The 223,813-nt window shown below is 73.3% G+C and carries 222 protein-coding genes, 1 tRNA gene, 1 pseudogene and 1 riboswitch; of the genes and pseudogenes, 132 read left to right on the plus strand and 92 right to left on the minus strand.

All coding sequences use genetic code 11. The features are described 5' to 3' along the window. Window positions 1-60 precede the first annotated feature (60 nt). From sufD to AB0N29_RS06190, 9 genes are read left to right on the plus strand one after another with little or no spacing between them, the layout of a single operon-like run. Window positions 61-1,257: a Fe-S cluster assembly protein SufD gene (gene sufD, locus AB0N29_RS06150; RefSeq protein WP_302271258.1), complete on the plus strand. Its 1,197-nt coding sequence runs from the start codon at window positions 61-63 to the stop codon at window positions 1,255-1,257. After that, the gene (locus AB0N29_RS06155; protein WP_364864969.1) at window positions 1,254-1,589 is read left to right on the plus strand and encodes a non-heme iron oxygenase ferredoxin subunit; all 336 of its coding nucleotides are present in this window, start codon (window positions 1,254-1,256) and stop codon (window positions 1,587-1,589) included. The genes sufD and AB0N29_RS06155 overlap by 4 nt, the downstream gene beginning before the upstream one ends. Further along, window positions 1,586-2,347, plus strand: a complete 762-nt coding sequence (sufC, locus tag AB0N29_RS06160) for a Fe-S cluster assembly ATPase SufC (RefSeq protein WP_300953876.1) — start codon at window positions 1,586-1,588, stop codon at window positions 2,345-2,347. Before AB0N29_RS06155 ends, sufC begins: the two co-directional genes overlap by 4 nt. 5 nt (window positions 2,348-2,352) lie before the next feature. Next, a complete protein-coding gene (locus tag AB0N29_RS06165; protein WP_364865447.1) occupies window positions 2,353-3,609 on the plus strand; it encodes a cysteine desulfurase in 1,257 nt (418 codons plus the stop codon). Between the two features lie 2 nt (window positions 3,610-3,611). Beyond that, window positions 3,612-4,061 carry a Fe-S cluster assembly sulfur transfer protein SufU gene (sufU, locus tag AB0N29_RS06170; protein WP_302271265.1) on the plus strand — a complete coding sequence of 150 codons (450 nt, stop codon included), beginning with the start codon at window positions 3,612-3,614 and terminating at the stop codon, window positions 4,059-4,061. Next, a complete protein-coding gene (locus AB0N29_RS06175) occupies window positions 4,058-4,444 on the plus strand; it encodes a metal-sulfur cluster assembly factor (protein ID WP_302271267.1) in 387 nt (128 codons plus the stop codon). Before sufU ends, AB0N29_RS06175 begins: the two co-directional genes overlap by 4 nt. Window positions 4,445-4,451: 7 nt before the next feature. Continuing rightward, entirely contained in the window at window positions 4,452-4,967 is a 516-nt protein-coding gene (locus AB0N29_RS06180; RefSeq protein WP_364864974.1) for an ASCH domain-containing protein, read from the plus strand. Further along, window positions 4,964-5,593, plus strand: a complete 630-nt coding sequence (locus tag AB0N29_RS06185; protein ID WP_302271271.1) for an acVLRF1 family peptidyl-tRNA hydrolase — start codon at window positions 4,964-4,966, stop codon at window positions 5,591-5,593. Before AB0N29_RS06180 ends, AB0N29_RS06185 begins: the two co-directional genes overlap by 4 nt. A gap of 32 nt (window positions 5,594-5,625) precedes the next feature. Beyond that, window positions 5,626-6,531, plus strand: a complete 906-nt coding sequence (locus AB0N29_RS06190) for a phosphotransferase (RefSeq protein ID WP_364864978.1) — start codon at window positions 5,626-5,628, stop codon at window positions 6,529-6,531. Between the two features lie 18 nt (window positions 6,532-6,549). Here the strand turns inward: AB0N29_RS06190 and AB0N29_RS06195 are convergent, their stop codons facing one another. Beyond that, window positions 6,550-7,512, minus strand: a complete 963-nt coding sequence (locus tag AB0N29_RS06195; protein ID WP_302271276.1) for a neutral zinc metallopeptidase — start codon at window positions 7,510-7,512, stop codon at window positions 6,550-6,552. Window positions 7,513-7,579: 67 nt separating this feature from the next. Here AB0N29_RS06195 and AB0N29_RS06200 point away from each other — a divergent pair, with 67 nt between their 5' ends. Genes AB0N29_RS06200 through AB0N29_RS06215 form a run of 4 tightly spaced genes read left to right on the plus strand, consistent with a single transcriptional unit; the run spans window position 7,580 to window position 12,686 of the window. Continuing rightward, a complete protein-coding gene (locus AB0N29_RS06200; protein ID WP_302271279.1) occupies window positions 7,580-9,178 on the plus strand; it encodes an ABC-F family ATP-binding cassette domain-containing protein in 1,599 nt (532 codons plus the stop codon). Window positions 9,179-9,238: 60 nt separating this feature from the next. Further along, window positions 9,239-10,042, plus strand: a complete 804-nt coding sequence (locus AB0N29_RS06205) for an enoyl-CoA hydratase/isomerase family protein (RefSeq protein WP_302271281.1) — start codon at window positions 9,239-9,241, stop codon at window positions 10,040-10,042. An 11-nt stretch (window positions 10,043-10,053) separates the two neighbouring features. Next, on the plus strand, window positions 10,054-11,928 hold the full coding sequence (locus AB0N29_RS06210) for an ABC transporter ATP-binding protein (RefSeq protein WP_364865449.1): 1,875 nt from the start codon (window positions 10,054-10,056) through the stop codon (window positions 11,926-11,928). Then, window positions 11,928-12,686, plus strand: a complete 759-nt coding sequence (locus tag AB0N29_RS06215; protein ID WP_364864982.1) for an SDR family oxidoreductase — start codon at window positions 11,928-11,930, stop codon at window positions 12,684-12,686. Before AB0N29_RS06210 ends, AB0N29_RS06215 begins: the two co-directional genes overlap by 1 nt. Here the strand turns inward: AB0N29_RS06215 and AB0N29_RS06220 are convergent. Further along, window positions 12,572-13,528 (minus strand): SURF1 family protein, encoded by a 957-nt coding sequence (locus AB0N29_RS06220; RefSeq protein WP_364864984.1) that lies wholly within the window; start codon window positions 13,526-13,528, stop codon window positions 12,572-12,574. The two genes, AB0N29_RS06215 and AB0N29_RS06220, sit on opposite strands and share 115 nt — an antisense overlap. An 87-nt stretch (window positions 13,529-13,615) precedes the next feature. On the opposite strand from AB0N29_RS06220, the gene moaA reads away from it, so the two are divergent. Continuing rightward, the gene (gene moaA, locus AB0N29_RS06225; protein WP_364864986.1) at window positions 13,616-14,614 is read left to right on the plus strand and encodes a GTP 3',8-cyclase MoaA; all 999 of its coding nucleotides are present in this window, start codon (window positions 13,616-13,618) and stop codon (window positions 14,612-14,614) included. Here the strand turns inward: moaA and AB0N29_RS06230 are convergent, their stop codons facing one another. Both AB0N29_RS06230 and AB0N29_RS06235 read right to left on the minus strand, forming a co-directional pair. Continuing rightward, window positions 14,615-14,839 (minus strand): acetone carboxylase, encoded by a 225-nt coding sequence (locus tag AB0N29_RS06230; protein WP_364865451.1) that lies wholly within the window; start codon window positions 14,837-14,839, stop codon window positions 14,615-14,617. Between the two features lie 10 nt (window positions 14,840-14,849). After that, window positions 14,850-15,194: a DUF3099 domain-containing protein gene (locus tag AB0N29_RS06235; protein WP_364864988.1), complete on the minus strand. Its 345-nt coding sequence runs from the start codon at window positions 15,192-15,194 to the stop codon at window positions 14,850-14,852. Between the two features lie 57 nt (window positions 15,195-15,251). On the opposite strand from AB0N29_RS06235, the gene AB0N29_RS06240 reads away from it, so the two are divergent. From AB0N29_RS06240 to AB0N29_RS06260, 5 genes are all read left to right on the plus strand, one after another. Then, window positions 15,252-15,464, plus strand: coding sequence for a dodecin (locus AB0N29_RS06240; protein ID WP_154611692.1), 213 nt, complete (start codon window positions 15,252-15,254; stop codon window positions 15,462-15,464). A 75-nt stretch (window positions 15,465-15,539) separates the two neighbouring features. Next, complete coding sequence (locus tag AB0N29_RS06245) at window positions 15,540-16,277, plus strand: beta-ketoacyl-ACP reductase (RefSeq protein ID WP_302271294.1); 738 nt, start codon at window positions 15,540-15,542, stop codon at window positions 16,275-16,277. 1 nt (window position 16,278) lies between these two features. Next, window positions 16,279-17,052, plus strand: coding sequence for an enoyl-ACP reductase FabI (fabI, locus tag AB0N29_RS06250; protein ID WP_302271297.1), 774 nt, complete (start codon window positions 16,279-16,281; stop codon window positions 17,050-17,052). An 18-nt stretch (window positions 17,053-17,070) separates the two neighbouring features. Then, the gene (locus AB0N29_RS06255) at window positions 17,071-17,592 is read left to right on the plus strand and encodes a histidine phosphatase family protein (RefSeq protein WP_302271298.1); all 522 of its coding nucleotides are present in this window, start codon (window positions 17,071-17,073) and stop codon (window positions 17,590-17,592) included. 169 nt (window positions 17,593-17,761) lie between these two features. After that, window positions 17,762-18,721, plus strand: a complete 960-nt coding sequence (locus AB0N29_RS06260) for a hypothetical protein (RefSeq protein ID WP_364864992.1) — start codon at window positions 17,762-17,764, stop codon at window positions 18,719-18,721. A gap of 98 nt (window positions 18,722-18,819) precedes the next feature. On the opposite strand, the gene serB is transcribed toward AB0N29_RS06260, so the two are convergent. After that, complete coding sequence (gene serB, locus AB0N29_RS06265; protein WP_302271300.1) at window positions 18,820-20,031, minus strand: phosphoserine phosphatase SerB; 1,212 nt, start codon at window positions 20,029-20,031, stop codon at window positions 18,820-18,822. Window positions 20,032-20,089: 58 nt separating this feature from the next. Between serB and AB0N29_RS06270 the strand changes: the two genes are divergently transcribed. Further along, a complete protein-coding gene (locus tag AB0N29_RS06270; RefSeq protein ID WP_364864995.1) occupies window positions 20,090-20,791 on the plus strand; it encodes a VOC family protein in 702 nt (233 codons plus the stop codon). Between the two features lie 4 nt (window positions 20,792-20,795). On the opposite strand, the gene AB0N29_RS06275 is transcribed toward AB0N29_RS06270, so the two are convergent. Further along, entirely contained in the window at window positions 20,796-21,536 is a 741-nt protein-coding gene (locus AB0N29_RS06275) for a hypothetical protein (protein WP_364864997.1), read from the minus strand. A gap of 61 nt (window positions 21,537-21,597) precedes the next feature. Between AB0N29_RS06275 and AB0N29_RS06280 the strand changes: the two genes are divergently transcribed. The 4 genes from AB0N29_RS06280 to AB0N29_RS06295 all read left to right on the plus strand — a co-directional run bounded on the left by AB0N29_RS06280 (window position 21,598) and on the right by AB0N29_RS06295 (window position 24,881). Continuing rightward, window positions 21,598-22,392, plus strand: a complete 795-nt coding sequence (locus AB0N29_RS06280; RefSeq protein ID WP_364864999.1) for an ABC transporter ATP-binding protein — start codon at window positions 21,598-21,600, stop codon at window positions 22,390-22,392. A gap of 66 nt (window positions 22,393-22,458) precedes the next feature. Further along, on the plus strand, window positions 22,459-22,920 hold the full coding sequence (locus AB0N29_RS06285) for an NfeD family protein (protein WP_302271305.1): 462 nt from the start codon (window positions 22,459-22,461) through the stop codon (window positions 22,918-22,920). Window positions 22,921-22,928: 8 nt separating this feature from the next. Continuing rightward, a complete protein-coding gene (locus tag AB0N29_RS06290; protein ID WP_364865002.1) occupies window positions 22,929-24,119 on the plus strand; it encodes an SPFH domain-containing protein in 1,191 nt (396 codons plus the stop codon). Next, the gene (locus tag AB0N29_RS06295; protein ID WP_302271307.1) at window positions 24,120-24,881 is read left to right on the plus strand and encodes a sulfite exporter TauE/SafE family protein; all 762 of its coding nucleotides are present in this window, start codon (window positions 24,120-24,122) and stop codon (window positions 24,879-24,881) included. A gap of 93 nt (window positions 24,882-24,974) precedes the next feature. On the opposite strand, the gene AB0N29_RS06300 is transcribed toward AB0N29_RS06295, so the two are convergent. After that, window positions 24,975-25,346: a hypothetical protein gene (locus AB0N29_RS06300; RefSeq protein WP_364865004.1), complete on the minus strand. Its 372-nt coding sequence runs from the start codon at window positions 25,344-25,346 to the stop codon at window positions 24,975-24,977. Between the two features lie 90 nt (window positions 25,347-25,436). Further along, window positions 25,437-26,219, minus strand: coding sequence for a glycerophosphodiester phosphodiesterase (locus tag AB0N29_RS06305; protein WP_364865007.1), 783 nt, complete (start codon window positions 26,217-26,219; stop codon window positions 25,437-25,439). 49 nt (window positions 26,220-26,268) lie between these two features. Between AB0N29_RS06305 and AB0N29_RS06310 the strand changes: the two genes are divergently transcribed. After that, a complete protein-coding gene (locus AB0N29_RS06310) occupies window positions 26,269-26,928 on the plus strand; it encodes a nitroreductase family protein (RefSeq protein WP_364865009.1) in 660 nt (219 codons plus the stop codon). A gap of 30 nt (window positions 26,929-26,958) precedes the next feature. Here AB0N29_RS06310 and AB0N29_RS06315 read toward each other — a convergent pair whose 3' ends face one another. The 8 genes from AB0N29_RS06315 to AB0N29_RS06350 form a co-directional block, all read right to left on the minus strand. Beyond that, window positions 26,959-27,447, minus strand: a complete 489-nt coding sequence (locus AB0N29_RS06315; RefSeq protein ID WP_364865011.1) for a GNAT family N-acetyltransferase — start codon at window positions 27,445-27,447, stop codon at window positions 26,959-26,961. Next, entirely contained in the window at window positions 27,444-28,169 is a 726-nt protein-coding gene (locus AB0N29_RS06320; RefSeq protein ID WP_364865013.1) for a gamma-glutamyl-gamma-aminobutyrate hydrolase family protein, read from the minus strand. The genes AB0N29_RS06315 and AB0N29_RS06320 overlap by 4 nt, the downstream gene beginning before the upstream one ends. Continuing rightward, window positions 28,166-28,945: a 3-oxoacyl-ACP reductase gene (locus AB0N29_RS06325; protein WP_302271317.1), complete on the minus strand. Its 780-nt coding sequence runs from the start codon at window positions 28,943-28,945 to the stop codon at window positions 28,166-28,168. The genes AB0N29_RS06320 and AB0N29_RS06325 overlap by 4 nt, the downstream gene beginning before the upstream one ends. 124 nt (window positions 28,946-29,069) lie before the next feature. Beyond that, window positions 29,070-30,428 (minus strand): aldehyde dehydrogenase family protein, encoded by a 1,359-nt coding sequence (locus tag AB0N29_RS06330; RefSeq protein WP_364865016.1) that lies wholly within the window; start codon window positions 30,426-30,428, stop codon window positions 29,070-29,072. Further along, window positions 30,429-31,823, minus strand: coding sequence for a glutamine synthetase family protein (locus AB0N29_RS06335; RefSeq protein ID WP_364865018.1), 1,395 nt, complete (start codon window positions 31,821-31,823; stop codon window positions 30,429-30,431). It lies immediately after the preceding gene. An 8-nt stretch (window positions 31,824-31,831) separates the two neighbouring features. Next, window positions 31,832-32,593 (minus strand): FCD domain-containing protein, encoded by a 762-nt coding sequence (locus AB0N29_RS06340; RefSeq protein ID WP_302271323.1) that lies wholly within the window; start codon window positions 32,591-32,593, stop codon window positions 31,832-31,834. Then, a complete protein-coding gene (locus AB0N29_RS06345; RefSeq protein WP_364865021.1) occupies window positions 32,590-34,134 on the minus strand; it encodes an amino acid permease in 1,545 nt (514 codons plus the stop codon). The genes AB0N29_RS06340 and AB0N29_RS06345 overlap by 4 nt, the downstream gene beginning before the upstream one ends. 127 nt (window positions 34,135-34,261) lie before the next feature. Further along, on the minus strand, window positions 34,262-34,759 hold the full coding sequence (locus AB0N29_RS06350; protein ID WP_364865023.1) for a thioesterase family protein: 498 nt from the start codon (window positions 34,757-34,759) through the stop codon (window positions 34,262-34,264). Between the two features lie 74 nt (window positions 34,760-34,833). Here AB0N29_RS06350 and AB0N29_RS06355 point away from each other — a divergent pair, with 74 nt between their 5' ends. Genes AB0N29_RS06355 through AB0N29_RS06370 form a run of 4 tightly spaced genes read left to right on the plus strand, consistent with a single transcriptional unit; the run spans window position 34,834 to window position 40,111 of the window. After that, a complete protein-coding gene (locus AB0N29_RS06355; protein ID WP_364865025.1) occupies window positions 34,834-35,916 on the plus strand; it encodes a PP2C family protein-serine/threonine phosphatase in 1,083 nt (360 codons plus the stop codon). A gap of 52 nt (window positions 35,917-35,968) precedes the next feature. Continuing rightward, window positions 35,969-38,650: a hypothetical protein gene (locus AB0N29_RS06360; RefSeq protein WP_364865027.1), complete on the plus strand. Its 2,682-nt coding sequence runs from the start codon at window positions 35,969-35,971 to the stop codon at window positions 38,648-38,650. After that, window positions 38,637-39,476, plus strand: a complete 840-nt coding sequence (locus tag AB0N29_RS06365; protein WP_364865030.1) for an ATP-binding cassette domain-containing protein — start codon at window positions 38,637-38,639, stop codon at window positions 39,474-39,476. The genes AB0N29_RS06360 and AB0N29_RS06365 overlap by 14 nt, the downstream gene beginning before the upstream one ends. Next, window positions 39,473-40,111, plus strand: a complete 639-nt coding sequence (locus tag AB0N29_RS06370) for an ATP-binding cassette domain-containing protein (RefSeq protein WP_364865032.1) — start codon at window positions 39,473-39,475, stop codon at window positions 40,109-40,111. The genes AB0N29_RS06365 and AB0N29_RS06370 overlap by 4 nt, the downstream gene beginning before the upstream one ends. Window positions 40,112-40,127: 16 nt before the next feature. Here AB0N29_RS06370 and AB0N29_RS06375 read toward each other — a convergent pair whose 3' ends face one another. Beyond that, entirely contained in the window at window positions 40,128-40,700 is a 573-nt protein-coding gene (locus AB0N29_RS06375) for a hypothetical protein (RefSeq protein ID WP_364865035.1), read from the minus strand. Between the two features lie 113 nt (window positions 40,701-40,813). Between AB0N29_RS06375 and AB0N29_RS06380 the strand changes: the two genes are divergently transcribed. Genes AB0N29_RS06380 through AB0N29_RS06390 form a run of 3 tightly spaced genes read left to right on the plus strand, consistent with a single transcriptional unit; the run spans window position 40,814 to window position 42,989 of the window. Then, on the plus strand, window positions 40,814-41,977 hold the full coding sequence (locus AB0N29_RS06380; protein WP_364865037.1) for an LLM class flavin-dependent oxidoreductase: 1,164 nt from the start codon (window positions 40,814-40,816) through the stop codon (window positions 41,975-41,977). Further along, window positions 41,974-42,339 (plus strand): NAD(P)H-dependent oxidoreductase, encoded by a 366-nt coding sequence (locus AB0N29_RS06385; protein WP_364865040.1) that lies wholly within the window; start codon window positions 41,974-41,976, stop codon window positions 42,337-42,339. Before AB0N29_RS06380 ends, AB0N29_RS06385 begins: the two co-directional genes overlap by 4 nt. Then, window positions 42,336-42,989 (plus strand): CE1759 family FMN reductase, encoded by a 654-nt coding sequence (locus AB0N29_RS06390; protein ID WP_364865042.1) that lies wholly within the window; start codon window positions 42,336-42,338, stop codon window positions 42,987-42,989. Before AB0N29_RS06385 ends, AB0N29_RS06390 begins: the two co-directional genes overlap by 4 nt. Before the next feature lie 60 nt (window positions 42,990-43,049). Here the strand turns inward: AB0N29_RS06390 and AB0N29_RS06395 are convergent, their stop codons facing one another. After that, window positions 43,050-44,084 (minus strand): TIR domain-containing protein, encoded by a 1,035-nt coding sequence (locus AB0N29_RS06395; protein ID WP_364865044.1) that lies wholly within the window; start codon window positions 44,082-44,084, stop codon window positions 43,050-43,052. 312 nt (window positions 44,085-44,396) lie between these two features. Here AB0N29_RS06395 and AB0N29_RS06400 point away from each other — a divergent pair, with 312 nt between their 5' ends. After that, window positions 44,397-44,753: an NAD(P)H-dependent oxidoreductase gene (locus AB0N29_RS06400; RefSeq protein WP_364865047.1), complete on the plus strand. Its 357-nt coding sequence runs from the start codon at window positions 44,397-44,399 to the stop codon at window positions 44,751-44,753. A 359-nt stretch (window positions 44,754-45,112) separates the two neighbouring features. On the opposite strand, the gene AB0N29_RS06405 is transcribed toward AB0N29_RS06400, so the two are convergent. Next, the gene (locus AB0N29_RS06405) at window positions 45,113-45,640 is read right to left on the minus strand and encodes a YbhB/YbcL family Raf kinase inhibitor-like protein (protein ID WP_302271340.1); all 528 of its coding nucleotides are present in this window, start codon (window positions 45,638-45,640) and stop codon (window positions 45,113-45,115) included. 94 nt (window positions 45,641-45,734) lie between these two features. Between AB0N29_RS06405 and cobA the strand changes: the two genes are divergently transcribed. The 9 genes from cobA (at window position 45,735) to AB0N29_RS06450 (ending at window position 54,779) form a co-directional block, all read left to right on the plus strand. Beyond that, window positions 45,735-46,976 (plus strand): uroporphyrinogen-III C-methyltransferase, encoded by a 1,242-nt coding sequence (gene cobA / locus AB0N29_RS06410; protein ID WP_364865050.1) that lies wholly within the window; start codon window positions 45,735-45,737, stop codon window positions 46,974-46,976. Beyond that, window positions 46,976-47,779 (plus strand): RNA methyltransferase, encoded by an 804-nt coding sequence (locus AB0N29_RS06415; protein ID WP_302271342.1) that lies wholly within the window; start codon window positions 46,976-46,978, stop codon window positions 47,777-47,779. Before cobA ends, AB0N29_RS06415 begins: the two co-directional genes overlap by 1 nt. Before the next feature lie 222 nt (window positions 47,780-48,001). Then, a complete protein-coding gene (locus AB0N29_RS06420; RefSeq protein ID WP_364865053.1) occupies window positions 48,002-48,805 on the plus strand; it encodes a transglycosylase family protein in 804 nt (267 codons plus the stop codon). A gap of 144 nt (window positions 48,806-48,949) precedes the next feature. After that, window positions 48,950-50,008: an NAD-dependent epimerase/dehydratase family protein gene (locus tag AB0N29_RS06425; RefSeq protein ID WP_302271346.1), complete on the plus strand. Its 1,059-nt coding sequence runs from the start codon at window positions 48,950-48,952 to the stop codon at window positions 50,006-50,008. Continuing rightward, a complete protein-coding gene (locus AB0N29_RS06430; protein ID WP_364865056.1) occupies window positions 50,005-50,859 on the plus strand; it encodes a UbiA family prenyltransferase in 855 nt (284 codons plus the stop codon). Before AB0N29_RS06425 ends, AB0N29_RS06430 begins: the two co-directional genes overlap by 4 nt. Further along, window positions 50,856-52,076, plus strand: coding sequence for a geranylgeranyl reductase family protein (locus AB0N29_RS06435; protein ID WP_364865058.1), 1,221 nt, complete (start codon window positions 50,856-50,858; stop codon window positions 52,074-52,076). Before AB0N29_RS06430 ends, AB0N29_RS06435 begins: the two co-directional genes overlap by 4 nt. Beyond that, on the plus strand, window positions 52,073-53,197 hold the full coding sequence (locus tag AB0N29_RS06440) for a 3-oxoacyl-[acyl-carrier-protein] synthase III C-terminal domain-containing protein (protein WP_364865060.1): 1,125 nt from the start codon (window positions 52,073-52,075) through the stop codon (window positions 53,195-53,197). The genes AB0N29_RS06435 and AB0N29_RS06440 overlap by 4 nt, the downstream gene beginning before the upstream one ends. Then, window positions 53,194-53,727 carry an isoprenylcysteine carboxylmethyltransferase family protein gene (locus AB0N29_RS06445; protein WP_364865063.1) on the plus strand — a complete coding sequence of 178 codons (534 nt, stop codon included), beginning with the start codon at window positions 53,194-53,196 and terminating at the stop codon, window positions 53,725-53,727. Before AB0N29_RS06440 ends, AB0N29_RS06445 begins: the two co-directional genes overlap by 4 nt. Further along, entirely contained in the window at window positions 53,724-54,779 is a 1,056-nt protein-coding gene (locus tag AB0N29_RS06450; protein WP_364865065.1) for an NAD(P)/FAD-dependent oxidoreductase, read from the plus strand. Before AB0N29_RS06445 ends, AB0N29_RS06450 begins: the two co-directional genes overlap by 4 nt. Here AB0N29_RS06450 and def read toward each other — a convergent pair. Continuing rightward, window positions 54,746-55,348, minus strand: a complete 603-nt coding sequence (gene def, locus AB0N29_RS06455) for a peptide deformylase (RefSeq protein WP_364865067.1) — start codon at window positions 55,346-55,348, stop codon at window positions 54,746-54,748. The two genes, AB0N29_RS06450 and def, sit on opposite strands and share 34 nt — an antisense overlap. 100 nt (window positions 55,349-55,448) lie before the next feature. Between def and AB0N29_RS06460 the strand changes: the two genes are divergently transcribed. Both AB0N29_RS06460 and AB0N29_RS06465 read left to right on the plus strand, forming a co-directional pair. Continuing rightward, the gene (locus AB0N29_RS06460) at window positions 55,449-56,822 is read left to right on the plus strand and encodes an acyl-CoA dehydrogenase family protein (protein ID WP_364865069.1); all 1,374 of its coding nucleotides are present in this window, start codon (window positions 55,449-55,451) and stop codon (window positions 56,820-56,822) included. After that, on the plus strand, window positions 56,822-58,045 hold the full coding sequence (locus AB0N29_RS06465; protein ID WP_364865070.1) for an acyl-CoA dehydrogenase family protein: 1,224 nt from the start codon (window positions 56,822-56,824) through the stop codon (window positions 58,043-58,045). Before AB0N29_RS06460 ends, AB0N29_RS06465 begins: the two co-directional genes overlap by 1 nt. A gap of 153 nt (window positions 58,046-58,198) precedes the next feature. Here AB0N29_RS06465 and AB0N29_RS06470 read toward each other — a convergent pair whose 3' ends face one another. After that, a complete protein-coding gene (locus AB0N29_RS06470) occupies window positions 58,199-59,263 on the minus strand; it encodes a hypothetical protein (RefSeq protein WP_364865072.1) in 1,065 nt (354 codons plus the stop codon). A 130-nt stretch (window positions 59,264-59,393) separates the two neighbouring features. Next, entirely contained in the window at window positions 59,394-59,681 is a 288-nt protein-coding gene (locus tag AB0N29_RS06475; protein WP_302271359.1) for a YiaA/YiaB family inner membrane protein, read from the minus strand. A 95-nt stretch (window positions 59,682-59,776) separates the two neighbouring features. On the opposite strand from AB0N29_RS06475, the gene AB0N29_RS06480 reads away from it, so the two are divergent. Together AB0N29_RS06480 and AB0N29_RS06485 are read left to right on the plus strand one after the other, a co-directional pair. Next, complete coding sequence (locus tag AB0N29_RS06480) at window positions 59,777-60,391, plus strand: hypothetical protein (protein WP_302271361.1); 615 nt, start codon at window positions 59,777-59,779, stop codon at window positions 60,389-60,391. A gap of 5 nt (window positions 60,392-60,396) precedes the next feature. Then, window positions 60,397-61,794 (plus strand): DUF2252 domain-containing protein, encoded by a 1,398-nt coding sequence (locus AB0N29_RS06485; RefSeq protein ID WP_364865075.1) that lies wholly within the window; start codon window positions 60,397-60,399, stop codon window positions 61,792-61,794. A gap of 27 nt (window positions 61,795-61,821) precedes the next feature. On the opposite strand, the gene galK is transcribed toward AB0N29_RS06485, so the two are convergent. Then, a complete protein-coding gene (galK, locus tag AB0N29_RS06490; RefSeq protein ID WP_364865077.1) occupies window positions 61,822-62,988 on the minus strand; it encodes a galactokinase in 1,167 nt (388 codons plus the stop codon). 42 nt (window positions 62,989-63,030) lie between these two features. Between galK and AB0N29_RS06495 the strand changes: the two genes are divergently transcribed. Next, window positions 63,031-64,467 (plus strand): GuaB1 family IMP dehydrogenase-related protein, encoded by a 1,437-nt coding sequence (locus AB0N29_RS06495; protein WP_364865079.1) that lies wholly within the window; start codon window positions 63,031-63,033, stop codon window positions 64,465-64,467. A gap of 7 nt (window positions 64,468-64,474) precedes the next feature. Here the strand turns inward: AB0N29_RS06495 and AB0N29_RS06500 are convergent, their stop codons facing one another. The 3 genes from AB0N29_RS06500 to AB0N29_RS06510 all read right to left on the minus strand — a co-directional run bounded on the left by AB0N29_RS06500 (window position 64,475) and on the right by AB0N29_RS06510 (window position 67,509). Beyond that, window positions 64,475-66,238, minus strand: a complete 1,764-nt coding sequence (locus tag AB0N29_RS06500; protein WP_364865081.1) for a BCCT family transporter — start codon at window positions 66,236-66,238, stop codon at window positions 64,475-64,477. 69 nt (window positions 66,239-66,307) lie between these two features. Beyond that, window positions 66,308-66,895, minus strand: a complete 588-nt coding sequence (locus tag AB0N29_RS06505) for a LysR substrate-binding domain-containing protein (protein WP_364865084.1) — start codon at window positions 66,893-66,895, stop codon at window positions 66,308-66,310. Window positions 66,896-66,957: 62 nt separating this feature from the next. Then, a complete protein-coding gene (locus tag AB0N29_RS06510; protein WP_302271368.1) occupies window positions 66,958-67,509 on the minus strand; it encodes a type 1 glutamine amidotransferase domain-containing protein in 552 nt (183 codons plus the stop codon). 199 nt (window positions 67,510-67,708) lie between these two features. Here AB0N29_RS06510 and AB0N29_RS06515 point away from each other — a divergent pair, with 199 nt between their 5' ends. From AB0N29_RS06515 to AB0N29_RS06530, 4 genes are all read left to right on the plus strand, one after another. After that, window positions 67,709-68,116: an ATP-binding protein gene (locus AB0N29_RS06515; RefSeq protein WP_364865087.1), complete on the plus strand. Its 408-nt coding sequence runs from the start codon at window positions 67,709-67,711 to the stop codon at window positions 68,114-68,116. 247 nt (window positions 68,117-68,363) lie between these two features. Continuing rightward, window positions 68,364-69,242, plus strand: coding sequence for a pyruvate, water dikinase regulatory protein (locus AB0N29_RS06520; RefSeq protein ID WP_302271370.1), 879 nt, complete (start codon window positions 68,364-68,366; stop codon window positions 69,240-69,242). Next, on the plus strand, window positions 69,239-71,659 hold the full coding sequence (gene ppsA, locus AB0N29_RS06525) for a phosphoenolpyruvate synthase (protein ID WP_364865089.1): 2,421 nt from the start codon (window positions 69,239-69,241) through the stop codon (window positions 71,657-71,659). The genes AB0N29_RS06520 and ppsA overlap by 4 nt, the downstream gene beginning before the upstream one ends. Window positions 71,660-71,699: 40 nt before the next feature. Beyond that, window positions 71,700-72,608 (plus strand): hypothetical protein, encoded by a 909-nt coding sequence (locus AB0N29_RS06530; RefSeq protein ID WP_364865091.1) that lies wholly within the window; start codon window positions 71,700-71,702, stop codon window positions 72,606-72,608. Here the strand turns inward: AB0N29_RS06530 and AB0N29_RS06535 are convergent, their stop codons facing one another. Both AB0N29_RS06535 and AB0N29_RS06540 read right to left on the minus strand, forming a co-directional pair. Continuing rightward, on the minus strand, window positions 72,609-72,800 hold the full coding sequence (locus AB0N29_RS06535; protein ID WP_302271375.1) for a hypothetical protein: 192 nt from the start codon (window positions 72,798-72,800) through the stop codon (window positions 72,609-72,611). Window positions 72,801-72,965: 165 nt separating this feature from the next. After that, window positions 72,966-73,051 (minus strand) — tRNA-Leu (locus AB0N29_RS06540). A gap of 78 nt (window positions 73,052-73,129) precedes the next feature. Between AB0N29_RS06540 and AB0N29_RS06545 the strand changes: the two genes are divergently transcribed. Continuing rightward, on the plus strand, window positions 73,130-74,470 hold the full coding sequence (locus AB0N29_RS06545) for a M20/M25/M40 family metallo-hydrolase (protein ID WP_364865094.1): 1,341 nt from the start codon (window positions 73,130-73,132) through the stop codon (window positions 74,468-74,470). A gap of 6 nt (window positions 74,471-74,476) precedes the next feature. Here AB0N29_RS06545 and AB0N29_RS06550 read toward each other — a convergent pair whose 3' ends face one another. After that, the gene (locus AB0N29_RS06550; RefSeq protein WP_302271379.1) at window positions 74,477-74,695 is read right to left on the minus strand and encodes a DUF5703 family protein; all 219 of its coding nucleotides are present in this window, start codon (window positions 74,693-74,695) and stop codon (window positions 74,477-74,479) included. A gap of 4 nt (window positions 74,696-74,699) precedes the next feature. Then, window positions 74,700-75,647: an aldo/keto reductase gene (locus AB0N29_RS06555; protein WP_302271381.1), complete on the minus strand. Its 948-nt coding sequence runs from the start codon at window positions 75,645-75,647 to the stop codon at window positions 74,700-74,702. A 74-nt stretch (window positions 75,648-75,721) separates the two neighbouring features. On the opposite strand from AB0N29_RS06555, the gene AB0N29_RS06560 reads away from it, so the two are divergent. Beyond that, on the plus strand, window positions 75,722-76,546 hold the full coding sequence (locus tag AB0N29_RS06560) for an undecaprenyl-diphosphate phosphatase (protein WP_302271382.1): 825 nt from the start codon (window positions 75,722-75,724) through the stop codon (window positions 76,544-76,546). A gap of 177 nt (window positions 76,547-76,723) precedes the next feature. Here the strand turns inward: AB0N29_RS06560 and AB0N29_RS06565 are convergent, their stop codons facing one another. Together AB0N29_RS06565 and corA are read right to left on the minus strand one after the other, a co-directional pair. Next, a complete protein-coding gene (locus AB0N29_RS06565; RefSeq protein ID WP_364865098.1) occupies window positions 76,724-77,071 on the minus strand; it encodes a hypothetical protein in 348 nt (115 codons plus the stop codon). A gap of 61 nt (window positions 77,072-77,132) precedes the next feature. Beyond that, complete coding sequence (corA, locus tag AB0N29_RS06570) at window positions 77,133-78,113, minus strand: magnesium/cobalt transporter CorA (protein ID WP_302271387.1); 981 nt, start codon at window positions 78,111-78,113, stop codon at window positions 77,133-77,135. 64 nt (window positions 78,114-78,177) lie between these two features. Between corA and AB0N29_RS06575 the strand changes: the two genes are divergently transcribed. The 5 genes and pseudogenes from AB0N29_RS06575 to AB0N29_RS06595 all read left to right on the plus strand — a co-directional run bounded on the left by AB0N29_RS06575 (window position 78,178) and on the right by AB0N29_RS06595 (window position 82,688). Further along, window positions 78,178-78,921 carry a histidine phosphatase family protein gene (locus AB0N29_RS06575; RefSeq protein WP_302271389.1) on the plus strand — a complete coding sequence of 248 codons (744 nt, stop codon included), beginning with the start codon at window positions 78,178-78,180 and terminating at the stop codon, window positions 78,919-78,921. Between the two features lie 10 nt (window positions 78,922-78,931). After that, complete coding sequence (locus tag AB0N29_RS06580; RefSeq protein WP_364865101.1) at window positions 78,932-79,510, plus strand: DUF3090 domain-containing protein; 579 nt, start codon at window positions 78,932-78,934, stop codon at window positions 79,508-79,510. Then, window positions 79,507-80,286, plus strand: a complete 780-nt coding sequence (locus AB0N29_RS06585; protein WP_302271394.1) for an SCO1664 family protein — start codon at window positions 79,507-79,509, stop codon at window positions 80,284-80,286. The genes AB0N29_RS06580 and AB0N29_RS06585 overlap by 4 nt, the downstream gene beginning before the upstream one ends. A gap of 24 nt (window positions 80,287-80,310) precedes the next feature. Continuing rightward, entirely contained in the window at window positions 80,311-81,549 is a 1,239-nt protein-coding gene (mshC, locus tag AB0N29_RS06590; RefSeq protein ID WP_364865104.1) for a cysteine--1-D-myo-inosityl 2-amino-2-deoxy-alpha-D-glucopyranoside ligase, read from the plus strand. 141 nt (window positions 81,550-81,690) lie between these two features. Then, window positions 81,691-82,688 (plus strand): annotated as a pseudogene (locus tag AB0N29_RS06595) (IS481 family transposase). On the opposite strand, the gene AB0N29_RS06600 reads toward AB0N29_RS06595, so the two are convergent. Then, window positions 82,685-83,548, minus strand: coding sequence for a PAC2 family protein (locus AB0N29_RS06600; RefSeq protein WP_302271399.1), 864 nt, complete (start codon window positions 83,546-83,548; stop codon window positions 82,685-82,687). The pseudogene AB0N29_RS06595 and the gene AB0N29_RS06600 overlap by 4 nt on opposite strands. 124 nt (window positions 83,549-83,672) lie before the next feature. Between AB0N29_RS06600 and metH the strand changes: the two genes are divergently transcribed. From metH to AB0N29_RS06625, 5 genes are all read left to right on the plus strand, one after another. Further along, a complete protein-coding gene (metH, locus tag AB0N29_RS06605) occupies window positions 83,673-87,410 on the plus strand; it encodes a methionine synthase (RefSeq protein WP_364865106.1) in 3,738 nt (1,245 codons plus the stop codon). Continuing rightward, window positions 87,410-88,114, plus strand: coding sequence for an HAD family phosphatase (locus AB0N29_RS06610; RefSeq protein WP_364865108.1), 705 nt, complete (start codon window positions 87,410-87,412; stop codon window positions 88,112-88,114). The genes metH and AB0N29_RS06610 overlap by 1 nt, the downstream gene beginning before the upstream one ends. A gap of 94 nt (window positions 88,115-88,208) precedes the next feature. Further along, a complete protein-coding gene (locus tag AB0N29_RS06615; RefSeq protein WP_364865110.1) occupies window positions 88,209-88,652 on the plus strand; it encodes a hypothetical protein in 444 nt (147 codons plus the stop codon). Between the two features lie 64 nt (window positions 88,653-88,716). After that, on the plus strand, window positions 88,717-90,030 hold the full coding sequence (locus AB0N29_RS06620; protein ID WP_364865112.1) for a sensor histidine kinase: 1,314 nt from the start codon (window positions 88,717-88,719) through the stop codon (window positions 90,028-90,030). Further along, window positions 90,027-90,653, plus strand: a complete 627-nt coding sequence (locus tag AB0N29_RS06625) for a response regulator transcription factor (protein WP_302271409.1) — start codon at window positions 90,027-90,029, stop codon at window positions 90,651-90,653. The genes AB0N29_RS06620 and AB0N29_RS06625 overlap by 4 nt, the downstream gene beginning before the upstream one ends. A 3-nt stretch (window positions 90,654-90,656) precedes the next feature. Here the strand turns inward: AB0N29_RS06625 and AB0N29_RS06630 are convergent, their stop codons facing one another. Further along, window positions 90,657-91,541, minus strand: coding sequence for a PD-(D/E)XK nuclease family protein (locus AB0N29_RS06630; RefSeq protein WP_364865116.1), 885 nt, complete (start codon window positions 91,539-91,541; stop codon window positions 90,657-90,659). Between the two features lie 72 nt (window positions 91,542-91,613). Here AB0N29_RS06630 and AB0N29_RS06635 point away from each other — a divergent pair, with 72 nt between their 5' ends. The 4 genes from AB0N29_RS06635 to AB0N29_RS06650 all read left to right on the plus strand — a co-directional run bounded on the left by AB0N29_RS06635 (window position 91,614) and on the right by AB0N29_RS06650 (window position 95,794). Continuing rightward, window positions 91,614-92,783 (plus strand): site-2 protease family protein, encoded by a 1,170-nt coding sequence (locus AB0N29_RS06635; RefSeq protein ID WP_364865119.1) that lies wholly within the window; start codon window positions 91,614-91,616, stop codon window positions 92,781-92,783. 10 nt (window positions 92,784-92,793) lie between these two features. Beyond that, window positions 92,794-93,759 (plus strand): tRNA (adenine-N1)-methyltransferase, encoded by a 966-nt coding sequence (locus AB0N29_RS06640; protein ID WP_302271417.1) that lies wholly within the window; start codon window positions 92,794-92,796, stop codon window positions 93,757-93,759. A 97-nt stretch (window positions 93,760-93,856) separates the two neighbouring features. Beyond that, window positions 93,857-95,635, plus strand: a complete 1,779-nt coding sequence (gene arc / locus AB0N29_RS06645; RefSeq protein WP_364865121.1) for a proteasome ATPase — start codon at window positions 93,857-93,859, stop codon at window positions 95,633-95,635. 18 nt (window positions 95,636-95,653) lie between these two features. Next, window positions 95,654-95,794 (plus strand): hypothetical protein, encoded by a 141-nt coding sequence (locus AB0N29_RS06650; protein ID WP_302271421.1) that lies wholly within the window; start codon window positions 95,654-95,656, stop codon window positions 95,792-95,794. Here the strand turns inward: AB0N29_RS06650 and AB0N29_RS06655 are convergent. Both AB0N29_RS06655 and AB0N29_RS06660 read right to left on the minus strand, forming a co-directional pair. Continuing rightward, window positions 95,791-96,285, minus strand: a complete 495-nt coding sequence (locus tag AB0N29_RS06655; protein ID WP_364865123.1) for a YbaK/EbsC family protein — start codon at window positions 96,283-96,285, stop codon at window positions 95,791-95,793. The genes AB0N29_RS06650 and AB0N29_RS06655 overlap by 4 nt on opposite strands. Continuing rightward, window positions 96,282-96,905: a class I SAM-dependent methyltransferase gene (locus tag AB0N29_RS06660; RefSeq protein ID WP_364865125.1), complete on the minus strand. Its 624-nt coding sequence runs from the start codon at window positions 96,903-96,905 to the stop codon at window positions 96,282-96,284. Before AB0N29_RS06660 ends, AB0N29_RS06655 begins: the two co-directional genes overlap by 4 nt. 39 nt (window positions 96,906-96,944) lie before the next feature. On the opposite strand from AB0N29_RS06660, the gene dop reads away from it, so the two are divergent. The 14 genes from dop (at window position 96,945) to AB0N29_RS06730 (ending at window position 111,526) form a co-directional block, all read left to right on the plus strand. Further along, window positions 96,945-98,453, plus strand: coding sequence for a depupylase/deamidase Dop (gene dop, locus AB0N29_RS06665; protein WP_302271428.1), 1,509 nt, complete (start codon window positions 96,945-96,947; stop codon window positions 98,451-98,453). Between the two features lie 17 nt (window positions 98,454-98,470). Further along, entirely contained in the window at window positions 98,471-98,668 is a 198-nt protein-coding gene (locus tag AB0N29_RS06670) for a ubiquitin-like protein Pup (protein ID WP_302271430.1), read from the plus strand. Further along, complete coding sequence (prcB, locus tag AB0N29_RS06675; RefSeq protein WP_302271433.1) at window positions 98,665-99,534, plus strand: proteasome subunit beta; 870 nt, start codon at window positions 98,665-98,667, stop codon at window positions 99,532-99,534. Before AB0N29_RS06670 ends, prcB begins: the two co-directional genes overlap by 4 nt. After that, the gene (gene prcA, locus AB0N29_RS06680) at window positions 99,531-100,289 is read left to right on the plus strand and encodes a proteasome subunit alpha (protein WP_364865129.1); all 759 of its coding nucleotides are present in this window, start codon (window positions 99,531-99,533) and stop codon (window positions 100,287-100,289) included. Before prcB ends, prcA begins: the two co-directional genes overlap by 4 nt. Window positions 100,290-100,737: 448 nt before the next feature. Further along, entirely contained in the window at window positions 100,738-102,099 is a 1,362-nt protein-coding gene (pafA, locus tag AB0N29_RS06685; RefSeq protein WP_302271439.1) for a Pup--protein ligase, read from the plus strand. Between the two features lie 105 nt (window positions 102,100-102,204). Next, window positions 102,205-103,146, plus strand: coding sequence for an FKBP-type peptidyl-prolyl cis-trans isomerase (locus tag AB0N29_RS06690; protein WP_364865132.1), 942 nt, complete (start codon window positions 102,205-102,207; stop codon window positions 103,144-103,146). Window positions 103,147-103,206: 60 nt separating this feature from the next. Beyond that, complete coding sequence (locus tag AB0N29_RS06695) at window positions 103,207-104,208, plus strand: WYL domain-containing protein (RefSeq protein ID WP_302271443.1); 1,002 nt, start codon at window positions 103,207-103,209, stop codon at window positions 104,206-104,208. Then, entirely contained in the window at window positions 104,205-105,266 is a 1,062-nt protein-coding gene (locus tag AB0N29_RS06700) for a WYL domain-containing protein (RefSeq protein ID WP_364865135.1), read from the plus strand. Before AB0N29_RS06695 ends, AB0N29_RS06700 begins: the two co-directional genes overlap by 4 nt. A gap of 8 nt (window positions 105,267-105,274) precedes the next feature. Continuing rightward, complete coding sequence (gene tatA, locus AB0N29_RS06705; RefSeq protein ID WP_302271446.1) at window positions 105,275-105,541, plus strand: Sec-independent protein translocase subunit TatA; 267 nt, start codon at window positions 105,275-105,277, stop codon at window positions 105,539-105,541. 79 nt (window positions 105,542-105,620) lie between these two features. After that, on the plus strand, window positions 105,621-106,394 hold the full coding sequence (gene tatC / locus AB0N29_RS06710; protein WP_364865138.1) for a twin-arginine translocase subunit TatC: 774 nt from the start codon (window positions 105,621-105,623) through the stop codon (window positions 106,392-106,394). Next, on the plus strand, window positions 106,391-106,798 hold the full coding sequence (locus AB0N29_RS06715) for a hypothetical protein (RefSeq protein ID WP_364865140.1): 408 nt from the start codon (window positions 106,391-106,393) through the stop codon (window positions 106,796-106,798). The genes tatC and AB0N29_RS06715 overlap by 4 nt, the downstream gene beginning before the upstream one ends. A 48-nt stretch (window positions 106,799-106,846) precedes the next feature. After that, window positions 106,847-107,806, plus strand: coding sequence for a DUF389 domain-containing protein (locus AB0N29_RS06720; RefSeq protein ID WP_364865142.1), 960 nt, complete (start codon window positions 106,847-106,849; stop codon window positions 107,804-107,806). 49 nt (window positions 107,807-107,855) lie between these two features. Beyond that, a complete protein-coding gene (locus tag AB0N29_RS06725) occupies window positions 107,856-108,737 on the plus strand; it encodes a diacylglycerol kinase (RefSeq protein ID WP_302271452.1) in 882 nt (293 codons plus the stop codon). Next, window positions 108,734-111,526 (plus strand): DEAD/DEAH box helicase, encoded by a 2,793-nt coding sequence (locus AB0N29_RS06730; protein WP_364865146.1) that lies wholly within the window; start codon window positions 108,734-108,736, stop codon window positions 111,524-111,526. Before AB0N29_RS06725 ends, AB0N29_RS06730 begins: the two co-directional genes overlap by 4 nt. Before the next feature lie 143 nt (window positions 111,527-111,669). Here the strand turns inward: AB0N29_RS06730 and AB0N29_RS06735 are convergent, their stop codons facing one another. Together AB0N29_RS06735 and AB0N29_RS06740 are read right to left on the minus strand one after the other, a co-directional pair. After that, window positions 111,670-112,326 (minus strand): SDR family oxidoreductase, encoded by a 657-nt coding sequence (locus tag AB0N29_RS06735; protein ID WP_364865149.1) that lies wholly within the window; start codon window positions 112,324-112,326, stop codon window positions 111,670-111,672. A gap of 37 nt (window positions 112,327-112,363) precedes the next feature. After that, on the minus strand, window positions 112,364-113,266 hold the full coding sequence (locus AB0N29_RS06740; RefSeq protein ID WP_364865453.1) for a 5'-3' exonuclease: 903 nt from the start codon (window positions 113,264-113,266) through the stop codon (window positions 112,364-112,366). Window positions 113,267-113,382: 116 nt separating this feature from the next. Here AB0N29_RS06740 and AB0N29_RS06745 point away from each other — a divergent pair, with 116 nt between their 5' ends. Beyond that, entirely contained in the window at window positions 113,383-113,862 is a 480-nt protein-coding gene (locus tag AB0N29_RS06745) for an Lrp/AsnC family transcriptional regulator (protein WP_302271458.1), read from the plus strand. 345 nt (window positions 113,863-114,207) lie between these two features. Here the strand turns inward: AB0N29_RS06745 and AB0N29_RS06750 are convergent, their stop codons facing one another. The 5 genes from AB0N29_RS06750 to AB0N29_RS06770 are packed head-to-tail and all read right to left on the minus strand — an operon-like array spanning window position 114,208 to window position 120,102. Next, window positions 114,208-115,614, minus strand: a complete 1,407-nt coding sequence (locus tag AB0N29_RS06750) for a lysine 2,3-aminomutase (protein ID WP_364865152.1) — start codon at window positions 115,612-115,614, stop codon at window positions 114,208-114,210. A gap of 58 nt (window positions 115,615-115,672) precedes the next feature. Further along, window positions 115,673-116,269 carry a GNAT family N-acetyltransferase gene (locus AB0N29_RS06755; protein WP_364865154.1) on the minus strand — a complete coding sequence of 199 codons (597 nt, stop codon included), beginning with the start codon at window positions 116,267-116,269 and terminating at the stop codon, window positions 115,673-115,675. Further along, window positions 116,266-117,897 carry an amidohydrolase gene (locus AB0N29_RS06760; protein WP_364865156.1) on the minus strand — a complete coding sequence of 544 codons (1,632 nt, stop codon included), beginning with the start codon at window positions 117,895-117,897 and terminating at the stop codon, window positions 116,266-116,268. The genes AB0N29_RS06755 and AB0N29_RS06760 overlap by 4 nt, the downstream gene beginning before the upstream one ends. Further along, window positions 117,894-119,363 (minus strand): AMP-binding protein, encoded by a 1,470-nt coding sequence (locus tag AB0N29_RS06765; protein ID WP_302271463.1) that lies wholly within the window; start codon window positions 119,361-119,363, stop codon window positions 117,894-117,896. Before AB0N29_RS06765 ends, AB0N29_RS06760 begins: the two co-directional genes overlap by 4 nt. Next, window positions 119,356-120,102 carry an enoyl-CoA hydratase/isomerase family protein gene (locus tag AB0N29_RS06770; RefSeq protein WP_302271465.1) on the minus strand — a complete coding sequence of 249 codons (747 nt, stop codon included), beginning with the start codon at window positions 120,100-120,102 and terminating at the stop codon, window positions 119,356-119,358. Before AB0N29_RS06770 ends, AB0N29_RS06765 begins: the two co-directional genes overlap by 8 nt. Window positions 120,103-120,203: 101 nt before the next feature. Between AB0N29_RS06770 and AB0N29_RS06775 the strand changes: the two genes are divergently transcribed. From AB0N29_RS06775 to AB0N29_RS06795, 5 genes are all read left to right on the plus strand, one after another. Further along, a complete protein-coding gene (locus AB0N29_RS06775; protein ID WP_302271468.1) occupies window positions 120,204-120,776 on the plus strand; it encodes a TetR/AcrR family transcriptional regulator in 573 nt (190 codons plus the stop codon). Window positions 120,777-120,913: 137 nt separating this feature from the next. Continuing rightward, complete coding sequence (locus AB0N29_RS06780; protein WP_302271470.1) at window positions 120,914-122,596, plus strand: long-chain-fatty-acid--CoA ligase; 1,683 nt, start codon at window positions 120,914-120,916, stop codon at window positions 122,594-122,596. Between the two features lie 421 nt (window positions 122,597-123,017). Then, entirely contained in the window at window positions 123,018-124,595 is a 1,578-nt protein-coding gene (gene lnt, locus AB0N29_RS06785) for an apolipoprotein N-acyltransferase (RefSeq protein ID WP_364865160.1), read from the plus strand. After that, complete coding sequence (locus tag AB0N29_RS06790) at window positions 124,592-125,347, plus strand: polyprenol monophosphomannose synthase (protein WP_302271475.1); 756 nt, start codon at window positions 124,592-124,594, stop codon at window positions 125,345-125,347. The genes lnt and AB0N29_RS06790 overlap by 4 nt, the downstream gene beginning before the upstream one ends. Beyond that, window positions 125,347-125,874: an FxsA family protein gene (locus tag AB0N29_RS06795; RefSeq protein WP_364865163.1), complete on the plus strand. Its 528-nt coding sequence runs from the start codon at window positions 125,347-125,349 to the stop codon at window positions 125,872-125,874. Before AB0N29_RS06790 ends, AB0N29_RS06795 begins: the two co-directional genes overlap by 1 nt. Window positions 125,875-125,902: 28 nt before the next feature. Here AB0N29_RS06795 and AB0N29_RS06800 read toward each other — a convergent pair whose 3' ends face one another. The 4 genes from AB0N29_RS06800 to AB0N29_RS06815 all read right to left on the minus strand — a co-directional run bounded on the left by AB0N29_RS06800 (window position 125,903) and on the right by AB0N29_RS06815 (window position 130,268). Beyond that, window positions 125,903-126,289: an RNA polymerase-binding protein RbpA gene (locus AB0N29_RS06800; RefSeq protein WP_154614289.1), complete on the minus strand. Its 387-nt coding sequence runs from the start codon at window positions 126,287-126,289 to the stop codon at window positions 125,903-125,905. 232 nt (window positions 126,290-126,521) lie between these two features. Further along, on the minus strand, window positions 126,522-127,871 hold the full coding sequence (locus tag AB0N29_RS06805; protein WP_364865165.1) for an MFS transporter: 1,350 nt from the start codon (window positions 127,869-127,871) through the stop codon (window positions 126,522-126,524). Continuing rightward, the gene (locus tag AB0N29_RS06810; RefSeq protein ID WP_364865167.1) at window positions 127,868-128,680 is read right to left on the minus strand and encodes a glycerophosphodiester phosphodiesterase; all 813 of its coding nucleotides are present in this window, start codon (window positions 128,678-128,680) and stop codon (window positions 127,868-127,870) included. Before AB0N29_RS06810 ends, AB0N29_RS06805 begins: the two co-directional genes overlap by 4 nt. Window positions 128,681-128,735: 55 nt before the next feature. Further along, window positions 128,736-130,268: a UDP-N-acetylglucosamine 1-carboxyvinyltransferase gene (locus AB0N29_RS06815; protein WP_302271484.1), complete on the minus strand. Its 1,533-nt coding sequence runs from the start codon at window positions 130,266-130,268 to the stop codon at window positions 128,736-128,738. A gap of 100 nt (window positions 130,269-130,368) precedes the next feature. On the opposite strand from AB0N29_RS06815, the gene AB0N29_RS06820 reads away from it, so the two are divergent. Together AB0N29_RS06820 and AB0N29_RS06825 are read left to right on the plus strand one after the other, a co-directional pair. Further along, on the plus strand, window positions 130,369-131,397 hold the full coding sequence (locus AB0N29_RS06820; protein WP_364865170.1) for a zinc-dependent alcohol dehydrogenase family protein: 1,029 nt from the start codon (window positions 130,369-130,371) through the stop codon (window positions 131,395-131,397). Then, the gene (locus AB0N29_RS06825; protein WP_364865173.1) at window positions 131,394-133,073 is read left to right on the plus strand and encodes an alkaline phosphatase D family protein; all 1,680 of its coding nucleotides are present in this window, start codon (window positions 131,394-131,396) and stop codon (window positions 133,071-133,073) included. Before AB0N29_RS06820 ends, AB0N29_RS06825 begins: the two co-directional genes overlap by 4 nt. A 114-nt stretch (window positions 133,074-133,187) precedes the next feature. On the opposite strand, the gene AB0N29_RS06830 is transcribed toward AB0N29_RS06825, so the two are convergent. Beyond that, window positions 133,188-133,328 carry a hypothetical protein gene (locus AB0N29_RS06830; RefSeq protein WP_302271490.1) on the minus strand — a complete coding sequence of 47 codons (141 nt, stop codon included), beginning with the start codon at window positions 133,326-133,328 and terminating at the stop codon, window positions 133,188-133,190. A 140-nt stretch (window positions 133,329-133,468) separates the two neighbouring features. Between AB0N29_RS06830 and AB0N29_RS06835 the strand changes: the two genes are divergently transcribed. The 5 genes from AB0N29_RS06835 to AB0N29_RS06855 all read left to right on the plus strand — a co-directional run bounded on the left by AB0N29_RS06835 (window position 133,469) and on the right by AB0N29_RS06855 (window position 137,155). After that, window positions 133,469-134,278 (plus strand): alpha/beta fold hydrolase, encoded by an 810-nt coding sequence (locus AB0N29_RS06835; RefSeq protein ID WP_364865178.1) that lies wholly within the window; start codon window positions 133,469-133,471, stop codon window positions 134,276-134,278. Window positions 134,279-134,334: 56 nt separating this feature from the next. Continuing rightward, complete coding sequence (locus AB0N29_RS06840; protein WP_302271494.1) at window positions 134,335-134,730, plus strand: PPOX class F420-dependent oxidoreductase; 396 nt, start codon at window positions 134,335-134,337, stop codon at window positions 134,728-134,730. A gap of 109 nt (window positions 134,731-134,839) precedes the next feature. Next, on the plus strand, window positions 134,840-135,715 hold the full coding sequence (locus AB0N29_RS06845) for a hypothetical protein (RefSeq protein WP_364865181.1): 876 nt from the start codon (window positions 134,840-134,842) through the stop codon (window positions 135,713-135,715). A gap of 85 nt (window positions 135,716-135,800) precedes the next feature. Beyond that, window positions 135,801-136,697, plus strand: a complete 897-nt coding sequence (locus AB0N29_RS06850; RefSeq protein ID WP_364865183.1) for an LLM class F420-dependent oxidoreductase — start codon at window positions 135,801-135,803, stop codon at window positions 136,695-136,697. Continuing rightward, window positions 136,694-137,155, plus strand: a complete 462-nt coding sequence (locus tag AB0N29_RS06855; protein ID WP_364865185.1) for a nuclear transport factor 2 family protein — start codon at window positions 136,694-136,696, stop codon at window positions 137,153-137,155. The genes AB0N29_RS06850 and AB0N29_RS06855 overlap by 4 nt, the downstream gene beginning before the upstream one ends. Window positions 137,156-137,162: 7 nt before the next feature. On the opposite strand, the gene AB0N29_RS06860 is transcribed toward AB0N29_RS06855, so the two are convergent. After that, window positions 137,163-137,978 (minus strand): SDR family NAD(P)-dependent oxidoreductase, encoded by an 816-nt coding sequence (locus AB0N29_RS06860; protein WP_364865188.1) that lies wholly within the window; start codon window positions 137,976-137,978, stop codon window positions 137,163-137,165. Between the two features lie 78 nt (window positions 137,979-138,056). Then, window positions 138,057-138,389: a hypothetical protein gene (locus AB0N29_RS06865; RefSeq protein WP_364865191.1), complete on the minus strand. Its 333-nt coding sequence runs from the start codon at window positions 138,387-138,389 to the stop codon at window positions 138,057-138,059. 137 nt (window positions 138,390-138,526) lie between these two features. On the opposite strand from AB0N29_RS06865, the gene AB0N29_RS06870 reads away from it, so the two are divergent. The 5 genes from AB0N29_RS06870 (at window position 138,527) to AB0N29_RS06890 (ending at window position 144,909) form a co-directional block, all read left to right on the plus strand. Further along, complete coding sequence (locus AB0N29_RS06870) at window positions 138,527-139,138, plus strand: sulfite oxidase-like oxidoreductase (protein ID WP_364865194.1); 612 nt, start codon at window positions 138,527-138,529, stop codon at window positions 139,136-139,138. Further along, a complete protein-coding gene (locus AB0N29_RS06875; RefSeq protein ID WP_302271505.1) occupies window positions 139,135-139,848 on the plus strand; it encodes an FAD-binding oxidoreductase in 714 nt (237 codons plus the stop codon). Before AB0N29_RS06870 ends, AB0N29_RS06875 begins: the two co-directional genes overlap by 4 nt. A gap of 43 nt (window positions 139,849-139,891) precedes the next feature. After that, window positions 139,892-140,875: a glycosyl hydrolase gene (locus tag AB0N29_RS06880; protein ID WP_364865197.1), complete on the plus strand. Its 984-nt coding sequence runs from the start codon at window positions 139,892-139,894 to the stop codon at window positions 140,873-140,875. A gap of 125 nt (window positions 140,876-141,000) precedes the next feature. Further along, window positions 141,001-143,259: a catalase gene (locus tag AB0N29_RS06885; RefSeq protein ID WP_364865199.1), complete on the plus strand. Its 2,259-nt coding sequence runs from the start codon at window positions 141,001-141,003 to the stop codon at window positions 143,257-143,259. A 207-nt stretch (window positions 143,260-143,466) separates the two neighbouring features. Next, complete coding sequence (locus AB0N29_RS06890; protein WP_364865201.1) at window positions 143,467-144,909, plus strand: MFS transporter; 1,443 nt, start codon at window positions 143,467-143,469, stop codon at window positions 144,907-144,909. A gap of 97 nt (window positions 144,910-145,006) precedes the next feature. Here the strand turns inward: AB0N29_RS06890 and AB0N29_RS06895 are convergent, their stop codons facing one another. Beyond that, window positions 145,007-145,756, minus strand: coding sequence for a sortase (locus AB0N29_RS06895; RefSeq protein ID WP_364865203.1), 750 nt, complete (start codon window positions 145,754-145,756; stop codon window positions 145,007-145,009). After that, window positions 145,746-146,609 carry an LLM class F420-dependent oxidoreductase gene (locus AB0N29_RS06900; RefSeq protein ID WP_302271515.1) on the minus strand — a complete coding sequence of 288 codons (864 nt, stop codon included), beginning with the start codon at window positions 146,607-146,609 and terminating at the stop codon, window positions 145,746-145,748. Before AB0N29_RS06900 ends, AB0N29_RS06895 begins: the two co-directional genes overlap by 11 nt. A 30-nt stretch (window positions 146,610-146,639) precedes the next feature. Between AB0N29_RS06900 and AB0N29_RS06905 the strand changes: the two genes are divergently transcribed. The 5 genes from AB0N29_RS06905 to AB0N29_RS06925 are packed head-to-tail and all read left to right on the plus strand — an operon-like array spanning window position 146,640 to window position 149,899. After that, on the plus strand, window positions 146,640-146,861 hold the full coding sequence (locus AB0N29_RS06905) for a hypothetical protein (protein ID WP_302271516.1): 222 nt from the start codon (window positions 146,640-146,642) through the stop codon (window positions 146,859-146,861). Then, window positions 146,858-147,307: a hypothetical protein gene (locus tag AB0N29_RS06910; protein WP_302271518.1), complete on the plus strand. Its 450-nt coding sequence runs from the start codon at window positions 146,858-146,860 to the stop codon at window positions 147,305-147,307. Before AB0N29_RS06905 ends, AB0N29_RS06910 begins: the two co-directional genes overlap by 4 nt. Window positions 147,308-147,312: 5 nt before the next feature. After that, on the plus strand, window positions 147,313-148,149 hold the full coding sequence (locus AB0N29_RS06915) for an aldo/keto reductase (RefSeq protein WP_364865207.1): 837 nt from the start codon (window positions 147,313-147,315) through the stop codon (window positions 148,147-148,149). After that, a complete protein-coding gene (locus tag AB0N29_RS06920; RefSeq protein ID WP_364865209.1) occupies window positions 148,149-149,204 on the plus strand; it encodes an alanine racemase in 1,056 nt (351 codons plus the stop codon). The genes AB0N29_RS06915 and AB0N29_RS06920 overlap by 1 nt, the downstream gene beginning before the upstream one ends. Window positions 149,205-149,227: 23 nt before the next feature. Continuing rightward, entirely contained in the window at window positions 149,228-149,899 is a 672-nt protein-coding gene (locus AB0N29_RS06925; RefSeq protein WP_364865211.1) for a peptidylprolyl isomerase, read from the plus strand. A 26-nt stretch (window positions 149,900-149,925) separates the two neighbouring features. Here the strand turns inward: AB0N29_RS06925 and AB0N29_RS06930 are convergent, their stop codons facing one another. Continuing rightward, a complete protein-coding gene (locus tag AB0N29_RS06930) occupies window positions 149,926-150,579 on the minus strand; it encodes a TetR family transcriptional regulator (protein WP_364865213.1) in 654 nt (217 codons plus the stop codon). A gap of 88 nt (window positions 150,580-150,667) precedes the next feature. Here AB0N29_RS06930 and AB0N29_RS06935 point away from each other — a divergent pair, with 88 nt between their 5' ends. Beyond that, complete coding sequence (locus AB0N29_RS06935) at window positions 150,668-151,405, plus strand: DUF981 family protein (RefSeq protein ID WP_364865216.1); 738 nt, start codon at window positions 150,668-150,670, stop codon at window positions 151,403-151,405. A 74-nt stretch (window positions 151,406-151,479) separates the two neighbouring features. On the opposite strand, the gene AB0N29_RS06940 is transcribed toward AB0N29_RS06935, so the two are convergent. Then, window positions 151,480-152,412 carry an oxidoreductase gene (locus tag AB0N29_RS06940; protein WP_364865218.1) on the minus strand — a complete coding sequence of 311 codons (933 nt, stop codon included), beginning with the start codon at window positions 152,410-152,412 and terminating at the stop codon, window positions 151,480-151,482. Between the two features lie 106 nt (window positions 152,413-152,518). Here AB0N29_RS06940 and AB0N29_RS06945 point away from each other — a divergent pair, with 106 nt between their 5' ends. After that, a complete protein-coding gene (locus AB0N29_RS06945; RefSeq protein WP_302271532.1) occupies window positions 152,519-152,803 on the plus strand; it encodes a Fe-S cluster assembly protein HesB in 285 nt (94 codons plus the stop codon). Between the two features lie 88 nt (window positions 152,804-152,891). After that, entirely contained in the window at window positions 152,892-153,890 is a 999-nt protein-coding gene (locus AB0N29_RS06950) for an NADP-dependent oxidoreductase (RefSeq protein ID WP_364865221.1), read from the plus strand. 46 nt (window positions 153,891-153,936) lie between these two features. Here the strand turns inward: AB0N29_RS06950 and AB0N29_RS06955 are convergent, their stop codons facing one another. Genes AB0N29_RS06955 through AB0N29_RS06970 form a run of 4 tightly spaced genes read right to left on the minus strand, consistent with a single transcriptional unit; the run spans window position 153,937 to window position 156,369 of the window. Beyond that, a complete protein-coding gene (locus AB0N29_RS06955; RefSeq protein ID WP_364865223.1) occupies window positions 153,937-154,311 on the minus strand; it encodes a PaaI family thioesterase in 375 nt (124 codons plus the stop codon). A gap of 49 nt (window positions 154,312-154,360) precedes the next feature. After that, window positions 154,361-154,975 carry a maleylpyruvate isomerase N-terminal domain-containing protein gene (locus AB0N29_RS06960; protein ID WP_364865225.1) on the minus strand — a complete coding sequence of 205 codons (615 nt, stop codon included), beginning with the start codon at window positions 154,973-154,975 and terminating at the stop codon, window positions 154,361-154,363. Window positions 154,976-154,985: 10 nt separating this feature from the next. Then, on the minus strand, window positions 154,986-155,612 hold the full coding sequence (locus tag AB0N29_RS06965; protein ID WP_302271537.1) for a GNAT family N-acetyltransferase: 627 nt from the start codon (window positions 155,610-155,612) through the stop codon (window positions 154,986-154,988). 22 nt (window positions 155,613-155,634) lie between these two features. Further along, complete coding sequence (locus AB0N29_RS06970; RefSeq protein ID WP_302271539.1) at window positions 155,635-156,369, minus strand: BTAD domain-containing putative transcriptional regulator; 735 nt, start codon at window positions 156,367-156,369, stop codon at window positions 155,635-155,637. 301 nt (window positions 156,370-156,670) lie between these two features. Here AB0N29_RS06970 and AB0N29_RS06975 point away from each other — a divergent pair, with 301 nt between their 5' ends. Continuing rightward, entirely contained in the window at window positions 156,671-157,591 is a 921-nt protein-coding gene (locus AB0N29_RS06975; protein ID WP_302271541.1) for a manganese catalase family protein, read from the plus strand. Between the two features lie 36 nt (window positions 157,592-157,627). Further along, window positions 157,628-158,749 (plus strand): putative manganese transporter, encoded by a 1,122-nt coding sequence (locus tag AB0N29_RS06980; RefSeq protein ID WP_302271542.1) that lies wholly within the window; start codon window positions 157,628-157,630, stop codon window positions 158,747-158,749. 171 nt (window positions 158,750-158,920) lie between these two features. Here the strand turns inward: AB0N29_RS06980 and AB0N29_RS06985 are convergent, their stop codons facing one another. Continuing rightward, window positions 158,921-159,646 (minus strand): hemerythrin domain-containing protein, encoded by a 726-nt coding sequence (locus tag AB0N29_RS06985; protein ID WP_364865231.1) that lies wholly within the window; start codon window positions 159,644-159,646, stop codon window positions 158,921-158,923. 163 nt (window positions 159,647-159,809) lie between these two features. After that, entirely contained in the window at window positions 159,810-161,528 is a 1,719-nt protein-coding gene (locus AB0N29_RS06990; protein ID WP_364865233.1) for a hypothetical protein, read from the minus strand. A gap of 152 nt (window positions 161,529-161,680) precedes the next feature. Between AB0N29_RS06990 and pepN the strand changes: the two genes are divergently transcribed. From pepN to AB0N29_RS07020, 6 genes are all read left to right on the plus strand, one after another. Further along, complete coding sequence (gene pepN / locus AB0N29_RS06995; protein ID WP_364865236.1) at window positions 161,681-164,137, plus strand: aminopeptidase N; 2,457 nt, start codon at window positions 161,681-161,683, stop codon at window positions 164,135-164,137. A gap of 10 nt (window positions 164,138-164,147) precedes the next feature. Then, window positions 164,148-164,984, plus strand: coding sequence for a formate dehydrogenase accessory sulfurtransferase FdhD (locus AB0N29_RS07000; protein WP_364865238.1), 837 nt, complete (start codon window positions 164,148-164,150; stop codon window positions 164,982-164,984). Window positions 164,985-165,039: 55 nt separating this feature from the next. Next, window positions 165,040-166,227 (plus strand): exonuclease SbcCD subunit D, encoded by a 1,188-nt coding sequence (locus AB0N29_RS07005; protein ID WP_364865240.1) that lies wholly within the window; start codon window positions 165,040-165,042, stop codon window positions 166,225-166,227. Continuing rightward, complete coding sequence (locus AB0N29_RS07010) at window positions 166,224-169,106, plus strand: SMC family ATPase (protein ID WP_364865242.1); 2,883 nt, start codon at window positions 166,224-166,226, stop codon at window positions 169,104-169,106. The genes AB0N29_RS07005 and AB0N29_RS07010 overlap by 4 nt, the downstream gene beginning before the upstream one ends. A 144-nt stretch (window positions 169,107-169,250) precedes the next feature. Further along, window positions 169,251-170,987 carry an MFS transporter gene (locus AB0N29_RS07015; protein ID WP_364865244.1) on the plus strand — a complete coding sequence of 579 codons (1,737 nt, stop codon included), beginning with the start codon at window positions 169,251-169,253 and terminating at the stop codon, window positions 170,985-170,987. Beyond that, entirely contained in the window at window positions 170,980-171,723 is a 744-nt protein-coding gene (locus tag AB0N29_RS07020) for a DUF2652 domain-containing protein (protein ID WP_364865246.1), read from the plus strand. The genes AB0N29_RS07015 and AB0N29_RS07020 overlap by 8 nt, the downstream gene beginning before the upstream one ends. A 201-nt stretch (window positions 171,724-171,924) precedes the next feature. On the opposite strand, the gene AB0N29_RS07025 is transcribed toward AB0N29_RS07020, so the two are convergent. The 7 genes from AB0N29_RS07025 to AB0N29_RS07055 form a co-directional block, all read right to left on the minus strand. Beyond that, entirely contained in the window at window positions 171,925-172,494 is a 570-nt protein-coding gene (locus AB0N29_RS07025; protein ID WP_364865248.1) for a hypothetical protein, read from the minus strand. 17 nt (window positions 172,495-172,511) lie between these two features. Then, window positions 172,512-173,660, minus strand: coding sequence for a zinc-dependent alcohol dehydrogenase (locus AB0N29_RS07030; protein WP_302266580.1), 1,149 nt, complete (start codon window positions 173,658-173,660; stop codon window positions 172,512-172,514). Between the two features lie 92 nt (window positions 173,661-173,752). Next, on the minus strand, window positions 173,753-174,343 hold the full coding sequence (locus AB0N29_RS07035) for a DUF1345 domain-containing protein (protein ID WP_364865251.1): 591 nt from the start codon (window positions 174,341-174,343) through the stop codon (window positions 173,753-173,755). A gap of 92 nt (window positions 174,344-174,435) precedes the next feature. After that, window positions 174,436-175,611 carry a zinc-dependent alcohol dehydrogenase gene (locus tag AB0N29_RS07040; RefSeq protein WP_302266582.1) on the minus strand — a complete coding sequence of 392 codons (1,176 nt, stop codon included), beginning with the start codon at window positions 175,609-175,611 and terminating at the stop codon, window positions 174,436-174,438. Continuing rightward, window positions 175,608-176,096, minus strand: a complete 489-nt coding sequence (locus AB0N29_RS07045) for a hypothetical protein (protein WP_302266583.1) — start codon at window positions 176,094-176,096, stop codon at window positions 175,608-175,610. The genes AB0N29_RS07040 and AB0N29_RS07045 overlap by 4 nt, the downstream gene beginning before the upstream one ends. Further along, window positions 176,093-176,668: a type 1 glutamine amidotransferase domain-containing protein gene (locus tag AB0N29_RS07050; protein WP_302266584.1), complete on the minus strand. Its 576-nt coding sequence runs from the start codon at window positions 176,666-176,668 to the stop codon at window positions 176,093-176,095. Before AB0N29_RS07050 ends, AB0N29_RS07045 begins: the two co-directional genes overlap by 4 nt. A gap of 1 nt (window position 176,669) precedes the next feature. Further along, window positions 176,670-177,830 carry a glutathione-independent formaldehyde dehydrogenase gene (locus AB0N29_RS07055; protein ID WP_302266585.1) on the minus strand — a complete coding sequence of 387 codons (1,161 nt, stop codon included), beginning with the start codon at window positions 177,828-177,830 and terminating at the stop codon, window positions 176,670-176,672. A gap of 219 nt (window positions 177,831-178,049) precedes the next feature. On the opposite strand from AB0N29_RS07055, the gene AB0N29_RS07060 reads away from it, so the two are divergent. Further along, window positions 178,050-179,075: a LuxR C-terminal-related transcriptional regulator gene (locus tag AB0N29_RS07060; RefSeq protein WP_364865255.1), complete on the plus strand. Its 1,026-nt coding sequence runs from the start codon at window positions 178,050-178,052 to the stop codon at window positions 179,073-179,075. Window positions 179,076-179,348: 273 nt separating this feature from the next. Here AB0N29_RS07060 and AB0N29_RS07065 read toward each other — a convergent pair whose 3' ends face one another. From AB0N29_RS07065 to AB0N29_RS07075, 3 genes are read right to left on the minus strand one after another with little or no spacing between them, the layout of a single operon-like run. Next, on the minus strand, window positions 179,349-180,956 hold the full coding sequence (locus tag AB0N29_RS07065; protein WP_364865257.1) for a trypsin-like serine protease: 1,608 nt from the start codon (window positions 180,954-180,956) through the stop codon (window positions 179,349-179,351). Between the two features lie 53 nt (window positions 180,957-181,009). Then, the gene (locus AB0N29_RS07070; protein WP_364865259.1) at window positions 181,010-182,125 is read right to left on the minus strand and encodes a HAMP domain-containing sensor histidine kinase; all 1,116 of its coding nucleotides are present in this window, start codon (window positions 182,123-182,125) and stop codon (window positions 181,010-181,012) included. After that, window positions 182,118-182,780, minus strand: a complete 663-nt coding sequence (locus AB0N29_RS07075) for a response regulator transcription factor (protein ID WP_364865261.1) — start codon at window positions 182,778-182,780, stop codon at window positions 182,118-182,120. Before AB0N29_RS07075 ends, AB0N29_RS07070 begins: the two co-directional genes overlap by 8 nt. 86 nt (window positions 182,781-182,866) lie before the next feature. Between AB0N29_RS07075 and AB0N29_RS07080 the strand changes: the two genes are divergently transcribed. The 5 genes from AB0N29_RS07080 to AB0N29_RS07100 all read left to right on the plus strand — a co-directional run bounded on the left by AB0N29_RS07080 (window position 182,867) and on the right by AB0N29_RS07100 (window position 187,922). Beyond that, window positions 182,867-183,463, plus strand: a complete 597-nt coding sequence (locus AB0N29_RS07080; protein WP_364865263.1) for a M15 family metallopeptidase — start codon at window positions 182,867-182,869, stop codon at window positions 183,461-183,463. Between the two features lie 687 nt (window positions 183,464-184,150). Beyond that, window positions 184,151-185,656 carry an MFS transporter gene (locus tag AB0N29_RS07085; protein ID WP_364865265.1) on the plus strand — a complete coding sequence of 502 codons (1,506 nt, stop codon included), beginning with the start codon at window positions 184,151-184,153 and terminating at the stop codon, window positions 185,654-185,656. 95 nt (window positions 185,657-185,751) lie between these two features. Next, window positions 185,752-186,948, plus strand: coding sequence for an FAD-dependent monooxygenase (locus AB0N29_RS07090; RefSeq protein ID WP_364865267.1), 1,197 nt, complete (start codon window positions 185,752-185,754; stop codon window positions 186,946-186,948). Between the two features lie 123 nt (window positions 186,949-187,071). Further along, window positions 187,072-187,305 carry a hypothetical protein gene (locus tag AB0N29_RS07095; protein WP_364865269.1) on the plus strand — a complete coding sequence of 78 codons (234 nt, stop codon included), beginning with the start codon at window positions 187,072-187,074 and terminating at the stop codon, window positions 187,303-187,305. A gap of 179 nt (window positions 187,306-187,484) precedes the next feature. Continuing rightward, on the plus strand, window positions 187,485-187,922 hold the full coding sequence (locus AB0N29_RS07100; RefSeq protein WP_364865271.1) for a hypothetical protein: 438 nt from the start codon (window positions 187,485-187,487) through the stop codon (window positions 187,920-187,922). A 385-nt stretch (window positions 187,923-188,307) separates the two neighbouring features. Here the strand turns inward: AB0N29_RS07100 and AB0N29_RS07105 are convergent, their stop codons facing one another. Then, window positions 188,308-188,868: a hypothetical protein gene (locus tag AB0N29_RS07105; protein ID WP_364865273.1), complete on the minus strand. Its 561-nt coding sequence runs from the start codon at window positions 188,866-188,868 to the stop codon at window positions 188,308-188,310. A 737-nt stretch (window positions 188,869-189,605) separates the two neighbouring features. Between AB0N29_RS07105 and AB0N29_RS07110 the strand changes: the two genes are divergently transcribed. Further along, the gene (locus AB0N29_RS07110; protein WP_364865275.1) at window positions 189,606-190,430 is read left to right on the plus strand and encodes a M48 family metallopeptidase; all 825 of its coding nucleotides are present in this window, start codon (window positions 189,606-189,608) and stop codon (window positions 190,428-190,430) included. A gap of 117 nt (window positions 190,431-190,547) precedes the next feature. Beyond that, the gene (locus tag AB0N29_RS07115) at window positions 190,548-191,228 is read left to right on the plus strand and encodes an aspartate/glutamate racemase family protein (RefSeq protein WP_364865277.1); all 681 of its coding nucleotides are present in this window, start codon (window positions 190,548-190,550) and stop codon (window positions 191,226-191,228) included. Window positions 191,229-191,384: 156 nt separating this feature from the next. Here the strand turns inward: AB0N29_RS07115 and AB0N29_RS07120 are convergent, their stop codons facing one another. From AB0N29_RS07120 to AB0N29_RS07135, 4 genes are all read right to left on the minus strand, one after another. Continuing rightward, window positions 191,385-192,851, minus strand: a complete 1,467-nt coding sequence (locus tag AB0N29_RS07120) for a HAMP domain-containing sensor histidine kinase (protein ID WP_364865279.1) — start codon at window positions 192,849-192,851, stop codon at window positions 191,385-191,387. Between the two features lie 381 nt (window positions 192,852-193,232). Continuing rightward, window positions 193,233-194,171, minus strand: coding sequence for a homocysteine S-methyltransferase family protein (locus tag AB0N29_RS07125; RefSeq protein WP_364865281.1), 939 nt, complete (start codon window positions 194,169-194,171; stop codon window positions 193,233-193,235). Between the two features lie 328 nt (window positions 194,172-194,499). Next, window positions 194,500-195,849 (minus strand): MFS transporter, encoded by a 1,350-nt coding sequence (locus AB0N29_RS07130; protein WP_364865283.1) that lies wholly within the window; start codon window positions 195,847-195,849, stop codon window positions 194,500-194,502. Window positions 195,850-195,921: 72 nt separating this feature from the next. Next, window positions 195,922-196,458 carry a VanZ family protein gene (locus AB0N29_RS07135; protein WP_364865285.1) on the minus strand — a complete coding sequence of 179 codons (537 nt, stop codon included), beginning with the start codon at window positions 196,456-196,458 and terminating at the stop codon, window positions 195,922-195,924. A 176-nt stretch (window positions 196,459-196,634) separates the two neighbouring features. Here AB0N29_RS07135 and AB0N29_RS07140 point away from each other — a divergent pair, with 176 nt between their 5' ends. Together AB0N29_RS07140 and AB0N29_RS07145 are read left to right on the plus strand one after the other, a co-directional pair. Then, the gene (locus AB0N29_RS07140) at window positions 196,635-196,985 is read left to right on the plus strand and encodes a hypothetical protein (protein WP_364865287.1); all 351 of its coding nucleotides are present in this window, start codon (window positions 196,635-196,637) and stop codon (window positions 196,983-196,985) included. Window positions 196,986-197,092: 107 nt separating this feature from the next. Then, window positions 197,093-197,647: a GNAT family N-acetyltransferase gene (locus AB0N29_RS07145; protein ID WP_364865289.1), complete on the plus strand. Its 555-nt coding sequence runs from the start codon at window positions 197,093-197,095 to the stop codon at window positions 197,645-197,647. A gap of 111 nt (window positions 197,648-197,758) precedes the next feature. Here AB0N29_RS07145 and AB0N29_RS07150 read toward each other — a convergent pair whose 3' ends face one another. Continuing rightward, window positions 197,759-198,499, minus strand: coding sequence for a hypothetical protein (locus AB0N29_RS07150; protein ID WP_364865291.1), 741 nt, complete (start codon window positions 198,497-198,499; stop codon window positions 197,759-197,761). Between the two features lie 249 nt (window positions 198,500-198,748). Further along, window positions 198,749-199,438 carry a sulfotransferase gene (locus AB0N29_RS07155; RefSeq protein WP_302266605.1) on the minus strand — a complete coding sequence of 230 codons (690 nt, stop codon included), beginning with the start codon at window positions 199,436-199,438 and terminating at the stop codon, window positions 198,749-198,751. 69 nt (window positions 199,439-199,507) lie between these two features. On the opposite strand from AB0N29_RS07155, the gene AB0N29_RS07160 reads away from it, so the two are divergent. Continuing rightward, window positions 199,508-201,043 (plus strand): TldD/PmbA family protein, encoded by a 1,536-nt coding sequence (locus AB0N29_RS07160; protein WP_364865294.1) that lies wholly within the window; start codon window positions 199,508-199,510, stop codon window positions 201,041-201,043. Continuing rightward, window positions 201,043-202,449: a metallopeptidase TldD-related protein gene (locus AB0N29_RS07165; RefSeq protein WP_364865296.1), complete on the plus strand. Its 1,407-nt coding sequence runs from the start codon at window positions 201,043-201,045 to the stop codon at window positions 202,447-202,449. Before AB0N29_RS07160 ends, AB0N29_RS07165 begins: the two co-directional genes overlap by 1 nt. Window positions 202,450-202,505: 56 nt before the next feature. On the opposite strand, the gene AB0N29_RS07170 is transcribed toward AB0N29_RS07165, so the two are convergent. Further along, window positions 202,506-203,891 (minus strand): CYTH and CHAD domain-containing protein, encoded by a 1,386-nt coding sequence (locus tag AB0N29_RS07170; protein ID WP_364865298.1) that lies wholly within the window; start codon window positions 203,889-203,891, stop codon window positions 202,506-202,508. Window positions 203,892-204,014: 123 nt separating this feature from the next. Here AB0N29_RS07170 and AB0N29_RS07175 point away from each other — a divergent pair, with 123 nt between their 5' ends. After that, the gene (locus AB0N29_RS07175; protein WP_364865300.1) at window positions 204,015-204,548 is read left to right on the plus strand and encodes a hypothetical protein; all 534 of its coding nucleotides are present in this window, start codon (window positions 204,015-204,017) and stop codon (window positions 204,546-204,548) included. Window positions 204,549-204,579: 31 nt separating this feature from the next. Here the strand turns inward: AB0N29_RS07175 and AB0N29_RS07180 are convergent, their stop codons facing one another. The 13 genes from AB0N29_RS07180 to AB0N29_RS07240 all read right to left on the minus strand — a co-directional run bounded on the left by AB0N29_RS07180 (window position 204,580) and on the right by AB0N29_RS07240 (window position 217,529). Next, complete coding sequence (locus AB0N29_RS07180; protein ID WP_364865302.1) at window positions 204,580-205,926, minus strand: serine hydrolase domain-containing protein; 1,347 nt, start codon at window positions 205,924-205,926, stop codon at window positions 204,580-204,582. Between the two features lie 7 nt (window positions 205,927-205,933). Further along, window positions 205,934-208,804: an aminomethyl-transferring glycine dehydrogenase gene (gcvP, locus tag AB0N29_RS07185; RefSeq protein ID WP_364865304.1), complete on the minus strand. Its 2,871-nt coding sequence runs from the start codon at window positions 208,802-208,804 to the stop codon at window positions 205,934-205,936. 72 nt (window positions 208,805-208,876) lie between these two features. Further along, a riboswitch (glycine riboswitch) is annotated at window positions 208,877-208,986 on the minus strand. Between the two features lie 124 nt (window positions 208,987-209,110). After that, on the minus strand, window positions 209,111-209,704 hold the full coding sequence (locus tag AB0N29_RS07190; protein ID WP_364865306.1) for a MerR family transcriptional regulator: 594 nt from the start codon (window positions 209,702-209,704) through the stop codon (window positions 209,111-209,113). Between the two features lie 182 nt (window positions 209,705-209,886). Beyond that, entirely contained in the window at window positions 209,887-210,354 is a 468-nt protein-coding gene (locus tag AB0N29_RS07195; protein WP_302266612.1) for a bifunctional nuclease family protein, read from the minus strand. A gap of 118 nt (window positions 210,355-210,472) precedes the next feature. Next, the gene (locus AB0N29_RS07200) at window positions 210,473-211,225 is read right to left on the minus strand and encodes a MerR family transcriptional regulator (protein ID WP_302266613.1); all 753 of its coding nucleotides are present in this window, start codon (window positions 211,223-211,225) and stop codon (window positions 210,473-210,475) included. 11 nt (window positions 211,226-211,236) lie between these two features. Further along, window positions 211,237-211,782 (minus strand): FHA domain-containing protein, encoded by a 546-nt coding sequence (locus AB0N29_RS07205; protein WP_302266614.1) that lies wholly within the window; start codon window positions 211,780-211,782, stop codon window positions 211,237-211,239. A gap of 149 nt (window positions 211,783-211,931) precedes the next feature. Continuing rightward, window positions 211,932-212,318, minus strand: coding sequence for a glycine cleavage system protein GcvH (gcvH, locus tag AB0N29_RS07210; protein ID WP_302271662.1), 387 nt, complete (start codon window positions 212,316-212,318; stop codon window positions 211,932-211,934). A gap of 42 nt (window positions 212,319-212,360) precedes the next feature. After that, window positions 212,361-213,161 carry a DUF881 domain-containing protein gene (locus AB0N29_RS07215; protein WP_302266615.1) on the minus strand — a complete coding sequence of 267 codons (801 nt, stop codon included), beginning with the start codon at window positions 213,159-213,161 and terminating at the stop codon, window positions 212,361-212,363. Further along, window positions 213,154-213,486, minus strand: a complete 333-nt coding sequence (locus tag AB0N29_RS07220) for a DUF1290 domain-containing protein (RefSeq protein WP_302266616.1) — start codon at window positions 213,484-213,486, stop codon at window positions 213,154-213,156. Before AB0N29_RS07220 ends, AB0N29_RS07215 begins: the two co-directional genes overlap by 8 nt. After that, on the minus strand, window positions 213,483-214,391 hold the full coding sequence (locus tag AB0N29_RS07225) for a DUF881 domain-containing protein (RefSeq protein ID WP_364865311.1): 909 nt from the start codon (window positions 214,389-214,391) through the stop codon (window positions 213,483-213,485). The genes AB0N29_RS07220 and AB0N29_RS07225 overlap by 4 nt, the downstream gene beginning before the upstream one ends. After that, window positions 214,384-214,998, minus strand: a complete 615-nt coding sequence (locus AB0N29_RS07230; RefSeq protein WP_364865313.1) for a CDP-alcohol phosphatidyltransferase family protein — start codon at window positions 214,996-214,998, stop codon at window positions 214,384-214,386. Before AB0N29_RS07230 ends, AB0N29_RS07225 begins: the two co-directional genes overlap by 8 nt. 54 nt (window positions 214,999-215,052) lie before the next feature. Further along, a complete protein-coding gene (locus tag AB0N29_RS07235) occupies window positions 215,053-216,123 on the minus strand; it encodes a hemolysin family protein (RefSeq protein ID WP_364865315.1) in 1,071 nt (356 codons plus the stop codon). After that, the gene (locus tag AB0N29_RS07240) at window positions 216,120-217,529 is read right to left on the minus strand and encodes a hemolysin family protein (RefSeq protein WP_302266620.1); all 1,410 of its coding nucleotides are present in this window, start codon (window positions 217,527-217,529) and stop codon (window positions 216,120-216,122) included. Before AB0N29_RS07240 ends, AB0N29_RS07235 begins: the two co-directional genes overlap by 4 nt. A gap of 305 nt (window positions 217,530-217,834) precedes the next feature. On the opposite strand from AB0N29_RS07240, the gene AB0N29_RS07245 reads away from it, so the two are divergent. The 4 genes from AB0N29_RS07245 to AB0N29_RS07260 all read left to right on the plus strand — a co-directional run bounded on the left by AB0N29_RS07245 (window position 217,835) and on the right by AB0N29_RS07260 (window position 222,629). Further along, on the plus strand, window positions 217,835-219,352 hold the full coding sequence (locus tag AB0N29_RS07245; RefSeq protein ID WP_364865320.1) for a DUF1800 domain-containing protein: 1,518 nt from the start codon (window positions 217,835-217,837) through the stop codon (window positions 219,350-219,352). Between the two features lie 5 nt (window positions 219,353-219,357). Then, window positions 219,358-220,620, plus strand: coding sequence for a DUF1501 domain-containing protein (locus AB0N29_RS07250; RefSeq protein ID WP_302266622.1), 1,263 nt, complete (start codon window positions 219,358-219,360; stop codon window positions 220,618-220,620). A 46-nt stretch (window positions 220,621-220,666) separates the two neighbouring features. Then, the gene (locus AB0N29_RS07255; protein WP_364865322.1) at window positions 220,667-221,716 is read left to right on the plus strand and encodes a hypothetical protein; all 1,050 of its coding nucleotides are present in this window, start codon (window positions 220,667-220,669) and stop codon (window positions 221,714-221,716) included. A 70-nt stretch (window positions 221,717-221,786) separates the two neighbouring features. Continuing rightward, window positions 221,787-222,629, plus strand: coding sequence for an alpha/beta hydrolase-fold protein (locus tag AB0N29_RS07260; RefSeq protein ID WP_364865324.1), 843 nt, complete (start codon window positions 221,787-221,789; stop codon window positions 222,627-222,629). Here the strand turns inward: AB0N29_RS07260 and AB0N29_RS07265 are convergent. Next, on the minus strand, window positions 222,626-223,813 hold the full coding sequence (locus AB0N29_RS07265) for a mechanosensitive ion channel domain-containing protein (RefSeq protein ID WP_364865326.1): 1,188 nt from the start codon (window positions 223,811-223,813) through the stop codon (window positions 222,626-222,628). The two genes, AB0N29_RS07260 and AB0N29_RS07265, sit on opposite strands and share 4 nt — an antisense overlap.

Here is a 223,813-nt window from a genome sequence, read left to right on the forward strand (position 1 = left end):
AGGGCGCGGTCGGCTGACGCCGGCCACCGTCCCTCCCGCCGACCCAGAAAGACAGACGTAGTGACCGTGACTGACACCGCCCGCGACAGCGTCGCGAGCGCCCTGGAGCAGGACCGGGTGGAGTCCCACCTGAACCCGCCGCCGTCGTACGACCTCGCCGACCACCCGGTCCCGACCGGGCGCGAGGAGGTCTGGCGGTTCACCCCGCTCAAGCGGCTGCGGGGGATCCTCGACGGCGAGGCGTCCGACGCGCGCCTGCGCCGCGAGGTCTCCCTGCCCGAGGGCGTGACCCTCACCGAGATCACCGCCGAGCAGGCGCGTGAGCTCGGTGAGCTCGCGCCCAACGACCGGCCCTCTGCACTGGCCGTCGCCAACGCGGGCGGTGCGCTGCTGCTCGACGTGCCGGCCGAGCTGGAGGCGACCGAGCCGGTCGTCGTCACGCTGACCGGCGAGGGCGCCGAGGACCTCGTGTGGGGCCACGTCGTGGTCCGCCTGGGCCGGTTCTCCAAGGCGACGATCGTCCTGCGGCACACCGGCTCGGCCCGGTACGCCGCGACCACGACCGTCGTCGTCGGCGACGGCGCCGAGCTCAACATGGTCTCGCTGCAGGACTGGGACGACGACGCGGTCCACCTCGGCCGCGACGCCATCCGGGTCGGCCGCGACGCCAGCGTCAAGCACACCTCGGTGAGCTTCGGCGGCGACGTCGTCCGGATGCACGCCAACGTCGAGTACGACGGTCCGGGCGGCGAGGCCGAGCTGCTCGGCCTGTACTTCGCCGACGCCGGGCAGCACCTCGAGCACCGGCTCTTCGCCGACCACAACCAGCCGCGGACCAAGTCCAACGTCGTCTACAAGGGCGCGCTGCAGGGCCAGGGCGCGCGCACGGTCTGGATCGGCAACGTGCTGATCCGCAAGGTCGCCGAGGGGATCGAGACCTACGAGGAGAACCGCAACCTCGTGCTCACCGACGGCTGCCAGGCCGACTCGGTGCCTAACCTCGAGATCGAGACCGGCGAGATCGAGGGCGCGGGCCACGCGTCGGCGACCGCCCGGTTCGACGACGAGCAGCTGTTCTACCTGCGCTCGCGCGGCGTCTCCGACGCCGAGGCGCGCCGCCTGGTGCTGCACGGCTTCTTCAACGACCTGATCCGCAAGGTCGGCATCCCCTCGCTCGAGGAGCAGCTGGCCGCCACGGTCGAGGCCGAGCTGGCCAAGAACGTCCTCGACGGCCTGCCGCCGGTGGGGGCCTCGTGACCTTCGAGCGGGCCTGCGCGCTGAGCGACGTACCCACCGACGAGGCGCTCGCCGTCACCGTCGGCGCCCACGACGTGGCCGTCGCCCGCGACGGCGACGAGGTCTACGCGCTGCAGGACCTCTGCTCGCACGCCTCGGTCTCGCTCAGCGAGGGCGAGGTCGCGGACTGCACCGTCGAGTGCTGGCTGCACGGCTCCCGCTTCGACCTGCGGACCGGCAAGCCCACCGGCCTCCCGGCCACCGAACCCGTCGCGACCTTCCCCGTGGAGGTCCGCGGGGGAGACGTCTACGTCGACACCACCACCACCCTGAACGGAGTCACCCCCTCATGAGCGAGCTCGTCATCAAGGACCTGCAGGTGTCCGTGGACACCGAGGACGGTCCCAAGGAGATCCTCAAGGGCGTCACGCTGACCATCGCGTCGGGCGAGACCCACGCGATCATGGGCCCCAACGGGTCGGGCAAGTCGACCCTGGCCTACTCGATCGCCGGCCACCCGAAGTACACGATCACCGGCGGCACCGTCACCCTCGACGGCGAGGACGTGCTGGCCATGTCGGTCGACGAGCGCGCCCGCGCCGGCCTCTTCCTGGCCATGCAGTACCCCGTCGAGGTCCCCGGCGTGTCGGTCTCGAACTTCCTGCGCACCGCGAAGACCGCGATCGACGGCGAGGCCCCGAAGCTGCGCACCTGGGTCAAGGACGTCAACGGCGCCCTCGAGCGCCTCAACCTCGACCCGACCTTCGGCACCCGCTCGGTCAACGAGGGCTTCTCCGGCGGCGAGAAGAAGCGCCACGAGATCGCCCAGCTCGAGCTGCTCGACCCGAAGGTCGCGATCCTCGACGAGACCGACTCCGGCCTCGACATCGACGCACTGAAGGTCGTCTCCGCGGGCGTCAACCGCTTCCGCGAGCAGGAGGGCAAGGGCGTCCTGCTGATCACGCACTACACGCGCATCCTGCGCTACATCAAGCCCGACTTCGTCCACGTCTTCGTCGCCGGCAAGGTCGCCGCCTCGGGCGGCTCCGAGCTCGCCGACGAGCTCGAGGCCGAGGGCTACGACAAGTACCTCAAGGCTGCGGCGGTCTGATCGTGCTGCCTGGACTCCTCCCCGAGCTGGAGGTCATCCGCAAGGACTTCCCGATCCTCGAGCGCACGCTCGCGGGCGGGATGCCGCTGGTGTACCTCGACAGCGCGAACACCTCGCAGAAGCCGCAGTGCGTGATCGACGCGATGGTCGACCACCTCGAGCGGCACAACGCGAACGTCGCCCGCGCCATGCACCAGCTCGGGGCGGAGTCCTCCGAGGCGTTCGAGAGCGCGCGCGACGTCGTCGCGCGCTTCATCGGCGCCCCGAGCCGCGACGAGGTGATCTTCACCAAGAACGCCTCCGAGGCGCTCAACCTGGTCGCGAACACGCTGGCCTGGGCGACCGGCGACCTGGCGGTCGGTGCGGGCGACGAGGTCGTCATCACCGAGATGGAGCACCACTCCAACATCGTCCCCTGGCAGCTGCTCACCGAGCGCAAGGGCGCCACGCTGCGCTGGTTCGGCCTGACCGAGTCCGGCGAGCTGGACCTCTCCGACATCGACTCCCTGATCACCGAGCGGACCAAGGTCGTCTCGCTGACCTGGGTCTCGAACATGCTCGGCACGATCAACCCGGTGGCCGAGATCGCGCGTCGCGCCCACGAGGTCGGCGCGATCGTCGTGGTCGACGCCTCGCAGGCCGCGCCGCAGCTGCCCGTCGACGTGACGGCGGTCGACGCCGACGTCCTGGTCTTCACCGGCCACAAGGTCGTCGGACCGACCGGCATCGGCGTGCTCTGGGGCAAGCGGTCACTGCTCGAGCAGCTCCCGCCGTTCCTCGGTGGCGGCGAGATGATCGAGACGGTCCGCATGGAGCGGTCGACGTACGCAGGCATCCCGCACAAGTTCGAGGCCGGGACCCCGCCGATCGTCGAGGCCGTCGGCCTCGGCGCCGCGCTGGAGTACCTCTCGGCGGTCGGCATGGAGAACATCCACCGCCACGAGCAGGCGATCACCGCCTACGCGCTCGACGGCCTGGCGACCATCCCCGGCCTGCGGGTGCTAGGTCCCACCGACGCCACCCGGCGCGGCGGAGCGGTCGCCTTCGAGATGGACGGCGTGCACCCCCACGACATCGCCCAGGTGCTCGACTCGCGCGGCGTCGCCGTCCGGGCCGGCCACCACTGCGCGAAGCCGGCGCACGCGCGGTTCGGGGTGCAGAGCTCGACCCGCATGTCGTCGTACCTCTACACGACCCCCGCGGAGATCGACGCCCTCGTCGAGGGCCTCGAGCACACCCGCGCGTACTTCAAGGTGGGCTGAACGTGAACGCCGAGCTCGACTCGCTCTACCAGGAGATCATCCTGGACCACTACAAGAACCCGCACCACGCGGGCCTGCGCGACCCCTACGAGGCCGAGGTCCACCACGTGAACCCGACCTGCGGCGACGAGGTGACCCTGCGCGTCCACCTCGCGGAGGGCAAGGTCGCCGACGTGTCGTACGACGCCGTCGGCTGCTCGATCTCCCAGGCGTCCGCGTCGGTGTTGACCGACCTCGTCATCGGCAAGCCGGTGGAGGAGGCCATGTCGGTCCACGAGGAGTTCCTGACCCTGATGCAGGGCAAGGGCACCGTGGAGCCCGACGAGGACGTGCTGGAGGACGGCATCGCCTTCGCCGGTGTCGCGAAGTTCCCCGCGCGCGTCAAGTGCGCACTGCTGTCGTGGATGGCCTGGAAGGACGCCACGGCCCGTTCCCTGGAGGAGACCCGATGACCGAGCTCGACCACTCCGACCTGCCGGAGGTCCCCGAGGCCACCGGTGCCGCCCCCACCGGGTCGGCGTCGTCCACAGTCTCCGTGGACGACGTGACCGAGGCGATGAAGGACGTCGTCGACCCCGAGCTGGGGATCAACGTCGTCGACCTCGGCCTGGTCTACGACGTCCACGTCGACGAGGGCTCCAACGTCGTCCTCGACATGACGCTGACCTCGGCGGCCTGCCCGCTGACCGACGTCATCCAGGACCAGACCAACGCCGCGCTCGAGGGCCTGGTCAACGACGTCGCGATCAACTGGGTCTGGATGCCGCCGTGGGGTCCCGACAAGATCACCGAGGACGGCCGCGAGCAGCTGCGTGCCCTCGGGTTCAACGTCTGAGCGACCGGTGAGCCAGCCCGCGAGCTCGCCCGAGGTCGAGAACTTCTGGGTGCTCGCCCGCCGCCAGGCCAGGCTGGAGCGGCTGCCGGCGTACTTCGGGCCCTCGGGCCTGGTGTCCCTCCCGCCGCCTGCGTGGTCCTTCGGGGCCACGCAGGAGCAGGCGGACGAGCTCGCCGGGCTCGTCGTCGACGGCGTGAAGACCGCGACCGCCAGCGCCGCGGAGGACTACGCGGCCGAGGGCGTGCCGCTCCCCGAGCCGGGCACGCTCGGCATCGTGCTCGACGGCGCCGGCCACCCGCGCGCGCTCGTCGCCACCACCGAGGTGGCCGTGGTCGCCTTCGACCGCGTGGACGCCGAGCACGCCCACGCCGAGGGCGAGGGGGACCGCACGCTCGCGACCTGGCGGCACCGGCACGAGACCTTCTTCCGCGAGGTCGACCCGCACGGCCGGGGCTTCCGCCCGGACATGCCCGTCGTGCTAGAGCGGTTCCGCGTGCTGCACCCCAAGCCGCCGAAGCGGTGAGCGGCACCGCCCGGGCGGTCCTGGTCCCGGCGGAGCGCTGGGTCCGGTGGGCGACGAACTTTGAGGAGCGCCACGGCCCGACCGCGCTGAGCGCCGACGGTGGAGCCCTCGCCGGCACCGCCGAGGACGGCTCGACCTTCGCTGCCCGGCTGCCGTTCGACGAGGCGTACGCCGGCCAGGCGGAGGCGAGCGCCTTCGTGGAGGCCGTCACGGCGCCCGCCGACTGGGGGCTGCTGCTCGTCCGCAAGGGCGGCTTCGCCGTCGCCCGGCTCTCCCGCACGGCGATCGGCGACTCCAAGGTGGGGCAGCGGCACGTGCAGGGCCGCACCAAGGCGGGCGGGCAGAGCCAGCAGCGGTTCGCCCGGCGCCGGGACAACCAGGCCCGCGCGGCGTACGAGGCCGCGGCCGGGCACGCGGCGCGCGTGCTCGCCGGTCTGCGGGGTCCGCTCGTGACCGGTGGGGACCGGTCCGCGGTCGAGGAGGTCCTGGCGGGCCCGCCGCTCGACGGGCTCCACGTGGTCGGCCCCTGGCTCGCCGTGCCCGACCCGCGTCGCGCCGTGCTCGAGCAGGCGGTGCGCGACGCCTGCTCGGTGCAGGTCGAGGTGGTCAACAGCGCGCCTGCGTGACGCACGCCGCACCGCTGGCTAGCGTCGACGGCATGTGGCAGCCCGAGCCGGGGTGGCTGGCGATGCCCGGCGGCACCGGTACGTCGACCGTCGGCGTGTGGCGGACGGTCCTCGGCGACCAGCCGGTGGTCGTGAAGCGGCTCGCCCGGCCCACCGGCGGGGACCCGCGCGAGCTCTCCGACCCCCACCACCCGGCGTACTGGCGCCGGGCGGCGGACGTGCTGGCCGGCGGCCTCGTCGTCGACACGCCTGGGCTGCGGTCCGACCCGCAGGCCGCGCTCGAGGAGGACGCCGACGGGATCACCCTGACCCAGGCGTGGGTCGAGGACGCGGCCAACAGCGGCCTCTTCGTGGCGCGCTGCCTGGGCGGCTTCGCCGGTGCCCGCCTGTCCGGGCCCGCGCTCGCCACCGACCAGCTGCGCCACCGGATGGCCCGGGTCGAGCGCGGCGGAGGCTGGCGGACGCTCGCCCGCACCACCGTCGCCGACGTCGCCGAGCACCTGTGGGGGCGCCGGTCGGTGCTGCTCGCCGAGCTCGACGCCCTGCCGCAGGTCGCCCAGCACGGCGACCCGACGCCCGCGAACCTCCCGGGACGCGCCGGCGACGACGTGGTGGCGGTGGACTGGGGGACCCTGGGCCACGGCCCCGTCGGCTCCGACCTGGGCTTCTACGCCCTCCAGGCCCGCGAGGAGCTCGACCCGCTCGTCGAGGCCTACCTCCTCGGGCTCCCGCCCGGGCTCGCGACCGCCGAGCAGGTGCGCCGCGGAGCGCGCGTGACGGCGGTGCTCACCGCGCTCAACCGCGCGGAGTGGGCGTTGGCGCGGGTCGCCGGCGGCGAGGGTGCCCTGGCCGGCAAGTTCCGCCACCCCGCCGTCGCCCCGCACCTGCGGGCGCTCCAGCGCCAGGCCACCCACATCGAGGCGCTGCTCGCCGGCTGAGCGGCGCGCCCGGTGGCGTCACAGCCGCTGCGCGGCGAAAGTGTCGCAGGACTCGAGCGAGCCGGAGTCGAAGCCGGTCCGGAACCACCGCACGCGCATCGCCGCCGAGCCGTGGGTCCACGACTCCTCGGTGACCTGGCCCTGGGTCTTCTCCTGGATCCGGTCGTCGCCGACGGCCTCGGCCGCCGCGACGGCCTCCTCCACGTCCTGCTGCGTGAGGTCGCTGATCAGCACCTGCCCGTCCGCGTCCTCGGTCGTCATCGCCGCGCGAGCCCACATGCCGGCGTAGCAGTCGGCCTGGAGCTCCAGCCGCACGGCGTCGCTGGTGGGTCCCTGCTGGGTCCGGACCTTGCCCATGGCCCCGAGCAGGTTCTGGATGTGGTGGCCGTACTCGTGGGCCAGCACGTACGGCTCGACGAACCCGCCCTCGGGGCCCCCGAGCTGCCGCTCGAGCACGGTGTCGAAGAACGTCGTGTCGAGGTAGATCGAGGAGTCCGCCGGGCAGTAGAAGGGCCCCACCTCGGACGTCGCGCCGCCGCAGCCGGTCTGCGTGGAGCCCGAGAAGGTCGCCAGCTCGGCGACCGGCTCGAACCGCGCGCCGAGCTCGTCGGACCAGAAGTCGTCGAGCGAGTTCTCGACCGCCACGCGGGCGCAGTCGACGTCGTTGTTGGCGTCCTCGCCGGTCTCGCAGTTCTCGTACCGGTCGCTGTCGGCGAACCGGCTGGTGTCGTACGCCGAGGAGGACCCTCCGCCGAGGCCGGGCACCCCGCCGCCGACGCACTGGGTCAGCACGAGGAAGAGCACGACGACGATGACGCCGCCGATGCCGCCGCCGGCGCGCATCCCGCCCGGGATGGGCATCCGGGCGCCGCCCATCGACCCGCCGCCCATGCCGCCGCCGCGGCCGAAGCCGCCGCCACCGCCTCGACCGCGGTCGCGGACGCGACCGGTGTCCAGGCGTGCCTTGGGGTTGAAGCGCATGGTGACTCCTCACACGTGCGAACCAGTTCGTGGCTGGTCCGTACCCACATCTACAGTGGGTGTCCTCATGATCACCGCCACCCAGCTGGAAGTCCGAGCGGGCGCGCGACTGCTCATGGAGAACGTCAGCTTCCGGGTCGCGCCCGGCGACAAGATCGGTCTGGTCGGGCGCAACGGTGCCGGCAAGACGACGCTGACCAAGATCCTGGCCGGCGAGGGCCAGCCCGCGAGCGGGACGGTGACGACCAGCAGCGAGGTCGGTTACCTGCCGCAGGACCCCCGCACGGGCGACCCCGAGGTGCTGGCGCGCGACCGGATCCTGTCCGCGCGCGGGCTCGACGACGTCGTCCGCCGGCTGCGCGAGGCCGAGGCCGGCATGGGCAGCGACGACCCGGCGGTCCGTGACAAGGCGATGCGCCGCTACGAGCGCGCCGACGCCGAGCTGCACGCCGGTGGTGGGTACGCCGCGGAGTCCGAGGCCGCCGTCATCGCGCACAGCCTGGGCATCGAGGACCGGATCCTGGCCCAGCCGCTCAAGACCCTCTCCGGTGGCCAGCGCCGGCGCGTCGAGCTCGCGCGGATCCTCTTCTCCGGCGCTGAGATCCTCATCCTCGACGAGCCGACCAACCACCTCGACGCCGACTCGATCATCTGGCTGCGCGACTTCCTCAAGGCCCACCGCGGCGGGTTCATCGTGATCAGCCACGACAACGGGCTGCTCGAGGAGACCGTCAACAAGGTCCTGCACCTCGACGCCAACCGCGGCGTCATCGACGTCTACAACATGGGCTGGAAGGACTACCTCAGCCAGCGCGAGACCGACGAGCGCCGCCGCAAGCGCGAGCGCGCCAACGCCGAGTCCAAGGCCAAGACGCTGACCGACCAGGCCAACAGGATGCGGGCCAAGGCCAGCAAGGCCTCGGCCGCCCAGTCGATGCTCAAGCGCGCCGAGAAGCTCGTGTCGGGGCTGGAGGGCGAGCGGCAGGCCGAGAAGGTCGCCCGGATCGCCTTCCCCAAGCCCGCCGCCTGCGGCAAGACGCCGCTCACCGCGGAGGGGCTGTCGAAGTCCTACGGCTCGCTCGAGGTCTTCACCGACGTCGACCTCGCGATCGACAAGGGCTCGCGGGTGGTCATCCTGGGCCTCAACGGCGCGGGCAAGACCACGATGCTGCGCATCCTCGCCGGCGTGGACCGGGCCGACACCGGCGACGTCGTGCCCGGCCACGGGCTCAAGGTCGGCTACTACGCCCAGGAGCACGAGACGCTCGACACCGACCGGACGGTGCTGGAGAACATGCAGTCCGCGGCGCCCCAGCTGACCGACACCGAGGCCCGCTCGGTGCTCGGGTCGTTCCTCTTCTCCGGCGAGGACGCCCACAAGCCGGCCAAGGTGCTCTCCGGTGGCGAGAAGACCCGCCTCGCGCTCGCCTCGCTGGTCGTCTCCAGCGCGAACGTGCTGCTGCTCGACGAGCCCACCAACAACCTCGACCCCGCCTCCCGCGAGGAGGTGCTGGCCGCGATCCGCTCCTACGAGGGCGCGATCGTGCTGGTCACCCACGACGAGGGCGCCGTGCGGGCCCTCGAGCCGGACCGGGTGCTGCTGCTGCCCGACGGCGACGAGGACCTGTGGAACGAGGGGTACGCCGACCTGGTCTCGCTGGCCTGACGTCGGCGGCCGCCCCGGCCGGGCACGGGTACGTCGGCGGGCCGCCCTAGGCTCGCCGCCATGACGACGCCCTCCCCGGAGACCCTCGCCGCGGCCGGTCTCCAGCTGGACCTGACCGGGCCGGTCGCGACGATCACCCTCGACCGGCCCGACGTGCGCAACGCCCAGACGCCGGCGATGTGGCGCGCGCTGGCCGACCTCGGGGCCGGGCTGCCCGGCGACGTACGCGTCGTGGTCGTGCGGGGCAACGGTCCCGCCTTCTCGGCCGGTCTCGACCGGCGGTTGCTCGACCCGTCGTCCGTCGGGGGCGAGGAGGAGTCGGTCGCCGGCCTGGTGGCGCTGTCCGACGGGGACCTGGCCGCGACCATCGACGAGTACCAGCGCGGCTTCACCTTCCTGCGCGACCCGCGCTTCGTCTCCGTCGCAGCCGTCCACGGCTACGCGATCGGCGCCGGCTTCCAGCTGGCGCTCGCGTGCGACCTCCGGGTGGTCTCGACCGACGCCCAGCTGTCGATGAAGGAGGCCGCGCTCGGGCTCGTCCCGGACCTGACGGGAACAAAGCCGCTGGTCGACAGCGTTGGCTACGCGAGGGCCCTGGAGATCTGCGCGACCGCGCGGATGGTCGGCGCCGACGAGGCCGTGCGGATCGGTCTGGCGCTCGCCGCCGTGCCGTCCGAGCAGCTGGACTCGACGGTGGCGGACCTGGTCCAGGCCCTCGTGACCCACCTCCCGGGTGCGGTCACCGAGATCAAGTCGCTCCTCCAGGGAGCGGACCAGCGGGACCTCGAGACGCAGCGGCGGCTCGAGCGGGAGGCGCAGGTGCGCCGGTTCCGTGAGATGGCCTCCCTGGCGGGAGGCCGGTGAAGGAGCAGTCGATGTCGGGGATGTACGGCGCAGGCGCCGCGTGGCGCAACCTCAGGGCCGACCGCAGCGTGGTCGACAACCGGATCAGCCGGGAGACGATGCGGCGCGTGCTGGGCTTCGCCCGCCCCCACCGCCGGACCATCACCGTCTTCCTCCTGCTGACCGTGGTCGACGCCGCCATGGTCGTCGTCACGCCGCTGCTGGTGCAGCGCGTGGTCGACGACGGCATCCTCGCGGGCGACGGCGGGCTGGTCACGCTGATCGCTCTGGCGATGGCCGGCGTCGCCGTCGTCAACGCCGTGCTGGCGGTCATCGGCGGGTGGCTCTCCTCGCGGATCGGCGAGGGGCTGATCTACGACCTCCGCACCCAGGTCTTCGGCCACGTCCAGCGCCAGTCGCTGGCCTTCTTCACCCGCACCCAGACCGGCGCACTGGTCTCCAGGCTCAACAACGACGTCATCGGTGCCCAGCGCGCCTTCACCTCCACGCTCTCCAGCACGGTGTCGAACACCATCGCGGTGCTGGTCGTCGGCATCGCGATGTTCGCGCTGAGCTGGCAGGTGACCCTGCTGTGCCTGGCGATGTTCCCCGTCCTCTTCGGGATCTCCCGCTTCGTCAGCTCCAAGCTCGCCGGCCTCACCCGCCGCCAGATGGACGGCAACGCCGACCTCGGCAACGTCATGACCGAGCGCTTCAACGTCGGCGGCGCGATGCTGCTCAAGCTGTTCGGCCGCCGCGGCGAGGAGGACGCGCTGTTCGCGACCAAGGCCGCGAACGTCCGCGACCTCGGCGTCCGGATCTCGCTGATCACCCGGATCTTCGGCGCCTCGATGATGCTCGTCCCGGCCCTCGCCACGGCCCTGGTGTACGGCGTCGGCGGGCACCTCGCGATCGACGGCACGCTGACCGTGGGCACCCTGCTCGCGCTGGCGACCCTGCTGCTGCGGCTGCTCGGTCCGCTGCAGGGCCTCTCCAACGTCCGGATCGACGTGATGACCGCCCTGGTCAGCTTCGAGCGGGTCTTCGAGGTGCTCGACCTGCCCTCGCTGGTCCGGGAGAAGCACGGCGCGGTGGCGCTGCCGCCGACCGCCTCGCGGCTCGAGTTCGACCACGTGTCCTTCACCTACCCGCGGGCCGACGACGTCTCCCTCGCCTCGCTCGAGACCGTCGCCCGGACCGAGTCCCGCGAGCACACCGAGGTGCTGCACGACATCTCCTTCGTCGCCGACGCCGGCCAGATGATCGCCCTGGTCGGGCCGTCGGGCGCCGGCAAGACCACGGTCACCCACCTGGTGGCCCGCCTCTACGACGTCGACGAGGGCGCGGTCCGCGTCGGCGGCCACGACGTCCGCGACGTCACGCTGCAGTCCCTCGAGGACGTGGTCGGGTACGTCACCCAGGACGCCCACATGTTCCACGACACGATCCGCGCCAACCTCGTCTACGCCCGCCCCGGCGCGACCGAGGAGCAGATGTGGCAGGCGCTCGAGGCCGCGCAGGTCGCCGGCCTGGTGCGGGCGCTGCCCGACGGGCTCGACACCGTCGTGGGGGACCGCGGCTACCGCCTCTCCGGCGGGGAGCGCCAGCGCCTGGCCATCGCGCGGCTCCTGCTCAAGGCGCCCTCGATCGTGGTGCTCGACGAGGCCACGGCCCACCTCGACTCCGGCTCGGAGGCCGCCGTGCAGCGCGCCCTCGACGCCGCGCTGGCCGGCCGCACCTCCCTGGTGATCGCGCACCGGCTCTCGACCGTCCGTGACGCCGACCTGATCCTGGTGCTCGAGGACGGGCGGATCGCCCAGTCCGGCACGCACGCCCAGCTGCTCGCCCAGGGCGGGCTCTACGCCGAGCTGCACCGCACCCAGTTCTTCGAGGACGTGCCGGCCTGATGGACCTCTCGCTCGACGGACGCGTCTACGTGGTGACCGGCGGCGCCCGCGGCCTCGGGCGGGCCACCGCGGACGTCCTCGTGGCCGAGGGCGCCCGCGTGGTGCTCTCGGGCCGCTCGGAGGACTCGCTGGCCGCAGCCCGGGCCGAGCTGGGAGCCGACCGCGTCACGACGGTCGCCGCCGACAACGCCGACCCCACCACGCCCGGCCGGCTCCTGGCGGCCGCGCAGGAGACGTTCGGCCGCCTCGACGGCGCGCTGGTCAGCGTCGGCGGCCCGCCGAAGGGACCGGTGCTGACGGTGACCGACGAGCAGTGGTCAGCTGCCTTCGAGTCGGTCTTCCTCGGGGCGGTCCGGATCTCGCGCACGGTCGCCGCGGCGCTGCCCGACGGCGGTTCCCTCGCGCTGGTGCTCTCCTCGAGCGTGCGGTCGCCGCTGCCCGACATGGCCATCTCCAACGGCCTGCGGCCCGGGCTGGCGATGGTCGCCAAGACCCTGGCCGACGAGGTCGGGCCACGCGGCGTACGCGTCAACGCGCTGCTGCCCGGACGGGTGGCGACCGACCGGGTGGCCGAGCTCGACGCGCTGTCGGGCGACCCGGCCGCCGTACGAGCGCAGGCCGAGGAGTCGATCCCGCTGCGCCGCTACGGACGCCCGGAGGAGTTCGGCCGGGCCGCGGCGTTCCTGCTGTCCCCGGCGGCCTCGTTCGTGTCCGGCGTGGTGCTGCCGGTCGACGGCGGGGCACTGCGCGCGCTCTGAGCGCCGGCACGGCTCGTGGCGCCGGGCCGCGGCGGGCGAGGCGGCCGCTTGCCGGTGCGCGGATCGGCCTTCGGCCGCGGCGGCCGGGGCTCGCGCCGACCGCTGCGCTCGCCGTGCGGCCCGCGCTTGAGCTCGTCGTAGGCGAGGTAGAGGAAGCCGAAGATGGCCAGCACCCCGAAGAACCACCACTGCAGGCCGTAGAAGAAGTGCGGCCCGTTGTCCTGCTCGGGGAGGTCGCGGGGCGTCAGGGCCTCGGCCGGCGCCGGGTCCTCGGAGCGGAGGTCGACGAACCCGCCGTACGTCGGGCGGCCGATCGCCTCGCCGACCTCCTCGCTGGAGACGGCGCGGGTGCTGTTGTCGACGACCCGGGTGCTGTCGCCGGTGCCGTCGGCGCGGACGTAGCCGGTGATGGTCACCTCGCCGGACGGCGGCTCGGGGACGTCGGTGGCGTCGCCCCCGCGGTTGTCGGAGGGCATCCAGCCCCGGTCGACGACGACGGCAGTGCCGTCGGCGGTGACCAGCGGGACGACCACCTCGATGCCGGACTGGCCGTCGCGGGTGCGGTACCGGACGATGACGGTGTCCTCGACGGCGTACTCACCGGTGGCGGTGACCACCCGCCACTCCTCGCCGTCTTCGACGTCGCCGCCGGGGGAGAGGACCTCGGCGACCGGAGCCGGCTCGAGGTTCTCGTTGCGCTCGACGACGCGGTTGGTCTCCTTGCGCTGGTCGAGGCGGTCGAACTGCCAGTTGCCCAGCCACCAGGTGGCCCAGGCGACCACGACGATCGCCACGGCGAAGAGGGCCCACCGACGACTCAGCAGGACCCGGAACCGACGCACGCCTCGAGGTTATCCGGGCGAGGGTCCCCGCCCACGCCCGGGCGCCGTGATCCTCGACTCCCAGGGTGCGGCGCCTAGACTGCGGGGGTGACGACGAGACCCCTCGAGGACCGGTACGGCCGCGTGGCCACGGACCTGCGCGTCTCGCTCACCGACCGGTGCAACCTGCGGTGCAACTACTGCATGCCGGCCGAGGGGCTGGACTGGCTGCCCGACGACTCGGTCCTCTCCGACGACGAGGTCGTCCGGCTCATCGGCATCGGCGTGCACCACCTCGGCATCCGCGAGGTCCGGTTCACCGGCGGCGAGCCGCTGGTGCGGCGGGGGCTGGTCGGCATCGTCGAGCGGACCCGCGCCCTCGGCCCCGACCTCGAGCTGTCGATCACGACGAACGCGCTCGGCCTGGCTCGGACCGCGGACAAGCTGGCCGCGGCCGGCCTCGACCGGGTCAACGTCAGCCTCGACACGGTGCGGGCCGAGACCTTCCACTCGATCACGCGCCGCGACCGGCTGCACGACGTGGTCGCCGGCCTCGAGGCCGCCCAGGCGGCGGGGCTCGGGCCGGTCAAGGTCAACGCCGTCCTGCTGCGCGGCACCAACGACGACCAGGCCGGCGAGCTGCTGGCCTGGTGCCTGGAGCGCGGCTACGAGCTGCGCTTCATCGAGCAGATGCCGCTCGACGCCCAGCACGGCTGGTCGCGGACCGGGATGGTGACCGCCGAGGAGATCTTCGAGCGGCTCGCGCGTGACTTCGTGCTCACCCCGGCGGTCGAGCCTCGGGGGAGCGCGCCCGCGGAGCTGTTCCGCGTCGACGGCGGTCCCGGCACCGTGGGCGTGATCGCCTCGGTCACGCGGCCCTTCTGCGGCGACTGCGACCGGGTGCGGCTCACCGCCGACGGCCAGGTCCGCAACTGCCTGTTCGCCCGCGAGGAGTCCGACCTGCGCGCGGCACTGCGGGCCGGTGTCCCCGACGAGGACATCGCCGAGCGCTGGGTGGTCGCGATGCGCGGCAAGCGCGCCGGCCACGGCATCGACGACCCGGCGTTCCTCCAGCCCGACCGGCCGATGTCGGCCATCGGCGGCTGATCAGCCGGGTTTCTCCCCGTCCGGTCGCTCCTCGGCCGGGTCGTGCGGCACGACGTCCTTGAGGAACCCCCGGGCGGCCAGGAAGTCCGAGAGCGAGCCCCGGTGCTCCTCGCAGGCCAGCCACACCTTGCGGCGTTCCGGCGTGTGCAGCTTGGGGTTGTTCCACTGCAGCTGCCACGTCGCGGGGGCCTGGCAGCCCTTGGCCGAGCACGTGTCGGGGTCCATCACGCCCCGATCATCGCGTGGCGGTGCCGACCTCCGGCTCGCGGGGGCCGCCCGCGCCGAGCTGCGGCGCGCCGTACGCCGCGTCCTGGAGACCGAACCCCTCCTTGCGCGTCGCCTGGACGTTGGCGAGGACCACCGCGACGTAGGGCAGGATGATCGCCCCGGCGATCAGGAACGGCCAGACCCACTGCCAGCCGGCCAGCGCGGTGACGACTGCGCCGACGAAGCAGATCGACCGGATGCTCATGGAGAGCAGGTAGCGCTTCTGCCGAGCGGCGATGTCGGCGTTCCGGCTGGAGGCCGCCGTGGTGATGCGGACCGCGTCGTCGCGGTCCCTGCGCTGGTCGCGGGCCATGGTCACCAGCGTACGTCGCTACAGTTCGCATCCCACGCGTCGACCGGAAGGCCCCCCATGACGAACCGCACGTACCGCGTCACCGAGATCGTCGGCACCTCGCCCGACGGCATCGACGAGGCCATCCGCAACGGGGTGGAGCGGGCGGCCCGCACGCTGCGCCACCTCGACTGGTTCGAGGTCACCCAGGTCCGCGGCCAGGTCAAGGACGGGACGGTCGAGCACTTCCAGGTGGGCATCAAGGTCGGCTTCCGCCTCGAGGACGACTGAGCCACGGCTCGTCCGCGAGCTGCCGGCAGGGACCCTTTTAGGCGTACCCCGGGGTAATCACTAGCGTCCTTCGACGTGAGTGAGACAGACCCCGCCAGCGGGTCCCCGACCGGCCGCTCCGTGCTCGTCACCGGCGGCAACCGCGGCATCGGCCGCGCGATCGCCGAGGCGTTCCTGGCCCAGGGCGACCGCGTCGCGGTGACCACGCGCAGCGGCGGCGCACCCGAGGGCGCGCTCGACGTCCGCTGCGACGTCACGGACCCGGCCGCCGTAGACGCGGCGTTCGCCGAGGTCGAGGCGGCCCACGGCCCGGTCGAGGTGCTCGTCGCCAACGCCGGCATCACGCAGGACACCCTGCTGCTGCGGATGAGCGAGGACGACTGGTCCACGGTCATCGACACGAACCTCACCGGGTCCTACCGGCTCGCGAAGCGGGCGGCCAAGGGCATGCTGCGGCTGCGGCGCGGTCGGATCATCCTGATCTCCTCGGTGGTCGGCATGCTCGGCTCCGCCGGCCAGGTCAACTACGCCGCCTCCAAGGCCGGCCTGGTCGGCATGGCGCGGTCCCTGGCCCGCGAGCTGGGCTCGCGCTCGATCACCACCAACGTCGTCGCACCCGGCTTCGTCGAGACCGACATGACCGGGGTGCTCACCGACGAGCAGCGCGACACGATCAAGGCGCAGGTGCCGCTCGGGCGCTACGCCGTGCCGGCCGAGGTCGCCTCCGCGGTGACCTGGCTGGCCTCCGACGATGCGGGGTACGTCACCGGGGCCGTGATCCCCGTCGACGGCGGCCTCGGGATGGGGCACTGACATGGCAGGGATCCTCGAGGGCAAGCGCATCCTCGTCGCGGGCGTGACGATGGACAGCTCGATCGGCTTCGCGACCGCCAAGGTCGCCCAGGAGCAGGGCGCGACCGTGCTCATCTCCAACTTCGGCCGGGCGCTCGGCATCACCCGGCGGATCGCCAAGCGGCTCCCCGTGGAGCCGCCGGTGCTCGAGCTGGACGTGACCGACGCCGAGCACCTCGAGCGGCTGCCCGACCTGGTCCGCGAACACGTCGACGGCCTCGACGGGGTCGTCCACTCCATCGCGTACGGCAACCCCGAGACGCTGCTGGGCGGCCGGTTCCTCGACGGCCCGTGGGAGGACGTCGCGCAGGCCGTCCAGGTGTCGGCGTACTCCCTGAAGTCGCTGGCGCTGGCCTGCCGGCCGCTGATGGGTGCCGGGGGATCGGTGGTCGGGCTGACCTTCGACGCGACCGTCGCGTGGCCGGCGTACGACTGGATGGGCGTGGCCAAGGCCGGCCTGGAGTCGACCTCGCGCTACCTCGCCCGCGACCTCGGCCCCGAGGGCATCCGCTGCAACCTGGTTTCCGCCGGGCCACTGCGCACGCTCGCGGCGAAGGCGATCCCCGGCTTCTCCGACCTCGAGGACATGTGGGGCACCCGCGCGCCGCTCGGCTGGGACAACACCGACCAGGAGCCCACCGCCCGCGCGGTGTGCGCGCTGCTCTCTGACTTCTTCCCCGCGACGACGGGTGAGATCGTCCACGTCGACGGGGGCTTCCACGCGATGGGCGCCTGAGCCTGGGAGACTGACCCGGTGAGCGAGGACGAGGACAACCGGACCCTGGTGGTCGTGCGGCACGCGAAGGCGGAGGCCGACGGCCCGACGGACTTCGAGCGGCGTCTCGCCGAGAGCGGGCACGCCGACGCCGCCGTCGTCGGCGCCTGGCTCGCCGAGCGCGGCATCGTGCCGGACCACGCGCTGGTCTCGGCCGCCGTCCGCACCATCCAGACCTGGGACGACATCGCCGACGCTGCCGGCTGGGACCTCGAGCCGGACCTAGACGAGAGCCTGTACGCCGCCGGCCCCGAGAGCGCCCTGGACCTGGTCCGCTCGGTGCCCGACGACGTCCGCACGCTGGTCGTGATCGGCCACAACCCCACGATCGCCTCGCTCGCGCAGCTGCTCGACGACGGTGAGGGCGACGTCGACGCCGGCAACCAGCTCGCCCTGGGCTACCCCACCGCCGCCACCACGGTCCTGTCCTACGACGGCGACTGGGAGGACCTCGCCGACGCCTCCGCCTCGGTCGTCGCGTTCTTCGTCGGGCGGGCGTAGCGGGAAGGTTGGCAGGGGAGCGTCAACATCCCAAGTGAACTTGGGATGTTGACGCCTCCCTGCCGTTGCAAACGCCGCGAAGCGTCAACATGCGCCGCGTGGTGAACGTTGCTCCACAGGTCGCGCTGTCCGTTGCGGGCGCTCGGTACGCAGCGGGCAGGTCTGCCCCATGCAAGGACCCCCCTCACTCCGTGCTCCGGGAGACCCGCGCAACGGACCGGTCATCCTGCGGCGACAGCTCCTGGCCGACGGCTTCAACGACCAGGCGATCGGTCGCCTGGTGCGCTCCGGCGCACTCGTCCGGATCCGGGACGGCGCGTTCGTGACACCCGCGGTCTGGCACCGCCTCGACGAGGTCGGACGCCACGGGCTGCGCTGTCGTGCGGTGCTGGGCCAAGCGAAGGCGCCGGTCGCGCTGTCACACGTGTCGGGGTTGCCGGAGTGGGACGCGCCGACGTGGGGCTTCTCGCTCGACGACGTCCACGTGACGCGGACCGACGGCATCCGCGGGCGCCGCGCGCCTGGGGTGCAGCAGCACGTCGGCCGCGTCGACCCTGGCGACCTGACCGTCGTCAACGGCGTCCCCGTCATGACACCGGCTCGGCTGGCGCTCGAGACGGTTGCACTCGGGCACTCCGAGGCCAGCCTCGTGGTCATGAACGACCTCGTGCACCGGGGGCTGGTGACCGTCGCCGAGCTGCGGGATCAGTACGTCGCCGTGCAGACCTGGCCGGGGATGAGTGCCGCGGAGATCCTCCTCCGTCTCGTCGACCCGCGCATCGAGTCGGTGGGGGAGACGCGGACGTTCTGGGCCATCTACCAGCAACGGTTGCCCCGGCCGGTGTCCCAGTACGAGGTCAAGGACTCGAACGGTCGAGTGATCGCCCGCCTGGACTTCGCGTGGCCGGAGCTCAGGGTGTGGCTGGAGTTCGACGGCCGGGCCAAGTACGAGGAGCACCTGCGACCGGGCGAGCGTGCGAGCGACGCGGTCGTGCGCGAGAAGCAGCGAGAGGACGACGTACGGCGGATCACCGGTTGGCGGTGCATCCGGATCACCTGGGCCGACTTGCGGGACCCCGTCCGGCTGGCCGCGAAGATCCACCGCGCGCTCTACCCGGCTGCCGCCTGAGACCGCCGTACCTCGCGGCCGATCCTCACGCTCCGCGGCTGTTGCAAAGGCAGGGGAGCATCAACATCCCAAGTAAACCTGGGATGTTGCACCACCCCCTACACCGGCGGCGCAGGCGTGACGATGCCGGCAGCGGCATCGGCGTCCTCGATCTCCTCGCGGGAGATGCCGAGGAGGTAGAGGATCGCGTCGAGGTAGGGCACGTTGACGGCGGTGTCGGCGGCGTCGCGGACGAGCGGCTTGGCGTTGTAGGCGATGCCGAGGCCGGCGGCGTTGAGCATGTCGAGGTCGTTGGCGCCGTCGCCGATGGCGATGACGGCGTCGAGGGGCACGCCGATGTCGGCGGCGAACTCGCGGAGCGCCCGGGCCTTGCCGGCCCGGTCCACCACCTCGCCGACGACGCGGCCGGTGAGGTGGCCGTCGACGACCTCGAGCTCGTTGGCGCGGGCGTAGTGGATGCCGAGGTCGGCGGCGAGCCGGTCGGTGACCTGGGAGAACCCGCCCGAGACGATCGCGAAGCGGTAGCCGAGCCGCTTGAGGGTGCGGACCATCGTGCGGGCGCCGGGGGCGAGCTGGAGGTTCTCGTAGACCGAGTCCAGCGCGGTGGCGGGCACGCCCTCGAGCAGCGCGACGCGGGCACGCAGCGACTCCTCGAAGTCGACCTCCCCGCGCATCGCCCGCTCGGTGACCGCGGCGACCTCGGCCTCGCAGCCGGCGTGGGCGGCGAGCATCTCGATGACCTCGCCCTGGACGAGGGTGGAGTCGACGTCCATGACGATCAGGCGCATGCCGCGGCGCAGGAGGTTGGCGGGCTGGACGGCGATGTCGATGCCGCGCTCGGAGGCCTCGGTGGCGAGCACGGTGCGCAGCGCCTCCGGCGAGGCGCCCGAGACGTGCAGCTCGATTGCGGTGACCGGGTAGCGGGCCATCCGCTCGATGCGGTCGATGTTCGCGCCGCTGTCGGCGATCCGGCCGGCGACCACCGCCATGTCGGTGGCGCGCAGGGGGGTGCCGAGGACGGTGACGTGCGCCCGCCCGCCGGCACGGGCGCGGTTGTCGCCGGTGCCGCGCTCGACCTCGACGCTCATCCCGAGCTCCTCGGCGGTCGCGGTCACCGCGTCGCGCAACCGCTCCCAGCTGCGGGGCACGGTGACGAGCACGCCGAGGATCAGCCGGCGGCGGAGCACGATCTGCTCGACGTCGACGACCTCCACCCCGGTGCGGGCCAGGGTCGAGAAGATCGCTGAGGTCACGCCCGGCCGGTCCTTGCCGGTCAGCGTGATGAGCAAGGTCTCCGGGGTGCTGTCCATCGCGGGTGAGGCTATCGCTGCCGATAGCACTGTCGGCGCCCGCGTCCATGGTGGGCCCATGGACGCCGTGACCACGATGACCCGCTACTCCGACGCCGTCGCCGCCCGCGACTGGGCCGGCCTCACCGACCTGCTGTCCCCGGGGCTGGTGGCTCGGCTGCTCCACACCGGAGAGGTCCTCAACCGGGAGGGCTACGTCGCGTTCAACCGCGACTACCCCGGCCCGTGGACCTTCCAGCGCGAGCAGGTGGTCGGCGCCGGCCCGGCCGCCGCGCTCCGGGCGCGGGTGGACGACGGGACCGCGACGTACCACGTGGCGTCGTTCGGCACCGTCGACCCCGCCGGCCGGCTCACCGAGCTCGTGGAGGTGTGGACCGACGGTGTGGCGGCCGGGGGCGGTCCGCCGCACCCGCACCACGGGATCGACTACGTCGAGGTGGCCGTGGACGACCTGGCGGTGGCGGAGCGGTTCTACGCCGACGCGTTCGGCTGGCGGTTCCAGCGGTACGGGCCGTCGTACGTCGGCATCCTGGCGCCCTCCGGCCGTGGCGAGGTCGGCGGGCTCGACGCGACCGGCAGCGGCTCGCGCGAGGGGCGCCCCCTGGTGCTCCTCCACTCGCGGGACCTGGACGCGACGGTCGCCGCCGTGCAGGCGGCGGGAGGGACCGTCACGGTGCCGCCGTACGCCTTCCCCGGGGGCCGCCGCTTCCACTTCACCGACCCCGGCGGCACCGAGCTCGGCGTCTGGTCGGGGTCGTGAGCGTTCAGGCGGGCGGCCACACCTCGGGGGAGCACGCGGCGACGAGCGCCCGCCGGCCGGCGCGGTCCAGCGGGACCAGCGCCTCCCGGCGCGCGGTCATCTCGTACGCCGTGACCGCGCCGCCGTCGACCTCGAGCGCGACCTCGGTGATCGCGAGCGCCTGCAGGGCCCGCGCCGCGAGGTCGATGCACCGGGGCGGCACGCCGTCCGGAGCGGTCAGCGCCGGTCGGTGGCGCAGGTTCATCAGCCGGTCGGCCACCTCGGGGTTCCACCGTGCGACGTCGAGGTCGGCCAGCAGGGTCGCGGACTCGACCAGCGCCGAGCGCAGCGCCCGGTCGGCCTCCCCGACGTCGGGCAGCTGGCGGCGGGCGGCCGGGTGCAGCACCCACGCCACGGCCGCGCCGGTCCGCTGCGGGACCAGCCCGAGGTCGGCGCCGGCCACGACCACCGCCGACCCCTCCTCGAGCGCGGCGGCGTTGAACGTCGCCGGGCCGCCGAGCCCCACCGGGTCGCCCTCGGCCGGGAACGCCGCGCCGAAGGACGTCGCGCCCTCGGCGCGCAGCCGGGCCAGCCCGCCGACCAGGGTGTCGGTGCCCTGGAAGGGGTCGGCCACCGTGTGCGTCGCGTCGGCGCCGATGACCGCGTCCACGAGCAGGTCGGTGACCACCTGGCCGCGCAGCCAGGCGGTGCCCCACCAGGCGAGCCGGGCGGCGGCCGGGAGCGTCTCGGAGGTGTCGTCGTGCACGGCCCGAGACTGTACGACGGCGGCCCCCGCGCCGGACGGGCCACTCGCTAGGGTGGCCGCCATGGCCGCAGTCCTCGAGTTCGCCGACGTGACGGTCCGACGCGGCGAGGCGACCCTGCTCGACAGCGTCTCCTGGACGGTCGAGGAGGACGAGCGCTGGGTGGTCCTCGGCCCGAACGGCGCGGGCAAGACCACCCTGCTGCAGGTCGCCGCCGCCCTGCTGCACCCGACCTCCGGGGTCGCCGGCATCCTCGAGGAGGTGCTCGGGACCGTCGACGTGTTCGAGCTCCGTCCGCGGATCGGCCTGACCAGCGCCGCCCTCGCCGAGCGGGTCCCGCGCGGCGAGAAGGTGCACGACGTCGTCGTGTCCGCGTCGTACGGCGTGGTCGGGCGCTGGCGCGAGGACTACGACGAGCTCGACCACGAGCGCGCCCGCGAGCTGCTCGCCGAGGTGCGGGCGGACCACCTCGCCGACCGCACGTTCGGGACCCTCAGCGAGGGCGAGCGCAAGCGGGTGCAGATCGCGCGCGCCCTGATGACCGATCCCGAGCTGCTGCTGCTCGACGAGCCGGCGGCCGGCCTCGACCTCGGCGGCCGCGAGGACCTCGTCTCGACCCTCAGCGTGCTGGCGATGGACCCCGACTCCCCGGCCACCGTCCTGGTCTCCCACCACGTCGAGGAGATCCCGCCCGGCTTCGGGCACGCCCTGCTGCTGCGGGAGGGCGCCGTGGTCGCGGCCGGGCTCATCGACCAGGTGCTGACCGAGGAGAACCTCGCCGCGACCTTCGGGATGCCGCTGGTCCTCACCCGGGAGGACGACCGCTGGGCCGCCCGGCGTCGTACCCACGCGCACTGAGCGGCTCCGCGTCGACGGCAAAGACCTACCGCCCGACGGCAAAGGCCTACCGCTAGGGTCGGTGCCATGGACTGGCTGGGAGACAACGCCTGGGCCGTGTGGCTCGGCCTCGGCTTCACGCTGGGTGTCGCCGAGCTGTTCAGCCTCGACCTCATCCTGCTCATGCTGGCCGTCGGCGCGATCGCCGGCATGGTGGCCGGCCTGCTCGCCGCCCCGGTCGTCGTCCAGATCCTCGTCGCCGCGGCGACGTCGGTCGCGATGCTCGCGCTGGTGCGCCCCTCGATCGTCAAGCGACTCCACAGCGGACCGGAGCTCAGGCTCGGCCACAGCCGCCTGGTCGGCCAGCAGGGCGTCGTCCTGCAGGAGATCAGCGGGCTGGCCGCCGGCCGGGTCCGCGTCGCCGAGGAGGACTGGTCCGCGCTGCCGTACGACGACACGCTGACCATCGCCGCCGGCGAGGCGGTCGAGGTGCTCGAGATCCGCGGCGCGACCGCGTACGTCCACCCCGTCCACCGTCTCGAGAGCTGAGGAGCTCCATGCCAGTCATCCTGATCCTCCTGGCGCTGCTGCTGGTCTTCGTGATCACGCTGCTGGCCAAGACCGTGCGGATCGTGCCGCAGGCCCGCGCCGGGATCGTCGAGCGGTTCGGCAAGTACAAGCAGACGCTGCCCGCCGGCCTCAACATCGTCGTCCCGTTCATCGACAAGGTGCGCTACCTGATCGACCTGCGCGAGCAGGTCGTGAGCTTCCCGCCCTCGTCGGTCATCACCGAGGACAACCTGACCGTCGAGATCGACACGGTCATCTACTTCCAGGTCATCGACCCGGTGGCGGCGACCTACGAGATCGCCAACTACATCCAGGCCGTCGAGCAGATCACGATGACGACGCTGCGCAACATCGTCGGTGGCATGGACCTCGAGCAGACGCTCACCAGCCGCGAGACGATCAACTCCGGGCTGCGGGGCGTGCTCGACGAGGCCACCGGCAAGTGGGGCATCCGCGTCGGCCGGGTGGAGATCAAGAGCATCGACCCGCCGCCCTCCATCAAGGACACGATGGAGAAGCAGATGCGCGCCGACCGTGACAAGCGCGCGGCGATCCTCACCGCCGAGGGGCAGCGCCAGTCCGCGATCCTCACCGCGGAGGGCCAGAAGCAGTCCGCGATCCTCCAGGCCGAGGGACAGCGCGAGTCGCAGATCCTGCGCGCCCAGGCCGACCGGGAGGCCGCGATCCTGCGGGCCCAGGGTGAGGGCCAGGCCATCCAGACGGTCTTCCAGGCGATCCACGACGGCCGCCCGGACCAGTCGCTGCTGGCCTACCAGTACCTCCAGATGATGCCGAAGATCGCCGAGGGCGACGCCAACAAGGTCTGGATCGTCCCGAGCGAGTTCAACGAGGCGCTCAAGGGGCTCGGCTCCACGATGAGCCAGCTCCAGGGGATCCCGCAGGAGGTCGAGGGGCCGCGCACCCGCGTCGACATGGGTCCGGCCGAGCCGCAGCTGCCCAAGGGCGCGAACCGTGGCGACGACGAGCTGAGCGAGGCCAACGAGGCGGTCCAGGCCGCGATCCGCGAGGCCGCGTCCGCCGCGGAGCCGCGGTCCCGCGCCACGTCGAGCGACCCCTCGATCGACCCCGTCGACGTACCTCCGGCCACGCCCACCGACCCGCAGCCCGAGACGCAGCCCGAGCCCCCGGCGCCCCCGACGGCGCCGCCGGTCTCCTAGGTGCTGCTGGAGTCGACGGCGATCCTGCTGGCCGGGGTCGCTGCTGGCGCCATCAACACCGTCGTCGGGTCGGGGACGCTGATCACGTTCCCGACCCTGCTCGCGTTCGGCGTCCCGCCGGTCACCGCGAACGTCTCCAACAACATCGGGCTGGTGCCGGGCTCGGTCTCCGGGGCGATCGGCTACCGCCGCGAGCTCGCCGGTCAGCGGGCCCGCGTCCTGCGGCTGGCCTCCGCCTCGGTGCTCGGCGGGCTGGTCGGCGCCGTGCTGCTGCTCGTCCTGCCCGAAGGGGCGTTCGAGACGATCGTCCCGGTGCTGATCGGGCTCGGCGTCGTGCTCGTGGCCGTCCAGCCGCGGATCTCGAGGGCCGTCGCACGGCGGCGGGAGGCACGACCGGTCGCGGGCACCCGTCCCGACCCCTGGTGGACCTGGCCGGGGACCGCGCTCGCCGGCGTGTACGGCGGGTACTTCGGCGCCGCCCAGGGCGTGATCCTCATGGGGATGCTCGGCATCGGTATCGAGGAGTCCCTGCAGCGCATCAACGCGGTGAAGAACATCCTCGCCGCCTCGGTGAACGGCGTGGCCGGGCTGCTGTTCATCATCGTCGCCGACGTCGACTGGCGGATCGTGGCGCTGATCGGTGTCGGGTCGGTCATCGGCGGCCAGATCGGCGCGACCGTCGGCCGGCGGCTGCCCCCGCTCGTGCTGCGCACCCTGATCATCGTCGTGGGCGTCGTCGCGCTGGTCTCGTTCGCGGTCTGAGCGGACTGACCGGACGTCGACCGGACGCGGACGACCCCGGCCGCTCGGGCCGGGGTCGTCGCAGGGTCGGCGCGGTCGGCGGGGAGCGGTGCCTCAGACGGCAGCGGGCTTCCGGGTCCGCAGGCCGAGGAGACCGGCGACGACGGCGCCCGAGGCGACCGCCGTCATGGCCTGGCCGGCCTTGACCGGGGTCGAGCCGTCCTTGGTCGCGAGGTAGCCGGTCGCCGCGTCGGCGGCGTCGACGAGCACCCCGAGCAGCACCAGGTTGCGCCGGGCGGGACCGCTGGCCAGCAGGGTGGCCACCCCGATCGCGATCTCACGGGTGCCGAACAGGCGGGTCAGGTACGGCACCTGCGGGTTGGTCGCCGGGTCCAGCATCAGCTGCTTGGCGGCCATGGTCGGGTCGTAGAGGGAGGCGGCGCCGATGGCGATGCGGCCCAGGGAGAGTCCGGTCACGGGGTTCATGTCGCCGGACCCTAGCGGAGCAGCGGCCCGTCGGACGGCCGGTCCAGCGCCGAGCCCGACCCACCCGGGCCCAGTTCCTGGGCGCGGGTCCTAGACCCCGCGCGCAGGCCGCCGACGGGACCCGACGCGCTCGCGGACCCCGAGCGCCTCCTCCGGGCGGTTGGTGGTCACGAGCCACGCGCGGCCCGGGCGCAGCCAGTGCTCCAGGGACCGCGGGGTGTCGATGGTCCACACCAGCAGCGGCATGCCCCGACGGCGGGCGAACCCGGCCAGGCCGGCGCGGGCGAGCCAGTGGTGGGCGACGACGACGTTCGCTCGCGACTGGCGGTAGCGCAGGTGCGGCCAGACCTCGGACGCCCGGACGCGGAGCTGGCGCCAGACCGGGAAGCCGGTCACCTTGCGTCCCAGGGACAGTCCGACCAGCAGGTCGATGCCCTGGGCCTCGGCCCAGTCGCGGACCTCGCGGACGGCGTCGTCGTCGAGCGTGGTGACGACGAGGTTCTCGGCGCCCAGGCGGTCCACGGCGCGGGCGGTGGCCTCGGCACAGCTGCCGACGAACTTGAGGTCGAGGTGGGCACGCCGGTTGCCCGCGAGCGCGTCGAGGACCTCGTCGTACAGCAGGAGGTCCGGCACGACCGAGCGGAGCTCCGCGACCGTCATCGAGGCCAGCTCGACCTCCTCGCCGTCGACCTCGACGACGGAGTCGTGGAAGACCACGAGCGTCCCGTCCCCGCAGCGCTCGACGTCGAACTCCACGAAGTCGACGTCGAGGGCCAGCGCGCGCTCGACCGCCGCGCGGGTGAGGCAGCGGTGGGCGCTGAGCTGGACCTGCTGGAGCGGGCCGGGCCGCACGGGCCACACGGGTCGCGTCACGGGCACCATCATCGGGTGCCCCCTTCGCCGTCCGTGCAACGGTAGCCCCGTGGATCTCTACGACGTGATGCGGACGACGGCGGCGGTCCGGGAGTTCACCGACGACCCGCTGCCCGACGAGGTGCTGCACCGGATCCTGGACGCGGCGCGCTTCGCGCCCAGCGGCGGCAACCGCCAGGGCACGCGCGTCGTCGTCGTCCGGGACCGGGCGACGCGTGAGCGGCTCGCCGAGCTCAACGAGCCGGCCGTGCGCCGGTACGTCGCGCAGCAGAAGGCGGGGGAGAGCCCGTGGAACCCCGTGCACCCGCCCGGTCCCTCCGCCGAGGAGATCGCGGGGACCCGGGTGCCCGGGGCGTTCACCGAGCCGGTGCTGCGGGCCCCGGTCGTGCTGGTCGTCCTCGTCGACCTCGCGGTCGTCGCCGCGATGGACCAGGACCTCGACCGCGTCGGCATCGTCGGCGGGGCCTCGGTCTACCCGCTGGTGTGGAACGTGCTGCTCGCCGCCCGCGCCGAGGGGTACGGCGGCACCATCACCACCATGGCGACGGCCGAGGAGCCGGCGGTCAAGGAGCTGCTCGGCGTCCCGGAGACGTACGCACTGGCCGCCGTGGTGCCGCTGGGGCGTCCCGTCAAGCAGCTGACCCGGCTCAGGCGGGTGCCGGTCGAGGAGCTCGCCGTGCGCGAGCGCTTCGACGGGGAGCCGTTCTGAGCCGGCGCCCGCGCGTGCGGTCCCACCTCGTCATCCGTCGTCGACGGCCCGGGTCATGAAGACGCTCCACGGGTCGAGCACGTAGTCGCCGAAGGGACCGCACTCGACGAAGCCGCGGGAGAGGTAGAGGCTCCGGGCGGGCAGGAAGAACGGCTGCGTCCCGGTCTCGAGGCTGACCCGACGGTGGCCCGCGGCCGCCGCGTGGGCCAGGACGTGGTCGAGCAGGCCGGAGCCGACGCCACGACCGCGCGCCGCCGCGGCGGTCCGCATCGACTTCAGCTCCGCGTGGCCGGGCGACAAGCCCTTGAGCGCGGCGCAGCCGAGCAGCGTGCCGTCACCGGTCCGGGCGGTCCAGAAGGCCGTGCCGGGTACGTCGAGCGCCGCCGGGTCGAGCGCGTGGACGCTCTCGGGCGGGGACTCGGCGCGCATGTCCTGCAGGTGCTCCTCGAGCAGCGCGACGACGTCGGGCCGCAGGGGCGAGTCCCGGTCCACCGCCCAGGCGGACAGCAGGTCGCTCATGCGTCCGCCCGCCCCGCGGCGTACGACGCGGCCGCGCGCACGAGCCCGGCGAGCAGGCCGACGTCGGCGGCCGTCTCGGGGTGCCACTGGACCGCCACGCAGAACCGGTCGCCGGGGACCTCCATGGCCTCCAGCGTGCCGTCCTCGGCGCGGGCCGCGGCGACCCAGCCCGGGTGGGTCGCCACCGACTGGTGGTGGTGGCAGGAGACGTCGAGCCGTTCGCCGACCAGCCCGGCGACCAGGGTCCCCGGCACGGTGCGGACCGACGTGCGGCCGAACGCGTCGGCGCCGGGGGAGTGCTCCTCGTGGCCGACGAGGTCGGGGGTGTGCTGGTCCAGCGAGCCACCGGCGTGGGCCGCCATCAGCTGCATGCCGCGGCAGACCCCGAGCACCGGGAGCCCGGCGGCCGCCGCGGCGTCGAGGAGCGCGAGCTCCCACGCGTCGCGGTCGGTGCGCCAACCGGCCGTGCGCGGGTGCGGCTCCGCGCCGTACCGCGACGGGTCGACGTCGGCCCCGCCGCTGACGACCAGCCCGTCGAGGCGGCCGACGACCACGTCGGCGGCGCCGACCTGGCCGACCGGCGGCAGCAGGACCGGCACACCCCCGGTCGCCTCGACGGCCTCGGCGTACTGCGTGGGCAGCACGTCGGCCCGCTGGTCCCACACGCCCCAGGCGGCCTGCTCACGGTAGGTCGTGAGCCCGATCAGCGGCGCGGTCGTCACAGCGGAGTGACGTAGGCGCCGGAGATGCCGCCGTCGACCAGGAAGGTGTTGGCGGTCATGAACGAGGAGTCGTCGGAGGCCAGGAAGAGGACCGCCGCGGCCATCTCCTCCGGCTCGCCGAAGCGCCCCATCGGCACGTGGACCAGCCGCCGGGCGGCCCGCTCGGGGTCGCTGGCGAAGAGGTCCTGCAGCAGCGGGGTGTTGACCGGTCCCGGGCACAGCGCGTTGACCCGCACCCCGCGCCGGGCGAACTGCACCCCGAGCTCGCGCGTCATCGACAGCACGCCGCCCTTGGAGGCGGAGTAGGAGATCTGCGAGGTGGCGGCGCCCATCACCGCGACGAACGACGCGGTGTTGATGATCGACCCCCGGCCCTGCTCGAGCATGTAGGGCAGCGCCGCCTTGCAGCACAGGTAGACGCTGGTGAGGTTGACCTCCTGCACCCGGCGCCAGGCCTCGAGGTCGGTGTCGAGGATCGAGTCGTCCTCCGGCGGGCTGATGCCGGCGTTGTTGAACGCGATGTCGACCGACCCGTAGGTCTCCTTGGCCGTCCGGAACAGCGCGTCGACCTGCTCCTTGTCGGTCACGTCGACGTGGACGTACGTCGCGTGGTCGGTGCCGCCGAGCTGGCCGACGACCGTGTGCCCGCGCTCGTCGTCGATGTCGCCGATGACGACCTTGGCGCCCTCCTCGACGAACCGCTGCACGGTCGCCAGGCCGATGCCCGAGCAGCCGCCGGTGACGACCGCGACCCGGTCCTGGATGCGTCCTGCCACTTCGATGCCTTTCTGATGGTGCTTCTCGTGGAAAACCGGCACTTCTCAGGGGTTGCGTCCCCTGAGGAGTGCCGGATTCCCCGGGGGGCCGGGGAATCCTGCAGCCCGTCCTGCAGCGCGGGGATCAGTGGGCGATGAAGACGTTCTTCTCCTCGGTGAACGCCATGGGGGCGTCCGGGCCGAGCTCGCGGCCGAGGCCGGACTGCTTGTAGCCGCCGAACGGGGTCCAGTAGCGGACCGAGGCGTGGGAGTTGACGCTGAGGTTGCCGGCCTCGACCGCCCGTGCGACGCGCAGGCCCCGGCCGAGGTCCCGGGTGTAGATCGAGCCGGAGAGCCCGTAGTCGGTGTCGTTGGCCAGCGCGACCGCGTCGGCCTCGTCGTCGAACGGCATCACCGCCACGACCGGCCCGAAGACCTCCTCGCGCCAGATCCGCTGCCCCGGGTCGTCGACCGCGACCACCGACGGCGCGACCCAGAACCCGTCGCCACCGGGCACGGACCCGGCGATGGTGACGTCGACCTCGGCCAGGTAGCCCGTGACGGTGTCGCGCTGCCGGGCGGAGATCAGCGGGCCCATCTCCGAGGCCTCGTCGGAGGGGTCGAGCACCCGCAGCGCGGTGACCGCGGGCTCGAGCAGCGAGAGGAACTCGTCGTAGGCCGAGCGCTCGACGAGGATCCGCGAGCGGGCGCAGCAGTCCTGGCCGGCGTTGTCGAAGACGGCGTACGGCGCCGCCGCGGCCGCCGCGGCCAGGTCGGCGTCGGCGAAGACGACGTTGCTGCTCTTCCCGCCGAGCTCGAGGGTGACCCGCTTGACCTGCTCGGCGCAGCCCGCCATCACCCGCTTGCCGACCGCGGTCGACCCGGTGAAGCACACCTTGCGCACCAGCGGGTGGGTCACGAACCGCTCGCCCACCACGTCGCCGCGGCCGGGCAGCACCGTCAGGACGCCCTCGGGGATGCCGGCCTCGAGCGCCAGCTCCGCCAGCCGCAGTGCCGTCAGCGGGGTGAGCTCGGCCGGCTTGAGCACCACCGTGTTGCCCGCGGCGAGCGCGGGCGCCATGCCCCACGCCGCGATCGGCATGGGGAAGTTCCAGGGGACGATGATCCCGACCACGCCCAGCGGCTCGTGGAAGGTGACGTCGGTGCCGCCGGCCACCGGGATCTGGCGGCCGAAGAGCCGCTCGGGCGCGCCGGCGTAGTAGTTGAGGCAGTCGCGGACGTTGCCGGCCTCCCAGCGGGCGTTGCCCCAGGTGTGGCCGGCGTTGCGGACCTCGATCTCCGCGAGCTCCTCGACGTGGGCGTCCACCACGGCGGCGTACCGACGCAGCAGCGCGGCGCGCTCGCCGGGCGCCACGGTGCGCCAGGTCGCGAAGGCCTCGTGGGCCCGCGCGATGGCGGCGTCGGCCTCCTCGACGGAGGCGAGCGGCACCTCCGCGATCGGCCGGGCGGTGGCGGGGTTGACGACGGTGAAGGTGTCGGACACTCAGAGCCTCTCGAATCCGCGGACGAGCTCCCAGTCGGTGACGGCCGCGCGGTAGGCGGCCAGCTCGACGTCGGCCATGTTGACGTAGTGGTCCACGACCTCGTCGCCCAGGGCGGCCCGGGCGACCGCCGAGGTGGCGAAGGCCTCGCGTGCCTCGGCCAGCGTGCCCGGCACCTTGGGCTTGTCCGAGGTGTAGGCGTTGCCGACCGTCTCCTCCTCCAGCGGGAGCTCCTGCTCGATGCCGTGCAGCCCGCCGGCGATCATCGCGGCCAGCGCCAGGTAGGGGTTGACGTCGGCGCCCGGGAGGCGGTTCTCCATCCGGGCACCGGCCCCGCGGCCGACCAGGCGGACCGCGCAGGTGCGGTTGTCGGAGCCCCAGGCGATCGTCGTGGGGGCGAACGAGCCGTCCGCGAAGCGCTTGTAGGAGTTGATGTTCGGGGCGTAGAGCAGCGTCAGCTCGGCCGCCGTGGCCAGCACACCGGCGACGAAGCGGTCGTAGAGCGGGGTCCGCGACCCGGTCTCCTCGTCCCAGAACACCAGCGACCCGTCGGTGCCCCGCAGCGAGAGGTGGATGTGGCAGGAGCTGCCCTCGCGGGCGTCGTACTTGGCCATGAAGGTGAGCGACCTGCCCTGCTGGGCCGCGATCTCCTTCGCGACGGTCTTGTAGACCGCGTGGTTGTCCGCCGTCGTCAGCGCGTCGGCGTAGAGGAACCCGATCTCGTGCTGCCCGAGGTTGCACTCGCCCTTGGCGCCCTCCACGTCGAGCCCCGCGTCGTACATCGTGTTGCGGATGCTGCGCAGCAGCGGCTCGACCCGGGTGGTGCCGAGGACCGAGTAGTCGACGTTGTACTGGTTGACCGGCACCAGGTCCCGGTAGCCCGAGCGGTGCGCCTCCTCGTAGGTGGTCTCGAAGGCGATGAACTCCAGCTCGGTCCCCGACATCGCCTCCCAGCCCCGCTCGGCGCACCGGTCGAGCTGGCGGCGCAGCACGGCGCGCGGGTCCTGCACGACAGGGGCGTGCCCGCCGTCCTCACCGGCGGGCCAGACCAGGTCGCACTGGACCATCGCGGTCGCGGGGAGGTGGCTCAGCCGGCGGATGGTCCGCTCGTCGAGGACCATCTCCATGTCGCCGTACCCGCGCTCCCAGGAGGAGATGGCGTAGCCCTCGACGGTGTTCATCTCCACGTCGACGGCCAGCAGGTAGTTGCAGCCCTCGGCGCCGTGGTCGAGCACGTGGTCGACGAAGTAGCGGCCGTGGAGCCGCTTGCCCTGCAGCCGGCCCTGCATGTCGGTGAAGGCGATCACGACCGTGTCGATCGTGCCGGCCTCGATCTCGACGACCAGCTCCTCGCGGCTCAGGTGCCGGTCGTTCCGCTTCGGCGTCCCTCGGGTCATCGGCGTCCCTATCCCACGAGCCCGCGCAGCAGCGCGGCCGTGTCGTCGCAGTGCTCCTCCATCGCCCGGCGGGCGTGGTCGGCCTTGCCGGCCAGGATCGCGCGCACGACGGCCGCGTGCTGGCGGTCGGAGTGCGCGATGTTCGTGGGCAGCACCGGGATCGCCAGCAGCATCTCGTGCAGCGTCGCCTGCACCGAGGTCACCGCCTCGACCATCCGCGGGGACCGGGTCAGCGCCGCCACCGTCAGGTGGAAGCGGGAGTCGGCCTGCCGGTGCTCGGCCGGCCGGGTCGCCGACCGCACCGCGTCGTGGGCCTCCTCCAGCTGGGTCCGCGCCGCGTCGTCGAGGCGTACGTCGGCGGCGAGCGCGGCCGCGCCGGGCTCGACGACCCGCCGGAACTCCAGCGCGTCGAGCCGGTCGCGCCGGGTGACCTCGTCGGTCCGCGCGGCCCGTCGCGCCGACGGCGTCCGGGGCTCGAGCGTGACGACCGTGCCGCCGCCGCGGCCGCGGGTGGTCGTGACCAGCCCGGCCTCGCGCAGGGCCGCCATCGCCTCCCGGAGCGTCGCGCGCGACACCTGCAGCCGCGCCGCGAGGTCCCGCTCCGGCGGGAGCGCCGACCCGCGCGGGTAGACCCCGAGCCTGATCGCGGTGGCCAGCTGCTCCACGCACGCCTCGAAGGCGTGGTGGCCCCGCACCGGCCGCAGGACGGCGTCGGGCAGCCCCGCCGGGTCCGGGTCGCCCTGGGGGAGCGCTGCGCGGGCAGCGCTCACACGACCTCGTCCAGCGGCTTGGTGGTGTGCTCGTCCTTCATCCCGTGCATGAAGTGGGTCCGCCCGCCGGCGAACCACATCACCGTGGCGAGGACGAGGACCGCGAGCACCGCGACCGGGGCGTAGTTGAAGGTGTCGACCGTGATCGGGCTGGCCGGCGGCAGGACGAAGAGGATGCAGATCAGGACGACCCAGACGACCGCGACCCAGCCGATGAGCGGGCTCCAGCGGCCGAGGTTCCAGGGTCCCGGGGTGAAGTCGGAGCTGAGGCGGCGCAGCAGCACCGGCACGACGTAGGCGATGTAGAGGCCGATGACCGCGATCGAGGTCACCGCGAAGTAGGCCGTGGTGTTGAACAGCGCGGGGCTCGCCAGCAGGATCGAGAGCACGACGCAGAACCAGATCGAGTTGGTCGGCGTGCCGGTGCGCTTGTTGACCCGGGCCCAGATCTTGGAGCCCGGCAGCGCGTTGTCGCGGGAGAACGCGAAGGACATCCGGGAGTTGGCCGTCACCGAGGCCATGCCGCAGAAGAACTGCGCGACGCAGACGATGAAGAGCAGCAGCTTGGCCGTGAACGGGCTGTCCAGCGCGTCGAGGAAGACCTGCGCCGGCGGGAGGCCGGTCTCGGAGGCGGCCAGGGCGGTCAACCCGCTCTCGGAGCCGTCCGGGATGGCCGCGGTGATCGAGTAGAGCAGGAGGAAGCCGCCGACCACCGACACCACGACGCTCAGCACGATGCCGCGCGGCGCCGCGATCTGGGCCTGCTTGGTCTCCTCGGCCACGTGCGCGGACGCGTCGTACCCGGTGTAGGTGTACTGCGCCATCAGCAGGCCCATGAGCAGGACGTACGGCGCGAACGTCCAGCCGGTCTCGTTGTGGTACTCGGTCAGCGTCCAGGACACCGACTGGTGGGAGTCGGGGAGGATCCACAGCGCGCCGACGATGATCAGGGTGCCGAACACGTGCCACCAGGCGGAGACGCTGGAGAGCAGGCTGACCAGGCTCACGCCGAAGGTGTTGAGCAGGGCGTGGACGACGATGATCGCGACGAACAGCAGGAAGACCCGCTCGGGGGTCACCTCGACGTCCCACACCAGGTTGGCGAACGCCATCCAGGTCGTGGCGCAGCCGAAGTCGATGGCCGCGGTGACCGCGATCTCGCCGAGGAAGTTGAACCACCCGACGTACCAGGCCCAGACCCGGCGGTTGCGCTTGGCGAGCTTGGCGGCCCAGAAGTAGAGGCCACCGGCGGTCGGGTAGCGCGAGCAGACCTCCGCCATCGCCAGGGCCACGCACGTGACGAAGAGGCCGACGACGACCCAGCCGACGGTGAGCGCGGCCGGGCCGCCGCTGCGCAGGGCGATGGCGTAGCTGGTGATGCACCCGGCGAGGATCGAGATGATGGAGAAGGACACCGCGAAGTTGGAGAACGCGGACATCCCGCGCGTCAGCTCCTGGGTGTAGCCCATCTCCGCGAGGACGCGAGCGTCCTCGTCCATGACCTCGTCGAGCGACTTCTCGGGCGCGGCGTCCTGGCTCATGGCGTCCTTTCCTGACCGGGACGCGCGCCCGGCCGGCGGTTGCCGCAGTGTGGCGCAGGCCGCGCGCGGCGGTCAATGGTCTGGACTCAGACCTTTGGACCGCTCCGCGGAGGAGGCGGCGCCGGGCTCAGCGCAGGCCCAGGCACCCGGAGACGTCGGGCACCCAGGGCAGCTCGGCGTGCTCGGCGACGCGGCGGTCCAGGGCGGACGCGACGTCCTCGGGCCAGGGCGCGGTACGGCGCGTCGCCATGTCGATGTGGAGGAAGACCTCCTCCATCACGTAGCTGAGCCGCTCGTGGGTCTCGTCGACGAGGTGCACGAGCGCGTGGGCCGCGCGCTCGGAGCGGCCGAGCACCCGGACGCGTGCCGACATGACGTCGCCGGTGCGCAGCTCGGCCAGGTAGGTCAGGTGGTGCTCGGCGGAGAAGCACGCGTGCCCGCGGGCCGGCCAGCTCTGCGGGATGCCGAGCTCCACCAGCGACTCGTCGAGCCCCTCGCTCGCGATGCCGGTGTAGTGCCGGACGTTGAGGTGGCCGTTGACGTCCTCGAAGGCGACAGGGACCGGCTGGCGGGCGTAGGCCGGCAGCGCGGCCAGCTGGTCGAAGCTGGGGTGTGGGGTGCTCACGCGTGGCGACGATAGCGGCCCCCACCTGTGGAGATGACCGGCGCTCACCCGCCGACGCCACTAGTGTTCGCGGCGTGAACCGGGCCGGGAGCTTCGTGAGCGACTGGCGCTCCGGTTCCTGGGACAGCCAGGTGCGCGTGCTCGCGCTGCTGTGCGCGGGGGTCCTGCTCGCGGGCGTCGTCTCGTGGCACCGGTACGACGCGCTCCCGGCCACGGCGTACTTCGTCTGGCTGCTGGTCGGCATGCTGACCCTGCGCTTCCAGCCGCTCGTCGTGCTGACCGCGCTCGCGCTCGTCGTCGCGCTGACGGTGATGGTGCACGACGGCGAGGTCACCGGCGCCCGGGTGTCGGTCACGGCGTCGCTGCTCCTCTCCGCGGCGCTGATCCTCTTCCAGTCCAGCCGGCAGCGCAGCGGCCTGCCCGGTCCGCTCAGCGAGGCGCTGCTGGCCGAGCTGAAGGGCCGGCTGCAGGCCCAGGGGAAGGTGCCGCCGCTGCCGGCGGGCTGGACGGCGCAGAGCGCGATGCTGGCCTCCCACGGCGCCGGCTACGCCGGTGACTTCCTCGTCGCCGACGTGAGCGAGGACGGCCGGCGCCTGGAGATGGTGCTGGTCGACGTCTGCGGCAAGGGCGTGGCGGTCGGGCCGCAGGCGCTGCAGTTCGCCGGCGCACTGGGCGGGCTGATCGGCGCGCTGCCGCCGCAGGACCTGCTCCGGGCGGCCAACGCGTTCCTCCTGCGCCAGCAGTCCGAGGAGTCCTTCGCGACCGCGGTGCACGTGCTGGTCGACCTGCGCACCGGGTGCTGGACGGTGACCAGCGCGGGGCACCCGCCGGCGCTGCGGTACGACGCTCCCTCCGGTGCCCGGGACGGGTCCTGGCTGGTCGACGGGGCCCGCGGGACCGCGCTCGGCGTCGTGCCCGACCCCGAGCTGCACGGCTCGACCGGCACGCTGGAGCCCGGCGACGCGCTGATGTTCTACACCGACGGCGTCGTCGAGTCCCGCGACGCCGACCTCGACGACGGCATCGCCTGGCTCCGGCGGACCGCCACCGAGGCCGTGTCGCGTGGCTTCGACGGTGCTGCGCGGCGCATCGTCGACCAGGTGGCGCGCGGGGACGACGACCGGGCCGTGCTCGTCCTGCACCGCGTCGCGGGCTGACGTGGTGGGGCCGGCGCGGAGGGGGCGGCACCCGCTGTGGACAGCTGCGCCCGTGCGCCTGCTCCACTCGCCCGGGTGGCTGGGCCTGGTGCTCCTCGCCGCCGCGCTGCTGGTCGGGTCCGTCGTGGCGCCTGCGCTGTTCCACGCCAGCGCGCGCGGCGCCGCGCTCGAGGCGGGTGTCGAGGCGGCGGCCGCGGAGCCCGCGCCGGGCGCGTCCGCCGACCTGCGCGCGTCGTGGGCCGGGGTGCTCCGCCCCCGGGGTGCGGCCCTGGTCCGTGAGCGCCTGCTCGACCTGCCCGGCTACGGCGCACCCACGACCGGCGCGGCCGGCACCGCGCAGGACCGCCGGCTGCGCGCCGTGGTGCGCGCGGGAGGGGAGTCCCTGCCGGGTGCCCTGTTCTTCCACGACGGCGTCCTCGAGGCGCTCGGCGCCGACGCCGACGCACCCGGGGCGTGGCTCCCGACGGACCTCGCCGAGGGGCTGGGACTGGCCGTCGGCGACCGGTTCCGGGTGGGCCTCCAGAGCGTCTCCGAGGGGTCCTCCTCCACCCGCTTCGCCACCACCACGCTGTCGGGCACCTACGCCACCGCGCCCCGGTCGGTCCTGCCGGCGGCGGTCGCCGCGGCGCCGGGCAGCGCGGACTGGGTCCTCCCGATCGACCCCGGACGGCCGGGGGAGGTCAGCCAGCTCGTGGTCACGAGCCCGGCGACGTTCGGCGAGCTGGTCCGTGCCATCGACGAGGAGCCGTTGTACGCCGCGGACCTCCGCGTCGACGCCGCCCTCGACGCCGACACCGCCGAGGACGCCGTGGCGGGCATCCAGCGGCTGGCGATCGAGGCCTTCGACAGCACGACCGACCTGGCGCAGGTCACCGACCAGGCGCGGCCGCTGCCGACCCGTCTTGAGCTGGCGTCCGGGCTCCCGGACATCCTGGTTGAGGCCCAGGAGGCGGCCGTCGACGCCCGCGACCAGGTGGGGCCGTACGCCGCCGCGGGGCAGGTGCTCGCCGCCGCGCTGCTGGCCGCGGCCTGGGTGCTGGTCGGGCGCAGCCGTCGACGCGAGGAGTCGCTGGCCGCCGGCCTCGGCGTGCACCCGCTCGCCGTCACCGGGCTCACGGTGCTCGAGCTGCTGCCGCTGGCGGTCCTCGCGCTGCCGTTCGGGACGGCGCTGGCGCTGCTGGCCGTCGACGCCGCCGGACCGCCTTACGACCTCGGCCCGGGGGACCTCACCCGCGCCGACCTGCTCCGCGCCGGGGTCGGCGCCGCCGTCGCCCTGGCGCTGCCGGCGGCGGTCGCCCTCGCCGCGGCGCTGCGGGCCGACCTGGGTGGCCGTGGTCGGCTCGGCGCGCGTGTGCGCTCGGTCCCGTGGGAGGCGCTGGTGCTGGTCGCCACCGCGGTCGTCCTGGTCGGCGTCCTCTCCCAGGAGCCGGCCCGGCGCGCCGGCTCCCCGCTGACCACTGCGCTGCCCCTGCTGGTCGCGGCGTCGGCCGCCGCGGTCGTCGTGCGTCTCGCCGCGCTCGTCCGGCTCTCCGGCGCGAGGCCCGGCGGGGCACGTTGGCTGGCGTCCCGCCGCGCGGGGAGCGCCGGTCCCCGCGACCAGGCGCTGACCGCGGTGCTGGCCGTGACCCTGGGTCTCTTCGCCTACACGCTGGCGGTGCACCGCGGGCTGGTCGAGGGCGCGGACGACAAGGCCGCTGCGCTGGTGGGTGCGCCGACGGCCGCCTCGGTCGACGACGCCCTCCGCGGCACCGGCGTGCGGGCCCTGCGGCCGCCGGTCGAGGACTCGACGCTCGTGTGGCGCCAGCGGGTCACGCTGCCCCCCACGTTCGGCGCCCAGCAGCTCCTCGCCGTCGACGCGGAGACCTTCGCCGCGGTCGCGGACTGGGGTGCCACCGGGACCCTGGGGGGCGGGCGCGACCTCCTGGACCGGCTCGACGACCCCACCGCCGAGCTCGTCCCGGTGCTGCTGGCCGGGGACACCGACCTCGCGGTGGGCGACCGCGGCACGCTGGAGATCAACGAGGAGGTGGGCCTGGGGTACGTCGTCGCCGGCGTGCTGCCCGCGTTCCCCGGCTCCGAGGCGGGCACGGGCGACGCGGCCGTCGTGGTGAGCGCCCGCCAGGTGTTCCCCCTGCTCCCGCCGCCCCTGGACCCGCGCGACCCGCTGTCCGCCCGCAGCGCGGCCGGCGCCTTCGGGGCCGAGGTCTGGTCCCGGGCCGACGCCGACCGGCTCGACGCCCAGCTCGAGGCGGTCGGGCTCTCCCCGGTCGCGGTGTCGACGACCCGGGCCGCCGAGGTCGGCGAGGGGCTGCTCGCCGCGTCGTGGGCGGCGCGGTACGTCGTCGTGCTCGGCCTGGTGGTCCTGCTGCTGGCGCTCGCCACGGTGCTGGCCCTGGGCCTGCGGCTCGCCGACCGCGACGCGGTCGCCGACGTGCTGCTCGCGCAGATGGGCTACCGCCCCCGCGAGCTCGCGGCCGCGCGGACCTGGGAGGTGGCGCGCGCCGTGCTGACCGCGGCCGTGGCGACCGTGGTGTCGACGGCCGCCCTCGTCCTGGGACCCAGCCTCGTCGACCAGGTGCCGCAGGTGCTGCCCACCAGCCGCCCGCGCCTGGGCGCGACGGAGGTCGGGGCGGTCGTCGGGCTGGCGCTGGCCATGGTCGCGGCCGCCTCGGCCGTGGGGCTGGCCCGCGCGCGCCGCCGCTCGGGCCCGGAGGTGCTGCGTGGCAACGGCTGAACCGACCCCCGCGCAGGTCGTCGAGGCGAGCGACCTGACCCGGGTCTACCGGTCCGCGACGGGGGAGACCTACGCGCTCCGCGGCGTCGACCTGCTCGTCTCCGCCGGCTCGCTCACGGTGGTCGCCGGCCCCTCGGGCAGTGGCAAGAGCAGCCTGCTGACGCTGCTCTCGGCGCGGGAGCGGCCGAGCGCGGGCGAGCTGCGGGTGCTGGGCAGCGATGTGGCCGGCGCGTCGGCGAGCGCCCTGCGCCGCCTGCGCCACCGGCGCATCGGCTACGTCCCCCAGCGTGCCTCCACCGGGCTCTTCCCCCACCTGACCGCGGCCGGGCACGTCCGCCAGGTCGCCACCTGGCGCGGCTCCGGGCACGACGACGTCGAGCAGGTGCTCGCCTCGGTCGGCCTGGCGGCACGCGCGGACCACCGGCCGGCGACGATGTCGGGCGGCGAGCAGCAGCGGCTCGCGGTCGCGATGGCCCTGGTGGGGAGCCCGGCCCTGGTGGTCGCGGACGAGCCCACCGCCGAGCTCGACCACGGCAACGCCGACCTGGTCCTCGACGCCCTCGCCGGTCTCGCCGAGGCCGGGAGCGCCGTCGTCGTCAGCAGTCACGACGCCCGGGTGACCGACCGGGCCGGCCGGTTGCTCCGGCTCCGCGACGGCGTGCTGTCCAGCGAGACCGCACGGGCTCGGGAGACGGTCGCGGTCATCGACTCCGCCGGGCGCCTGCAGCTCCCGCCCGCCCTGCTCGCGCGCTTCCCCTCCCGCCGCGTCGTCGTCGAGGCGGACGGCGACGTGGTCCGCCTCCGAGGACCGGGGGAGCCGACGTGAGCGGGTTGGTCGTCCGGGGGGTCGGCCACGGTTACGGGACCGGGAGCGGTCGGGTCGAGGTGCTGCACGACGTCACCCTCGACGTGTCGCCCGGCGAGGTGGTCGCGCTGCTGGGGCCCTCCGGCTCCGGCAAGACCACGGTGTGCCACCTGGCCGCCGGCTTCGAGGAGCCGCAGCGCGGCACGGTCCAGGTCGACGGCCGCCCGCCGTACGGTGCCGCCGACTGGTCGCTGGTGGCGGTCGTGCCCCAGCAGCACGGTCTGGTCGACGGTCTCGGCGTCGAGGACAACGTGCTGCTGCCGACGTACCGCTCGGAGCGCGCGCCGGTGTCGTTCGCCGACCTCGCGGCGGCGCTCGACCTCGGCCCGTTCGCGCACCGACGGGTCGGCGAGACGTCGCTGGGGGAGCAGCAGCGGGTCGCGGTGGCCCGCGGGCTCGTGCTCGCCCCACGGGTGCTCGTCCTCGACGAGCCGACCGGTCACCAGGACGACGACCGCGCGGAGCTGGTGACCGCCGCGCTGGTGGCGGCCGCCCGAGCCGGTACGGCGGTGCTGGTGGCCAGCCACGACCCGCGGGTCCAGCGCGTCGCCGACCGGGTGCTCCGGCTCGACGAGGGCCGGCTCGCCGACGGCTGAGGCGGCCGGGCAGCGGTCAGGGCCGCGCGTGCACCCGCGCGACCAGCAGGCCGGCCACCAGCGCCCCGAGCGTGCCGAGCGACTCGTCGCCGAGGGTGTCCTCGTAGGCGGTGCCGGCCTCCGTGCCGTGGCGGATGAAGGTGTACCACTCGCCGAGCTCCCAGCCGATCGCGAGCACGGCGCCCAGCCCGGTCACCAGCACGACGACCGCCCAGGCCGGCCGGACCGACCCGCACAGCAGGAGGCCGAGCCCGGCGCAGAGCAGCAGCCAGTTCGCGAAGTGGTTGAGGTCGTCCCACCAGACCACGGCGTCGTACAGGTCCAGGCTGTTGCCGGTCACGTCGACGAGGAAGGGCAGCATGACCAGCGTGAACGCGCCGTGCGGCGGCCGCTCGACGCGGCCGCGACGGCGCGCGACCAGCCACCACACCGCCGGCGCCAGCAGCATCAGCAGGGGATAGGCGACCAGCCGCGCCCCGAACGCCTTGCCCTCGAACCTCTCGATGCCGGGCACCCACTGCGCGACGGCGAGCTGGCCGACCGTCGCGAGGATGATCAGAGCGGGGACCCACCACGGCACACGGCGCACCGGGCCACTGTGGCGGAATAGCCTGGGAGGATCCTCGGTTGACACGGATAGTTCGGCTTTCAACCACACTTCGCCCCCGTCCCACGGGGGCACCACGAGGATCGAGGACGGCCATGCAGATCGGCATCTTCAGCGTCGGCGACGTGACGATGGACCCCACGACGGGTCGCACGCCGACCGAGCACGAGCGGATCAAGGCCACGGTGGCGATCGCCAAGAAGGCCGAAGAGGTCGGTCTCGACGTGTTCGCGACCGGCGAGCACCACAACCCGCCGTTCATCTCCTCCAACCCCACCGCGACGCTCGCCTACATCGGCGCGCAGACCGAGCGGATCGTGCTGTCGACCGCGACCACGCTGATCACCACCACCGACCCGGTGCTGATCGCGGAGGACTACGCCAAGATCCAGCACCTCACCGACGGCCGGGTGGACCTGATGATGGGGCGCGGCAACACCGGCCCGGTCTACCCCTGGTTCGGCAAGGACATCCGCCAGGGCGTCAACCTCGCGATCGAGAACTACGCGCTGCTGCACCGGCTCTGGCGCGAGGACGTCGTCGACTGGTCCGGTCGGTTCCGCACCCCGCTCCAGGGCTACACCTCCACGCCGCGCCCGCTCGACGGCGTCCCGCCGTTCGTGTGGCACGGCTCGATCCGCAGCCCCGAGATCGCCGAGCAGGCGGCCTACTACGGCGACGGCTTCTTCCACAACCACATCTTCTGGCCGGCCTCGCACACCCAGCAGATGGTCGACCTCTACCGACGCCGCTTCGAGCACTACGGCCACGGCCCGGCGGACACCGCGATCGTCGGCCTCGGCGGGCAGTTCTTCATGCGGCGCGACAGCCAGGAGGCCGTGCGCGAGTTCCGCCCGTACTTCGACAACGCCCCGGTCTACGGCCACGGGCCCTCGCTGGAGGACTTCACCGAGGCCACGCCGCTGACAGTGGGCTCGCCCCAGCAGGTGCTGGAGCGGACCCTGTCGTTCCGCGACTACGTCGGCCACTACCAGCGCCAGCTGTTCCTCGTCGACCACGCCGGCCTGCCGCTGAAGACGGTGCTCGAGCAGCTCGACCTGCTCGGCGAGATCCTGCCGGAGATGCGCAAGGGCTTCGCCGAGGGTCGCCCGGCGCACGTGCCGGACGCGCCCACCCACGGCTCGCTGGTCGCCGCCGCGGGCGGTGCCCACGACTCCACGGTGTACGCCGCGGCGGACTCCGCCACGGGCCACCGGGCCGAGGACGCGCTCGAGGCCGCCGAGGAGGTGTCGGCATGACCTCCGTGGTCGTCGTCTCCGCCGGTCTCTCCAACCCCTCGTCGACGCGGCTGCTGGCCGACCGGCTGGCCGCCGCGACGACGCAGGCGCTCGAGGAGGTCGACGTGACGACCGTCGAGCTGCGCGACCTCGCCCACGAGCTGACCGACCACCTGCTGACCGGCTTCCCCGGTCCGCACCTGGCGGCGGCGATCGACGCGGTCCGCCGCGCCGACGGGCTGGTCGTCGTGACGCCGGTGTTCTCCGCGTCGTACTCCGGGCTGTTCATGACGTCACGCGGTGGGACGTTGAAGATACCGCGTCGGAAGCGCTCGCTCGTAACGCACTCGAGTCCGATCCAAGAAGAGGCAATCGCAGCATGAAGCGTGTAGTTGTTGTCAGCGCAGGCCTGAGCGTTCCTTCGTCCACGCGGCTACTTGCCGACCGGCTCGCCGCGGCCACCGTCGCTGCCTCTGACGAGCCGATTGAGTTGCAGACCATCGAGTTGAGGACCTTGGCTCACGGGTTGGCGGACCATCTGGTCACAGGGTTCCCGACCGGCGAAGTCGCCGAGGCCATCTCGGCAGTGGGCCGGGCAGACGCGCTGATCGTTGTGACTCCGGTGTTCACCGCCAGCTACTCAGGTCTATTCAAGACGTTCGTTGATGTGATGCCGCGGGAGTACTTCGTCGGTAAGCCTGTCCTTGTCGCAGCTACGGCGGGGTCCGCCCGTCACTCGCTGATGCTCGACCACGCCATGCGACCGCTCTTCAGTTACCTCAAGGCTGCTCTCGTGCCTACCGGCGTGTTTGCCGCGACAGATGACTTCGGCGCAAGTTCCGACGGCGAGGACCCGCTTCGGGCACGGATCGACCGAGCTGCTGCTGAGCTGGCTTCGATGCTCGGTCCGCGTGCGATCGCTAGCGCAGGCTCCGCCGGTCGGAACCTTCACGTAGTTTCGGGGCAGAGTGACTTGGAGGACGTAGCGCCCTTCGAAGAACTTCTGCGAAGGGCGTCCGAGTCCGGGGGCTGATGCGAAGCGTGACCCGTCTCCATCTTCGGATTGAGACGAGTCACGTCGCTTCGTGCTGACTCAACCCTTCGCTCGGACCTCCAGGATGTCCAGTCCCACGAGCTCAGCAAACAAGGCCCCGATCTCAGCGACAAGTTGGTCCTTTTCGAATGAGATGTAGCCCAGATCGCTGAAGTCACTGGGAAACGAGACGCTCTTCTCTTTGAAGATGACAATCCGGTTCTCATACAGGATCGACGCTGCGCCGAGCTCATACACCACGTTCTCGCTGGGTCGCCACACCTCGATCTGCTCGCCAGCTTCGTTCTCCCGGAGGAAGCGCTCGTCGGCTGTGAAGATGAAGATGCCTGACGAGCACTCGTTCTCCATCAGCTCCGCGACCTTCTTGCTGATCGGTCGTCCTCGGTTGGGCTCGTCGACAGCAACCGCGTACTTAACCTTGAACTGGTCAAGGGCCTTCTTCAACTGGTCGAGCGGCGTCCGGTTCTTGCCGTGCGCGATGAAGACCTTCTTCGGGCCGGCGCTCGCGACAGCATCCGCTCGTCGACCACGGGGCGTAGGTGGCACGGCCTCCCCACCGCTTCGGTCGTCCGACGTACCGAGCGGGGCGGGTTCGTCCTCTTGTTCGTCGTCAGGGGTTTCGAGGTCAACCGTGTCGTCGGGCGCGACAGGGGCAGTTGGCACTCCTTCAAGGTCTACCCACTCGCCGCCCTTCATCGTGCGCACGAGACCTGCCACTCGCGCGTCTTCGAGGATGTGCTCAATGCACTCCTCGACCCTGGACTCGTCCACCTCTGCTTCCTTCATCAGAAAGTCGCGAAGGGGTCCCGGGTTTGGCACCTTTTTTCCGTTGAAGGCACGGAAGAATGTGCCGTAGGGCGCAACGCTGAGCACAGCCTCCTTGCAGGCGGCCAACTGGTCGACCTCATCGCCGCCAGTAGCTCGGTCACCGAGCTCCGTGAGCCCGAACTCGTCTGCGTTGATACCGCCGGTCGTGAGCCCATACATCCTGGAGCTGGCGACCAGTTCGCGGAAGACCCTCGAGGTCGGAGTGGAGTTCAGGAGTTCAGCCAGTGTCAGTTTCGAGGTGTTCATGCCCGACGCCTCGTCCTGGATAGCGCGCGCTACGCGCAAGGACTGTGTCAGCGACAGCTGCGGGTAGTTCCGATTCTTCGTTCCGGGTGCGCGACCTCGCGGCATACATCTTCCATCCCTCGGGGGCCAGTTTGCGCGCATAATCGCACGCACCAACGGCGCTCCGAGGCTTTTCGGCAACTCAGCAGAGCGCGCAAGCGATGCCGTGCCATCGCCCCGCTTGCGCACGAAAGCACTCCACTGGGGTTGGACGTTCTACAACGGCGTCGTTTTCGCAGGTCAGCGGCTTCCTCAGGACGTCGCGATCGCGTCATGTTCAAGACGTTCTTCGACGTCCTCGAGCCCGGGACCCTCGACGGCACCCCGGTGCTCGTCGCCGCGACGGCGGGCACGGCACGCCACTCCCTGGTGCTCGAGCACGCGCTGCGGCCGCTGTTCGCCTACCTGCGGGCCGTGGTCGTCCCCACCGGCGTCTTCGCCGCGACCGAGGACTTCGCGAGCACCGAGCTCGAGCAGCGGATCACCCGGGCCGCCGGCGAGCTGGCCGCGCTGGTCGGCAAGGTCAGCCCCGCCGACGCGTCGGGCGGGTCCAGCCGGCGCACGGTCGACGACCAGCTCGCCGAGCCCACGCCGTTCGAGGAGCTGCTCCGCCGAGCCTCGGAGGGCTGAGGAAGCCCCTCCGCTGGTCGAGCAGCGAGCGCCGGCGAGCGCCAGCGACACCCGGCGAACGGCTGCTGGTCGAGCAGCGAGCGCCGGCGAGCGTCGTCGAGACCCGGCGAACGGCTGCTGGTCGAGCAGCGAGCGCCAGCGACACCCGGCGAACGGCTGCTGGTCGAGCAGCGAGCGCCGGCGAGCGTCGTCGAGACCCGGCGACCAGGGCTACGGCCCTGCGCCCGTCACCGGGTCTCGACACGCCGGTCGCGACCTCGTTCCTCGGTCGCGCGGCTCGCTCGACCACCACCAGCGAGTCCGCTGGGGCGCGTCCTCGCTCGACCACCACTAGCGAGTCCGCTGGGGCGCTTCCTTGCTCAGTGCTGGTGGGTCCCGTGGATGATCGCCCGGCCGGCGGTCTTGAATGCCAGGTTGAACGACACCACGGCCGGCGAGGCGTCGGAGTCGACACCGAGCGACTCCTCCGTCACCGCGTGGACGACGAAGTAGTACCGGTGCACCTGGTCGCCCTGCGGCGGGGCGGCGCCGGTGAAGGCCTTCGAGCCGCCGTCGTTGCGGCACATGAACGCGTTCCCCGGGAGGTCCGAGCCCTCCGCGCCGATGCCGGCGGGGAGCGAGGTCACGTCCGCCGGCACGTCGACGAGCACCCAGTGCCAGAAGCCGCTGGGCGTCGGGGCGTCGGGGTCGAAGCAGGTGACCGTGTAGCTCTTCGTGCCCTCGGGCGCGCCCGACCACGACAGCTGCGGCGAGGTGTCCCCGCCGTCGGCGACCTGCTCGGACCGCAGCGGCGCGCCGTCGGTGACGTCCTCGCTGGTGACGGTGAACGACGGCACCGGGGGCAGCAGGTCGTAGGGGTTCGGGCTCACCGGTCGGTCGAGGGTCATGGGTCTCCTATCGCAGACGGGGGATCGGTCCGAACCTAGTCCGGACATCGAACCCGTACCACCGCGCCGCCGACCGCACACGGATGATGTGCGGGTGGACGACTTCCCGACGTACCCCTCCGGGCTGCGCCTCGCCGACCGCCGCGTCGTCGTGGTCGGCGGCGGTCACGTCGCGCAGCGGCGGGTGCCCCAGCTGATCGCGGCCGGCGCGCGCGTGCACGTCGTCGCGCCGGCGGTGACGCCCGCCATCGAGGGGCTGGTCGGGTCCGGGGAGGTGGTCTGGCACGAGCGCGGCTTCGAGGAGTCCGACCTCGACGACACCTGGTACTGCATCGCCGCGACCGACCTCCCGACCGTCAACGAGCGGGTCAGCCGCGCGGCCGAGGAGCGCCGGGTCTTCTGCGTGCGCGCCGACGACGCCACCCGGGCCACCGCCTGGACCCCCGCCACCGGCCGCCACGACGGGGTCACCGTCGCGGTCCTGAGCGGCCGGGAGCCGCAGCGATCGGCCGGCATCCGCGACGAGGTCGTCGAGCAGCTGCGCGAGGGCACGCTGGGCGCCCGGAGGCAGCGCAGCCGTGCGGCGGGGGTGGTGCTCGTCGGCGGGGGACCGGGGGACCCCGAGCTGATCACCGTTGCCGGTCGCAAGGCGCTGATGGACGCCGACGTGGTCGTGGCCGACCGGCTCGCGCCGCGGGAGCTGCTGGGCGACCTGCCCTCCGACGTCGAGCTGGTCGACGTCGCCAAGCTGCCGCGGGGTCGCAGCGCCCAGCAGGAGGAGATCAACCGCGTCATCGTGGACCGCGCGCTGGCCGGCAAGCGGGTGGTGCGGTTCAAGGGCGGCGACAACTTCGTCTACGGCCGCGGCTACGAGGAGGTCATCGCCTGCCGGGCGGCCGGCGTGCCGGTCACGGTGATCCCCGGCCTCACCAGCCCGGTCGCGGTGCCCGCGGTCGCCGGCATCCCGGTCACCCACCGGGGTGTCGCGCACGAGTTCACCGTCATCTCCGGGCACCTGCCCCCGGGCCACCCCGAGTCGCTGACGGAGTGGTCCGCGGTGGCCGGTCTACGCGGCACCCTGGTGCTGATGATGGCGGTGCAGAACGCTCCCGCCATCGCCGAGGCGCTGCTCGCCGGCGGCCGGGACGCCTCGACGCCGGTCGGGGTGGTCTGCGACGGCACGATGCCGGGCGAGCGCACGGTCCTCTCCACCCTCGGCTCGCTGGCGGCCGACCTGGCGGACCAGCACGTGAAGCCCCCGGCGATCATCGTCGTCGGCCACGTGGTCGCCGTGGCGCACCCCGACCACTACGGGGCCCGGGAGGAGCTGGCCTGATGGCCCGCATCATCGAGGTCGAGGACCCCGCGGACCCGCGGCTGGCCGACTACCGCGACCTGCGCGACGTGGAGCTGCGCAAGAACATGGAGGCCGAGCACGGCCTGTTCCTCGCCGAGGGCGAGAAGGTCGTCCGGCGGGCGGTCGAGGGCGGGTTCACCCCACGGTCCTTCCTCATGGCGCCGCGCTGGCTCGACGGCCTCGCCGATGTCCTGGGCCGTTCCGATGCGCCCTGCTACGTGCTCTCCGAGGCGCTCGCCGAGGAGGTGACCGGCTTCCACGTCCACCGGGGCGCGCTCGCCTCGCTGCAGCGCCGCCCGCTGCCGAGCCTCGAGGAGGTCCTCGACGGGGCCCGGTCGGTGCTCGTCCTCGAGGACGTCGTCGACCACACGAACGTCGGCGCCATCTTCCGCTCCGGCGCAGCACTCGGCTTCGACGCCGTCCTCCTCGCCCCGCGCTGCGCGGACCCGCTCTACCGCCGCTCGATCAAGGTCGCGATGGGCACGGTGTTCAACGTCCCGTGGACCCGGCTGCCGGACTGGTACGACGCGCTGCCGGCGCTCTCCGCGCGCGGCTTCACCACCGTGGCGCTGACGCTGGCCGCGGACTCGTCGCCGATCGAGGACGCCGTCGCGGGTCTGGACAAGGTCGCGCTGGTGCTCGGTTCCGAGGGCCACGGGCTCTCCGCGCGGTGGGAGCAGACCGCCGACAGGCGGGCGATCATCCCGATGGCCGAGGGCGTCGACTCGCTCAACGTCGCGGCCGCGACCGCCGTCGCCTGCTACGTGACCGCTCGCCGCTGATTCGACGGAGCGCGAGAGGCTCGCGTACCGTCGACGGCCGTCCCGCCGGGCGGCCCACGACGCCGTTCCGGACGGGCTCCTCGCGGCCGCACGCCGGCCGTGTCACGACCAGGAGACCCTCGCAGCACGGCGAGGGCGTCGAATCCCGTTTGGACCTCCCCCTTCATGCCTCTTCACCCAGTCCTGCCTTCCGTCCTGCCCTCCGGCCGCCGGCCGCGGTCCGTGGCCACCTCGACCGCCGCCGCGGCGGTCGTCCTCGCGTTGCTGCCCGGCGCCGCCGCCGCCGACGGCGAGGTCGCCCCCAGCGGCACCGAGCCGGCCACCACCGCCGCTGCCGCCCCGGCGGGCACCACGTCCGTCGGCCTCCGCGTCGGCCGCGACAGCACCCGGTCGGTGCGCACCTCCGCCTCCTGGCCGGCCGGCGTCCTCCGCGAGCACGGCGTGACGGTCTCCCGGCGCGACCAGGTCCGCGTCCTGCGCGCGGACCGCCGCGTCTCCGGCGAGCAGCGCCGCCTCCGCCGCGGCGACACCGTCAAGGTCGTCCGCGTCGACCGCACGGTGGACACCCGCCGCGTCAAGGTGCGCGCCGGCGTCGAGGAGCGGCGTACGACGTCGCTGCGGCCCGGCCAGCGCCGCGTGGTCAGCGACGGCCGGCCCGGGGTCCGCAAGGTGCGCACCATCCGGGTGACGCACAACGCCCGCGTCGTCGACCGCGCCGTCCGCAAGCACCTGGTCCGCGACCCGCGACCGCGCCGGGTGCTCGTCGGCGCCCCGCGCCGGTCGGTCCCCGGCGCCGACCGGCTGAACTGGCGCGGCCTCGCCCGGTGCGAGTCGGGCGGCAACCCCCGCGCCGTCAACGCGGCCGGGTACTACGGGCTCTACCAGTTCGACACCGGCACCTGGCGCAGCGTCGGTGGCCGGGGCATGCCGCACCGCGCCTCCGCGGGTGAGCAGACCTACCGGGCGAAGCTGCTCTACCAGCAGCGCGGCCGGTCGCCGTGGCCGCACTGCGGTCGCTACCTCTGAGCCGGCCCACCACCGGCTGAAGACCGGTGAGGACCGGCTGAGGCCCCTCGGCCCCGCCCTCCCCGCCACCGCGACGTCCCGGGCGCCCCAACCGGGGCCCCGGGACGCCGTGTGAGCCCCCCACGCGCGGGGCACCGAGCGAGCATGCGCATCGCGATCACCGGCGCGACCGGCAACATCGGCTCGGCCCTCGTGCGACGCCTGCGCGCAGACGGCAACCACGACCTCGTCGGGCTGGCCCGGCGCCTGCCGGACCAGGCAGACGGCATCACCTGGCACTCCGTCGACCTCAGCACCGACGCCTGCCACGAGACGCTCGCCGAGGCCTTCCGCGACGCGGACGCCGTCGTCCACCTCGCGTGGGGCTTCCAGCCCTCCCACGACCTGACGTACCTCGCCGAGACAGGCATCGGCGGCACGCGGCGGGTGCTCCGCGCGGTCACCGAGGCCGACGTGCCGCACGTGGTGCACATGTCGTCGGTCGGCGCCTACTCCCCGAAGCAGGACGACCGGCCCGTCGACGAGACCTGGCCGACCGAGGGCGTGCCGACCTCGCGCTACAGCCGGCACAAGTCCGCTGCCGAGCGGCTGCTCGACCAGCACGAGACCGCCCACCCCGACCGGGTCGTCACCCGGCTGCGGCCAGGGATCGTCGGCCAGCGCGCAGCAGGCTCGGCGCTCCTGCGGTACGGCATCCCGGCGTTCGTCCCGTCCCGCGCGCTCGGACTGCTCCCCGTGCTCCCGATGGACCGCGGGCTCGTGATCCCGATGGTCCACACCGACGACGTGGCCGAGGCGATCGCCACCGTCCTCCGGCAGCGCGCCGCGGGCCCGTTCAACCTCGCGGCCGACCCGCCGGTGACCGCGGCGATCATCGCCAACGCGCTCGGGGCCCGGCTCGTGCACGTGCCCTCGTCGGTGGTGCGGGCCGTCATGTCGGCCACCTGGCACGCCCGGCTCCAGCAGGTCGACACCGGCTGGCTCGACATGGGCTTCGCGCTGCCGACCATGGACACCACGCGTGCCCGCGTCGAGCTGGGCTGGGCGCCCACGACCGACGGGCCGTCGGTCTTCGGCGAGGTCGTCGCCGGCATGAAGGACGCCGCGTCGGGCCGCACGCCCGCCCTGCGGCCCCGCACCGTCCTGGGAGCGGTCGGTGACGCCGTGCGCCGCGGGCCGGTCGCAGTGCGGCGCCGGCCGTGACCACGAGCGCGGTCCCCGCACCTCCCGGCCGCCGGGCCCGGACGCAGCCGGGCCGCGCGGGCGCGCTCCTCGCCGCCGCCCACGGCGGACCGGCCCTGGCGGTCACCACGATCGCCGCGCTCCTGGCGGTGCGCAGCGACCTCGACGCGACCGACGCGGTGCTCGTCACCGGCGCGGTGCTCACCGGCCAGCTGACGATCGGCTGGGGCAACGACCTGCGCGACCTGCCGCGCGACCGTGCGGTCGGCCGCACTGACAAGCCGCTGGTGACCGGCGCGCTCCCGGTGCGATGGGTGGTGAGCGCGCTCGGCGTCGCCGCCGCCGCGTGCGTCGCGCTCTCGGCCGCGGTGGGCTGGCGCAGCGCGCTGGTCAACATCGTGCTCGGTGCGGGAGCCGGCCACGCCTACAACCTGGGCCTCAAGGCGACCTGGTGGTCCTGGGCGCCGTACGCCTGTGCCTTCGGCACCCTGCCCTCGGTCGTCACGCTGGCCGGGCCGGACCCCTCGTGGGCGCCGGCCTGGGCGACCGGGGCGGGCGCGCTGCTGGGTGTCGGTGCCCACCTGCTCAACACCCTGCCCGACCTCGCCGACGACGCCCGGACCGGCGTCCGCGGGCTGCCGCACCGCCTGGGGGCGACGGCCTCCCGTGCCGGCGCCGCCGCGCTCCTCGCCGGCGCCTCGGTCCTGGCCGTGCTGGGCCCGGCCGGCGACCCGCCCTGGTGGGCCTGGGCGGCGCTCGGGGTGGCGCTGCTGCTGGCCCTCGTCACCCTCGTGACCCGCGGGCGCACCCCGTTCCGCGCCGCGGTCGCCGTCGCCCTGCTCGACGTCGCCCTCCTGGTGGCCGCGGGATGACCGGCTGGGACCTCGCGGTCGTCGGCGCCGGCCCCGCGGGTGCCGCGACGGCACTGGGGGCGCTGGCCGCCGACCCGGGCCTGCGGGTGCTGCTGCTGGACCGCGCCGACTTCCCCCGTGACAAGGCGTGCGGCGACGGCGTCGCCCCCCACGTGCTCGACCTGCTCGCCGAGGTGGGCGTGACCGGCCTGCTGGACGACCGCACCCCGGTGGCCCGCCTGCGGCTCAGCCGCGTGCCGCTCGCCGCCGAGCGGACCATGGCGCGGGCGGCGTACGTCGTGCCGCGCGCGGTCCTGGACGCGCGCCTGGTCGAGGCGGCCGTGGCGGCCGGCGCCGAGCTGCGCCGCCACCGGGTCCGAGCCCTGCACGAGGAGCCGGACCGCGTCGTCCTCGACGAGGGGACCCGCGCCGCGGTCGTCGTGGGGGCGGACGGGGCGCACTCGGTCGTCCGCCGGTCGCTCGAGCGGCCCCGAGGGCCCGTCGCGCTGGCCATCCGCGGCTACGCCCCCGTCGCGCCGGGCCGGGCCGGGGCCCAGGTCATCGAGTTCGGTACCGAGCACCAGCCGTCGTACGCCTGGTCCTTCGACTGCGGCGACGGCACCGCCAACGTCGGGTACGGCGAGGTGCTGCACGCCGACCGGCCCGCACCCACCCGCGCGGAGCTCTTCGAGCGGCTCGAGCACCTGCTGCCCGGCGCGACCGCCGGCGGGTCCCGCTGGCAGGGCCACCACCTCCCGCTCTCCACCGCCCGCTGGCGTCCGCCGACCGGCCGGGTGCTGCTCGTCGGCGACGCCGCCGGACTGGTCAACCCGCTGACCGGTGAGGGGATCTTCTACGCCGTGGCGACCGGGCTGGCCGCCGGTCGGGCCGCCGCCGAGGCGCTCCGGGTCGGCCGTCCGGAACGGGCCGGGCACCTCCACCGTCGGGCGACCCGGCGGATCCTGCTGCCGCACCTGCGTCACACCGCGCTCGCCGCGCGCCTGACCCGCAGCCCGCGGGTGCTCGAGGCCGGCCTGCGTGCCTCCGCCCGTGACCAGCGGGTCTTCGACGGGCTGGTCGAGCTCGGCCTGGCCCGCGGCCGGCTCACCCCCTCGCTCGCGCTCGGCCTCGGCCGGTCCCTCCTCGCACCCCCGCCGCTCATCCGTGTCGAGGCCGCCGCCACCGACGCCACCGACGCCACCGACGCCACCGACGCCACCGTCAAGGAGCCCGCATGACCGCCACCACCGCCCCGGGCGGACCGCACTTCCGGCCGAGCCGCATCGTCAGCGTGCGGGGCGCCCTGCCGGAGCACTGCTACCGCCAGGAGGACATCACCGAGTCCTTCGCGACCACGATGGTCGAGGGCTCGGTCAACCGGGCCGTCGTCGAGCGCTTCCACCGCAACGCCTGCGTGGACACCCGCCACACGGCGCTCCCGCTGGAGGAGTACTCCCGGCTCGAGGACTTCGGCCAGTCCAACGACGTCTTCATCAGCGCCGGGGTCGAGCTCGGCTCCCGCGCGGTGGTCGACGCGCTGAAGGCGGTCGGCCTCACGCCGGCCGACGTCGACGTGGTCGTCTCGTGCACGGTGACCGGCCTCGCCGTGCCGTCGCTGGAGGCGCGGGTGGCCCAGGAGATCGGCCTGCGCCCGGACGTCGTGCGGCTGCCGCTCGTCGGCCTCGGCTGCGTGGCCGGCGCCGCCGGCGTGGCCCGGCTCCACGACCTGCTGCGCGGCCGCCCGGACGGCGTGGCGGTGCTCATGTCGGTCGAGCTCTGCTCGCTCACGCTGCAGCGCGACGACGTGTCGGTCGCGAACCTGGTCGCCAGCGGGCTCTTCGGCGACGGCGCCGCCGCGGTGGTCGCGGTCGGCCCCGACCACCCGCTCGCCCAGGTCGCCGACCCCACCCACCCCGAGGTCCTGGCCTCGCGCAGCCGGATGTACCCGGACTCCGAGCGCACGATGGGGTGGGACGTCGGTGCCGGCGGCCTGAAGATCGTCCTGGACTCCTCCGTGCCCGAGGTGGTGCGCCAGTACATCGGCGACGACGTCGAGCACTTCCTCGCCGACCACGGCCTGGGCGCCGACGACCTCGAGTGGTACGTCGCCCACCCGGGCGGCCCGAAGGTCCTCGAGGCGCTGCAGGACGCCCTCGGCGTCGACCGGCACGCCCTGGAGATGACCTGGGACTCGCTGCGCCGGATCGGGAACCTCTCCTCCTCCTCGGTGCTGCACGTCATGGCCGACACGCTCGCCGACCGGCCGCCACGGCCGGGCTCCTACGGGTTGATGCTCGCGATGGGACCGGGCTTCTGCTCCGAGCTCGTGCTGCTGCGCGCGCCGGAGGCGGCCGCGTGAGCCTCGAGGTCGCCTTCACCCTGCTCGTCGCCGCGGTCGCCGTCGAGCGCGTCGCCGAGCTGGTCGTCTCCAACCGCAACGCCGAGTGGAGCCTCTCCCAGGGCGGCGTGGAGTCCGGTCGCGGGCACTACCCGTTCATGGTGGTGCTGCACACCGGACTGCTCCTCGGGGCGCTCGTCGAGGTCTGGGTGCGCCGACCGGAGCCGCCCGCGGCGCTCTCCTGGACCATGCTCGCGCTGGTGGTGGCCTCCCAGGGCCTGCGCTGGTGGTGCATCCGCACGCTGGGGCGGCAGTGGAACACCCGGGTCATCGTCGTCCCGGGCGCACCGCGGGTGGTCGGCGGGCCGTACCGGTGGATCCCGCACCCCAACTACGTCGCGGTGGTCGTCGAGGGCTTCGCGCTGCCGCTCGTCGGCGGTGCCTGGATCACCGCCCTGGTCTTCACCGTGCTCAACGCGGGCCTGCTCGCCACCCGGATCCGGGCCGAGGACGCCGCGCTGGCCCGGCTCACCCAGGGCGTCCACGCGTGAAGGACCTTCTCGTCGTCGGAGGGGGACCGGCCGGCCTGGCCACCGCCCTGCACGCCGTGCGCGCCGGGCTTGACGTCACCGTCCTCGAGCAGCGTGCCGGCACCGTCGACAAGGCGTGCGGCGAGGGCCTGATGCCCGGCGCCGTGGCGGCGCTCGCCGACCTCGGCGTGGACCCCAAGGGACAGGACCTCCGCGGGATCAGGTACGTCGCGGGGGCCCGCCGGGTCGAGGCGCCGTTCCGCAGCGGCACCGGCCGCGGCGTGCGGCGCACCACGTTGCACGGGGCGCTGCGCCGTGCCGTGGAGGACGCCGGCGTGCGCGTGGAGCAGCGCACGGTGCGCGGCCTGGAGCAGGACGACGAGGGCGTCGTCGTCGGGGGCACCCGCGCCCGGTACGTCGTGGCCGCCGACGGCCTGCACTCCCCGCTCCGCCGCTCGCTGGGGCTGGACCGGCCGCGTCGTGGCCAGCTGCGCCGCGGGCTGCGCCGGCACTACGCGGTGACCCCGTGGTCCGACCACGTCGAGGTGCACTGGGCGCGCGACGCCGAGGCCTACGTGACGCCCGTGGCCGACGAGCTGGTCGGCGTTGCCGTGCTGACGACGCAACGGGGGACCTACGACGACCACCTGTCCGCCTTCCCCGAGCTGCTCGACCGGCTGGCCGGCGCGGAGGTGGTCGGCCAGGACCGCGGCGCCGGCCCCCTGCGCCAGGACGCGAGCTCGCGCACCGCGGGCCGGGTGCTGCTCGTGGGCGACGCCGCCGGCTACGTCGACGCGCTCACCGGCGAGGGCGTCGCGCTCGCCGTCGCCCAGGCCGCGGCGGCGGTGCAGGCCGTGGCGCTCGACGACCCCGCGGCCTACGAGCAGGACTGGCGCCGGCTCACCCGGCGCTACCGCTGGCTGACCCACGCGCTGCTCGGTGCGACCAGCCTGCGCCCCACCCGCACCGCGCTGGTGCCGGCCGCGGAGCGGCTCCCGTGGCTGTTTGGCGCGACCGTCGACGCACTGGCGCGCCCGGCTCACTCCTCGCCGACGGGCCAGTCCGCGGGGTAGTCCTCGGCGAGCCGGTCGTGCTGCTTCTGCAGCTTCTTGCGCAGCTTGGTGGGCAGTCGGTCGCCGAACACGGTGCCCCGGGTGTGGTCGGTCTCGTGCTGCAGGCACCGCGCGAGCAGGCCGTCGCCGGAGAACGTCACCGGCTCGCCGTCGAGGCCGGTGCCCGTCACCGTCGCGACGTCCGGCCGGGCGCACTCCACGAACGCCCCGGGGAAGGACAGGCAGCCCTCCTCGGAGTCGTCCAGCTGCCGGTCGCGCCCCTCGGGGAGGGTCAGCTCGGGGTTGCACACGACGCCGACGGTCCGCTCGCCGGACTCGTCGGGGCAGTCGAAGACGAAGACCGCGAGGTCCACGCCGATCTGGCAGGCGGCCAGGCCGACCCCGTCCGCGGCGTACATCGTGGCCACCATGTCGGCCGCGAGCGCCCGCAGGTCCGCATCGTAGGCGGTGACGGCCTGCTGGGGTCGGTGCATCACCGGGGTGCCCCAGCGGGTCATCGGGTGGACGCGGCCGCCGGTCGGCAGGGATCCGTGGGGCGCGTGCTGGGCGGGCTCGGCGGGGACGGGCATGGGCGGAATCCTAGACGGGCGTGCGGGTCCGGGCGGACGTGTGACCCGGCCCACCACCCCTGGTGTAGCCCGTTGTGTAACTCGTAGTTACATTGACGGCATGTCCTTGATCCAGAAGCTGGGGCCCGGCGGCAGGCACGGGCTCGCCACGCACGAGGCCCGCGACCCCATCGGGTACGCCGTCGCCGCGCTCAGCCGCGTGGCCCAGAGCGACCTCATCGACCGGCTGGGGCTGCGGCGCAGCACCGAGCAGGCCGTCTTCACGGTGACGCGCACCGGGTTCCGGACCGTGACCGCGGCCGGCCGCACGTTCCAGAGGGCCGGGCAGCGGGGGGAGCCGGGCGTCCGGGTTCCTGCCGCACGGCGGACGGGCGTCTTCGACCTCACGCCGACCGAGGACGAGCAGATGCTGGTCGACGTCGTGACCGAGCTGGCCGAGGAGGTCCTCCGCCCGGTGGCCTCTGACGCCGACGCGGCCTGCGCCGTCCCGGACGCCGTCCGCTCGGCGGCGCAGGAGATCGGCCTCCCGCTGCTGGGCGTGCCGGAGTCCCTCGGCGGGATCTCCGAGGAGCGTTCCGCGATGGCCGGGACGCTCGTCGCCGAGGCCCTCGCGAAGGGCGACATGGGGCTGGCCGTCGCCACCCTCGCGCCCGGCGCGGTCGCCACCGCCCTGGGGCTGTGGGGGAGCGACGCCCAGCAGCGCACCTACCTCCCGGCGTTCTCCGGGGAGGGTGGCGAGGGCGCGCCCGCCGCGGCGCTCGCGCTCAACGAGCCCACCGTCCTCTTCGACGTCCTCTCGCCGAGCACGACGGCGGTCCGCCGCGGGGACTCCTACGTCCTCGACGGCACCAAGTCGCTGGTGCCGCTGGGCGCCGAGGCCGAGCTGTTCGTGGTCGGCGCCTCGCTCGAGGGCACGCCCGTGCTGTTCCTCGTCGAGTCCGGCGCGCCCGGGCTGAGCGTCGAGGGCGACCCGGCGATGGGCGTCCGGGCCGCCGGCATGACGCGGCTGACGCTCACCGGTGTGACCGTCCCGGCCGACGCCGTCCTCGGCGGGACCGACGGCGCGGCGTACACCGAGTGCGTGCGGCTGTCCCGGCTCGCCTGGTGCGCGCTCGCGGTCGGCACCGGCCAGGCCGTGCTCGACTACGTCACGCCGTACGTCAAGGAGCGCCAGGCGTTCGGCGAGCCCATCGCCCACCGGCAGTCGGTCGCGTTCATGGTCGCCAACATGGCGATCGAGCTGCAGTCGATGCGCCTGCTGACCTGGAAGGCGGCCTCGCGCGCCGCTGCAGGCAAGGACTTCGCTCGCGAGGTCGCCCTCGCGCGCAACCTCTGCGCGGCGAAGGGCATGCAGATCGGCCTGGACGGCGTGCAGCTGCTCGGTGGGCACGGCTTCGTCAAGGAGCACCCGGTGGAGCGGTGGTACCGCGACCTGCGGGCCGTCGGAGTGATGGAAGGGAGCGTGCTGGTCTGATGGCCATCTCGTTGGAGGACCCGAAGAAGTTCCGCCCGCTGGTCTCGCAGGCCCACCAGGTCGCGATGAACATGCTGCGTCCCATCTCGCGCAAGTACGACCGCGCCGAGCACGAGTACCCGCAGGAGCTCGACATGCTCGCCGCGATGATCGACGGACTGTCGGAGTCCGGCGCGAACGAGGGCGCGGGCGCCGCCGGCGTACGTCGCGACGAGGACGGCACGAGGAAGGACGACGGCGGCGTGAAGAACGGCGCCAACCTGGCCTCGGTCATGTCGATCGCCGAGATGTGCTGGGGCGATGTCGGCCTGCTGCTGTCCATGCCGCGCCAGGGCCTGGGCAACTCCGCGATCGCCTCGGTCGCCGACGACGAGCAGGCGGAGCGGTTCGCCGGGGTGTGGGCCGGCATGGCCATCACCGAGCCGGGCACCGGCTCGGACTCCGCGAACATCACCACCACCGCGGTGCTCGACGGGGACGAGTACGTCCTCAACGGCGAGAAGATCTACGTCACCGCCGGCGACCGCGCCGACCACATCGTGGTGTGGGCGACCCTCGACCGCTCGCTGGGCCGGGCGGCGATCAAGTCGTTCGTCGTCCCCAAGGGGACGCCCGGCATGCGGGTGGACCGGCTCGAGCACAAGCTCGGCATCCGGGCCTCCGACACCGCGACGATCATCTTCGAGGACTGCCGGGTCCCGAAGGAGAACCTCCTGGGCTCCCCGGAGATCGACACCAAGCAGGGCTTCGCCGGGGCGATGGCCACCTTCGACAACACCCGGCCGCTGGTGGCCGCCATGGCGGTCGGCTGCGCCCGCGCGGCGCTCGACCTGACCCGGTCGCTCCTGGCCGACGCCGGCGTGACCGTCGACCACGACCGGCCCGGCCACCTCCAGCACGCGGCGGCCGCCAAGCTGCTGCAGATGGAGGCCGACTGGGAGGCCGCCCACCTGCTGATGCTGCAGGCCGCCTGGATGGCCGACAACCGCCGGCCGAACTCGCTCGAGGCCTCGATGGCGAAGGCCAAGGCCGGCCGGGTCGGCTCCGACATCACGCTCTCGTGCGTCGAGCTGTGCGGCTCGGTGGGCTACGGCGAGGCGGAGCTGCTGGAGAAGTGGGCCCGCGACTCCAAGATCCTCGACATCTTCGAGGGCACCCAGCAGATCCAGCAGCTCATCGTCGCCCGTCGCGTCCTGGGGCTCTCCAGCGCCGAGCTGAAGTAGCACGCAGCAACGGCCCCGTGCGGCCCCCGTCCGACCTCGTCGGGCGGGGGCCGTGCTGTGTCCGGGGCGACGCGCACGGCAGGGAACGGGGACACGGAACGGCCCCCGCGGAACGAGTCCGCGGGGGCCGGTCGTGCGTCGTACGGCGGGCCGTCAGCCCTTGTCGGCGTCGCTGGCGCGGCCGAGGGTCTCGGCCTCCGTGGCGACCGCCTTGGCCTCACCGGGGGTGATGAGCGGGGCATCGGTCGTGCCGAAGCCGGTCTCGGCCGTGTCGGGGTTGCTCGGCACGCCCGCGCCGCGGGTGCCGGCGGGGGTGATGGCCTCGGTGCCGGCCCCACCGGCCAGCTCGGAGGCCGAGAGCGGGATGTCGCCCGAGGCGGTGCGCTTGGCGGCAGGGGTCTTCTTCGCGGCCGGCGCCTTCGTGGCCGGCGCCTTCGTGGCAGCCGGGGCCTTCTTCGCCGCGGGCGTCTTCTTGGCCGGTGCCTTCTTGGCCACGGCACCGGCGATGTCGGCGGGCGTGACGTCGACGTCGGAGACGTCGGCGGCGGCGTCGATCGCGTTGTCGGGCTCGGTCGTCCTGGCGGACTTCTTGGCGGTCTTGGCGGTGCCCTTGCGGGTGGCCGCCTCGTTGAGCGCGCCCTTGGCGGTCGGCGCCTTCGTCGCGGCCTTCTTGACCGCAGCGGTGGCGACGTCCTCGACCGGGGCCTTGACCGGCTCGTCGGAGGCGGGGGCGGCGGGGGAGGCGGCCTTCTTGGCGGCGGCGCCCTTGGTGGCGGCGCTGCCCTTCTTGGCGACGCTCGGCGCGGACTTCTTCGCCGGAGCCTTGGTGGCCGGGCCGGTCGCCGGCGCGGGCTTGACCGGGTCGCCCTGCGCGCGGTCTGAGGGGGAGTCCTTGGCGACCGGCGCGTCCGCGGCGACGGACTGCTTCGCCGCCGGGGGAGCGGTCTGCTCCACCGGGGCGCCACCCGGTGTCGGGGACGGCGCGACGGGCGAGTGCTTCTTCATGCCGGGCACGAGGGAGGTCACGGCGCCGACCGTGCCGGTGGCCCGCGAGATCGCCTGGCCGGTCACCTGACCGGCGACGGCCCGGCCGAGCTCGACGGTGCCCTTGGCCTGGCCGACGGCCTGGCCCACCGCCTTCTGGCCGGACCCGAGCGGGTCCTTGAGCGTGTCGAGGGCGGCGTCTCTGATCTTCCCGAGGGGGCTCTTGCGGGCCACAGCGTGGGTCCTTCCGATCGGTCGAGGTGTGCGACAGGTCGAGCAGGCGCACGAGGCGCCGTTCCTGTTCCCGTACCCTCAGTATCCGGGGACCAACCTGCGGGCGGCGTGATGTCCGCCATGCGGTGCGTCAGGAGGCGACGCGGAACGGGTCGTGGTCGGCGAGGATCTTGTCGACGCGGGCCTGGTCGAGGCGGGCGGCGACCTGCTGGTTCTCCTGGGCGTCCCGGATGACCTTGGCCAGGGTGAAGGCCGACGTGGTCAGGTACAGCGTGGTGACGGCGAAGAAGGCGCGCACCCACGGGTCGACGGGCACGTAGAGGACGGCGAACAGCATCGCGGCGAGCGCGACGGCGAAGGAGATGCCGGCCTGGGCGTAGAAGGCGGTGGTGTTCCTGACGGAGTTCGGAGTGCTCATGGCTCCAGCCTGGTCGGCCTGCGGCGGTGCCGGACCGGTGCGGGCACCCGGGTGGGGCTGAGTACGCGTGCTCGACCGTGGTCACCGGCACGACCATGAAGCTCTACGCGGACTCGACGCCCCGCTTCGCCCTGCAGCTGACCCTCGACGCGCTGCTGGTCGGCTGGGTGGTGCTGTGGATCTGGGTGGGCAACACCGTCCACGACGGCACGATGGAGCTCGCCGGCCCCGGTGAGCGCACGGCCGCGTCGGCGACCAGCCTGTCGGACTCGATGAGCGACGCGGGCAGCTACCTCGAGGACGTCCCGCTGGTGGGCGACGGCATCGCCTCGCCGTTCGAGCAGGCCTCGGACGCCTCGACCGCGCTCGCCGACGCCGGGGAGGCCACCGTCCGGGCCGTCGAGCGGCTGGCGTTCTGGTTGGGCGTCTCGATCGCGGTCATCCCGATCCTGGTGGTCGGCAGCCGCTACCTCCCAGGACGGATCCGGTTCGTGCGCGAGGCCTCGGCCGCGCAGCAGTACGTCGACGGGCCGGCCGACCTCGAGCTGTTCGCGCTGCGCGCGATGGCCCACCAGCCGCTGCACGTGCTGGGACGCGTCACCGACGACCCGGTGGGCGCCTGGCGCCGCGGCGACACCGAGGTGATCGACCGCCTGGCGCGCCTGGAGCTGGCCGAGCACGGGCTGCGTCCGCCGTCGGGTGCACGATGAGCGGCATGGAGACCCCCCGGACCAGCGACGGCACCCCCGACGGCAGCAACGACGGCACCGGCCCCGGCCGGGGTGACGAGGAGCGCACGGCGTTGATCGTCGAGAGCCTCGCGGACGCCTTCGCGCCGCTGATGGAGGCCGACCCGGTGGCGTTCCGCGGGAAGTACCGGACGATGGCTCGCGACCCGCACGCGTTCTACCGGGGCAGCGCCTGCCTGTTCTACGCCGACCTCACCGCCTCCGGCCCCGACGGCGGCGCCGTCGACGACGACTGGGTCGACGAGCGCTCCGGCCGGATCTGGGTCCACGGCGACCTGCACGTGGAGAACTTCGGCACCTACCTCAACGACGACGGCCGGCTGGTCTTCGACGTCAACGACTTCGACGAGGCCTACCTGGGGCGGTGGACCTGGGACCTCCTCCGGTTCGCGGCGTCCCTGGCGCTGGTCGGCTGGCAGAAGGCACTGCCCGAGCCCGACGTCCGCGAGCTGATCGGCACCTACGTCGCCGGCTACCTCGACCAGGTCGACGACTACCGCCGGTCCGGGGACGACGCCTCGGAGTTCGCCCTGCACCTGGACAACACCGAGGGCCCGATCCACGCCGCGCTCGTCCAGGCCCGGCAGCGGCGCAGGGCCGACCTGCTCGACGCCAGCACGGTCCGCGTCGACGGCGTCCGGGTCTTCCGCGAGGACGGCAGCGTCCGCCGGCTCCCCGACGACGAGCGGGCCGAGGTCGAGGCGGCCTACCAGCAGTACCTGGCGACGATCCCCGAGGACAAGCGCTCGCCCCGGTCGCTCTTCTACGACCTGCGCGACGTCGTGGGGAAGTCCGGGTTCGGGATCGGCTCGGCCGGCCTGCCGGCGTACAACCTGCTCGTCGAGGGCCACAGCCAGGCCCTCGACAACGACGTGGTGCTGTCGATGAAGCAGGCCAACGTCCCGGCGGTCAGCCGGTTCGTCGACACCGGCGCCGTCGACGGCTACTTCGAGCACGAGGGCCACCGCACGGTCGTGAGCCAGCGGGCGCTCCAGGTGCACACCGACCCGCTGCTGGGGTGGACCGAGCTCGACGGGATCGGGTACGTCGTCTCCGAGGTGTCCCCCTACGAGGTCGACCTCGACTGGAGCGGCCTCACCGAGCCCGAGGACATCGCCGAGGTCGTCGGGCTCCTCGGCCGGGCCACGGCGAAGATCCACTGCGCCTCGGACGAGGACAGCGAGCAGGACCTCGTCGACTTCCAGGTCGAGGAGGCCCTGGCCGCCTCGGTCGAGGGCAGGCGCGAGGAGCTCGTCACCTGGCTGGCCGACACCGGGACCGCCTACGCAGACCGGGTGCGGGCGGACCACGCGCTGTTCGTCGCGGCCTTCCGCGAGGGACGGATCGGGGTCTCCTCGACCTGAGCCGGTGACCGCGGGGGCGGCCGGCGCTCAGACCAGGCCGGCCCCCGCGGACGGCTCGGCACGCAGGTGCGCCGGCGTGGCGAAGCCGCGCAGGGCGAACTCGGTGTCGATGGCTCGCATCACGGCCTCGACCCGCTCGTCGGGCACGATCGCCACCGAGGAGCCGCCGAAGCCGCCACCGGTCATCCGGGCGCCGACGGCGCCGGCCTCGACGGCGACGGCGACGGCCGCGTCGAGCTCGTCGCAGGAGATCTCGAAGTCGTCGCGCATCGAGGCGTGCGACAGCGCGAAGAGCCGCTCCACCGTGTCCCGGTCACCGGCGGCGAGGGCGTCGGCGACCGGCTGCACGCGGTCGGTCTCGGTGACGATGTGCCGCGCCCGGCGCCGCACCCGCTCGTCGCCGATGCGCTCGACGGACTCCAGGTCCGCCTGGCGCAGCGAGGGCACGCCGAGCTCGGCCGCGGCCGCCTCGCAGTCCGCCCGCCGGGCGGCGTACCCGCCGTCGATGAGCTCGTGGGAGACCCGGGTGTCGGTCACGAGCAGGGTGAGACCGGCCAGGTCCAGGTGGACCGGTCGGCTCTCGTCGGTGTCGAAGTCGACCAGCAGCGCGGCGCCCTCCTCGGCGAGCACGGCCACGGTCTGGTCCATGCCACCGGTGGGCGCCCCGGCGACCTCGGTCTCGGCGCGGATGCAGGCGTCCACGACGAGCCGCCGGGCCCCCGCGTCCAGGTCCCGACCGGCCAGCGCCAGCACGGCGACGGCCACGGAGCACTCCAGCGCCGCCGAGCTGGACAGCCCGGCGCCCAGCGGCACCCGCCCGTCGACCAACAGGTCGGCGCCGGGGACGTCGACGCCCGCCTCGCGCAGCGCCCACAGCACGCCCGCGGCGTACGTCGCCCAGCCGCGCGGCCCACCCGGTCCGGCCTCGTCGAGCGTCCCCTCCCAGAGCGAGTCGTCCTGGAGGCTGGCCACGCGCACCCGGCCGTCGGTGCGGGGCGCGGCGGCGGCGTACGTCGCGTGGGGGAGCGCCAGCGGGAGGACGAGGCCGCGGTTGTAGTCGGTGTGCTCGCCGATCAGGTTGACGCGCCCCGGCGCGCGGCCGACGGCGGCCGCGGCGGCGCCGTACCGCTGCTGGAAGGCGCCGCGCAGGTCGGCGGCGATCTGGTCGGGACGGCCGGGCTCGAGATAGGTCACGACAGACACCTTAGGAACCGGCTGCACGTAGACTCGTCCCACGTGCAGTTCCTCAACGACGCGCGCCCCGCGCACGACCTGACCTACGACGACGTCTTCATGGTCCCGCGGCACTCCGCGGTCGCCAGCCGGTACGACGTCGACCTGTCGACGAGCGACGGGACCGGCGCCACGCTGCCGCTCGTCGTCGCCAACATGACCGCGATCGCCGGCAAGCGGATGGCGGAGACCGTCGCCCGGCGCGGCGGCCTCGTCGTCATACCGCAGGACATCCCGATCCCGGTCGTCACCGACGTCGTGCGCTGGGTGAAGAGCCGGCACCTCGTCTTCGACACCCCCATCGAGCTCTCGCGCCACCAGACCGTCGCGGAGGCGCTCTCGCTCATCCCGAAGCGGGCGCACAAGGCGGCCGTCGTCGTCGACGGCGGCCGCCCGGTGGGTGTGGTGTCCGAGGCCGACTGTGCGGACGTCGACCGGTTCGCCCAGGTCCAGCACGTGATGAACCAGGCGTTCGTCACCATCCCGGCCGACACCGACCCGCGGTCGGCGTTCGACGCGCTGGACAAGGCGCGGGAGCCGCTCGCCGTCGCGGTGGACGCCGACGGTGCCCTGGTCGGCGTGCTGACCCGCACCGGCGCCCTGCGCGCTACGCTCTACACCCCGGCGGTCGACGACCGGGGCGGCCTGCGGATCGCGGCCGCCGTCGGCGTCAACGGCGACGTCGCCGACAAGGCCCGACGGCTGCTCGAGGCGGGTGTGGACTGCCTCGTCGTCGACACCGCCCACGGCCACCAGGACCGGATGCTCGACGCGCTGCGCGCCGTGCGGGCGCTCGACCCGGCGGTCCCGGTGGTGGCCGGCAACGTCGTCGACGCGGACGGCACGCGTGCGCTGGTCGAGGCCGGCGCCGACGTCGTGAAGGTCGGCGTCGGCCCGGGCGCGATGTGCACGACGCGGATGATGACCGGTGTCGGGCGCCCCCAGCTCTCCGCCGTCCTGGAGTGCGCCGGAGCCGCGCGCGACCTCGGCGCGCACGTGTGGGCCGACGGGGGAGTGCGGCACCCGCGCGACGTCGCCCTCGCACTGGCCGCCGGGGCCTCGAGCGTCATGATCGGCTCGTGGTTCGCCGGCACCCACGAGTCGCCCGGGGACCTGGTCGAGGACCCCTCGGGCCGCGCCTACAAGGTCTCCTTCGGGATGGCTTCAGCGCGCGCGGTTGCCAACCGCACGTCGTCGGAGTCGGCGTACGACCGGGCCCGCAAGGGGCTCTACGAGGAGGGCATCTCGTCCTCGCGGATGTACCTCGACCCGGCGCGCCCGGGCGTGGAGGACCTCATCGACCAGATCTGCTCCGGCGTCCGCTCGGCCTGCACGTACGCCGGGGCGCGCGACCTCGCCGAGCTGCACGAGCGCGCGGTCGTCGGGGTCCAGTCCGCGGCCGGCTACCAGGAGGGGCGACCGCTCGCCACCTCCTGGTGAGCCGGGCTCAGCGGCTGCTGCCGCTGGCGGGTGCGTCGTCGGCCGAGCCGGGCTCGACCGAGAGCGCGAAGTCGTCGCCGTGCTCGGTGACACCGGCGACGACGGCCTGCTCGACGGCGTCCACGGCGTACTGACGGCGCACGATGAGCGGGTCCTGGCGGAGGTCCTTCACCAGCGACACGGCCAGGCCGATCATCACGACGACGAACGGCAGCGCGGCGACGATCGTGATGGTCTGCAGGCCCGAGAGCGCCTCGGACCCGCCGACCAGCAGCATCACCGCGGCGACGGCCCCCGTGGCCACGCCCCAGAAGATGACGGTAGGACGCCGCGGCTCGGTCGTGCCGCGCTCGGACAGGGTGCCCATGACGATGGAGGCCGCGTCCGCGCCGGAGACGAAGAAGATGCCGACCAGGACCATGACGAGCACGCCGGTGACCGTGGCCCACGGGAACGCCTCGAGGGTCGTGAAGAGCTGGGACTCCAGCCCGCCGGCCCCGGCGATGTCGGTGCCGTCGCGCTGCAGGTCGATGGCGGTGCCGCCGAAAATCGCGAACCAGACCAGGCTGATGACGCTGGGGACGAGCAGCACGCCGGTCACGAACTGGCGGATCGTCCGCCCACGCGAGATCCGGGCGATGAACATGCCGACGAACGGCGTCCAGGAGAGCCACCAGGCCCAGTAGAAGATCGTCCAGCTGGCCAGCCAGTCGGCGGTCTCCTGGCCCTCGGCGCCGGTCCGCGCGGCCATCGACGGGAGGTCGCCGATGTAGGTGCCGAGCGCGGTGGGCAGGAGGTTGAGGATGAAGATGGTCGGGCCCACGACGAAGACGAAGAGGGCCAGCAGCACCGCCAGCACCATGTTGATGTTCGACAGGTACTGGATGCCGCGGGCGACGCCCGAGACGGCCGAGAGCACGAAGGCCACCGTCAGCACCGCGATGATCCCGACGAGGAGGCCGTTGCCGACCTCGCCGACGCCGGCGACGATCTGCAGGCCGCTGCCGATCTGCAGGGCGCCGAGGCCGAGGGAGGCGGCGGAGCCGAAGAGCGTCGCGAAGATCGCGAACATGTCGATGACCTTGCCGCCCCAGCCGGCGGCGTGCCGGCCGAGGAGCGGCTCGAAGGCGGCGGAGATGAGCTGGGCGCGGCCCTTGCGGTACACGCCGTACGCGATGGTCAGGCCGACGACGGCGTAGATCGCCCAGGGGTGCAGCGACCAGTGGAAGAGGGTGGTGGCCAGCGCGGTCTCCGCGGCCCGCGGGTTGCCGGCCTCACCGGTGCCCGGCGGGGGCTCGGTGAAGAACGTGATCGGCTCGCTCACGCCGTAGAACATCAGCCCGATGCCCATCCCGGCGCTGAACATCATCGCCACCCACGAGACCGTGCTGAACTCGGGGTCCTCGTCGTCGCGCCCGAGGGGGATCCGTCCGAACTTGCTCAGCGCGAGCCACAGCACAAACACGACGAAGCCGCTGGCGGTGAGCACGAAGAGCCAGCCGGTCGACTCCAGGACCCAGTCCAGGGCGCTGCCGGAGGCCGACGCCAGCGAGTCGGTGCTGACGAACCCCCAGACGAGGAACGCCACGGCGATCGCCGCGCTGACGCCGAAGACCGCGCGGTCCAGGCCGCGCTCGATGCGCTGCTCCTCGGGCACCGCGTCGAGCGCGGGGTGGACCACGTCGACCGGCGGCTGGGAGACGGCGTCGGCGACCCGGCGGGCCGTGGACCTCTGGTCGGGTGGACGGGGGGCGTGGTGCTGATCAGTCACAAGGGGTTCGGTTACCCGTGACGCGTCGTCCCCACACTTCGGGGTGAGACTGTTCACGTCCCCGAGGGGTCACCCTCGGGTGCTGCGCACCGACCGTCCGCGCACGATCCCGACGAACGCCTGGCACTGCTCGTCGTCGCGGTCCACCAGCCAGGCCAGGCCCACCGTCGTCGGCTCCAGGTCGGTGACCACCCGGTGCTCGACGTCTCTGCGGTTGTGGAGCCGGGCGATCGACATGGGGACGATCACGACCCCGGTGCCGCTGGCGACGACCTCGATCGCGTCCTTGACCGACATCGGCGGCCAGTCCAGCTGCGGTACGTCGGGGCGCCAGCCGGACCGGTGGGGGAGGACCAGCTGCTCCTCGGCCAGGTCGGCGAGCGTCACGTCGTCGGCGAGGGTGAGCAGGTGCTCGTCGCCGACGACGGCGACCGGCAGCTCGTCGTACAGCCGGACCAGGTGGAGGCCGTCGCGCTCGACCGGGAGCCGGACGAGGCACATGTCGACCTCGCCCTCGCGCAGCACGCGCTCCTGGTCCTCCTCGATGACCGGCACCAGCTCGAGCGGCTCGCGGCGGCGCCGGTCGCGCCAGTGCCGGGCCCACTTGTCGGGGGTGGCTCCGGTGACGAAGCCGACGCGGAACGGCGGGGTGCTCACGGGCTCGACCCTAGGGCTCGCCTCGCGCTGCTCGTGCGGTGCGGCACCCCGCCGTCGTGCGGTCACGCTCCGGCGGAGACCAGCGCGAGGAACTCGCGGTTGAACGCCGGGATGTCGTCGGGCTGGCGGCTGGTGACGAGGTTGCCGTCCACGACGACCTCCTGGTCGACCCAGGTGCCGCCGGCGTTGCGGATGTCGGTCTGGAGGCTCGGCCAGGAGGTGAGCTGACGGCCCTTGACGACGTCGGCCTCGACCAGCACCCAGGGTGCGTGGCAGATGACCGCCGTCGGCTTGCCGGCCTCCACGAACTGCCGGACAAAGGCCACCGCACCCTCGAACGTGCGGAGCAGGTCACCGTTCGGGGCGCCGCCGGGCAGCACCAGCCCGTCGTAGTCGTCGATGCTCACGTCGTCGACGACCTGGTCGACGGGGAACGTGTCGGCCTTGTCGAGGTGGTCGAACGCCTGGACCTCGCCGGACTCGGTGCTGATCAGCACGGGCGTGCCGCCGGCCTCCTGCACCGCCTGCCACGGGCCGGTCAGCTCGGCCTGCTCGATCCCCTCGGTCGAGACGAGGAACGCGATGGTCTTGCCGGACATGGACTGCTCGCTCACGGACTTCCCTCTCCCGGATGCTTCCTGGTCGGTCGTCCGGTGTCCTGCGGCCCGGCCGGTGAAACCGGGCCAGGGCCGAGGCAGCCCGCGCGACGGTGAGCACGTCGTCCGCCGGGATCGGGCAGACCCCGTTTCGGGTCGTCCTCGGAGGGCTACGGGGCGGGGGACCACCCAGCCGGCAGCGCGAGGAGCGAGCGACATGGGGCGCCAGCACGACCAGGACACCTGCGTGACGGTGCACCTCCCGTACCACCCGAGCAGCGTCCGGCGGGCGCGGCACCTGCTCGCCGAGGACCTGCGCCGGACCGGCGTGCGCGAGAGCGTCGTCGACGACGCCGGCCTGGTGGTCAGCGAGCTGCTGACCAACGGCCTCGTCCACGGCAGCCCGAACGCCGACCGCACGATCGCCGTCTCCTGGTGCCTGCGGCCCGAGTGCCTCTGGCTCAGCGTGGTGGACGGCGGGAGCGTCGACGAGCTGAAGGCGGTGCAGCTCAACGACCACGCCCTGAGCGGACGCGGGCTCGCGATCGTGGACCACGTGTGCGACCGGTGGGGCTTCGAGCGATCCAACGGCACGCGGGTCACCGCCGAGCTGGCCTACGCCTGAGCGGCCGCTGACGCAGCACGAGCCGCGACCCGGAGGTCGCGGCCCGCGGACGGCCGGAGCACTGGGGGGAGGCCCCGCCCGCCATCTACCATGTTCCCCGCGGTGACGGAGGTCATGCATCCCGTCCTGCACCGGGCGCGCGGCGTCCCGGCCGACGACCCGGCGGGCGGCTGTCCAGGCGCGTCGGGTCCATCCGCCGATGGGTACGGGACCCACTACGGTTCAGGCACTCGGACGGAGGCCGGAGATGAACGCGAGCAGCGAGCACGACGTCGTACCGGTCTTCTTCCTGTCCGACTCCACCGGGATCAGCGCGGAGACGATGGGCAACGCCCTGCTCATCCAGTTCCCCGACCTCCACTTCGAGCGGACGCTCATCCCCTTCATCCACTCCGTCGAGGACGCCCGCCGGGTGGTCGGCATGCTCGACGAGGTCGTCGACGGCGGCGTCACGCCGCTCGTCTTCACCACCGCCGCGAACGACGAGGTGCGCGCCGAGCTGTCGCGCACGAAGGCGCCGCTCCTCGACTTCTTCGGGATGCACATGGCGAAGGTGGAGTCGGTGCTGGGACGGCCCGGCATGCGCGAGGCGGCCCGGCTGCACGGCGTCGGAGACATCAAGCGCTACAACGCCCGGATGGCGGCCATCGAGTTCACCATCGAGCACGACGACGGCCAGAGCCTGCGGGCGCTGGAGAAGTCCGACGTGATCCTGCTGGCGCCCTCGCGCTGCGGCAAGACGCCGACCAGCATGTACCTCGCCCTGCAGCACGGGTTGTTCGTCGCCAACTACCCGCTCGTCGACGAGGACCTGGACGCCGACGAGCTGCCCGACGTCGTCAGGCCCTACCTGGAGCGCTGCTTCGGCCTCACCACGACCGTCGACCGGCTCAGCCGGGTCCGCAACGAGCGTCGGCCGGGTTCGCGGTACGCCTCGCCCGACCAGTGCCGTTGGGAGCTGCGTCGGGCCGACGCGCTCTTCGGAGCCCACCGGATCCCGGTCATCGACTCCTCCGCCAAGTCCGTCGAGGAGATCTCGGCGCTCATCCTCCAGACCCTCAAGTCCAGCGCACGCAAGCGGGCGCGTCGACAGCACGACGCCAGCACGAAAGGGACACGTCCATGACCAGCCAGAACGTCCGGTGGTTCTCCGAGCTCGGGCTCGCCGACCTCGAGGAGGTGGGCGGCAAGAACGCCTCCCTCGGCGAGATGGTCTCCCAGCTCGCCGACCTGGGGGTGCGCGTGCCCGACGGGTTCGCGACCACCGCCCAGGCGTTCCACCGCTTCATCGGTGACACCGGGCTGGCCGCGCGGATCAACGGGCTGCTCGACGGCCTGGACACCGACGACGTGCGCCGCCTGTCCGAGGTCGGCCGCGAGATCCGCGACGCGGTCGTCGGCCAGCCGTTCCCCGAGGACCTCGAGGCCGACATCCGGAGCGCCTACGAGCGGCTCGCCGAGCAGTCGGCCGGCGCCGAGGGCGAGGAGCCGTCGTTCGCCGTCCGGTCCTCGGCGACCGCCGAGGACCTGCCCGACGCGTCGTTCGCAGGCCAGCAGGAGACGTTCCTCAACGTCCGCGGGATCGACGCCGTGCTCACCGCCATCCGCGAGGTGTTCGCCTCGCTCTACAACGACCGCGCGATCGCCTACCGCGTGCACCACGGCTTCGCCCACGCCGACGTCGGGCTCTCGGCTGGCGTCCAGCGGATGGTGCGCTCCGACCTCGCGTCGTCCGGCGTGATGTTCACGATGGACACCGAGTCGGGCTTCACCGACGCGGTCTTCGTGACCTCGGCGTACGGCCTCGGCGAGGGTGTCGTCCAGGGTGCGGTGAACCCCGACGAGTTCTACGTCTACAAGCCGGCGCTCCGCGCCGGGCGGCCCGCGGTGCTCAAGCGCGGCGTCGGCGGGAAGGCCACCAAGATGGTCTACACCGACGACGCCACGGTCGGACGGACCACCGAGTTCGTCGACGTCGCGCCGCAGGAGAGCCGGCTGCTCTCGCTGACCGACGACGAGGTCGAGGAGCTGGCCCGCCACGCGCTGACCATCGAGGAGCACTACGGGCGCCCGATGGACATCGAGTGGGGCAAGGACGGGCTCGACGGCCGGCTCTACGTCCTCCAGGCGCGCCCGGAGACCGTCCAGTCGCGCCACACCGGTGCCCTCGAGCGGTTCAAGATCGACCGGGCCGTGACCAAGGGGGCCGACGTCCTGGTCGAGGGCCGGGCGATCGGCCAGAAGATCGGGTCGGGCGCGGTGCGCGTGCTCACCTCGATCGACGACATGCACGAGTTCAACCCCGGCGAGGTCCTGGTCGCCGACATGACCGACCCCGACTGGGAGCCGATCATGAAGCGCGCGGCGGCCATCGTCACCAACCGGGGCGGACGCACCTGCCACGCCGCGATCATCGCCCGTGAGCTGGGCATCCCTGCCGTCGTGGGCACCGGCAGCGGCACCCGTGACCTCACCGACGGGCGGGAGGTGACCGTCTCCTGCGCCGAGGGCGACACCGGCCTGGTCTACGAGGGCCTGCTCGACTTCGACGTCGAACGCACCGAGCTCGACTCGATGCCCGACGTCCCGGTCAAGATCATGATGAACGTCGGCACCCCGGAGCAGGCGTTCGCGTTCTCCCGGCTGCCGCACGCGGGGGTGGGGCTGGCGCGGCTGGAGTTCGTCATCAACCGCCAGATCGGCATCCACCCCAAGGCGCTGCTCGACCTGGCCGGCGACCCGGCCTCGCTGCCGGCCGACCTGCGCGAGGAGGTCGAGGAGCTGACCGCGGCGTACCCGGGTCCGCGGGAGTTCTTCGTCCAGCGCGTCGCCGAGGGCGTCGCCATGATCGCCGCGGCGTTCGCGCCGGAGCCGGTGATCGTGCGGCTGAGCGACTTCAAGTCCAACGAGTACGCCAATCTCGTCGGCGGCGAGCTCTACGAGCCGGAGGAGGAGAACCCGATGATCGGGTACCGCGGCGCGTCGCGGTACCTCTCGGAGGACTTCGCCGACTGCTTCGCGATGGAGTGCGAAGCGCTGCGGTACGTGCGCGACGAGATGGGCCTGACGAACGTCAAGGTGATGATCCCGTTCGTGCGGACCACCACGGAGGCCCGGAGCGTCATCGAGCTGCTCGGCCGCAACGGCCTGCGGCGCGGGGAGAACGACCTGCAGGTCGTGATGATGTGCGAGGTGCCGTCCAACGCGGTGATCGCCGACCAGTTCCTCGAGCACTTCGACGGGTTCTCGATCGGCTCCAACGACATGACCCAGCTGACCCTGGGGCTGGACCGCGACTCCGCGCTGGTGGCCGGCGGCTTCGACGAGCGCGACCCCGCGGTGCTGCACATGCTCGAGCTGGCGATCAAGGCATGCAAGGCGCAGGGCAAGTACGTCGGCATCTGCGGCCAGGGCCCCTCGGACCACCCCGACCTCGCCCGGTGGTTGCTCGACCAGGGCATCGAGTCGATGTCGCTCAACCCCGACACCGTGGTCGACACCTGGCTGGACCTGGCCAAGCAGGGTCCCGCCTCCTCGGGCTGAGGCTGGTTTGGGCCGGACGGGCCGGTGGAACGGTCGCAGCATGCGTGCACCGCTCCACCAGGCCCTCCGCGGCCTCGCCGTGTCCTCGACCCTGTGCCTGTGCGTCGGGCTGACCGCGTGCGGGGGTGGCAGCGGAGAAGGTTCGACGACGACGGGCGGGTCCACGACCGGTGCTACCGCGGAGCCGACGACGCAGCCGACCGAGGCGGACCACGAGGCGGCGCACGAGCAGGTCGTGGCGCTCCGCGAGGCCTACGTCGCGGCCGAGGAGGCGGGCGGTGCCTACCAGCGCGCCGTCACCGAGGTGCTGGAGAAGGACCCGTCGGCCGCACCCGACGACCCGTCGCTCGCCGACCGGCGCACGGAGCTCGAGACCGCCCAGCGGGAACGGGACGACGCCCTCGAGGCGATCGGTGAGGAGCGTGCGCTCGCCGAGCCGGACGTGCGCGCGGCGTACGACGCGCTGGTCGAGGCCCACGGGGGCTACCGCGACTTCACCGACGCCTTCTACCTCGACTTCCCGCTGATGAAGAAGTCCTTCAGCGCCTGCACGGACGCCTTCGAGCTCGAGGAGGACCCGGACACCTCCAGCATCCGCGCCGTCGCCCAGGCGTGGCTGCGCCAGCACACTGCGGCGGTCACGGACTGCCGGCCGGTCCTGGCGCAGCTGCGGGAGTCGGACAACGACTGGTTCTCCCGGTACGCCGCCGGCCTGGCCGACGTGCTGGAGCGTCGCGAGCGTGCGATGACCCGGGCTCGCGATGCCGAGATCAGCCCCGACGCGGCCGTCCGGGCGCTCAAGGCGGCCAACGCCGACTTCAAGGTCCTCGGGAGCACGAACACCGACTACTCCGGCGAGATGGGACGCCGCGGCGCGAGCGAGGAGTACGACGCGCTGCACGCCGCCCTCGACGAGCAGCTGGGCGGCCACGGCACCGCGGAGGAGTGATCACCACTCGGCCGCGTCGCGGCGTCGGCGCACGAACGCCTCACCGACATCGACGAGGCCGATGATCCCCAGGACGGTCCCGAGCGGTCGTCCCCGGAACCACAGGACCTCGGTCTCGGGGTAGCCCAGCGCCAGCACGGCGCCGGCTCCCACCAGGCAGAGACCGATGACCAGCTGCGTCGCGAAGCTCATGCCCTGACCCTGCCCGGGGTCCCGGTCCCTGCGCATCGGCGGATGGGAGGGGAGCAGCCCGACGAAAGTCGTCCACCGAGCCCGCCCATCGGACGAGTTCGTCGACCCGCCGGACGCGAAGAGCCCCTGACCCGCGTCTCCGCTGGTCAGGGGCTCTTCGATCGGTGTCCGAGGGGGGACTTGAACCCCCACGCCCTAATACGGGCACTAGCACCTCAAGCTAGCGCGTCTGCCAATTCCGCCACCCGGACGAGTGCGGAGAAACCGTACTACAGAGATGTCGTACCGACGGAATCGGGGCGCGTGCGCACCGGTGTCATGCTGAGGCCATGCCGAACGACGACCGCTCCGACGCTCCGCAGACCGCCCACGACCCGGCCGCAGAGGTGGTCGAGCTCTGCCGTGACCTGATCCGGATCGACACCTCGAACTACGGCGACCAGGACGGCCCGGGGGAGCGGAAGGCGGCCGAGCACGTCGCGACGCTGCTCGACGAGGTCGGCATCGAGTCCCGCATGATCGAGTCCGAGCCGGGCCGTACGTCGGTCATCGCGCGGTGGGGCGGCGCGGGCGCCGGCGGCAGGGACGACGGGCTCCTGCTCCACGGCCACCTCGACGTCGTGCCGGCCGCGGCCGAGGACTGGCAGGTGGACCCGTTCTCCGGCGAGGTCCAGGACGGCTACGTCTGGGGGCGCGGTGCGGTCGACATGAAGGACTTCGACGCGATGCTGCTCTCCGTCGTCCGCGCCCGGCAGCGGGCCGGCCGGGTCCCCGAGCGCCCGATCGTCCTGTGCTTCACCGCCGACGAGGAGGCGGGCGGCCACAAGGGCGCCCAGGTCATCGTCGACGAGCACGCCGAGGAGCTGGAGGGCGTCACGGAGGCGGTCGGCGAGGTCGGCGGGTTCTCCGCGACCGTGCGCGGCCGGCGCGTCTACCTCATCGAGGCCGCCGAGAAGGGCATGGCCTGGATGAAGCTGACCGCCCGCGGCCGAGCCGGGCACGGCTCGATGATCAACACCGACAACGCCGTCACGCGGCTCAGCGCCGCCGTGGCACGCATCGGCGCCCACCAGTGGCCCGTGCGCCTGACCCCGACCATGGAGGTGCTCCTGGCGACGGTCGCGGACCTCGCCGGCACCGAGGCCACGCCGGAGAACGCTCCCGCCCTCATCGAGGAGTTCGGGGGAGCGGCCCGCATGCTCGGCGCGGTGATCACCAACACGACCAACCCGACGATGCTGTCGGCCGGCTACAAGGTCAACGTCATCCCCACCGAGGCCACCGCGTACGTCGACGGCCGGTTCCTCCCCGGCTTCGAGGACGAGTTCTTCGCGACGCTGGCCGAGCTGACCGGGGAGGGTGTCGAGATCGAGCACGTCTCCCACCAGCAGCCCTGGGAGACGCCGTACGAGGGGCACCTCGTCGACGCCATGACCCGCTCGATCCTCGCCGAGGACGAGGACGCCGTCGTCGCGCCGTACCTGATGAGCGGTGGCACCGACGCCAAGCACTTCCGCAGGCTCGGGATGCGCTCCTACGGCTTCGCGCCGCTGCGCCTGCCGGCGGACCTCGACTTCACCGCGCTCTTCCACGGCGTCGACGAGCGGGTGCCGGTCGACGCGCTGGAGTTCGGCGCGCGCGTCTTCGACCGCTTCCTCGACGACGTCTGAGCGCCCTCAGGCGGTGCGGACCGCCCGGATGATCTTGCGGCGCAAGATCACCCGGCGGGTGCCGTCGGGGGTGATCCGGACCCGGTCGAGCTCCCAGCCGCCGTGCTCGGCGCGCTCGACCAGCAGCTTGGTGACGACGTTGCGGGGGAACTCGCGGGAGAACGTGATCTTGTCGAACTCCCACTCGACCCCGCGGTTCAGCGGCAGACGGTGGACCCGGGACATGCGTTCATTCTCCGGACACGTCGTCGAGAGCGTCGACGATCTCGGCTGGCAGGACGAGCTCCTCGACGCCCAGGGCGCCCCGGAGCTGGGCCGCGGTGCGGGCACCGACAATGGGCGAGGTGACGCCCGGCTGGTCGCGCACCCAGACCAGCGCCACCTCGAGCGGCGTCCAGCCCAGGCCGTCGGCGGCGCGGGCCACGGCCTCGACGATGCCGGCGGAGCGCTCGTTGAGGTAGGTGCCGACGAAGCCGGCGAAGTGGGAGGACGCCGCACGGGAGTCCGAGGGGGTCCCGGAGCGGTACTTGCCGGTCAGCACGCCCCGGCCGAGCGGCGACCAGGGCAGCACGCCCACGCCGAGCGCCTCGCAGGCGGGGAGGACCTCCTGCTCGATGCCGCGGTTGAGCAGGGAGTACTCGACCTGGGTCGAGGCCAGCACCGCCCGCCCCGGGACGGCGCGCTGCCAGGTGGCGGCCTGGGCGGTCTGCCAGCCGGTGTAGTTCGAGACCCCGACGTAGGACACCCGGCCCGAGGTGACCGCGATGTCCAGGGCGGAAAGGGTCTCCTCGAGCGGGGTCTCGTCGGACCAGAGGTGGACCTGCCACAGGTCGACGTGGTCGACGCCGAGCCGCTCGAGCGAGGCGTCGAGGGTGGTGAGCAGGTGGCCGCGGGAGGTGTTGTACTCCCGGCCACCGCGGCGCGAGCCGATGCCGGCCTTGGTCGCCAGCACGACGTCCTCGCGGGCGACCACGTCACCGAGGAGGGAGCCGATCAGCTCCTCCGAGGCGCCGCCGCCGTACCCGGCCGCGGTGTCGAGGAGAGTGCCGCCCGCCTCGGCGAACGCGACCAGCTGGTCGCGCGCCTCGTGCTCGTCGGTGTCGCGACCCCACGTCATCGTGCCCAGGCCCAGGCGCGAGACCTTCAAGCCGGTGGCACCCAGAGACCTGTGCTGCATGCCGACAAGGTAGTGGGCGACGCCCCGGGCGGCGTGCCCGGCTCGCGGTACCGGTGTCCGTAGGATCCTCGCCCGTGTGGGACTTCCTCCAGGCCGTCGTGCTGGGCACGATCCAAGGACTCACCGAGTTCCTACCGATCTCGAGCAGCGCGCACCTGCGGATCTTCCCCGAGCTCTTCGGCTGGGGTGACCCGGGCGCGGCGTTCACCGCGGTGATCCAGATCGGCACCGAGCTCGCGGTCCTCCTCTACTTCCGCCACGACATCTGGCGGATCGCCTCGGCGTGGCTGCGGTCCCTGGTCCGGCCCGAGCACCGCGGCACGCTCGACGCCCGGATGGGCTGGTTCATCATCGTCGGCTCGTTGCCGATCGTGCTGCTCGGCGTGGCCCTCAAGGACGTGATCGAGTCCGACTTCCGGAGCCTGTGGATCATCGGCACCACGCTGATCGTCCTGGGCCTGGTGCTCGGCGTCGCGGACCGCGTCGGGTCCTCGGACAAGACGATCAGGCAGATGACGCTGCGCGACGCCGTGCTGATGGGGCTGGCGCAGGCCTGCGCCCTCGTGCCCGGGGTGAGCCGCTCCGGCGCGACGCTGTCGATGGGCCGGATCCTCGGCTACGACCGGGAGGCGGCCACCCGCTACGCCTTCCTGCTCGCCATCCCGGCCGTCGTCGGCGCCGGGCTCTTCGAGCTCAAGGAGATCCCGCACGGCGACAACACCTACGGCTGGGGTCCGACGATCACCGCGACGGTGGTCTCGTTCATCGTCGGGTACGCCGCGATCGCCTGGCTGCTGCGCTACGTCTCGACCCGCTCCTACGCGCCGTTCGTGATCTACCGCGTCGGGCTGGGCGCGCTCGTGCTGGTGCTCGTCGGCACCGGCGTGCTCGCCGCCTGAGGCCGCGGGCCGGCGGACGTCGGGGTCTGACCGGGCGCGCAGATCTCATCGGCCGGCCGACGAACCTGTCGCTCGGCCGATGAAGCTTCAGCGGCCAACCGTGAGTTCCAGCGGCCAGCCGATGAAATGTCCGCCGCGGGCGGTCGCGACGAGGACGGCGACAACGTCGACGTCGGTCTAGCCGCAGTCCCCGCCACCGCCGCCACCGCCGCAGTCGCTGCCGCCGGCGAACCCACCGCCGACGGCGGCGCCCCCGGCGCCGCCGACCTGTCGTCGGGAAGCCTCCGGCACCCGCCAGCGGCCGGACTGGCCGGGCAGCCGCGGGGTGGCCGTGACGAGGAACAGGGCCGCGATGCCGACGGCGGCGAGCCCGCCGAGCAGCACCACGGCGACGCTGGCGGCGTTGTCGCGCTGGAGGGCCAGCGCGAGGCAGGCGCCCAGGACGAGGGCCGAGGCCCCGCCGAAGGCGGCCCACGTCGCGCGGGACCGGGCGGTGGTGGGGCTGGCGCTGCGACGGTCGTCCATGACCCGAGTGTGCGGCAGGAAACGCTGCGTGAACAGTGCCTGCAGGCCGTCGTTCCCGGGACTAGAGCCAGCCGGAGCGCTTGAAGAAGATCCACAGGACGGTCGAGGAGCCGACCATGAGGGCGAGCGCGAAGGCGTAGCCGAAGGTCCAGTGCAGCTCGGGCATGTGGTCGAAGTTCATCCCGTAGATGCCGGCGATGAGGGTCGGGACGACGACGAGGGCGGCCCCGGCCGAGATCTTGCGCATGTCGTCGTTCTGCTGCACCGAGATCCGGGCCAGGTGCGCGTCGAACGCCGACGACAGCAGGGTCTCGAGGCCGTCGACGACCTCGCCCACCTGGCCGAGGTGGTCCAGGACGTCGCGGAAGAACGGGCCCGCCTCCGGTGCGACGCCCTCGACCTCACCGGCGGCGAGGCGGCGCATCGGCTCGCGCAGCGGCTGCACCGCGCGGCGCACCTCGGCGATCTCCCGCTTGAGCGTGTAGATCCGGACCGAGTCGTTGGTGCGGGTGGGGGAGAAGACCGACTCCTCGACCTCGTCGACGTCCTGCTGGAGCTCCTCGGCCACGACGCGGTAGGCGTCCACGACCGTGTCGCACACGGCGTACACCACCGCGGACGGGCCGTGGTCGAGCACCGCTTGCCGCGCCTCGAGGTCGTGCCGAGCGGTCGCCAGCTCAGCGCCGCTGCCGTGTCGGACGCTGACGACGAAGTCGCGCCCGATGAAGAGGTTGATCTCGCCGGTCTCCACGGCGTCGTCGACGTCGACGTACCAGAGCGTCTTGAGGACGAGGAAGAGGCTGTCGTCGTACCGCTCCAGCTTGGGCCGCTGGTGCGCCTTGACGGCGTCCTCCACCGCGAGAGGGTGCAGGTCGAACGCCGCGGCGACGTCGGCCAGCTGCTCCTGGCTGGGCTCGTGCAGGCCCAGCCACACGAAGTCGCCCTCGGAGCGGACCTCGGCGCGCAGCTTCGCGTAGTCGTGCGGCGCGCAGTCGACGGGGACGCGCGAGCCGTGGCGGTACAGCGCGCTGTCGACGATCACGCCGGAACCGTAACGCGTGGCGGCCCGCGGGCCGGCGAGCGGCGGACCAGTACTGTTCGGCGCCATGGCCACTGTCATCCTCGTCCGCCACGGTCGGACGACCGCCAACGCCAGCGGGATGCTGGCCGGCCGGATGCCCGGGGTGAAGCTCGACGCGACCGGCCAGCAGCAGGCCGCCCGCGCCGGCGAGCGGATGAAGGACCTGCCGGTGCACGCCATCGTCAGCAGCCCGCTCGAGCGGTGCCGGCAGACGGCCAAGGCGATCATGCAGGCCCAGGCGCCGCCGTTGACGCTGGTGACCGAGAAGGGCATCACCGAGTGCGACTACGGCGAGTGGCAGGGCCGGCAGCTGCGGGACCTGGCCAAGGAGAAGCTCTGGTCGACCGTGCAGTCCCAGCCCTCCGCGGCCGAGTTCCCCGGGGGTGAGTCCCTCGCGTCGATGCAGGCCCGCGCCGTCGCCGCCGTACGCCGCCACGACGCCGCGGTCGAGGCCGCCCACGGCGCCGGCGCGGTGTGGGTGGCGGTGAGCCACGGCGACATCATCAAGTCGGTCCTGGCCGACGCCCTCGGCATGCACCTGGACCTCTTCCAGCGGATCAACATCGACCCGGCGTCGATCTCGATCGTGCGCTACACCGCCTCGCGGCCCTACGTCCTGGCGACGAACACCCACGCCGGCGACCTGTCGTGGCTCGCCCAGAAGCCGGCCCGCCGCCCGCGCTCGGGCAAGCGGGCGGCCGACGTCGCGACCGCGGCCGCCGACGACGCGGTGGTCGGCGGCGGCGCGGGTCCTTCTGCGGCCTCATAGGGTGGACGGCATGGCACCACTCGTCCACGGGTTCGACCCGCCGGAGCGCTTCGTCACCGGCACCGTCGGTCCCCCCGGTTCCCGCACCTTCTTCCTCCAGGCCCGCAGCGGCGCCAAGCTGGTCAGCGTCGCGCTGGAGAAGCAGCAGGTCGCCGCCCTCGCCGAGCGGGTCGACGAGCTGCTCGACGACGTGATGAGCAGCGAGCGCACCTCCGCGACGGTCCCGGCCGTCGCACCCCTCGACCTGGAGGACACCGACCCGCTCGAGCAGCCGATCGAGGAGGAGTTCCGCGCCGGCACGATGACGCTGTCGTGGGACCCCGACGACGAGCGCGTCGTCATCGAGGTCTTCCCGATCGACGAGACGGCCGTCGTCTCCCCCGAGCAGGTCGACGAGGACTTCGAGGAGCCCGAGCCCGACGAGGTCCTGCTGGTGCGGATCCCCGCCGGTGCCGCCCGCGCCTTCGTCAAGCGCAGCGAGCAGGTCCTCGAGGCCGGTCGGCCGTCCTGCCCGTTCTGCGGGCTGCCGATCGACCCCGACGGTCACCTGTGCGTCCGGGCCAACGGGTTCCGCCGCCGGGACCCGTGAGCCACACCGAGCCGCCCGCCGTCGACCTGCTGTCCGACGAGCTGGTCCTCCACGGGCGGATCATGCCGGCCAGCAACGCGACGTTCCTCGGCGAGGTCGGCGACGTGAAGGTGGTCTACAAGCCGATCTCCGGCGAGCGCCCGCTGTGGGACTTCCCGTACGGCGACCTGGCCTCCCGCGAGGTGGCGGCGTACCTCGTCTCCGAGGCGACCGGCTGGGACGTCGTGCCGCAGACCTGGCTGCGCGAGGGGCCGCACGGCCGGGGGATGGTCCAGCGCTGGCAGGAGCCGGACCCCGAGCAGGCGGCGGTCGAGATCGTGGCGCACGGCGAGGTGCCGCCCGGCTTCCTGCACGTCTTCGACGGCGTCGACGGCCGGGACCTCCCGGTCAGCCTCGTCCACGAGGACTCGACCGCGCTGCGGCGGATGGCGGTCTTCGACGTCGTGGTCAACAACGCCGACCGCAAGGGCGGCCACGTGCTGGAGATGACCAGCGGCCACCGGTACGGCGTGGACCACGGCATCACGTTCCACCACGAGCACAAGCTGCGCACCGTCCTGTGGGGGTGGCTCGGCGAGCCGCTGCGCGACGAGGACGTCGAGGTGGTCCAGCGGGTCCGCGGCGCCCTCGCCGGCTCCCTCGGCGAGGCCCTCTCGACGCTGCTGACCGACCTCGAGATCGACGCGCTCGACCGGCGGTGCGCCCGCCTGCTCGCCCGCGGCGTGATGCCCGCGCCGCACGGGGAGATGCCGGCCATCCCGTGGCCGCCGTTCTGACCGGGTGTCGTTAGGCTGCGAGCCATGCGTGCCTGGCCGTCCCCGGAAGTCCCCACCCTGCCCGTGAGGGGCCCCGAGGTGTCGGTGCACGACACCGCCACCGGTGCTCTCGTGACCACCACGCCCGAGGGCCCGGCCCGGATGTACGTCTGCGGCATCACGCCGTACGACGCGACGCACCTGGGCCACGCCGCGACGTACGTCGGCTTCGACCTGCTCAACCGCGCCTGGCGCAACGCGGGCCACGAGGTCCGCTACGTCCAGAACGTCACCGACGTCGACGACCCGCTGCTCGAGCGCGCCACCAAGGTGGGCACGGACTGGACCGAGCTGGCCGAGCGGGAGACCGAGCTCTTCCGCCAGGACATGACCGCGCTGCGCGTGCTGGCCCCGGACGAGTACATCGGTGCCGTCGAGTCGATCCCGCTCGTCCTCGACCTCGTCGAGCGGCTGCAGGCCGCGGGCGCGGTCTACCGCGTCGAGGACGACCTCTACATGTCGGTGACCGCGGACCCCGCCTTCGGGCAGGAGTCCGGCTGGGACTGCGAGACGATGCTGCGGGTCTACCCCGAGCGCGGCGGCGACGTGGACCGCCCGGGCAAGAAGGACCCGCTCGACTGCGTCGTGTGGCGCGGTGAGCGCGAGGGGGAGCCGTCGTGGCCGAGCCAGTTCGGCCCGGGCCGGCCGGGATGGCACGTCGAGTGCACCGCGATCGCACTGGAGCACCTCGGCGGCGCGTTCGACGTGCAGGGCGGCGGCAGCGACCTCGTCTTCCCCCACCACGAGATGTGCGCCGGCCACGCGCAGGTCGTCGACCCCGGCACGCCGTTCGCCCAGACCTACGTGCACGCCGGGATGGTGGCCTACGACGGGGAGAAGATGTCGAAGTCCCGGGGCAACCTGGTCTTCGTCTCCGCGCTCCGCAACAGCGACGTCGACCCCATGGCGATCCGGCTCGCGCTCCTGCGCCACCACTACCGCGCCGACTGGGAGTGGACCGACGCGGAGCTGTGGGACGCCGTCGACACCCTCGCCGACTGGCGCCGGGCGCTGGCCCTGGGCGCCGGGGCGCCGGCCGCGCCGGTCGTCGCCGAGGTGCTCGAGGCACTGGCGGCCGACCTCGACGCGCCCCGCGCCGTCGCGGCGGTCGACAGCTGGGTCCGCGCGACGCTCGGCACCGGTGGACTAGCCGACACCAGCGACACGGACGCCGGCATCGCGATGATCGGCGTCCTCGACGCCGCGCTCGGCCTGTCCCTCTGAACCGGGGGACCAGCCGGGGGACTAGCTGTGATGTCCAGGGACGTTGTCCAAGTCGGCATCGGTGAGCCTGTCTGACAGACGAAGGCCTCCGGTTGTGAAGTGGAGCTGTCTAGTTCACCGCTTCACTGACCGGAGGCCCTCGTGTCCCACGCTAACGCTGCTCTGACCCCGCGCGCCCGTCTACGTCTCGCCCAGCTAATCGTCGAGGGCGGGTGGACCTACGCCGCAGCAGCCAAGATGTTCATGGTCGCTCCGCGCACCGCGAAGAAGTGGGCTGATCGCTACCGCGTTGAAGGGCCCAACGGCATGGTCGATCGCAGTTCCCGTCCGCACGCCAGCCCCACCAAGACCCCGCCCGAGGTCGTGCGCCGGATAGTGCAACTGCGCTGGCGGCACCGACTCGGACCTGTCCAGATCGCCGGCCGGCTTGGACTACAGGCCTCGACCGTGCACGCCGGTTGGTGCGGTGCCGGATCAATCGCCTGTCCCACATCGACCGCGTCACCGGCGAACCGCTGCGGCGCTACGAGCACCCCCACCCGGGCTCGCTGATCCACGTCGACGTCACCAAGTTCGGCAACATCCCCGACGGCGGCGGACACAAGTTCCTCAGCCGTCAGCAGAGCAAAGCCAACGCCGTGGCTACGGCTCAACGCACGGGCGAGCGCGGGAAGGAATCTCGACCCCTGATCGGCACAGCGTTCGTGCACACCGTCATCGACGACCACTCCCGCCTGGCCTACGCCGAGATCTGCACTGATGAGAAGGCCCCTACCGCGGTCGGCGTCCTGCACCGTGCGGTGGCGTGGTTTGCCGAGCACGGCGTCACCGTCGAGCGGGTGCTGTCCGACAACGGCAGCTGCTATCGCTCATTCGCCTGGCGTGACGCCTGCGGCGAGCTAGGCATCACCCACAAACGGACCCGGCCCTACAGACCCCAGACGAACGGCAAGATCGAGCGCTTCCACCGCACGTTGGCCGACGGCTGGGCCTACGCCAGGCACTACGACTCAACCGACCAGCGCAACTCCACGCTGCCCGCATGGCTGCATTTCTACAATCACCACCGCGCCCACTCCGCGATCGGAGGCCGGCCACCGATCACCCGACTGACCAACCTGCCCGGACATCACAACTAGCCGGCGCCGCCGCCCGACTCGTCGCCGCGGCGCTTGAGGTACCGCTCGAACTCCCGGGCGATCGCCTCGCCGGAGGCCTCGGGCAGGTCGGTGGTGTCGCGGGTCTCCTCGAGCGCCCGGACGTAGTCGGCGACGTCCTCGTCCTCCTCGGCGAGCTCGTCGACGCCGCGCTCCCAGGCCCGGGCGTCCTCGGGGAGGTCGCCCAGCGGGATGGAGACCTCGAGCAGGTCCTCGAGCTGGCCGATCAGCGCGAGCGTCGCCTTGGGGCAGGGCGGCTGCGCGACGTAGTGGGGGACCGCCGCCCAGTACGACACCGCCGGGATGTCGAGGCGCACGCAGGCGTCCTGGAAGACGCCGACGATGCCGGTCGGGCCCTCGTAGGTGGACTGCTCGAGCTTGAGCCGGTCGACCAGCTCGAGCTCGGTCGCCGTGCCGGTCACGGGGATCGGCCGGGTGTGCGGGGTGTCGGCGAGGAGGGCGCCGAGGGTGACGACCAGCTCGCCGCCGAGCTCGTCGCAGGCGGCGAGCAGCTCGGCGCAGAACTGCCGCCAGCGCATGTTGGGCTCGATGCCGCGCACCAGGATGACGTCGCGGTCGAGGTCCGGGGGAGAGGCCACCGCGATCCGGGTGGTGGGCCAGGTGATCCGGCGGTGCCCCAGCTCGTCGGTGCCGACGACGGGACGGTTGACCTGGAAGTCGTAGAACTCCTCGGGGTCCAGCGCGCCGACGATGCGGGCGTTCCAGACGTCGATGAGGTGGTCGACCACCGACGAGGCGGCGTCCGCGGCGTCGTTCCAGCCCTCGAAGGCGGCGATGACCACGGGGTCCACCAGGTCGGGCAGGTCGTCGATCTCGATCACCGCACCAGCGTAGTCAGGCGTCGCGATTTCGCCGGGTCCGACGCCCGGTGTCACGATCTGGGCACACTGTCCAGCACTCGGACGCTCTTCCTACGCTGGAGCCACCCGTTCGGAAGGAGCTGGCGTGCCGCAGCCCGCAACGCCGTCCCACCGCCCCGACGCCACCGAGGCGCTCACCGCTACGTTGCGCGACCGGGTGATGGTGATCGACGGTGCCATGGGCACGGCCATCCAGCGCGACCGCCCCGACGAGGCCGGCTACCGCGGCGAGCGGTTCGCCGACTGGCCCAGCGACGTGGTCGGCAACAACGACCTGCTCACGCTGACCCAGCCGCACATCATCGAGGACATCCACCGCGAGTACCTCGAGGCCGGCGCGGACATCATCGAGACCAACACGTTCAACGCGAACGCCGTCTCCCTGGCCGACTACGGCATGGAGGAGCTGGCCTACGAGCTCAACCTCGAGGCGGCCCGCCTGGCGCGGAGCGCGTGCGACGCGGTCGCCACCCCCGAGCGCCCCCGGTACGTCGCCGGCGCGCTCGGCCCCACGACCCGCACCGCCTCCATCTCCCCGGACGTCAACGACCCGGCCGCCCGCAACGTGTCCTACGACCAGCTCGTCGCGGCGTACCTCACCTCGGCGCAGGGCCTGGTCGACGGCGGCGCCGACCTGCTGATCGTCGAGACCATCTTCGACACCCTGAACGCCAAGGCGGCGATCTTCGCGGTCGAGACGCTCTTCGAGCAGCTGGACCGGCGGTGGCCGGTGATCATCTCCGGGACCATCACCGACGCCTCCGGTCGCACGCTGTCGGGGCAGACCACCGAGGCGTTCTGGAACTCCGTGCGGCACGCCCGCCCGATCGCCGTCGGCCTCAACTGCGCGCTCGGCGCCAAGGAGATGCGCCCCTACATCGCCGAGCTCAGCCGGATCGCGGACACCTTCGTCAGCTGCTACCCCAACGCCGGCCTGCCCAACGCGTTCGGCGAGTACGACGAGGCCGCCGAGGAGACCGCCGCGGTCGTCCGTGAGTTCGCCGACGCGGGCTTCGTGAACCTGGTCGGCGGCTGCTGCGGCACCACGCCCGCCCACATCGGCGCGATCGCCCGCGCGGTGGCCGGCGAGACGCCCCGCGAGGTGCCGAGCATCCCCTCGGCGATGCGGCTCTCCGGCCTCGAGCCGTTCACCATCGACGACCGCTCGCTCTTCGTCAACGTCGGCGAGCGCACCAACATCACCGGCTCGGCGCGGTTCCGCAACCTGATCAAGGACGGCGACTACGACACCGCCCTGTCGGTGGCCGCCCAGCAGGTCGAGAACGGCGCGCAGGTCATCGACGTCAACATGGACGAGGGGATGATCGACGGGGTCGCGGCCATGGACCGCTTCCTCAAGCTCGTCGCCAGCGAGCCCGACATCAGCCGGGTCCCGGTGATGGTCGACTCCTCGAAGTTCGAGGTGATCGAGGCCGGCCTGAAGAACGTCCAGGGCAAGGCGATCGTCAACTCGATCTCGATGAAGGAGGGCGAGGAGTCCTTCCGCGCCCACGCCCGCCTGTGCCGCAAGTACGGCGCGGCCGCGGTGGTCATGGCCTTCGACGAGGACGGCCAGGCCGACAACCTCGAGCGGCGCAAGGCGATCTGCGAGCGGGCCTACCGGATCCTCGTCGACGAGGTCGGCTTCCCGGCCGAGGACATCATCTTCGACCCGAACGTCTTCGCCGTCGCGACGGGCATCGAGGAGCACGCGTCGTACGGTCTGGACTTCATCGAGGCGACCCGCTGGATCAAGGAGAACCTCCCCGGCGCGAAGGTGTCCGGCGGCATCTCGAACGTCAGCTTCTCCTTCCGGGGCAACAACCCCGTCCGCGAGGCCATCCACGCGGTCTTCCTGTTCCACGCGATCGCCGCGGGCCTCGACATGGGCATCGTCAACGCCGGCGCCCTCGTGGTCTACGACCAGGTCGAGCCCGAGCTGCGCGAGCGGATCGAGGACGTCGTCCTCAACCGCCGCCCCGACGCCGCCGAGCGGCTCCTCGAGATCGCCGAGGCGCACAACCGCAAGGGCGAGCAGGTCGAGGCGGAGGCCGAGGAGTGGCGCTCGCTGCCCGTCGGGGAGCGGATCACCCACGCGCTGGTCAAGGGCATCGACGCCCACGTGGAGTCCGACACCGAGGAGCTGCGCCAGGAGATCGCCGCCCGCGGCGGCCGCCCGATCGAGGTGATCGAGGGCCCGCTGATGTCCGGCATGGACGTCGTCGGCGACCTCTTCGGCTCCGGCAAGATGTTCCTGCCGCAGGTGGTGAAGTCCGCGCGCGTGATGAAGAAGGCGGTCGCCTACCTCATCCCGTTCATCGAGCAGGAGAAGCTGGACAACCCCGAGCTCGCGACCGCGAAGGACACCAACGGCACGATCGTCATGGCCACGGTCAAGGGCGACGTCCACGACATCGGCAAGAACATCGTCGGCGTGGTGCTGCAGTGCAACAACTTCGAGGTCATCGACCTCGGTGTGATGGTGCCGGCGCAGAAGATCCTCGACACCGCCGCCGAGGTCGGCGCGGACGTCATCGGCCTGTCCGGCCTGATCACGCCCTCGCTCGACGAGATGGTCACGATGGCGACCGAGATGCAGCGCCTCGGCCTGGAGATCCCGCTGCTCATCGGTGGCGCCACCACCTCGCGCGCGCACACCGCCGTCAAGGTCGACCCCCGATACGACGGGCCGGTCGTGTGGGTCAAGGACGCCTCGCGCTCCGTGCCGACCGTCGCCTCGCTCCTGCACGCCGAGCGCCGCGTCAAGCTCCTCTCGGACCTGCAGGAGGACTACGACGCGCTGCGCGCTCGGCACGCGACCAAGCAGGACCGTCCCCAGCTGACCTACGCCGACGCCCGCGCCCGGGCGACGCCGATCGACTGGGAGGGCTACGTGCCGCCGGCGCCCGAGCAGCCGGGCGTGCACGTGCTGGACGACTACGACATCGGTGAGCTGCGCGAGTACATCGACTGGCAGCCGTTCTTCAACGCCTGGGAGATGAAGGGGAAGTTCCCCGACATCCTCAACAACCCCACGACGGGCGAGGCCGCGCGCAAGCTGTACGACGACGCCCAGGCCATGCTCGACCGGATCATCGCCGAGCGCTGGCTCACGGCGCGCGCGGTCTACGGCTTCTTCCCCGCCAACGCCGAGGACGACGACGTCGTCGTGTGGGCCGACGACGAGCGCCGGGAGCGCCGGACCGTCCTGCACCAGCTGCGCCAGCAGGGGCAGCACCGCGAGGGCGTGCCGAACCGCTCGCTCGCCGACTACGTCGCTCCCGCCGCGAGCGGGCTCGCCGACCACGTCGGGGCCTTCGCGGTGACCGCCGGCATCGGGCTGCCCGAGAAGGTGCAGCAGTTCAAGGACGACCTCGACGACTACAACGCGATCATGGTCGAGGCGCTCGCCGACCGCCTGGCCGAGGCGTTCGCCGAGCGGCTGCACCAGCGCGTCCGCACCGAGCTGTGGGGCCACGAGCCGACCGAGTCGCTCTCCAACGAGGACCTCATCGCCGAGCGGTACGCCGGCATCCGGCCCGCGCCGGGGTACCCCGCGTGCCCGGACCACACCGAGAAGCAGACGATCTGGGAGCTGCTCGACGTGGAGGCCAGCACCGGGATCCAGCTCACCGAGTCGATGGCGATGTGGCCGGGCGCCTCGGTGTCGGGGATCTACTACAGCCACCCGCAGTCGCAGTACTTCGTCGTCGGCCGGCTCGGTCGCGACCAGGTGGCGGCGTACGCCGAGCGCAAGGGGTGGACCCTCGCCGAGGCGGAGCGCTGGCTCTCCCCGAACCTCGGCTACGACCCGGAGGACTGATGGCCGCCACCCCGATGGACGCCCCCGCGGCGGTGCTGTGGGACATGGACGGCACGCTGGTCGACACCGAGCCGTACTGGATCGAGACCGAGTTCGCGCTCGCGGAGCGGTTCGGCGGCACCTGGTCCGAGGCGCACGCCCTCTCGCTGGTCGGCAACGACCTGATGGTCTCGGCGCGCTTCATCCGTGACCACATGCCGCTCGACCTCCCGCCCGAGCAGATCGTCGACCTGCTCCTCGACGGCGTGGTGGAGCGGGTGCGCCGCAGCGTGCCCTGGTGCGCCGGCGCCCGCGAGCAGCTGCTCGCGCTGGCGGCGGCCGGCGTGCCGTGCGCGCTGGTGACGATGTCCTGGACCCGGTTCGTCGCGCCGATCCTCGACCAGCTGCCCGAGGGGACGTTCGCGACCGTGGTGACCGGCGACCACGTGACGCACGGCAAGCCGCACCCGGAGCCGTACCTCACGGCCGCGGAGCGGCTCGGCGTCGACCCCACCGCCTGCCTGGCGGTCGAGGACTCCGCGACCGGGGCGTCCTCCGCGGAGGCGGCCGGCTGCCAGGTGCTGGTGGTGCCCAACCACGTCGAGGTCCCGCCGGGGGAGCGTCGGGTGTTCGCCCCCTCGCTCGCGGGGCTGGACCTCGCGGAGGTGTGGGCAGGGGCCCGCGCGGGGAACCGGGCCACCACCCGCCGTGCCGTCGGGTCCTAGTACCACCGGACAATGGCGGGATACCCCCGCCCACCGACAGGATCGTGCTCGCTCGGAGGACCTGGTCCTCCTAGTACCACCAGGAGAGGTCCACATGTTCGTCCGACGTAGTCCCGCCATCGTGCTCGGCCTGGTGTTGAGCGCAGCGGCCCTTGCTCCCGCTCCGGCGTTGGCAAGTGATGGCGGGGCTACGAAGGGCGTGAAGACCCCTGGTGCACCCGTCGTCGCCAAGGGTGACCCTGTTCTCGTGATCAAGGACTGCGAGGGCAGCAGCACTGCCAAGATCCGCGCCACCGTGATGAGCAACGGTGAGCTCGAGGTGGTCGGCGTCGTCTGGAGCGACGATGAAGACGTCTGGGAGTGGAAGTTCAAGCACAACGGCGACTTCTCGTACATGGGCGAGGTGAAGGCCAAGGACGCTGACCGCTCCCTTCGGGTGGTGCGGTTGATGGCCGACCTCGCCGGCGAGGACGATGTCTTCTTCCGCGCCCAGAACTCGCGCACCGGCGAGGTCTGCAAGCTCTCGAAGAAGGTCTAACCGGCGCTTCGTCCGTATCCTTGCCGCCGCGCCGTCAGCCGGCGCGACGACGGAAGGGAACGGCGTGCGGCTCCTGCGCAGCCCGGTCGTGCAGTTCATGCTGCTCGCCGTGGTGACGATGACGGTGATCGTCGTCGCCACGAACGCCATCTCCGAGGACGTCGCAGAGGCGGAAGCAGTCGCGGAAGCTCGCAACACCACCGAGGTCCTTGCCCAGGCGGTGGTGCGTCCGCAGCTGCAGGAGGTCGACGCTCGCCTGCTCGAACGGCTCCTCGAACGGAAGCCAGGTGCTGCCGACCGGTTCGCACTCCTGGCGAAGCGGACGCTGCGCCGGGTCGTCCGGGTCGACAACCCGAAGGCCGTGCGCATCAACCTCTGGTTGACCGACGGTTACCTGCTCTACACCAATCGCTCGAACCTCGGTGGCGGCATCTACCCCCTCAGCGCCGAGCAGCGCAGCGTCCTGCGAACCGGCGGTACGGGCTACGAGCGCGCCGCCGACGATGACCCGGCCGTGTCCGCGCTCGACAAGAGGGAGCGCCTGGTCCGGGTCTTCACGCCGATGACCGTGGACGACGACGTACTGCTGCTCGAGGTGTACTACTCCCTCGACCGCATCGAGCAACGTCGCGAGGAGATCTTGGGCCCGTTCCGCTGGATCACCATCGCCTCGTTGGCCGGCCTGCTCCTGATCGTCACGCCGATCCTCTGGCTGCTGACCCGCCGCCTGACCCGGGCCGGCGAGGACCGCGAGCGCCTGCTCACCTCCGCCGTCGACGCCTCGGACGCCGAGCGTCGCCGGATCGCCCGCGACCTCCACGACGGCGTGGTCCAGGACATCGCCGGCACGACGTTCTCGCTGACCGCCGTGGCGCGCGACGCCGACGTGCCCGCACACGCCCGCCGGACGCTCGCCACCGCCGGCGACTCGCTGCGAGACAGCCTGCGGGCGCTGCGGTCGCTGCTGGCCGAGATCCATCCGCCGGACCTGCACGCGGCCGGCCTCGAGCCGGCGCTCAACGACCTCATCGCCCCCGCGGCGACCGCGGGCATCCAGGCCTCGGTGAGCGTCGACGGGGTCGATGGCGCCTCCGACGCCGCCGTCGCGCTCGTCTGGCGGGTCGCGCAGGAGGCGGTCCGCAACGCCATCCGGCACTCCCGCGCGACGACCATCGCGGTGACGGTGGGGTCCCCGGACGGGAAGCTGCAGCTGGAGGTCGTCGACGACGGGGTCGGCTTCGACCCGGCGGTGTCGGACCCCGACCGCTACGGTCTCAAGGGCCTGCGCAGCCTGGTCAAGGACATCGGCGGCGAGATCGAGGTGCTCTCCGCACCCGGCGAGGGCACGACGGTACGGATGGAGGTCGCCCAGCAGTGAGCAGCTCAACGATCCGCGTCGTCCTCGTCGACGACCACGCGGTGATCCGCGCCGGCCTCGCCCAGCTGCTCGCCGGGACCCCCGACATCGAGGTGGTCGGCCAGGCCGAGAACGGCGAGCAGGCGCTCGACGTCGTCCGCGCGCTGGTCCCCGACGTCGTCCTGATGGACCTGCAGATGCCGGGCGTCGACGGCGTCACGGCCACCCGCAACATCAAGGGTGCGGGCCTGCCCTCCGACGTGCTGGTCCTGACCTCGTACAGCGACACCGAGCGGATCGTGGGGGCGCTCGACGCCGGGGCGGTGGGCTACCTCCTCAAGGACGCCGACCCCGACGACGTCCTCGCCGGCATCCGGGCGGTCAGCCGAGGGGAGTCCCCGATCCACCCGCGTGCCGCCCGCACGCTGCTCGGCGCCCGGTCCGGGGCGCCGCAGGTGCAGCTCACCGCCCGTGAGACCGAGGTGCTCGGCCTGGTCCGCGAGGGCCTGGCCAACAAGCAGATCGCCCGGCGCCTCGACATCACCGAGCGCACCGTCAAGGCCCACCTGACCTCCGCCTTCGCGCGCATCGGCGTGGCCGACCGCACACAGGCGGCCCTGTGGGCCGAGCGCAACCTCGTCTGACTCCTAGGCCGGGTCGGCGGGCGCCTCTCCGACCGCGTCGGGCCGTGGCAGCGGCGGGGGAGTGCCCCCGAACTCCGGGCACAGGGACTGGTGCCGGCACCAGTCGCACAACCGGCTGCGCCGCGGCCGCCAGTCGCCGGTCTCCTCCGCGGAGCGGATCGCGCGCCAGATGGCCTCGACCTTCCGCTCGGTGGCGAGCAGCTCGGCCTCGTCGGGGCGGTAGCGCAGGATCTCCCCGTTGCCGAGGTAGACCAGCTGCAGCACCGCGGGGACGGTGCCGCGGGTGCGCCAAAGCACGAGCGCGTAGAACTTCATCTGGAACAGCGCCTTGGCCTCGAAGCCGGCGGCCGGCGCGCGGCCGGTCTTGTAGTCGACGATCCGGATCGACCCGTCGGGCGCGACGTCGACCCGGTCCACGAACCCGCGCAGCAGCAGCCGCGAGTCGAGCAGGCTCTCGACGTACACCTCGCGCTCGGCCGGCTCCAGCCGCTGGGGGTCCTCGAGGGTGAAGTACCGGTCCAGGACCGTCGCGCACGAGGCGAGCCAGGCGGCCACCTCGGGACCTTCCTCGCCGAACAGCTCGGCCATGGCCGGCTCGTCCTCGCGCAACTGCTCCCAGGCCGGCACCAGCATGTCGCGCGCCTGCTCGGGGGTCCGCTGCACGGCGGGCAGGTCGAAGAGGTCCTCGAGCACTTTGTGCACCACGGTGCCGCGGACCTGCTGCTCCGACGGCGGCTCCGGGAGCCGGTCGATCGTCCGGAACCGGTAGAGCAGCGGGCAGGTCAGGAAGTCCCCGGCGCGGCTCGGCGAGAGCGCACCGAGGACCTCCACGCCGTCCACGGGCGTCGAGACCCGCTCGGCGGGTGACACGGCCTGCTGCACGCTCATGGGGAGGACCCTAGGTGAGGGCATCGACGGTCCAGCGCACCCCGGCCGGGGAGCCCCCGATACCCTGGCGACGTGGCCGACCCCGAACCTCCCGGCGACGGCCGGGCGACCACCCGCAGGACGACGAGCCGCGCTCCGGGGACGTTGCGGCTCGGGACCATCGCGGGGGCCGACGTCCTGGTGTCGTCCTCCTGGTTCGTCGTCGCGGCGCTGATCGCCGTGGTGACCGCTCCACGCGTCGAGCAGGTCGAGCCCGGCCTCGGACCGCTCGCCTACGTCGCCGGCTTCGCCTTCGCGGTGGTGCTCTACCTGTCCGTCCTGCTGCACGAGGCCTCGCACGCCGTCATGGCGAAGCGGTACGGCTTCCCGATCAGCTCGATCACCCTGCACTTCCTGGGTGGCATGACGCAGATCGAGGCGGAGGCGACCAAGCCCCGCCAGGAGTTCGCGATCGCGGTCGTCGGTCCGCTGACGTCGATCGCGGTCGGGATCGCCGCCCTCGGACTGTGGTTCGTGGTGCCCGGCGGGCTGCTCGGGCTCGCGGTCGAGGGCCTCGCGTTCGCCAACCTCCTGGTCGGCGTGCTCAACCTGGTCCCCGGCCTCCCGCTGGACGGGGGCCGGGTCCTCAAGGCCGCCGTCTGGGGCGCGACCCACGACGCGCACCGCGGCACGATCGCCGCCGGCTGGGGCGGGCGGGTGACCGCCGTCCTCGTGCTCCTGTGGCCGTGGGCGCTCGAGCCGCTGTTCGGGGAGCCGCCGCGCCCGCTGGACTTCGTCCTGGCCTTCGTCGTCGCGCTCTTCCTCTGGTCCGGCGCGACCGCCGCCATCGCCTCGGCGCGGATGCGGCGTCGGCTGCCCCGGCTGGTCGCGCGGGACCTGGCGAGGCGCGCCCTCGCGGTGCCGGCCGAGCTGCCCCTCGCCGAGGCGGTGCGCCGCGCGCAGGACGCCCGGGCGGGCAGCATCGTCACCGTGACCTCGGCGGGCAGTCCCGTCGGGCTGGTCAACGAGGCCGCGCTGCTGGCGACCCCCGAGGACCGTCGGCCGTGGGTCGCGACCTCGACGGTGGCCCGCACGCTCGAGGACGGCCTGCGGCTGCCCGCGTCCCTGTCCGGGGAGGAGCTGGTGCGGGCGATCAGCCGGACGCCGGCCGCGGAGTACCTCCTGGTCGAGCCGGACGGGGCGGTGTTCGGCGTGCTCTCCACCGCCGACGTCGATCGCGCGTTCCGGGAGACCCCCCACTAGGGTTCCGCGCATGCCCGATGCCCTTCCCGACGTGAACCGTGACGCCTGGTCGGGGGTCCACCGCGGCCCCCTCCGCGAGGGGGAGTGGGTGCGGCTGACCGACCAGAAGGGTCGCCGCCACAACTTCGAGCTCGTGGCGGGCAAGCGCTTCTTCTCCAACCGCGGGCACCTCGAGCACGACGAGCTCATCGGGCGCGAGGAGGGCTTCACCGTCACCTCCTCCGCCGGCGGCGAGTACCTCGTCTTCCGCCCCCTGCTCTCGGAGTTCGTGGTCTCGATGCCGCGCGGCGCCGCGGTGGTCTACCCGAAGGACGCCGCGCAGATCGTCGCGATGGCCGACATCTTCCCCGGCGCCCACGTCGTCGAAGCGGGTGTCGGCTCGGGCGCACTGACCTGCTCGCTGCTGCGCGCCGTCGGGCCCTTCGGCAAGGTCTCGTCCTACGAGCGCCGCGAGGAGTTCGCCGACGTCGCCCGGAAGAACGTCACCCAGTTCTTCGGCGACCCCGAGGGCCGGACCCACCCCGCCTGGCAGCTCACCCTCGGCGACCTCGCCGAGGCGCTGCCCGCCTCCGGCGAGCGCTGCGACCGGATCATCCTCGACATGCTCGCGCCGTGGGAGTGCCTGGACGCCGCCGCGGACGCGCTGGTGCCCGGCGGGATCGTCTGCGCGTACGTCGCCACCACGACGCAGCTGTCGCGGTTCGTCGAGACGGTGCGGCTCCACGGCGGGTTCACCGAGCCGCAGCCGTGGGAGTCGCTCGTGCGCGACTGGCACGTCGAGGGCCTCGCGGTGCGACCCGGCCACAAGATGATCGGCCACACGGCGTTCCTCGTCACCGCACGCCGGATGGCCCCCGGCCAGCGGCCGCCGCTGAAGAAGCGGCGCCCGGCGCCCGGCGCGTACGGCCCCGACTACACCGGTCCCCGGCCCCCCGGCGTCCCGGTGGAGGAGCCCTCGGAGCCCTCGGACGCCTGAGGCGCCACCGCAACCGATTCGTGACCAACCGGGCGGGTTGAGCCCTTCCGTTGTCGGCGACCGCAGGTAGGGTCGCCAGACACGAGGAGGTGCGCCGATGACATCTGACATCCCCAGCTCAGGCAGCAGCAACCCGGGTGGACGCAGCCCGGAGGAGCTCGCGAGCCAGGTCCGCTTCCTGGAGGCCGAGGTCGGTGACCTCCGCCGCCGGCTCAGCGACTCCCCGTCGCACCACCGCGGCCTCGAGCTGCGCCTGGCCGACGCCCAGCGCTCGCTGGCGGCGGTGACGTCCCAGAACGAGCGCCTGGCCAGCACGCTGCGCGAGGCCCGCGACCAGATCATGAAGCTCAAGGAGGAGGTCGACCGGCTGGCCCAGCCGCCGGCCGGCTTCGGCACGTTCCTGGCCCGCAACGACGACGACTCGATCGACGTCTTCACCGGCGGGCGCAAGCTGCGGGTCAACGTGAGCCCCAGCGTCGACCTCGACACCCTGCGCCGCGGCCAGGAGGTCATGCTCAACGAGGCGCTGAACGTCGTCGCCGCGCTCGACTTCGAGCAGGTCGGCGAGGTCGTGATGTTCAAGGAGCTGCTCGCCGACGGCGATCGCGCGCTCGTCATCGCCAACGCCGACGAGGAGCGGGTCGTCCGGATCGCCGAGCCGCTGCGCGAGGAGACCATCCGGGCCGGCGACAGCCTCCTGCTGGACTCTCGCGCCGGCTACGTCTACGAGAAGGTCCCGAAGTCGGAGGTCGAGGAGCTCGTCCTCGAGGAGGTCCCCAACATCGCCTACGAGTCGATCGGTGGCCTCGGCGGCCAGATCGAGCAGATCCAGGACGCCGTCGAGCTGCCCTACCTCTACCCCGAGCTCTTCCGCGAGCACGAGCTCAAGCCGCCCAAGGGCGTGCTGCTCTACGGCCCTCCCGGCTGCGGCAAGACGCTCATCGCCAAGGCGGTCGCGAACTCGCTGGCCAAGAAGGTCGCCGCGCGGCACGGCGTCGACGGCGCCGGCCAGGAGGTGAAGTCCTACTTCCTCAACATCAAGGGCCCCGAGCTGCTGAACAAGTACGTCGGCGAGACCGAGCGGCACATCCGCCTGGTCTTCCAGCGGGCGCGGGAGAAGGCCAGCACCGGCACTCCGGTGATCGTGTTCTTCGACGAGATGGACTCGCTGTTCCGCACGCGGGGGTCGGGCGTCTCCTCCGACGTCGAGAACACCATCGTCCCGCAGCTGCTCAGCGAGATCGACGGCGTCGAGCTGCTCGAGAACGTCCTGGTCATCGGTGCCTCCAACCGCGAGGACATGATCGACCCGGCGATCCTGCGGCCCGGCCGGCTCGACGTGAAGATCAAGATCGAGCGGCCCGACGCCGAGTCCGCCCGCGACATCTTCTCCAAGTACCTCACGCCCAACCTGCCGCTGCACGCCGACGACCTGGCCGAGTTCGGCGGGGACCGGGAGGCGACCGTCGCCGGCATGATCCGGGCGACCGTCGAGAGGATGTACGCCGAGACCGAGGAGAACCGCTTCCTCGAGGTCACCTACGCCAACGGCGACAAGGAGGTCCTCTACTTCAAGGACTTCAACTCCGGCGCCATGATCCAGAACATCGTCGACCGCGCGAAGAAGATGGCGATCAAGGACCTGCTCGACCACGAGCAGCGTGGTCTGCGGATCGCGCACCTGCTGCAGGCGTGCGTGGACGAGTTCAAGGAGAACGAGGACCTCCCGAACACCACGAACCCCGACGACTGGGCGCGGATCTCGGGCAAGAAGGGCGAGCGGATCGTCTTCATCCGCACGCTCATCAGCGGGAAGCAGGGCACCGAGCCGGGTCGTTCGATCGACACCGTGTCCAACACCGGTCAGTACCTCTGACCGTTCGCGCCGGGACCGTTGCGGGTAACGGTCCCGGCGCGGCGGCACACCCCCGAGGCCGCCCGGAGAAAGGACACCCCTGTGTTGAAGATCCTGCTCATCGTGCTCGTGGTCCTGGCGATCCTGTACGTCGCCTCGATGCTGCTCCGGCGCCGCTAGGCGCCGTCGCCGGCCGGTTCGGTGACGTCGGCGACCTGCGCGCCCACCGCGGCGACCAGGTCGTCGGCGTCGACCGACAGCCCGGCGCCGGGCTCGCCGGCGCCGACCGAGATCCGTCCGCGCACCCGGGTGTCGGCGATGACAGGCAGCGCGGTCCGGCTGCCCAGCGGGGTGATCGTCCCTCGGCGGTAGCCGGTCACCTCGAACGCCTCGTCGGCGGAGGCCATCGTCAGCCGGTTGACGGCGAGGAGCGCGCGCAGCCGGGGCCAGGAGATCTGCCGGTCCCCGGGCACCAGCAGGAACCGGTGGTCACCCGCCGACACCCGCACCACCATGGTCTTCACCAGCTGTCGCGGCTCGATGCCTCGGGCGGCGGCCGCCTCCGCCAGCGACGCGGCCGGCCCGTGCCGCACCACCTCGTGCTCGAGCCCCAGCCGCCGGGCGGCCGCTGCGACACGCTCGGCCCCCGTGAGCTGCTGGTCCTCGCTCACGGCGCCACCGCCCGGCCGACGAAGCAGTGGGTCCAGGGCCGGCTCACAGCGGGGCCGGGCAGCCCCACCTCGGTCAGCTCCTCCACCACCAGCCCGGCCGCCTCGACGAGCGCGGGGACGTCGCGGCTGAGGTGGCACCCACCGCACACCGTCCGCTGCACCGGGTCGAGCCGTCGCTGCCACCGGGCCACCCGGTCGTCCGGCGCCAACCCGTGCTCGAGGAGGTGCAGCGCGCCGCCGGGTCGCAGCACCCGACGTACCTCCGCCAGCGCGGCCGCGGGGTCGGGGACGGTGCACAGCGTGAAGGTCGTCAACGCGGCGTCGTACGACGCGTCGGGTGCGTCGAGCCGCTGCCCGTCGAGGCCGGCCCGGCGCACCGGGACCCGACCCGCTCCACGGCGCCCGGCCGACAGCTCCCAGCCGACGTCGGACGGCTCCACCGCGTCGACCGACGCCACCGACGTGGGGTAGCAGGGCAGGTTGAGCCCGCTGCCGAACCCGATCTCCAGGACCCGCCCGGCCAGGCCCTCGCAGGCCGCCTCCCGCAGCACGGTCACGTCGGCGCCGGCGAGCGCCCGGTCGGTCAGGTGCGGGACGACCCGCTCGGTCCACAGGCCCATCCCGGCAGCCTAGGCCCGCCCGCCCCGTAGGCTCGGGCCATGAGCGTGCGGCGCGTGATGGGCACCGAGGTGGAGTACGGCATCTCGGTGACCGGCCAGCCCCTGGCCAACCCGATGGTCGCCTCCTCGCAGGTGGTCAACGCCTACGCGTCCGCGACCACCCAGGCCCGCCGCGCCCGGTGGGACTTCGAGGAGGAGTCGCCGCTGCGCGACGCCCGCGGGTTTGACATGTCCCGCCAGGTCGCCGACGCCAGCCAGCTCACCGACGAGGACCTCGGGCTCGCCAACATCATCCTGACCAACGGCGCCCGGCTCTACGTGGACCACGCCCACCCGGAGTACTCCACACCGGAGGTCACCACCCCGCTCGACATCGTCCGCTGGGACAAGGCGGGGGAGCAGGTGATGCTCGACGCCCAGCGCCGGGCCGCGCAGCTGCCGGGGGGCGCGCCGATCGCGCTGTACAAGAACAACACCGACGGCAAGGGCGCGTCGTACGGCGCGCACGAGAACTACCTGATGCGCCGGTCGACGCCGTTCGCCGAGATCGTCCGGCACCTGACGCCGTTCTTCGTGAGCCGCCAGGTGGTCGCGGGCGCCGGGCGCGTGGGCATCGGCCAGGACGGCCGCACCCACGGTTTCCAGGTCAGCCAGCGTTCGGACTTCTTCGAGGTCGAGGTCGGCCTCGAGACGACGCTCAAGCGGCCGATCATCAACACCCGCGACGAGCCGCACGCCGATCCCGAGAAGTACCGCCGGCTGCACGTCATCATCGGCGACGCCAACCTGGCGGAGGTCTCGACGTACCTCAAGGTCGGCACCACCGCGCTGGTGCTGTCGATGATCGAGGACCGGTTCATCACCGTCGACCTGACCGTGGACGGGCCGGTCTCGGCGCTGCGCGCGGTCTCCCACGACCCGACCCTGAAGCAGACCGTCACGCTCCGCGACGGCCGCCGCCTGACCGCCGTCCAGCTCCAGCTGGAGTACCTCGACCTCGCCCGCAAGTACGTCGAGGACCGGTACGGCGCCGACGCCGACGCCCAGACCCTCGACGTGCTCGCCCGCTGGGAGTCGGTGCTCGACCGGCTCGAGCGCGACCCGATGCTCTGCGCGCGCGAGCTCGACTGGGTCGCGAAGCTCAAGCTGCTGGAGTCCTACCGCTCCCGCGACGGGCTGGACTGGGACGACGCCAAGCTGGCTCTGATAGACCTCCAGTACTCCGACATCCGCCCCGAGAAGGGGCTCTACGCCAAGCTCGTCGCCGGCGGCCGCATCGAGCGGCTGCTCGACGACGCGGCGGTGGTCGCCGCGATGCACGACCCGCCGGAGGACACCCGCGCCTACTTCCGCGGGCGCTGCCTGGAGAAGTACGCCGAGCACGTCGCCGCGGCGTCCTGGGACTCGGTCATCTTCGACCTGCCCGGTCGCGAGTCGCTGCAGCGCGTGCCCACCATCGACCCGTTGCGGGGCAGCCGCGCGCACGTCGGGGCGCTGCTGGACCGATGTGAGACGGCCGAGGACTTGTTCACCGCTCTCACCCGCTGACTGAGTAGGGTCGAGGCATGGCACAGGAGCAGAAGCAGCCGAAGAGGTCCTCGGAGACCGAGGAGGTCGTCGAGACCGCCCCGGAGACCGATGTCGCGGAGCGCAAGGAAGCCCTGGACAGCGATGTCGACGACATCCTCGACGAGATCGACGACGTCCTCGAGACCAACGCCGAGGACTTCGTGAAGTCGTTCATCCAGAAGGGCGGCCAGTGACCGACCCCCGCCTGCCCGCTGCCTACCTGCAGCCGGGCGTCTCGTCGTTCGCCGACTTCCTCGCCGACCAGGCCCCCGACCTGCTCCCCGCGCGCCGAGCGGTGCCCCCGGGCAACGCCGGCGACCTCGCTCCGCACGGCACCACGATCGTTGCGGCGACCTTCCCGGGCGGCGTGGTGATGGCCGGTGACCGCCGCGCCACGATGGGCAACATCATCGCCCAGCGCGACATCCAGAAGGTCTTCCCGGCCGACGAGTTCTCCGCCGTCGGCATCGCCGGCACCGCCGGCCTCGCCGTCGAGATGGTGCGGCTCTTCCAGACCGAGCTCGAGCACTACGAGAAGATCGAGGGCACCACGCTGTCGATGGACGGCAAGGCCAACCGGCTCGCCGCCCTGATCCGCGGGAACCTCGGCATGGCCATGCAGGGGCTCGCGGTCGTGCCGCTCTTCGCCGGCTACGACCTGCAGGCCGGCCAGGGCCGGATCTTCAGCTACGACGTCACCGGCGGCCGCTACGAGGAGACGGCGTTCCACTCGGTCGGCTCCGGCTCGTTGTTCGCCCGCGGGGCGCTGAAGAAGCTCTACCGCGAGGACCTCAGCCCCGAGGACTGCGTGACCGTCGTCGTCCAGGCGCTGTACGACGCCGCCGACGACGACTCCGCCACGGGCGGGCCGGACTTGACCCGCCGGATCTTCCCGGTCGTGCAGGTGATCACCGCCGAGGGCGGCCGCCGGATGTCCGACGAGGAGGTCGCCGCCATCGCCGACCGGGTGATCGCCGGGCGGATGAACCGCCCCGACGGGCCCGCCGCGCCCCTGACCGGTCCCTCGACCGGCCCCTCGACCGGAGGTGACGTGCGATGAGCACCCCGTTCTACGTCTCGCCCGAGCAGCTGATGAAGGACCGGGCGGACTTCGCGCGCAAGGGCATCGCGCGCGGCCGGTCGGTCGTCGCGGTGCAGTACGCCGACGGCGTCCTGTTCGTCTCCGAGAACCCCTCCCAGGCGCTGCACAAGGTCTCCGAGATCTACGACCGGATCGCCTTCGCCGCGGTCGGGCGCTACAACGAGTTCGAGAACCTGCGGATCGCCGGCGTGCGGCTCGCCGACATGCGCGGCTACGCCTACGACCGGCGCGACGTGACCGGCCGCGGGCTGGCCAACGCCTACGCCCAGACGCTCGGCACGATCTTCTCCAGCGGCGGCGAGAAGCCCTACGAGGTGGAGATCTTCGTCGCCGAGATCGGCGACGAGCCGTCCTCGGACCAGATCTACCGCCTCACCTACGACGGCCAGGTCGCCGACGAGCACGGGTACGCCGTCATGGGCGGCGCCGCGGAGGCGGTCACCTCCCACCTCAAGCAGCACTACCGCCAGGGCGCGGGGCTCGAGGAGGCGCTCAAGACCGCGGTCGCCGCGCTCGGGCACACCGACACCGAGGACCGCGTCATCCCGGTCGACGACCTCGAGGTCGCCGTCCTGGACCGCAGCCGCGGCCAGCAGCGGAAGTTCAGCCGCCTGTCCCCGGCTCGGCTCGAGGTGCTGCTCGGCGGCCGCGGCGAGACCTCGCCGTCCCAGGTGCACCCGGAGGACGACCCGCCGGTCGCCCCGCCCGCCTGACCCGCCGCCGGTCGAGCCGGCGAGGCCGTCGAGACCCGGTGACCGTCTCTTCGGCGGTGGGCACCTCACCGGGGGTCTCGACGACGCTCGGCGCCGGCAGCGCGCGGCGCGGCGTACCCGCTTGTCGAGCAGGCGAGCCCCGGCGAGCCGTCGTCGAGGCCCGGTGACCGTCTCTTCGGCGGCGGGTACCTCACCGGGTCTCGACGACGCTCGGCGCTGGCGCGCCTCCCTGCTCGACCAGCAGAGCCGCCCGCTGGTCGAGCAGGCGAGCCTTGGCGAGCCGTCGTCGAGACCCGGTGACCGTCCTTTCGGCGGTGGGCACCTCACGGGGTCTCGACGACGCTCGACCAACGGGCCCGGCGCCGGGGCGCCTCCCGCTCGACCCGCTGGTGCCTGCGTACGTCATCGGTTCCACCCCTGACGACCAGGCGGTGCGTAGTGTGCATCCATGGACCGCCGGATCTTCGGGATCGAGAACGAGTACGGCGTCACGTGCACGTTCAAGGGCCAGCGCCGCCTCTCGCCCGACGAGGTCGCGCGCTACCTGTTCCGCAAGGTCGTGAGCTGGGGCCGCTCGAGCAACGTCTTCCTGCGCAACGGCGCCCGGCTGTACCTCGACGTGGGCAGCCACCCCGAGTACGCCACCCCCGAGTGCGACGACATCACCGAGCTGGTCACCCACGACAAGGCGGGGGAGCGGGTCCTCGAGGGGCTGCTGCTCGACGCCGAGCAGCGGCTCCACGACGAGGGCATCGCCGGCGAGATCTACCTGTTCAAGAACAACACCGACTCGGCCGGCAACTCCTACGGCTGCCACGAGAACTACCTGGTCGGCCGCAGCGGCGAGTTCTCCCGCCTGGCCGACGTGCTGATCCCGTTCCTCGTGACCCGCCAGATCGTCGTGGGCGCCGGCAAGGTGACCCACACCCCGCGCGGCGCCGGCTTCAGCGTCAGCCAGCGTGCGGAGCACATCTGGGAGGGGGTCTCGAGCGCCACCACGCGCAGCCGCCCGATCATCAACACGCGCGACGAGCCGCATGCGGACGCGGAGAAGTACCGCCGCCTCCACGTCATCGTCGGCGACTCGAACATGAGCGAGACCACGACCATGCTCAAGGTCGCCAGCTGCGACCTGGTGCTGCGCATGATCGAGGAGGGGGTCGTGATGCGCGACCTCACCATGGAGAACCCGATCCGGGCCATCCGCGAGATCTCCCACGACGTCACCGGGACGCGCAAGGTGCGCCTCGCGAACGGCCGGGAGGCGAGCGCGCTGGAGATCCAGGGGGAGTACCTCTCCAAGGCCCGTGACTTCGTGGACCGCCGCGGGATCAGCACCCCGGTCATCGAGCAGGCCCTCGACCTGTGGGAGCGCGGGCTGAAGGCGATCGAGTCCGACGACCTCGGCCTGGTCGACCGCGAGATCGACTGGGTCATCAAGTGGAAGCTCATCGAGGCCTACCGCGCCAAGCACGGCCTCCCGCTGGGGCACCCGCGGATCGCGCAGCTCGACCTCGCCTACCACGACATCCATCGGGGCCGGGGGCTCTACTACCTGCTGGAGAAGCGGGGCAAGGTCGCCCGGGTGACCACCGACCTGAAGATCTTCGAGGCCAAGTCGGTGCCGCCGCAGACCACCCGTGCCCGGCTGCGCGGTGAGTTCATCCGCAAGGCGCAGGAGCGCCGGCGCGACTTCACCGTCGACTGGGTGCACCTCAAGCTCAACGACCAGGCGCAGCGCACCGTGCTGTGCAAGGACCCGTTCCGGGCGTACGACGAGCGGGTGCAGCGGCTCATCGACGGCATGTGACCCGGCCGGCGGCCGGCGTCGTGGCGGGCCTCGTCCAGGGTTCTCTCAGCCACCGCTTGTAGGGTGGCGCCGCTCCGACCCGCCCAGCTCCTGAAGGTGAACTCCGTGTATCGACGTCTGCGTCGTCCTGCTCTTGTCCTGCTGCCGGCCCTGCTGGCCGCCTCGCTGACCGCGTGCGGCGACGACGAGGGCGAGGGGACCACCTCCGGCGACCGCGAGCGGCTCGACGCCGTCAGCGTCTCCGGTGACGTCGGTGAGCAGCCGAAGGTCGAGTGGAAGGGCACGATGTCCGCCGACGACATCGAGACCGAGACCCTCGTCGAGGGCGACGGCGAGGAGCTCGAGGACGGCGACCAGGTCGTCACCAACATCTGGATCGGCAACGGCTTCACCCAGGAGAAGTCCTACAGCACCTACGACGACAAGCAGCCCCAGACGCTGACGGTCGGCGACGACCTCGCGCCGATCTTCGCCGACGTGCTCGACGGCCAGAAGCTGGGCTCGCGCGTCGCGGTCACGGCCTCGGCCGACGAGGCCTTCGGCGAGGCCGGCAACCCGGGCCTGAACATCGCCAACAAGGACTCGGTCCTGGTTCTCGTCGACCTGGTCGAGGAGTACGTCCCGCCGAAGCCCGAGGACGTCGGCGCCGGTCAGGTCCCCCGCATCGTCTTCGGCGCGAAGGGCGACCCGGTCCGGCTGGACTTCAAGGGCCTGCCCAAGCCCGACGCCAAGGGCGACCTGCTGCGCCACGTCGTCCGCGAGGGCAAGGGCAAGACGCTCACCGAGGACAGCACGGTCAAGGCCGACTACCTCGGCATGGTGTACGGCGGCGGCAAGCCGTTCGACGAGAGCTTCTCCAAGCAGCCCGCCGAGTTCTCCCTGCAGCAGGTCGTGCAGGGGTGGACCCTCGGCCTCTCCGGCCTCAAGGTCGGCAGCCGCGTCCTGCTCTCGATCCCGCCGGACCTCGGCTACGGTGACCAGGAGCAGCCGGGCATCCCGGCCGGCAGCACGCTCTACTTCGTCGTGGACATCGTCTCCGCGAAGTGACGCGTCGCGACGCCCCGGCCGCCCGCGGCCGGGGCGTACGCAGGTGAGTGGAGGAGTGCGGTGAGCGGGACGACCGGCAAGAAGACCGAGCGCCTGCTCAACCTGTTGATCATGCTGCTCGTCCAGCGCCGGTTCGTGCCCAAGGAGCGGATCCGGTCGATCCTCTACCCGGGCACCAGCGACGAGGCGTTCGAGAAGATGTTCGAGCGCGACAAGGACGAGCTGCGCTCGCTCGGCGTGCCGATCGAGGTGGGGCAGATCGACGCCTACTTCGACGACGAGCCGGGCTACCGCATCCGTCCCGACGAGTTCGCGCTGCCCGCGATCGACCTAGAGGCCGACGAGGCCTCGGTCATCGCCCTGGCGACCAAGGTGTGGGAGCACGCGCGGCTGGCCGACGCCACGACCGAGGCGGTCCGCAAGCTGGTCGCGCTCGGCGTGCCCGTCGACGTCAGTGCCCTCGACATCGTCGAGCCGCGGCTGAGCGCCGACGAGCCGTCGTTCGACGTGTTCCTCGAGGCCACCACCGAGCGGACGCCGGTGGAGTTCGAGTACCTCCGCAGCGGTGCGACCACGCCGACGCTGCGGCACCTGCAGCCGTGGGGCGTCGCGCGCTACTCGGGCCGCTGGTACGTCGTGGGCCTCGACACCGACCGCGGCGCCGAGCGCGTCTTCCGGCTCTCCCGCGTCCAGGGGCAGGCCCGCCGGACCGGCGAGCCGGGGTCGTACGACGTCCCGCCGGGCACCGACGTGCGGGCCGTCGCCCGCCGGCTGGCGCCACCGCCGAGCAGCGACCGCACCGTCGTGCTGGTGCGCGCCGGCGCCGGGCACGCACTGCGCCGCAACGCCGACGAGACCGAGGCCGGCGTGCCCGGCCCCGACGACCGGACCCCGTGGGACCGGCTGGTGCTGACCCGGGGAATCCCCGGCGCGGCCGACGAGATCCTGGCCCACGGGGCCGACGTGCTGGTCGAGGAGCCCGCGTGGCTGCGCGACCAGGTCGTCGAGCGGCTGACCGCGGCCGTCGCCCTGGCCGGCGCGACCTCGGAGCAGGTGTCGTGAGCCCGCGACGCACCACCCCGGCGCCGGCGAAGCAGCCGGCCAGCGGTGCCAAGGACCAGGTCGCGCGGCTGCTGGCGCTCGTGCCGTACCTCCACGCCCACGACCAGGTCCGCGTCGACGACGCGGCGGCGGCCCTCGGCGTGCCGGCCGACCAGGTCGTCAAGGACCTCAAGGTGCTGCTGATGGTCGGCCTGCCGGGCGGCTACCCCGACGACCTGATCGACGTCGACCTGGACTCCCTCGAGGGACCGGAGGCCGACGGGGTCATCCGGATCTCCAACGCCGACTACCTCGCCCGACCGCTGCGGCTGACCCCGACGGAGGCGACGGCGATCATCGTGGCGCTCCGCGCACTGCGCGGCGGCGCCGGCGAGGAGACGCGCGAGATCGTCGACCGCGCGCTGGGCAAGCTCGAGGCGGCCGCGGCCGAGGCGGCTCCCCGGGTGGACCCCGGCCTCGACGCCGCGGACGTCGACCTCGCGCTGCGCGCCACCCGGCTCCAGCAGGCGGCCGACCGACGCCGGCAGGTCCGGATGACCTACTGGGTGCCGAGCCGCGACGAGCAGTCCGAGCGGGTGGTCGACCCGCGCGGGGTGGTGAACCACCACGGGTGGTCCTACCTGGACGCGTGGGACCACGGCGCCGAGGCCCCGCGCCTCTTCCGGCTGGACCGGATCCGCGACCTCGAGGTGCTCGACCGGCCGATCGATACCGAGCCGGCGGCGCCGCGCGACCTCAGCGAGGGGATCTTCAGCCAGTCCGACGAGACCCGTCGGGTGACCCTGCGGCTGGAGCCGCCCGCGCGGTGGGTGACCGAGTACTACCCGGTCGAGGACGTCCGCACCGGCGCGGACGGCTCGCTCGAGGTGGACCTCGTCGTGGCCGAGGACCGGTGGCTGCTCCGGCTGCTGCTGCGGCTCGCGCCGCACGCGCAGGTCGTCGTACCCCGAGAGTTCACCGAGACGTTCAGGGCGGCGGCACAGGATGCGCTCAGCCTCTACGACCAACCGGGCGTAGGATGGTCGACGACACACCGCCCGGCTCCACAGCACCCGTGAGGATCCTCATGCTCCCGCTCGTCGCAGGCCTCGGCACCACCGAGCTGCTCATCATCCTGGCCGTGCTGATCCTGCTGTTCGGTGCCTCCAAGCTCCCCGAGCTGGCCCGCGGCAGCGGTCGCGCCCTGCGCATCTTCAAGGCCGAGACCAAGGGCCTGATGGACGACGACGAGGACGAGGCGGCCAAGACGCCCGAGCAGCGCGAGATCGAGGCTCGCCAGCAGGCGCTGCTGGACGCCGAGACCGAGCGCCAGCGCCGCGGCGACACCGCCTGATCCGGGTCGCTTGTCCATCTCCGGGGTCTTCGACCTCTTCCGGGGTCGACCGCACCACCCGGTGGGCGCGGACGGCCGCATGGCGCTGTCCGACCACCTCCGTGAGCTCCGGGCGCGGCTGCTCAAGGCGGTCGTGTTCTTCCTCATCGCCTTCGCGGTCGGCCTGGTCTTCTACGACCCCTACCTGCTCGACCTGATCCTCGACCCGTACTACGACGCCCAAGCGGCCCTGCCCGGCGTCGAGACCAAGGCGTACATCGCCTCGGCCGGCGGCCCGCTCCTGCTGCAGCTGAAGCTCGCCGGCGTCGCGGCGATCGTCGCGAGCAGCCCGTTCTGGCTCTACCAGATCTGGGCGTTCATCGTGCCGGGCCTGCACGCCCACGAGCGGCGCTGGACGCGGGTCTTCGCCGCGATCGCCGGGCCGATCTTCATCATCGGCGTCGCGACCGGCTACTACGTGCTGCCCAAGGGCCTCGAGGTCCTCATCGGCTTCACCCCCGAGGGCCTGGAGAACCTCGTCGAGTTCGGCGAGTACTTCGGCTTCTTCACCCGGATGCTGCTCGTCTTCGGCGTCGCCTTCGAGATCCCGCTGTTCGTCATCATGCTCAACCTGGCGGGGGTGGTGACCGGCAAGGCGCTCGGCCGGTACCGCCCCTGGATCATCATCGGCACGTTCGTCTTCGCCGCCGTGGCCACGCCGTCGACCGACCCCTTCTCCATGCTGATGCTCGCGCTCCCGATGCTCGTGCTCTTCGTGGTGGCCGAGGTGGTCGCCCGGCTGGTCGACCGCTCCCGCGGGCGCGGTGCCGGGAGCACCGACCAGTGGGACGACGACGCGCTGTCGCCGCTGTGACGCCCGCGCCGCTCGCGCCGCAGGACCCCTTCGGCCTCCCGGACTGGCTGGGGGAGGGCGACGTGCTCTGGACCCCCGAGGCCGGCGTCCGCACCGGCCACCTCGTGCGTGGCACCCTCGAGGGAGGCGCCGAGGAGCTCCCCTGCGACCTGCTGGCCCTCGACGAGGCGTGGCCGGCGCCCGTCGCCGACGAGGACGCTCGTCGACGCGCACACCAGGCCTGGCGCCACGGCCAGGTCGACCTGGTGCGCCGCGACGACCGGCTCGCGCTGGCCGTGCCGGGGACGGCGTTCACCGCCGACCGCGTCCTCGACGCCCTCGAGCGGCTGGCGCGGGCCGTGGGTGCGGACCCCGACCGCTACGCCGCGCTCCTGCGCATCGGCAGCGACCGCCGCTCCCACTAGGGCGACGGCACCGCGCCTGCCCGGTCGGCGGGGTGCACACTGCGTGTCGTGCTGCACCTGCGGATCACCTCCCCGGCCGCGCTGACCGACCAGGTCGTCGCGGTCTTCGACGACGACCCCGCCGTCAGCCAGCTCGCGGTCATGGCGGGCGCCTCGGTCCGCCCGGCCGGCGACATCGTGCTCGTCGACGTGGCCCGGGAGGCCGCGAACGACCTCCTCGACCGGCTCGACCGGCTCGGGCTCCCCGAGTGCGGGACGATCCACGTCGAGCCCGTGACGACCTGGGTCTCCCGCGCCGGCTACGACGCCGAGCGGCACACACCGGGGTCCAGCGCCGACGCCGTGGTCTGGGCCGACGTCACCCAGCGGGCGTACGAGGAGTCCGAGCTGAACTGGACCTACCTGGCGTTCATGACCCTCGCGACGCTGCTCGCCTCGGTCGCGATCGTCGTCGACTCCCAGGTGCTGGTGATCGGCGCGATGGTCCTGGGGCCGGAGTTCGTGGCCATCGCCGCGCTGGGCCTGGCGGCGGTGCGCCGCCGCGGCACCCTCTTCGCGCGGGCGGCCCGGACGCTGGTGGTCGGCTTCGCCGCCGCGATCGGCACCGCGACCCTCGCCGCGCTGGCGGCGCGGTGGCTCGGCTGGGTGCACGCCTCGGACGTGACGGGGGACCGGCCGGGGACCGACTTCATCTACTCGCCGGACCGGTGGTCCTTCGTGGTGGCGCTCATCGCCGCCGCCGCGGGCGTGCTGTCCCTGACCTCGGCGAAGGTCGGCGGCCTGTCGGGCGTCTTCATCTCCGTCACCACGGTGCCTGCGGCCGGCAACGTCGCGCTCGGCGTGGCGTTCGGGGCGACCGAGGAGATCGTCGGCAGCGTGCTCCAGCTGGCCGTGAACATCGGCGGGATGGTGCTCGCCGGCTGGGCCACCCTGGCCCTCCAGCAGGTCGTGTGGGCCCGGATGGCGCGCCACCGGTCCCGCCGGCTCGCGCACGACCCGATCGGCTGATCGACCGATCGGCGTCGGTGGGTGCCGCCTCGGCGGTAGGTTCCTGCGCGTGGCCGGCAGCTCCCGCGAGATCGCGCTCCTGACCAACCCCTCCGCCGGCAAGGGCCGCGGCGCGCGCCACCGCACGGCCGCGCTGGGGCGGTTCCGCGACGCCGGCCTGTCCGTCCGGGACCTCGTCGGCCGCGACGCCGACGAGGCGCGGGACCTGGCGCACGCCGCCGTCGCCGACGGCGTCGAGGCGGTCGTGGTCTGCGGCGGTGACGGGATGACGCACCTCGCCGTCCAGGTGCTCGCCGGCACCGGCGTCCCCCTCGGCCTGGTCCCGGCCGGCACCGGCAACGACGTGGCGAGGTCCCTCGACCTGCCGCGGACCGACCCGCTCGCGGCGGCCGACCGGGTCCTCGCGGGCCGCACCCGCACCATCGACCTCGCGCGGTCGGGCTCGCGGTACTTCGTCAGCGTGCTCGCCGCCGGGTTCGACGCGATCGTCAACGAGCGCGCGAACGCCATGACGTGGCCGCGCGGCCAGATGCGCTACAACCTCGCCACCCTCGCCGAGCTGCGCGTCTTCGAGCCGCTGCCGTACACGATCGAGGTCGACGGGCACCGGATCCGCACCGACGCCATGCTCGTGGCGGTCGGCAACGGCCCCTCCTTCGGCGGCGGGCTGCGGATCACCGAGGGCGCCTTGCTCGACGACGGCATGCTGGACGTCGTGATCATCAAGCCGCTGAGCAAGGCCGGCCTCGTGCGGGCCTACCCCCGCCTGTTCGCCGGCACCCACACCCGCTTGCCGCAGTACGAGCACCACCGGGCGCGCCGCGTGACCGTGGCCGCACCGGGGATCGTGTCGTACGCCGACGGCGAGCGGTTCGGCCCGCTGCCCCTGACCGTCGAGTCCGCGCCCGGCGCGCTTACCGTTCTCGCATGAGCGCCGAGGAGCCCGAGACCGACCAGCTCAGCCCCGCGCAGCGCTACGCGGCGTACCGCGCGACCAAGCAGCACCCCGTCCTCAAGGACTTCCGGGCCCTCCACGAATTCCCCCTCGACGACTTCCAGGTGCGCGCCTGCGAGCACATCGAGGAGGGCCGCGGCGTGCTCGTCGCCGCGCCCACCGGGTCCGGCAAGACGATCGTCGGCGAGTTCGCGATCCACCTGGCGCTCGCGACCGGGCGCAAGGCGTTCTACACGACGCCGATCAAGGCGCTGTCGAACCAGAAGTACAACGACCTCGTCCGGCGCTACGGGCCCGAGCAGGTCGGCCTGCTGACCGGCGACAACGTCGTCAACGGCGAGGCACCGATCGTGGTGATGACCACGGAGGTGCTGCGCAACATGCTCTACGCGGGGTCGCGCACGCTGATCGGCCTCGGCTACGTCGTGATGGACGAGGTGCACTACCTCGCCGACCGGTCACGCGGCGCTGTCTGGGAGGAGGTCATCATCCACCTCCCCGAGTCGGTCTCGCTGGTGTCGCTCTCGGCGACGGTCTCCAACGCCGAGGAGTTCGGCGAGTGGCTCGAGACCGTCCGCGGCGACACCGCCACCATCGTGGAGGAGAAGCGGCCCGTGCCGCTCTACCAGCACGTGATGGTGGGCCGCCGGCTGCTCGACTTGTTCGCCTCCTCCGACGTCGACGCGGCGGCGGGCTTCGTCAAGGAGGGCGCTCCGGTCAACGACGAGCTGATGAAGGTGGCCCGCGACGACTGGGCGGCGTCCCGCATCAAGGACCGCCGCTCCGCGCGGGGCTCGGGTGCCCGGGGAGCCCGCCAGGTCGGGAACGGCCGGCGCGTGTGGATCCCCAGCCGGTACGACGTGATCGACCGGCTCGAGCGGGAGAACCTGCTGCCGGCCATCGTCTTCATCTTCAGCCGCGTGGGCTGCGACGCGGCCGTCACCCAGTGCCTCAACGCCGGGGTCCGGCTCACCACGCCCGCCGAGCGCGACGAGATCCACGCCTACGTCGAGGAGGCCACCCGGCACCTGGCCAAGGAGGACCTGCACGTCCTGGGCTACCACGACTTTCTTGAGGGGCTGACCCGCGGCGTCGCCGCCCACCACGCGGGCATGCTGCCGGCGTTCAAGCAGTGCGTGGAGGAGATGTTCCTCCGCGGGCTGTGCAAGGTGGTCTTCGCGACCGAGACGCTCGCGCTCGGCATCAACATGCCTGCTCGCACGGTCGTCATCGAGAAGCTCACCAAGTGGAACGGCGAGAACCACGCCGACATCACGCCGGGGGAGTACACCCAGCTCACCGGTCGCGCCGGCCGTCGCGGGCTCGACGTCGAGGGCCACGGCGTGGTCATGTGGCAGCCGGGCATGAACCCGCGCGAGCTCGCCGGCCTGGCCTCCACCCGCACCTACCCGCTCCGGTCGTCGTTCCGCCCGTCGTACAACATGGCGGTCAACCTGGTGAACCAGTTCGGCCGGGCGCGGTCCCGCGAGCTGCTCGAGCAGTCCTTCGCCCAGTTCCAGGCCGACAAGGCCGTCGTCGGCCTGGCCCGCCAGCTGCGCAAGAGCGAGGACGCGCTGCAGGGCTACCGCGACGCCGCGCAGTGCCACCTCGGCGACTTCATGGAGTACGCCGGGCTCCGCCGCCGCATCTCGGACCTGGAGAAGGACGCCAGCCGCGCACGCCGGCAGGACCGTCGCGACGAGGTGATCGCCTCCCTCGCGCGGCTCAAGGTCGGCGACGTGATCGACGTGCCGTCGGGGAAGTTCGCCGGGTACGCCGTCGTGGTCGACCCCGGCTACAGCGACGAGGGCCCGCGGCCCTACGTCGTCACCCTGGACCGCCAGGCGCGCCGGCTCGGGATGATCGACTTCCAGACGCCGGTGGAGTCGCTCGCCCGGCTGCGGGTGCCGCGCAGCTTCAACGGGCGCAACCCGCAGATGCGCCGGGACCTCGCTGCGGCGCTGCGCACCCGGACCCGCGACCTGCCCCCCGCCCAGCTGCGGCGGAAGTCCTCGCCCGGCGACGCCGGGCTGGACCCCGAGGTGGCCGAGCTGCGCCGGAAGCTCAAGGAGCACCCGTGCCACGCGTGCCCGGAGCGGGAGGACCACAGCCGCTGGGCCGAGCGCTACTTCAAGCTCGAGCGCGACGCCCAGACCCTCGCCCGGCGGGTGGAGCAGCGGACCAACACGGTGGCGCGCCAGTTCGACCGCGTCTGCGACGTGCTCACCGTCCTGGACTACCTCCAGGGCGAGGAGGTCACCGACCGCGGTCGGCACCTGATGCGGATCTACTCCGACATGGACCTGCTGGCCGCCGAGTGCATGCGCAACGGGCTCTGGGACGACCTCACCGCCTCCGAGCTCGCGGCCGTCCTGTCGGTGCTGGTCTTCGAGGCCCGCCGCGCCGACGACCAGTCCTCCCCGCGCATCCCCGGTGGCCGCGTCCGCGGGGTCGTCGAGGAGATGGGCCGGCTGTGGGGGGACCTCGACCGGCTCGAGAAGGAGCACCGGCTCGACTTCCTGCGCCAGCCCGACCTCGGCTTCGCCTGGATGGCCTACCGCTGGGCCGAGGGCGACGAGCTCGACGACGTGCTGGGCGCCTCCGAGCTCGCCGCCGGCGACTTCGTGCGCTGGATGAAGCAGCTGCTCGACCTCGCGGGCCAGGTCGCCGACGCGGCGGGCGACACCCCGCTCCGCGGCACCGCCCGCGACGTCGTCAAGCGCCTGCGCCGCGGCGTCGTGGCGTACTCCGGCCTGGCGGACTGACGCCCCGCTGCTGGTCCGGTCGGGCGGTCGCTGCGGCTGGTGGACGCCCGGCGGGGGGGTAGTCCGGCACACCTGCGCCCCGGAACGGTCCCGCAAGGGCGCTCGCGTGGCGGACTACCCCGCTGGGCGGGACCGCGGAGGGGTCAGGACGCGGCGGCGACCGCGTCCGCGATCGGGGTGTCGCCGCCGACCAGCTCCCACTGGTGGCCGATGGTGGCGTCCTCGTCCAGGCAGACGGCGAGCACGCCGGCCACGTCGGAGCGGGTCACCTCGCCGCGCTCGACGGACTCGGCGAGGGTGACCAGGCCGGTCCCGGGGTCGTCGGTGAGGGCGCCGGGGCGGATGATCGTCCAGGCCAGCCCGCTCTCTCGCAGGGCGGCGTCGGAGTCGCGCTTGGCCTCGACGTACACCCTCCAGACGTCCTCGGCGTCGTCGGGGAGGGGCTCGTCGACGCCGATGGCCGAGACCTGGACGAAGCGCTCGATGCCGGCCGTACGGGCGCCCTCGATCGACTTCAGGGAGCCGCCGAGGTCGACGGTGCGCTTCCGCTCCACGTTGCCGTCGGGGCCACCACCCGCGGCGAAGACCACCGCGTGGCAGCCCTCGAAGGCCTCGGCGAACGCCGCGGCGTCCTGCTGCTCGATGTCGAGCATCCGCACGACCGCGCCCTTCTCCTCCAGCTCGTCGCGGTACTCCTCCTTGCGGACGAGCGCGACGGGCGTGTGCCCGCGCGCGGCGAGCGTCGTGATGAGGTGCTGGGCCACCTTGCCGTGGCCCCCGACGATGGCGATCTGACTCATGCACCCCACCGTACGGACGCGCCGGTGAGGTCCCCCGTCAGCGAGCCAGGACCGCGGTGAGCCGCTCGACGGGGCTGCCGAGAGCCCACTTCTCGGCCAGGGCGGCGAGCCGCTCGGGGTCGCGTGGTGTCGTCGGCAGCGACGTGCGGGAGCGGTCGAGGTCGATGTCCCGCGCGACGGCGACGACCCGCGGTGCGACCTCGAGGTAGTCGGCGGCGGCGGCGAGCTTGGCGCGCGGGCCGGGCCCCATGCCGGAGTCCGGGTCGAGGGCCGCCGCCCGGATGCCCGCCATGTCGCCGTGGCGCCCGAGCAGGCTCGCGGCGGTCTTGTCACCGACACCGGCGACACCGGGGAGGCCGTCGGAGGCGTCCCCGCGGAGCGTGGCGAAGTCGGCGTACTGGCGGGCGTCGACGCCGTACTTCGCCCGCACCCAGTCGTTCGTCACCCGCTCGTGGTTGCCGACCCCCCGCGCGATGTAGAGGACCCGCACGTCCGCCTCGTCGTCGACCAGCTGGAACAGGTCCCGGTCACCGGTCACCACGTCGACGGGCTGGCCGGCCCCGGTGGCCAGGGTGCCGATGACGTCGTCGGCCTCGTAGCCGTCCGCACCCAGCACGCAGATGCCGAAGGCCTCCAGCACCTCGCGGATGATCGGCACCTGGACGCCCAGCGGGTCGGGGACCTCCTCGACGTCGGGGGAGCCCGCGACCTCCTCGACGACCCGGTGCGCCTTGTACGACGGCAGCAGGTCGACCCGCCACTGCGGCCGCCAGTCGTTGTCCCAGCAGCAGACCAGGTCGGTCGGTCGGTAGTCGTCGACCAGCCGGCTGATGAAGTCCAGCAGGCCGCGGACCGCGTTGACCGGCGTACCGTCCGGCGCCTTGATCTCCGGCACGCCGAAGAAGGCCCGGAAGTACATGGAGGCGGTGTCGAGGAGCATCAGGCGGCCGGGCTGGGTGGTCACGGGCGCATCCTGTCAGAACCTGAGCAGGCGCCGTCGCCACCGATCCGGACGCCCGCACCCGCCGGGCGCCCGGCGTGGCTAGGGTGGCCGCCGTGAGCGCTCCCGACGTCGAGGCAACCGACCGGCACATCCTCGAGCTGCTCGCGACCGACGGACGGATGTCCTTCACCGACCTCGGCAAGGCGACCGGCCTGTCCACCTCGGCGGTCCACCAGCGGGTCAAGCGCCTCGAGCAGCGGGGCCTGATCCTCGGGTACGGCGCGACGGTCGACCACGAGCAGGTCGGGCTGCCGCTGACGGCGTTCATCTCGATCCGCCCGATCGACCCTTCCCAGCCCGACGACTCCCCGGACCGGCTCCGCGCGATCAGCGAGATCGAGTCCTGCTGGTCGGTCGCGGGGGAGGAGTCCTACATCCTCAAGGTCAGGACCGAGACGCCGTCGGCCCTGGAGGGCCTGCTGGCGCGCATCCGCGCCGCCGCCAACGTCTCCACCCGCACGACGATCGTGCTCAACACGTTCTACGAGAACCGCCCGGTCCGGGGCGCCGAGCCGGAGGTCGACGAGGGCTGACGGCCGCCGGTCGAGCAGCGGGCAGGGTCGCTGGGCAAGGCCGTGGGTACCTCACCGGGTCTCGACGACGGCTCGCTGGCGCTCGCCTGCTCGACCAACAGGACCTCACCGCTGGTCGAGCAGCGAAGGCCCGCTAGGGCGTGAGCGTCGTCGAGACCCCGCGAGCGGCCTGGGGCGGTGGGTACCTCACCGGGTCTCGACGACGGCTCGCTGGCGCTCGCCTGCTCGACCAACAAGACGTCACCGCTGGTCGAGCAGCGGGCAGGGTCGCTGGGCAAGGCCGCGGGTACGTCACTGGGTCCCGACGACGGCTCGCTGGCGCTCGCCTGCTCGACCAACAGGCGGTCAGGTCAGGGAGAGCTGGGCGTCGACGGCGGCCCGCTCGGCCCACCAGGCGCGTCCGGCGGCGGGCAGGGTGTGGATCGGGTCGTAGTAGTCGTAGGTGCGGGTGAGCGCCTCGGGGTCGGCCGCCTCGATCGACGTGCGGTAGTTCTTCGTCCACGACGAGACGCCGCGCTCGGTGTCGTACGCCGTCACCTGGTGCACCCACCGCTTGCCGACGAACGGCACGTCGCAGACGATCCGCGGCGTCGCGAAGCCGGGGAGGTAGCCCATGATCGCGGTCTGCAGGCGCTGGGCGTCGGCCAACGAGACCCGCCAGTGCTCGGCGGCGGGGATCATGTCGCACATGTAGAAGTAGTACGGCGTGATCCCGGCGCCGTCGAGCAGGCCGAAGCACAGGTCGAGCAGGGCGTGCGGGTCGGCGTTCACGCCGTCGAGGAGGACGCCCTGGTTGCGCACGTCGCGCACGCCGGCCTCGAGCATCGCCCGGGCGGCGTCGGCGACGAGCGGCGTCACCGAGTGCGCGTGGTTGGCGTGGGTGTGGATGGCGAGCGCGACCCCGCGGGAGCGGGCGAGGGTGGCCACCCGCTCCACGCCGGCGCGGACCTCGTCCTGCAGCCAGTGCTGCGGCAGGCCGATCAGCGCCTTGGTGGCCAGCCGGATGTCACGGATGTTCTCGACCTCGAGCAGCGCGGTCACGAACGCCTCGAGGCGGGGCCACGGCATGTTGGCCACGTCCCCGCCGGAGACGACGACGTCGCGGACGCTCGGCGTACGACGCAGGTAGTCGACCATCGCCTCGAGCCGGTCGTTCGGCTTGGCGAGGAACTTCAGCTTGTCGACGGCGGGGGTGGAGTTGCCGACGAGGTCCATCCGCGTGCAGTGGCCGCAGTACTGCGGGCAGGTCGGCAGCAGCTCGGCGAGGACCTTGGTCGGGTAGCGGTGGGTCAGCCCCTCGGCCACCCACATGTCGTGCTCGTGGAGCGAGTCGCGGCTCGCGTAGGGGTGCGAGGGCCAGTCGGTGCGCCGGTCGGAGAACACCGGGATCATGTAGACCCGCAACGGGTCGCCGTAGAAGGCCTCGGTCAGGGACCCGGGCCCGGCGGGCGTCGCGTGGGGGACCATCGTGTTGAGCATCTGCGGGGGCACGAGCATCGACATGGTCGCGCGCTCGCGCTGGTCGCGCTCGAGGTCGGCGTAGAAGCGCTCGTCGAGCAGGTCGCCCATCAGGTCACGCAGCTGCTTGACGTTCTTGACGCAGTGCGAGCGCTGCCACTGCACCGACTCCCAGTCGGCCCGGGTGACGTCGCGCCAGCCGGGGAAGCGTGTCCAGTCGGGCTCGACCAGCTCGACCCGGCGGTAGGGGTAGGGCTGGCCGGTCTCCAGGCCGATGGAGGTCTCGATGCTCATGGCGGCACGTTAACGTCATCTTTGCGGCACCACCACCACCACGCCGGAAGATCTTCGGTCAGATGAGTCCGCTCGCGTTCAACGTACGGCGCACGACGGGGTCACCTGGCTCGCGTCCGTAGCGCCAGCGGAAGACCGCCTCCACCACGGCGCGCAGCGGAGCGTCGTCGCCGACGCCGAGCGGGGTGTCCATGAGCAGCAGCCGCGGCGCGTGGCCGTCGTCGTGCGGCGGCTCGTAGTCGCGCACGGGGAGCAGCCGGCCACCGAGCCGCTCGTAGAAGACGATCCGCCTCCGGTGCTCCTCGACCAGGTCGGCGGCGAGCCCCGGCTCCGCGGGGTCCTCGACGTCCCACACGAGCCGCGTGCGTCCCTCGGTCGCCAGCAGGGCGGTCAGGTGCGCCCACATCGCCGAGCCCGTGCCGCGGCCGCGGCGCCCGACGGCGTAGTAGCGCAGGAACGTCCAGGTCGTGGGGCCGAGGTCGCGCACCAGCGCCAGGCCGGCCGGCCCGTCCTCGTCGACGTAGACCAGGAGCCGGTCCACCAGCAGGTCCTCGAACGGCGCGGTGAGCTCGTCGGGGAACGACGCCTCGTAGATCTCCCGGACCCGCGCCAGGTCGGTGGGGGAGAGGTCGGCGACCTCGACCAGCGTGCTCATCCGTGCACCAGCCGTCCGCCGAGGACCGTGCGGAGCACCTCGATGTCCCGGATCCGGGACGGGTCGACGCTCGCCGGGTCGTCCGAGAGCACGGCGAGGTCCGCCAGCCGCCCCGGCAGCACCTGCCCGCGCTCGTGCTCCTGGTGCGAGGCGTACGCCGACCCCAGGGTGTACGCCGTGAGCGCCTCCAGGCCCGTCAGCGCCTCCTCGCGGCCCAGCGCGCGACCACCCTCGGTCATCCGGTTGACCAGGTCGTGGATGCCCAGCAGCGGCCGCCCCTCGACGACCGGCCGGTCCGAGCTGCCGGGCACGACGATCCCGGCGTCGAGCAGCGACCGCCCGCGGTAGGCCCAGCCGGCCCGCTCCGGCCCGAGCGCGCGGAGCATCCCCTCGCCGATCTCGCCGACGAAGCGCCCCTGGGGGACGGGGACCACACCGAGCTCGGCGGCCCGGGTGACCTGGTCGGGGCGCGCCACCCCGAAGTGCTCGATCCGGTGCCGCACGTCCGGCCGGGGCCAGCGGCGCTGCGCCTCGGCGTACGCGTCGAGGACGAGGTCGATGGCGGCGTCGCCGATGGCGTGCGCGGCGACGCGCCACCCGGACCGGTGGGCCTGGAGGATCCGGTCGCGCAGCGCCGCGGCGTCGTCCTGGAGGTAGCCGCGCGTGCCGGGGGTGTCGGTGAAGTCCTCGGTCATCGCGCAGGTGTGCCCGATCAGGGAGCCGTCGGAGAAGACCTTGACTGGCCCGATCCGCAGCCGGTCGTCGCCGAGCCCGGTGCGGATGCCGAGGTCGATCCCGGTGCCGAGGTCGTCGGCGGGGTGGGCGGTCAGCGGTCGGAGGACGTCGGCGGCGACCATCAGCTCGACCCGGACGGGCAGCCGGCCGGCGTCGCGCGCGGCCTGGTACGCGGCGACCTCGACCGGGCTCTTCCCGATCCAGCCACCGCCCACGCCGGCCTCCACGACGCTGGTGATCCCCTCGGCGAGGTACGCGTGCCCGGCGCGCTCGACCGCGTGGACCAGCGTGGCGACCGGGTAGGGGAGCACGAGCGGCGACAGCAGCGACTGGGCGGTCTCCTGGAGCAGCCCCGTCGGGCGGCCGGCGTCGTCGGTGACCACCCGCCCGCCGGGCACCTCGACCGGCGCGTCGGCGATGCCGAGGTCGGCGAGCACCGCGGACGAGACCACGCACATGTGCCCGGAGGCGTGCTTGAGCCAGACCCGACGGCCACCGGCCGCGCGGTCCAGGGCGTCCCGGTCGGGGTGGGCGCCGACCTTGTTCTCGTCGTACCCGGCGCCGACCACCCACTCGTCGGGGCCGAGGCCCGCGGCCCGCGCCGCGACCGCGTCGTACAGGTCGGCCAGCGAGGGCACCCGGAGGTCGACCTCGGCCAGGGAGAGCCCGTACCACGCCATGTGGTTGTGGGCGTCGTGGAAGCCCGGCACGACCGTCGCGCCGTCGAGGTCCACGACCCGGTGCGCCGGGACGTCCTCGAGCGCCACGACCCGGCCGTGGAGGATCGCCACCGATCCTGCGACCGCCGAGCGGTCGCGGCCGCCGAGCGTCCGGACCCGGGCGTTGGTGAGCAGCAGGTCGGCACGGAGGGTCCCGGCACGCGTGCCGGTCATGCCAGCTGCGCCTTCGCGACCCGGTGCGACGCGGTGAGCGGGAGGTCGTCGCGGACCGCCCAGCGGCTCGGCACCTTGAACGGCGCGAGCCGCTCCCCGCACCACGCGGCCAGCACCGCCGGGACCTGGTCGGCCGCCAGGCCCGGCGCGACGACGTACGCCATGACCTCCTCGCCGCGCACCTCGTCGGGGACGCCGACGACGGCCGCGAGACGCACCCCCGGGTGGCTCATCAGCACCTCCTCGACCTCGTGCGCCGCGACGTTCTCGCCGCTGCGCCGGATCATGTCCTTGAGCCGGCCCTGGAGGAAGACCCGGCCGTGCTCGTCGGTGCGGGCCAGGTCGCCCGTGGGGAACCAGCCGTCCCGGAACGGGCTGGGGTGGCCGAGGTAGCCGGTCATCATCCCCGGCCCGCGCAGCCACAGCTCGCCGTCGACGACCGTCGCCTCGCGGTGACCCGCCGGGCGTCCCAGGCAGCCGCTCCCCACCAGCTCGTCGTGGTCGGCGTCGGTGACCCGGATGTCGGCCCCGGTCTCGGTCATCCCGAACGCCTCGTACCACCCCACGCCCCAGCGCTCCTCGAGCTCGGCGTGCAGCGACGGCGGGATCGCCGAGCACTGCACGGCGCGCACGCGGTGGGCACGGTCCGCGGCGTCCGGCGGCATCCGCAGCAGCAGCACCGGCATCGACGCCAGGCAGTAGAAGTAGGTCACCCCGTGCGCACGGACCCGCTGCCAGAACGTCGAGGGGTGGAACCCGTCGAGCACCACCAGGTGCGCGCCCGCGAGCAGCGCGCTGACGACGTTCCACTGCGGGTCGACGTAGTGGAAGGGCTGAGCGGTCAGCATGACGTCGTCGCCGGTCAGGTGGGGGAACTCGCGCAGCATCGAGGAGCCGAGGGTGGTCCAGTACTCGTGGGTGAGCAGGCAGCCCTTGGGCCGGCCGGTGGTGCCGGAGGTGTACTGCACGTTGACGACGGCCCCGGGGTCGACCGGGCCCTGGACGTACGGCGCGGTCGGCCGCAGCTCCTCGACCAGCACGACCCGCGGCGGGCGGTCCAGGCCGTCCAGCACCGCCCGGTGGTCCGCGGCCGTGACCGCCAGCCGCACGCCGGCGTCGTCGACCAGGTGCTGGGCGTCGGCCGAGCGGTACCGGACGTTCAGCGGCACGATGGCCGCGCCGAGCCGGACGAGCGCCAGCCACGCCAGCGGGAAGCCCGGCTCGTTCCCGAGCACCACCGCCACCCGGTCGCCGGGCCGCACGCCGAGCTCGCGCAGCGCCTGGGCGTACGACGCCGTCCGCTCGGCCACCTCGGCGAACGTGAGGACGGTGGCGCCCCCGTCGGCCGCCTCGAAGGTCCACGCCGGCCGGTCCGGCCAGGTGGCCGCGGCGCGCTCGAGCGCGACCACCAGGTCCGCGGGGAGGCCGCCGGTCGAGTCACGGGGGAGGTCAGGCTGCTCAGCCACGGACGAACGCCTCACGCGGGGCGGCGCCCTCGCCGGACAGGGAGGTGAGGACCGCGTGGTCGACCTCGCGGGCGAGGGCCTCCCCGAAGCTCGCGTCGAGCCCCTGGTCGAGGACCTGCTTGGCCAGGCTGACCGCGAGGGGAGGGCGCTGGGCCAGCCGGCGGGCCAGGTCGAGCGCGACCTCCTCGAGGTCATCGGCAGGAACGGCACGCGCGACCATCCCGATCCGCGCGGCCTCGACACCGCTGACCCGTTCGCCGAGCAGCAGCAGCTCCTTGGCGCGGGCCCAGCCGACGAGGTGGGGGAGCAGCCGGGAGACGCCACCGGTCACCGAGAGCCCGACGCCGACCTCGGGGAACCCGAACGCGGCGTCCTCGGCGGCGACGACGACGTCGCAGGCCAGCGCGAACTCGCACCCGGCGCCGAGGGCGTAGCCGTGCACCGCGGCCAGGACGGGCGCCGGCAGCTCGCGGACGAGCCGGGTGACGTCCTGGATCGCCTCCAGCCGCGCGCGGGTCTGCAGCACGGTCTCGGCGGGCGGCTCCTCCTTGAGGTCGTGCCCGGCGCAGAAGGCGCGGCCGGCGCCACTCAGCACGACGGCCCGGGCGTCGTCGGCCATCGCCCGGCGCAGGGCGTCGACGAGCCGGTCGGTCAGCTCGGCGGTGACGGCGTTCAGCCGCTCGGGCCGGTCGAGCACGATCCGTGCCACCTGCCCGTCGAGCTCGTAGCGGACGACCACGCGCACTCCTCCTCACATCTTTGCCGATCGATCGATCGATCGGGCTAGGGTGACCGTAGGCCGCGGCGGGCGGCCGGCACAAGCGGTCCGGAGGAGGAGACGTGGCGGGAGCCGGGGAACGGGTGCGGGAGGCGGCCCTGGAGCTGTTCGCCGAGCGCGGCTTCCACGGGGTCGGCATCCGCCAGCTCGCCGAGCGGGCCGGGCTGTCCTCGGCGTCGCTCTACCACTACATGGGCACCAAGGAGGACCTGCTCGCGGCGATCATGCGTGAGTGCCTGGACCGGCTGCTCGGCGACGCGGAGGCCGCGACCGCCGCGCACCCCGACCCGGTCGCCAGGGTCGACGCCCTGGTCCGGGCCCACGTGGTCAGCCATGCCGAGCGGCCGCGCGAGACACGCGTCGTGGACGGCGAGCTGGCCGCGCTGACGGGGGAGGCCCGCGCCGAGGTGGTCGCGCTGCGCGACCGCTACGAGCGGGTGTGGCAGCAGGCGATCGACGCCGGGGCCGCCAGCGGCGTCTTCGTGGTCGGCGACCCGGCGGTCGCCAGACGGGCACTGCTGGAGATGTGCAGCGGCGTCGCGCGGTGGTACGACGCCAGCGGCCCGATGGGTCTCGAGCAGCTCGCCGACCTCTACGCCGGCATGGCCCGCCAGCTGCTCGGCGTGCGCCCCTGAGGAGCCGGACCGGGTCGGCCGGACCCGTGTGTGGCCCGCGCCGCATGCCCGCCCCGACGTCGCGCACCCTCGCGTCCCGGAACCGCGCCGCGGCGTAGCGTGACGGCGCCGACAGCAGCCGCTCCAGGAGGACGACAGTGACGACCGAAGCACCCCGGTGGGCCGACTCCTACGCACCCGGGGTGCCGCTGCGGCTGGACCACCCCGACCGCTCCCTCGTCGACCAGCTCGAGCTGACCGTCGCGCGGCACGGAGCCCGGCCCGCGCTGGACTTCCTCGGCCGCACCACGACGTACGCCGGGCTGGCCGAGCAGGTCGAGCGGGTCGCCGAGGGGCTGCGGCGGCTGGGCGTCGGGCGCGGCGACCCGGTCGCGCTGCTGATGCCGAACTGCCCGCAGCACGTCGTCACCTTCTTCGCGGTGCTCCGCCTCGGCGCGGTGGTGGTCGAGCACAACCCGCTCTACACCGCCGAGGAGCTGCGGGCGCCGTTCCGCGACCACGGGGCCCGCGTGGCCGTCGTGTGGGACAAGGCCGCACCGGTGGTCGAGGCGCTGCGCGACGGCTCCGCGCTCGAGCACGTCGTCGCGGTCGACCTCACCGCCGCGCTGCCGCTGGCCAAGCGGGTCGCCCTGCGGCTGCCGGTCGCCAAGGCCCGCCGGGCGCGCGCCGAGCTGACCGCCGCCGCGCCGGGCACGGTGCCGTACGCGCGGCTGGTGGCGTCGGACCGGATCGCCGCCGACCATCCGCGCCCCACGCCCGACGACGTCGCCCTGGTGCTCTACACCTCCGGCACCACCGGGACGCCGAAGGGCGCCGAGCTGACGCACCGCAACCTGATGGCGAACTGCGTGCAGGGCCGCGCCTGGGTGCCCGGCCTCCGGGAGGGGGAGGAGACCTTCCTGGTCGCCCTGCCGCTCTTCCACGCCTACGGCATCACGATCTCCCTGCTGGCCGGCGTGCTCCTCGGCGCCCGGCTCGTGCTGCTGCCCAAGCCCGACGTCGACCTCGTGCTCGACGCCGTCCGCCGCCGGGTGCCGACCTTCGTGCCGGCCGTCCCGCCGCTCTACCGCCGGATCGCCGAGGAGGCCGAGCGGCGCGGCGTGTCGCTGCACGGGATCCGGTACGCGCTGTCCGGGGCGATGCCCCTGCCCGCCGACCTGGTCGAGCGGTGGGAGGCCGCCACGGGCGGGCTGCTGGTCGAGGGCTACGGCCTCACCGAGACCTCGCCGGTGATCGTCGGCAACCCGATGTCGCCGGCCCGGCGGCCCGGGGCCATCGGGGTGCCGTTCCCCGACGTCGACGTCCGGGTCGTCGACCGCGACGACCCCTCCCGCGACGTGCCGCTCGGCGAGCCCGGTGAGCTGCTCGTCCGGGGTCCGCAGGTGTTCGCCGGGTACCGCGGGCGGCCGGAGGAGACCCAGGCTGCGTTCCACGACGGCTGGTTCCGCACCGGCGACGTCGTGACGATGGCGCCCGACGGCTTCCTCACGGTGGTCGACCGGGTCAAGGAGCTGATCATCACCGGCGGCTTCAACGTCTACCCCAGCGAGGTCGAGGCGGCCCTGCGCGAGCACCCCGACGTCGCGGACGCAGCGGTGGTGGGGGTGCCCGACGGCTCGGGCAGCGAGCAGGTCGTCGCCGCGGTCGTCGCGGCCCCGGGCGCCGTCCCCGACCCCGCCGACCTCGAGGCACACGCCCGCCGCACGCTCACGGCGTACAAGGTGCCGCGCAGGTTCGTGGTCCTCGAGGAGCTGCCCACCAACCCGATGGGCAAGGTCCTGCGCCGGGAGGTGCTCGCGCTGGTGCGGTCCGCCGTCTAGACGGCTGGACCACTGGCGCGGACCAGTGGGCGTGTCGCGGGGCCGACACGCCGAGCGGACGAGGTTTTCGGCGCCGATCGTGGCCGCACCGGCCCACCTCTGACCTGCTCCTTTGCGCGTCGGTGCAGGTCAGCGCGCGGTTGACAGGCACCGCCGCCGCCGGTGAGTGTGTCCCGTCCGCCCAGGCACAGCGTGGCCTGTGGACCGACGTCCGAGTGACCGGGCCGGGGGGTGTGGTGCCCAACACCGCTCCGGCCTTGTTCGCGGAGGTCGGTCCGCACCACGAGGTCGGACGCGGAGTGACCCCGAGCCCCCTAGACAACTTCCCGGCGCCTGCACCCAGCGGTGGCCCGGATGGCCCGAAGGGACTCGGGGGCACTCCGCTGCCCGCCGCTCAGGCCGGCCGGATACGGTCGGGCTCGTGCTGAAGCGGTGCCTCGTCGCCCTCGTGGCCGGTGTCCTCCTGGCCCTGGCCTTCGAGCCCGTCGCCGCGGCGTACGTCGTGCCCGTCGCGGTAGCCGGCTTCGCGCTGGCCACCCGCGGCCTGCGGGCCCGCTCGGGGTTCCTCGTCGGACTGGTCTTCGGGGTCGCGTTCTACTTCCCCCACATCCACTGGATGACCGCCGTCGGCACGGACGCGTGGCTGGCCCTGGCCGGCGTCGAGTCGGTCTTCTACGGCCTGCTGGGCGCCGCCGCGGCGTACCTCCACCGGCTGCCCGGCTGGCCGGTGTGGCTCGCGGCGGCCTGGACGACCACCGAGGTCTGGCGCAGCGGCTGGCCCTTCAGCGGCATGCCCTGGGGTCGCCTCGCGTTCGCGGTGGCCGACACCCCGGTGGCGCCGGCCCTGGCCTACGTCGGGATGGTCGGGGTCAGCTTCCTGCTGGCTCTGCTGGGCTTCCTGCTCGCCGCCGCCCTCCTGGCCCTGGCCCGGGCCCGCGACCGGGGGGCCGTGCGCGCCGCGGTCGTCCTGGCCGCCGTGGCGGTCCTCGCCGTGTTGCCGGCCGCGGTGCCCTACGACGTGCCGTCCGCTGACCCCGCTGGGTCCGGCGCCGACACGGTCACGGTCGCCGCCGTCCAGGGGGACGTGCCCGGCCCCGGCAACGACATCCTCTACGACTACCGCGGCGTCACCGACAACCACGTCGAGGCCACCGTCGCCCTGGCCGAGGACGTCGCCGCGGGCGCCGTCCCGCCACCCGACCTCGTCGTCTGGCCCGAGAACTCCACCGCGGTCGACCCCTTCGCCGACGCCGCCACCAACGCCGGGATCCGCCGGGCGGTGGACGCCGTCGGCGTCCCGGTCCTGGTCGGCGCGATCGTCGACGCCGGGCAGACCAACGTGCTCAACCAGGGGATCGTCTGGGACCCGGTGACGGGGCCGGGGGAGCGGTACACCAAGTGGCACCCGGTGCCGTACGGCGAGTACATCCCGTTCCGCGAGTTCTTCACCGGCCAGTTCGGGCGCCTCGCGATGATCCCCCGCGACATGATGAGCGGCACCCGCACGACGCCCCTGCGGATCGCGGGGACGACCGTGGCCGACGCGATCTGCTTCGACGTCGCCTACGACGACGGGATCCACGCGCAGGTCCGCAACGGCGCGGAGCTGCTGACGGTCCAGACGAGCAACGCGACCTTCATCGAGACCGACCAGATCGACCAGCAGTTCGCCATCACCCGGCTGCGCGCGATCGAGACCGGGCGCAACGTCGTCGTGGCCGCCACCAACGGCGTCTCGGGGATCATCGGGCCCGACGGCGAGGTGGTGTCCAGCGCCGCGCCCCGCACGCAGGAGGTGCTCGTCGCCGAGGTCGGGCTGTGGTCCGGCACCACGCCCGGTGTGCTGCTCGGCCCCTGGGTCGGGTGGCTCAGTGCGATCGCGACGGGTGTCGGCCTGGTCGCGGCGGTGCTCACGTATCGTCGGAGACGGGAGACGCCCGCACCCGCCGGTGAGCCGGTCGCGGTGCAGGGGAGCGAGGAGCAGGAGAGGGTGCGGTGAGCCAGCCACGGGGCCGCGTCGTGATGGTCGTCCCGACCTACGACGAGGCCGAGAACATCGCCTGGATCGTCGAGCGGCTGCGCGCCGCCGAGCCCGACGTCCACGTGCTCGTCGTCGACGACTCCTCACCCGACGGCACCGGCGACATCGCCGACCGGCTCGCGGCCGCGGACGACCACGTGCACGTGCTGCACCGCACCGAGAAGGCGGGGCTCGGCGCGGCGTACCTCCACGGCTTCGCCTGGGCGCTCGAGGAGGGCTACGACGTCATCGGCGAGATGGACGCCGACGGCTCCCACCAGCCCGAGCAGCTGCACCGCCTGCTCGACGCGCTCGAGGACGCCGACCTGGTCATCGGCTCGCGCTGGGTCCGTGGCGGGTCGGTGGTCAACTGGCCGCTGCGCCGCGAGGCGCTCTCCCGCGGGGGCAACCTCTACGTCCGGCTCCTCCTGGGGATCTCGGTCCGCGACGCCACGGCGGGCTACCGGGTCTTCCGGCGGCAGACGCTCGAGAAGCTCGACCTCTCCGCGGTCCGCTCGACCGGCTACGTCTTCCAGACCGACCTCGTCGCCCGCACCCTCGGCGCAGGGCTGCGGGTCGTCGAGGTGCCGATCGAGTTCGTGGAGCGCGAGCGCGGCGACTCGAAGATGAGCGGCGCGGTCGCCACCGAGTCGCTCAAGCGGATCACCCAGTGGGGCCTGGCCGAGCGCCGCGCCCAGCTGCGGCGGGCCTGGCGCCGGAGGCGGCCCTGATGGCGAGCCCGCGCCCCGCTGCCCGTACGTCGCGCCGCCGGCGGTGGACGCTGCTGCTGCTCGTGCTGTTCGTGGCGGTCCCGCTCGCGGAGATCTACGTCCTGATCCAGGTCGGCCAGGTGATCGGCGCGTGGTGGACGATCGTCCTGCTCGTCCTCGACAGCATCCTCGGCAGCTGGCTGATCAAGCGCGAGGGCGGCCGCGCCTGGGCGGCGCTGCGCACGACGCTCGCCTCGGGGCGGATGCCCGCCCGCGAGATCGCCGACGGGGCGCTCGTGCTCATCGGGGGCACGCTCATGCTCAGCCCCGGCTTCGTCTCCGACGCGTTCGGGATCCTGCTCATCCTGCCGGTCACCCGGCCGTTCTTCCGCCGCCTGCTGACCTCCGTCGTCGCTCGGCGCCTCGTCATGGCCGGCCCCGGCGGCCCCGGCGGTCCCGGCTTCCCGCGCACGCCACGTCAGGGCCCCGGAAATGGCGGACGCCCCGGACCAGACGTGGTCCGGGGCGACGTGGTGGACGAGCCCTAGCCGGAGGTCAGGGCTGCGGCCGGAGCGCTCAGGCGCTGGCCTTGCGCTTCTTGGCGTTGGCGCGGTGCAGGTGGGCCGGGCCGATCTCGCCGCCGCGCAGCAGCTCCAGGCGCTCCTTGAGGATGTCCTCGAGCTCCTTCTCCGAGCGGCGCTCGAGCAGCATGTCCCAGTGGGTGCGGGCGGGCTTCTCGGCCTTCTCCTCGGGCAGGATGCCGGCGGTGCTCAGCGCCTCGGCGCCACAGCGCGGGCACTCCCACACGGCGGGGATGTCGGCCTCGACCGACATCGTGATCTCGAACTCGTGGCCCTGCTTGCAGCGGTACCCGACCTGCTGGCGGGCGGCGAACTCGATGCCACGCTCGTCCTCGAAGCTCTGGCCTCCGAGCCGCGCTCCACGAAGTGTGCGCTCAGCCATGGAACGCCTCCCGTTCTGGTATCAGCCATTGACAACTCGAAGTGTTCAACGGTACTGAGCCGCCCAAGATTCCGACAATCGAGCGGCGTCGGTCACTCGGTGCCCCAACCGCGGGGACTGCACACGGTGCGGCGGCGGGTCGGGGGAGTGGCGGGGGCGCGGAAGATCCATCGGCTGGCCGCTGAAGCTCCCCGACGCCGGACCGGTGCCGGCCGCGCGTCCGGCGGGGCGATCAGACGACCGCGGGCATCCGGTTGCCGGCGTCGCGGATGCCGCGGGCGGTGTCGACGCGGGCGAGCAGTAGGCCGCCGACGACGAAGAACAGGATCAGCGCGAAGATCGCCGGGCGGTAGGAGTCGGTGAACTGGTAGACGAGGCCGAAGACCAGCGTCCCGAGCCACGAGGTGCCGCGCTCCATGGCGTGGTAGAAGCTGAAGTACTCAGCCTCCTTCCCGCGCGGGACGAGCAGGGAGAAGTACGAGCGCGCCAGCGCCTGGGTGCCGCCGAGCACCACGCCGATGGCCGCTCCGAGCAGCAAGAACGGCACGAGCGCTCCGTCGGGGATGAAGATGGCCGCGGTGACGATCAGGCTCCACACGGCCAGGCCGGCCAGGATCACCTTCTTGGCGCCGACCCGCACCGCCGCTCGACCGAAGAGCAGGGCGCCGAAGACCGCGACCAGCTGGACCAGCAGGTAAGTGCCGAGCACGGTGCCGGTCTCGAAGCCGAGCTCCTCCTCGCCGTACACCGCGGCCTGGCCGATGACGGTCTGGATGCCGTCGTTGAAGAACAGGTACGCCAGCAGGAACGTGACGGCGACGGGGTACTGCCGCAGCTCGCGCAGCGTGACCCAGAGCTGGCCGAAGCTGCGCTGCACCACGCCGCCCTCGACCGGCTCGACGTCCGCAGGCGGGTGGTTGCGCAGCCGGGCCCAGGGGATGAGCGTGAACCCGGCCCACCACACCGCCGCGGAGAGCATGCTCAGCCGCACCGCCATCCCCTCGGTGAGCCCGAAGGTGTCGTGGGCGCTGACCACGACGAAGTTGACCGCGAGGAGCAGCCCGCCGCCGGCGTACCCGAACGCCCATCCGCGCGAGGAGACCCGGTCCCGCTCGTGCTCGTCGGAGATCTGCACCAGGATCGCGTCGTTGACGACGGCCGCCGCCCCGAAGCAGACGTTGGCGACGAGGAACGCCGCGACCCCGAGCTGCCAGTTGTCCTCGGTGACGAAGAACAGCAGCGCCCCCGCCGCCGCCCCGGCCCACGCGAAGCCGGCCAGCAGGTCCTTCTTCCGCGACGTCCGGTCCGCGACCGCGCCGAGGAGCGGCAGCAGGACGGCGGCCAGCAGCGTGGAGGCGGTGATGACGTACGCCGGCAGCGACCCGGGCGCGAGGCTGAGCCCGAGGAGGGAGACCCGGTCGTCGACCGCGTCCTCCTCGGCGACGGCGATCAGGTAGGGCCCGAAGAGGACGCCGGCCACCGTGGTGGCGAAGGCGCTGTTGGCCCAGTCGTACCAGTACCAGGCCCGCTGCTCGCGCGCCCGGCTGAGCGGCTCGAGGTCGGCGATCGGGGTCGGGTTCACGTTCGTTGCCTCCACTGTCCTCGGCGGACCAGCACGTCCAGCAGCACGTCGGTGCGGTCGGTCATCAGCCCGTCGACCCCGCGGTCGAGCAGGAGCTCCATCTCGTCGGCCGCGTCGATGGTCCACACGTGGACGTGCAGCCCGGCGGCGTGCGCACGGCGCACCAGGCCGGGGGTGGCCACTGCCCACCGGCCGCGACGGTGGGGGACCTGGAGGGCGGCCGCGCGGCCCCGGGTCACCAGGTCGGCCAGCCGCCCGCTGGGCAGCAGCCGGAAGGCGGCGATCTCGGCCGGCGTCGCCGCGGTCGCGACGCGGCCGCGGGTCAGCGCCCGGAACCGTCGCATCCGCGCCTGGACGAAGGAGCCGACGAGCACCCGGTCGTGCTCACCGTGCTCATCGAGGAAGCGCGCCAGCGCGCCGGCGGCGCCCTCGGACTTGAGGTCGATGTTGAACCGCGCGTCGGGGAACGCCGCGAAGAGCTCGGCCAGGGTGGGGACCTGCTCGCGGCCACCCACCCGCGCGCGGCGCACCTCGGCGTACGACATCTCCTCGATGACGCCCTCGGCGTCGGTCACGCGGTCGAGCACGGCGTCGTGGAAGGCGAGCAGCACGCCGTCGGTGGTGACGTGGACGTCGGTCTCGAGGTAGCGGTACCCCAGGGCCACGGCGTGCGCGAACGCCGCACGGGTGTTCTCCAGCCCCTCGATCTCGGGGTGGTAGGCGCCGCCGCGGTGGGCGAAGGCCAGCACCGTGCCCGGCGTCGCGAGCACCTCGTCGAGGTAGGCCCAGCCGGTCCGAGGTGCGGTCACCGGAGCAGTATGGCCGCCCCGGTGACCGCCGCCGCGCTCACGTCGCCCGGTCGGCTCAGATGTCGCGGAAGGACTCGATGTTGGCGCCCAGGAGGTTCAGGCGCTCGGCGAGGTCCTCGTAGCCGCGGTGGATGACGTAGGTGCTGCGCAGGACCGAGGTGCCCTTCGAGGCGAGCATCGCGAGCAGGATCACCACAGCCGGCCGGAGCGCCGGGGGACACATCAGCTCGGCACCCGAGAACGACGTGGGGCCCTCGATCATCACCCGGTGCGGGTCGAGGAGCTTGACCCGGCCGCCGAGCTTGTTGAGGTCGGTGAGGTAGATCGCGCGGTTCTCGTAGACCCAGTCGTGCAGCAGCGTCTGCCCCTGCGCGACCGCCGCGATGACCGCGAAGAACGGAAGGTTGTCGATGTTCAGGCCCGGGAACGGCATCGGGTGGACCTTGTCCAGCGGCGCGTGCAGCACCGAGGGGTGCGTGGTGATGTCGACGAGCCGGGTCTGGCCGTTGAGCGCGACGTACTCCTCGGAGCGGTCGTAGGAGAAGCCCATCTCCTCGAGCAGCGCGAGCTCGATCTCGAGGAACTCGATCGGCACCCGCTCGATGGTGATCTCGGACTGCGTGACGATCGCGGCGGCCAGCAGCGACATCGCCTCGATCGGGTCCTCGCTCGGGGCGTAGTCGACGTCGACGTCGATCTCGCGCAGGCCGGTCACGGTGAGCGTGGTCGAGCCGATGCCCTCGACCTGCACGCCGAGCTTCTGGAGGTAGAAGCAGAGGTCCTGGACCATGTAGTTCGAGGAGGCGTTGCGGATGACCGTGGTGCCCGGGTGGAGGGCTGCGGCCATCAGGGCGTTCTCGGTGACGGTGTCGCCGCGCTCGGTGAGCACGATCGGGCGGCCCGGCTCGATCGCCCGGTTGACCTGCGCGTGGTAGGAGCCGTCGGTCGCCTTGACCTCGAGGCCGAAGGGCCGCAGCGCGGCCATGTGCGGCTCGACGGTGCGGGTGCCGAGGTCGCAGCCGCCGGCGTAGGGCAGCTCGAAGGTGTCCGCGCGGTGCAGCAGCGGGCCGAGGAACATGATGATCGAGCGGGTACGGCGGGCAGCGGTCTCGTCGACGGCGCCGAGCTCGAGCTCCCGCGGCGGGACGATCTCGAGGTCGTTGTCGGCGTTGAGCCAGGTGGTCTGCACGCCGAGGCTGTTGAGCACCTCGAGCAGGCGGTTGACCTCCTCGATCCGCGCGACCTTGCGCAGCGTCGTGCGGCCGCGGTTGAGCAGCGAGGCGCACAGCAGCGCGACGCCGGCGTTCTTCGAGGTCTTGACGTCGATCCGGCCCGAGAGGGTGGTGGGGCCGGTGACGCGCAGGTGCGTCGGGCCGGCGCCCAGCGCGACGATCTCGGAGTCGAGCGCGGCACCGATCCGCGCGATCATCTCGAGGGAGAGGTTCTGCTGGCCCTTCTCGATGCGGTTGATCGCGCTCTGGCTCGTGGAGAGCAGGTCGGCCAGCTGGTGCTGGGTGAGTCCCCGGTGCTTGCGGGCGTCCCGGATGAGGTTGCCGATGCGGCCCTTGTAGTCCTGGGTCTGCGTCATGCCGACCACGGTAACTCACATGTGAGATAACGCCATCTCGGCCGGTTCGGGCGTGTCGGACGGCGTGGAGGACCAGCCGGACGGGGTGCAGGATGGCGCCATGCGCGCGACGACCATCCACGGTCCCGGTGACATCCGGTTCACCGACGTACCCGATCCGACCATCATCGAGCCCACCGACGCGATCGTCCGCGTCACCGCGTCCTGCGTGTGCGGCTCGGACCTGTGGCCCTACCGCGGCGAGAGCCCGATCACCCCCGGCGACACCATCGGCCACGAGTGCATCGGCGTCGTCGAGGAGGTCGGCAGCGAGGTGCGCGACATCACGGTCGGCGACCTCGTCGTCGTGCCGTTCGACCACTGCGACGGCACCTGCGCCCACTGCCTCGCCGGCGTGCACTCGGCGTGCGTGGAGCTCGGAATGACCACCACCGGCCAGGCGGAGTACGCCCGTGTCGTGCACGCCGACGGCAGCCTGGTCCGCGTCGACGGTGGGAAGGGCGGGGCGCCGGACCCGGCCCTGGTCCCGTCGCTCGTCGCGCTGTCCGACGTGATGCCGACCGGCTGGCACGCAGCCGTCTCCGCCGGCGTGAAGGCCGGCGACACCGTCGTGGTCGTCGGGGACGGTGCCGTCGGCCTCTGCGGCGTCCTGGCCGCCTCGGTCATGGGCGCCGAGAAGGTGGTCGTCATGTCGCGCCACGAGCCGCGCCAGCGGATCGCCACCGCCTTCGGCGCCACCCACGTCGTCGCCGAGCGCGGCCGGGAGGGCGCCGCGGCGATCAAGGAGATCACCGCCGGGATCGGGGCCGACGCCGTCCTGGAGTGCGTGGGCACCGACCAGGCGATGGGCACCGCGTTCGCCGTCGCCCGCCCCGGCGCGACCGTTGGGTTCGTCGGCGTGCCGCACGGGGTGGAGCTCCCGGTGGGGCGGATGTTCCAGAAGAACGTCGGGCTGGCCGGCGGGATGGCCCCGGTCCGCCGCTACCTGCCCGAGCTGCTCGACCTGGTGCTCAGCGGCACCATCGACCCCGGCCGGGTCTTCGACCTCACGCTGCCGCTCGACCAGGTGGCCGAGGCCTACCGTGCGATGGACGAGCGCCGCGCGATCAAGGTGCTGCTGCAGCCGTGAGCCACCTCCGGCTGGGACCGCTGCTGCGGTTCGTCGACGAGACCAGCGCGACCGTCTGGGTGGAGACCGAGCACGCCGCACGCGTCACCGTGCGGGCCGGCGCGGCGTCGGGGGAGGCCCGCACGTTCGCCGTCCACGGGCACCACTACGCGCTGGTCGAGGTGACCGGTCTCGAGCCCGGCACCCGCACGCCGTACGTCGTCGAGGTCGACGGCGACCAGGTGTGGCCGCCCGCGGACAGCCCGTACCCGCCGTCGGTGATCGGCACGATGCAGGCCGGCCGGCCGCTGCGGATGCTCTTCGGATCCTGCCGGGTCAGCGTCTCCCACGACCAGGCGGGCAACGACCTGCACGGCGTCGACGCCCTGCGCGCCTACGCGCTGCACCTGGCGGGGGACACCAGCGCCGGCGTCGCCGACCACGAGTGGCCCGACCTGGTGCTGTTCCTGGGCGACCAGGTGTACGCCGACGACACCAGCGACGAGATGAAGGAGTTCATCGAGCAGCGACGGGACCCCGAGCAGGCGCCGTGGTACGAGCTCCAGGACTACGAGGAGTACGCCCACCTCTACCGCCTGGCCTGGGACGACCCGGCCAACCGCTGGCTGCTGTCGACGCTGCCGAGCGCGATGATCTTCGACGACCACGACATCCGCGACGACTGGAACACCAGCGCCGACTGGCGCGCGGAGATGGAGGCCACCGACTGGTGGCACGGCCGCGTCGTCGGCGGCCTGGGGTCGTACTGGGTGCACCAGCACATCGGCAACCTGAGCCCGGCCGAGCGCGCCGAGGACCCGCTGTGGCAGCGGATCACCTCCTGGGACGGTGAGGACGAGCTGGACGCGACCGCGGAGGTCGACGCGCTCGCCGACCGCGCCGACCAGGCGCCGGACAGCTACCGCTGGAGCTTCTGCCGCGACTTCGACACCCAGGCCCGGCTGGTCGTCGTCGACTCGCGCGCGGCCCGCGTGCTGACCCCCGACCAGCGCTGCATGCTCGACGACGCCGAGATGGCCTGGCTCGACGAGCGGATGCGCGGAGACGTCGACCACCTGCTGATCGGCACGTCGCTGCCGTTCCTCCTCGCGCCGGCGCTGCACCACGCGGAGGCGTTCAGCGAGGCGCTCGCCCAGGGCCGGCTCGGCCGGCTGTTCAAGCCGCTCGGCGAGCGCGCGCGCCAGGGCGCTGACCTGGAGCACTGGGCGGCCTTCCAGGACGGCTTCCAGAAGGTCGGCCGGATGGTCGTCGAGGTGGCCGCGGGGGAGCGGGGCGAGGCGCCCCGGACGGTGACGTTCCTCTCCGGCGACGTCCACCACAGCTACGTCGCGATCGCCGAGCCCGACCCCGCGAGCGGTCGCACCGCGCAGAGCCGGATCGTCCAGGCGGTCTGCTCGCCGATCCGCAACCCGCTGCCGCGGGTGATGCGGGTGGCGACCGCGCTGGCGGCGTACGGCCAGGCCCGGCCCACCGGGCGCCTGCTCGGCGGGCGGGTGCCCCGCAGCCCGCTGCGGTGGCGGCTCCCGCAGGGGCCCTGGTACGACAACAACCTCGCCGTCCTCGAGCTGCGCGAGCACGAGCTGCACATGGCCTGGTCGCGCGGCGTCACCGACGGCGCCCCCGACCGCCCCGCCCTCGAGCAGGTGGCCGCGGTGGACGTGACGTTCCGCGGGTGAGGGTCGCGGGGGAGCGGCGGGGGTGCCGGATTCCCCGGGGCCCCGGGGAAACCGGTGCTCCTCAGGGGTTGCAACCCCTGAGAGGTGCCGGTTCTCCCTGAGGAGTCGGGGTGGTCAGGTGCGGGCGAGGGCCCGCGTCGGCTGGCAGTCGCAGGTGTCCGAGCACGCGAGGTAGGTGTGCGCGGCGTGGCCGCACTGGGCGCACGGCAGGTCGTGCGAGATCGGTCGGGCGTTGGTCTGGACGGTGTCCCACATGGTCTTGGCCTCCGAGGTCGTCGTCCCGACCGTAGGCGCCGGCGTACGGCGTGTGGGCCACAACACACCGGCGGTCACCCAGATGGGTCACGCGGACGGTCCGTCCGGACGACCCGGGCCGGCCGCCTAGGCTGCGGTCCGTGAGCACGGAGGAGACCCGGACGGTCCACAGCACCGAGGTCGGCGGTCCCGGCGGGGCTCGGACGGTGTTCCTCCACGGCCTGTTCGGCCAGGGCAAGAACTTCACCCAGGCCGCGCGGGCGCTGGAGCCCGACCTGCACTCGCTGCTGGTCGACCTGCCCAACCACGGCCGCTCGGGCTGGACCGACTCGGTCGACTACGTCGACGTCGCGGACGCGGTGGCCGAGCACCTGCGCCGCGGCTTCGCGGCCGACGGGCCGGTGCACGTCGTGGGCCACTCGATGGGCGGCAAGGTCGCGATGGTGCTGGCGCTGCGGCACCAGGACCTGGTCGACCGGCTGGTCGTCGTCGACATCTCGCCGACCGGCAGCGGCGGCACGGGGGAGTTCGAGCACCTGCTCGACAGCCTCTCGCGGCTCGACCTGGCCGCCGTCGTACGGCGCGCCGACGCCGACCGGCTGCTGACCGCCGACATCCCCGACGAGCGGGTCCGCGGCTTCCTGCTGCAGAACCTCCGGTCCCACGGGCCCGACTTCCGCTGGCAGGCCAACCTGGCGCTGCTGCGTGCCGAGCTGGAGACGATCGGCGGGTTCCCCGACACCTCAGTGATCGGCGGCGAGTCGTTCGACCACCCGGTGCTCTGGCTGGCCGGCGACCGGTCGCCGTACATCCGTCCCGAGCACGACGCCACCATGCGCCGGCTCTTCCCGCGGACCCGCCTGGTCACCATCAAGGGGGCCGGGCACTGGGTGCACTCCGAGCAGCCCGAGGCGTTCGTCTCGGCGCTCCGGGTCTTCCTGACCGCGTAGCGTGGCGAGCGCGTGGGCCGTCCGCGCGCACCGGACGACGACACAGGAGCACCCGCGTGACGACACTGCCCGACGACCTGGTCCAGCTGCTGCGCGGTCGAGCCCTGTGCTTCGTGACGACGTTGATGCCCGACGGGTCACCGCACGTCACCGAGACCTGGGTCGACACCGACGGCGAGCACGTGGTCGTCAACATCGTCTCCACGCACCAGAAGGCCCGGAACATCGCTCGTGACCCGCGGGTCGCCGTCGCGATCGCCGATCCGGACGCGCCGGCTCGGTACTGGGCCGTCCGGGGCCGCGTCGTCCGCACGACGACCGACGGCGCCGCCGAGCACGTCGACGAGCTGTCCCAGCGCTACATCGGCCGGGCGTACCCGGGCTTCGGCGGGTCCGGTGACCGGGTGCTGGTCACGATCGAGGCCGACAAGGTGCACTCACCGCAGAGGTGACCCCTTCCGGCCCCCACCGTCGCCCTGTCCCCGAGTGCCGATAACTCACATTATGTCATGTAGTGCGGATCCGGGCCCCGGTTCGGCGCCCTCCCCGCATGATGGACCCGTGCCGGACGGACGTTCGTGGATCGCCATGCTTCCTGCCCAGCTGTCGCGCCAGGGCGGCGCCCTGACCAGGCTGCTGGGCTTCGCCGAGTCCACACCCGCGGTGTCGTCGCTGTCGGTCGGGTGCTCCCTGGGACGCTCGGCGGCCGACGAGTACTCCGACGTCGACGCTGCCGTCGGGGTCGAGTGCCCGCGCGGCGCGGCGGGCGCGGGTCGGGTGCGCGAGGTCGAGTCGGCACTCGTCGACCTCTTCCGGGACGACCTGGTCGACGCCCTGCGGGAGGAGTCGCTCACCGACGCCTTCCTCACCCGACGCCTGTTCGCCCAGCTGCGCGACGGCGTCCAGCTCGACCTGGCGATCATCGCGGAGGGCGAGGTACGCCGGGGCGACGCCGCGCCCGACTTCGTGCCGCTCCACCGCTCAGGCAGTCAGAACGGGAAGGACGTAAAGGACTCGCCGGCGGCCACCTCCGTCAGCGCCGAGCAGGTCACCACCTGGGCCTTCCGCGGGTGGCGTGCGCTGCTGGACGTCGACAAGCACCTGCGTCGGGGGTCCGCCTGGGAGGCCCACCACCGGCTGCACGAGGCGCGGGAGCAGGTGTGGGCACTGTGGGCGGCGGCGAGGGGTGCGACCTACCCCCAGCACGGGCTGTCCCAGGTCCTCGACCTCGGCCTCGACCCGACCGACCTCCCCCGCGGCGTCGACGCCTCGGTCGCGGGGCTCGGGCTCGACGACCTCCGAACCGCTGCCCTCGCCTGCGCCGACGCCCTCGACGACGCGAGCAGGCAGGCGGCCGCCCGCTGCTCCGCGACCCTGCCTGCCGGGCTCGCGGCCTGGGCGCGGCGATTCCTGGTGCCGGGGTCCGAACGACCCTAGGACGACCCCGGCAGCGCGCTCCCCCGCTCCCGGCCAACGGAACTCCCCAGCACGCCGGGGGGCGCAGCCCCTAGCGTCCCGGACCGTGGCCGACACCCTGGAGTACGCCGTCATCGCACCCGTCGGCGCCGGGACGACCGCGGACCCGGCGTGGATCTCCGCGTTCGCCCGTCACGTCGAGGCCTGCGGCTTCGGGTCGCTGGTCGCCGTGGAGCACGCGGTGATGATGAGCCGGTACGACAGCGTCTACCCGTACGACGCCTCCGGCCGCGTCGAGCTGCCGGCCGACTGCCCGATCCCCGATCCGCTCGAGCTGCTGGCCTTCCTCGCCGGTCAGACCACCGCGCTGGGCCTGGCGACGGGCGTGCTCGTCCTGCCGGTGCACCACCCCGTCGTCCTCGCGAAGCGGCTCGCCACGCTGGACGTGCTCTCCGGCGGCCGGGTCCGCCTCGCGGTCGGCATGGGCTGGATGCGCGAGGAGCTCGAGGCCTGCGACGTGCCGTTCGAGGCACGTGGCCGCCGCGCCGACGAGCAGATCCGGGTCATGCGCGCCCTGTGGGCGGACACCGCGGAGCAGGGGGTCGACCACGACGGCGAGTTCTTCTCCTTCCGCGGGGCCGTCAGCCGGCCGCGGCCGGTCCGCGGGACCGTGCCCGTCCACATCGGCGGCCACTCCCGGGCGGCCGCCCGGCGGGCGGGCCGGCACGGCGACGGCCTGCAGCCGCTCGGCGTCGCCGGCGAGGAGCTCGCGGGCCTGGTCGCGCTGATGCGTTCCTCGGCCGAGGAGGCCGGCCGCGACCCCGACGCCCTCGAGCTGACCCTCGGCCACCTGGTCACCCGGATCGACCAGGGCCGGGCCGAGCGCCTCGCCGCGCAGGGCGCCGACCGGCTGGTGCTGGCGATGAGCGGGACGACCGACCTGGCGCAGGCCTGCGACGAGCTCTCCGCGTGCGCCGAGCGGCTGGGCCTCCGGGCCCGATGAGCCCCCTCTCCGTCGAGGACCGCCTCGACCTCCTGGACCTCGTGCACCGCTACGCGGCGTACGTCGACGAGCGGGACGGCGCCCGGGCGGCCGACCTGTTCACCGAGGACGGCGTGCTGGCCTCCCCCGCGCCGCCCGCGTCGCTCGACCCGGTCGTCGAGGCCGTCGGGCGCGACCGGCTGGCGGCGGCGTTCGGCCAGCTGGCCGACCTGCCGGTGACGGTGCATGCCGTGACCGGCGTAGTGCTGGACCCTGTGGAAGCCGACGCGGCACGTGGGCGGGTGACCGTCTCCGCGCACCACGTGAGCGAGCGCGCCGGCGAGCCCACCGACCTGGTGTGGCACGTGCGCTACCTCGACGACTACCGGCGCACGCCGGTCGGCTGGCGCTTCCGGCGCAGGGAGCTGCACCTCGACGTCGTGGAGTCCCGCCGCGTCGCCCGCGCCCGGGGGCTCTGAGCGCCGACTAGTGCTTGGTCGCCAGCCTCGACGTCGCGCGGCCGACCAGTCCGGTGCGCCCCGGGGCGACCCGCGCGGCCAGGTCGAGCACCCGGGCGTCGGGGCCGACGACCATCCGGGCGCGGTCCCGCTCGATCGCCTTGACGATGGCCTTGGCGACGCGCGACGGCGGCGGCACCAGGGCCGACAACCGGGAGCTGCCGAGCTTCCGGATCCGCTCGCCCTCGGCGCCGCGGGCACCGCTGGTGATGCCGGTCCGGTGGGTGCCCGGGAAGATTGCGCTGACGCCGACGCCCGTCGTCACCAGCTCCCCGCGCAGCCCCTCGGTGAAGGACCGCACCGCACCCTTCGTCAGCGCGTACGCCGCGTTGTGCGGCAGGCCGAGGAGCCCGGTCATGCTGGAGACGTTGACGATGTGCGCCTCGTCCTGGGCCAGCAGCGTCGGGAGGAACGCGTGGCAGCCGTGCACCACGCCCCACAGGTTGACCCCGACCATCCAGCGCACGTCCTCGAGCCGCTCCTCGGCGAAGGCGCCCGCGGAGGTGACCCCGGCATTGTTGACCAGCACGTGCACCGCGCCGTGCGCGGCGAGGACCTCGTCGGGGAGCTCGCCCACCCGCTCGGCGTCCGAGACGTCCGCGAGGTGGGTCGAGGCGCTGACACCGAGCCGACGCACGGCGTCCGCGGTGGTCTCGACCCCGCCGGGGCTGACGTCGACGAGCGCCAGGTGGCAGCCCCGGGCCGCCAGCCGCTCGGCGGTCACCCGGCCGATCCCGCTCCCCGCGCCGGTGACGACCGCGACCCGACCGGCCAGCTGCTGCATGCGACTCCCCCGTGGCTGCGTACGTCCGTCCCCACCCGCACGGGTCCAGAACTAGAACGTGTTATACCAGGCCGCGGCTCACCCGTCCCGGCGCCGCCGCGCGGCCGCCGTCCCCTCGAACTGGCGCGCGCTGCGCCGCACCAGCCCCTCCGCCGCCGCCGGGTCGGCCTCGTAGGTGTCCAGCAGGGCCCGCGCCCCGGCGCTGACCGCGTCGTCGGGTCCGGCCGTGGGGGTCCCGGACGACTCGGCCGCCAGGAGCGCCGACTGCATCGCGTTGCGGACCGCCTCCCTGCCCACGGCCAGCCGGAGCTCGCCGCCCGCCGTGCCGCGCAGCACGAGCTCCCGGGCCTGTTCGTCGTAGGAGACCCGTCCCGCGGTCGCCGCGCGGAGCCGTCCGTCGAGGTCCTCCACCACGTCCTCCCGACGCCGGGCGCGGTCCGGGCCGGCGCCGCGCGAGCCCCGACCGTACGGCGCGCGGAGGCGCCGTGTCCCGGAACCAGCGCCTCCCTAGACTTCCGGTGAACCGACCGGACCACCGAGGAGGACCCGTGCCCGTCACCCGTGGCTTCTTCCGCAAGCGCGACGAGGGCCCCGCCGGGCGACTGCCACCAGGGCAGTACGACACCGGCAGCAGCTGGCCGGTCCTGACCGCCGAGGCCGCGCCCGACCTGGCGCCGGCCGACTGGCGGATCAGCGTCGACGGGCTGGTCGAGGCGCCGAGCACGTGGACCTGGGACGAGGCGCACGCCCTGCCCGGCTCGACGTACACCGGCGACATCCACTGCGTGACGACGTGGTCGAAGTTCGACATGACCTTCCGCGGCGTCAGCGTCGACGACCTGCTGGCCGCCGCACGCCCACGGCCCGAGGCCCGCTTCGTGCTGGCCCACTCCAGCACCGGCTACACCACGAACCTCCCCCTCGACGACGTCACCGGCGGGAAGGCCTGGGTGGTCTGGGAGGTCGACGGGAAGCCCCTGTCGCGCGAGCACGGCGGCCCCGCGCGGCTGCTCGTCCCGCACCTGTACTTCTGGAAGTCCGCCAAGTGGGTCTCCCGGCTCGAGCTGCTCGCCGAGGACCAGCAGGGGTTCTGGGAGCGCAACGGCTACCACGACCGCGGCGACCCCTGGCGCGAGCAGCGCTACCAGGGCGACGCGTGACCGGGATCGAGGCGGTCACCCCTCGCGCGACGGAGTGGACGACCGGCACGATCATCACCAAGGAGCAGCCGACGCCCGACCAGGTCCGGCTGCGGCTGCACGTCGAGGACCGCCAGCGCCACGACCCCGGCCAGCACTACGTGGTGCGGCTGCGGGCACCGGACGACTACACCGCCCAGCGCTCCTACTCCGTCGCCTCCGACGGCGAGGACCCGCTCCTCGAGCTGCTCGTCGAGCGCCTGCCGGACGGGGAGGTCTCCGGCCACCTCGCGGACGTCGCCGAGGTCGGGGACGTGCTGGAGGTCCGGGGGCCGATCGGCCGGTGGTTCCGGTGGGACGCCCGCACCCCGGCGGTCTGCCTGGTCGGCGGGACCGGGGTCGTGCCCGCGGTCGCCATGCTCCGCACCGCGCGCCGGCTCGGCCGCACCGACCTGCTCCGGGTCGCCGCGGTGGGCCGCTCCCCCGAGCACCTGCCGTACGCCGCGGAGCTGGCCCGCGCCGGCGCCCTGGTCGCCTACACCCGTCACGACGCCGGCGACCGACCGGCGGGACCGCCGCGGCCCGACGAGCTGGCGCCGCTGGCCGAGGGCGCCGAGGTGGCGTTCATCTGCGGGTCGCCGCGCTTCGTCGCGCTGGCCACTCCCCTGCTGATCGGCGCCGGCGTCGACCCCACGACCATCCGCGTCGAGCAGTTCGGCGCGACCGGCTGACCGCGCGGACGTCCATCCCGTGCTCCCCACCCCGGAGGTACCGGTGCCTGCTCGCCCGCGGCTGCTGCTCCCGACCGCCGTGCTCGCCCTCGTGGTCGCCGTGACCGGCAGCGTGCTCGACCCGGCCGCGGCCGGCGGCAGGCCGACGAAGCCCTCCGCTCCCGCACCGCCCGCGGACCGGACCCTCGGGCTCGCGGTGGCCGGAGCCCCGACCGACCTCTCCGAGGTCGGTGCCCTGGTCGGACGGACGGGGATCGCCGTCGACCAGGTGACGTTCTACGCGGCGTGGGCCGGTGGCGGGGACTTCCCCGCCGCGGACGCAGCCCGGATCGCGGACGCCGGCGCCGTCCCGGAGCTCACGTGGGAGCCGTGGGACCCCGCCGCGGGCGTGGACCAGCCGGCGTACGCCCTGGACCGGATCGCCGCCGGGGACCACGACGCCTACCTGACCCGGTGGGCCCGGCAGGTCAAGGCGTGGGGACGGCCGATCGTGCTCCGGTTCGCCCACGAGATGAACGGCACGTGGTACCCGTGGGCCGAGGGCGTCAACGGCAACGGCCCGGGCGACCACGCCGCCGCCTGGCGGCACGTCGTCGACGTCTTTCGCCGCGCGAAGGTCACCAACGTGACGTGGAGCTGGTCGGCCAACGTCCCGTTCCCCGGCTCCACCCCCCTGGCCGCGCTCTACCCCGGCGACGCCCACGTCGACCGGGTCGGGCTGGACGGCTACAACTGGGGCACGACCCAGCCGTGGTCGACCTGGCAGTCCTTCGCCGAGGTGTTCGCCCCCGGGGTCGCCGAGCTGGACGCGATCAGCGGCCGCCCGGTCCACGTGACCGAGGTCGGGGCGCCGGAGGGCGCCGGAGGCGACAAGGCCGCCTGGATCACCGACATGTGGTCGTGGCTGGGCGCCCACCCCGAGGTGCGGGGACTCACCTGGTTCTCCCTGGCGAAGGAGGCCGACTGGCGCGTGGACAGCTCGGAGCCCTCCCTGGGCGCATGGGCCGCCGGCGCCCGGGTCTTCTGACCCCGCGACTCCTGGCCCCGGGCATCCGGCCCCGGCCAGAGCCCCGCCAGGCCACGCCGCTCAGAAGTCGCCTCGGCGGGTAAAGGACGGGGGAACCCACCCCCGACGAAGGCGAGACACCTGTTTTGAACCCCAAGGACGCCGCCAAGGCAGCGATCGACAAGCTGGAGGGCCTGGGCGACGTCCCGGTCCCCGGGGCACCCGGACCGGCCCCGGCCCCGCTCGAGGAGCCGACCGCCGTCAAGCCCCCGCTGCCGCCGAAGCCCGACCAGGGAGCGCCGGCCACCGGCACGGCGACCGGAGCGCCGACCGGCGCCCCGCCGACCGCGCGCGCCCAGCAGTCGGCGTACCTGACGAACTCCACCGGCACGCGCCTGCGCGACACCGACCACTCGCTCAAGGCCGGGAGCCGCGGTCCGACGCTGCTGCAGGACCACCACCTGCGCGAGAAGATCACGCACTTCGACCACGAGCGCATCCCGGAGCGCGTCGTCCACGCCCGCGGCGCCGGCGCGCACGGCGTGTTCGAGGGCTACGGCACCGCCGACTCTGTCTCGATGGCCGGCCTGTTCGCGAAGGGCAAGGAGACGCCGGTCTTCGTGCGCTTCTCGACGGTGCTCGGCTCGCGCGGCTCGGCCGACACCGTGCGCGACACGCGCGGGTTCGCCACCAAGTTCTACACCGAGGAGGGCAACTGGGACCTCGTCGCCAACAACATCCCGGTGTTCTTCATCCAGGACGGCATCAAGTTCCCCGACGTCATCCACGCCGGCAAGCCGCACCCGGACCGCGAGATCCCCCAGGCGCAGAGCGCCCACGACACGTTCTGGGACTTCGTCTCGCTGCACACCGAGGCCCAGCACCACACGATGTGGAACATGTCCGACCGCGGCATCCCGCGCTCCTACCGGATGATGGAGGGCTTCGGCGTCCACACCTTCCGGTGCATCAACGCCGAGGGCGGGACGTCGCTGGTCAAGTTCCACTGGAAGCCCAAGCTCGGCGTGCACTCCCTGACCTGGGAGGAGGCGCAGATGGTGGGCGGCATCGACCCCGACTTCCACCGCCGCGACCTGTACGACGCCATCGAGGCCGGCGCCCACCCCGAGTGGGAGCTCGGGGTGCAGGTCTTCCCCGACGAGCCGGACCAGATGTTCGCCGGGATCGACCTGCTCGACCCGACCAAGATCGTGCCGGAGGAGATCGCCCCGGTGCAGCCGATCGGCAAGCTGACCCTCAACGCGAACCCGACGAACTTCTTCGCCGAGGTCGAGCAGGTCGCCTTCCACGTCGGCCACCTGGTCCCGGGCATCGACGTCACCGACGACCCGCTGCTGCAGACCCGGCTCTTCTCCTACGTCGACACCCAGCTCTCGCGGCTGGGCGGGCCGAACTACAACCAGATCCCGGTGAACCGCCCGCACGTGCCGACCAACGACATGTTCCGCGACGGGTTCCACCAGCACGCCGTGCACTCGGGCGTGGCGCCGTACAAGCCGAACTCGCTGGACGGGGGCTGCCCGTTCGCGGCCGGCGCGGACCTGTCGGAGGAGGAGACGCGCGCGTTCGTCGAGGCGGCGGTCACCGTCGCGGAGGCGACCAAGGTGCGCGCCAACCCGGCGTCGTACGACGACCACTACAGCCAGGTCCGCCAGTTCTGGCTGAGCATGACGCCGGTCGAGAAGGAGCACATCGTCCGGGCCTACACCTTCGAGCTCGGCAAGTGCTACGAGCAGGCGGTCAAGGAGCGCCAGCTGCAGTGCCTGGCGAACATCGACCCGGTGCTGTGCCAGGAGGTCGCGACCGGGCTGGGCCTGCCCGCCCCCTCCCCCACGATCACCCTCGAGGACCTCGACCCGAGCCCGGCGCTCTCGCAGGTCAAGGGCCCCTTCCCGCCCGACGGCCGGATGGTCGGCATCGTGGTCGACCCCGACGGGGACCTCAGCGGCGTGGACTCCCTGCGCCGGACCATCCACGGTTCCGGCATGGTGCCGCTGGTGATCGGCCCCCACGGCGGCACCGTCGACGGGATGCCGGTGCAGCGCACCTTCGCGACCGGCCGCTCGGTCGAGGTCGACGTCCTGCTCCTCGCGGGCTCGCCCGCACCGGCGCCGGACGCGCTGACCAACCGTGACGCCAAGGCGGGGGCGGCGGACACCACCACCGTCGACCCGCGGGTCGCGCTGATGGTCCAGGAGTGCCACCGCCACGCCAAGGTGATCGGCGCGTGGGGCGCCGGCGTCGCCGCGCTCGCGGCGGCCGGGGTGGCCGAGGGCGACGCCGGGGTGGTGACGGGCGCCTCCGCGGCCGACGTCTTCACCGGCGTCTCCGAGCAGATGGCGTTCCACCGCGTCTGGGACCGCTTCCCCACCGCGGTCGGCTGACCCGCACCGCACCCACCGGCCTCCGGGCCACCGCCGCCCCGGCACCGAGCGATCGGTGCCGGGGCGGTGCCGTCCCCGGGCACCGGTACAGCACGGCGTACGCCGCTGCAGCGTGGCCGCGTCAGCAGGATCACACCGGGCAAAGTTCGTTGCCGAAGGCAATCATCTCTACGGTAGGGACTCCGCCACGATCGAAGAGGACCACCTGTGCCCAGCCCCACCCGGACCGCGAACCCGAGCCTCGCGGTCGCCGTCCTGTGCATCGGCGGCCTGACCGCCGCCCTCACCCAGACGTTGGTCATCCCGATCCAGAGCGAGCTGCCCTCGCTGCTCGACACCTCTGCCGCGAACGCCGCGTGGGTCGTCACCGTGACCCTCCTCGCCGGTGCCGTGGCGATGCCCATCGCCGGCAGCCTCGCCGACATCTTCGGCAAGAAGCGGATCATGGTCGCCAGCGCGGCCATCCTCGTCGTGGGCTCCGCGCTCGTCGCGCTCTCCTCGACGCTCGTCCCCGTGCTCGCCGGTCGGGCCCTGCAGGGACTGGCGATGGGCTTCATCCCCGTCGGCATCTCGCTGATCCGCGAGATCGTGCCGCCGAAGATGGCGGGCGGCGCGGTGGCGGCGATGAGCGCGACGCTCGGCGTCGGCGGAGCGATCGGGCTGCCGCTGGCGGCGTGGATCGCCGAGGTCGGCGACTGGCACGCGCTGTTCTGGGTCGCGACCGGGCTCGCCGTGGTCATCACCGTGCTCACCGCCGTCGCGATCCCCCACGTCCAGGACGCCCAGCCGAGCCGGTTCGACGCCGTCGGCGCCGTCGGCCTCGCCGTCGGGCTGGTCGCGGTGCTGGTCGGCATCTCCAAGGCCACCACCTGGGGCTGGGGCGACGCCCGCACCATCGGCGCCATCGTCGCCGGCGTGCTCGTGCTGCTCGCGTGGGGCGCCTACGAGCTGCGCCAGCCCGCTCCCCTGGTCGACCTGCGCGCCACGGCCAAGCTGCCGGTCCTGATGACGAACGTCGCGGCCGTCGCCGTCGGCTTCGGGATGATGGCCCAGGCGGTCGTCGTGCCGCAGCTGCTCCAGCTGCCCGAGGCCACCGGCTACGGGCTGGGCCAGACCATGCTCGCCGCCGGCCTGTGGATGGCCCCCGGCGGCCTGATGATGATGGTCTTCGCGCCGGTCTCCGGCCGGCTGATCGCCACCATGGGCGCCCGGATCACGCTGATGGTCGGCGCCGCCGTCCTCGGTGCGGGCTACCTCGTGGCGTACTTCCTGATGGAGGCGCCCTGGCAGCTGCTGGTCGCCTCCTGCATCCTCTCCGCCGGCGTCGGCATCGGGTACGCCGCGATGCCCACGCTCATCCTCGACGCCGTCCCGGTCCGGGAGGCGGGCGCGGCGGTCGGCCTCAACGCGCTGATGCGCTCGGTCGGCACCACGCTGTCGGCGGCCGTCATGGGCACGCTGCTCACCAGCAACACCGTCGCGGCCGGCGGCGGCCTCGAGCTGCCGACCAAGGGCGCGTTCCAGCTGTGCTTCATCGTCGGCGCGGTCGCGGCGTTCGTCGGCGTGGCGATCGCGGCGGCCATCCCGCGGCGCAGGGTCGAGGAGCCGGCCGGGTCGGACCTCGCGGCCGCCGGCGCCCAGGCCGGCTGAGCCGCAGCCGCTCCGCCCACGACGGGGGCCGCTCCGGGGTGCTCCCCGGGCCGGGCCCCGTCGTCGTCCCGGCCCGCCGGGTCCTCCGGGCGTCCGCTCAGACCGGGGTGGAGCGGACGAGCACGCCGATCTTGTCGATGCGGTGCTCGGGGTTGTCGAACCGGTCGGACCAGTAGTTGCCGACGGCGTGGTCCTCGATGGTCGCGCACGTCGAGAGCGTGATCATCGCCCGCGTCGGCACGGCCCCGGGGCGACCCGGGACCGCGGCCCGCTGGGCCCGCAGGGACGCCGGTGACCGGAACGACGTCCGCCGGGTCGTCGTCACGCGGTAGGTGTGGCGAACCCCGCCCGCGACCACGTGCAGCACGTCCCCACGCTCGAGCTCCGGCAGCCGCTCGAAGGCCCGCGTCGAGGACAGCCGGTGTGCGGTGACCTGGTAGTTCCCGATGCCGCCCGGGCCGGTGCCGCCCCGGGGGCCGTGCGGGCTCGCGGCCACGCCGCCGTCCTGGATGGCGGTGCCCGGGGCGTCGTCGGTCCACCCCCGGTACGGCAGCACGGGCAGGTCGCGGAGCCCGATCGCCGGCACCGACAGCAGCGAGCGGCGCGGCCGGCCGTCGCCGGCCGGCGGCTCGGAGGTGGCCGACGCGGACGGCGACGTGGTGGGCGACATGGACGGCGACGTGGTGGGCGACGTGGACGGCGACGGCGCGGCCGTGGCGGCCGGGGCGCTCGAGGGGCTGCGGCTCGCCGGAGCGCCCGCCGGGGTGGCGGTGTCCGAGCACGCCTGGAGCAGGCCGGTGCCCAGGAGCAGCGCACCGACCAGCGCGGCGGACCGGTTAGCGGCCATCGACCCTGGGCAGCACGCGCTCGACCAGCTCGGTCGTCCAGGCGACCGGGTCGTCGCCGGTCGGGCTCAGCGTGACGAGCGAGATGCCGAGGGCGGCGTACTGCTCGAGCGTGGCGACCAGGCCGTCGAGGTCGTCGAGACCGGCGCCGAGCACGACGGTCTTCTCGATCTCGTCGGGGTCGCGGCCGACGTCGTCGCAGTGCCGGCGCAGCACGTCGAGCTTGTGGGAGACGACGTCGGGCCCCTCGCCGAAGAGGTTGCAGGCGTCGGCGTACCGCGCGACCAGGCGGAGGGTCTTCCGCTCGCCGCTGCCGCCGACCAGCACCGGCACCCGGCCGCGCACCGGCGCCGGGACGGCCACCGGCTCCTCGAGCCGGTAGTGGCGACCCTCGAAGGGTCGGTCGTCGTCGCCCCACACCCGGGCCACGACCTGCAGCGTCTCCTCGAGCCGCTCGAAGCGCTCCGCGGTCGCCGGGAACGGCACCCCGAGGCCGCGGTGCTCGCGCTCGTACCAGGCGGCGCCGATCCCCAGGACCGCTCGGCCCCGTGCCAGCACGTCGAGGGTGGTGACGGTCTTCGCGAGCAGGCCCGGGTGGCGGTACGTCACGCCGGTGACGAGCAGCCCGAGGCGCACCCGTCGGGTCAGGGCGGCGAGGTAGCCCAGGGTCGTGTAGCCCTCGAGCATCGGCTCGGCCGGGCCGCCGAGCTGCTCCATCTGGAACCAGTGGTCCATCACCGTGAACAGCGAGATCCCGCCCTCGTCGGCGACGCGCGCCGTCTCGGTCAGGCGGTCGACCAGGGAGTCCTGCCACCCGGGGTGGCCGTAGTCCGCGTAGTGCACGCCGAGCTTCATGTGGCGAGACTAGGTGGGTACAGGTCGGCCATGACCGAGGAGAACACCAGCGAGAAGAACGAAGCCGTCCAGATCATCGTCGACCGGGTGTCGTCGTGGCAGGACGGCGCCACCGAGGGCACCGTCGCCGAGGAGCTGCGCAAGGGCGCCGACGAGGTCGGGATCGAGCTGTCCGACGACGACATCAGCAAGCTGGCCGACGCCATCGAGTCCCGCCACGGAGTGGTCGACGCGAAGAGCGTCCTGTCTTGACCGGCGGTCCCGACGAGCGGCACACGCGGCCCGACGGGGTCACCGACGCCACCGTCGAGGCGCTGGGGAAGCTGTCGGAGGCCCTCGAGGCGGTCGAGGCCGCCCGAGGGTTCCTCTACAACTTCCACCGGATGAGCGGGACGGCCGACCTCACCGCCGGGGACGCCGTCGAGCTTCTCCAGGAGGCGGGCCACCCCGAGCTGGCCGAGAAGGTGCGCACCGAGATCGTCGGGCGCAACGTCATCGAGGGCCGGTGGACCTTCCAGATCGTCGAGGCCTACGACGACACCTACTACTCGGCGTTCAAGGACGTCGAGCGCGAGGCCCGCGAGGCGCTCGTCGGCGGTCGTCGCCACCTGTACGAGGCCGAGATGAAGGAGGAGCGCCGCACCCACGGCGCGACCCACCACGAGGCCACCCCCGCCGAGACCCCCGCGGACAAGTGAGCGCCGTGAAGGTCCCGACGTACCGGCTCGGCGACGGGACCGCGCTGCCGGCCGTCGGCTTCGGCACCTACCCGCTCAAGGGCGAGGAGTGCGTCGCGGCGGTCCTGAGCGCGATCGAAGCCGGCTACCGGCTGATCGACACGGCCGTGAACTACGGCAACGAGCGGGAGGTCGGCGAGGCGATCCGCCGCTCCGGCGTCCCCCGCGAGGAGCTGGTCGTCACCAGCAAGCTGCCCGGCCGGGCGCACGCGTACGACGACGCGGTCGCCAGCGTGCGGGCCTCGGTCGAGACGATGGGGCTCGAGCACGTCGACCTCCACCTCATCCACTGGCCCAACCCCCGCGTCGACAAGTACGTCGAGGCGTACCGCGCGCTCGTCGACCTGCAGGCCGAGGGGCTGGTCCGCTCGGTCGGCGTCTCGAACTTCACCGAGGAGCACCTCGGCCGGGTCATCGACGCCACCGGGGTCACCCCGGTGGTCAACCAGGTCGAGCTCCACCCGCTCTTCCCGCAGGTGGAGATGCGCGCCGTGCACGTGCGGCTCGGGATCCGCACCGAGTCGTGGAGCCCGCTGGGCAAGCGCGAGGCGCCGTTCGCCGAGCCGGCGGTCACCGCCGCCGCGGAGCGGCACGGCGTCACGCCCGGGCAGGTCGTCCTGCGCTGGCAGGTCCAGCTCGGCAACGTGCCGATCCCGAAGTCGGCGACCCCTGAGCGCCAGCGGCAGAACCTCGACCTGTTCGGGTTCGAGCTCTCCCCGGACGAGCTCGACGCGATCACCGCCCTCGGGCGGCCCGACGGTCGGCTGTTCGACGGCGACCCGGACACCCACGAGGAGATGTGATGCCGGCGGCGACCCCGTACCTCTGCGTCGACCTGGACCGGTTGCGGCGCAACGTGCGGGTCGCCGCCGAGTTCGCCGCCGGGCACCAGGTGGCCCTGCGCCCCCACGTGAAGACGCACAAGAGCCCGGAGATCGCGCGGCTGCAGCTGGTGCACGGGGCCGCCGGCATCACCGTGGCCACCATCGGCGAGGCCGAGCTCTTCGCCCGGCACGGGTGCGAGGACGTGTTCATCGCCTACCCGCAGTGGGTCGACGAGCGCTCGGCCGGGCGGCTCCGCGAGCTCAGCGAGAAGGCGCGGGTCGCCTTCGCGGTCGACTCCCCCGCCGCGGCCGCCAACGCCGGGCGCCTGCTCGGCCGCACGCCGGTCGAGGTGCTCGTCGAGGTCGACAGCGGCCAGCACCGCAGCGGGGTCGCCCCCGCGGAGGCCGGGACGGTCGCGACCACCGCGGTGCGGGCGGGCCTGGAGGTGCGGGGCGTCTTCACCTTCCCCGGCCACTCCTACGCCCCGGACGGCATCGAGGCCGCGGCCCGCGACGAGGCCGACGCCCTCCGCACCGCCCGGGAAGCGGTCGAGGCCGCCGGGGTCGAGGTGCGTGTGGTCAGCGGCGGGTCGACCCCGACGTTCCGGCACAGCGACACCTCCGTGGTCACCGAGCTGCGTCCGGGCGTCTACGTCTTCGGTGACGCCCAGCAGTGGGAGCTCGGCGTGATCGGTCCCGAGGAGGTGGCGCTGACCTGCCGCGCGACGGTGGTCAGCCACAGCGGCGGCCGCGCCGTGGTCGACACGGGCAGCAAGCTCCTCGGCGCCGACCGCGCGGCGTACTCCACCGGCTACGGGCGGCTCCCCGCCCACCCCGACGCCCGGGTCGTGCTGCTCGCCGAGCAGCGCGCGGTCATCGACTTCGGCGGCGCGCCCCTTCCCCGCCTGGGCAGCCAGGTCGACGTCGTGCCCAACCACGTCTGCAACGCCGTCAACCTCGTCGACGACCTCTGGGTCGAGGAGGCCGGGGCGCTGCGCGCGTGGCCGGTCGCGGCCCGCGGGCTCAACTGCTGAGGACGGCGCCTACGATCGGCGCCATGCTGCAGCGCCCGCTCTCCGCCCTGGCCGTGCTCGCCGCCGTCTCGCTGCTCGCCTCCTGCGGCGACGACGGAGGGAGCGACCAGGCGCGCGACCCCGCCGCCGACGGCCCGAGCTGCACCTACGCCGAGTCCGGCGAGCCGGCGAAGGACGTCGACCTGCCGCCGAGCACGGCCGCGGTGTCCGGCATGGTCGCCGGCACGATGGCCACCAGCATCGGCGACATCGGCATCGAGCTGGACGCCGCGACGTCGCCGTGCACGGTCAACAGCTTCGTCTCCCTGGCCGACCAGGGGTACTTCGACGACACCACCTGCCACCGGCTGACCACCCCGGAGGCCGGCATCCAGGTGCTGCAGTGCGGCGACCCGACGGCGAGCGGCATGGGTGGGCCGGGCTACACCATCGAGGACGAGGTCACCCCCGACACCACCTACCCGGCGGGCACCCTCGCGATGGCCAAGACGCTGGCCCCCGACTCGGGCGGCTCCCAGTTCTTCGTCGTGTACGGCGACACGCCGCTCCCGCCGGACTACACCGTCTTCGGCACGATCGACGCCGCCGGCCTCGCCGCGGTGCAGGACGCGGCCGGGAAGGGCACGACCACCGGCGCCCCCGACGGCGAGCCGAAGGTCGCCGTCGACCTGGAGTCGGTCACCATCGAGGACTGACCCGGAACTGACCTGATGGCCGGCCCTCAAGCCGGGTCCGTGCCGGGACCGGCCGCGCTCGCGAGGTCCAGCAGCCGCGCGACGGTCCGCACGGCGTGCTCGACGGCGTCGGCGCTGCCCTGCACCTCGGCGTGCAGCAGCGCGGCGTCGATGAGCAGCCGCACGAGCAGGACGTCGTCGGTGTCGGCCACCGCGTCGTACCCGCACTTGCGCAGGACCGTGCGCAGCACCTCGACCAGGCTCGGCCACGACCCTCGCATGATCTCCAGCAGGCCGGGGGTGCGGCTGGCGTCGAGCATCGGCTCGAGGCGCACCGTGACCACGTCAGGCTCCAGCCGCGGGGCGTAGAGCGCCTCGATGAGCAGGCGGGCCGTCGTCGTGCTCGACCGCCGGCGGGTGGTCAGGTCCTCGGCAAAGGCCTGCGCCGCGGTCGTCCGCATCCCCTCGGCGGTCCGCACCGCCTCGGCGTACAGCTCCTCGATCGAGGGGAAGTAGTACGCCGCCGACCCGGCCGGCACGCCCGCCTCCGCGGCGACCCGTCGGTGCGTGACCGCCGCCGGACCGTGCTCGATCAGCAGGCGCGCGGCGGCCTCGCGCATCGCCTCCTGCCGCTGGCCGCTGCGCTTCTGGCGCACCGTCCGCGAGCGCGCCGGCGCCCGGTCGGGGACCTCCTCGGCCATGCGGGCCTCCCTCGGAATAACCTAGACGCACGTTTCGTTTTGGTGGTCACGGGCAGATCGCCCCTCCACACGATGAAAGGCGACGACGATGACTGTCGCACTCGCACCTCAGGCAGCCGACCTGAAGATCGACTGGGCAGCGATGCCCACCTACAACACCATCATGGCCGTGGCCGCCGGCGTCGGCCTCCTCGGTCTCGTCCTGCTCGCGCGCGACCTCGTCCGTCGCCCGGCGGAGGTCGACACCGACGGGTGGGCGCTGAACTTCGGCGTGCTGGGCGGGATCCTGACCGCCACCGGCCTGCACATGACGCTCACCTGGCCGCTGGCGGCCGGCGGGTTCCCGTTCGACAACATCATCTTCGGCGAGACCAGCCTCGGGTTCGGTGTGCTGCTGCTGGCCGCCGCGCTCTACCTGTGGCGCCGGGGCGCGGCGCTGGCCGCCACCCCGGACCCGCTCCAGGTCCTGGTGCGGGTCGCGCGCCCGCTGAGCATCTTCGCCGGGTTCCTCGGCGGCGCGCTGGTGGCCATCGCGGTCGCCGGCATCAAGTACCAGCTCTTCGCCGCTCCCCCGCAGGAGCCCATCTCCGGTGAGTTCGCGGAGTGGCCGCTCGTCGAGGCGATCTTCATGTCCGGCCTGCTCGGCCTGGTCGGCGTCGGGGCCATCGCGTTCCCGTTCGCCCTCGCCGCGGCCGCCAAGGGCAACCGCGGCTCGCTCGCGGCGAAGGTCACCGGCGGGAGCTGGGTCATCACCGGTACGGCGTTCGCGCTGTTCGGGGTGATGAACTACTTCACCCACATCGGGCTCATCGTCAACACCATGTGACCAGACCCGTCCGGGGTCGTGTGCCCGGGGACGCGCCGCGGCGCGTGCTCGGGCACACGACCCCGTTCGCGCGTTCAGAACGGGAACCGCACCCCGGTCAGCTCCTCGGACCGCTCCCAGAGCCGACGGGCCAGGTCGGGGTCGAGGGCGGCGGGCGCCCGGCGGGCGGTGGTCGGCCAGCCCTGCATCTCGCCGGGACCGTGCGGACCGACGTAGGTGTTGCCCGGGACGTCCATGGTGGCGGCGTACAGCGTGGGGAGCGCCCCCTGCCACGGCTCCATGCCGGCGAGCCGGTGGCCCCAGGACCCGACCCAGGCCAGCGCGGCGCTGCCGGAGCTGGCGGTGATCGAGGTGGCGGTCGAGCCGGGGTGCGCGCCGGTCGCGCGCAGGGTCGAGCCGGACGCGGTCAGCCGCCGCTGCAGCTCGGCGAGGAAGAGCAGGTTGGCGAGCTTCGAGGCGGCGTACGCCGCGTAGGGGCGGTAGGTGCGCCGCTCCCAGCCGAGGTCGTCGACGTCGAGCCGGCCGTGCAGGTGGGAGCGCGACCCCGTCACGACCACCCGGTCGGTGAGCCGGGGCAGCAGCAGGTTCGCCAGCGCGAAGTGGCCGAGGTGGTTGGTGGCCAGCGTGGTCTCGAACCCGTCGACGGTGCGGCCGAGCGGCATCCCCAGCACGCCGGCGTTGTTGACGAGCACGTCGACCCGGTCCAGGCCCTCGGCGAAGTCGTGCACCGAGGACAGGTCGGCGACGTCCAGCACGCGCACCTCGGCGCGGCCGGTCGCACCCGGCCCAGCGGACGGCCCGGCGGAGAGCCCGGCGGCCACCCGCTCGCCCTTCGAGCGGTCCCGGACCGCGAGCACCACCTCGGCGCCGGCGCCGACCAGTGCCCGCGCGGTCTCGAGGCCGATCCCGCTGCTGGCGCCGGTGACCACGAACCGGCGGCCGTCCTGGCGTGGCACGTCCCGCCACCGGGGCACGCGGGAGCGGCGGAGGTCCGGCGGCTTCGGCACGGCGCCACCCTGCCACGACACGCCCGGTCCCGGCGCCGACTTGTGCCATCGCGACGTGTCGGGAACGGTGGGTCGGGACCTGCACACGATCTGGAGGAGGCGAGCCGTGCTCACCCTCACCGAGAACGCCAGCACCATCGTGAAGGACATCTCCACCCAGCCCGGGCTGCCCGAGACGTTCGGCCTGCGCATCACCTCCGAGAGCGGCGCGGAGCCCACCTTCGCGGTGACGGCCGCCGAGGCCGCCGAGCCGGGCGACCAGGTGGTCGAGCAGTCCGGCGCCACCGTCTACCTCGACGAGGCGTCCGCGGTCATGCTCGACGACAAGGTGCTCGACGCCGCCGTCGACCCGAGCGGACAGGTGGAGTTCGCGCTGGGCCTCCAGCCCTGACGCACCCGTGACACGGCAGCAGGGCCCCGACCACCGCGGTCGGGGCCCTGCTGCGTCGGGTGCCCACCCGGTTGGCAGGATCGGGCCCATGCCCACGACGACCCGCGAGATCCACCTGGCCTCCCGTCCCTCCGGCTGGCCGGTGCCGGAGAACTTCCGCACCGTCACCACCGAGCTGCCCGATCCCGGGTTCGGCGAGGTGCTGGTCCGCAACACGGTCCTCTCGGTCGACCCCTACATGCGGGGTCGGATGAACGACGCGAAGTCCTACGTGCCGCCCTTCGCCCTCGACGCCCCGCTCGAGGGCGGCGCTGTCGGGGAGGTCCTGGCCTCGGGCGACGACCGGCTCTCCCCCGGCGACACGGTCCTGCACCAGGCCGGGTGGCGCGAGCACGCCCTGCTCCCCGTCGACCAGGCCCGCAAGGTCGACGTCTCCCGCGTGCCCGCGAGCGCCTACCTCGGCGTGCTCGGCATGCCCGGCCTCACGGCGTACGTCGGGCTGACCCGCATCGCCCCCGTGCAGGAGGGCGACACGGTCTTCGTCTCCGGCGCCGCCGGCGCGGTCGGGTCGGTCGCGGGCCAGGTCGCCCGCGAGCTGGGCGCGAGCAAGGTGGTCGGGTCCGCCGGGTCACCGGAGAAGGTCCGGTGGCTGACCGAGGAGCTCGGCTTCGACGCCGCCTTCGACTACCACGACGGGCCCGTCGCCGCGCAGCTGAAGGAGCACGGCCCGGTCGACGTCTACTTCGACAACGTCGGGGGCGAGCACCTCGAGGCGGCGATCCAGCGGATGGCCGACTTCGGCCGGATCGCGGCGTGCGGTGCCATCGCGTCGTACAACGACACCGAGCCGACGCCCGGCCCCCGCAACATGTTCATGGTGGTCCAGAAGCGGATCACGCTGCGCGGGTTCATCGTCACCGATCACGGCGACGCCGCCCGCGACTTCCACACCCGCGCCGGCGCCTGGCTGGCCGAGGGCCGGCTCCAGCACCGGGAGACCTTCACCGACGGGCTGGACAGCACCGTCGACGCGTTCCTGGGCCTGCACCAGGGCCAGAACATCGGCAAGATGCTCGTGCGGCTCTGACCTCCGCGCCGACCGGCCGGCCCACCCCCGCGCGGGGACCGGCCGGTCACGGCTCGAGCAGCGCGAACGTCGCCAGCGCGTGGACCAGCGACCTGCCGTCCTGCTCCACGTCGGCCTCGCAGACCGTGAGCGAGTCGCCGCGCTTGCGCACGGCCGCCGACACCACGAGCGGTCCGGGCTTCCCCGGACGCAGGTAGGTGATGCTGAGCTGGCTGGTCGCCGGCACCTCCTCGCCGACCGCGCTGCGGATGGCGGCACCCATCGTGGTGTCCACGAGGGTCGCCAGCAGGCCGCCGTGCACGGTGCCGGCAGGGTTCAGGTGGCGCTCGTCGGCCTCGAGGGTCAGCGACGCCCGGCCGTCGGAGGCTTCCGGCGCCCCGGCGCCGACCAGCCCGATGAATCCCTCAGCGGTGTCCGTCATCCGGCGCAGGTACCCACCGACGCGGCCGCTGCACGTCTCGGTGCCGGTTTCAGAGCACCGTGAAACCGGGGGGCAGCACGGTCCGCCCGGTGGCGGCGAGCAGCAGCGGCCCGGCGCGCCCGTCCAGCACCGCGAGGTCCTCGACGATGCGGAGCGCCTGGCGTGCCGCGGACGGTGCGGGGACGGCCGGTTCGTGGAGCGCGGCGGCGAGGTCCGCGGCGTGCACGGTCAGCTCGAAGGTGCGGGTGGGCAGGTAGTCGCGCAACCGCATCCCGCCGACCACGGTGGTCACCAGCTCGTCGCCGTCGCGGGACGCCACCAGGGCGCCCACCCGGGCGCGGGTCCGGGAGACCTCGGCGGCCGGGTCCGCGCCGAGCGCCCGTCCCGCCTCGCGACCGCGCTCGGTCACCTCGGGCCCGGACGCGACCGACCGCGCCGCACGGAAGTAGGCGGCCGGCGTGTCGACCTCGACCGCGGGAGCGGGCCGGCCGAGGTAGGTCTCCACGGTGAGGAACGACCGCGTGGTGTGGCCGACCAGCGCGCGCACGTCCCACTCGCCCAACCCGGGCTGGTCCCAGCGTCCGGCCACCGCGGCGGCCAACCGCACGAAGGTGTCGCCCGCGTCGCCGAACGCGCGCAGCGACTCGTCCCACTCGAAGGTCATGGGCGGGAACCTAGCCGGGCTCGTGCAGCCCGTCCGGCCCGGCGAGCACCCGGCGCACGACAGCGCGGCGACGGGTCGGCCGGGCGACCACCTCGAAGCCCGCGCGGGTGAACATCGCCTCGGTGCCGGGGTGCAGCTCGACGGTGATCGCGTCGGTGGTCGTCATCGGGTACCCCTCGACGACCCGCGCGCCGGCGGCAGCGGCGTGGGCCACCGCCGCGGGCACCATCGCCGAGGCCAGCCCGCGCCGGCGGTGGCCGGTGCGGGTGACGAAGCAGGTGACCGCCCAGACGTCCGGGTCGTCGCGCCGCTCGTCACGTCCGGCCCAGGCCACCCCGTGGTTGCGCACCAGGCCGGAGTACGCCGCGCGCGGCTCGACGGCGCACCAGGCCACCGGCTCGCCGTCGACGTACCCCACCAGCCCCGCCGTCGGCCCGCAGCCGCCCGGGTCCACCTGCTCGTGCAGCCGGTCGCGCCGGACCTCGTCGGGCACCGCGGCGAAGCTCTCGCCCCGGGCCAGCTTGTAGCGCTGACAGGCGCACCGGCCCGGCATCCCCCGGGACCCCAGGACGGCCAGCACGTCCTGCCAGTCGGCCTGGTCGCCCGGGCGGACCTCGAGCTCGGGCGTGGTCGCCATGGTCCGAGGCTAGTGGGGACGGTCAGCCGGCGCTGTCGAGCGGGCGACCGAGCATGGGACCCACGAGCCGGCGGATCACCGGGGAGGGCGAGAGCCCGAGCTCGTCGGCGAGCAGGCGCCGGTAGCGGTCGTACTGCCGCAGTGCCTCGGCGTGGTTGCCCTCGGCCAGGTGGACCTCGACCACCCGGCGGTGGGCGCTCTCCCGCAGCGGCTCCGAGCGCACCGCCTCGAGCGCGGCGCCCAGCGCCTCCTCGTGCCGACCGTCGACGCGGAGCACCTCCGAGGACCGCTCGAGCGCGTGCAGCCGCAGCTGCCGGTAGCTCTCGCGCTCGACGTCGAGCCACTCGTCGTGCCAGCTCGGGAGCAGGTCGTCGCGCCAGAGCCCGGCGAGCGCGGCGTCGGGCCGCTCGCCGACGCGCAGCACCCGGGCGGCGTCCTCGGCCTCCCACAGGTCCACCGCGACGTCGTCGCTGAGCCGGACGGAGGTCGAGGTGCAGACCACCAGCGTCCGGGCGCGGGGACGCGGCAGCCGCCACAGGACCGTGCGCAGGCTCGCCGTGGCGCGCGCCGGCTCGGCGTCGGCCCACAACCGCTCGGCGAGGGCGGCCCGCGGAACCTTCGCCCGCCGGTGCACCACCGCCAGGTGCGCGAGCAGGCGTTGGGCCGGACGGGCCAGCTCGACCTCGTCGTCACCGAACCGCAGGCAGAAGCCCCCCAACAGCGACATCCGCAGCTGCGGCGCCGGCGATACCTCCATGCCCTCGGGGTTCCCCGGCGACTTTGCCTCCATCCATACCCCACGGGGTTTTTCTTGCCCCGGTGACGGGGCGGTGACGGGGCCGCTACGCACCCGCGACGGACCTGCGACGGACCTGCGACGGACCGACGACGAGGGGCGACGGCGGGTGCGACGGGGCGAGGACGCCACCGCACACGGCGACGGGGACGCCCGCGGCGGCGGGGCGGCGTACGCCGCGGCGGACGGTGGCGTCACGGCGGCCCGGGAGCGTGGTGCTCACCGGGTGCGGACGACGCACCCTCGACGAAAGGCGCGCACCGTGTACCGACACACCAAGGAGCTGCAGTACAACGTCAAGCCCGAGCGGCCGGACGCACTCTTCGCGGCCAAGCTGCAGGAGCTCGTCGGCGGTCAGTTCGGCGAGATGACGGTGATGATGCAGTACCTGTGGCAGGGCTGGAACTGCCGCATCCCCGGCAAGTACAAGGACATGATCCTCGACATCGGCACCGAGGAGATCGGCCACGTCGAGATGCTCGTGACCATGATGGCCCGCCTGCTCGAGGGCGCTCCCTCGGAGACCCAGGCCGAGGCCGCCGCCGCGAACCCCGCCCTCGCGGCGGTCCTCGGCGGGCAGAACGTCCAGCACGCCATCGTCACCGGCGGCGCCGCGATGCCGACCAACAGCCAGGGCGTGCCGTGGAACGGCGGCTACATCGTCGCGAGCGGCAACCTGCTCACCGACTTCCGCAGCAACGTCGCCGCGGAGGCGCAGAGCCGGCTCCAGACCGCCCGGGTCTACCAGATGACCGACGACCCGGGCGTCAAGGACACCCTCCAGTTCAACCTCGCCCGCGACACCTTCCACCAGCAGCAGTGGCTGCTGGGCATCGAGCAGCTGATCGAGGACGGCTTCACCGACGGCATCGAGGACTCCCTCGCCGCGGAGGAGAAGGACGAGCCCGGCCGGACCTTCTACAGCTTCCACGAGGGCAGCACCGCCGCCGAGGGCCGCTGGGCCCAGGGCACCACCCTGATCGGGGACAAGGAGATCCAGTTCTCCCCCGGTGTCCAGCTCGGCGACGACGTGCAGGAGGTCCCGGCTCCGGACCCGCTGCTGTTCGCGACGTACGACGGCAGCAAGGGCCCCGGCAAGCCCGGCAACGCCGCCGGCGCTTACGGCCAGGGCGCGGAGAACCTGCTGAGCAAGGCCAAGGAGAAGCTCACCCCCGGCGAGTGAGCCAGGACCCCGGGAGACCTGATCGGTGACGCGCTGATGACCGACCTGACGACCGAGCTGCTGCTGCGACCCCTGGCCGACGCCTTCATGGAGGTCGGCGTGTTCGTCGCGCTGCTGGTGGTGCCCTTCGGCTGGGCGCGCCACCGGTGGGGCCACCGGCTGGACGACGCCCTCGAGCGTCACCGCCGGCTGGGCCCGCTGGTGGCCGCCCTGCTGACGGTCCCGCCGGGCTGCGGCGGCGCGATCATCGTCATGTCGGTCTACGCGCGGGGCGCCGTCAGCTACGGCGCGGCGGTCTCCGCACTGGTCGCCACCATGGGTGACGCGTCGTGGGTCCTGCTCGCGGCCGACCCGGTGCTGACGCTCCAGATGAAGGTCCTGCTGGTCGCCACGGGCGCGGCGACGGGGTACGTCGTGGACGCCGTGGGCATCGCCCCACGACGCCGCGTCGACACCGTCGCCCGCCCGGCACCGGCGCCCGTCCCCGTCTCCCCCGCGCCGGCGCTCCCCGCCGGCGCCGCACCGGCCAGGCGGCGCACCCTCCTGATGGAGGCGGCCACCCTGCCGGCCCTGATGTGGCTGCTGCTCGGCGCCGGCGCCACCGTCAGCCTCCCGACGACCTTCGAGCTGCTCGACCCCGCGGCGCTCGGTCACTCCCTGCTCGGCGGCGTCGACCCCTACCTGGCCATCGGCCTGGTCGGCTCCGTGCTCGCGGTCGGGTTCTTCCTGCGCAACGGCTGCAAGCTGGCCGACGACACCGTCGACGGCGAGCCCACGTCGATGCAGCAGGTCCTCGCGAAGGGCGCCGACGAGGTGTCGTTCGTGACCGTCTGGGTGGCCGCGGCGTACGTCGCGTGGTCGCTGCTGACCCACCTCACCGGCTTCGACGGCTCCCAGCTGCCGGTGCTCGGCTTCGCAGGCGTCCTGGTCGGCGCGCTGATCGGGCTGGTGCCCGGCTGCGCCGTGCAGATCGTCTTCGCCGGCCTCTTCCTCGCGGGAGGGATGCCGGTCTCCACGCTCGTCGCCAACAGCATCAGCCAGGACGGCGACGCGCTCATCCCCCTGCTGGCGATGGAGCACCGCTCCGCGCTGCTGGCCACCGTGCTCACCACGATCCCGGCGATCGTCGTCGGATCGGCCCTGCTCGTCCTCACCTGACGCCCCTCACGAACCCGTCCCGGAGGAACCATGTCCCGCTCGACGTCCCCGACCCACCTCTCCACCACCCACCGCAACCTGCTCCTCGCCGGCCTGGCCGTCCTGGTCAGCGTGGTCACCGGCACGACCGCCGGGCTGCTCGCCGCGGCGGCCGTGCTCGCCGTGACCGGCCTACGCGCGTGGGTCCTCCACGTGGGTGCTGGGGTCCTCGCCGACCCGCAGCACCCCCACCCGCTCGACGCGGCCGGCGACGTCGGCCAGGGCCTGGCTCGCGCGGCGTAGCCGCTCGGCCGTCGGCGCCGCCGCGCGCTCGGCGCCCTGGTCCAGGGCGTCGCGCGTGCGGTCGACGACCGTGAGCGGCAGGCCGGCCAGGGCGTTGCCCGGTGGGCGGCGGGCGACCGTCGGGTGCGGCCGCGTCGGCGCCGTGCGGCGTACCGCCTCCCACGCCAGCCCGAGCGCCCGCAGCTGCTGGACGCCGACCAGCTGCTGGAGGCGCGGGAGCAGTTCGTCCTCCTCGTCGCGCACGTCCTCGCGCAGCACCTCGATGAGCCGCTCGACGACCGGACGGCGCTCGGCCTCGGTGAGCTCCTCGGAGTCCAGCCGGACCACCAGGTGGTTGACCTCCTGGTGCTCCTGCTCGACCTGGAGGGTCAGCCGCTCGCCCTCGTCACCGGGGAGGATGCGCCGCAGCGCCGGCCACAGGACCGACTCCTCGGCGAAGGCGTGCGGGAAGACCAGCCGGTTGATCTCGCGCAGCACTGTGCGCTGACCGGTGCCCTCGGCGGCCTCGAGCCGGTGGAGGAGCTCGTCGAGGCGGATGTGGTCGCGACGCTGGCGGTGGAGGATGCTCCACTCCCCGCCCAGCTCGGCGACGGTCTGGTTCGCGATGGACGTCATGCCCGTCGGGGTACCCGACGGCCCCCGCGACGTACCCTCCGCCCGGACGCACCCCCGATGCGCCGAGCGGGCCGGGAGCCGGTGCTCCCGGCCCGCCCGGAGGTCGTGCCGCTGCGCTGCTGGGTGGATCAGGGGTGGGCCTGGACGGCCCCGTGTCGTGACGTCACCGCACGACGACGCGGACCCGCTTGGCGCCGTACACGACGCGGTCGGTGGGCCCGGTGACCTTGGACTTCTCGACCTCCTTGCGGCGCTTGACCAGGGAGAGGTTGGCCTGAAGGGCGTCGTTGCGGACCATGCCGGCCACCACCCGCTCGGCCTTGGCGACCGAGTTGATCGTGCCGCCGGTCCACAGCCAGCCGCCGCCCTCCACCGAGACCTGGCCCTTCATGCCCTGCGCCGAGGCGGGGACACGCATGGTGACCGGGACGTAGGTCGTCCCCTCCGGCCCGGAGAGCGCGGCACGGAGCACGAGCTTCCCGCCGGCCCGGGCCTCGGCGCGCTCGCCCTTGCCCAGGGTGACCCACTCGCCGCCGCGGCGCTGCTGGATGCTGCGCACGCGGTAGGTGTCGCTGTCGTCGCTCACGACGGACTGGCTGGTGACCGAGTCGAGCTCGACCCCGTCGATCTGGCTCAGGGCGTAGACGAGGTCGGCGAGCTCGTAGCCCGCGTCGCCGGTGATGTCGTACTCCGAGGCGTAGCGGTCGCTGAAGGAGAGCGAGAAGGCCGAGCCGTCGGTGTCGGTGCCGGTGATCTTCCAGCTCATCGTCTCCGAGCCGGGCATGATCGCGTCGACGACCCGGTCGTGGTTGGCGATGACCTGGTAGTAGGTCGTGCTGGCCGCGGCGCTGTCGACGGTGTTCTTGCTCGTGCCGGTGCGGGTGCGGCCGTCGTACGTCGCCGTGTTGGCGATCGTGGTCGCCCGCGGCAGCCGGCCGAGGAAGCCGGTGATGCCGGTCAGGTGGTCCTCGGAGACGGTGCCGACCGGGGCGCCGAGGTTGGCGACCTTGAAGCCGGGCCCGACCGGGTCCTCCTGGACGTAGAGCGCGGAGGCCGGGTGGAGGCTCATGGTGGTCTCGCCCTCGAAGGACATCGGGTGGCCGAAGCCCACGACCCGGCCGTTGCAGACCGAGGTGGCGGTGCCGACGCCGGCCTGGGTCACGTCGCCGTAGGAGAGGGAGGCGGCCATGTTGCCGCCCGGGACGATCGTCTCCGGGCCCGCCGCGGCGGCGGAACCGCCCGCGACGGCCCTCGCACCCTTCGGGAAGTAGGGCCGCTCCTCGGTGCCGGCGACACGCTGGGCGCTGACGCCGGAGACCCCGACCGGCATCGGGAGCTGTCGGAGCCCCTGCGCCGCCTGGGCCGGCGTGACGTCGGTCGAGCGGGCGATGCTGGCGGCCAGCTTCCTGCCGACCGGGACCTTGGCGGCCGGCGGCTCGGCGAGGTAGTCGTCCATGTCGGCGAACGGGGTGACGCCCGCGACCGGCGAGGGGCCGAAGGCCAGGCCGTAGGCGACGGCCCCGATGAGGCGGCCGTCGGCGGCGTACACCGGCGAGCCGGACATGCCCTGCCAGATGCCGGCCTTGTCGACCTCCGGCATGTCGACGCGGACCATGACCATGTCGAGGTCGGGGCCGATGCCGTCGTCGTAGACCCCGATCACCTCGCCGGTGAAGGACTCGGGCGTGGTGCCCCGGGTGACCGTGAGACCGCTGACGGCGTCGCCCTCGGCGAGCTCGGAGACCGGGAAGGCAGGCGTGCAGTCGCCGGCGGGCTCGGCCGAGGTGGCCGGGCCGGTGCCGAGGGCTGCTGTCCCGAGCAGCAACCCTGTCGCGGCGGTGAGGGAGACCAGGGCGGTGCCCCGGCGTCGAGTGGTCGTCATGTGTTCTTTCCTCCCGGACAACGGAGCGTGGAGCACGCTCGCTGCAACGTACGACGCCGCGACCGGAGATTTGGTTGCCTCGGGTCTCGGTGGGGTCACGATCTCCGGCCGGGCGGGCCGGAGGGACGCCGACCGCTCCGTAGGGTGGCCGCGTGAGCACCCCCCACCGCAGCCTGCAGCGCGTCGAGGCGGAGGCCCGCGCGGACCTCCTCACCGTCGAGTCCTACGACGTCCGCCTGGACCTGGCCGCGGACGAGTCGACCTTCGGGTCGGTCACGACGATCCGCTTCGACTCCCTCGGCGGGCCGACGTTCGTCGACCTCAAGCCGGCCCGCGTGCACCGGGTGGTCCTCAACGGGACCCCGCTGGACCCCGACGCCCTCGACCGGGGCCGGCTGCCGCTGGAGACGGCCTCCGGGCCGAACGAGCTGGTCGTCGAGGCGACGATGCGGTTCCGCAACGACGGCGAGGGCCTGCACCGCAGCGTCGACCCCGCGGACGGGCAGCACTACGTCTACGGCATGTCGTTCATGGACGCCGCACCGAGCGTCTTCGCCTGCTTCGACCAGCCCGACCTGAAGGCGCCCTACACCTTCACGGTGCTCGCTCCGACGGGCTGGACGGTCGTCGGGAACGCGCCGGCGACCAGCCCGGAGCCCGGCCTGTGGACGATCGGGCCGACCCAGCCGCTGTCGACGTACTTCGTCACGGTGGTCGCCGGGCCCTACCACGTGCTGCGCGACGAGCACGACGGCATTGCGCTGGGCCTGAGCGCCCGGGCGAGCCTCGCGCCGGCGCTCGAGCGGGAGGCCGACGAGCTCTTCACGCTCACCCGGCAGTCCTTCGACGAGCTGCACCGGCTCTTCGGGATCCGCTACCCCTTCGGCGACTACCACCAGGCGTTCGTGCCGGAGTTCAACGCCGGGGCGATGGAGAACCCCGGCTGCGTCACGTTCCGCGACCAGCTCGTCTTCGACACCCGGGTGACCCGGGGCGCGCGCATCAACCGCGCCACGACGGTCGCGCACGAGATGGCCCACCAGTGGTTCGGCAACCTGGTGACGCCGCGTTGGTGGGACGACCTGTGGCTCAACGAGTCCTTCGCGGAGTATATGGGCAACCGGGTCACGGCCGACGCCACCGAGTACGCCGATGCGTGGGTCGACACCTCCTACGCGCGCCGGCAGTGGGGCCTCGTCGCGGACCTCGGCCCCGGCACCCACCCGGTCGCCGGCAACGGCGCCGTCGACGCGACCGCCGCCCTGCAGGACTTCGACGGGATCTCCTACACCAAGGGCTCGACGGTGCTGCGCCAGCTCGCGGCGACCCTCGGCGACGAGGTGTTCCTCGGCGGGGTCGTGGACCACCTCACCCGGCACCGGTTCGGCAACGCGACGATGCACGACCTGTTCGCCAGTTGGGAGCGGGCCGGCGCCCACGACCTCTCCTCCTTCACCGAGCAGTGGCTGCGCACGGCCGGCCCCGACACGATCGAGCTGGACCGCGCGGCCGGCGTGCTGCGCCGTACCCCTCCCCCGGCGCAGCCGGCCGACCGCTCGCACACCCTGCGCGTGGCCGTCGCCGGCGAGGGCGGGTGGGACGTCCGGCGGGTGGTGGTCGACGGCCCGGAGACGGCGTTCGACGCCGGCGACGCCGCCGTCGTGCTGGACCCCTACGACGACACGTGGGCGGCGGTCCGCGCCGACGCGACCACGCTCTCCGCACTGCCCACCGTGCTGCCCGGCATCGAGGACCCCGGCCTGCTGGCCGGCGTCTGGAACAACGTCCGGACCGCGGTGCACGACGCCGCCGCCGACCCCGCGGCCGTCGTCGACCTGGTCGTCTCGCGGTTCCCGGTCGAGGACCCCGAGGACCCCTTCCAGAGCGGGATGCCGCGACGCACGATCCCGTGGGTGTTCTCCACCCTGCTGCCGCTCGCGCCGGAGGGCTCCGTCGAGCGGGTCCACGAGGCGGCCGTCGCCCGGCTGGCCGCCCTCGAGCCGGGCTCCGAGGGCCAGCTTGCGGCGTTCCGCGCCTCCGTCCGCTCCGCCGGCGACCCCGAGGTCCTGCGCGGGTGGCTCCAGGCCGCGCCGGACGGCATCGACGTCGACGCCGACGTGCGCTGGCGGCTGCTGCACCGGCTGGCCGTCCTCGGCGCCACCGACGTCGCCGAGCTCGACGCCGCGCTCGCGGACTCCCCCACGGCCGCCGCGACGGTGCACCACACGCGGGCCCGGGCCGCGCTGCCGGAGGAGGCGGCGAAGGAGTGGGCCTGGGCGCGGTTCACCGGCGCCGCCGAGGCGAGCAACTACGAGATCGAGGCCGCCGGGATCGGGCTGTGGCAGCCGAGCCAGGCCGACGTGACCGCGCCGTACGTCGAGCGCTACTTCGCCGACCTGCCCGGCACCGCCGCCGTCCGCAGCGGCTGGGTCCTCGCCGACGCCGCGGAGGCGTTCTTCCCGGTGACCGCGCTCGACCGCCCGACGCTCGACCGGGCCCGTGCGCTGCTCGCCGACGACTCGCTCGACGTCTCGCTGCGCCGCCGCCTCGACGAGTGCGCCGACCGGCTCGAGCGGATGGTCCGCACCCGTGAGCGGTACGGCGCGTGAAGGCGCGGCGGTGAAGGCGCGGCGCCCGGGCCCGACCGTGCGGACGCGGGTGCACGAGCTGCTCGCCGACGGCACCGAGCGCCGCCACGAGGACCGGCTGGCCACCGAGGAACCGCTCGAGATCCGCCTGGCCTGGCCGGGCGCGGCGGCGCGCCGGGTCTGGGTCACGATGCGCACGCCGGGCAACGACTTCGAGCTGGCGGCCGGGTGGCTGGTGCACGAGGGGCTCGTCGGCCCGGAGGGCCGCGGCGCGATCGCCGGGGTGGCGTACTGCACCGACGCCGACCTCTCCCCCGAGCAGGAGTTCAACGTCGTCACGGTCACCCTCGACGGCCCGCCCGCGGCCGACCCGGGCCACCGGCACGACACGTTCTCCTCCGGCTCCTCGGCGTGCGGGGTCTGCGGCAAGGACTCGGTCGCCTCAGCGCTCACGGTGAGCGCCGCGGCGCGCTGGACCGGCGACCTGCCCGACGCCGACGTCGTGCGCGGCCTGCCCGACGTGCTGCGCGGCGGGCAGCGCGTCTTCGACCGCACCGGCGGCGTGCACGCGGCCGGGCTCTTCACCGCCGCCGGCGAGCCGCTGGTCGTGCGTGAGGACGTCGGCCGCCACAACGCGGTGGACAAGGTGACGGGCGCGCGCGTGCTCGCCGGGCTGTCGCCGGCCGAGTCGGTGCTCGTCGTCAGCGGCCGGGCGGGCTTCGAGCTGGTGCAGAAGGCCCTGGCCGCCGGGGTCGGCGCGCTCGCATCGGTCGGTGCGCCGACCAGCCTGTCGGCAGGACTGGCCGCCGAGGCGGGGCTGGTGCTCTACGGGTTCACCTCCCAGCGGCGTTGCGTGCGCTACACCTGAGCCCTCCGCGGCGTGGGTCCGAGGGACTGTCGGCGCGGCCTCCTACGGTCCTCCTGTGCGCATCCTCCACACCTCCGACTGGCACCTGGGCCGGTCGTTCCACCGTGAGGGGATGCTCGTCCACCAGGCCGCCTTCGCCGACCACCTGCTCGAGGTCGTCGAGTCCGAGCGGGTCGACCTCGTGGTGGTCGCGGGCGACGTCTACGACCGCGCCCTCCCCCACGTCGACGCGGTCCGGCTGGCCGACGACGTCCTGGTCCGGCTCGCCGCGTCGCGGGCGCGGGTCGTCGTCTCCAGCGGCAACCACGACAGCGCCCAGCGCCTCGGCTTCAGCTCACGGCTCATCGACGCGGCCGGGGTCTTCATCCGCACCGACCCCGCCGGCGTGGGCACGCCGGTGCTGCTCGAGGACGAGCACGGCTCGGTCGCCGTGCACGCGCTGCCCTACCTCGACCCGCACGCGGTGGCCGCCCCCTGGGAGCTGCCTCGCCGTTCGCACGAGGCCGCGCTGACCGAGGCGATGGCACGCGTCCGGGCCGACCTCGCGACCCGGCCCGGCACCCGGTCGGTGGTGCTGGCGCACGCGTTCGTGGCGGGCGCCCAGCCGAGCGACTCCGAGCGCGACATCTCCGTCGGCGGGGTCTCGATCGTGCCGACCACGCTCTTCGACGGCATCGACTACGTCGCGCTGGGCCACCTGCACGGTCGGCACGTGCTGACCGACCGGGTCCGGTACAGCGGGTCGCCCCTGGCCTACTCCTTCTCCGAGACCGACCACCGCAAGGGCTCCTGGCTGGTCGACCTCGCCGCCGACGGCGCGGTCCACGCCGAGTACGTCGAGGCGCCGGTTCCCCGGCCTCTCGCCCGGCTCACCGGCACCCTCGCCGACCTGCTCGAGGACCCGCGCCACGAGCGGCACGAGGGCTCCTGGGTCCAGGCCACGCTCACCGACGAGGTACGGCCGCTCCAGGCGATGGACCGGCTCCGCCGGCGCTTCCCGCACGCGCTCGTCCTGGGCTTCGCGACCCCGCCGCCCGGCCTCGGTGCGGCGCCCGCGACCCGCACCGCCGGTCGCACCGACCACGACATCGCGCACGCCTTCGTCCGCGACCTCCGCGGCACCGGGCCGAGCGCCGAGGAGCGCGCGCTCCTCGACGCCGCCGTCGACGCGTGCTGCGACGACCCCGACCTCGACCGCGCCGTCGCGGAGCGGGCCGGACTCTCGTCGGGGGTGGCCGGGTGAGGCTGCACGTCCTGGAGGCGACCGCGTTCGGCCCCTTCGCCGACACGGTCCGGGTCGACTTCGACCACCTCTCCGCCGCCGGTCTCTTCCTGCTGTCGGGCCCGACCGGTGCCGGCAAGACGAGCGTCCTGGACGCCGTGTGCTTCGCGCTCTACGGCGACGTCCCGGGCGACCGGTCCAGCGCCAAGCGGCTGCGGTGCGACGGCGCCGCCGCGGGCGTCGCGCCCCAGGTGACCCTCGAGGCGACCCTGGCCGGTCGGCGCTTCCGGATCGTGCGCTCCCCCGCCTGGGACCGGCCCAAGAAGCGCGGGTCCGGCACCACCACCCAGCAGGCCTCGGTGACGCTCTCCGAGCTCGTCGCCGGTGCGTGGGTCCCCCTGTCCTCCCGGCTCGACGAGACCGGCCACCAGGTCGCGGAGCTGCTGGGCATGAACCTCACCCAGTTCACCCAGGTCGCGATGCTGCCCCAGGGCCGGTTCCAGGCCTTCCTGCGGGCGCGGTCCGAGGAGCGCCACGAGCTGCTGCAGCGGCTCTTCCGCACCGGTCGGTTCGCCGACGTCGAGCGCTGGCTGCGCGACCGACGGCTGGACCTGCGGCGCCGGTCGGAGTCGGCCCACCAGGGGGTCGCCGACCTGGCCAGCCGGGTCAGCGAGGTCGTCGAGACGCCCGTGCCGTGGGACGTGCGGGACCTGACCGAGCCGGCCGGGGACGGCGCACTCCTCGGCTGGGTCCACGAGCTCGCGTCCCGCGCCGCCACCGCCTCGGCCTCCGCCGTCGAGTCAGCGGTCTCGGCCGCCTCCGCCGAGGCTGCGGCCCGGACGGCCCTGGAGTCCGGCCGCGCCCTCACCGAGCGGCGCGCGCGGATCGACGCCGCCGCCGCCGAGCACCGCCGGCTCCTGGCCGACGCCGACGACGTGGCCCGCGACCGGCTCGCGCTCGACACCGGCCGACGCGCCGCCACCGTCGCCCCCTGGCTGCGGCTGCTCGACCAGGCGCAGCGCACCCGCGGCACCGCTGCCGCTGCGGTCACCCGCGACGACCGGCACGAGGTGCGGGCCGAGCTCGACGCCGCCGTCGACGCCGCCGCGCACGTCCGCGCGCTGCAGCCCCGCGCCGCCCGCCTCGGGACCGTCCACGGCGAGCTCGAGCGGCTGGCCGGGCTCGCCCGGCGGGTCGAGCGCCAGGTCGGTGAGGCGCGGGCGCGGTGCGAGGCGGTCGAGGTGCGCGCCACGCTCGACGGCCTGGCCGTCCGGGCCGAGGCCCACGCGACGGTGGCGCGGCTGCGCGAGCAGCTCGCCGTCGCCCGGGAGGCCTGGCACGAGTCGCGCGAGGCCACGCTGACCGCACGCGAGCACGCCGCCGACGTACGCCGCGCGCGGCTGGACAGCATGGCCGCCGAGCTCGCCGGTGCGCTGGCCGTCGGCGCCTGCTGCCCGGTGTGCGGCTCCGATGACCACCCCGTCAAGGCCCTGCCCGGTCCCGGCGCCCCCGACGAGCGGGCCGAGAAGCAGGCCCAGCGGGCGGTCGACGACGCCGCGTCCGTCGAGCACCTGCGCGACGTCGAGGTGCGCGAGCTCACCACCCGCCTCGAGCACGCCGAGGCCGCCGCCGGGGCCGGGAGCATCGCGCTCCTCGAGGCCGAGCGGGCCGAGCTCGACCGCGCGCTGCAGGCGCTGCTCACCGCGGCCGGTGGTCGGTCGGCACCCGACTCCGCGACCGCCTCCGCGGAGGTCGAGACCCTCGTCGCCGAGGCCGCGCGCCTCGAGGCGACCGGCCGGTCCCTGGCCGAGGAGGCCGAGAGCCTCGGTGCCGAGCTGGCCGAGGCGCTCGCCGCGCACGACTGGCTGGTGCCCACCGGGGACGCCGTCCGGGACCTGGACGGCCTGCTGCGCCACCACCGGTCCGTGGAGCGCGCGTGCGGCGAGGCTCTGGTCGCGCTCGACCGGCTCGCGGAGGCCGAGCGCGCCGTCGCCGAGGCGGAGACGGCCCTCGACGAGGCGGTCGCCGCGGCCGGTTTCGGCGCGGCCGACGAGGCGGCCGCCGCGCTGCTCGACCAGCGCGCCTGCGAGCGGCTCGAGGAGCGCCTGTCCACCCACGAGCGCCGGCTCGCGGCGGTGACCGAGGTGCTGCGCGAGCCGGGGGCCGACGAGGTGGCGACCGCTCTCCTGCCCGACCTGGACCGTCTCGCCGTCGAGCACCGCGGTGCGCTCACCGCCCTGAGCACCGCGCGTGCCGCGGAGGCGCTGTGGTCGGCCCGTGCGGCTCGGCTGGCGGACCTCGAGGGCGCGCTGGCCGCCGCGCTGGAGGAGTGGGCACCGCTCCGCTCGGAGCTGGAGCTCACGAGCCGCCTGTGCTCCTTCGTCGAGGGCAAGTCCGCCGACAACCTCCTGCAGATGCGGCTCTCGGCCTACGTGCTGGCCTACCGGCTCTCCCAGGTCGTCGCTGCGGCGAACGAGCGGCTGGCCCGGATGAGCGACCAGCGCTACTCCCTCGAGCACACCGGCCGTCGCGGCGCCGGCGAGACCCGCGGCGGCCTCTCGCTGCTGGTCCGCGACGACTGGTCCGGCGAGGCCCGCGACCCCGCGACGCTGTCGGGCGGCGAGACCTTCGTGGTGTCCCTGGCCCTCGCCCTCGGCCTGGCCGACGTCATCACCAACGAGGTCGGCGGCGCCGCACTCGACACGTTGTTCGTGGACGAGGGCTTCGGCTCCCTCGACGCCGACACCCTCGACGACGTCATGGACACCCTCGACTCCCTGCGCGACGGTGGCCGGGTCGTCGGCGTCGTCAGCCACGTCGCCGAGATGCGCGACCGGATCCCCACCCAGCTGCTCGTGGCGAAGTCCCGGCACGGCTCCACGGTCGCGCTCACCGGCTAACCGGGCACCACCCGGTCACCGGCCGCTCCAGCGTGCCCGATCCCTTGGCAACGGCTCGTGGATCGATGACGATGCAGGAGGACCGCGATCGGCGGAGCAGATCCGCGCCTGGGCGATCGCCTAGCGAGAGTTGAGCCCGAGACCGTGCGCGAGCAGCCCGCGGGACCCCGTCCCGGCACCGAGACCGGTGGCCGGCTAGGCAGGGCTGCAGCCGCCATCGCCAGCAACGCACGCAACCCCAGCCTGCGGCGCGCCCAGCTCAGCTTCCTCGGCGCCTGGACCGCCGAGTGGGCCTTCACCGTGGGGCTCGGGATCGTGGCGTACCGCGACGGCGGGGCGGCGGCGGTCGGACTCGTCGGTCTCCTCCGCATGGCACCCTCCGCGCTGCTCGCCCCGGTGCTGACGCCGCTGGCGGACCGGGGCCGCAGGGAGCGGGTCCTGGTCGTGGTCTCCACGGTGCGCGGCGTGGCCACGGCTGCGGTCGCGCTCGTCGTGGGCATGTCGGGACCCACGAGCCTGGTCTACGTCCTCGCCGTCGTCTCCACGATCGCCGCGACCCTCTACCGGCCGGCGCACTCGGCGCTGCTGCCCTCGTTGTGCCGCTCCGGGTACGAGCTCACGAGCACCAACGTCGTGCGCGGTCTCCTGGACTCGGTGGCGACGTTGCTGGGTCCGCTGCTGGCGGCGCTCCTGCTGGGCGTCGCCGGGGTGACCTCGGTCTTCGCCGTCGCCTCGGCCGCCTCGTTGTGGGCGGCGTTCCTCGTGGCCCGCCTGCGCTACGACGCGCCCCCGCGCCCGTCGGCGCCCCCGGAGGGCGCTCTGCTCCGGTCCGCCGCGGAGGGGATCCGGGCGGTCCGCCGGAGCGGTGACCTGGCGCTGATCATGGGCCTCGCCGTCGCGCAGACCCTAACCCGAGGCGCGCTCACGGTGCTCACCGTCGTGGTCGCGATCGACCTCCTCCGGACCGGCGAGTCCGGCGCCGGGCTGCTGACCGCCGCGATCGGCGCCGGCGCCGTCCTCGGGTCGCTCGCCGCCGCGCTGCTGCTCGACACCCGGCGGCTGGGCGGGTGGTTCGCCCTCGGTGTCTCTCTGTGGGGACTACCGGTGATCGTGATCGGCGTGCTCCCGCACGAGACGACCGCGCTGGCGATGCTCGCGTGCGTCGGCGTCGGCAACGCGCTGATCGACCTGGGGGGCTTCACCCTGCTCGGCCGGATCGCACCCGACGAGGTGCTGGCACGGGTCTTCGGCGTGCTGGAGAGCCTGGTCGCCCTCTCGATGGGCCTGGGAGCCGTGCTGACCTCGGTGGTCGTCGAGCTGGCCGGCATCCGCGCCACGTTGGTCGTCGTCGGGGTCCTGTGCCCGGTCGCCGCGGCGCTCGCCTGGCCGCGGCTCCGCCGGATGGACCGTTCGCTCAGCGTGCGTGACGAGGAGATCGCGACGTTGCGGCGTGTCCCGATGCTGGGCTTCCTGCCCCTGCCCGCCGTCGAGCAGCTCGCCCGCGGCATGCAGCCCGTCGACGTACCCGCCGGTGCCACCGTCTTCGAGCAGGGCGACGTCGGCGACCGCTACTTCGTCATCGAGTCGGGCGAGGCCGTGGTGGTCGGCGACGGCGAGGTCGTCGCGAGGCTGGGCCCCGGCGAGGGGTTCGGGGAGATCGCCCTGCTGCGGCAGGTCCGCCGGACGGCCGGCATCCGGGCGACGCAGCCGCTCCGGCTGCAGTCCCTGCGGTCCGAGCACTTCCTCGCGGTCGTCCTGGGCTACCCGCCGAGCGCCCGCGACGCCGGTACGACGGTCGCGTCCAGGCTCGACCGCTTCAGCCCGACCGGCGGGGTGAACGGGCCCCGCCCCGACCCCCCTCCAGGAGCTCCCCATGGCTAGGTCCCCCGGCACGGCGCCCGAGCGAGCACTGCTGGTGATCGCCGACGTCAGCGGCTACACCACCTACATGCGGACGCACCGCATGAGCCTGGCGCACGCGGAGGTGAACATGTCGAGGCTGCTGGACCGCGTCATCGACGCGGCCTCGGGGTTCGACCTGGTCGAGATCGAGGGCGACGCGGCGTTCCTGTCCCGTCCCGCCGACACCCTGACCGACGGCGCGGCGGTCAGGGCCACGTTCGAGGTCGCCGCGGCGATGCACCGCGCGTTCCACCTCGAGCGCCGCTACGTCGCCACGAACCTGTGCCCCTGCCAGGGGTGCAACGAGGTGGACAGCCTGCGGCTGAAGTTCGTCGCGCACATCGGCGAGGTCGCCACCCAGACGATCAGGAAGCGGCACAAGCTGGTGGGGATCGACGTCATCCTCGTCCACCGGATGCTCAAGAACCCGGTGGGGATCCCGGAGTACGTCCTGCTCTCCGAGGACCTCCACCGGCTCCGCGACGACACGGTGGCGACGGCCTCCCACGAGGTCCTGCAGGACCTGGAGGGGATCGGACCGACACGCGGGTACTTCGTCGACGTCGCCGACCTCGCCGACCCCTCGCTCGCCGCACCGCCGGACCCGACCCTCCTCGAGCGCCTCGGCCGGACCCTCACCGTGGCCGGCTCCGGGATGCCCTACATGCTCGGGCTCCGCCGCCGGCGGGCCACCTCCCCCACCTCCTCCACCTGACGCGCGCTCGGGTCAGCCGCCGGACGCGGCGCGACCCTGCGTGGCGGAGGTGCTGGCGCGACCACCCCGACCTCCTACCGACAGCGGATGTCGCACCCCCGGACGTGAGGTGCCGCGCCCGAGCGCGGGCGGGACGCGCGAACGCCTCGGCGGGAAGCACCCGACGCGACCTCCACGCCTGATGGAGTCCGGGCCAGAGGCCTAGGCGAGCCGACGCACGCGCCTCACCGTGCGGACGACGAGCACGACCGCGAGCGCCCACGGGGCGCCGACGATGAACGGGTCCATCCAGTGGTGCTTCACGTCCGCGCGGTCGTGCCTGAGCCGCGACCGCAGCCCGTGGTGCGTGACCTCGGCCTGCACGCCGGTCTGCGTGATGGGGTTGTCCGGGCGCAGGGTGAGCATCGAGCGCAGCGCGCTCTCGACGGCGTCGACCCGGTCCGCCGCGATCAGCAGCAGCCAGTGCGCGGCCTGCCCCTCGCTGTACCTCGCGTAGGCCAGCTTGCGAACGGTGCCGGAGAGCCCTGCGGGCGGGCAGGTCGTGCCGAACACCGGTGGGAGCCGGGTGTGCTCCACCGAGCGTTCCCGGGGCCACTTCTCCGGCTGCCGGTCCGGGTGCTCCCAGTGGGCGCCCGCGAAGGTGGGGTCGAACCGCTCCCGCGGCACGGAGGGACGGTCGGCCCGGTCGGCGTCGGCACCCCAGCCGGGGATCCGTGCTCGAAGGTCCTCGCTGCTCTCGGCGAGCGGGGGCTTGTGGGGTGTGTACGGCATGGCGTCTTCCTCCTGGCTCAGGCCGCGCTGGTGACGACGATGGGCTTGATGCACTGGTCGAGCTTGGCCGAGAACATGTGGTAGCCCTCGGTGATGTGCTCGAGCGGCACGTGGTGGGTGACGATGTCGCTGGGCTTGAAGTAGCCGTTGCGGACGTGCTCCAACAGGCGTGGCCACTGCCGCTTGACCGGGCACTGGTTCATGCGGAGGGTGAGCCCCTTGTTCATCGCGTCACCGAGCTTGACCGCACTGAACAACGGCCCGTAGGCGCCCACGACCGACACGGTGCCGCCCTTGCGGACGGTGTCGATCGCCCAGTTCAGTGCGACCGGCGACCCGCCCTGGAGCTTGAGCTTCGCCGAGGTCACGTGCTGGAGGAGGCTGCCGTCGGCCTCTGCGCCGACCGCGTCGATGACGACGTCGGCGCCCAGGCCGTCGGTCAGGTGCTTGAGATGGCGGACGACGTCGTGGTGCTCGGTGAAGCTGACGACCTCGGCGTGGGCGAACCCGCGCGCCTTGTCGAGCCGGTAGTCGAGGTGGTCGACGACGATCACGCGTCCGGCGCCCATGAGCCACGCCGACCGGGCCGCGAACAGACCCACCGGCCCGGCGCCGTACACCACGACCACGTCACCCTCCACGATGTCCCCGAGCTGCGCCCCGAAGTAGCCGGTCGGGAGCGCGTCGGTGAAGAGCACCGCGTCGTCGTCGTCCATCCATTCCGGTACCAACCCCGGGCCCACGTCGGCGAACGGAACCCGGACGTACTCGGCCTGGCCACCGTCGTACCCGCCGCACGTGTGGGAGTAGCCGTAGATCCCGCCGACGGCGGTCGCGTTGGGGTTCACGTTGTGGCAGTTGGAGTAGAGCCCCCGCGCGCAGAAGAAGCACGTCCCGCAGAACACGTTGAACGGCACCATGACCCGGTCTCCCCGCTGGAGCCTCTCCACCGACGGACCGACCTCGTGGACCACTCCGATGAACTCGTGCCCGAACGTCATGCCGACCCGGGTGTCGGGCATCATGCCGTGGTACAGGTGCAGGTCGGATCCACAGATCGCGGCCCGCGTCACCCGGACGATGGCGTCGTTGGGGTGCTCGATCGCCGGGATGTCCTTCTCCTCGACGCGGATCCGGTAGGGCCCGCGGTAGACCATCGCTCGCATGCTTGCCTCCATCTGTCTGCCACTCGTTGAGGTTCCTGGTGCGCTCGTCTGTGGCCCCTCGGCCGCGGGGTCCCGGGTCGTCGCTCCGCCGCTCACTGGCCGAGGTTCGTCACGAGGTTGATGGCCACCGCCAGCACGCCGGTGCCGAAGGCGTAGGAGAGAAGGGCGTGGCCCAGCGCGACCTTCCTCGTGCGGGTCGACGTCGGCTCGGTCTCGGCGACGGCGAACGACATCCCCACCGTGAACGCCAGGTACGCGAAGTCGCTGTAGGCCGGAGGAGCCTCCTGCTTGAAGTCGATCCCACCCGCGTCGGGCTCGTCGACGTAGTACAGCCGCGCGTACTTGAAGGCGTACACGGTGTTCACCAGGGTCCACGACAACGCGACGCTGAGGACGCTGAGCAGCACCGACGCCACGGCCGTCGCGTTGCGCTGGCCACTGGACTGCACCAGCGCCAGCGCGACGACGCCGAGGCTCGCGACGGCCGCCGCGAGCAGCCAGACGTCGGTCGACCGGGTCCTGCTCTCCTGCTCGGCGAGGTGCTCCGTCCCTGCCGCGTCCTGCGGCCAGCTCCTGCGCCATACCCAGGTGAGGAGGACGGCGACGGTGACCGTCCAGGTGACCAGCGGCGCCAGCTGGGGGTTCGCGCCCAGTCCGACGCCGACGCCGGCGACGACGCCCACCGCCAGGCTGACCAGCGCTCGGCGAGCCGACAGCAGTCGACCCGGGCCCGGGCCCGCGTCTTCCCCGGACGTCGTGGACGCCGCCCGGCTGCTCAGGCGCCCGGCCGGAACACCGCGCGGACGCACCCGTCCTCCTTCTCCTTGAACATCCGGTAGCCCCGCGGACCGTCATCGAGCGGCATCACGTGGGTCGCCAGGTGCTCGGTCCGCACCTCGTCACGGCTCATGTGCTCGAGGATCTCCGGGATGTAGCGGTGTCCGTGCTGCTGGGCGCCGCGCAGGGTGAGCCCCTTGTTCATCACGGCGCCGAGCGGGAACTTGTCGACCAGGCCGGCGAACACACCGAGGGTGAACACCGTCCCTCCCTTGCGGCAGGCGTAGATGGCCTCGCGGACGGCCGTGGGTCGGTCGGTCTGCAGCCGCATCTGCTGCTTCACCTGGTCGTAGAGGTGCTGCGGCCCTGGGGAGTGGGCCTCCATGCCGACCGCCTCGATGCAGACGTCAGGTCCTCGGCCGCCTGTCATCTCCCGCAGCTCGCCGGGCACGTCGACCTGCTCGTAGTCCAGGGTCTCCGCCCCGACGTGGGTGCGGACCTGCTCGAGCCGGTTGTCGTACCGATCGATGACGACGACTCGCTCGGCACCCATGATCATCGCCGCGCGTGCGGCCATCTGGCCGACGCCGCCGGCACCCCACACCGCCACCACGTCGCCTGGTCGGACCTCTGCCTGGTGCGCCCCGGTCCATCCGGTGGGCGCCGCGTCGGAGGCGAACAACGCCCGCTCGTCGGAGACGCCGTCGGGGATGGCGAAGGCCCCCTGGTCGGCGTACGGCACCCGGATGTAGGTGGCGTGGCTCCCTGCCCAGCCGCCCATCGCGTGGGAGTAGCCGTAGCACCCGCCGATGGCCTGACCCCACAAGGCCTCGGTGATGCCAGGATTGGGATTGCCGTTGTCGCACAGCGAGAACAATCCCTGGCGGCAGTACCAGCACTGCCCGCAGCTCGTGAACGAGACCACCACCACCCGGTCGCCCACCTGGTGCTTCGTCACGCCGGAGCCGACCGCGGCCACCGTGCCCATGAACTCGTGCCCGAGCACGTCGCCCGCCCGCATGGCCGGGATGTAGCCCCCGACCAGGTGCAGGTCCGATCCGCAGGTGGCACTCAGTCCCACCTCGAGGATGATGTCGTGGTCGTTGAGGATCGTCGGCTCCGGGACGTCCTCGACGCCGATCTCGTTGACCCCGCGCCACGTCACCGCCTTCATCGGACACCACCCTTGGGCGCCGCCTGCGTCCACGCCTCCAGCAGCGCACCGCCGGGTGTCGGCGTCCGCTCCCCGTGGGGGGCGGGGTCCACCGCGAGCACCTCCCCGACCTCGATGAGCTGCTTGGCCTGACGCAGGGCCGACCGGAGGTCGGCCTCGGGGTCGCTGCCGCTCAGCCGCTGGGGCGCGGTGCCCGACCCCGAGCCCTCGCGCAGCCGGGCCGCCAGCTCCGTGCCCTTGCCGGCGGGGGCCGGACGGACGCGGACCTCGATCCGGTCGGCGAGCTCGGCGAGCGGCACGGGCAGCGCGGTCTCGTCGATGTCCGACGGCTCGCAGAGGACCGTCACCGCCAGCCACCCGGACGCTGCGTGACCGGGCCCGGCGGCCCGGGCAGCGATCGGGTCCATGGCGGACCGCACCTGACGGACCAGGATCCCTCCGACACGAGCCGCGAGGGAGGCGCCGTTCGTCGTCGCGCTCGTCATGAGCCACTTCCCGCGCCCGCGGACTCCGACGCCTTGGCGAACTCCTGCACGATCCGCTCGCAGAACGCCGGCAGGTCGTCCGGCGACCGGCTCGTGGTGATGTTGCCGTCGGTCACGACTTCCTCGTCGACCACCTCGGCCCCCGCGTTGCGCAGGTCGGTGCGCACGCTCGGCCAGGAGGTCAGCCGGCGACCTCGCGCGACGTCGGCCTCGACGAAGTTCCACGGACCGTGGCAGATCGAGGCGACCGGCTTGCCGGACTGCACGAAGTCCCGGACGAGGTCGACGGCGGCAGGCTCCATCCGCAGCTTGTCGGGGTTCACCGTCCCACCCGGCAGGAGCAGCGCGTCGTAGTCGTCCAGCGACGCCTCGCCCACCGTCTGGTCGACGGAGAAGGTGCCGGCATCCTCGAGGTCGTTGTTGCGCGCCTGGATCTCCCCGCTGCTGATCGAGACCAGCACGGTCCGGGCGCCGGCGTCGTCCAGCGCCTGTCGCGGCTGCTCCAGCTCGACCCGCTCCACACCGTCGGCGGCGAGGATGGCCACCCGACGTCCGTCCAGCTCCCCGGCCATCTCAGGCTCCCGCCCCGACGCCGTTGGGGTGCAGGACCACCTTGGTCCAGCCCTCGTCGCGGTTGTCGAAGTGCTCGTAGGCCTCCGGCGCCCGGTCGAGGGGCAGCTCGTGGCTCACGATGAACGACGGCTCGGCCTTGCCGCCCGCGACCAGGTCGCGCAGTTGCCGGTTGTACTTCTTGACCGGTGCCTGGCCGCTGCCGATGTGCTGGCCCTTGAACCAGAACATGCCGTAGTCGAAGGCGAGCTTGCCCTGCTTCGCCAGCTCGTCGCTCGCGCCGGGGTCCTGGGGCACGAAGACGCCGACGCACCCGATCCTCCCGGTGAACCGCACGGAGGCGACCAACCGGTTCATCGTCAGGTTGGGCTGCTCGTCACCGGTCGGCTCGTGCGCCTGGTACCCGACACACTCACAGCCGTTGTCGGCCCCCAGCCCCATGGTCTGCTCGAGAACGGCCTCCACCGGGTCGACCTTCGAGTCGTCGATCGCGATCGCGCCGATGGACTCCGCCAAGCGGAGCCGGTCCGGGTGCCGGTCGACGACCATCACCTTGCTCGCGCCCTTGATGGTCGCTGACAGCGCGGCCATCAGCCCGACCGGCCCGGCCCCGTAGATGACCGTCTGGTCGCCGGGCTTCACGCCGGCCATCTCGGTCGCGTGGTAGCCGGTCGGGAAGATGTCGGCGAGCATCACGTAGTCGGTCTGGCGCTCCTCGGCGTCCTCGCCCAGCCGCAGGCAGTTGAAGTCACCCCAGGGCACGCGCAGCAGCTCGGCCTGGCCCCCGCCGTACGGCCCCATGTCGGCGAAGCCGTACGCCGCGCCGGCCATCTTCGGGTCCGGCTGGGCGGTCAGGCAGTAGTTCGTGAGCTGACGCTCGCAGTTCTTGCAGTGTCCGCACGCGATGTTGAAAGGCAGGACGACGTACTCCCCCACCTGCACCTTGTCGACCCCGTCGCCGACCTCGACCACCTCGCCCAGGTTCTCGTGGCCGAACGAGCGGCCGGGCTCGAAGTCGGTCCGGCCCTCGTACATGTGGAGGTCGGAACCGCAGATGTTCGCCGAGGTGATCCGGACCAGGACGTCGGTCGGCCGCTCGATCCGCGCGTCCGGGACGTCCTTGACGCTCACCTCCCGCGGTCCTTCGTAGACCACTGCCTTCATGCTGCCTCCCTCGTCCTGGTGGTCCCACCACCTCGCGTGCGATCGGTCAGATGGCCATTGCACCCCCAGGACGGCGGGGTAGGGCATCGGCAGACATGCCGATCCGGCTGACGGGTATGACCGCCGGAGAGGAGGGGAAACGGCTGCGGAGGACGCAGCAGCCGCGGTGTACGGGAAGCCACCCTCCGCTCGAGGCGAGCTGCCCGGCGGAGGCTGTCGATGGATCGGACGCGCACCCTGGAGCTGGCCGCGATCGCGGACTCTGCCCGTCCGCTCGACGAGCGTGGGCACGAGATGCTGGAGACGCTCCGCCGGGTCGTCCCGTTCGACGCCGCCTGGCTGGCCCTGGCCGAGCCGATGGGACGCGGGTACACCCCCGTGGCCAGCACCGATCTCGATGCCGGGACGCTGCAGTACCTCAGCGGACCCGGCGTGAGCCACGACATCGAGGCGACCCAGACCGACCGCGCCCGCCCCCCGGCGAGCCCCTCCGACCTGCCGTACCCGGTCGACGAGCTGCCGACCTGGGCCGCGCACCCCCTCCCGGCCGGCTTTCGTGAGTCCCTCGGGATGCCCCTGGACGAGAGGGGCGGTCGCCACGTCGGCGCCCTCCTCCTGCTCTCCTGCAGTGGGCAGGCGCCGTCGGAGGCCACCCGGCGTCGACTCCACCGGCTGGCACCGGTCCTGACCCGAGGCATCGACCCCTTGCGCTCGCTGGCCGTGGCGGCACGCGTCGTGCGGGCCGCGGCTGCCGGTGTGGTCCTGTGCGGCGACGGGACGACCCGGCCGCTGCCCGGCCTCGGCGGCGACGCCCTCCTCGTCGAGGGATCTGCGCTCCTGGAGGTCGCCTGCTCCTTCCTGAGGGCGGACCACCCCTTCACCTCGTTCCTCTGGCCGAGCGGAGGGCGTCGCCCGCCCGACGGACACGTGCGCGTCAGCGTCCTGGCGAGCGGCGAGCGGCCCTCGACTGGGTTCGTCGGGACGGTGCTGCTCTCCCCCGCGGGCGACCACCGCGGACTGACACCACGCGAGCTGGAGGTCCTGGGCCTGCTCGTCGGCGGGTGTTCCAACCAGCAGATCGCTCGAGCGCTGGTCGTGGCACCACGGACGGTGGCGACGCACCTCGAGCACATCCTCGCGAAGCTCGGTGCGGCCACCAGAACGCTCGCCGCCGTCCGCGCAGAACGCGAAGGCCTCTATGTGCCTCCTGCTCCGGTGCGGTGGGCCGGGCACCTCGTGAACTGAGTCGCCAGGGAGGCCGACGCACGCTCAGCGGCTCGAGGACGGGCGCAGGCTCGCGGAAGGCAGCCGGAGCGCCGCGCCCACCACCGGTCCGTCGAAGGGTGCTGCACGGCATCCGCCCGGTGGTGCCGGCGAGAACGGCCGGGACCGTCCACAAGACCGGAGGTCTCCGGTGACTCGCGCGTCGACGTCACGATCTCGACCGAGGGTGGGCGTCGAGCAAGGCGGGACCGGGGTCTGTGGCAGCGGAGACAGGTCACCGGCCCGCGCGTTCCCCTACCACTGCCCGAGCGTGCACCCGGGCGCGCCGGCGTCGAACGCCGAGCCCGCGACGAGGCAGGGCGTGAGCGCGGTCACCTGCTGGGCGTAGCCGCGCCCGCGGACCGAGGTGACGGCCCCGTCGCTCCCGACCTCGCAGGGGTTGTCCTCGCTGCAGGGCTCGCCGTCACCGGCGACGTGGCTGTTGTGGACGGCGACCACCTGGCCGGTCCGCGGGTCGATGAGGGCGGCTCCGGAGAGACCTGCCTGGGTCCGGCACGAGCGGGTCGCGCGGTAGCGGACCACGTCCCGCTGGGTCCAGCCCGTCTCCCGCACGGTCGGGACGACGGCGCCCACGGTGCAGGCGTACGTCGTCTGGAACGAGCCGGCGTGCATCACGAGCTCGTCGCCCGGCGCCGGGCCGCTCACGGCGAGCGGGTGCGCGGGCACCCCGAGCCGACGCAGCTGCGCGTAGGTCTCGCGCAGCCGGTAGACCGCCGCGTCGGTGCCGGTCATGGTCGCGTAGATCAGGCGCGTGGTCGTCGCGCGGGCCACGGGGTTGCTGTCGGGGCCGAGGAGGGTGACGAGGTGGCGCGCGGGTCGGTCGAGCACGGCGTCGCCGGGAGCCGGGCGCGGGTCGACGCAGTGGCCGTTGGTGAGGACCATCGCCCGGTTGGTGCTGCGGCTCGCCGCGACGCGGACGACCGAGGCGGCGCAACCGCTGGACGCCAGGCTGCCGGAGCCCGCGATCCCCGGAGTGGTGGGGCGGGGTGTCGTCGGGATGGTCCGGCGGCCGGAGACGTAGCTGCGGATCCAGCGTCGGTGGGCGCTGAGGTCGGTGTAGACCGAGGGCCGCAGGCCGCTGACGTAGTTGCCGCCGTTGACGGTGCCGGCCAGCACCGTCCGACCGCCCTCGGTGACGAAGACGGGCCCGCCGGAGTCCATGTTGTCCGGTCCGACGTCGTCGTGCCCGACGCACAGCGCGAGCTGCCCCTTGGTCAGGCCGCACACGGCACGGGGCGCGATCCGGGTCGTGGCCGTGCGGAGGGCCCGGGGGTAGCTGCGGGTCGACTCGTAGTCGCGCAGCCCACCGCGCCCGGTGTAACCCCACCCGCGGAGGAGGGCGCGGGTGCCGGGGGTCGGCCGGCGGGTCGCCAGCGGCACCGGCTCGACGGGGAGGGCACGCCGGAGCTTGAGGAGCGCGAAGTCACCGTCCGGGGAGATCGTGCGGGAGGCGCGGACGAACTGCTGGACGCCGACGATGCGGCCGCCGGAACCGACCTTCCGGGAGCCGAACCTCACCCACCAGCCGACCGGGGAACCCGTCAGCGCGATCTTGACCGCGCCGGTCCCCCGGAGGCTGGGCCCGGTCTCGACCAGGCCGGTGCAGTGCCCGGCGGTGATCGCCCAGCGAGGTGCGATCAGGGTCGCGCCGCAGACGTGGTTGTCCCGGCGGGGCGAGTCGACGCGCTGGAAGGAGCCCTCGTACGGCGCCACGTCCGCCGCCCGGTGTCCGTCGACGATGGCTTGGGAGGAGGGGGCCGCGAGCCCGACGAGGACGAGGAGGGCTGCGCAGGCGAGCAGGGCTGCGGGACAGGCGCGCCGCGCGAGGCTGGTCATGATCATGCTGCGACCGTAGGGATCGGGATGTCTCGTGAGCGTATGGTCGACCGGTGGCGTCAGGCCCCGGCTGCGACGACCACCCGCAGGCCGCCGCCGTCCCGCGGCTGGAGGTCCAACCGGGCGCCGTGCACCCGCACGATCGACGCGACGATCGCGAGGCCGAGCCCGCTGCCGGTGGCCCATCGGGCGCTGTGGCTGGGCGCTCGTCCGGTGACGAACGGCTCGGTGAAGGTCGCGACGGCTGCCTCGTCCAGGACGGCACCCGTGTTCTCGACGACGAGCGCGCTGACGCCGGCGCGGTCGACGCCCGTCCGCACCCACACCGTCGGTGCCGGTACGTCGTTGTGGGCCACGGCGTTCTGCAGCAGGTTGACCGCCAGCTGCACCAGCATCGCCCGGTTGCCGCGCGTCGGGGCCGCGTCGAGGTCCCAGACGACCCGGACCTCCTGGTCGGTCGCGGCCGGGTCCGTCCTGGTCTGCCGGCCGGCCTCCGCCGCCACCTCGGCGAGGTCGACCGGCTCGGTCTCGAGGTCCATCCGTTCGAGGCGGGCGAGCCGGAAGAGCGACTCGAGGATCTGGATGGACCGGTCGTTCATCTCGACCAGTCGAGCGAGCAGCTCGTCCCGCCCGGACCCGTCCGGGTCCATCAGCGCGACCTCGAGCATGGTCTTGGTGACCGCGAGCGGCGTTCGCAGCTCGTGCGAGGCGTGGTGGGTGAAGCGTCGCTGCTCCTCGAACGAGTGCTGGAGCTGGTCGAGCATCCGGTCGAACTGGTCGGCCAGCCGCCGGAACTCGTCGTCGGGTCCGGCCAGATCGACCCGGTGGTCGAGCGAGCCCGTCGAGACCGCGGCTGCGGCGTCGGTGAGCTCCTTGAGCGGCCGCAGCATCCGGCCGGCGAGGATCCAGCCACCCAGCAGCCCGACGACGGCCAGCATGGCGAGACCGGCGAGGGCCACCGGGACGGCCTCGCCGAGCAGGTCGGAGCGGTCCGGGACGAAGCGGCCGTCATCGGCCACGACGAGGTTCTCGTCGTCCGGCACGAACCTCAGCACCGAGAAGAGGACACCCGTCACGAGCGCACCGGCAGCGACCAGGAACCCGGCGTAGCTGAGCGTCAGCCGCAGCCGCACGCTCAGGCCCCGCCTCCGACGACGTACCGGACCGTCAAGCATCGCCGAACCGGTACCCGACGCCCGCGACGGTGTGGATGACCGCAGGCGCACCGAGCCGCTTGCGCAGCGTGGAGATGGTGATGCGCACGGCGTTCGTGAAGGGGTCCGCGTTCTCGTCCCAGGCACGCTCGAGGAGGTCCTCGGCGCTGACGACGCCGCCGTCGGCTGCCATCAGCACCTGCAGCACGGCGAACTGCTTGCGAGTCAGCGCGACGTACCGGTCGTCGCGGTAGACCTCACGGCGGAAGGGGTCGAGCCGGACCCCCGCTCCCGCGAGCGTCGGCGGGCGGGCGGCGTCGGGGCGCCGGCTGAGGGCGCGCAGCCGGAGGACCAGCTCCCGCAGCGCGAACGGCTTCGCCAGGTAGTCGTCGACCCCGAGCGCGAACCCCGACTCCTTGTCGTCCAGGCGGTCGGCCGCGGTGACCATGATGATCCGGGCCGCCGAGTGGTGGTCCACGAGGTGCCTGGCCACCTCGTCACCCGGCAGGTCCGGGAGGTCCCGATCGAGGACGACGGCGTCGTACTCGTTCACCGTCAACAGGTCGAACGCCGCGGCCGCGGTGAGCGCGACGTCGGCCGCGATGGCCTCCAGGCCGAGTCCCGCGCGGATCGCGTCCGCCATGTACGGCTCGTCCTCGACCACCAGCACCCGCATGGTGCGAGGCTAGGCGGCCCCACGTATCGCCGGTGTATCGCGTAGCGCAGACGCTCTCGCAACGCGGCGGTCCCTGGGATGGTGGCATGACACCCCCGGCTTCCCCAGTCCCGCGCGGTCGCCTGACCGCTTTCGTGCTGCTCGTCTGCGTGACCGCGGTCGGTCTCGCCTACCTGGCGCTCGCCGACCACGCGGCACCGGCCCGGAGGGCGCTCCTCGCCGAGGCGCACGTGACGGGGGTCCCCGTGCCGGGCGTCGGCGACCGGCCCGGGAGCGGGGACGGTCGGGTGGAGGGGTTGATCGCGCCGGACGCGGACCACGTCGCCCTGGACCGGCTCGACCCTGACCTCTACGACGCCTTGAACCGCGCCGCCGTCGGCGCGACGGAGGACGGCATCGCACTCCAGGTCTCCAGCGGGTGGCGCAGCCGCGCCTACCAGCAGCACCTCCTCGACGCGGCGATCCAGAAGTACGGGAGCCGCGAGGAGGCCCTCCACTGGGTGGAGACCCCCGACGGCTCGTCCCACACGAGCGGTGACGCCGTCGACGTCGGTCCGACGGACGCGGCGTACTGGCTCAGCCAGCACGGCAGCGCCTACGGCCTCTGCCAGACCTACTCGAACGAGATCTGGCACTACGAGCTGGCCACCAGGCCCGGAGGGGCGTGCCCGTCGCCCCGGTGAGGGGCAGCCCGCGGGCACGGGTCCACGGCGCCGCCCTCCGCACCCTCGACCAGGGCTGCAGCCTCGTCGGTGCGAGACCCACGACCGAGTCCCCAGACATCTCCTCGTCGCGTCGCGTCGCGGCGCGGGTCGTCCGTTGCCCCAACGGATGGACCAGCGCCTGCTGGGCCCCGCCGGCGTGGAACGCCTGTGCCGCCGGTAGTCGACGCGCGCGGAAGCGGACGCAGATGCCGTAGTCCGAACGGCTGTCGGCTGGCGGCCCCTGGACACCGCCGACTTCGGAGCTTCGAAGACTTGCTGTACGCTTGTACATGTACAGATGTACAGAAAGGAGGCCGTGATGAGCGAGGACGCAGAGCGGCGGGCCGAGACCCGGCGCGTCGCAGGCGGGAGTCCGTGGTCGAGGCGGCTGAGCTGGTGCCCGAGTTCGGAAGCGCTGGGTTGTCGCACCGGAAGGTGGCAGCAGGCGCGGGGGTGCCGTTGGGCCCCACTACGCAGCCCTCGATCAGCGGTGCGACGTTGCAGGCGGCCCTGGACCGGCGAGGCACCGTCCGTCGTGACGCTCCAGCGCGGCCTGACGTCCCTCTTCGACCTCGACCGTGAGCACGGAAGATGACGACGCGACCCGACCAGCCCCGTCGCCCCGCAGACGAGTCCCCGCAGAATCTCGCCCCGGAGGTGGGACGGATGTCACGTGCCCAGCGATGGACTGCCGCGGGCGTGCTGTCGTTGAGCCTGCTCGTCATCGTGATGGATCTGACCGTCCTCAACATCGCCATCCCCGACCTCGCTGAGGATCTCCGGCCGTCTTCCACCCAACTGCTGTGGATCGTCGACAGCTATTCACTCGTGCTTGCCGGCGTGCTCGTGTCGGTGAGTGCCATCGGCGACCGGTGGGGCCGCAGGAAGATGCTGATGGCCGGCTACGGCGTGTTCGGTGCAGCCTCGGCGCTCGCCTCGTCCGCGGACTCCGCCGAGGCAGTCATTGCGATCCGCTCAGTGCTCGGACTCGGTGCGGCGATGATCATGCCCACCACGCTGTCGATGCTGCGCACCGTCTTCCAGGACCCCAAGGAGAGGGCTACCGCCCTCGCGCTGTGGGCATCCGTGGCCGGCATCGGGGCGGCCATCGGCCCGCTCGTGGGCGGCGCGCTGCTCGAGGCGTTCTCGTGGCGCTCAGCATTCCTGGTCAACGTCCCGCTGATGGTCGTCGCGCTCCTCGCTGCCCTGCTGATGCTCCCGGAGGCGCGGAGTGCCCGACCAGGGGCGTGGGACGTCGTCGCGGCACTGCAGTCGCTCGTCGGGATGGTGGCCCTCGTCTGGTCGCTCAAGCACTTCGCGAAGGAGCAGAGCATTCTCGTCGGTGAGAGCTGGGCCGCCCTCGCAGTCGGCATGGCTCTGCTGACCCTGTTCGTCCGTCGCTGCCTCGCCAACGAGCACCCCTTTCTCGACCTGCGCCTGTTCAAGCGCCCGCAGTTCACCGCCGGGGTAGTCGCAGCCCTCGGAGCGGTGCTCGCGCTGGCCGCAGCCATGCTCCTCCTGGCGCAGTGGATGCAGCTCGTCGAGGGCTACAGCCCGATCGAGGCCGGCGTACGCCTGGTCCCATCGGCGCTCGCGGGCGCTGTCGCAGCCGGCATCTCGCCGTGGCTGGCGTCGAAGCTCGGCGCGCGCAACGTCCTTGCAGGCTCACTTGCCCTCGGCGCGGCCGGGATGGTGCTCATCTGTGCCGCTCCACGCGAGCTGCACTACCCGACGGTCCTGGTGGCACTGGTGATGGTCGGCGCCGGCACCGGAGCTCTCGCGCTGGGCTCGGCGATGATCATGTCCGGCACCCCCGAGGACCGCGCCGGCAACGCCGCGGCCATCGAGGAGGTCGCCTACGACTTCGGCAACGTCCTAGGTGTCGCCATCCTGGGCAGCGTTGCGGCTCTGCTCTACCGCGCCGGCCTCGAGGGGGACCACGTGCTCGGCGGTCTTCAGCAGGAGCTTGCCGGCGCCGTAGGCGAGTCGGTCGGCAACGCCGTCGCCATCGCCGGGGAGCTGGGTCAGCCCGCGATCGCCCAGGCCGCCGCCGTCGAGTTCACCCACGCGCTGGAGGTCACCAGCATGATCGGCGGCCTCACGCTGTTCGCCGTCGCCGCGCTGGTCTACCTCCTCACCCCGCGCGACGTGGACGTCACCCAGCAGCACTGACCCCACTCCCGGGCTTCCACCCACCGCCCTCGGCCACCGCCCAGGCCGCCACAGACCCGACCCTCGGTCGGTCCCCTACCCACACGGAGGAACACATGAGACCCGGATCCGTCCTCATCGTCGGCGCCGGTCTGGCTGGTAGCGCCGCCGCCTGGCACCTCGAGGGCACAGGCTGGCGGGTCACCGCCGTCGACCCCACCGCGAGCATCCCAGAGAGCTTCCTGCTCCAGCTCGACGAGGCCGCCCAGACCATGTTGTCGGCCATAGGCGCCGACCACCTTGTCGACCGGTTCAGCGCCCCCAGCCCTCGCGTGTCCATGCGCTGGGGCAAGGACGAGGTCCGGCGCACCTCGTTCTCCAGCGGCGACATGCGCCTCGCCGTACGCCACCAGTTGGTCGCAGGTGTCAGGGAGATGATCCCGGACACGGTGATCAGGAAGATCGGCCGGCGGGTCTCGGCGCTGAGCCACACCGCCACGGGCGTGGCAGCCACCTTCGATGACGGCTCACGGGATTCCTACGACCTCGTCGTCGGCGCCGACGGCATCGGCTCCACCGTTCGACGCCTCATGTTCGGGCCCGATCAGCCCTACCTCTACCGCAACGGCCTCGCCCATGTCTGGTTCAAGGTCCGGGCCCGCACACCGGGCGACAACGCTGTGATCGCCAGCCGCGATGGCGTCGCCTGGCAGATCTACCCCTACCCCGACCCCCGCACCACCCTCGCCCTCGCGGCCATGGAGGTCCCGGACGACGCACGCCACGATCCCGGGGACCTCTCTGCCCGGTGCTCGCAACTCATCCGCGAGCTCGGCCACGACCTCACCGCGGTCGCCGACGCCGTCGCCGCCGTTGGGACACCGTTCATCAGCCGCTTCACCCAGGTCCGGATGCCCACCTGGTCCACCGGACGCACCGTCCTGATCGGCGACGCCGCCCACTGCATCGACCCGCTGTCCGGCCTGGGAGCACACGCCTCGCTTCTCGACGCGTCCGTCCTTGCCCATGCACTGCAGACCCAGACCGACCACCACGAAGCCTTTGACGCCTACGAGGCCCGCGTGCGTCCGTTCGTCCAGGCCGGCCAGAACGCGACCTCACGCATTCTCGAATACGTCACCACACCCCACGGCGTCACGAGAGCCAGCACGCTACGCGGCGCACTGCGAGACGCAGCACGTCTCACGCCCCAACTCGTCCGACACCACGGACGAGCCTCCATCACTGGACGCCCGCCAGCGCCTCGACCAGGCATCCGGTCCACAACGACCCAACCGACGCCGTGCGCCTGATGCTACTGACGCGCTCTGGCTGGGCCCGGTGCGCTCGAGCCGGACAGGGCCGACAGTGGGCAGACATCCGGATCGCCGCTGTCCGGGCCGGGAGAGGCGATCGCTCCATGTCATGCTCGGGCGGTGAGCGTGGACCGTGCGGCGGAGGTGCGGCGAGTGGAGGCGGAGTACGAATTCTTCCGCCGACGCGACGTGTCCGTGTACGCCGCATTGATCGCCGGGGTTGCCGTGAGTGTCGCGTGGCGGGACCGCTCGCCCTGGAACTTCCTGCTGGTCGTCGCAGTCGCGGCATTCTGGGAGTTCACCAAGTACCTGCTCCGACCGAACGCGCGCTGGTTGGCGGTCGACCCGCGCTAGCGATCGAACAGCCGGTGCTCGCTCGCCTGAAAGCGCGTACGGCTCCCGACACACTCATGCCGATGAGTGGACGCTCACTCGCTGCGACGGGGGGTGCGATCGTCGGCAGGAAGTGAGCCGCTCGGGCGGCCCGATGCGGTCGCGTCTGACGTGGCGGCCGTCCAGGGGACACTGGTCCAGTGCGAGCCATGATGACCTGTTTGGCGGTTTGCCTAGGCCTGGGCGCTTGTGGCGACGGCCAGGTCCCCAGCGACTTCAACCCTGGGGAGATCGAGGTTGTTGCCTCTCCGACTCTGCTCCGCCAGCCGCAGGTCAATGCGGCTGGGACTGTGCCGCTCACCGGTCGTGTGGTCGTGGACGAGGTGCGGCATTGCTTCGCGTTTGAGCCCGCGGACCAGCAGGGTGTCCTCTATGGGTTAGTGGTGCCTCGTGGCTCTCGATTCGGCGGCCGGAACGAGGTGGTGACGCTGCCGGACGGTGTGAAGATGCCGGTCGGCGAGACGCTGACCGTCGCGGGCGAAGTCTTGGATTTCGCCAACGGGGACGACACGCCCGAAGACTGGTTCAAGTGCGCGGACGGCGAGTACCGCTTCGTCGCGGTAGCGGGCGGCGCCTGACGATCCGCTTCTGACAGCCCTACCTCAGACACGCTCAGCAAGCGCACCCGCTCCCTTCGCCGGGCGTGGGACGTCGAAACGCAACCGCAGGCGCGTGGGCTCATCTCCGCCCGTCCGAACGGGATGTCAGGACCGCCCCTCGGAGCGCAGACGACGACTAGTCAGTTCGGAGGGGTCGGGGTGCAGGCGCCTGTCGACGATGCACCCCGAACGCCCGGCAACCACGCCCCGCGTGCCCGTCCTCGCGGCGACTTGGGCAGTTCTGAGCGCGCCACCCGCGCGGCGACCAGCACGCTTCGGGCCAAGTGACCGGATCTGCCGCTGTCGGCGCGGGACGCCCGACCATGCCGCGTTCCGCACGGTCGTCCCGCTTCGCGGCCCGGTACTATCGGAGAGCTTCGACCAGATGCGGCACGTCCACCATCTGGGCGCCGTCTGCGATGGCGATCTCGAACGCACGCATGAGGGCCTGCTGTGCTGTGTTGTCGTAAGGCACTAGGTCCTGGGGGTCACCGCCGGGATCGGGCAGCCGCGCGCCAGCCGACTCGATGCCGGCAGCGACGGCGATGCGCGACGTCGTCACATAGGGCTCTCGTCGTCCGCGCGCGGCCTCGTGCGCGGCCGTGAGGACGTTGCGCGCCTCGATGGTGAACCGGGTGAATCCCTGCTCCGGACTCAGCGGTTCGAGCTCCACCTCGGCAGCCTTGGCGAGTCGCTGCTGCGCGGCCTGTTTCGAGACGCCCATACGAGTCCCGATCTCCGACCAGCTGACGCCCTGTGCGCGGGCCGTGGCGACGACATGTCCGATGAGCTCATCACCGGTCTGATCGAGGTGCTCGGCGATCACCATCGCGTCGGGAATCCGGTCACGGACATCCGCGTGGGTGCTCTCCAGCGCGGCGACAAGACGTTCGAGAGTCACCCCGGTCATCTGCTGAATTCCCATTCGTCAACCACACGTTGACGGACAATCCGCGTCAACCTCTAGTTGACGTAAGCCGCTGATGTCAGCAGCTACGCCGTGTTCCACGAGATGGAGGTCTCGGCCGTCTTGCACGGGCACGAGGTCATCGTCGACGCAGTCAACCCGGTTCCGGCCGCCCGACAAGCGTGGCGAGACGCCGCCAAGTCGTGGGCGCGCGGACCTGCTCCTCATCGAGACTCTCCGAGGAGGTCGCGCATCGACGGAGGGTCGAAGGTCGGGAAAACGACATCCCCGGGCCACGTCGTTCCCACCTGGCAGGACTTCAGACCGGAAGTAGGCGCCGTGGGACGTCGATCGTGACGGCACGCGACCGGTTCTCGACATGTTCGACCCGGACCTCGCTTAGCACCGCCTGACCACGCGCCTCGCGGAAGCCGAAGCAGCGTACTGATCTGCTGCGTGCGTTCGAGCGACCGCTCATGCCGATGTCCCCGTGGTGGGAGCTCGGCGCCTGCCACCCAGCGAAACCTGGTCCAGCGTGCTCAACTGCCGGTGTCCGGGCGGAAACACGGTCCGGAGACCACCCGTCCGAGTAGTGCTCGGCTACGAGATCGAGACCTCGGGGCGCTCGTGCTGTTCATCCGGGGCTGACAGGGTGCTCGGCGACCCGAGCCAGGCCCAGTCCACCGTTGATCACGGGAGTCCGCATGACCGCTACCGCAAGCCGAGCAACAGTCGAGCCGCAGCAGGTGCCACCGGTGAAGCGGCTGCGTCACCGCGCTGAAGTCCCGATGCTGCTCGTGGCGGGCACCGCCACATTCGTCGTGCTCGTCGTCTTCGCGGCGATCGGCCTGACCGGCGGCGACGAGCCCGGATGGCTGACCACCGCCGCGGTAGCGGTCGTGGCCGGTCCCACGTTCCTGGCGGCCGTGATGATCCGCTACCTCTACTGGTCGAAGATCTCGAATGGCGTCGAGGTCACCGCGCGGCAACTGCCCGAGCTCCACGGGGTCTTCGCCGACCTCGGCGCACGGCTCGGCATGACGCCCGACGGTCACGGTATGGACAAACTGCCCCGGCTCTACGTCCTGAACGGCAACGGCGTGATGAATGCCTACGCCACCAAGTGCCGCGTGCGCCGCGGCTACGTCGTCATCTACAGCGACCTGCTGGACCTCGCCTACCTCAAGGGAGAGTTCGACACCATCAAGTTCGTGCTGGGTCACGAACTCGGCCACATCAAGTGCGGCCACGTGAGCGTGTGGCGCGCCTTGCTGCGACCGGTCGCCCGGCTGCTGCAGTTCGGTCAGAGCGTCTCTCGCGCGCAGGAGTACACCGCTGACCGCGTGGGCAGCTTCCTCGCGCCCGAGGGGGCGCTGGGGCTGGTCGGCCTGTACGCCGGGAAGCACATGAGCGAGCACGTCGACCTCGATGCCTACTTCGATTCCGTCGCCGACCACCGTGACGGGTTCTGGCTCAAGTTCGTGAACTTCCGCGCCGACCACGCGGTCGGGTTTCGCCGACTGACTGCGCTGAAGCGAGTCGAGACGGAGGGGTGGGACGTGCACGGTCGGATGCTCTGAGCCCACTGTTCTGAGCCCACTGTTCCGCCTGAGAGCTCCGGACGGCCGCCGGCGCGCTCATGCCGAGGTGAACGAGTCGAACAGGCACCGTGCCTGGCTCGCTGGGACACTGGCCACATGCCACGCATCGGATTCCTCCACACCGCGCAGGTCCATGTCGAGACCTTCGAGGCACTCGTGCGCGATGCCGATGCCAGTTCGTCCTGCGTGCACCGGGTCGCGCCTGATCTCCTCGACCAGGCGCGCGAGAACGGCCCCACCCTGGACGTCGAGGACGCCACCCTGGCTGCTCTCCGCCGACTCGCCGATGACGATGTGGACGTCGTCGTCTGCACCTGCTCCACCCTCGGGCCTGTCGCCGAAGGCCTCGGAGGGCGTCTGCCTGTGCCGGTCTTCCGCGTGGACCGACCGATGGCACGGGCGGCTGTCCGGGCCGGGGCGCGTATCGGCGTCGTCGTCGCGTTGGAGTCCACGCTCGAGCCGACCCGTGCACTGCTCGCTGCCGAGGCGCGGCGCGCGGGCGTGTCTCCGACGATCCTCGACGTCGGGGTGCCGGACGCGTGGGCGGCTTTCGAGGCCGGCGACGACGAGGAGTACCTGCGGCAGGTCGCGGATGCGGCTCGCTCCATCGCCGACAGCGTGGACGTCGTCGTCCTGGCCCAAGCGAGCATGATGGGCGCCACCACGACGCTCAGCGATCTCCGGACGCCTGTGCTGGCGAGCCCTGTCCTCGCCGTGCAGCACGCCTTGAGCCCCTCGAGTCGAGGACCGGCCGGACATCCGCCGTCGTCGCGGTGAACGTGTCGCCGCCGCCTGTCCGGCTGGTCGCACCCGGTTCGCCGCGTCATGGGAGCCCGCGCCGCTGATCGTGCCGGGGCGTCGCACCTGGATCGTGTGCGTGGCGGTGACCGACGCCGCCTCGGTGTTGTCGCTGCGGTTCGGGGCCGTGCCGGTTCAGATGGCGTCGTCTGCGTCCTCCTCGAGGGGCCCCGTAGGGCCGGCAGCGGTTCCGGAGTGCGGAAGGGTCGCTATGAACGTCGCGCCGCGGCCGGTCTGGCTGGGCGCGAGCCGCAGGCTGCCACCTTGTTCGGTGATGAGTCGGTGGGCGATGTGGAGACCGATGCCTTGCCCGTGTGAGGCACTGCCTCGGTGGCCCCACTGGAAGAGGCTGCCTCCGAGGTGCGGAGGGATGCCGGGTCCTTGGTCGACGACCCGGATCTCGACCGCGCCGCGCGCGACCCGGGTGTGGAGGTCGATGGGCGTGCCTGCATGTTGTGCGGCGTTCTCGAGCAGGATGTTGACGGCCTCGGCGATGTCGTCGGGTCTGCCGCAGGCGTGGCTGCCGTCGTGGTGCCAGTGGATCGTGCGGCCGCGTGCGCGGTGGCTGGTGACGATCGGGTCGAGCAGGCGGCCGAGGTCGCAGTCCTCCGGTTGGAGGAGACGGCGGTCGTCGAGCAACCGTTGCAGTCGGCTGGCTTCGGCGTTGATGGCGCGTTCGAGCGCCTCGCGCCGGTCCTCCGGGAGCCAGGAGCTGTTGCGGAGCAGCTCGGAGGCGCTGGCGATACCAGCGATCGTTGCGCCGAACTCGTGGAGTCGTGCGCGGTCGACACGGACGTCGGCCTCCAGGTGCTCGACATGGCGGTGGAGGGAGTCCACGGTGCTGCCGTGCCTGTGCAGCTTGACCTGCAGGAGGGAGAGCCCGGCGTGGATGAGCCCGGCGGCGCCCAGCACGCTGGTGCCGATCGCGATGCCGTTGACCATGTCACCGGCCGGGGTCGGCGAGGTGAGGAAGTGCCCGAACGCCAGGAGCGCCGCGGCACCGGCGAGGCGGACGCGCAGCCAGAGCGGTGACCGGCGCAGCCGCAGGATCAAGGCGCCGACGAGGACCTGTTCCGCGAGGACCCCGGTGGCCAGTGCGCGCAGGGTCGCGTCGCTGAGGCCGAGGGGCGGTGCCTCGAGGACGGCGACGCGGACGGCGGTGGCGACCACTCCGAGGACCAGGCCGGCACCGAACGGGTTGACCGACAGGTGTCGGCGGTCCGCGGCGGCGGTCATCGCCACCAGGAGGGCCTGGACCGCCAGCTCTGTGAGCAGCAACCAGCCGGCGCGCTCGGCCAGCGCCTCGGGCCGGGCGATCCGGATGGCTGCGACCCCGATGCCTTGGGTGCCGAGGAGGGTCACGGCGGCCGAGAGCCATCCGGTCGTGGGGTTCCGGGCGAGGTGCCAGCACAGGTGGAAGAGCAGGCCGGCGATGAGGACGACGGGGTAGACGAGCAGCTCGTGGACGAGTGCAGCCCGCTCGAGGTCACGCGCGGAAGGCTCGAGCCAAGGAAGGAACAGCAGGGGCAGCGCGACGAGGACAGCGACCGCCGCGAGGCTGACGCCTCGGACGTCGGACTTCTGTTGAGCTGCCGCTGCCATGGGAACCTCGGTGTGCCCGCGCCGGATCTCATGCGATGTCCTGCCGCGTTCTCGGAAGCCCGCGGAGGCCGTTGCCGCGTTCCCTGTCCCGAGCTGGGTACGCACCGCTGTCGTCAGCCCGTACGACGTCGCTGGCGGCGGCGCCTGGGGCCTGTTGTCGCCGCCCCAGTAAAGGACTCGGTGGTGATCGCTGTCCATACCCATCGGGGTGGCAGGCGTGGACCGGCACACCGGCCGTGTGGCCGTTCCCGCAGGCCCGCTTCGTGGTGTCACACCGAGCAGCAGCGGGCGCCGTACTCGTCGACGTGTGCCGGTGGGTCGGCAGGCGGCTGGCACGGGTGGTGTCCGAAGCGTGCGCCGACCGGCCCCGCTCATCGGCCGCTAACCAGAACTGGCTTCCCCCGCACCCCAGAGCGCGGCGACGTGGCTGGCGTCGGTACCGCAGCAACCACCCAGGACGCGGAGCGCCGGGAGCTCGCGACGCACCAGGCCGGTCGAGCTCGTGAGCAGGCGCAGGTCCCCGGTGTCGAGTCCGGTCATCTCGTCGAGCTCGGCGTGGCTGAGTGTCGAGGCGTTGGGACGGAACGCCGCGACACGAGCCGTCCAAGGACTGTGGCCCGGCGGCTGCGCGAGCGCCGGTTGCAGGTGTGTGGGGTGGGCGCAGTTCACGCCGTACCAGTCCGCCGGCGCGTCGCCGTCCAGGATCGCGATGGCGTCGCCCAAGGCGGTGCCGTCGGGCAGCCGCCCGTCGGTCTCCACCGTGAACGAGATCGCGACCGGGATCCCGGCGTCCCGCGCTGCGCGCACGACCCCGAGCGCCTCGGCGGGCCCGGTCATCGTCATGGCGTGCACGAGGTCTGCTCCCGCTTCCGCGAACGCCCGGACCTGGCCGCTGTGGTAGGCGGCGGCTTCGTCCGGGTCGGTGCCGCCGGTGACGTAGCCGTCGCCTCGGGGCCCGATGTTCCCGCTCAGCAGCACCTGCGCGACCTCGGCTCGCTCAGCGATCGCCCGCACCACGCCGAGTGCCCGGCGGTTGACCGCGTCGAGGGCAGCGGAGTCGTAGCCGACCCTTCGTCCCCAGTCGGGGTTCGCGCGCCACGTCGGCGTCTCGAGGAGCAGTCCCGCGTCCACCGTGGACGCGATCGTGGCGTACTCCGCGTAGTAGCTCTCGAGCAACGCGCGCCCGGCTGCATCGTCGACGAGCGGGAACGCAGCGAAGTGCGGCAGGTCCACGCCCTTGTTGAACAGCAGGTCCGTCTCGAGGCCTCCGTCGGTGACCCAGTCCTGTGCGCCCAGCAGCTCAGCTGCGGCAGCCGTCATGGCTCCTCCTCGCTCTCGGCCAGTGGTCGGCGCCGCCTCGGACGGTCCCTGTCGACCGAGGCGGCGCAGGTACCGATTGAGCCGCATCAACTCGTCGCTGCGCGTCCCCCAGAATCGGGAGATCCCACTCCCGCAGCGTCCGGGTGCCCCTGCGCACGCGCCCTGGTCGCCGAGACCGGGCGACCGACCAGACGTGCTTGAGGACAGGGTCCTCGCCGACGGTCGCCGGCCCGCTGTCCCGGGAGCCCAGCACGTCGGGCAGCCGCCGACGCACGGAGCCGATGGCGTGCGACGACCAGCGGCCCCCGCGGTCCCTCGCGAGCCGCCCTCAGCGCGGCACCGGGGTGTCGGTGACCGTGGTGCCGGGGTCGAGCGGCTCCGTCAGGGTGGTCGGCGGCGGGGACGCGTCCTCGGGGGCGCCGGCCCGGGCGTCGGCGAGGACGTCGGCCGGGACGTGCTGCTCGAGGTACCGCCGCCCGGCACGGGTCGCGGGGTGCATGGCGGCCGCGGCCGCGCCGACGATGGCGGCGATGGTGAGCCAGCCGAGGGCGCCCCACTCCATCGCGAGGAAGCCGTAGACAGCCGGCGCCCAGAACCGGCCGAGCGTGTTGCCGAGCTCCGAGACGCCCTGGTAGTCCCCGCGCCGACGGGGGTCCATCAGCTCGGCCTCGAAGGTCCATCCCGAGGCGGAGAGGTAGAGCTCGGCCCAGGTCAGCACGATGTGTCCGACGAAGAACAGCACGACCGTGACCCAGCCGACGGTCTCGTGGGTGGCCAGCGTGACGATGCAGGTCAGCGCGAAGAAGATCGCGGAGAGGCGCACCGCGCGCAGGGCGGTGTCGACGTCGCGGATGCCGCGCGAGGTGATCCTGGGCAGCACGATGCACATCACGGTGTTGGTGGCGAAGAGCAGCGCCACGAGCTCGTGGGGGGCGTCGGTCTCGATGACCAGCCACAACGGGATCACCGTGTGCAGCAGGACCTGGTTCGACCACAGCACGCCGGTCAGGAAGGTCACCGCCAGCCAGCTGCGGTTGCGGATCGCCGGCGGCCCCTCGGGCTTGCGGCGGGGCCCGCTCGAGCGGACGTCGTGGGAGGCGTTCGGCAGCCGGAGGATCGCCACCGCGTTCACCAGGAAGAGGACCGCGGTGAGGACCGGGGCCCAGCGCAGCACGTCGGAGCCGAAGGCGATGGCGCCGCCGCTCAGGAACGCACCGATGCTGAAGCCGACGTTGAGCGCGGAGTACATGTACGCCCGGGACTCCACGCGCTCGGCCGGAGGCAGCACGTCGAGGACGTACGCCGCGTGGGCGGCCCCGCCGAGGCTGCCCGCCACCTCCATCACCACCGCCAGCGCGACGAACTGCGGGAAGCTGTCGATGAAGGGCCAGGCGAGGAACAGCGCGCCCTGCACCACCGCGCTCAGCGACCACATCCGCTTGGGGCCGAACCGGTCGACGAGCTTCCCGGCCGGCACCGCGACGAGGAAGCTGGCGACCGCGGCCACCGTGAGGCCCACGCCGACCTGCCCCAGGGACAACCCGAGGATGACGCCGAAGTAGACGGCCGACCCCGCCAGGAAGGCGCCGTCCCCCGTGGCGAAGAGCAGGGACTGGACCGAGAGCCGTCCGGCGAGGGTGGACGGAGGCGTGACGTAGTTGCGGAGCGCGGTGAGCATCGCTGCCGATCCTCTCCTGGAGGACCGACCGCCGTCGCGCGATATTCGGACGGCGCGGGGCTCCCCGAGCGGTCAGGCCCAGCGGAACCGGTCGACCAGGCGCGCCCCGAACGGGGCTTGCCGGAGCGCGGTCACCACGAGCAGGCCGAGCGCGGCGCCGACGACGTCGAACAGCAGGTCGTTGACGTCCGCGACGTGGCCGCCCGCCACGGTCTGCGCGGCGACGTACTGGCTCACCTCGATCAGCAGGCTGCACGCGGCCGCCACGCCCAGCACCCCGGCGCCCGACCACCGCGGCGCGACGAGCGCCAGGAGGATCCCGACCGGGACGAAGACGCCGATGTTCATCACGGCGTCCGCGACCTCGTAGTCCGACAGCAGGTCGAGATGGATCGAGTCCTGCCACCGGGCGGTGCGCGCGGGCTTGTCGAGGTAGATCGGGAAGACGGTGTTCGCGACCACGCCGGCGGTGTACACGCACGCGGCGAGCGCGACCGCGGCGCGGGGCGCCGTCAAGGACCCGCGCCGGCGCAGCCGCCACACCAGGACCACGAGCACCACCCCGGCGAGCGGGACCACTACCGGCAGCACCGGCACCTCACGGAACACCCTGCCTCCTCCTGGCTGGCGCACGACGAGTGCGCCCTGTCGACGACCTGTCGACCTCGACCAGCCTGGCGGCCGGGATCGGATCGCGCCTCGGCCGGAGGTACCGGACGGTCGGTCGCAGGTGCCAGCTCGGAACGCCGGCGACGGGTGGGGCGAGCGCAGGTAGCGTCCGGGGGGTGGCCAGCTCCCGCCGATCGTCGACGGTCCGCGTCGCCGCGCCGTACCCCGCGGACGTGGTGGAGGCGCTCTGGCGCGACCTCGTGGCGTGCCTGCGGGAGGTGGGCCACGTCGTCAACGTCGCCGACGGGCGCACCATCGTCCGGTTCCGCGGGGGCTCGAAAGAGGTGCTCGCGTTCGGACCGTCCGAGTGGGCGCACGTCGTCGTCCACGGCGTCAGGTCCGGCGGCCCGGCCGCGGTGGCCTACGACGCCGCCCTCTCCGGCGCCGCGTGCGACGAGCTGATGGAGATCCTGGGCAGCAAGGGATCGCCGCTGGTCGTGCGCGACGGGCGGCTCGTCCGGGGGTGACCGGCCCCGGACCTGCCGCGCCGGGCCGTGCGTCGCTGGCGGGCACCGTCGGGGAGGGTCATCATCGAGTTGTGCCCGGCGCAGCCCCCCGGTGGGAGACCCACCCTGTGACCCCTGACCGCTTCGAGGACTTCGCCGACGTCGTCAACCCGAACCGGCGCGCCACCCACTGCTGGTGCCTCTCCCACCGGCTCCCCGCCTCCGAGATCGACCGGCTGGGAGGCGGCAGCCGCGAGCAGGCCGCGCGGCGCCTCGGCGAGCGCGAGCACCCGCCGGGGGTGGTCACCTACCGCGACGGCGAACCGGTCGGCTGGTGCAGCATCTCCCCCCGCCGGGAGATCCCCCGGCTCGAGCGCAGCCGCCTCATCCGCCCCGTCGACGACGTCCCCGTGTGGTCCGTCATCTGCCTCGTCGTCCGCGGCGGTCGGCGGCGCCAGGGGGTCACCGCGGCGATGCTCGAGGGCGCCGTCGCCTACGCGGCCTCGCGGGGCGCCACGGCCGTCGAGGCGCACCCGGTGGACCCGCCCGGCCGGATCGACACGACGATGGCGTTCGTGGGCGTGCGCGCGATGTTCGAGCGGGCCGGCTTCGAGGTCGTCGGCACGACCGACGCGGTCGCGTCCGGGCTGCCCCGCCTGACCATGCGCCGGACGCTCGCCTGAGGACCGCGCACCGGGTCGAGCGAGCCCCGGTCGTGTGCCCACGGACGCGCCCGGACGCGTCGTCGGGCACACGACCCCGGCCCACCCCGGGCACGGCGACCGAGGGACCCGTCAGTCGTGCGACCCCTCCCGACGTCTGCGCGCGAAGTACTCCCCGAGCTCCCGGAGGGTCGCGCGGTCCAGCGCCTGCTCGGGGTCCGCGACGATGTCGCGCTGCATGCGCTCGCGCGCGGCGTCGTACAGCGGGGGGCTCAGCGCAGCAGGGAGGTGCTGGACGTACCAGCCGCGGAACGTGCGCGCGCCCCACCGCTGCAGCGTCCGCGCGACGATCCCGGGCCTGCCCCGCCGGGCCCAGAAGCCGACTGCGTGGCCGAGCACGAAGGCGGTCCCAAAGGCCATCGCCATGACCCCGAGCGTGCCCGCGACCTCGTCGCTGGCGAAGTTCACTACCGCCAGCAGCCCGCCGTAGTAGACAGGGGTCAGCACCTCCACCTGGTCGACGTACGGACCGACCTGCTCCGCCGCCGCGGCGAGGTCGGAGATCGAGCCCAGGTCGGGCTTCGCGTCCCACGCCTCGCGCACGTGGCCCCACGCGTCGGCGTGGTCCCCCGGCAGCGCGTCCCGGGCCTCGAGCACCTCGTCATAGGTCGTCTCGATCCCGTCCAGCGTCGCCGAGCTGCTCTCGAGTGCCTCCTCGAGCTCGGCCTGGGGCGGCGTCTGCTCGTTCACGTGGTCGAGCGCGACCTGGATCTCCTCCCGGTGCTCCACGACGTACTCCGCGGCGCGGTAGCGCTCGGCCAGGCTGGGGACCGCGGCGCGCGTCCTGCCCCTTGCCGCCCACCGTCTCGGCATCGCTCAGCACGACCGCCACGGCCGCGCCCGCGCCGTACGCCTTGATGCCGAGCTCGAGGACCGATCCCGCCAGGAGCCGGCCGGTCTCCAGCCGGCGTCGCAGCGACGGGTGGTCCGGGCCAGGTGTCACAGGGCGTCTCCCGAGAGGTGCGCGGACCGAGCCGCTGAGGTACGTCGACCTCCCCGTTGCCCTCCAGCCGCGGATCCCAACGGGTCCGGGGTGACCCGGCGACCGGCGGCGACCGCGACTCAGTGCAGCCCGGACCAGGCGGAGACGTCGAGCCCCCAGTCCTTCGCCAGCCGCTCGGCCTGCGGGCGGTACATCACCTGCAGCGACTCCTTGAGCCCCGGCGTCCAGTCCCACTCCGCTTGGGAGGAGGAGCCGGAGGCCCGCTCGACCTCGGCCAGGGGCACGGGGTCGACGCCGATCAGGCGCCACACCTCGTCGACGGCGGCCTGCGGGTCGCGCCGGACGACCTCGTAGACCATCACGTGCACCCGGTCGCGGCCCACGGCGGCCGCCCACGCCTCGAGCTGGTCGGCGTAGAACCCGCTCCAGGTCTGCACCGTGATCGGCACCGGGTAGGGCCAGGACCTGCCCCGGGTGGCCGCCAGCCGCATCGCGGAGCGGAACCGCTCGACGGGGTCCCGCAGCAGCACGAGCACCGGTGCGTCCGGGACCAGCCGCGCGGCGGCGGCCGGGGCGGAGGCGTGACGCAGGGACTGCGGGGTCCACTCGCCGCGGTGGACGCCGTCGGCGGGGAAGAGGTCGAGGTACTGCGCCTCGGGGACCCGGCCGTCGCCGACCTTGTGCAGCAGCTGCTGCTCCTTCTTGCCGTTGGTGCCGAGCCCGACGGCCGGGTGCTGGGTCAGCAGGTCGGTGAACCAGGTCGTGCCGCTGCGCTGGGCGCCGATCCCCAACCATGCCGGTGAGCTCATGGGGAGCACCCTAACGACGCGTCGCCGCAGGCCGGAGCACCGGTGAGGAGCGGGGATAGGGTCGCTGCCATGAGCGAAGCGGGTCTCGATCCCACCTTCACCGCCCTCCCCCACCGCCACCTCGGCGACACCGCTCTCGCCCGGGCGCGCGACCTCGGAGCGACCCACGCGGAGTTCCGGTTCGAGCGGGTCCGGTACCAGCACCTCGGCGTCCGCGACGGGGTCCTCCAGGGCGCCAGCGACGCCGAGGACCTCGGCTTCGCGGTGCGCGTGGTGCACCGGGGTGCCTGGGGGTTCGCCTCCGGCGTCGTGCTCACCCCCGAGGAGGCGGTCCGCGTCGCCGAGACGGCCGTGCAGGTCGCGCAGCTGGCCGCCGCCATGACACCACGACCGGTGGAGCTGGCTCCGGAGCCGACGTACGACGACGTCGTCTGGGTCTCCTCCTACGAGGTCGACCCGTTCACGGTGCCGGTGGCCGAGAAGGCGGCGGTGCTCATCGACTGGACCGAGCGGCTGCGGGCCGGGGCCGCCGTCGACCACGCCAGCGCGAGCCTGCAGCAGGTCGACGAGCACAAGTACTACGCCGACCTCTCCGGCACCCGCACCACCCAGCGCCGGATCCGCCTGCAGCCGGCGTTCGAGGCGATGGGCTCCAGCGACGACGTGTTCGACTCGATGGCGAGCACCGCCCCGCCGGTCGGCCGCGGCTACGAGTACGTCGCCGGCGGGCCGGGCCAGTGGGACTGGGACGCCGAGCTGGCGGAGGTCCCCGAGCTGCTGGCCGAGAAGCTCGCGGCGCCCAGCGTGGAGCCGGGCGACTACGACCTGGTCATCCATCCCTCGAACCTCTGGCTGACCATCCACGAGTCCATCGGCCACGCCACGGAGCTGGACCGCGCGCTGGGCTACGAGGCCAACTACGCCGGCACCAGCTTCGCGACGTACGACAAGCTCGGGACGCTGCGGTACGGCAGCCCGGTCATGAACGTCACCGGCGACCGCACGGTCGAGCACGGCCTGGCGACCACCGGGTACGACGACGAGGGGGTCGCCACCCAGCAGTGGGACATCGTCCGCGACGGGGTGCTGGTCGGCTACCAGCTCGACCGGCCGATGGCCGCGATGAAGCCGGAGCTCGCCGGCCCCGACCACCCGCAGGGCCGCTCCAACGGCTGCGCCTACGCCGACTCCCCCGGCCACATCCCGATCCAGCGGATGGCCAACGTCTCGCTGCAGCCGGAACCCGACGGCCCGAGCACCGCGGAGCTGATCGGCCGCGTCGAGCGGGGCCTGTACGTCGTCGGCGACAAGTCGTGGTCGATCGACATGCAGCGCTACAACTTCCAGTTCACCGGGCAGCGCTTCCACCGGATCCAGGACGGAGAGCTGGTCGGGCAGGTGCGCGACGCGGCGTACCAGTCGACCACCACGGACTTCTGGGGCTCGATGGAGGCCGTCGGCGGGCCGCGGACGTGGCTGCTCGGCGGGGCGTTCAACTGCGGCAAGGCCCAGCCCGGGCAGGTCGCGTCCGTGAGCCACGGCTGCCCCACCGCGCTCTTCCGAGGCGTGCGCATCCTCAACACCACCGACGAGGCAGGTCACTGATGCACTCCCCCACCCAGCCCCGGGTCACGCCCCAGTCCCTCGTCGAGCACGCGCTCGCCGCGACGATCGCCGACGAGTGCGTCGTCGTCGTCCGCGACCGCACCAGCGCCAACCTCCGCTGGGCCGGGAACACGCTGACCACGAACGGCGTCATGCACGGCGTCGACGTCACGGTGGTCTCGTTCATCCACCGCGCCGACGGCACCTCGACCGGCTCGGTCTCGGGGAGCGCGACCGACCAGGCGCAGGTCTCGGCCCTGGTCACCGCCGCCGACGCCGCGGCGAGGGCGGCCTCCGCGGCCGAGGACGCCGCCGAGCTGGTCCGCGACCGCACGTCGCCGGACTGGGACGAGGAGCCGGTGCGCACCGGCATCCACACCTACGACGCGTTCGCGCCGGCCCTGGGCGAGGCCTTCGGGCGCGCGGAGGCCGGGGGGCGGGTGCTCTACGGCTTCGTCAACCACGAGCTGACCACGACGTACCTCGGCTCCACGACGGGCCTTCGTCTGCGCCACGTGCAGCCGACCGGCCACTACGGCTGCACCGGCAAGACGGCCGACCTCAGCCAGAGCGCGTGGGTCGGCGGGGCCACCCGCGACTTCTCCGACGTCGACGCGCTGGCGATGGACGCCGAGCTCGAGCAGCGCCTCGGCTGGGGCGCGCGCCGCGTGGACCTGCCCGCCGGCCGCTACGACACCGTCCTGCCGCCGAGCGCCGTGGCCGACCTGATGATCGATGCCTACTGGTATGCCGGCGCCCGGGTCGCCCACGAGGGCCAGTCGGTCTACAGCCGGCGCGGCGGCGGCACCCGGGTCGGCGAGCGGATCGCCCGGGAGGGCGTGCACCTGCTCAGCGACCCGTCGTACGCCGGGCTGGAGTGCTCGCCGTTCGTGGTCGCCTCCTCCTCGGGCAACGAGTCCTCGGTCTTCGACAACGGCCTGCCGCTCGGCCGCACCGACTGGGTGCGCGACGGCGAGCTCGCCGCCCTGCTGCAGACCCGCCACTCCGCCGCGGTGACCGGCCTTCCGGTGACGCCGGCGATCGACAACCTGGTGCTCGACGTCGACGGCGGGACCGGCAGCACCCAGGACCTGGTCGCGGGGGTGGAGCGCGGCCTGCTGGTGACCTGCCTCTGGTACATCCGCGAGGTCGACCCGCAGACGCTCCTGCTGACCGGCCTGACCCGCGACGGCGTCTACCTGGTCGAGGGCGGCGAGATCACCGGCGCGGTCAACAACTTCCGCTGGAACGAGAGCCCGGTCGACCTGCTGGGCCGCTTCTCCCACGCCGGCGCCACCGAGCAGAGCTTCAGCCGGGAGTGGGGCGACGACTACTTCAGCCGGACGGCCACCCCCGCCCTGCGGGTGCCCGACTTCAACATGTCGAGCGTGTCGCAGGCGATGTGAGGAGGCCGACGCGCCGACGGCCCGTCGGCGTGCACGGGCGCGGGCGCGGGTCCCGCTCAGCCGGCCAGCCGCACCTCGAGCCGCCCGTGCAGCCGCCCGAGGAGGAACGCCTCGCCGGTCGTGGCCGCCCGGGTCGCCACGGCCCCGACCTCCTGCTGGGCGCGCAGCGTGGTGCAGGCGTCCTCGAGACCCTCGACCGCCTGCTCCGCCCACCGGCGCGCCCGCCGCGCCTCCTTCCCGACGACCGGCTCCACGAGGTCCGCGACGTCGGCGAGGTGCTCGGCGGCCGCCAGGTGGCGCGCAGGGGTGTAGCGCCCCTCGTCCTCGCCCGTCCGTGCCGACGCCTTCGTCCGCGCCTTCTCCAGGCGGCGCCGCAGCTGCTTCCTCGTCAGCGGCTCCTCCGACGCCGGCTCGGCGACCACCCGGTCCAGCGACCGCAGCAGCGCGAGGTACCGGTCCGCCTGCAGGTCGTCGAGCACCCTTGCTGCGGCCTCGCGTTCGCGCTCCTCGAAGGCGGCGCGCAGCAGCCGGCGCACGGGGGCCACCCCTTCCCGCTCCTCCTCGAGGACCGCCAGCACGCGCTCGTGCGCCGCGGCCAGCTCCGAGGCCTCGACGAGCGACTCCGACAGCCACGCCAGCTCCGCGCGGACGGGGCCGGTCACCGTGCGGCCCCAGCCCGGGCGCAGCGTCCACAGCGCCGCCCGGAGCCGCCGCACCACCGACGCCAGCTCGCCGGCGACCAGCTCGCCACGCCGCCACCGGCTGTCCAGCAGCTTGAGGACGCCGACGTCCGCCGCGACGGCCTGCAGCACGGGGTCGGCGACCTCGGGGACCTGCGGGAGCCGGTCGCCGAGCGTGACCGCGATCTTGCGGGCCAACGGCCTCGGCTCGACCCCGAGCCCCTCGAAGAGCTCGTCGGCCGCGGCCAGCAGGTCGGGCTCGCCCTCGACCAGCTCCAGCTCCCACTCCCGCCACGAGACCGGCGCTCCGCCGACCGGGGTGCCGGTGACCTCGTCGTCGGCCAGCTCGGCCAGCACGGTCCCGTCCTCGGCGAGCAGCAACCGTGAGGTGCGCCGGGTCGCCACGGTCGCGACCGGCGACAGCGGCTCACCCTGTGTCCACGCGGTGACGAGACCGCGCAGCCGCGCCGGCACCGTCTCGCCCCTGCCGAGCCGGTGGTGCAGCTCATCACGGCCAGCCCGGGCAGGCAGCTTGAGGTGCCAGCCCTCGTCCGGTCCCCCGGTGCGGGCCCGCAGGGTGATGCCGGCGGCGGTCAGTGCCAGCCCGCCGGTGTCGTGGTACGTCGCGTGCAGCTCGTGCACGACCGGCTCGGCGACCCGCGCCACCCCGGGCAGCCCGCCCGGCCCGGCCAGCGCCGGGACCTCGGTCCCGGGCGGGGGTGCGTACGTGTGCTCGACCTCGAGGTGCTGTGTGCGCGTCATGCCGTCCCGTACCCACCACGCCGGTGCAGACCGGTGCAGACCGGTGCGTCCGGCACGCAACCGTCCCGCCTCGCCGGGCGTAGACACCCCGACCAGCCACTCCCACCAGGAAGCAGCACCAGCATGCGCATCCCCGCCCTCCTCGCCGCCACGGCCACCGCCGCGACCGCGATCACCGGCCTCACCACCACGACGGCCGTCTCCGCCACGTCCTCCCCCAGCACCGACGGCACCACGACCCACGAGCGCGGCAACGTCGTCGAGTGCGGCGCGGCGTACGCCGGCCAGGACACGTTCGTCAGCGTCTACGAGAACAACCTGCACCCCGACGTCTTCCAGGTCGTCGTCGGCGAGGACGGCCTCGGCCGCGGCAAGGAGTCGACCACCGGCTTCATCGACGCCGGCACGGTCCGCGCCACGATGCGGCTCGACGGCCGGAAGGTCGTCGTGTCCGGGACCGCGAAGCGGGTCGGGAAGAGGATCGCCGTCCACGAGGAGGTCGACGACGCCGGCGAGCACGTCGTCGTCGACGGCTTCCACCGCCGGCTCCGCACCGACCTGACGCTGCGGTGGAAGGGCCGGACCGTCGCCCTCGACTGCGACGAGGCCTTCTTCTACGACCTCGACGTCACCCGGTACGACACCACCGGCGACTGAGACCGACCACCACGCGCAGCGGCGTCACCGGTCAGCGACCCGGATGACCCCCGGGAACGGGGGCGTCCGGGTCGTACGGCGTCCGGGTGTAGACGAAGGTGGCGACCTCGAGGTGGCCCACCGACCCGTCGGGGCGCCGGACGACGTGGAGCTCCTCGCCGGCGTGGTAGCCGGACAGCCCCAGCACCCGTCCCCCACGGACGGCGAACCGGTAGAGCTCCTGCCCGGTCCGGCGGGCGACCAGCTCGGTGCCCTCCATCGCGAAGACGATCGCGGTGTTGCCCCAGTGCCAGACCCCCGGGACGCCCACCAGCGGCGCCGGCAGCGCGGGTGACGGCGTCCACGCGGGGGCGACCGTCGGCTCGCAGCGCTCGAGCTCCTCGAGCAGCTCGGTGACGACTGCGGCCGGCGAGCAGCCCGCGGTGGCGTCGGTCAGCACCACGCCACCGCTGCGACGCCTCGGGTCGACCAGGACGGCGGCGAGGAACCCCGGCATCGAGCCGGTGTGCCCCGCGAGCGTGCCCGAGCCGCCGGGCAGCAGCTGGAACCCCAGCCCGTGCGCGTAGCCGAGCCCGTCGGTGGGGTTGCCCGACTGCGGCCCGAACGCCTGCCGCAGCTCGGCCGGCGAGAGCACGTCGGGGTGGCCGTCGAGGAGGAAGACGGCGTACCGCGCCAGGTCGGTGAGCGTCGCCCACACCTGGCCCGCGGGCGCCATCGCCCCGGTGTCGGTCGCGGGCTCCGGGACGAGCGTCGACTCGTAGGGGTGCACCGACCAGCCCTGCGCGGCGGCGCCGACGGGGAGGTACGACGTGCGCGTCATCCCCAGCGGCGCGAGCAACCGGCCCTCCACGGCCTCCCACCACGTCGTGCCCCGGACGCGGGCGACGACCTCGCCGAGCAGCGCGTACCCGAGGTTGGAGTAGTGGAACTCCTGGTGGGCGGGGAACGCCGCACCCGAGCCGTCGTGCAGCGCCGCCAGCTCCTCCCACGACCGGCCGGCGGACCGCTCCCACCACGGCCCGGCCGGCTCCGACTGCATGCCCGAGCTGTGCGCGAGCAGCGTGCGGAGCGACCGGTCGGCGTACGCCACGTCCTCCCCGAGCACCACCGACGCCGGGTCGTCCAGGCCGAGCAGGCCCTCCCGCACGGCCTGGAGCACGAGCACGGCCGTCATGGTCTTGGTGATGGACCCGATCCGGTACTGCACGTCGAACGGGTCGTGGCCCGGCACCGCCTCCGCGCCGTACGCGTCCCGCCACACCGGCTCGCCGTCGCGCACCAGGCCGGCCACCACCGACGGCAGCCGACCGGTGCTCTGGGCGTGGGCCAGCCGGGCGCGCAGCCGGCGGGCGGTGAGGCCGTCGACCCCGGCGCTCACTCGGCGCTCACTCGGCGAAGGCCTCGAGCGGCGGGCACGAGCACTGCAGGTTGCGGTCGCCGTAGGCCTGGTCGATCCGCGCCACCGGCGGCCAGTACTTGTCCGGGTCCACGCCGGTCGGGAAGACCGCCAGCTCCCGGGGGTACGGCCGGTCCCACTCGCCCACGAGCGCGCGGGACGTGTGCGGCGCGCCGCGCAGCGGCGACTCCTCGGGGCTCCACTCCCCCGCGCCGACCCGGTCGATCTCGGCCTTGATCGCGATCATCGCCTCGCAGAAGCGGTCGATCTCGGCGAGGTCCTCGGACTCGGTCGGCTCGACCATCAGGGTGCCGGCGACCGGGAACGACATCGTCGGGGCGTGGAAGCCGTAGTCGACCAGCCGCTTGGCGACGTCCTCGACGCTCACGCCGGTCTCCTTGGTGATCCCCCGGACGTCGAGGATGCACTCGTGGGCGACCAGGTCGCCGTGGCCGCGGTAGAGCACCGGGAAGTGCTCGCCGAGCCGGGCGGCGACGTAGTTGGCCGACAGCACCGCGCTGGCGGTGGCCCGGGTCAGGCCGGCACCGCCCATCATCCGCACGTAGGCCCACGAGATCGGCAGGATGCCCGCCGAGCCGTACGGCGCCGCGCTGATCGGGCCGATGCCCTCGCGCTTGGTGGCGTCGGGGTGCATCCCGTGCGAGGGGAGGTACGGCGCGAGGTGCTCGCGCACCGCGACCGGGCCGACGCCCGGGCCGCCGCCGCCGTGGGGGATGCAGAAGGTCTTGTGCAGGTTCAGGTGCGACACGTCGCCGCCGAACTCGCCGGGCTTGGCGTGCCCGAGCAGCGCGTTCAGGTTCGCCCCGTCGACGTAGACCTGGCCGCCGTGGGCGTGCACGACCTCGCACAGCTCGGTGATCGTGTCCTCGTAGGCGCCGTGGGTCGAGGGGTAGGTGACCATGATCGCGGCCAGGTCGTCGGTGTGCTTCTCGCACTGCGCGCGCAGGTCGTCCATGTCCACGCCGCCGTCCGCGGCGGCCTTGACCACGACGACGCGCATCCCGGCCATCACCGCGGACGCGGCGTTGGTGCCGTGCGCCGAGGAGGGGATCAGGCAGACGTCGCGGGCGGTGTCGCCGTTCGCGCGGTGGTAGCCGCGGATGGCGAGCAGGCCGGCGAGCTCGCCCTGGGAACCGGCGTTCGGCTGGATCGAGACGCGGTCGTAGCCGGTGACCTCGGCCAGCCAGCCCTCGAGCTGGTCGACGAGCAGGTGGTAGCCGGCGGCGTCCTCGGCCGGCGCGAACGGGTGCAGGTCGGCGAAGCCGGGCAGGGAGACCGGCTCCATCTCGGTGGTCGCGTTGAGCTTCATCGTGCACGACCCGAGCGGGATCATCCCGCGGTCCAGCGCGTAGTCGCGGGCCGAGAGCCGGCGCAGGTAGCGCAGCATCTGGGTCTCGCTGTGGTGCGCGGAGAACACCTCGTGGGTGAGGTACGGCGTGGTGCGGCGCAGGGGCTCCGGCAGCGCGTCGGCGGTCGCGCGGTCGAGACCGTCGAGGTCCGCGGCCTCCACCCCGAACGACGCCAGCACCCGCTCGAGGGTCGAGCGCGTGGTGCACTCCGAGGTGCTGATCCCGACGGTGTCGGCGTCGACGAGCCGGAGGTGGATCCCCCGCTCCCGGGCGGCCGCGACGACCTCGGCGGCACGGCCCGGTGCCGCGACCTGGACGGTGTCGAAGAACTCGCCGTGGAGCGCCTCGTGCCCGGCCTCGGCCAGCGCGGCGGCCAGCACCGCGGCGTACCGGTGGGTGCGGGTGGCGATGGCACGCAGCCCCTCCGGGCCGTGGTGCACGGCGTACATCGAGGCGACGACGGCCAGCAGCACCTGGGCGGTGCAGATGTTGGAGGTGGCCTTGTCCCGGCGGATGTGCTGCTCGCGGGTCTGCAGGGCCAGGCGGTACGCCGGGCGTCCCTCGGCGTCGACCGAGACCCCGACCAGCCGGCCGGGCAGGTGCCGCTCGAGCCCGGAGGCGACCGCCATGTAGCCGGCGTGCGGGCCGCCGTAGAACAGCGGCACCCCGAAGCGCTGGGAGGAGCCGACGACCACGTCGGCACCCATCGAGCCGGGCGACTCCAGCAGCGTCAGCGCGAGGAGGTCGGCGGCGACGACGGCCAGCCCGCCGCGCTCGTGGACCGCCTCGACGAGGGGCCGCGGGTCGAGCACCCGACCGGAGGCGCCGGGGTACTGCACGAGCACGCCGCTCGCCGGGCCCTCGGGCAGGCCGTCGGTCAGGTCCGCGACCACGACCTCGATGCCCATCGCCTCGGCGCGGGTGCGGACGACCTCGATCGTCTGCGGCAGCGCGTCGGCGTCGACCACGAACGGCCCGTCCGCCTTGCGGTTTCCCCGCCGGACCAGGGTCATCGCCTCGGCGGCCGCGGTGCCCTCGTCTAGCAGCGAGGCGTTCGCGGTCGGCAGGCCGGTGAGGTCGCCGACGACGGTCTGGAAGTTGATCAGCGCCTCGAGGCGGCCCTGGGAGATCTCCGGCTGGTACGGCGTGTAGGCGGTGTACCAGCTGGGGTCCTCGAGCACGTTGCGCCGGATCACCGGCGGGGTGATCGTGGCGGAGTAGCCGAGGCCGATCATCGCCTCGAGCGGGTTGTTCAGCGCCGCGATCGCGCGCAGCTCCCGGGCGGTGGCGTCCTCGGACTGCGCGGCGGGCAGGTCGAGCGCCGCGTCGGTGCGGATGCCGCCCGGGACGGCGGCGGTCATCAGCGACTCCAGGGAGTCGAAGCCGAGCCGCTCGAGCATGGCGGCCTCGGCGGCCGGCTGCAGGCCGATGTGGCGGTCGACGAACGGCAGCGCGCCGTCGAGCTCGGACAGGGTGGGGCGGTCTGACATGGCAGGGCTCCTCGGACGCGCGGTCTGGGTGCCTCCCCCTCTGTCACACCGGCACTGGTGCTCCAGAGTCGCCTGCTCCGCACGGTCCGGGCGCCTGAGAGGTTCCGGGGAGGAATTGCCCCTTCGGCGCTCCGCTCCGGCGGGTGCTGCGTGCCGGGCGGAGACTCTCCCGTGCGGGATTGTCAGCGCCACCGAGGCTACCAGCCCACCGGGCCCGGGCAGGAACGACGACGGCCCGCCTCCCTCGTGGGACGGCGGGCCGGACGTCGTGCGCCGGGTGGCGGCGGTGCGCCGCGCTGGCTCGGGTCAGCCGATCTTGCGGGCGGCGCGGCGGGCGGCGAGCTCGTCGCTCGCGCTGGGTGCGGCCTCGTCGGCGGTGCGCTCGCTGGGCAGCTCGGCGAGGGTGCCCTCGATCTCGCGCCACACGCCGCCGATGGCGATGCCGAAGACGCCCTGCCCGCCCTGGAGCAGGTCGATGACCTCGTCGTTGCTGGTGCACTCGTAGACCGAGGCGCCGTCGCTCATCAGCGTCACGCGGGTCAGGTCGTCGGTGCCCCGCTCGCGCAGGTGGTGCACCGCGGTGCGGATCTGCTGCAGCGAGATGCCGGCGTCCAGGAGCCGCTTGATCACCTTGAGCAGCAGGATGTCACGGAAGCTGTAGAGCCGCTGGGAGCCCGAGCCGCTCGCGCCGCGGACGGTGGGCTCGACCAGGCCGGTGCGGGCCCAGTAGTCGAGCTGGCGGTAGGTGATGCCGGCGGCGTTGCACGCGGTCGGGCCGCGGTAGCCGGTGTCACTGGGCAGCGGCGACACGTCGTCGGTGAAGAGGAGACCCTGCTCCTCGGCCACCTCGACCGCGACTGCGGCCTCGGGGTGCTCGCCCTGCTGCTCCTGCTCGTTCACACGGTCCTCCGTGGGTCTACTCCGTTGTGCGTAACTACCCGGGGAAGGTGCCGTGACCGCGAAGCGCAACCACAACGGTGGAGTTACAACAGAGACAGTTCAAGGTAGGCCCCGGTGGGGAGGCCGTCAAAGAGGCCGGCGGCGTGTCGGAACCCTCAACTTGAGGTTGAGGGTGAGCCTCGTCAACGCGACTCGAAGTCCTCCGGCGTGACCTGGTCGAGGAACTCACGGAACTTCTCCACCTCGTCCTCCTGCTCGGCGGGCACGGCGAGGCCGGCCTCGTCGAGGACCTCCTCGGCGCACAGGATGCGCGTACCGGTGCGCAGCGCCAGCGCGATGGAGTCCGAGGGACGCGCGCTCACCTCGGCGCCGGAACCGAAGACGAGGGTCGCGAAGAACACCCCGTCCTTGACGTCGGTGATCCGCACCTCGGTCAGCTCGTTGCCCGTCGCCTCCAGCACGTCCTTCATCAGGTCGTGCGTCAGCGGCCGGGGCGGGACCACCCCTTGCTGGGCGAACGCGATCGCGGTCGCCTCGACCGCGCCGATCCAGATCGGCAGGTAGCGCTCCCCGGTCACCTCGCGCAGCAGGACGATCGGCTGGTTCGACGGCATCTCGACACGGACACCCATGACATCGACTTCGCGCACACCTTCACCCTACTCCCGCCCCGTGAGCCTCTCCCCCGCCGAAGGGGCGAGCCTGCCGGGCACCTGCCGGGCACCGGGTGCGGCGCCGGCACGGGCGCCGCCACGGCGGCCGGGTGGGTCAGCCGGAGCGGAGCCCGGCCTTGACCAGGGTGGCGTGGAGACGCACCGAGAGCGCGGCGATCTCGGAGACGGCCTCCTCGGCGCGGGCCTGCGCGGCGGCGTCACGACCCCGCTTGTGGGGCGCGACGACCTGCTCCACCATCCCCACCTCGCGGTCGGCCGCGGTCTTGTACGCGCGCAGGTGGCGCGGCTCGAAGCCGAAGTCGGCCAGCTCGCGGGCGGTCTGGGCGATCACCAGCGCATCGGTGTCGTAGTGGCCGGTGCCGGGCTTGGCGCTGATCAGGCCGTACTGCTCGAGCTGGTCGAGCAGGTCCTCGGAGATCTCCGCGACCTTGACCAGCTCGCGCCGGGACAGCCGCATTCCGTCGTGCCGCCGGAACGACTCGGGGCTGGGCAGCCCGTCCGCAGCGAGCGCGACCTTGGGGACCGTCGGCACGACCGGCTCGATCGCCGGCGGCTCCAGGCCGCGGTCGATGGCGTCGAGGTGCTCGCCGATGACCTTGAGCGGCAGGTAGTGGTCGCGCTGCATGCGCAGCACGTAGCGCAGCCGGTCCACGTCCTGGACGGAGAACTTCCGGTAGCCCGCGGGCGTGCGCTCGGGCTTGATCAGGCCCTTGTCCTCGAGGAAGCGGATCTTGGGGATGGTGATGCCGGGGAAGTCCGGACGCAGGTGGTCCAGGACCTCCCCGATGTTCATCCGGGCGCGCGGCGCCCCGGGGGCGCCCGCTGCCGCCGGGCCGGTGGAGCTCATGCGGGTGCGGCTCAGCCGGCCTGTTGCCCGGCGAAGAACACCAGGCGGTACTTGCCGATCTGGACCTCGTCGCCGTCCTTGAGCTGCACCTTGTCGATGCGGTCGCGGTTGACGTAGGTGCCGTTGAGCGAGCCGACGTCGCTGACGGTGAAGGTGTCACCGGTGCGGTCGAACTGCGCGTGCCGACGCGACACGGTCACGTCGTCGAGGAAGATCTCGCTCTCGGGGTGCCGGCCGGCGGTCACGACGTCGGCGTCCAGCAGGAACCGGCTGCCCGAGCCCGGGCCGCGCTGCACGACCAGGAGCGCGTGGCCCGCCGGGAGGGCGTCGACCGCGGCCGCGTCGACCGGGTTCAGCTGGCGGTCGGAGGTCTCGGACTTGTCGCCGAGGCCGATGTGGATCGTGGCCGTCGAGTCGCCCTGCGAGGCCGGCTGTCCGGGCTGCACGGCAGCGACGGAGCCCGTCGCGTCGTCGGCCGCGACGAGCTTCGTGCCGCACTGGGAGCAGAAGCGGGCGTCGTCGGGGTTCTGCCTGCCACACGCGGTGCAGAACGGCATCGGGCATCCTCCGGGATCCGGTGTCGGGCGGGCGGTCAACCCTCACCTCGGGGTTGAGGTTGACGGTTGTCCGAACCTATCAGCCACGGGCGACCGATCAAGCCGGACGGCGAACTCCGCCGGCCGGCGCGGGACCGGCCGGCGGGGTGTCAGGAGTCGAGCGAGGCCTCGTACGCCGCGGCGTCCATGAGGGCGTCGACCTCGCCGGTGTCCGCGGGCACGACCTCGAAGAGCCAGCCGCCGCCGTACGGGTCGTTGTTGACCAGCTCGGGAGTGGCGTCGAGCGACTCGTTGCGGGCGACGACCTCACCGGAGACCGGGGCGTAGACGTCGCTGACCGACTTGGTCGACTCCAGCTCGCCGCAGGTGCTGCCGGACTCGATGGTCGCGCCGACCTCCGGCAGGGACACGTAGACGATGTCACCGAGGGCGTCCTGGGCGTAGTGGGTGATCCCCACGCGCACGGAGCCGGCGGCCTCGCCGGGGGTGCGCAGCCACTCGTGCTCGCTGGTGTACTTCAGGTCGTCGGGGTACAACGCGGTCTCCAAGCTGTCGGTCCGGGGCGTGCCCGCCCGACCCTACTGGTCCTGCGGCTCGAGGTCCGGGGTGGCGTACTCCGACTGCGCCGGCTCCCGCACGGACTCGATGTCGATCGACTGCAGCTCCTGGATCTCGACCACGGCACCGTCCGCCTCGAGCTCGGAGACCACGCCGCGCGCGATGGAGATCGCACCCGCGAGGGTGTCCGGCGCACCGATGGCGTCCAGGACGTACGGCGGGCCGAGCTGCTCGCCGTCGACGACGAGCCCACCGGTGCCCGCCGAGAACGCCGACTGGGCGACCAGCCGGACCTTGCCGTTGAGCTGCATCGCCTCGGCGTTGGAGGTGCGCAGCTCCTGGACCAGGTCGATCATGTCCTGGACCCTGACGGCCTGGTCGGTCTCGGTGATCGTCACGCGGACGCCCGGGCCGGTGACGGGGACCGTGCCGGCCAGGATCGCGAGCGCGTCGGCCTGGGTCTGGGCCTCCTCCAGCGCCGTCCCGACCCGCCGGCTGTCGGTGCGCAGGTCCTGGCGGGCCTCCTCGAGCCGCTCGATCTCCGCCTCGGCCCGCTGCGTGGTCCCGGCGAGGCCGTTGAGGACGTCGATGAGGTCCTGCTCCCGCAGCCCGGCGTAGGTGTCGTCGACCTCGGTGGCGCGGACCTGCACGATCGCGGCGAAGCCCACCAGCGCGAGCAGCACCCCGACCACCAGCTGGCTTCGCGAGGGGCGGCTCAGCGCCCGCAGCAGCCGCGACCGCCCGCTCGCCGGGGTCTCCGGGCTCCGGGGCCGGTCCTCGGGACCGCTCCCGGGACGAGGGTCGGGCGTGGGGTCAGGCATGGAACAGGTGACGGCGGATCGCCGCCACGTTGGAGAAGATCCGGATCCCGAGCACGACGATGACACCGGTGGAGAGCTGTCCGCCGACGCCGAGCTTGTCGCCGAGGTAGACGATCGCGGCCGCGATCACGACGTTGGAGACGAAGGAGACGACGAAGACCTTGTCGTCGAAGATCCCGTCGAGGTAGGCGCGCAGGCCGCCGAAGACCGCGTCGAGCGCCGCCACGACGGCGATCGGGAGGTAGGGCTCCACGGCCAGCGGGACGTCGGGCTGGAACACCAGCCCGAGCACGATGCCGACCAACAGGCCGAGCGCGGCGATCACGGGGCCCCCTCCTCCGGGATGTGCGGACGGTCCGCGAGCGACTCCACCGAGCGCAGCTCACGCATCCGCGCGGCGGGCAGCTCGAGGGACTCCTCGTTGTCCATGGCGAAGGTTATGCCGAAGTCCGACTCCAGGTCGCGCAGCGCCGCCCCCTCGGGCGATTCCTGGAACCGCGACTGCAGCGTGAGCCGGTCCCCGATGGCCTCGATGCGGTACGGCGGCGACAGGCTGGTCTTGTTGACCCGCACGACCAGCCCCGAGAGGCGGATCGCGGACAGCGCGGTCAGCCGCTGCCCGTTGATCGCGATCGCCTCGGCACCGAGGCGCCACAGGCCGTTGACGGCGATCCGCAGGTCGCCGTCGCGGACCTCGCTGTTCAGGACGTCGGCCGGGCCGTCGAAGAGGGTGAGGACGACGCCGGGTCCGCTGACCGCGACGTACCCGGTCCTGGTCTGCGCACGGCGCAGCCGGCCCAGGACGGTCTGGTACGTCGCCTGCGCGGCGGTCACCTGGCCCTCCAGGTCGGCGTTGCGCTCGCGCAGCCCGACGATCCGGTCCTGCAGGTCGGCCACCCGCTCGCGCTCGGCGCTCACGCGCCGGACCAGGGTGGCGCGGCTCGCGGCGTCGACGTCCTCGTTGCGCGAGGTCTGCACGAAGGCGGTGGTGGCCAGGACGCCGAAGAGGGCGACGACCAGCGCGGCGGTGCGGTGCGGCCGGCTGCGGACGGGGGGCCGCGGCTCGTCGGAGTCCCGGGCCGCGATGGCGCGCCGCTCGGCGGCGTGGAGGTAGTCCTCGTCGAGGGACTGCTGGGTGATCAGGGTGAGCAGCGGCAGCCGGACCCGCTCGGGCACCGGGTGGTCGGCGACCGCGTGGCCGGGCCGCGGATGAGGGCGCTGCTCAGGCATCCAGGGCCGCCCGTCGGAGCGGCTCGGTGGTGGCGAGCAGCTTGCGGACCTGCCAGGCGTAGAGCAGCCCCGCCCACCAGTACAGCCCGATCCCCCACCCGGCGAACGCCCAGCCGAAGACGCGGGCCAGCGAGGCGACGGTGCCCTCGCCGTCGCCGAGGAAGAGCAGCGGGAAGGCGTAGAGGAGGTTGAAGGTGGCGGCCTTGCCCAGGAAGTGCACCGGCAGCGCGGTGTAGCCCCGGGTGCGCAGCAGCGGGACGAGTCCCCACATGAGGACATCGCGCAGCGGCAGCGAGACGGCCACCCACCAGGGGATGACGTCGCGCATGGCCAGCCCGACGACCGCGGCAAGGATGTAGAGCCGGTCCGCCACCGGGTCCAGCACCTGCCCCAGCAGCGTCACCTGGTCCCACCGGCGCGCCAGGAAGCCGTCGAGCCAGTCGGTGACCCCCGAGACCATCAGGACGACGAGCGCCCACACGTCGGCCTCCGGGCCCAGCACGAGCCACAGGAACAGCGGCACCCCGGCGAGACGGAGCATGCTCAAGACGTTCGGCAGCGTCCACACGCGGTTCGTGCGAGGAGGATCGGCTGCCACGCGGCACACCCTAACCGCCGGGAACGGCGCCCCGAAGGAGCAGGTCAGGCGTGGTGCGACGGGTCACGTGGCGGTCGTCGGGCCGGCCAGCGCCTCGTCGTGGTGGGCCGCGTCGCGAATCTCCCCGACCAGCTCCTCGAGCACGTCCTCGAGGGTCGCCAGCCCGATCGTGCGGCCCTCGCCGTCGACCACCCGGGCCATGTGGGCGCCCCGCCGCTGCAGCGTCTCGAGCGCGTCGTGCAGCGACTCGTCGGCCGTCACCGGTGCGAACGGGCGGATCCACTTGTCGTCGACCGGCCGCTCGCGACGCTCCTCGTCGGGCTCGAGGACGTCCTTGATGTGCAGGTAGCCGACGAGGTCGCCGTCGTCGCCCGCCACCGGGAACCGGCTGAAGCCGGTCGCCGCGCAGAGCGCCTCGACCTCGGCCGCGGTGGAGCCGCGGCGCACCAGGGTGAGGCTCGCCGTCGGCATCAGGACCGAGGCGACGGTCTTCTCGGTGAAGCCGAGCGCGCCGGCGAGCCGGTCGTACTCGTCGGCCTCGAGGAGGCCCTCGCCGCGCGACTCCTCGACGAGCGCGGCCACCTCCTCGCGCGTGAACGCCGAGGTCAGCTCGTCCTTGGGCTCGACCCGCAGCAGGCGGAGCACGCCGTTCGCGGCGGCGTTGAGCACCACGATGAGCGGCTTGAGCACCGTGACGACGCCGAGCAGCGGCGGGCCGAGCACCATCGCCGCGCGCTCCGGGCCGGCGATCGCGATGTTCTTGGGGACCATCTCGCCGAGCACGACGTGCAGGTAGGTGACCAGGCTCAGCGCGATCACGAAGGCGATCGGGTGCAGGAACGCGTCCGGCACCCCGAGCGCGTGGATGCCCGGCTCGATGAGGTGCGCGATCGCGGGCTCGCCGACGGCACCGAGGCCCAGGGAGCAGATCGTGATGCCGAGCTGGGCGCCCGCCATCATCAGCGAGACCTGCTCCATGGCCCGCAGCGTGGTGCGCGCCATCCGCGAACCGGCCTGGGCGTGCGGCTCCACCTGGCTGCGGCGGGCCGAGACGAGGGCGAACTCGGCACCCACGAAGAAGGCGTTGAGGGCCAGCAGGACGAAGACCAGGAGGACGCCGGCGGTGTCGCTCATGAGCGGTCACCCTCCCCGTCGGCCTGCTTCGCGCGGCCGTGGGACCGCTCGCCCCGGGACGCCTCGACCGGGTCGCCCTCGTGCAGGCGCAGCGAGAGCCGGTCGATGCGGAGCCCGTCCATGTGCTCGACGGTCAGCACGGCCAGCTGCTCGCGCGGCTGCTCGGGGTCGCTCAGGTCGGGCACCGGGACCTCGGCGATGTCACCGGCGACCGGGACCCGGCCCAGCACGCGCAGCACGAGGCCCGCGACGGTGTCGTAGTCCTCGTTCTCGGGGAGGGCCACGCCGGTGAGGTCCTCGACCTCGTCTGGGCGCAGCAGGCCGGAGACCAGCCACGAGCCGTCACGGCGCAGCCGGGCCCGGGAGCTCATCCGGTCGTGCTCGTCGGCGATGTCGCCCACGATCTCCTCCACGACGTCCTCGAGGGTCACGATCCCCGCGTGGCCGCCGTACTCGTCGAGGACGACGGCCATCTGGAAGCTCTCGTTGCGCAGCTGCGCCAGGAGCGGGTCCAGGCGCAGGGTGTCGGGGACGACGATCGGCTTGGCCATCAAGTGCTTGACCTTGGTGGTGCTGCGCTCGTGGACGGGCAGGGCGACGGCGTTCTTCACGTGGACGGTGCCCACGACCGCGTCCTCGTCGTCGAGCACCGGGAAGCGCGAGTGGCCGGTCGAGCGGGCCAGCTCGATGACCGCCGACGCGCGGTCGTTCGCCTCGAGGCTGTGGGTGCGCACGCGCGGGGTCATGATCTCGCCCGCGGTGCGGGTGCCGAACTCCACCGAGCGCTCCATCAGCTCCGCGGTGTCGGCGTCGAGGGTGCCCTCGTCGGCCGACCGGGCGATGAGCGAGGCGAGCTCCTGGGAGCTGCGCGCCGAGCGGAGCTCCTCCTGCGGCTCGACGCCGAGCCGGCGCACGAGCGCATTGGCGGAGTTGTTGAGGATCCGGATCGGCACCCGGTTCACGGCGGTGAACAGCCGCATCGGGCGCTGGGTGGCGCGCGCGGTCTGCAGCGGCAGCGCGATCGCGAGGTTCTTGGGGACCAGCTCGCCGAAGAGCATGGTGAGCACCGTGCCGGCCACCAGGCCGAGGGCCACCGCCACGGGCGAGACCGCCCCGTCGGGCACGCCGACCGCGCCGAGCGGCTCCTCGATCAGGTCGGCGATCGCCGGCTCGGCGAGGAAGCCGACGCCGAGGTTCGTCACGGTGATGCCGACCTGGGCGCCGGAGAGCTGCGTCGACAGCGACTTCAGGGCGTTCTGCACACCCTGGGCGCCGGTGTCGCCGGCGGCTGCCGCCTGGTCGACCTTCGAGCGGTCGACCGTCACGAGCGCGAACTCGGCGGCGACGAAGATGCCGCAGGCCGCCACGAGCAGCAGGGCGACCGCGAGCAGGACGAGCGGGGTCATGGGCGCTCTCCCTCGGAGGAGAGCGGGCTACTTTGAGAGCCGTCCATCGGGGGTTCTCTGGGTCCTTGTCGTCGTCGTTCAGGGCCGGTGAGGCGCCCACGATACAGGGGCTGCGGGCGGTCCTCCCAGTCCGGCCGGTCCCAGGTCCCAGCCGTTCGCGCTGCCGGCATGGCCCATCCGGGCCATGCCGGACCGGCGCGTCACAGGAGGCACACCGGCCCCAGGAGCGCCAGACTGGTGGCCGGCGGTCGGGGGGTCGCTGCCGCACGCCCACCCCACCCCGTCCGAAGAGCCGGAGCCCGCCCGTGACCGACGCCGCGACCACCGCGACCCCACGCAGTGGCGCGACCACCGGGTCGACGTACCGACCGGCCCGCTACCCCGGCGCTCCCCTGCTCGGCACCCAGGCGCGGCACCTGGTCACGCGGTTCTCGTACGGCGTGACGCCTGCACTCGCCGCGGAGGTGCGCGCAGCCGGAGGCGCCCAGCGGTGGTTCCAGCGCCAGCTGCAGCCGGACGCCGTGGCGGACCGCGCCGGCGCCGGCCTGCGTCAGTGGTGGCCCAGCCTCGACCGGCGGCCCGAGGACCTCTGGGAGCGTCAGGTGGCCGAGGTCGAGGGCGGCTGGGAGGTCATGGAGGACTACGCGCGCTGGGCGCTCCTGCGGCGGATGACGTCGCGGCGCCAGGTGCTCGAGGTGATGACCGAGCTGTGGGAGAACCACTTCAACGTGCCGGCCTCCGGGGACGCGCAGTTCACCCACCGCGTGTCGTACGGCGACACGATCCGCACCCACGCCCTGGGCCGCTTCGAGGACCTGCTGCACGCGGCGGTCACCCACCCGGCGATGGGCATCTTCCTCGACAACGCGGTGTCGACCGCCAAGCACCCCAACGAGAACCTCGGCCGTGAGCTCCTGGAGCTGCACACCGTCGGCCGCGGGCAGTACGACGAGGACGACGTGAAGGCCTCGGCCCGGATCCTCACCGGCTACCGCGTGGACATGTGGGACACCTGGGCGGCCACGTACTCGCCGCGGGACCACTGGGTCGGCCCCGTGCGCGTCATGGGCTTCAGCGACGCCAACGCCGACCGCGACGGCCGGGCGGTCGTGCGCCGCTACCTCTCCTACCTCGCCCACCACCCCGCGACGGCCCAGCGCGTCGCACGCCGGCTCGCGGTGAAGTTCGTGCGCGACGACCCGCCGCAGGCGCTGGTGGACCGCCTCGCCCGCGTCTACCTCGATGCGGGCACGGAGATCCGGCCGGTCCTGCGGGCCCTCGTCGCGACCCCGGAGTTCAAGGCCTCGGTCGGCAGCAAGGTGCGCGACCCCGGTGAGGACCTCGTCGCGACCTACCGGGCCCTGCGGGCGAGGATCACCCGCGTCACGGGCGCGAAGGCCGAGGAGCAGGCCGCCCGGGCCGTCCTGTGGCAGGTCGGCAGCCTCGGCACGAGCCCCTTCTCCTGGCCCCGCCCCGACGGCCAGCCGATCGACAGCGAGTCGTGGTCGTCCCCGTCGCGGGTGCTGGCCTCGATGGACCTGCACTGGACCCTCGCGGGCGGCTGGTGGCCCAAGGTGGGCGTCGCCTACCGCACGCCGCGCCAGTGGCTCCCGCGCAAGAAGCTGCGCTTCGACCTGCTGGTCGACCACCTCAGCCAGGAGCTGCTCCACCGCCGCTCTACCGCCACGCTGCTGCGCGCCTGCTGCGAGGCGTGCGTGGTCGCTCCCGGCGAGGTGATCAGCGCCGACCACGGCCTGGTGAAGTGGGACTTCCACCGGCTGCTGGGCACGATCCTCGACTCCCCCGCCCACATGACCCGGTGACCACCATGACCTCCTCCCCCACCCCGTCCTCGAGCGCTGCTCCGTGCTGCGCGGAGTTCGCCCGGCTCTCCCGCCGCGGCCTCCTCGGCGCGCTCGCCCTGGCCGGCACCGCCACCGCGGTCGGCTCCGCCGTCGTCACCGCCTCCCCGGCGCGGGCGGCGTCGGCCGACTCGGTGCTGGTCGTGCTGTCGCTGCGCGGGGCCGCCGACGGCCTGTCGCTGGTCGTGCCGCACGGCGACCCCGTCTACTACGCCGCCCGGCCCCGCATCGCGGTGCCCGCGGCCAGCCTGCTGGCCAAGGACGACATGTTCGGCCTGCACCCGGGCCTCGCCCCGCTGCTGCCGCTGTGGCGGTCGGGACGGCTCGCTGCCGTGCAGGCCACCGGGCTGCCGGCCCCCAACCGGTCGCACTTCGCCGCGATGGAGGAGGTCGAGGACGCCAACCCAGGCTCGGCGACCCGGCAGGGCTGGCTCAACCGGCTCATCGGCACCGACGCCAACCGCTCGCCGCTGCAGGCCGTCGGCATCGGCGGCGGTGTGCTGCCGACCAGCCTGTACGGCGCGGAGCCGGTCATGTCGACCGGCGACGTCGACTCGGTGGCGGTGCCGGGCGACGACAAGTGGGACACCGCCGGCGGGCGCGTCCGGTCGCTGCACACGATGTGGGACGGCGACGCCGGGCCGCTGGGGCGCGCCGTGCGCTCGGCGTTCTCCGCGGTGGACGCCTTCGGGCCGGCCCGGGAGACCCCCGACCACTCCGCGGCGTACCCCCGCTCCGACCTCGGCCGCGCGCTGGCGCAGGTCGCCCGCATCGTCCGCGGGGACGTGGGCGTCGAGGTCGTCACCGTCGACCAGGGCGACTGGGACATGCACTCCGACATCGGCACGCTGCAGGGCGGCCGGATGCGCCACAACGTCGAGGACCTCGCCGCCTCGGTCGCGGCGCTGTTCGCCGACCTCGGGCCGCTGGCCGACAAGGTGACGCTGGTGACGATCAGCGAGTTCGGGCGGCGGGTCGTGGAGAACGACAGCCACGGGCTCGACCACGGCTACGGCAACGTCATGCTGCTCGCCGGCGCCGGGGTCAAGGGCGGCCGGTACCACGGGACGTGGCCGGGGCTGACGAACACCCTGGACGCCGACCTGCTGGTGACCACCGACTACCGCAGCGTGCTCGCCGAGGTGGTCTCGACGCGGTTCGGCGCCTCGACCGCCCGGGTGTTCCCGGGCTTCCGGCCCGAGCAGGTGGGCGTGATGACCTCGCTGTGAGCGGGCCGCTGGACGAGAACGTGTTCCACCCGCCACAGTGACGACCGTGCGCGTCGTCCAGTGGGCCACCGGCGGGGTCGGCAAGGCCGCGATCGAGACCCTGCTCCTCCATCCCGAGCTCGAGCTGGTGGGCTGCTGGGTGCACTCCCCCGACAAGCACGGCCGTGACGTCGGCGAGCTGATCGGCCGCGACCCGATCGGGGTCACCGCGACGACGAGCCTCGACGACGTCCTCGCCCTCGAGGCCGACTGCGTCGTCTACTGCCCGCTGGTGCCCGACCGCGACGAGGTGGCGACGCTCCTGCGCTCGGGGGCGAACGTCGTCACGCCGGTCGGCTGGTTCTACCCCTCCGAGCGCAGCGGGGCCCCGTTGGCGGCGGCCTGCGCCGAGGGCGGCACGACCCTCCACGGCACCGGCATCAACCCCGGCGGGATCACCGAGCTCCACCCGCTGGTGTTCTCCGCGCTGTCCTCGGCCGTGACGTACGTGCGCGGGGAGGAGTTCTCCGACATCCGCACCTACGGCGCGCCCGACGTGGTCCGCTACATCATGATGTTCGGGGGCCCGCCCGAGGAGGCGATGGGCGGCCCGATGCTCGGGCTGCTCTCGAGCGGCTTCGTGCAGTCGGTCCGGATGTGCCTGGACACCCTCGGCTTCAGCGCCGACGCCGAGATCAGCACCTCCCAGGAGGTCGCCGTGGCGACGGCACCGATCGACTCCCCCGTCGGCACCATCGAGCCGGGTCGCGTGGCCGGGCAGCGGTTCGTGTGGGAGGCGACCGTCGGGGAGCAGGTGGTGGTCCGGGTCGCGGTCAACTGGCTGATGGGCGAGGAGCACCTCGACCCGCCGTGGACCTTCGGCCCGGAGGGCGAGCGCTTCGAGGTCGAGGTCCAGGGCGACCCCCCGGCGTTCGTCACGATCAAGGGCTGGCAGCCGGCGACGGTCGCGGAGGGACTGGTCCGCAACCCCGGCGTCGTGGCCACCGCCGCGCACTGCGTCAACTCGGTCCCGTACGTCGTCGCGGCCGAGCCCGGGATCAGGACCTACCTCGACCTGCCGCTGGTCGCCGGCCGGGCCCACCCCGACCTCAGGTAGCGCCGAGACGCGCGGTACCGGGCGGGTCGTGCCCCTGGCGCCGCCCTCGCCGATCCGGTAGACCACCGGCATGGTGGACCGTCCGCGCGACCGGCCGGCGCCGCGGATCGGCCGGCGGCGCCTGGTCGCGGGCGCCGGCGCGGCTGCTGCGGCCGCGGCCGCCGGCGTCGCCGGGTGGGAGCTGGCGCCGCCCTCGTTCACGGCGCGGGTCCAGGCGCAGCTCGGCATCGAGCCGGAGGCCTTCGTCCCCGACGCCCCGGAGGGCCAGGTGCGTCTCGAGCGGGTGTCCTCGGACGCGATGGGCCCGGTCGACCTGTTCACCGCGGTGCCCGCCGGCCACGGCGACGGCGCCGGCCTGCCCGTCGTCGTCGTCCTCCACGGCGCGAGCGCCTCGGCCGACCAGCTGAGGGGCTTCGGCCTCGCGCGGTTCGTGACCGCCGCCGCCGAGGCCGGCTCCACGCCGTTCGTGCTCGCCGGCACCGACGACGGACCCGCGGGATGGGTGCCCTCCGGCGGGAGCGACCCGCAGCGGATGCTGCGCGAGGAGCTGCCCCGGTGGCTGGAGGACCGCGGCTACGACGCCGGCCGCCGGGCGCTCTGGGGCTGGTCCCGCGGTGGGCACGGCGCCCTGCGCCTCGTCCTGGAGGAGCCGGGATGGGCCGCCGCGCTGGCCCTGTTCAGCCCGGCTCTCGGCGAGGACGACCCCGTGCTGGCGGACCTCGGGCCGCTGGCCGGCGTGCCGTGGGGCCTGCGGTGCGGGGCCTGGGACGCGTTCCGCGGCGGCTCCGAGGCGCTCGCCGCAGCCGCTCCGACCGCCCCCGACCCCTGGGTCGCCGGCGACGGCGGCCACACCCGGGCCTACTGGAACGGACACACGCTGGCGGCCTTCGCCCACCTGGCGCGCCGCCTCTAGGGCTCCGCGTCCGGTCCCCTGTCCGCCTCCTCCTCCCTCTCCTCCTCGGGCCGCCCACCGCGCCGCTCGGCGCGCGCGTCGGCCGCCTCGTCGCCGTGGAAGAGCCCGCTGTGCCGGTCCTCGCTCTCCACGTCCCGGACCCGGGGACCGGGGCCGGGCTCGCCGACGAGCTGGACGCGCTGCCGCGGCAGCCCGGCATCGCCGTGCTCGCGCACCCAGGCGACCAGGTGCTCGCGCACGAGGCACCGCAGGTCGAACAGGCGCGCCGCGTCGCTGGCGGTGACGAGCGCGCGCAGGCGCACCCAGCCGCCGACGGCGTCGGTCACCTGGAGCACCTTCACCCGGCCGTCCCAGAGGTCGGTGCTCTCCAGGACGCGGTCCAGCTCGGTGCGCATCGCGTTCACGTCGACCCTCCAGTCGACGTCGAGCTCGACCGAGCCGAGGAGCTCGGAGCTGTGCCGAGTCCAGTTCTGGAACGGCGTGCTGGTGAACCACGTGCACGGCAGGACGAGCCGCCGGTCGTCCCAGGCGCGCACGACGACGTAGCTGAGGGTGATCTCCTCGATCCAGCCCCACTCCTCGTCGACGATCACGACGTCGTCGATCCGCACCGCGTCGCTGAACGCCAGCTGGAGGCCGGCGAAGACGTTGCTCAGGGTGCTCTGGGCAGCGACGGCCGCCACGACGCTGATCAGGCCGGCCGAGGCCAGGAGGCTCGCGCCGACGGCCTCCACCCCCGGGAAGCTCAGCAGCACCGACCCGGTGACGATGACGACGCCTGCCGCGATCGTGAGCCGCCGGATGATCAGCACCTGCGTGCGGAGCCGGCGCGCGTGCCGGTTGTCGGGGACGTCGGTCCGGTTGCGGCGCAGGCCGAGGTCCTCGACGAAGAGGACCGCCGCGGTCAGCAGCCAGCCGACCGCGCCGATCGTGAGGACCTGCTCGACCTGGTGCAGCCACCCCCAGTCCCTGTCGGCGGAGCGCTCGAAGCGGTCGAGCGCGGGCCGGAGGGCGAGGACGAGCACGAGCACCCGGAAGGGGAACCGGACCACCCGGTGCAGGTGCGCCGCGGGCTCCCAGCGCCGACCGAGCAGGGAGGCGGCCAGCCAGGAGAGGACGATGACGACGAGGGCGACAGCGAGCGCCACCCCGGCCGCCCCCAGCTCGTCGGTCCAACGCGTCAT

Origin of the sequence: Nocardioides sp. NPDC092400 (assembly GCF_040684155.1) — a bacterium.
In the GTDB taxonomy this organism is placed as follows: domain Bacteria; phylum Actinomycetota; class Actinomycetes; order Propionibacteriales; family Nocardioidaceae; genus Nocardioides.

Bases quoted from the DNA above. Each gene is read 5' to 3' on its own strand.
- sufC (WP_300953876.1), top strand. From the start codon at position 1,586: ATGAGCGAGCTCGTCATCAAGGACCTGCAGGTGTCCGTGGACACCGAG.
- AB0N29_RS06175 (WP_302271267.1), top strand. From the start codon at position 4,058: ATGACCGAGCTCGACCACTCCGACCTGCCGGAGGTCCCCGAGGCCACC.
- AB0N29_RS06190 (WP_364864978.1), top strand. From the start codon at position 5,626: ATGTGGCAGCCCGAGCCGGGGTGGCTGGCGATGCCCGGCGGCACCGGT.
- AB0N29_RS06195 (WP_302271276.1), bottom strand. From the start codon at position 7,512: ATGCGCTTCAACCCCAAGGCACGCCTGGACACCGGTCGCGTCCGCGAC.
- AB0N29_RS06200 (WP_302271279.1), top strand. From the start codon at position 7,580: ATGATCACCGCCACCCAGCTGGAAGTCCGAGCGGGCGCGCGACTGCTC.
- AB0N29_RS06205 (WP_302271281.1), top strand. From the start codon at position 9,239: ATGACGACGCCCTCCCCGGAGACCCTCGCCGCGGCCGGTCTCCAGCTG.
- AB0N29_RS06210 (WP_364865449.1), top strand. From the start codon at position 10,054: ATGTCGGGGATGTACGGCGCAGGCGCCGCGTGGCGCAACCTCAGGGCC.
- AB0N29_RS06215 (WP_364864982.1), top strand. From the start codon at position 11,928: ATGGACCTCTCGCTCGACGGACGCGTCTACGTGGTGACCGGCGGCGCC.
- AB0N29_RS06230 (WP_364865451.1), bottom strand. From the start codon at position 14,839: ATGGACCCCGACACGTGCTCGGCCAAGGGCTGCCAGGCCCCCGCGACG.
- AB0N29_RS06235 (WP_364864988.1), bottom strand. From the start codon at position 15,194: ATGGCCCGCGACCAGCGCAGGGACCGCGACGACGCGGTCCGCATCACC.
- AB0N29_RS06240 (WP_154611692.1), top strand. From the start codon at position 15,252: ATGACGAACCGCACGTACCGCGTCACCGAGATCGTCGGCACCTCGCCC.
- fabI (WP_302271297.1), top strand. From the start codon at position 16,279: ATGGCAGGGATCCTCGAGGGCAAGCGCATCCTCGTCGCGGGCGTGACG.
- AB0N29_RS06260 (WP_364864992.1), top strand. From the start codon at position 17,762: ATGCAAGGACCCCCCTCACTCCGTGCTCCGGGAGACCCGCGCAACGGA.
- serB (WP_302271300.1), bottom strand. From the start codon at position 20,031: ATGGACAGCACCCCGGAGACCTTGCTCATCACGCTGACCGGCAAGGAC.
- AB0N29_RS06270 (WP_364864995.1), top strand. From the start codon at position 20,090: ATGGACGCCGTGACCACGATGACCCGCTACTCCGACGCCGTCGCCGCC.
- AB0N29_RS06280 (WP_364864999.1), top strand. From the start codon at position 21,598: ATGGCCGCAGTCCTCGAGTTCGCCGACGTGACGGTCCGACGCGGCGAG.
- AB0N29_RS06285 (WP_302271305.1), top strand. From the start codon at position 22,459: ATGGACTGGCTGGGAGACAACGCCTGGGCCGTGTGGCTCGGCCTCGGC.
- AB0N29_RS06290 (WP_364865002.1), top strand. From the start codon at position 22,929: ATGCCAGTCATCCTGATCCTCCTGGCGCTGCTGCTGGTCTTCGTGATC.
- AB0N29_RS06300 (WP_364865004.1), bottom strand. From the start codon at position 25,346: ATGAACCCCGTGACCGGACTCTCCCTGGGCCGCATCGCCATCGGCGCC.
- AB0N29_RS06315 (WP_364865011.1), bottom strand. From the start codon at position 27,447: ATGAGCGACCTGCTGTCCGCCTGGGCGGTGGACCGGGACTCGCCCCTG.
- AB0N29_RS06335 (WP_364865018.1), bottom strand. From the start codon at position 31,823: ATGACCCGAGGGACGCCGAAGCGGAACGACCGGCACCTGAGCCGCGAG.
- AB0N29_RS06345 (WP_364865021.1), bottom strand. From the start codon at position 34,134: ATGAGCCAGGACGCCGCGCCCGAGAAGTCGCTCGACGAGGTCATGGAC.
- AB0N29_RS06380 (WP_364865037.1), top strand. From the start codon at position 40,814: ATGCAGATCGGCATCTTCAGCGTCGGCGACGTGACGATGGACCCCACG.
- AB0N29_RS06385 (WP_364865040.1), top strand. From the start codon at position 41,974: ATGACCTCCGTGGTCGTCGTCTCCGCCGGTCTCTCCAACCCCTCGTCG.
- AB0N29_RS06390 (WP_364865042.1), top strand. From the start codon at position 42,336: ATGAAGCGTGTAGTTGTTGTCAGCGCAGGCCTGAGCGTTCCTTCGTCC.
- AB0N29_RS06395 (WP_364865044.1), bottom strand. From the start codon at position 44,084: ATGAACACCTCGAAACTGACACTGGCTGAACTCCTGAACTCCACTCCG.
- AB0N29_RS06400 (WP_364865047.1), top strand. From the start codon at position 44,397: ATGTTCAAGACGTTCTTCGACGTCCTCGAGCCCGGGACCCTCGACGGC.
- AB0N29_RS06405 (WP_302271340.1), bottom strand. From the start codon at position 45,640: ATGACCCTCGACCGACCGGTGAGCCCGAACCCCTACGACCTGCTGCCC.
- AB0N29_RS06415 (WP_302271342.1), top strand. From the start codon at position 46,976: ATGGCCCGCATCATCGAGGTCGAGGACCCCGCGGACCCGCGGCTGGCC.
- AB0N29_RS06425 (WP_302271346.1), top strand. From the start codon at position 48,950: ATGCGCATCGCGATCACCGGCGCGACCGGCAACATCGGCTCGGCCCTC.
- AB0N29_RS06435 (WP_364865058.1), top strand. From the start codon at position 50,856: ATGACCGGCTGGGACCTCGCGGTCGTCGGCGCCGGCCCCGCGGGTGCC.
- AB0N29_RS06440 (WP_364865060.1), top strand. From the start codon at position 52,073: ATGACCGCCACCACCGCCCCGGGCGGACCGCACTTCCGGCCGAGCCGC.
- def (WP_364865067.1), bottom strand. From the start codon at position 55,348: ATGCCCGTCCCCGCCGAGCCCGCCCAGCACGCGCCCCACGGATCCCTG.
- AB0N29_RS06460 (WP_364865069.1), top strand. From the start codon at position 55,449: ATGTCCTTGATCCAGAAGCTGGGGCCCGGCGGCAGGCACGGGCTCGCC.
- AB0N29_RS06465 (WP_364865070.1), top strand. From the start codon at position 56,822: ATGGCCATCTCGTTGGAGGACCCGAAGAAGTTCCGCCCGCTGGTCTCG.
- AB0N29_RS06475 (WP_302271359.1), bottom strand. From the start codon at position 59,681: ATGAGCACTCCGAACTCCGTCAGGAACACCACCGCCTTCTACGCCCAG.
- AB0N29_RS06480 (WP_302271361.1), top strand. From the start codon at position 59,777: ATGAAGCTCTACGCGGACTCGACGCCCCGCTTCGCCCTGCAGCTGACC.
- AB0N29_RS06485 (WP_364865075.1), top strand. From the start codon at position 60,397: ATGGAGACCCCCCGGACCAGCGACGGCACCCCCGACGGCAGCAACGAC.
- AB0N29_RS06515 (WP_364865087.1), top strand. From the start codon at position 67,709: ATGGGGCGCCAGCACGACCAGGACACCTGCGTGACGGTGCACCTCCCG.
- AB0N29_RS06520 (WP_302271370.1), top strand. From the start codon at position 68,364: ATGAACGCGAGCAGCGAGCACGACGTCGTACCGGTCTTCTTCCTGTCC.
- ppsA (WP_364865089.1), top strand. From the start codon at position 69,239: ATGACCAGCCAGAACGTCCGGTGGTTCTCCGAGCTCGGGCTCGCCGAC.
- AB0N29_RS06530 (WP_364865091.1), top strand. From the start codon at position 71,700: ATGCGTGCACCGCTCCACCAGGCCCTCCGCGGCCTCGCCGTGTCCTCG.
- AB0N29_RS06535 (WP_302271375.1), bottom strand. From the start codon at position 72,800: ATGAGCTTCGCGACGCAGCTGGTCATCGGTCTCTGCCTGGTGGGAGCC.
- AB0N29_RS06545 (WP_364865094.1), top strand. From the start codon at position 73,130: ATGCCGAACGACGACCGCTCCGACGCTCCGCAGACCGCCCACGACCCG.
- AB0N29_RS06550 (WP_302271379.1), bottom strand. From the start codon at position 74,695: ATGTCCCGGGTCCACCGTCTGCCGCTGAACCGCGGGGTCGAGTGGGAG.
- AB0N29_RS06555 (WP_302271381.1), bottom strand. From the start codon at position 75,647: ATGCAGCACAGGTCTCTGGGTGCCACCGGCTTGAAGGTCTCGCGCCTG.
- AB0N29_RS06565 (WP_364865098.1), bottom strand. From the start codon at position 77,071: ATGGACGACCGTCGCAGCGCCAGCCCCACCACCGCCCGGTCCCGCGCG.
- AB0N29_RS06575 (WP_302271389.1), top strand. From the start codon at position 78,178: ATGGCCACTGTCATCCTCGTCCGCCACGGTCGGACGACCGCCAACGCC.
- AB0N29_RS06580 (WP_364865101.1), top strand. From the start codon at position 78,932: ATGGCACCACTCGTCCACGGGTTCGACCCGCCGGAGCGCTTCGTCACC.
- mshC (WP_364865104.1), top strand. From the start codon at position 80,311: ATGCGTGCCTGGCCGTCCCCGGAAGTCCCCACCCTGCCCGTGAGGGGC.
- AB0N29_RS06610 (WP_364865108.1), top strand. From the start codon at position 87,410: ATGGCCGCCACCCCGATGGACGCCCCCGCGGCGGTGCTGTGGGACATG.
- AB0N29_RS06615 (WP_364865110.1), top strand. From the start codon at position 88,209: ATGTTCGTCCGACGTAGTCCCGCCATCGTGCTCGGCCTGGTGTTGAGC.
- AB0N29_RS06630 (WP_364865116.1), bottom strand. From the start codon at position 91,541: ATGAGCGTGCAGCAGGCCGTGTCACCCGCCGAGCGGGTCTCGACGCCC.
- AB0N29_RS06640 (WP_302271417.1), top strand. From the start codon at position 92,794: ATGCCCGATGCCCTTCCCGACGTGAACCGTGACGCCTGGTCGGGGGTC.
- arc (WP_364865121.1), top strand. From the start codon at position 93,857: ATGACATCTGACATCCCCAGCTCAGGCAGCAGCAACCCGGGTGGACGC.
- AB0N29_RS06660 (WP_364865125.1), bottom strand. From the start codon at position 96,905: ATGGGCCTGTGGACCGAGCGGGTCGTCCCGCACCTGACCGACCGGGCG.
- dop (WP_302271428.1), top strand. From the start codon at position 96,945: ATGAGCGTGCGGCGCGTGATGGGCACCGAGGTGGAGTACGGCATCTCG.
- AB0N29_RS06670 (WP_302271430.1), top strand. From the start codon at position 98,471: ATGGCACAGGAGCAGAAGCAGCCGAAGAGGTCCTCGGAGACCGAGGAG.
- prcA (WP_364865129.1), top strand. From the start codon at position 99,531: ATGAGCACCCCGTTCTACGTCTCGCCCGAGCAGCTGATGAAGGACCGG.
- pafA (WP_302271439.1), top strand. From the start codon at position 100,738: ATGGACCGCCGGATCTTCGGGATCGAGAACGAGTACGGCGTCACGTGC.
- tatA (WP_302271446.1), top strand. From the start codon at position 105,275: ATGCTCCCGCTCGTCGCAGGCCTCGGCACCACCGAGCTGCTCATCATC.
- tatC (WP_364865138.1), top strand. From the start codon at position 105,621: ATGGCGCTGTCCGACCACCTCCGTGAGCTCCGGGCGCGGCTGCTCAAG.
- AB0N29_RS06730 (WP_364865146.1), top strand. From the start codon at position 108,734: ATGAGCGCCGAGGAGCCCGAGACCGACCAGCTCAGCCCCGCGCAGCGC.
- AB0N29_RS06735 (WP_364865149.1), bottom strand. From the start codon at position 112,326: ATGAGTCAGATCGCCATCGTCGGGGGCCACGGCAAGGTGGCCCAGCAC.
- AB0N29_RS06740 (WP_364865453.1), bottom strand. From the start codon at position 113,266: ATGCTCCTCGACACCGCCTCCATGTACTTCCGGGCCTTCTTCGGCGTG.
- AB0N29_RS06750 (WP_364865152.1), bottom strand. From the start codon at position 115,614: ATGAGCATCGAGACCTCCATCGGCCTGGAGACCGGCCAGCCCTACCCC.
- AB0N29_RS06755 (WP_364865154.1), bottom strand. From the start codon at position 116,269: ATGAGCACGCTGGTCGAGGTCGCCGACCTCTCCCCCACCGACCTGGCG.
- AB0N29_RS06760 (WP_364865156.1), bottom strand. From the start codon at position 117,897: ATGACCGGCACGCGTGCCGGGACCCTCCGTGCCGACCTGCTGCTCACC.
- AB0N29_RS06795 (WP_364865163.1), top strand. From the start codon at position 125,347: ATGGCGAGCCCGCGCCCCGCTGCCCGTACGTCGCGCCGCCGGCGGTGG.
- AB0N29_RS06800 (WP_154614289.1), bottom strand. From the start codon at position 126,289: ATGGCTGAGCGCACACTTCGTGGAGCGCGGCTCGGAGGCCAGAGCTTC.
- AB0N29_RS06815 (WP_302271484.1), bottom strand. From the start codon at position 130,268: ATGACGCAGACCCAGGACTACAAGGGCCGCATCGGCAACCTCATCCGG.
- AB0N29_RS06820 (WP_364865170.1), top strand. From the start codon at position 130,369: ATGCGCGCGACGACCATCCACGGTCCCGGTGACATCCGGTTCACCGAC.
- AB0N29_RS06830 (WP_302271490.1), bottom strand. From the start codon at position 133,328: ATGTGGGACACCGTCCAGACCAACGCCCGACCGATCTCGCACGACCTG.
- AB0N29_RS06855 (WP_364865185.1), top strand. From the start codon at position 136,694: ATGAGCCCCCTCTCCGTCGAGGACCGCCTCGACCTCCTGGACCTCGTG.
- AB0N29_RS06860 (WP_364865188.1), bottom strand. From the start codon at position 137,978: ATGCAGCAGCTGGCCGGTCGGGTCGCGGTCGTCACCGGCGCGGGGAGC.
- AB0N29_RS06895 (WP_364865203.1), bottom strand. From the start codon at position 145,756: ATGGCCGCTAACCGGTCCGCCGCGCTGGTCGGTGCGCTGCTCCTGGGC.
- AB0N29_RS06900 (WP_302271515.1), bottom strand. From the start codon at position 146,609: ATGAAGCTCGGCGTGCACTACGCGGACTACGGCCACCCCGGGTGGCAG.
- AB0N29_RS06905 (WP_302271516.1), top strand. From the start codon at position 146,640: ATGACCGAGGAGAACACCAGCGAGAAGAACGAAGCCGTCCAGATCATC.
- AB0N29_RS06920 (WP_364865209.1), top strand. From the start codon at position 148,149: ATGCCGGCGGCGACCCCGTACCTCTGCGTCGACCTGGACCGGTTGCGG.
- AB0N29_RS06925 (WP_364865211.1), top strand. From the start codon at position 149,228: ATGCTGCAGCGCCCGCTCTCCGCCCTGGCCGTGCTCGCCGCCGTCTCG.
- AB0N29_RS06930 (WP_364865213.1), bottom strand. From the start codon at position 150,579: ATGGCCGAGGAGGTCCCCGACCGGGCGCCGGCGCGCTCGCGGACGGTG.
- AB0N29_RS06935 (WP_364865216.1), top strand. From the start codon at position 150,668: ATGACTGTCGCACTCGCACCTCAGGCAGCCGACCTGAAGATCGACTGG.
- AB0N29_RS06950 (WP_364865221.1), top strand. From the start codon at position 152,892: ATGCCCACGACGACCCGCGAGATCCACCTGGCCTCCCGTCCCTCCGGC.
- AB0N29_RS06955 (WP_364865223.1), bottom strand. From the start codon at position 154,311: ATGACGGACACCGCTGAGGGATTCATCGGGCTGGTCGGCGCCGGGGCG.
- AB0N29_RS06960 (WP_364865225.1), bottom strand. From the start codon at position 154,975: ATGACCTTCGAGTGGGACGAGTCGCTGCGCGCGTTCGGCGACGCGGGC.
- AB0N29_RS06965 (WP_302271537.1), bottom strand. From the start codon at position 155,612: ATGGCGACCACGCCCGAGCTCGAGGTCCGCCCGGGCGACCAGGCCGAC.
- AB0N29_RS06970 (WP_302271539.1), bottom strand. From the start codon at position 156,369: ATGGAGGTATCGCCGGCGCCGCAGCTGCGGATGTCGCTGTTGGGGGGC.
- AB0N29_RS06980 (WP_302271542.1), top strand. From the start codon at position 157,628: ATGACCGACCTGACGACCGAGCTGCTGCTGCGACCCCTGGCCGACGCC.
- AB0N29_RS06985 (WP_364865231.1), bottom strand. From the start codon at position 159,646: ATGACGTCCATCGCGAACCAGACCGTCGCCGAGCTGGGCGGGGAGTGG.
- AB0N29_RS06990 (WP_364865233.1), bottom strand. From the start codon at position 161,528: ATGACGACCACTCGACGCCGGGGCACCGCCCTGGTCTCCCTCACCGCC.
- AB0N29_RS07020 (WP_364865246.1), top strand. From the start codon at position 170,980: ATGGCTAGGTCCCCCGGCACGGCGCCCGAGCGAGCACTGCTGGTGATC.
- AB0N29_RS07025 (WP_364865248.1), bottom strand. From the start codon at position 172,494: ATGCCGTACACACCCCACAAGCCCCCGCTCGCCGAGAGCAGCGAGGAC.
- AB0N29_RS07030 (WP_302266580.1), bottom strand. From the start codon at position 173,660: ATGCGAGCGATGGTCTACCGCGGGCCCTACCGGATCCGCGTCGAGGAG.
- AB0N29_RS07040 (WP_302266582.1), bottom strand. From the start codon at position 175,611: ATGAAGGCGGTGACGTGGCGCGGGGTCAACGAGATCGGCGTCGAGGAC.
- AB0N29_RS07045 (WP_302266583.1), bottom strand. From the start codon at position 176,096: ATGACGAGCGCGACGACGAACGGCGCCTCCCTCGCGGCTCGTGTCGGA.
- AB0N29_RS07050 (WP_302266584.1), bottom strand. From the start codon at position 176,668: ATGGCCGGGGAGCTGGACGGACGTCGGGTGGCCATCCTCGCCGCCGAC.
- AB0N29_RS07055 (WP_302266585.1), bottom strand. From the start codon at position 177,830: ATGAAGGCAGTGGTCTACGAAGGACCGCGGGAGGTGAGCGTCAAGGAC.
- AB0N29_RS07060 (WP_364865255.1), top strand. From the start codon at position 178,050: ATGGATCGGACGCGCACCCTGGAGCTGGCCGCGATCGCGGACTCTGCC.
- AB0N29_RS07065 (WP_364865257.1), bottom strand. From the start codon at position 180,956: ATGATCATGACCAGCCTCGCGCGGCGCGCCTGTCCCGCAGCCCTGCTC.
- AB0N29_RS07070 (WP_364865259.1), bottom strand. From the start codon at position 182,125: ATGCTTGACGGTCCGGTACGTCGTCGGAGGCGGGGCCTGAGCGTGCGG.
- AB0N29_RS07075 (WP_364865261.1), bottom strand. From the start codon at position 182,780: ATGCGGGTGCTGGTGGTCGAGGACGAGCCGTACATGGCGGACGCGATC.
- AB0N29_RS07080 (WP_364865263.1), top strand. From the start codon at position 182,867: ATGACACCCCCGGCTTCCCCAGTCCCGCGCGGTCGCCTGACCGCTTTC.
- AB0N29_RS07085 (WP_364865265.1), top strand. From the start codon at position 184,151: ATGTCACGTGCCCAGCGATGGACTGCCGCGGGCGTGCTGTCGTTGAGC.
- AB0N29_RS07090 (WP_364865267.1), top strand. From the start codon at position 185,752: ATGAGACCCGGATCCGTCCTCATCGTCGGCGCCGGTCTGGCTGGTAGC.
- AB0N29_RS07105 (WP_364865273.1), bottom strand. From the start codon at position 188,868: ATGGGAATTCAGCAGATGACCGGGGTGACTCTCGAACGTCTTGTCGCC.
- AB0N29_RS07115 (WP_364865277.1), top strand. From the start codon at position 190,548: ATGCCACGCATCGGATTCCTCCACACCGCGCAGGTCCATGTCGAGACC.
- AB0N29_RS07120 (WP_364865279.1), bottom strand. From the start codon at position 192,851: ATGGCAGCGGCAGCTCAACAGAAGTCCGACGTCCGAGGCGTCAGCCTC.
- AB0N29_RS07125 (WP_364865281.1), bottom strand. From the start codon at position 194,171: ATGACGGCTGCCGCAGCTGAGCTGCTGGGCGCACAGGACTGGGTCACC.
- AB0N29_RS07130 (WP_364865283.1), bottom strand. From the start codon at position 195,849: ATGCTCACCGCGCTCCGCAACTACGTCACGCCTCCGTCCACCCTCGCC.
- AB0N29_RS07150 (WP_364865291.1), bottom strand. From the start codon at position 198,499: ATGCCGAGACGGTGGGCGGCAAGGGGCAGGACGCGCGCCGCGGTCCCC.
- AB0N29_RS07155 (WP_302266605.1), bottom strand. From the start codon at position 199,438: ATGAGCTCACCGGCATGGTTGGGGATCGGCGCCCAGCGCAGCGGCACG.
- AB0N29_RS07160 (WP_364865294.1), top strand. From the start codon at position 199,508: ATGAGCGAAGCGGGTCTCGATCCCACCTTCACCGCCCTCCCCCACCGC.
- AB0N29_RS07165 (WP_364865296.1), top strand. From the start codon at position 201,043: ATGCACTCCCCCACCCAGCCCCGGGTCACGCCCCAGTCCCTCGTCGAG.
- AB0N29_RS07170 (WP_364865298.1), bottom strand. From the start codon at position 203,891: ATGACGCGCACACAGCACCTCGAGGTCGAGCACACGTACGCACCCCCG.
- AB0N29_RS07175 (WP_364865300.1), top strand. From the start codon at position 204,015: ATGCGCATCCCCGCCCTCCTCGCCGCCACGGCCACCGCCGCGACCGCG.
- gcvP (WP_364865304.1), bottom strand. From the start codon at position 208,804: ATGTCAGACCGCCCCACCCTGTCCGAGCTCGACGGCGCGCTGCCGTTC.
- AB0N29_RS07200 (WP_302266613.1), bottom strand. From the start codon at position 211,225: ATGAGCTCCACCGGCCCGGCGGCAGCGGGCGCCCCCGGGGCGCCGCGC.
- AB0N29_RS07205 (WP_302266614.1), bottom strand. From the start codon at position 211,782: ATGCCGTTCTGCACCGCGTGTGGCAGGCAGAACCCCGACGACGCCCGC.
- AB0N29_RS07215 (WP_302266615.1), bottom strand. From the start codon at position 213,161: ATGCCTGACCCCACGCCCGACCCTCGTCCCGGGAGCGGTCCCGAGGAC.
- AB0N29_RS07225 (WP_364865311.1), bottom strand. From the start codon at position 214,391: ATGCCTGAGCAGCGCCCTCATCCGCGGCCCGGCCACGCGGTCGCCGAC.
- AB0N29_RS07235 (WP_364865315.1), bottom strand. From the start codon at position 216,123: ATGAGCGACACCGCCGGCGTCCTCCTGGTCTTCGTCCTGCTGGCCCTC.
- AB0N29_RS07240 (WP_302266620.1), bottom strand. From the start codon at position 217,529: ATGACCCCGCTCGTCCTGCTCGCGGTCGCCCTGCTGCTCGTGGCGGCC.
- AB0N29_RS07250 (WP_302266622.1), top strand. From the start codon at position 219,358: ATGACCTCCTCCCCCACCCCGTCCTCGAGCGCTGCTCCGTGCTGCGCG.
- AB0N29_RS07260 (WP_364865324.1), top strand. From the start codon at position 221,787: ATGGTGGACCGTCCGCGCGACCGGCCGGCGCCGCGGATCGGCCGGCGG.
- AB0N29_RS07265 (WP_364865326.1), bottom strand. From the start codon at position 223,813: ATGACGCGTTGGACCGACGAGCTGGGGGCGGCCGGGGTGGCGCTCGCT.